General features: G+C 66.5%; 149 protein-coding genes, 2 tRNA genes and 2 riboswitches. Of the genes, 81 read left to right on the forward strand and 70 right to left on the reverse strand.

The genetic code is table 11. The features are described from left to right. Positions 1 to 114: 114 nt before the first annotated feature. The 5 genes from AUCHE_RS09820 to AUCHE_RS09840 form a co-directional block, all read right to left on the reverse strand. Positions 115 to 1,185: an ABC transporter ATP-binding protein gene (locus AUCHE_RS09820; protein WP_006503150.1), complete on the reverse strand. Its 1,071-nt coding sequence runs from the start codon at positions 1,183 to 1,185 to the stop codon at positions 115 to 117. Further along, positions 1,182 to 1,997 (reverse strand): ABC transporter permease, encoded by an 816-nt coding sequence (locus tag AUCHE_RS09825; RefSeq protein WP_006503151.1) that lies wholly within the window; start codon positions 1,995 to 1,997, stop codon positions 1,182 to 1,184. Before AUCHE_RS09825 ends, AUCHE_RS09820 begins: the two co-directional genes overlap by 4 nt. Further along, positions 1,994 to 2,749 carry a molybdate ABC transporter substrate-binding protein gene (gene modA / locus AUCHE_RS09830; RefSeq protein ID WP_006503152.1) on the reverse strand — a complete coding sequence of 252 codons (756 nt, stop codon included), beginning with the start codon at positions 2,747 to 2,749 and terminating at the stop codon, positions 1,994 to 1,996. Before modA ends, AUCHE_RS09825 begins: the two co-directional genes overlap by 4 nt. Beyond that, complete coding sequence (locus tag AUCHE_RS09835) at positions 2,746 to 3,150, reverse strand: TOBE domain-containing protein (protein ID WP_006503153.1); 405 nt, start codon at positions 3,148 to 3,150, stop codon at positions 2,746 to 2,748. Before AUCHE_RS09835 ends, modA begins: the two co-directional genes overlap by 4 nt. 167 nt (positions 3,151 to 3,317) lie before the next feature. Beyond that, positions 3,318 to 5,402 (reverse strand): catalase, encoded by a 2,085-nt coding sequence (locus AUCHE_RS09840; RefSeq protein WP_006503154.1) that lies wholly within the window; start codon positions 5,400 to 5,402, stop codon positions 3,318 to 3,320. Positions 5,403 to 5,580: 178 nt separating this feature from the next. Between AUCHE_RS09840 and AUCHE_RS09845 the strand changes: the two genes are divergently transcribed. The 6 genes from AUCHE_RS09845 (at position 5,581) to AUCHE_RS09870 (ending at position 11,287) form a co-directional block, all read left to right on the forward strand. Further along, complete coding sequence (locus tag AUCHE_RS09845; RefSeq protein WP_006503155.1) at positions 5,581 to 5,910, forward strand: hypothetical protein; 330 nt, start codon at positions 5,581 to 5,583, stop codon at positions 5,908 to 5,910. Between the two features lie 137 nt (positions 5,911 to 6,047). Next, positions 6,048 to 7,592 (forward strand): acyl-CoA carboxylase subunit beta, encoded by a 1,545-nt coding sequence (locus AUCHE_RS09850; RefSeq protein WP_006503156.1) that lies wholly within the window; start codon positions 6,048 to 6,050, stop codon positions 7,590 to 7,592. 9 nt (positions 7,593 to 7,601) lie between these two features. Beyond that, the gene (locus AUCHE_RS09855; RefSeq protein ID WP_006503157.1) at positions 7,602 to 8,072 is read left to right on the forward strand and encodes an OadG family transporter subunit; all 471 of its coding nucleotides are present in this window, start codon (positions 7,602 to 7,604) and stop codon (positions 8,070 to 8,072) included. 5 nt (positions 8,073 to 8,077) lie between these two features. Next, on the forward strand, positions 8,078 to 8,626 hold the full coding sequence (locus tag AUCHE_RS09860; RefSeq protein WP_006503158.1) for an acyl-CoA carboxylase biotin carboxyl carrier protein subunit: 549 nt from the start codon (positions 8,078 to 8,080) through the stop codon (positions 8,624 to 8,626). Between the two features lie 3 nt (positions 8,627 to 8,629). Continuing rightward, a complete protein-coding gene (locus tag AUCHE_RS09865) occupies positions 8,630 to 9,751 on the forward strand; it encodes a sodium ion-translocating decarboxylase subunit beta (protein ID WP_006503159.1) in 1,122 nt (373 codons plus the stop codon). Positions 9,752 to 9,835: 84 nt separating this feature from the next. Further along, positions 9,836 to 11,287 carry an MFS transporter gene (locus AUCHE_RS09870; RefSeq protein ID WP_006503160.1) on the forward strand — a complete coding sequence of 484 codons (1,452 nt, stop codon included), beginning with the start codon at positions 9,836 to 9,838 and terminating at the stop codon, positions 11,285 to 11,287. A 797-nt stretch (positions 11,288 to 12,084) separates the two neighbouring features. Here the strand turns inward: AUCHE_RS09870 and AUCHE_RS09875 are convergent. Together AUCHE_RS09875 and AUCHE_RS15705 are read right to left on the reverse strand one after the other, a co-directional pair. Next, a complete protein-coding gene (locus AUCHE_RS09875; protein WP_006503161.1) occupies positions 12,085 to 12,912 on the reverse strand; it encodes a hypothetical protein in 828 nt (275 codons plus the stop codon). Positions 12,913 to 12,996: 84 nt separating this feature from the next. After that, a complete protein-coding gene (locus AUCHE_RS15705) occupies positions 12,997 to 13,770 on the reverse strand; it encodes a TetR/AcrR family transcriptional regulator (protein WP_006503162.1) in 774 nt (257 codons plus the stop codon). Positions 13,771 to 14,371: 601 nt separating this feature from the next. Here AUCHE_RS15705 and AUCHE_RS09885 point away from each other — a divergent pair. After that, positions 14,372 to 15,952 (forward strand): catalase, encoded by a 1,581-nt coding sequence (locus AUCHE_RS09885; RefSeq protein WP_006503163.1) that lies wholly within the window; start codon positions 14,372 to 14,374, stop codon positions 15,950 to 15,952. A gap of 303 nt (positions 15,953 to 16,255) precedes the next feature. Further along, positions 16,256 to 17,575, forward strand: a complete 1,320-nt coding sequence (locus AUCHE_RS09890; RefSeq protein ID WP_006503164.1) for an acyltransferase family protein — start codon at positions 16,256 to 16,258, stop codon at positions 17,573 to 17,575. A gap of 11 nt (positions 17,576 to 17,586) precedes the next feature. Here the strand turns inward: AUCHE_RS09890 and AUCHE_RS09895 are convergent, their stop codons facing one another. Both AUCHE_RS09895 and AUCHE_RS09900 read right to left on the reverse strand, forming a co-directional pair. Further along, a complete protein-coding gene (locus AUCHE_RS09895; protein ID WP_006503165.1) occupies positions 17,587 to 18,624 on the reverse strand; it encodes an alpha/beta hydrolase in 1,038 nt (345 codons plus the stop codon). A 39-nt stretch (positions 18,625 to 18,663) separates the two neighbouring features. Then, positions 18,664 to 20,406, reverse strand: coding sequence for an FAD-dependent oxidoreductase (locus AUCHE_RS09900; protein WP_006503166.1), 1,743 nt, complete (start codon positions 20,404 to 20,406; stop codon positions 18,664 to 18,666). A gap of 137 nt (positions 20,407 to 20,543) precedes the next feature. Between AUCHE_RS09900 and AUCHE_RS16630 the strand changes: the two genes are divergently transcribed. The 3 genes from AUCHE_RS16630 to AUCHE_RS09910 all read left to right on the forward strand — a co-directional run bounded on the left by AUCHE_RS16630 (position 20,544) and on the right by AUCHE_RS09910 (position 23,926). Then, complete coding sequence (locus AUCHE_RS16630; protein ID WP_143115224.1) at positions 20,544 to 20,759, forward strand: hypothetical protein; 216 nt, start codon at positions 20,544 to 20,546, stop codon at positions 20,757 to 20,759. A gap of 64 nt (positions 20,760 to 20,823) precedes the next feature. After that, positions 20,824 to 22,470 (forward strand): FAD-dependent oxidoreductase, encoded by a 1,647-nt coding sequence (locus AUCHE_RS09905; protein ID WP_006503168.1) that lies wholly within the window; start codon positions 20,824 to 20,826, stop codon positions 22,468 to 22,470. Positions 22,471 to 22,672: 202 nt separating this feature from the next. Then, positions 22,673 to 23,926, forward strand: a complete 1,254-nt coding sequence (locus AUCHE_RS09910) for an N-acetylglucosamine-6-phosphate deacetylase (RefSeq protein WP_006503169.1) — start codon at positions 22,673 to 22,675, stop codon at positions 23,924 to 23,926. A gap of 104 nt (positions 23,927 to 24,030) precedes the next feature. On the opposite strand, the gene AUCHE_RS09915 is transcribed toward AUCHE_RS09910, so the two are convergent. Continuing rightward, positions 24,031 to 24,540 carry a TSUP family transporter gene (locus tag AUCHE_RS09915; RefSeq protein ID WP_081578195.1) on the reverse strand — a complete coding sequence of 170 codons (510 nt, stop codon included), beginning with the start codon at positions 24,538 to 24,540 and terminating at the stop codon, positions 24,031 to 24,033. Between the two features lie 79 nt (positions 24,541 to 24,619). Further along, the gene (locus tag AUCHE_RS09920; protein ID WP_040322132.1) at positions 24,620 to 25,099 is read right to left on the reverse strand and encodes a DUF2975 domain-containing protein; all 480 of its coding nucleotides are present in this window, start codon (positions 25,097 to 25,099) and stop codon (positions 24,620 to 24,622) included. Positions 25,100 to 25,528: 429 nt separating this feature from the next. Here AUCHE_RS09920 and AUCHE_RS17905 point away from each other — a divergent pair, with 429 nt between their 5' ends. The 5 genes from AUCHE_RS17905 (at position 25,529) to AUCHE_RS09940 (ending at position 30,735) form a co-directional block, all read left to right on the forward strand. Continuing rightward, positions 25,529 to 25,765 carry a YkvA family protein gene (locus AUCHE_RS17905; RefSeq protein ID WP_074788545.1) on the forward strand — a complete coding sequence of 79 codons (237 nt, stop codon included), beginning with the start codon at positions 25,529 to 25,531 and terminating at the stop codon, positions 25,763 to 25,765. Between the two features lie 207 nt (positions 25,766 to 25,972). Further along, entirely contained in the window at positions 25,973 to 26,908 is a 936-nt protein-coding gene (locus tag AUCHE_RS15710; RefSeq protein ID WP_006503172.1) for a 3'-5' exonuclease, read from the forward strand. A 107-nt stretch (positions 26,909 to 27,015) separates the two neighbouring features. Then, positions 27,016 to 28,014, forward strand: coding sequence for an alpha/beta hydrolase (locus AUCHE_RS09930; protein ID WP_217994371.1), 999 nt, complete (start codon positions 27,016 to 27,018; stop codon positions 28,012 to 28,014). A gap of 73 nt (positions 28,015 to 28,087) precedes the next feature. Then, the gene (locus AUCHE_RS09935; RefSeq protein WP_006503174.1) at positions 28,088 to 29,182 is read left to right on the forward strand and encodes a tocopherol cyclase family protein; all 1,095 of its coding nucleotides are present in this window, start codon (positions 28,088 to 28,090) and stop codon (positions 29,180 to 29,182) included. Next, complete coding sequence (locus AUCHE_RS09940) at positions 29,179 to 30,735, forward strand: alpha/beta hydrolase (RefSeq protein WP_081578196.1); 1,557 nt, start codon at positions 29,179 to 29,181, stop codon at positions 30,733 to 30,735. The genes AUCHE_RS09935 and AUCHE_RS09940 overlap by 4 nt, the downstream gene beginning before the upstream one ends. Before the next feature lie 2 nt (positions 30,736 to 30,737). Here the strand turns inward: AUCHE_RS09940 and cobF are convergent, their stop codons facing one another. Both cobF and rocD read right to left on the reverse strand, forming a co-directional pair. Next, positions 30,738 to 31,520 carry a precorrin-6A synthase (deacetylating) gene (cobF, locus tag AUCHE_RS09945; protein ID WP_006503176.1) on the reverse strand — a complete coding sequence of 261 codons (783 nt, stop codon included), beginning with the start codon at positions 31,518 to 31,520 and terminating at the stop codon, positions 30,738 to 30,740. A 76-nt stretch (positions 31,521 to 31,596) separates the two neighbouring features. After that, positions 31,597 to 32,862 carry an ornithine--oxo-acid transaminase gene (gene rocD, locus AUCHE_RS09950; RefSeq protein ID WP_006503177.1) on the reverse strand — a complete coding sequence of 422 codons (1,266 nt, stop codon included), beginning with the start codon at positions 32,860 to 32,862 and terminating at the stop codon, positions 31,597 to 31,599. Between the two features lie 362 nt (positions 32,863 to 33,224). After that, positions 33,225 to 33,373, forward strand: a riboswitch (adenosylcobalamin (AdoCbl) riboswitch). A gap of 56 nt (positions 33,374 to 33,429) precedes the next feature. Between rocD and AUCHE_RS09955 the strand changes: the two genes are divergently transcribed. Next, positions 33,430 to 33,942: a hypothetical protein gene (locus AUCHE_RS09955; protein ID WP_006503178.1), complete on the forward strand. Its 513-nt coding sequence runs from the start codon at positions 33,430 to 33,432 to the stop codon at positions 33,940 to 33,942. Here the strand turns inward: AUCHE_RS09955 and AUCHE_RS09960 are convergent. Beyond that, positions 33,894 to 36,044 carry an MDR family MFS transporter gene (locus AUCHE_RS09960; protein WP_052024883.1) on the reverse strand — a complete coding sequence of 717 codons (2,151 nt, stop codon included), beginning with the start codon at positions 36,042 to 36,044 and terminating at the stop codon, positions 33,894 to 33,896. The genes AUCHE_RS09955 and AUCHE_RS09960 overlap by 49 nt on opposite strands. A gap of 140 nt (positions 36,045 to 36,184) precedes the next feature. Between AUCHE_RS09960 and AUCHE_RS09965 the strand changes: the two genes are divergently transcribed. Further along, positions 36,185 to 36,577 (forward strand): nuclear transport factor 2 family protein, encoded by a 393-nt coding sequence (locus AUCHE_RS09965; RefSeq protein ID WP_006503180.1) that lies wholly within the window; start codon positions 36,185 to 36,187, stop codon positions 36,575 to 36,577. A gap of 18 nt (positions 36,578 to 36,595) precedes the next feature. On the opposite strand, the gene AUCHE_RS09970 is transcribed toward AUCHE_RS09965, so the two are convergent. Then, entirely contained in the window at positions 36,596 to 37,387 is a 792-nt protein-coding gene (locus tag AUCHE_RS09970; RefSeq protein ID WP_006503181.1) for an SIR2 family NAD-dependent protein deacylase, read from the reverse strand. Between the two features lie 197 nt (positions 37,388 to 37,584). Between AUCHE_RS09970 and AUCHE_RS09975 the strand changes: the two genes are divergently transcribed. From AUCHE_RS09975 to AUCHE_RS09990, 4 genes are all read left to right on the forward strand, one after another. Further along, positions 37,585 to 39,696 carry a hypothetical protein gene (locus AUCHE_RS09975; RefSeq protein WP_006503182.1) on the forward strand — a complete coding sequence of 704 codons (2,112 nt, stop codon included), beginning with the start codon at positions 37,585 to 37,587 and terminating at the stop codon, positions 39,694 to 39,696. Positions 39,697 to 39,785: 89 nt separating this feature from the next. Then, entirely contained in the window at positions 39,786 to 40,634 is an 849-nt protein-coding gene (locus AUCHE_RS09980; RefSeq protein ID WP_006503183.1) for an Fpg/Nei family DNA glycosylase, read from the forward strand. Between the two features lie 69 nt (positions 40,635 to 40,703). Next, entirely contained in the window at positions 40,704 to 42,032 is a 1,329-nt protein-coding gene (locus AUCHE_RS09985) for an FAD/NAD(P)-binding protein (protein WP_006503184.1), read from the forward strand. 234 nt (positions 42,033 to 42,266) lie between these two features. Next, entirely contained in the window at positions 42,267 to 42,506 is a 240-nt protein-coding gene (locus AUCHE_RS09990; protein ID WP_006503185.1) for a hypothetical protein, read from the forward strand. Positions 42,507 to 42,562: 56 nt separating this feature from the next. On the opposite strand, the gene AUCHE_RS09995 is transcribed toward AUCHE_RS09990, so the two are convergent. Further along, positions 42,563 to 43,795 carry an MFS transporter gene (locus AUCHE_RS09995; RefSeq protein ID WP_006503186.1) on the reverse strand — a complete coding sequence of 411 codons (1,233 nt, stop codon included), beginning with the start codon at positions 43,793 to 43,795 and terminating at the stop codon, positions 42,563 to 42,565. A gap of 95 nt (positions 43,796 to 43,890) precedes the next feature. On the opposite strand from AUCHE_RS09995, the gene AUCHE_RS10000 reads away from it, so the two are divergent. From AUCHE_RS10000 to AUCHE_RS15715, 3 genes are all read left to right on the forward strand, one after another. Then, complete coding sequence (locus AUCHE_RS10000; protein WP_006503187.1) at positions 43,891 to 44,586, forward strand: PIG-L deacetylase family protein; 696 nt, start codon at positions 43,891 to 43,893, stop codon at positions 44,584 to 44,586. Between the two features lie 110 nt (positions 44,587 to 44,696). After that, complete coding sequence (locus AUCHE_RS10005; RefSeq protein WP_006503188.1) at positions 44,697 to 45,194, forward strand: hypothetical protein; 498 nt, start codon at positions 44,697 to 44,699, stop codon at positions 45,192 to 45,194. Positions 45,195 to 45,411: 217 nt separating this feature from the next. After that, a complete protein-coding gene (locus tag AUCHE_RS15715; RefSeq protein WP_006503189.1) occupies positions 45,412 to 46,638 on the forward strand; it encodes a hypothetical protein in 1,227 nt (408 codons plus the stop codon). Positions 46,639 to 46,775: 137 nt separating this feature from the next. Here AUCHE_RS15715 and AUCHE_RS10015 read toward each other — a convergent pair whose 3' ends face one another. The 3 genes from AUCHE_RS10015 to AUCHE_RS10025 form a co-directional block, all read right to left on the reverse strand. After that, positions 46,776 to 47,582, reverse strand: a complete 807-nt coding sequence (locus tag AUCHE_RS10015; RefSeq protein ID WP_006503190.1) for a DeoR/GlpR family DNA-binding transcription regulator — start codon at positions 47,580 to 47,582, stop codon at positions 46,776 to 46,778. A 131-nt stretch (positions 47,583 to 47,713) separates the two neighbouring features. Then, entirely contained in the window at positions 47,714 to 48,385 is a 672-nt protein-coding gene (locus AUCHE_RS10020) for a fructose-6-phosphate aldolase (protein WP_006503191.1), read from the reverse strand. Positions 48,386 to 48,396: 11 nt separating this feature from the next. Further along, a complete protein-coding gene (locus AUCHE_RS10025; RefSeq protein ID WP_006503192.1) occupies positions 48,397 to 50,832 on the reverse strand; it encodes a glycyl radical protein in 2,436 nt (811 codons plus the stop codon). A 138-nt stretch (positions 50,833 to 50,970) separates the two neighbouring features. Between AUCHE_RS10025 and AUCHE_RS10030 the strand changes: the two genes are divergently transcribed. From AUCHE_RS10030 to AUCHE_RS10060, 8 genes are all read left to right on the forward strand, one after another. Beyond that, positions 50,971 to 51,804: a glycyl-radical enzyme activating protein gene (locus AUCHE_RS10030; protein ID WP_006503193.1), complete on the forward strand. Its 834-nt coding sequence runs from the start codon at positions 50,971 to 50,973 to the stop codon at positions 51,802 to 51,804. A gap of 9 nt (positions 51,805 to 51,813) precedes the next feature. Next, a complete protein-coding gene (locus tag AUCHE_RS10035; protein WP_006503194.1) occupies positions 51,814 to 53,151 on the forward strand; it encodes a DUF4921 family protein in 1,338 nt (445 codons plus the stop codon). A 14-nt stretch (positions 53,152 to 53,165) separates the two neighbouring features. After that, on the forward strand, positions 53,166 to 53,987 hold the full coding sequence (locus tag AUCHE_RS10040) for a thioesterase family protein (RefSeq protein ID WP_006503195.1): 822 nt from the start codon (positions 53,166 to 53,168) through the stop codon (positions 53,985 to 53,987). A gap of 950 nt (positions 53,988 to 54,937) precedes the next feature. Further along, positions 54,938 to 56,647 (forward strand): thioester domain-containing protein, encoded by a 1,710-nt coding sequence (locus AUCHE_RS10045; RefSeq protein ID WP_040322134.1) that lies wholly within the window; start codon positions 54,938 to 54,940, stop codon positions 56,645 to 56,647. Positions 56,648 to 56,956: 309 nt separating this feature from the next. Beyond that, a complete protein-coding gene (locus tag AUCHE_RS10050) occupies positions 56,957 to 57,808 on the forward strand; it encodes a PhzF family phenazine biosynthesis protein (protein ID WP_006503197.1) in 852 nt (283 codons plus the stop codon). An 812-nt stretch (positions 57,809 to 58,620) separates the two neighbouring features. Beyond that, positions 58,621 to 59,010 carry a peptidase inhibitor family I36 protein gene (locus AUCHE_RS17910; protein WP_407639827.1) on the forward strand — a complete coding sequence of 130 codons (390 nt, stop codon included), beginning with the start codon at positions 58,621 to 58,623 and terminating at the stop codon, positions 59,008 to 59,010. Positions 59,011 to 59,082: 72 nt separating this feature from the next. Then, complete coding sequence (locus tag AUCHE_RS10055; protein WP_006503198.1) at positions 59,083 to 59,748, forward strand: ABC transporter ATP-binding protein; 666 nt, start codon at positions 59,083 to 59,085, stop codon at positions 59,746 to 59,748. Continuing rightward, positions 59,745 to 62,261, forward strand: a complete 2,517-nt coding sequence (locus AUCHE_RS10060; protein ID WP_143115225.1) for a hypothetical protein — start codon at positions 59,745 to 59,747, stop codon at positions 62,259 to 62,261. The genes AUCHE_RS10055 and AUCHE_RS10060 overlap by 4 nt, the downstream gene beginning before the upstream one ends. Positions 62,262 to 62,295: 34 nt before the next feature. Here AUCHE_RS10060 and AUCHE_RS10065 read toward each other — a convergent pair whose 3' ends face one another. Genes AUCHE_RS10065 through AUCHE_RS10075 form a run of 3 tightly spaced genes read right to left on the reverse strand, consistent with a single transcriptional unit; the run spans position 62,296 to position 65,373 of the window. Beyond that, a complete protein-coding gene (locus AUCHE_RS10065) occupies positions 62,296 to 63,015 on the reverse strand; it encodes an energy-coupling factor transporter transmembrane component T family protein (RefSeq protein WP_006503200.1) in 720 nt (239 codons plus the stop codon). Further along, positions 63,012 to 64,610, reverse strand: a complete 1,599-nt coding sequence (locus tag AUCHE_RS10070) for an ABC transporter ATP-binding protein (RefSeq protein WP_040322208.1) — start codon at positions 64,608 to 64,610, stop codon at positions 63,012 to 63,014. Before AUCHE_RS10070 ends, AUCHE_RS10065 begins: the two co-directional genes overlap by 4 nt. A gap of 31 nt (positions 64,611 to 64,641) precedes the next feature. Next, a complete protein-coding gene (locus tag AUCHE_RS10075) occupies positions 64,642 to 65,373 on the reverse strand; it encodes an ECF transporter S component (RefSeq protein ID WP_006503202.1) in 732 nt (243 codons plus the stop codon). Between the two features lie 130 nt (positions 65,374 to 65,503). Continuing rightward, positions 65,504 to 65,608, reverse strand: a riboswitch (TPP riboswitch). Between the two features lie 186 nt (positions 65,609 to 65,794). On the opposite strand from AUCHE_RS10075, the gene AUCHE_RS10080 reads away from it, so the two are divergent. Further along, complete coding sequence (locus AUCHE_RS10080) at positions 65,795 to 66,073, forward strand: DUF4235 domain-containing protein (RefSeq protein WP_006503203.1); 279 nt, start codon at positions 65,795 to 65,797, stop codon at positions 66,071 to 66,073. Positions 66,074 to 66,142: 69 nt separating this feature from the next. On the opposite strand, the gene AUCHE_RS10085 is transcribed toward AUCHE_RS10080, so the two are convergent. After that, a complete protein-coding gene (locus AUCHE_RS10085) occupies positions 66,143 to 66,628 on the reverse strand; it encodes an Lrp/AsnC family transcriptional regulator (RefSeq protein ID WP_006503204.1) in 486 nt (161 codons plus the stop codon). Positions 66,629 to 66,758: 130 nt separating this feature from the next. Between AUCHE_RS10085 and pdhA the strand changes: the two genes are divergently transcribed. Genes pdhA through AUCHE_RS10100 form a run of 3 tightly spaced genes read left to right on the forward strand, consistent with a single transcriptional unit; the run spans position 66,759 to position 70,514 of the window. Then, positions 66,759 to 68,048 carry a pyruvate dehydrogenase (acetyl-transferring) E1 component subunit alpha gene (pdhA, locus tag AUCHE_RS10090; RefSeq protein WP_006503205.1) on the forward strand — a complete coding sequence of 430 codons (1,290 nt, stop codon included), beginning with the start codon at positions 66,759 to 66,761 and terminating at the stop codon, positions 68,046 to 68,048. 1 nt (position 68,049) lies between these two features. Continuing rightward, on the forward strand, positions 68,050 to 69,087 hold the full coding sequence (locus AUCHE_RS10095; protein WP_006503206.1) for an alpha-ketoacid dehydrogenase subunit beta: 1,038 nt from the start codon (positions 68,050 to 68,052) through the stop codon (positions 69,085 to 69,087). Further along, complete coding sequence (locus AUCHE_RS10100; protein WP_006503207.1) at positions 69,084 to 70,514, forward strand: dihydrolipoamide acetyltransferase family protein; 1,431 nt, start codon at positions 69,084 to 69,086, stop codon at positions 70,512 to 70,514. Before AUCHE_RS10095 ends, AUCHE_RS10100 begins: the two co-directional genes overlap by 4 nt. A gap of 70 nt (positions 70,515 to 70,584) precedes the next feature. On the opposite strand, the gene AUCHE_RS10105 is transcribed toward AUCHE_RS10100, so the two are convergent. The 5 genes from AUCHE_RS10105 to AUCHE_RS17760 form a co-directional block, all read right to left on the reverse strand. Further along, on the reverse strand, positions 70,585 to 70,947 hold the full coding sequence (locus AUCHE_RS10105; RefSeq protein ID WP_006503208.1) for a hypothetical protein: 363 nt from the start codon (positions 70,945 to 70,947) through the stop codon (positions 70,585 to 70,587). Then, positions 70,931 to 71,626: an ABC transporter ATP-binding protein gene (locus AUCHE_RS16255; protein WP_245706956.1), complete on the reverse strand. Its 696-nt coding sequence runs from the start codon at positions 71,624 to 71,626 to the stop codon at positions 70,931 to 70,933. Before AUCHE_RS16255 ends, AUCHE_RS10105 begins: the two co-directional genes overlap by 17 nt. Before the next feature lie 37 nt (positions 71,627 to 71,663). Further along, positions 71,664 to 73,631, reverse strand: a complete 1,968-nt coding sequence (locus AUCHE_RS16635; RefSeq protein ID WP_006503210.1) for a hypothetical protein — start codon at positions 73,629 to 73,631, stop codon at positions 71,664 to 71,666. A gap of 153 nt (positions 73,632 to 73,784) precedes the next feature. Then, entirely contained in the window at positions 73,785 to 74,819 is a 1,035-nt protein-coding gene (locus tag AUCHE_RS10120) for a Gfo/Idh/MocA family protein (protein WP_245706957.1), read from the reverse strand. Between the two features lie 874 nt (positions 74,820 to 75,693). Beyond that, a complete protein-coding gene (locus tag AUCHE_RS17760; protein ID WP_281242664.1) occupies positions 75,694 to 75,828 on the reverse strand; it encodes a hypothetical protein in 135 nt (44 codons plus the stop codon). Positions 75,829 to 75,919: 91 nt separating this feature from the next. Between AUCHE_RS17760 and AUCHE_RS10130 the strand changes: the two genes are divergently transcribed. Together AUCHE_RS10130 and AUCHE_RS10135 are read left to right on the forward strand one after the other, a co-directional pair. After that, entirely contained in the window at positions 75,920 to 76,636 is a 717-nt protein-coding gene (locus tag AUCHE_RS10130) for a Type 1 glutamine amidotransferase-like domain-containing protein (RefSeq protein WP_040322145.1), read from the forward strand. 218 nt (positions 76,637 to 76,854) lie between these two features. Further along, entirely contained in the window at positions 76,855 to 78,192 is a 1,338-nt protein-coding gene (locus tag AUCHE_RS10135) for an AI-2E family transporter (protein WP_162137242.1), read from the forward strand. Between the two features lie 95 nt (positions 78,193 to 78,287). Here the strand turns inward: AUCHE_RS10135 and AUCHE_RS10140 are convergent, their stop codons facing one another. From AUCHE_RS10140 to AUCHE_RS10175, 7 genes are all read right to left on the reverse strand, one after another. Then, positions 78,288 to 79,010 carry a glycosyltransferase family 2 protein gene (locus tag AUCHE_RS10140; RefSeq protein ID WP_006503214.1) on the reverse strand — a complete coding sequence of 241 codons (723 nt, stop codon included), beginning with the start codon at positions 79,008 to 79,010 and terminating at the stop codon, positions 78,288 to 78,290. Next, positions 79,007 to 79,546 carry a GtrA family protein gene (locus tag AUCHE_RS10145; protein ID WP_006503215.1) on the reverse strand — a complete coding sequence of 180 codons (540 nt, stop codon included), beginning with the start codon at positions 79,544 to 79,546 and terminating at the stop codon, positions 79,007 to 79,009. Before AUCHE_RS10145 ends, AUCHE_RS10140 begins: the two co-directional genes overlap by 4 nt. Positions 79,547 to 79,670: 124 nt before the next feature. Further along, entirely contained in the window at positions 79,671 to 81,527 is a 1,857-nt protein-coding gene (locus AUCHE_RS10155; protein WP_040322151.1) for a DUF6798 domain-containing protein, read from the reverse strand. A 10-nt stretch (positions 81,528 to 81,537) separates the two neighbouring features. Continuing rightward, complete coding sequence (locus AUCHE_RS10160) at positions 81,538 to 83,235, reverse strand: DUF6056 family protein (protein ID WP_006503217.1); 1,698 nt, start codon at positions 83,233 to 83,235, stop codon at positions 81,538 to 81,540. Beyond that, on the reverse strand, positions 83,232 to 85,049 hold the full coding sequence (locus AUCHE_RS10165; protein ID WP_143115227.1) for a DUF6056 family protein: 1,818 nt from the start codon (positions 85,047 to 85,049) through the stop codon (positions 83,232 to 83,234). Before AUCHE_RS10165 ends, AUCHE_RS10160 begins: the two co-directional genes overlap by 4 nt. A gap of 77 nt (positions 85,050 to 85,126) precedes the next feature. After that, positions 85,127 to 86,731 (reverse strand): histidine ammonia-lyase, encoded by a 1,605-nt coding sequence (gene hutH, locus AUCHE_RS10170; protein WP_006503219.1) that lies wholly within the window; start codon positions 86,729 to 86,731, stop codon positions 85,127 to 85,129. A gap of 158 nt (positions 86,732 to 86,889) precedes the next feature. Beyond that, positions 86,890 to 87,261 carry a hypothetical protein gene (locus tag AUCHE_RS10175; protein ID WP_006503220.1) on the reverse strand — a complete coding sequence of 124 codons (372 nt, stop codon included), beginning with the start codon at positions 87,259 to 87,261 and terminating at the stop codon, positions 86,890 to 86,892. 232 nt (positions 87,262 to 87,493) lie between these two features. On the opposite strand from AUCHE_RS10175, the gene AUCHE_RS10180 reads away from it, so the two are divergent. Continuing rightward, complete coding sequence (locus AUCHE_RS10180) at positions 87,494 to 88,084, forward strand: GtrA family protein (protein WP_006503221.1); 591 nt, start codon at positions 87,494 to 87,496, stop codon at positions 88,082 to 88,084. On the opposite strand, the gene AUCHE_RS10185 is transcribed toward AUCHE_RS10180, so the two are convergent. Genes AUCHE_RS10185 through AUCHE_RS10195 form a run of 3 tightly spaced genes read right to left on the reverse strand, consistent with a single transcriptional unit; the run spans position 88,051 to position 90,885 of the window. Further along, positions 88,051 to 88,830: an ABC transporter ATP-binding protein gene (locus AUCHE_RS10185; RefSeq protein WP_006503222.1), complete on the reverse strand. Its 780-nt coding sequence runs from the start codon at positions 88,828 to 88,830 to the stop codon at positions 88,051 to 88,053. The genes AUCHE_RS10180 and AUCHE_RS10185 overlap by 34 nt on opposite strands. After that, complete coding sequence (locus AUCHE_RS10190) at positions 88,827 to 89,819, reverse strand: FecCD family ABC transporter permease (RefSeq protein WP_217994373.1); 993 nt, start codon at positions 89,817 to 89,819, stop codon at positions 88,827 to 88,829. Before AUCHE_RS10190 ends, AUCHE_RS10185 begins: the two co-directional genes overlap by 4 nt. A 19-nt stretch (positions 89,820 to 89,838) precedes the next feature. Further along, complete coding sequence (locus tag AUCHE_RS10195) at positions 89,839 to 90,885, reverse strand: ABC transporter substrate-binding protein (RefSeq protein ID WP_006503224.1); 1,047 nt, start codon at positions 90,883 to 90,885, stop codon at positions 89,839 to 89,841. Positions 90,886 to 91,234: 349 nt separating this feature from the next. Between AUCHE_RS10195 and AUCHE_RS10200 the strand changes: the two genes are divergently transcribed. From AUCHE_RS10200 to AUCHE_RS10240, 9 genes are all read left to right on the forward strand, one after another. Then, positions 91,235 to 91,999 (forward strand): IclR family transcriptional regulator, encoded by a 765-nt coding sequence (locus AUCHE_RS10200; protein WP_006503225.1) that lies wholly within the window; start codon positions 91,235 to 91,237, stop codon positions 91,997 to 91,999. A gap of 97 nt (positions 92,000 to 92,096) precedes the next feature. Beyond that, the gene (mobA, locus tag AUCHE_RS10205; RefSeq protein WP_006503226.1) at positions 92,097 to 92,732 is read left to right on the forward strand and encodes a molybdenum cofactor guanylyltransferase; all 636 of its coding nucleotides are present in this window, start codon (positions 92,097 to 92,099) and stop codon (positions 92,730 to 92,732) included. Positions 92,733 to 92,851: 119 nt separating this feature from the next. Next, a complete protein-coding gene (locus AUCHE_RS10210; protein WP_006503227.1) occupies positions 92,852 to 93,835 on the forward strand; it encodes an NAD(P)H-quinone oxidoreductase in 984 nt (327 codons plus the stop codon). A gap of 83 nt (positions 93,836 to 93,918) precedes the next feature. After that, positions 93,919 to 94,917: a FecCD family ABC transporter permease gene (locus AUCHE_RS10215; protein ID WP_006503228.1), complete on the forward strand. Its 999-nt coding sequence runs from the start codon at positions 93,919 to 93,921 to the stop codon at positions 94,915 to 94,917. After that, positions 94,914 to 96,014: a FecCD family ABC transporter permease gene (locus AUCHE_RS10220; protein WP_006503229.1), complete on the forward strand. Its 1,101-nt coding sequence runs from the start codon at positions 94,914 to 94,916 to the stop codon at positions 96,012 to 96,014. The genes AUCHE_RS10215 and AUCHE_RS10220 overlap by 4 nt, the downstream gene beginning before the upstream one ends. After that, positions 96,011 to 96,865 (forward strand): ABC transporter ATP-binding protein, encoded by an 855-nt coding sequence (locus tag AUCHE_RS10225; RefSeq protein WP_006503230.1) that lies wholly within the window; start codon positions 96,011 to 96,013, stop codon positions 96,863 to 96,865. Before AUCHE_RS10220 ends, AUCHE_RS10225 begins: the two co-directional genes overlap by 4 nt. 206 nt (positions 96,866 to 97,071) lie before the next feature. Further along, positions 97,072 to 98,013, forward strand: a complete 942-nt coding sequence (locus tag AUCHE_RS10230; RefSeq protein ID WP_006503231.1) for a DUF6301 family protein — start codon at positions 97,072 to 97,074, stop codon at positions 98,011 to 98,013. A 399-nt stretch (positions 98,014 to 98,412) separates the two neighbouring features. After that, complete coding sequence (locus AUCHE_RS10235; protein ID WP_006503232.1) at positions 98,413 to 99,990, forward strand: thiol-activated cytolysin family protein; 1,578 nt, start codon at positions 98,413 to 98,415, stop codon at positions 99,988 to 99,990. Positions 99,991 to 100,041: 51 nt separating this feature from the next. Next, a complete protein-coding gene (locus AUCHE_RS10240; protein WP_006503233.1) occupies positions 100,042 to 100,569 on the forward strand; it encodes a GNAT family N-acetyltransferase in 528 nt (175 codons plus the stop codon). A gap of 82 nt (positions 100,570 to 100,651) precedes the next feature. Here AUCHE_RS10240 and AUCHE_RS10245 read toward each other — a convergent pair whose 3' ends face one another. The 8 genes from AUCHE_RS10245 to AUCHE_RS15720 form a co-directional block, all read right to left on the reverse strand. Continuing rightward, entirely contained in the window at positions 100,652 to 102,457 is a 1,806-nt protein-coding gene (locus tag AUCHE_RS10245) for an ABC transporter ATP-binding protein (RefSeq protein WP_006503234.1), read from the reverse strand. Next, positions 102,454 to 104,226 (reverse strand): ABC transporter transmembrane domain-containing protein, encoded by a 1,773-nt coding sequence (locus AUCHE_RS17765; RefSeq protein ID WP_006503235.1) that lies wholly within the window; start codon positions 104,224 to 104,226, stop codon positions 102,454 to 102,456. The genes AUCHE_RS10245 and AUCHE_RS17765 overlap by 4 nt, the downstream gene beginning before the upstream one ends. A gap of 1 nt (position 104,227) precedes the next feature. Further along, the gene (locus tag AUCHE_RS10255; protein WP_006503236.1) at positions 104,228 to 106,060 is read right to left on the reverse strand and encodes a siderophore-interacting protein; all 1,833 of its coding nucleotides are present in this window, start codon (positions 106,058 to 106,060) and stop codon (positions 104,228 to 104,230) included. Between the two features lie 82 nt (positions 106,061 to 106,142). Continuing rightward, positions 106,143 to 107,405, reverse strand: coding sequence for a lysine N(6)-hydroxylase/L-ornithine N(5)-oxygenase family protein (locus tag AUCHE_RS10260; RefSeq protein ID WP_006503237.1), 1,263 nt, complete (start codon positions 107,403 to 107,405; stop codon positions 106,143 to 106,145). Positions 107,406 to 107,466: 61 nt separating this feature from the next. Further along, a complete protein-coding gene (locus tag AUCHE_RS10265; RefSeq protein WP_006503238.1) occupies positions 107,467 to 109,134 on the reverse strand; it encodes a (2,3-dihydroxybenzoyl)adenylate synthase in 1,668 nt (555 codons plus the stop codon). Positions 109,135 to 109,264: 130 nt separating this feature from the next. Further along, positions 109,265 to 109,471, reverse strand: coding sequence for an MbtH family protein (locus tag AUCHE_RS10270; protein ID WP_006503239.1), 207 nt, complete (start codon positions 109,469 to 109,471; stop codon positions 109,265 to 109,267). 34 nt (positions 109,472 to 109,505) lie between these two features. After that, positions 109,506 to 110,507, reverse strand: a complete 1,002-nt coding sequence (locus tag AUCHE_RS10275; protein WP_006503240.1) for a Fe2+-enterobactin ABC transporter substrate-binding protein — start codon at positions 110,505 to 110,507, stop codon at positions 109,506 to 109,508. Further along, positions 110,504 to 124,216, reverse strand: a complete 13,713-nt coding sequence (locus AUCHE_RS15720) for a non-ribosomal peptide synthetase (RefSeq protein WP_006503241.1) — start codon at positions 124,214 to 124,216, stop codon at positions 110,504 to 110,506. Before AUCHE_RS15720 ends, AUCHE_RS10275 begins: the two co-directional genes overlap by 4 nt. Positions 124,217 to 124,304: 88 nt before the next feature. Here AUCHE_RS15720 and AUCHE_RS10290 point away from each other — a divergent pair, with 88 nt between their 5' ends. The 9 genes from AUCHE_RS10290 to AUCHE_RS10330 all read left to right on the forward strand — a co-directional run bounded on the left by AUCHE_RS10290 (position 124,305) and on the right by AUCHE_RS10330 (position 131,909). Then, on the forward strand, positions 124,305 to 124,526 hold the full coding sequence (locus AUCHE_RS10290; protein ID WP_006503242.1) for a phosphopantetheine-binding protein: 222 nt from the start codon (positions 124,305 to 124,307) through the stop codon (positions 124,524 to 124,526). A gap of 602 nt (positions 124,527 to 125,128) precedes the next feature. Then, a complete protein-coding gene (locus AUCHE_RS10300; RefSeq protein ID WP_074788549.1) occupies positions 125,129 to 125,770 on the forward strand; it encodes a TIGR00645 family protein in 642 nt (213 codons plus the stop codon). A 117-nt stretch (positions 125,771 to 125,887) separates the two neighbouring features. Next, the gene (locus AUCHE_RS10305; protein ID WP_006503244.1) at positions 125,888 to 126,475 is read left to right on the forward strand and encodes a GPP34 family phosphoprotein; all 588 of its coding nucleotides are present in this window, start codon (positions 125,888 to 125,890) and stop codon (positions 126,473 to 126,475) included. A 186-nt stretch (positions 126,476 to 126,661) separates the two neighbouring features. Further along, complete coding sequence (locus tag AUCHE_RS17280; protein ID WP_217994374.1) at positions 126,662 to 126,835, forward strand: hypothetical protein; 174 nt, start codon at positions 126,662 to 126,664, stop codon at positions 126,833 to 126,835. Between the two features lie 360 nt (positions 126,836 to 127,195). Further along, entirely contained in the window at positions 127,196 to 127,504 is a 309-nt protein-coding gene (locus AUCHE_RS16965) for a hypothetical protein (protein WP_162137243.1), read from the forward strand. A 1-nt stretch (position 127,505) separates the two neighbouring features. Continuing rightward, on the forward strand, positions 127,506 to 128,384 hold the full coding sequence (locus tag AUCHE_RS10315) for an ABC transporter ATP-binding protein (protein WP_006503245.1): 879 nt from the start codon (positions 127,506 to 127,508) through the stop codon (positions 128,382 to 128,384). 5 nt (positions 128,385 to 128,389) lie between these two features. Continuing rightward, entirely contained in the window at positions 128,390 to 129,145 is a 756-nt protein-coding gene (locus tag AUCHE_RS10320; protein ID WP_006503246.1) for an ABC transporter permease, read from the forward strand. A gap of 4 nt (positions 129,146 to 129,149) precedes the next feature. Continuing rightward, positions 129,150 to 129,977, forward strand: coding sequence for a hypothetical protein (locus tag AUCHE_RS10325; protein WP_040322158.1), 828 nt, complete (start codon positions 129,150 to 129,152; stop codon positions 129,975 to 129,977). Between the two features lie 486 nt (positions 129,978 to 130,463). After that, on the forward strand, positions 130,464 to 131,909 hold the full coding sequence (locus tag AUCHE_RS10330) for an MDR family MFS transporter (RefSeq protein ID WP_006503248.1): 1,446 nt from the start codon (positions 130,464 to 130,466) through the stop codon (positions 131,907 to 131,909). Positions 131,910 to 132,029: 120 nt separating this feature from the next. Here AUCHE_RS10330 and AUCHE_RS10335 read toward each other — a convergent pair whose 3' ends face one another. The 4 genes from AUCHE_RS10335 to AUCHE_RS10350 all read right to left on the reverse strand — a co-directional run bounded on the left by AUCHE_RS10335 (position 132,030) and on the right by AUCHE_RS10350 (position 136,090). Then, positions 132,030 to 133,430: an ABC transporter permease gene (locus AUCHE_RS10335; RefSeq protein ID WP_006503249.1), complete on the reverse strand. Its 1,401-nt coding sequence runs from the start codon at positions 133,428 to 133,430 to the stop codon at positions 132,030 to 132,032. Continuing rightward, positions 133,427 to 134,176 (reverse strand): ABC transporter ATP-binding protein, encoded by a 750-nt coding sequence (locus AUCHE_RS10340; protein WP_006503250.1) that lies wholly within the window; start codon positions 134,174 to 134,176, stop codon positions 133,427 to 133,429. The genes AUCHE_RS10335 and AUCHE_RS10340 overlap by 4 nt, the downstream gene beginning before the upstream one ends. Positions 134,177 to 134,282: 106 nt before the next feature. After that, the gene (locus tag AUCHE_RS10345) at positions 134,283 to 134,945 is read right to left on the reverse strand and encodes a response regulator (RefSeq protein WP_006503251.1); all 663 of its coding nucleotides are present in this window, start codon (positions 134,943 to 134,945) and stop codon (positions 134,283 to 134,285) included. Continuing rightward, positions 134,942 to 136,090, reverse strand: a complete 1,149-nt coding sequence (locus AUCHE_RS10350; protein ID WP_006503252.1) for a sensor histidine kinase — start codon at positions 136,088 to 136,090, stop codon at positions 134,942 to 134,944. The genes AUCHE_RS10345 and AUCHE_RS10350 overlap by 4 nt, the downstream gene beginning before the upstream one ends. A 351-nt stretch (positions 136,091 to 136,441) precedes the next feature. On the opposite strand from AUCHE_RS10350, the gene gdhA reads away from it, so the two are divergent. Further along, positions 136,442 to 137,782: an NADP-specific glutamate dehydrogenase gene (gene gdhA, locus AUCHE_RS10355; protein WP_006503253.1), complete on the forward strand. Its 1,341-nt coding sequence runs from the start codon at positions 136,442 to 136,444 to the stop codon at positions 137,780 to 137,782. A gap of 102 nt (positions 137,783 to 137,884) precedes the next feature. Here gdhA and ppdK read toward each other — a convergent pair whose 3' ends face one another. Beyond that, positions 137,885 to 140,587 (reverse strand): pyruvate, phosphate dikinase, encoded by a 2,703-nt coding sequence (gene ppdK, locus AUCHE_RS10360; RefSeq protein ID WP_006503254.1) that lies wholly within the window; start codon positions 140,585 to 140,587, stop codon positions 137,885 to 137,887. Positions 140,588 to 141,094: 507 nt separating this feature from the next. Between ppdK and AUCHE_RS16260 the strand changes: the two genes are divergently transcribed. The 3 genes from AUCHE_RS16260 (at position 141,095) to AUCHE_RS10370 (ending at position 143,665) form a co-directional block, all read left to right on the forward strand. After that, entirely contained in the window at positions 141,095 to 141,499 is a 405-nt protein-coding gene (locus AUCHE_RS16260; RefSeq protein WP_006503255.1) for a hypothetical protein, read from the forward strand. Between the two features lie 260 nt (positions 141,500 to 141,759). Further along, on the forward strand, positions 141,760 to 142,635 hold the full coding sequence (locus AUCHE_RS15725) for a GHMP family kinase ATP-binding protein (RefSeq protein ID WP_162137245.1): 876 nt from the start codon (positions 141,760 to 141,762) through the stop codon (positions 142,633 to 142,635). Next, a complete protein-coding gene (locus AUCHE_RS10370; protein ID WP_006503257.1) occupies positions 142,625 to 143,665 on the forward strand; it encodes a pyridoxal-phosphate dependent enzyme in 1,041 nt (346 codons plus the stop codon). The genes AUCHE_RS15725 and AUCHE_RS10370 overlap by 11 nt, the downstream gene beginning before the upstream one ends. 233 nt (positions 143,666 to 143,898) lie before the next feature. Here AUCHE_RS10370 and AUCHE_RS10375 read toward each other — a convergent pair whose 3' ends face one another. The 4 genes from AUCHE_RS10375 to AUCHE_RS16640 form a co-directional block, all read right to left on the reverse strand. Continuing rightward, positions 143,899 to 145,224, reverse strand: coding sequence for an MFS transporter (locus tag AUCHE_RS10375; protein WP_006503258.1), 1,326 nt, complete (start codon positions 145,222 to 145,224; stop codon positions 143,899 to 143,901). Between the two features lie 311 nt (positions 145,225 to 145,535). Further along, entirely contained in the window at positions 145,536 to 146,891 is a 1,356-nt protein-coding gene (locus AUCHE_RS10380) for a M18 family aminopeptidase (protein ID WP_006503259.1), read from the reverse strand. A gap of 52 nt (positions 146,892 to 146,943) precedes the next feature. Then, the gene (locus AUCHE_RS10385; protein ID WP_006503260.1) at positions 146,944 to 148,200 is read right to left on the reverse strand and encodes a S1 family peptidase; all 1,257 of its coding nucleotides are present in this window, start codon (positions 148,198 to 148,200) and stop codon (positions 146,944 to 146,946) included. A gap of 180 nt (positions 148,201 to 148,380) precedes the next feature. Then, positions 148,381 to 148,536 (reverse strand): hypothetical protein, encoded by a 156-nt coding sequence (locus AUCHE_RS16640; protein WP_155889050.1) that lies wholly within the window; start codon positions 148,534 to 148,536, stop codon positions 148,381 to 148,383. Between the two features lie 145 nt (positions 148,537 to 148,681). On the opposite strand from AUCHE_RS16640, the gene AUCHE_RS10390 reads away from it, so the two are divergent. From AUCHE_RS10390 to AUCHE_RS10405, 4 genes are all read left to right on the forward strand, one after another. After that, complete coding sequence (locus AUCHE_RS10390) at positions 148,682 to 150,508, forward strand: HAD family acid phosphatase (protein WP_006503261.1); 1,827 nt, start codon at positions 148,682 to 148,684, stop codon at positions 150,506 to 150,508. A 218-nt stretch (positions 150,509 to 150,726) separates the two neighbouring features. After that, positions 150,727 to 151,932, forward strand: a complete 1,206-nt coding sequence (locus AUCHE_RS10395; RefSeq protein ID WP_006503262.1) for a glycosyltransferase family 87 protein — start codon at positions 150,727 to 150,729, stop codon at positions 151,930 to 151,932. A 671-nt stretch (positions 151,933 to 152,603) separates the two neighbouring features. Beyond that, positions 152,604 to 153,716, forward strand: a complete 1,113-nt coding sequence (locus tag AUCHE_RS17770; RefSeq protein ID WP_162137246.1) for a 3'-5' exonuclease — start codon at positions 152,604 to 152,606, stop codon at positions 153,714 to 153,716. Between the two features lie 498 nt (positions 153,717 to 154,214). Next, the gene (locus AUCHE_RS10405) at positions 154,215 to 154,547 is read left to right on the forward strand and encodes a hypothetical protein (RefSeq protein ID WP_006503264.1); all 333 of its coding nucleotides are present in this window, start codon (positions 154,215 to 154,217) and stop codon (positions 154,545 to 154,547) included. Positions 154,548 to 154,719: 172 nt separating this feature from the next. Here AUCHE_RS10405 and AUCHE_RS10410 read toward each other — a convergent pair. Together AUCHE_RS10410 and AUCHE_RS10415 are read right to left on the reverse strand one after the other, a co-directional pair. Beyond that, positions 154,720 to 154,806, reverse strand: a tRNA-Ser gene (locus tag AUCHE_RS10410). A 265-nt stretch (positions 154,807 to 155,071) separates the two neighbouring features. After that, positions 155,072 to 155,503: a nucleoside deaminase gene (locus tag AUCHE_RS10415; protein ID WP_006503265.1), complete on the reverse strand. Its 432-nt coding sequence runs from the start codon at positions 155,501 to 155,503 to the stop codon at positions 155,072 to 155,074. Positions 155,504 to 155,594: 91 nt separating this feature from the next. Between AUCHE_RS10415 and upp the strand changes: the two genes are divergently transcribed. Further along, positions 155,595 to 156,233: a uracil phosphoribosyltransferase gene (gene upp / locus AUCHE_RS10420; RefSeq protein WP_006503266.1), complete on the forward strand. Its 639-nt coding sequence runs from the start codon at positions 155,595 to 155,597 to the stop codon at positions 156,231 to 156,233. A gap of 17 nt (positions 156,234 to 156,250) precedes the next feature. On the opposite strand, the gene AUCHE_RS10425 is transcribed toward upp, so the two are convergent. Both AUCHE_RS10425 and AUCHE_RS10430 read right to left on the reverse strand, forming a co-directional pair. Continuing rightward, positions 156,251 to 157,348, reverse strand: coding sequence for a hypothetical protein (locus AUCHE_RS10425; RefSeq protein WP_006503267.1), 1,098 nt, complete (start codon positions 157,346 to 157,348; stop codon positions 156,251 to 156,253). A gap of 34 nt (positions 157,349 to 157,382) precedes the next feature. Continuing rightward, positions 157,383 to 157,757, reverse strand: coding sequence for a PadR family transcriptional regulator (locus AUCHE_RS10430; protein WP_006503268.1), 375 nt, complete (start codon positions 157,755 to 157,757; stop codon positions 157,383 to 157,385). 168 nt (positions 157,758 to 157,925) lie between these two features. Between AUCHE_RS10430 and AUCHE_RS17105 the strand changes: the two genes are divergently transcribed. After that, positions 157,926 to 158,096, forward strand: coding sequence for a hypothetical protein (locus tag AUCHE_RS17105; RefSeq protein WP_169315973.1), 171 nt, complete (start codon positions 157,926 to 157,928; stop codon positions 158,094 to 158,096). A gap of 53 nt (positions 158,097 to 158,149) precedes the next feature. Beyond that, the gene (locus tag AUCHE_RS15730; protein ID WP_006503269.1) at positions 158,150 to 158,974 is read left to right on the forward strand and encodes a PH domain-containing protein; all 825 of its coding nucleotides are present in this window, start codon (positions 158,150 to 158,152) and stop codon (positions 158,972 to 158,974) included. A gap of 58 nt (positions 158,975 to 159,032) precedes the next feature. Here AUCHE_RS15730 and AUCHE_RS10440 read toward each other — a convergent pair whose 3' ends face one another. Beyond that, positions 159,033 to 159,539: a VOC family protein gene (locus AUCHE_RS10440; protein ID WP_040322162.1), complete on the reverse strand. Its 507-nt coding sequence runs from the start codon at positions 159,537 to 159,539 to the stop codon at positions 159,033 to 159,035. A gap of 159 nt (positions 159,540 to 159,698) precedes the next feature. Here AUCHE_RS10440 and AUCHE_RS10445 point away from each other — a divergent pair, with 159 nt between their 5' ends. Both AUCHE_RS10445 and AUCHE_RS10450 read left to right on the forward strand, forming a co-directional pair. Then, on the forward strand, positions 159,699 to 160,193 hold the full coding sequence (locus tag AUCHE_RS10445; protein WP_006503271.1) for a hypothetical protein: 495 nt from the start codon (positions 159,699 to 159,701) through the stop codon (positions 160,191 to 160,193). Positions 160,194 to 160,552: 359 nt separating this feature from the next. Continuing rightward, positions 160,553 to 162,085, forward strand: a complete 1,533-nt coding sequence (locus AUCHE_RS10450; protein ID WP_006503272.1) for an amino acid permease — start codon at positions 160,553 to 160,555, stop codon at positions 162,083 to 162,085. Positions 162,086 to 162,878: 793 nt separating this feature from the next. Here the strand turns inward: AUCHE_RS10450 and AUCHE_RS10455 are convergent. Beyond that, complete coding sequence (locus tag AUCHE_RS10455; RefSeq protein WP_040322166.1) at positions 162,879 to 164,549, reverse strand: hypothetical protein; 1,671 nt, start codon at positions 164,547 to 164,549, stop codon at positions 162,879 to 162,881. Positions 164,550 to 166,359: 1,810 nt separating this feature from the next. Between AUCHE_RS10455 and AUCHE_RS16645 the strand changes: the two genes are divergently transcribed. Beyond that, entirely contained in the window at positions 166,360 to 166,527 is a 168-nt protein-coding gene (locus AUCHE_RS16645; protein ID WP_006503274.1) for a hypothetical protein, read from the forward strand. On the opposite strand, the gene AUCHE_RS16970 is transcribed toward AUCHE_RS16645, so the two are convergent. Then, the gene (locus AUCHE_RS16970) at positions 166,517 to 167,611 is read right to left on the reverse strand and encodes a substrate-binding domain-containing protein (protein ID WP_074788551.1); all 1,095 of its coding nucleotides are present in this window, start codon (positions 167,609 to 167,611) and stop codon (positions 166,517 to 166,519) included. The two genes, AUCHE_RS16645 and AUCHE_RS16970, sit on opposite strands and share 11 nt — an antisense overlap. A gap of 225 nt (positions 167,612 to 167,836) precedes the next feature. Between AUCHE_RS16970 and AUCHE_RS16975 the strand changes: the two genes are divergently transcribed. Beyond that, a complete protein-coding gene (locus AUCHE_RS16975; RefSeq protein ID WP_006503276.1) occupies positions 167,837 to 169,564 on the forward strand; it encodes a hypothetical protein in 1,728 nt (575 codons plus the stop codon). Positions 169,565 to 169,644: 80 nt separating this feature from the next. Here the strand turns inward: AUCHE_RS16975 and AUCHE_RS17160 are convergent, their stop codons facing one another. Then, positions 169,645 to 170,073 (reverse strand): RDD family protein, encoded by a 429-nt coding sequence (locus AUCHE_RS17160; RefSeq protein ID WP_040322168.1) that lies wholly within the window; start codon positions 170,071 to 170,073, stop codon positions 169,645 to 169,647. A gap of 9 nt (positions 170,074 to 170,082) precedes the next feature. On the opposite strand from AUCHE_RS17160, the gene AUCHE_RS17165 reads away from it, so the two are divergent. After that, positions 170,083 to 170,367 carry a hypothetical protein gene (locus tag AUCHE_RS17165; protein WP_155889052.1) on the forward strand — a complete coding sequence of 95 codons (285 nt, stop codon included), beginning with the start codon at positions 170,083 to 170,085 and terminating at the stop codon, positions 170,365 to 170,367. A 573-nt stretch (positions 170,368 to 170,940) separates the two neighbouring features. Further along, positions 170,941 to 171,013, forward strand: a tRNA-Arg gene (locus tag AUCHE_RS10475). A gap of 99 nt (positions 171,014 to 171,112) precedes the next feature. Here AUCHE_RS10475 and AUCHE_RS10480 read toward each other — a convergent pair. The 4 genes from AUCHE_RS10480 to AUCHE_RS10490 form a co-directional block, all read right to left on the reverse strand. Further along, positions 171,113 to 171,754, reverse strand: a complete 642-nt coding sequence (locus AUCHE_RS10480) for an MFS transporter (RefSeq protein WP_006503278.1) — start codon at positions 171,752 to 171,754, stop codon at positions 171,113 to 171,115. A gap of 10 nt (positions 171,755 to 171,764) precedes the next feature. Beyond that, positions 171,765 to 172,937: an MFS transporter gene (locus AUCHE_RS10485; protein WP_040322172.1), complete on the reverse strand. Its 1,173-nt coding sequence runs from the start codon at positions 172,935 to 172,937 to the stop codon at positions 171,765 to 171,767. A gap of 494 nt (positions 172,938 to 173,431) precedes the next feature. Further along, positions 173,432 to 173,566: a hypothetical protein gene (locus AUCHE_RS17775; RefSeq protein ID WP_281242668.1), complete on the reverse strand. Its 135-nt coding sequence runs from the start codon at positions 173,564 to 173,566 to the stop codon at positions 173,432 to 173,434. Between the two features lie 28 nt (positions 173,567 to 173,594). Beyond that, positions 173,595 to 178,340, reverse strand: coding sequence for an RHS repeat-associated core domain-containing protein (locus AUCHE_RS10490; protein WP_143115235.1), 4,746 nt, complete (start codon positions 178,338 to 178,340; stop codon positions 173,595 to 173,597). A 272-nt stretch (positions 178,341 to 178,612) separates the two neighbouring features. On the opposite strand from AUCHE_RS10490, the gene AUCHE_RS16980 reads away from it, so the two are divergent. The 4 genes from AUCHE_RS16980 to AUCHE_RS15735 all read left to right on the forward strand — a co-directional run bounded on the left by AUCHE_RS16980 (position 178,613) and on the right by AUCHE_RS15735 (position 182,238). Continuing rightward, positions 178,613 to 178,762, forward strand: coding sequence for a hypothetical protein (locus AUCHE_RS16980; protein ID WP_162137247.1), 150 nt, complete (start codon positions 178,613 to 178,615; stop codon positions 178,760 to 178,762). 265 nt (positions 178,763 to 179,027) lie between these two features. Continuing rightward, positions 179,028 to 179,240 carry a hypothetical protein gene (locus AUCHE_RS10495; RefSeq protein WP_006503281.1) on the forward strand — a complete coding sequence of 71 codons (213 nt, stop codon included), beginning with the start codon at positions 179,028 to 179,030 and terminating at the stop codon, positions 179,238 to 179,240. A 196-nt stretch (positions 179,241 to 179,436) separates the two neighbouring features. Further along, positions 179,437 to 181,155 (forward strand): LCP family protein, encoded by a 1,719-nt coding sequence (locus AUCHE_RS10500; RefSeq protein WP_006503282.1) that lies wholly within the window; start codon positions 179,437 to 179,439, stop codon positions 181,153 to 181,155. A gap of 207 nt (positions 181,156 to 181,362) precedes the next feature. Continuing rightward, a complete protein-coding gene (locus AUCHE_RS15735) occupies positions 181,363 to 182,238 on the forward strand; it encodes a LytR C-terminal domain-containing protein (RefSeq protein WP_052024881.1) in 876 nt (291 codons plus the stop codon). Positions 182,239 to 182,250: 12 nt separating this feature from the next. On the opposite strand, the gene AUCHE_RS10515 is transcribed toward AUCHE_RS15735, so the two are convergent. After that, the gene (locus AUCHE_RS10515; protein ID WP_006503284.1) at positions 182,251 to 182,682 is read right to left on the reverse strand and encodes a pyrimidine dimer DNA glycosylase/endonuclease V; all 432 of its coding nucleotides are present in this window, start codon (positions 182,680 to 182,682) and stop codon (positions 182,251 to 182,253) included. A gap of 344 nt (positions 182,683 to 183,026) precedes the next feature. On the opposite strand from AUCHE_RS10515, the gene AUCHE_RS10520 reads away from it, so the two are divergent. Beyond that, positions 183,027 to 184,847, forward strand: coding sequence for a phosphoenolpyruvate carboxykinase (GTP) (locus AUCHE_RS10520; RefSeq protein ID WP_040322240.1), 1,821 nt, complete (start codon positions 183,027 to 183,029; stop codon positions 184,845 to 184,847). Positions 184,848 to 184,925: 78 nt separating this feature from the next. On the opposite strand, the gene AUCHE_RS10525 is transcribed toward AUCHE_RS10520, so the two are convergent. Together AUCHE_RS10525 and AUCHE_RS10530 are read right to left on the reverse strand one after the other, a co-directional pair. Then, the gene (locus AUCHE_RS10525) at positions 184,926 to 186,020 is read right to left on the reverse strand and encodes a hypothetical protein (RefSeq protein ID WP_162137248.1); all 1,095 of its coding nucleotides are present in this window, start codon (positions 186,018 to 186,020) and stop codon (positions 184,926 to 184,928) included. Between the two features lie 88 nt (positions 186,021 to 186,108). Continuing rightward, complete coding sequence (locus AUCHE_RS10530; RefSeq protein WP_006503287.1) at positions 186,109 to 187,239, reverse strand: hypothetical protein; 1,131 nt, start codon at positions 187,237 to 187,239, stop codon at positions 186,109 to 186,111. Between the two features lie 298 nt (positions 187,240 to 187,537). On the opposite strand from AUCHE_RS10530, the gene AUCHE_RS17780 reads away from it, so the two are divergent. Continuing rightward, positions 187,538 to 189,067: hypothetical protein (locus tag AUCHE_RS17780; protein ID WP_006503288.1), on the forward strand; the 1,530-nt coding region annotated here is incomplete at its 3' end.

A 189,067-nucleotide genomic window follows, 5' to 3' on the forward strand; every position in this document is an offset into this window, starting at 1 on the left:
GACCACATATGTCGAACACGCGCGACACGAACCTACCTGTTCAGAGGCCGCGCACACCCTTCAACTCCGAAAGATCTGATGTCTCAATGTCTTCGGCTGCCAGAGGTACGGTGATCACCGTTCGTACAAGCAGACCTGGGTCGCCTTGACCACCAAACGGACGGGAACACCTGGGCGGAGATCGAGCTCGACGACGGCGGCCGCAGTGAGATCCGCCGACATCATGTCCCCGCCGGGCAGGGCCGCAGTCACCCGGGCGAGCGCGCCGCGCGGTTCGACGCCGGTCACGACGGCGGGCAGGTGGTTGCGGGGGCTGCCGCCGGGGTCGACGAGGTGTACGCCGACAGCTGCGGGGGGGATGGTGGCCAGGGTTTCCCGGCCGACGTGCAGGGGGTGACCGGTGGGCATCCCGGTGAGAGAGGTGCCGTCGAGGTCGATGCGGTCCGGTCCGGTGGCGATGCCGTGGAGCAGGTTCACGCCGACCAGGTCGGCGAGGAAGGCGGTGCGGGGGCGGGTGAGGAGGTCGGTGACTTTCCCCTCGGCGGCGATGTGTCCTTCGTCGACGACGACGAGACGGTCGGCGAGGGCGAGGGCGTCGATGACGTCGTGGGTGACGAGGAGCGCGGTGCGTTCGGAGTCGGTGAGGATCTCCCGGAGGAGGGAGCGGGTGCTGGCGGCGACGGTGATGTCGAGCGCGGCCATCGGTTCGTCCAGGAGGAGCAGCCGCGGTTCGGTGGCGAGGGCGCGGGCGAGGGCGACGCGTTGCGCCTGACCGCCGGAGATCTGCCAGGTGCGCCGGTCGGCGAGTGCGGCGCAGCCGACCTTGTCCAGGTGTGCGCGGGCGCGGGTGCGGGCGGGGGCTCGCCGGGTGCCGGTGGCGCGCAGTCCGAAGGCGACATTGTCGAGGACGTCGAGGTGGTCGAAGAGGAGTGGCCGCTGGTCGAGCAGGGCGATCTGGCGTCGGTGGGTCGGCAGGTGCCGTTCCGGTCCGCTGACGAGGTCGCCGTCGATGTGGACGGTGCCGGTGGTCGGGCGGAGTTGTCCGGTGACGAGTCGGAGGAGTGAGGTCTTGCCGGCGCCGTTGGGGCCGACGACGGCGACGGTGTCACCGCGTCGGACGTCCAGGTCGAGGTGGAGGTCGCGGTCGGTGAGTCGGGCGTGGACGGCGAGTGCCGGGGTGGTCATGGGGTAGTGGTCCTGGGGGTGAGGCGGGCGGCCCAGCCGGTGGCGGCGACGGTGGCGGCGGCGACGATGATGAGGACGAGGGCGAGGGCGAGGGCGGAGTCGGTGTCGCTCTCCCGTTGGAGGTAGATCTCCAGGGGGAGGGTGCGGGTGACGCCTTGGAGGGATCCGGCGAAGGTGAGGGTGGCGCCGAATTCGCCGAGGGATCGGGCGAAGGACAGTGCGGTTCCGGAGGCGACGGCGGGCAGCATGGTGGGCCAGGTGATTCGGGTGAGCACGAAGGTGGGTGAGGCGCCGAGGGTGGCGGCGACGTCTTCCCGGTCGTGTCCGGCGGCGCGGAGTGCGCCTTCGACGGCGGTGACGAGGTAGGGCATGGCGACGAAGGTTTGGGCGAGGACGACGGCGAGGGTGGTGAAGCCGATTTCGATGCCCCAGGTGGACAGGGTGGTGCCGAGTAGGCCGCGTCGGCCGAGGGTGGTGAGCAGGGCGAGGCCGGCGACGACGGGTGGGAGCACCATGGGCACGGTGACCAGGGTGCGGACGAGGGTGGTCCAGCGGTGGTGGGATCGGGAGAGCAGGAGTGCGAGGGGGAGGCCGAGGGCCAGGCAGAGGGTGGTGGAGGCGAGGCAGGTGGTCAGGCTGAGTCGGAGTGCGTCCAGGGAGGTCTGTGAGGTGAGCAGGTGGGGCACTCTTGCCCAGGGGATGCGGGTGGCGATGCCGGCCAGGGGGAGGGCGACGAAGGTGAGGGCGATGCCGCCGGGGAGCAGGAGCCAGCGGGGTAACGGCTGCCCGTGGGGGTGGGTCGTCGGGTTCACGGCGTGGTGAAGCCGTGTCTGGCGAGGATCTGGCGTCCTTTGTCGGAGAGGACGGCGGCGATGAAGGCTTTTCCGGTGCCTTCGTGGTCGGCGTCTTTCACCAGGGTGATGGGGTATCGGTTGACGACCTTGTCCGAGCCGGGGACGGCGATCGTGCGGACTTTGTCGCCGGAGGCCTTGGCGTCGGTGGCGTAGACGATCCCGGCGTCGGCTTCGCCGGATTCGACCTTGCCGCGGACGTCGGTGACCTTGGTCTCTTCGGAGACGGGTTGCAGGGTGAGGCCGAGGTTTTCGGCGAGGGTCCTGGTGGCATTGCCGCAGGGGACGCCGGCGGCGCAGGTCACGAGTTTCTTCCCGGTGAGTGAGGCGTCGAGGCCGGTGATCTGTCCGGGGTCGTCCTTGGGGGTGATGAGGACGAGGATGTTGCCGGCGAAGACTTTCGGGTCGCCGGCGGTGACTTTCTTCTCCTGGGCCTTGTCCATGTTCTTGGTGTCGGCGGTGGCGAGGACGTCGGCTCTGGCTCCGCCGGCGAGTTGGTCGACGAGGCTGTTGGAGCCGTCGTAGTTGAAGGTGACCTTCAGGTCGGGGTGTTCTCGGGCGATCTCGGTGAAGGCGCCTTTGAGGGAGGCTGCGGCGAAGACGGTGACCGGTCCGGTGGGGGCGTTCTTGTTCTGGGTGGTGGCGGTGGCGCAGCCGGTGAGGAGGACGGTGAGGGCCAGTGCTGCGGGGGTGGCGCGGCGGATGTTTTTCATGCGGTGGCTCCGGGGGTTTCCAGGATGACGTTGGTGGCTTTGACGACGGCGGTGGCGACGGCACCGATGTGCAGGTCCATCTCGTGGACGGCTTCGGTGGAGATGAGGGAGACGACGCGGTAGGGGCCGCATTGCAGTTCGACCTGCGACATGACGGTGTCGGAGGTGATGGAGGTGATCAGGCCGGTGAAGTGGTTGCGGGCGGAGGCTGTGCGTTGCCCGGTGTCGATGTCGGTGCGGTGGAGTTCCTGGGCGAGGCCGGCGAGGTCGGCGCCGTCGACGGTTTTGCGTCCGGAGGTGTCCTTGGTCGCGGAGATGCGTCCGGCGTCGATCCAGCGGCGGAGGGTGTCGTCGCTGACCCCGAGAAGATCAGCGGCTTCTTTGATCCGTATCTGCGTCACAAAACAAGGATTCTGCCTGAAGAAGCGGAGAAAAGCCTGGTCTTTCTCCGTATACGGCGGAGCGGTCGACGCCCTGGGTGAGGGCATCGACCGCTCCGCCGCATCGGATGTTCAACGAATCATGCAGCAGCCGAAGGAAAGAGAGGAGTCCTTCACCCGCCGAAGACTCAAGGGGACACCTCTCGTTCCCAGTGGCGGAGCCCGGCCAACCTCCGGACGAACTCCTCCGGCGCCAGGACATCCAGATCGAGGAGGCCCTCGTCCATCCGGTCCGCGACACCGGCGGACACCAACAACGGACGTGCCGCCTCCGTGTACCCGATGAACTTGTGGTGGGCGAAGGCGTCACTGACGAAATCGCGGGCGCTGGACTTCGCGGCCATTCCGCCGACACTGCCCGCCCCCGGCAGCAATGCCACCGCGTCGTACAACACCGACGGCGCACCCTCGAGCAGCTGCTCCACGACGAGCGTACTGCCGTCACTCAACGACACCCGACCGCCGACCGGGGCGATGACCTGCACGGTGGCACCCTCCGCCTCGACCGCACTCTTCACCCCGAGCACCGTCCGAGCCTCCGCCCCCTCACCGGTCAACAGGCCGAGACGACGACCGGCGAAACTGGACGGACCGTTCTTGAGGATGCTCAACGAGTCCGAGGGCGGCAGGTCCGTCCGTGGCGGGACGGCGGCCGGCGCAGGATCGGGCAAAGGCAACCCCAGCCCGGCCGCGACCCGCGAGGCCAACTCGTCGTCCACCTGCCGCAGGTGAGCGACGATCCGCTGCCGGACGGCCTCGACCTCGCACTTGCCCAGTTCGAAGGTGTAGGCGTCGACGATATGGGCCTGCTCCACAGCGGTCTGGCTGATCCAGAACTGCCGGGCCTGACTGTAGTGATCGGCGAAGGTCGGCGAACGGTGACGGACCCGAGGGCCTGCTTCGTCTGCCGGATACGAGGTGAAACCGGTCGCGGCGTCGGCCCGCGGCCCCCGCTGCTCCCCGTCCCACCCGTTGGGCTCGTAATTGGCGCGCCCGACAGGGACGGTGGGTTGCATATGGCCGTCACGTTGGAAGTGCACCACCGGGCAACGAGGCGCATTGACGGGCAGATGGGTGAAGTTGGTGCTGCCCAGGCGGCTCAGCTGGGTGTCCAGATAGGAGAAATTGCGCCCTTGGAGGAGAGGGTCGTCGCTGAAATCGATGCCGGGGACGATGTTCTGCGTGCAGAAAGCCACCTGCTCGGTCTGGGCGAAGTCGTTGTCGACCACTTCGTCGAGAGTGAGCCGGCCGATGACCCGCAGAGGCACCTGCTCCTCGGGGATGATCTTCGTCGGATCGAGCACGTCGAACTCGAAATGTTCCGCGAAGTCGTCGTCGAAGACCTGAACGGCGAGATCCCAGGAGGGCGGGCTTCCCGAGGTGATCGCATCCCACAGGTCGCGCCGGTGGAAGTCCGGGTCGGCGCCGTTGATCTTGACCGCTTCGTTCCACAACACCGATTGCAGCCCCTGGGCGGGCTTCCAATGGAATTTGACGAACCGGCTTCCGCCGGCGGCATCGACGAACCGGAAGGTATGCACCCCGAAACCTTCCATGAAACGGAAAGACCGGGGAATCGCCCGGTCCGACATCTGCCACAGGGTCATATGAATCGCCTCCGGGGTGAAGGAGACGAAGTCCCAGAAATTGTCATGAGCAGACTGGGCCTGGGGGAAGGCCCGGTCCGGCGCTTCCTTCACGGAATGAACCAGGTCCGGAAATTTAATGGCGTCCTGGATGAAGAAGACCGGAATATTGTTGCCGACAATATCCCAGTTACCTTGACGGGTGTAGAGCTTGACGGCAAAACCTCGTACATCCCTCGCCAGGTCGAAGGATCCCTTGTTGCCCGCCACGGTGGAGAATCGGACGAAGGCCTCGGTCTTCTCACCTACCCGCTGAAAGATATCAGCGCAGGTGAGATCGCCGAGGGAGGCCAGCGTCTCGAAGGTCCCCCGGGCGCCGTACCCCCGGGCGTGGACGACCCTCTCCGGGATACGTTCGTGATCGAAATGGAAAATCTTGTCCCTGAGTACAAAATCTTCCAACAGGGTCGGCCCGGAAGATCCTACCCGGAGAGAATTCTGGTCATCGGAGATCGGCGCACCCTGGGCCGTGGTCATCACCAGCCCGCCCTGTGCGGGTTGATGTATTTCCCCACCATGTCCCTGGACCGTTTTCCCTGCAGCCGCCCTCGTCGGGTCGTCAGACATTTCTTCACCTCTTCAACATCGGTCGATGGTCTCAGCTGAGCTCTTCCCCTTTGCCCCGGGCACAAACTTCTTCGGGCCCTTCGGAAATGAGAACTAACGCACCGTTTCACCCCCGACCGACCTGGGTAGCCACCCGGGTGAACACCTGTGGACGATGGAGACCAGCGGAGGAGGAGTCATGCCGCAGAAATCCTGGAGCGCCAAACGTGAGCGCCAGTACGACCACATCAAGGACAGCTTGGAAGACCGGGGACACGACGAGGACGAAGCCGAGGAGATCGCCGCCCGTACGGTCAACAAGGAACGCGCCCGCGCCGGGGAGACCCGCACGGCGAGTCGCACTTCCGTCAAGGACATCTCGTCGGGCCGACGCGGCGGGAAACGCTCCCATCGAGGTGAAGGCGGACGCACCCGCGACCAGCTCTACGAAGAGGCCCGGCGTCGCGGCATACGCGGCCGTTCCCGGATGACGAAGGCCGAACTGGAGAAAGCCGTGGGTCGACGCTGAGAGCCCCCGGCCCCTACAAGTGGTCCATACAAGAGGCTCATGCAAGAAACTTCTTGGACAACAAGGAACTTCCCCACAGATCGCCCCTCCGGGTCCTAGGCTGACAGCGCACTCTCCCCCAGCCGAGGACGACGACGATGTCCGATCAACTCGCCCGTTTGCGCGCCCTGCGCGAGCACGCCCTGGAAGGTGGCGGCCCCGACCGGGTCGCCGCCCAGCACGCCCGGGGCAAGCTCACCGCCCGGGAGCGCCTGGCGTTCCTGCTCGACGAAGCGTCCTTCCAGGAGCTGGGCGCCCTGGCGACCCACGCCGTCACCGACTTCGGCATGGAGAAGCACCGATATCCCGGTGACGGCATCATCACCGGTTTCGGCAAGGTCAACGGGCGCAGGATCGCCGTCTTCGCCCAGGACTTCACCGTGCTCGGCGGTTCGTTCTCCGAGGTGCAGTCGAACAAGATCAGCCGTATCCAAGACCTGGCCCTGGCGGCAGGCATCCCCCTGATCGGTTTGAACGACTCCGGGGGCGCGCGGGTCCAGGAAGGAGTGCGCTCACTGGCGGCGTACGGCGAGGTCTTCGTCCGGAATGTCTCCGCGTCCGGGGTGATCCCGCAGATCAGCGTCATCATGGGACCGTGCGCCGGCGGCGCGGTGTACTCCCCGGCGCTGACGGATCTGACGATCATGGTCGACGGCACCGCGAATATGTTCCTGACCGGTCCGGAGATCATCCGCCAGGTCACCGGCGAGGAGGTCACCGCCGAGGAGCTCGGCGGCGCAAGCGTCCACGCGGCCCGCAGCGGAGTGGCCCAGTTCGTCGCGGCCGACGAACAGTCCGCGCTGCAGCTGGTGAAGGCGCTGCTGGCCTATCTTCCGCAGAACACTCACGAGGACCCGCCCGTCCTGTCCGCCCACGACGACCCCGACCGGATGGACGAGATGCTGAACTCGATCGTCCCGGCGGAGGACAATGCGCCCTACGACATGGTCGACGTCCTGGGCCGGATCTTCGACCGCGGATCGTTGTTGCAGGTCGGGGAGTTCTTCGCCGCGAATGCGATCACGGCTTTCGCCCGCCTCGACGGGCAGAGCGTCGGCATCGTCGCGAACCAACCGTCGGTGATGTCGGGCTGCCTGGACATCGATTCGAGCGACAAGATCAGCCGGTTCATCAGGTTGTGCGATGTGTACAACATCCCGGTGATCACCTTCGTGGACTGCCCGGGATATCTGCCGGGCGTCCAGCAGGAGTACGACGGGGTGATCCGGCACGGCGCGAAGATCATCTACGCCTACTGCCAGGCCACGGTGCCGAAGATCTCCGTCGTGGTCCGCAAAGCGATCGGCGGCAGCTACGTGGCCTTGTCGAGCAAACAGATGAACAACGACGTCGCCTTCGCCTGGCCGTCGGCACAGATCGCGGTGATGGGCGCCGAGGGTGCCGCCCGGCTGTTGCATCGGCGCACGATCGACACCGCCCCGGACCCGGCCGCCGAGGAGGCCCGTTTCGTCGCCGACTACCGGGAGAAGTTCTTCAACCCGTACCGGGCGGCCGACGTCGGACAGATCGACGAGGTCATCGAACCCGCAGAGACCCGCCCCCGGTTGATCCGAGCCCTGGAGGTGCTGAACACCAAGGTCACCCAGCCCGTGCCGAAGAAGCACGGACTCTTCCCGGTATAGGGGGTAGCGATGTCCGAACTGGGGTGGGGCCTGCAGATGACCGTGGCGGGCATGGGGACGGTCTTTGCCCTGCTGATCGCGTTGATGGGCCTGTTGTTGCTGATCGGCCGGTTGGACGGGCCGCCTGCTCCTGCGCCTCCCGCCGAGGGCGCGAACGCCGGGTCCGTCCCACCCGGCCCTGCCGAGACCGAGACCCTCGCCGGACGGAATGCGGCGGAGACGAGAACCTCTCCTGCTGAGAGAGCTCCCGCGGAGGAGGAGCCGGCAGGCACACCACCACCCACCGTGCGGGTCCTGGCCGACGGACTGACCGACGAGATGATCGCCGCGATCACGGTCGCCGTCCTGAGCCATCGTGACCTGCGCCGCAGGGAGGCCGGACCGGAGATGCGGAGACACGCCCCGGGAAGCCACCTGTACGCGAGCCGGTGGGTCTCCATCGGTCGTTCCCGACAGATCCAGTCCTGGCGACGGAAGTGAGCAGCATGCACCGTTACACGATCACGGTCGGTGACCACTCGTATGTCATCGATGTCGACCACCGGTCGGCGGACCGCTTCCAGGTGCAGGTAGAGGGCCGGATCATCGAGGTGCAGGTCGACGACCATCAGGGGCCCGCCAAAGGGACGGTCACCCCGTCGGTGCAGGTCAGATCGCCCAGTGCGGAGGATGTCCCGGTCGGTTCGACGGCATCGGCCGCTGCCGCGCCGGTGTCCGGTGCTCCGGTGACCGGCCCCGCAGTGACCGGCCCGCCGCCACCGCCGAGACCCGCCTCTCCGTCCGCGCCGCCTCCCCCCGCCCGGCCCGCCGGCGGCACCGATCTGATGACGGCGCCGATGCCGGGCGTGATCCTCACCGTGGAAGCTCCCGTCGGGTCGACGGTCTCCCGGGGCGACACCGTCCTGGTCCTGGAGGCGATGAAGATGAAGAACGCCCTGAAGGCACCCCGGGACGGAGTCGTGGCCGAGGTCATGGTCACGGCCGGTCAACAGGTCAAGTACGGCGAGGCGCTCGCCCGGCTCGGGAACGGCTGAGGCATGGACCCGAATACTCTCGACCACCTGCTCGCCGGGGTACGGGCGGTGACCTGGCAGTCGGCCACGATGATCGTGATCGGCCTGGTACTGATCCTGTTGGCGGTGAAGAAGGAGTACGAACCGCTGTTGCTGCTGCCGATCGGTTCGGGCGCGATCCTGGCGAACCTGCCGCTGTCGCCGCTGATGGGTGAGCACGGGATGCTGCAGATCCTGTACAACATCGGGGTCGGTAACGAACTGTTCCCGTTGTTGATCTTCATCGGCATCGGCGCGATGACCGATTTCGGCCCGCTGTTGGAGAACCCGAAGATGGTGCTCCTGGGTGCGGCCGGGCAGTTCGGGATCTTCCTGACCTTGCTCCTGGCGTTGGTCCTGGGTTTCACCCACCAGGAGGCTGCGTCGATCGGCATCATCGGTGCCATCGACGGACCGACGTCGATCTACGTGTCGGGAAAGCTGGCCCCGCACATGTTGGGCCCGATCACGGTGGCCGCGTACAGCTATATGGCCCTGGTTCCGATCATCATGCCGCCGGTGATGCGGGCGTTGACCAGTAAGAAGGACCGGCAGATCCGGATGCCTTATTCCTCGAGGGAGATCAGCCGGACGACGCGGATCCTGTTCCCCATCGTGGTGACGATCGTGGTGGGCACCTTGGTTCCCTTCGCGACACCGTTGATCGGGATGTTGATGCTGGGCAATCTGATGCGCGAGTCGGGTGTGGTGGAGCGGCTGGTGGGGGCCACCTCGAACGAGTTGGCGAATGTGGTGACCCTCTTCCTGGGGCTGGCGATCGGCGCGACGATGGTCGGCGAGCGCTTCCTGCAGTTGTCGACCTTGGCGATCCTGTGTCTGGGGCTGTTGGCCTTCGGGTTGGACACGGCCACCGGGGTGCTCTTCGGGCAGATCCTGAAGGTGCTCTCCGGGGGGAAGTTCAATCCGCTGATCGGTGCCGCCGGGATCTCGGCGTTCCCGATGGCGGCGCGGGTGGTGCAGCAGGAGGCGTCGAAGGAGGACTTCGACAACTTCGTGCTGATGCATGCCATGGGAGCCAATGCCGCTGGTCAGGTCGCTTCGGTGGTGGCCGGTGGTGTGTTGCTCGCTTTGATGGGTACTGCCTGATCCGGGACCTCTTTCCTGCTGTGTGTCGACGTACTCGCTGGTAGCTTGCACGTCTGATCACATCCACCCGCAGGAGTTGACCCCTTGTCTGTTCCACCTGTTCCCTCCTCGCCCATCTCGGCATCCCGATCGACGCCTGCGGATACCCGCCGCGCCATCCTGAACACGGTGAAGGGCTCGTTGGGCAATCTGGTCGAGTGGTACGACGTCTACACGTACACGGTCTTCATCAGCTTCTTCGAGCATCAGTTCTTCGACCCTGGCAACAAGAACTCGACCCTGTACGCCTACGCGGTCTTCGCCCTGACCTTCTTGATGCGCCCGTTGGGGTCCTGGTACTTCGGCAGATATGCCGACCGGCACGGGCGACGTGCCGCGTTGACCTTCTCGGTCTCCTTGATGGCGGCCTGTTCGTTCGTCATCGCGATCACTCCGACCCAGGCCAGCATCGGTGCCCTGGCCGCCGTGGTGCTCATCCTGTGCCGTCTGGTGCAGGGGTTCGCGACCGGCGGGGAGTACGGCACCTCGGCGACGTACATGTCGGAGGCGGCGACGAAGGAACGGCGGGGTTTCTTCTCCTCCTTCCAGTACGTCACTCTGGTCGGCGGGCACGTCCTGGCCCAGTTCACCTTGCTGATCCTGCTGTCGGTGCTCTCGAAGGAGCAGATCCTCGACTGGGGTTGGCGGATCCCCTTCGCGATCGGTGGTCTGTCGGCGCTGGTGGTCTTCCGGTTGCGCCGCACGATGGACGAGTCGCTGCCCGAGGAGGCGCTGGCCGCGGCGAAGGAAGGGCGTGATCACCGTTCGGGGTCGATCGTCGAGCTGTTCACCCATTACTGGCGTCCGTTGCTGTTGTGCTTCCTGATCACCTTGGGCGGCACGGTGGCCTTCTACACCTACAGCGTGAATGCCCCGGCGATCGTGAAGGCCACCTTCAAGGACGCCACGATGACGTCGACGTGGGTGAACCTGTTGGGTCTGATCTTCTTGATGCTCCTCCAGCCGGTGGGTGGGATCCTCTCCGACCGGGTGGGGCGTAAACCGTTGCTGGTCTTCTTCGGCGCGAGTGGGCTCGTCTACACCTATGTGTTGTTGACCTATCTGCCGCGGAGCACGAATGCCGTGGTCTCCTTCCTGTTGATCTGCGGCGGATATGTCGTGTTGACCGGTTACACCTCGATCAATGCGCTGGTGAAGGCCGAGCTCTTCCCGGCTCATGTGCGTGCGCTGGGTGTGGGCCTCGGGTACGGTCTGGCGAATTCGTTGGTGGGAGGGACTGCGCCGATGATCTATCAGGCGATGAAGTCGGCTCAGATGGTTCCGGTGTTCATCGCCTATGTCACGGCGTGCATCGGGGTGTCCCTGTTGGTGTACGTCTTCTGTCTGACGAACAAGGCGCAGACGCATCTGGACGTCGAGCAGGGGCATGCCTTCGCCGCCGGGGCCGAGGTGCCGGTGGAGGCCGGTGGGCCTTCCGAGGGGCAGATTGTGCTGCCGGAGGGGGAGCTCTCCGCCAAGGCTCAGGATCGGGGCTGATCGGGGCCGGGTCCACCGTCGGGTCCACCTCTGCTCCCGCCTATGGCGTGTCCACACATGCCATAGGCGGGAAAAGCAAAGGATCGAAATAGGAATCAACAATCCCTATCGGCGAGAATCCACGTCGATCTCGCCCCGCGAGGGCCGACGTCCTGGTCAGCGGCATCTCAGGGCACATTGAAATGCTGCGATCAGGATCGGCGCGCACGCATCGGTACATCCTCGGAATCACCCCGTCGACTATCGCCAGATCGCCGAGCTGCAGATGACCGGACCCCGAGAATGGCCTTCAATTTAACACGACGAAATTCCTTACCCCTGTAAATACTTCAAAATATATGACACATCCCGTGCGGCTTTAAGAGCATCTTTTTGGCGCCCTTCGATCGGACCTAAGCCTCGCAGCACCCAAATCCCCCACCCTTCCCCTACCCCGAACCGTAGCCGCCGATCCTCGCAAAGTTCGCCGGACGCAAACGCTTGATGAGATCCGGACGAGACGAGGATCCCTGCGGCTCCACACCCGACACCCGGGGCACCAAGAAGGAATATAATCACCCTTCACTGCGGAAATTGAATGTCCCCGAAGGGAATCGAGGCGCTATTATTTTCTCGCCAGGCCGCCCAGGGCGCCCCCCGCAGAGCCATACCCCGCCCCATATCAAACACCCCAAAAACATATATTCGTCGCCCGAGTACAAATAAGGCCATATAACCCCATTTCGAGATATTGAATCGGAAAGAAAGGCATCCCGGAACTCACCGCCGGTCGACGGGCCAGCATCCACCTCCCCCGATCAGCGCCCCGCAACGCCCTCCCCCGGCGGCCGGCGACGGCGGTACTCCTCGGCAGTGATCGCCTTCGTCGTATCCGGAACATCGACCCGTAGATCGCCCCCGTACTCGATACGAGTCGACGTGAGCCGCAACTGCCCCATCACCGAGACCATGCGCAGCAGATGTCCGTCGTCCCCCAACCAGAACTCGTCGTAATCGCCGACCCCCGCCTCCGACGTCGGCGAAGACGGCCCGGACGCTGCCCCCGGACCCGTCGTCGAGGGCAACGGGCCGACCGTCGGACCGGAATAGAGAGCCGGGTCGTACACCCGGAAACGACGAGCCGGACGGTCCGCGACCATCTCCTGACCCAGCGCGCTCACCCGGACCTTCGGCGAATCAGGCTTCCACAGCACGAACTCCACCGGGCTGCGCGGCTCCGGGTCCGACACCCAGACCGTGGACGAACCATCAGCATCGGCCTGCTGCCGATAGACCCGATCCCCCACGGCGACATTGCTGGCCAAGATACTCAACGCCAGAGAAGCCACCGGCTTACGCTCATCACGCAGATCGAGCCGCACCGTGGGATTCAACACCTGACGCACCGGCTGCCCATCCACCCGATCAACGGAGAAGTTCACCGCAACAGTGCGCTGCTCACGAAAAGCATGGGCCGCACGCTCGAAAGCGGCCCGAGAATCCGAGGGCTCCAACACCCCGGACGCCGTCGGCAAAGGACCCGGTGCACCCCCGGCCGGAACCCCGGCCCCACCACATCCTGCCGAACCGGCCACCACCCCCGCCACGACGAGGACACACCACAGGCGGGCCTGGCTTGAACCCATCTCGCTCCCAGGTCGGAGGGCATCGGACCGACGCCCGGTCGGCGCCTCCCCCATCATGTCCCAGGGAAGGCGCCGAATCCGCCGTCAGGACCGACCGAATGCCTCGGAAAGCCCGACCCTGGTCGCAGCATCGTCAGCGCCCGCACGCAAGGCGCAGCACCGCAGAGCCTCCTGGAAGATCGCCGCATCGGCGACGACCTCGGAAGGCACCAGACCATCCACCTCCATCCGGATGACCCCGCACAACATGACCCAGTCCCGCAGCGCAGACCACCACACGTCCGCCGGAAGGTCCGGCACCGCCTGCGTGTCCAACCACGGACCCAGGTGGCTACGGATCATCATCGGCGCGGCGGCAGGCAAGGACTGCTCAGCCGGAGCCGAGATCTTGCCCTGGTCGAGCAGAGCTTTCAGACAGCGCGCGAAATGCAGGAGGAACTGGATCGCACGAGGCACCGACTCCTCCTCGGCATCCGGGTCCCAGTGGGACTGTGGCTGTCCGAAGACCAACCGGAACTCTTCCGGCTTGGACAGCGCCCACTCGCGGAAAGCCGCGATGGACGAGAAGAAACGCTCGCTGGCCCTCTCCTCCGGCCACCGGGCGACCTGGTTCTCCATCTCCGCTATGACATCGGCGTAGATCGAGTTGACGAGGGCTTCCTGCAACGCCGCATGAGAGTCGACATAGCGGTAGAGCGCCGGAGCGGTCATCCCCATGTCGGCAGCGATCGCGCGCAAGGACAGTGGTCGTCCTTCCTGTAGGGCGCCACGCGCGATGCCCATCATCTCGTCATATGTCGCTTGGCGGCGCTGGGCACGTCGATCACGGGTAGGGCTGTCATTCACCTGGGCTGCCACGCTCTCACCTTCCTTCAGTTCCCGGGGAGACCGATATCTTCGGAGGTTCCGGGACACACTGGCCTGGCGATGCCGATTAGCTCCCGGTGAAGTTCCGACACCTTGATCGCACACCTGGTGTCCAACCACCCCGGACTCCCCTCGTCGCGGATGCGACGCCAGCAGATCTCGCCTTCGCCGATGCGTGTGATCTCGCCCCGCGAACAGTTCCGTTCCGCTGGCCCGGCATGTCGCCGAATCCGAATTGTATTCACTTTCCGGCGCACGACGAATCACCCTGTTGAATCAGCACTTCGCCACCGGTCGGGAGTAGGGCTTCGAAGACCCCGTATCCCGCCGGAGCACGCAACCCGCCGATAGTCGGCAAAACACGATTCTTGCAGGTCACATTCCGTGGGCGAATCCCCACCACAGAGTCCTGCACCTGGTCCCTATCACTCCCATCGGAAGAAACCATCGCTGTCAGCGTGCATTTCAGGACACGCTGTGGTCGGCTGGAGGTGCGGCACCCAGCGGCACGCACCGTCGTGTCGCGGCTGGAAGACCCCGCGCCGTCCCCCCGGGCGGACAGGCGACCGGCACCAGACGAAGGAGAGCCCTCATGACCGACGCACAGAATCCCGCCATCTCACATACCGACCGCTCCGGTTCCACACTCATCAACGGCGCACCTGCGGTCAGCGACCGGAACAGCCTCACCCTCGGGCCCGACGGACCCCTTCTCCTGCACGACCACGCCCTGGTCACCTCGCTGGCGCACTTCAACCGGGAGAACATCCCCGACCGGAAACCCCATGCCAAAGGCTCGGGTGCTTTCGGGGAACTCCTCATCACCCACGACATCAGCCGCTACACCAAGGCCGCGCTCTTCCAACCCGGAACCCGCACCCGCATGCTGGCCCGCTTCTCCACCGTCGCCGGAGAAGCCGGGTCACCCGACACCTGGCGAGACGTCCGCGGGTTCGCCCTGAAGTTCTACACCACCGAAGGCAACTGGGACCTGGTCGGCAACAACACCCCGATCTTCTTCCTCCGCGACCCGATGAAATTCCCCCATTTCATCCGCAGCCAGAAACGCCTGCCGAACTCCGGATTGCGTGACCAGAACATGCAATGGGATTTCTGGACGACGAATCCCGAGAGCGCCCATCAGGTGACCTACCTGATGGGTGACAGAGGCCTCCCCCGTAGCTGGCGATACATGAACGGTTACGGCAGCCACACCTATATGTGGACCAATACCGAGGGTGAACGCTTCTGGGTGAAATTCCACTTCCACAGCAACCAGGGTGTCGAGAACTGGGCCGGGCCAGATGCGGAGAAAATCGCCGGAGAAGACGCCGATTTCCACCGGCGCGATCTGTTCGACGCCATCGAGAAAGGCGACCACCCCAGTTGGACGCTCAGCGTCCAAATCATGCCCTACGAAGAAGCGAAAACCTACCGTTTCAATCCCTTCGACCTGACGAAGATCTGGTCCCACCAGGACTACCCGTTGATCGAAGTCGGCCGGATGACCCTGGACCGCAATCCGGAGAACTTCTTCGCCCAGGTCGACCAGGCCTCCTTCGCCCCGTCGAATATCGTCCCGGGGATCGGCTTCTCCCCCGACCGGATGCTCCTGGCCCGGGTCTTCGCCTATGCGGACGCCCACCGAGCCCGGCTCGGCGTCAACCACGACCAGCTGCCGGTGAACCAGCCCCTGCCGGAGGTCATGGAAAAGCTCAACGTCTACACCTTCGACGGCCCGATGCGCTACCACCACAGCGGATCCCAGGCCACCTACGCCGCCAACTCGGTCGGCCGCCCCTACTCCGACATCGAAGGCCCCGTCGAAGACCGGTGGGAAGCCGACGGAGAGATGGTCCGCTGCGCCCAGACCCTGCGGATCGAGGACGACGACTTCGGCCAGGCCGGCACCCTCGTCCGGGAAGTCTTCGACGACGCCCAACGGGACCGCTTCGTCCACACCGTCGCCGGCGCCCTCCTGCAAGGAGTCAGCGAGCCCGTCCTGGAACGGGCCTTCTGGTACTGGTCGCAGGTCGACGAACAGATCGGCGCCCGCATCAAGGCCGAGGTCCAGCGCGGCCAGGCCGGCGGCGGACCCGGCAACGACCCCGACAAGGCCGCCGCCAAAGAACCCCGCGCCATCCGGGAGACGGACACCCAGGCCGGACACTGACCCCCGTGCCGACGCAGACCTGACCGCGGCCACCGTCCGGGAGGAAAAACCAGGATCCGTGCAACCGGGTAACCCTCCCGGGCGTATTCCACAGGGGAGGGGTATGTCCGACCCAGTGCAGCCGAGCGCGCACCGGCACCTCTCGGACAGTGCGGCGCCGGGGTGGTTCCCACCACTCCGGCGCCGCCGCATATCATCTCGAAGACCGACATACGCCCGCTCTGCCGGGAATCACCGAGTACTCACAGCTTTTTCCTAGCAAAGCGGTCGAGTCTGGACATCTCCGAGATTCAGGAGCTCGCCATGGCCCGCGGCCCACGCAGACCACTCCACCTCCTCATCGCGACCGTCCGCCATCCCACCTTCCGTCGGCGGGGAAGCCTCCCCCCGATCCCCCCCGGTTCGTCCGTCGACCTCACCTCCTCCCCCACCGAGCCCGCCCCGGCCGTCGTCCGTTCCACCGCACAGACCACTGCGCTCGCCCCGGCGGGGCGTCGCGAACGTATGCCCTGGGTCGACGCCGCCCGAGGAGCCGTCGTGATGATGGTGGTCCTCATGCACGTCGGGCTCTACCACTACCTGCCGATGGCCGAAGGGCGCCGGGCAGCCGACTTCTGGACGGGGGTGAACTCCGTCCTCCAAGTGGTGAGGATGCCGGCCCTGCTGGTGATCTCCGGCTGGCTGGCCAGCTCACGGATCAGGGAAGGGCTGTGCAGCAGGCGGACCCGGCGCAGCATCATCGCCAATGCCTATCTCTACGCGCTCTGGCTGGGGCTCTACACGGTCGCGGCGGTCGCGCTGCATGCGACCACGATGGCCCAGGCCCCGGCCCCCAGCACCTTCGCCGTCCAGCTCCTCATCCCCTACAGCACCCTGTGGTTCCTGGCCGGATTGTGCTGGTACACCCTGATCCTCTCCGCGCTTCGTCGGCTACCGCCCGCGCTGGTGCTCGGGGTGCTCTTCGCGATCGGTTGGACCAGCAGCCTGATCTGGTCGGTCGACAACGGGCTGTGGGCCAATATCCCGCACCTGGCCTTCTTCTTCGGCGTCGGGGTGTACGCCCGTCAGGGTGTCGCCCTGGTCAACCGTTACCCGGGGCGGTCGGCCCTGTTGAGCATCGCGGCCGCCAGCCTCTCCATGAGGATCGCCCGCGGGCTCACCCAGCTGGGGCTCGCCGAATACGCCTTCCACACCTTCACCGCCCTCGCCGGGGTGACCGCCGTCTTCGCCGCGGCCTGCCTGACCGCGCAGTTCGCTGCCCGCAGCACCCGGCTGCTCGCCTGGATGGGACGTCGCACCCTGCCGGTGTACACCCTGCACTACCTGGCGGTGATGGTGCTGTCCACGGTGGAGAGCGGCCCCCTGTACGAGTTGGACCGGGCGCTGCTCGCCTCCGAATCGGGGGTGTGGATGTATCCCCTGGTCGTGACCGCCGCGATCGTGCTGCTCTCGGTGACCGTGAAGGAAGTCGCCGACCGGATCTGTCTGAGTTGGTTGTTCGCGATGCCCCGACTCAGCACGCTCCGGCCGACATGGGCGCGGCCGTATCTGCCCGCGCTGCGTTCGACCGGTGTGCCGCGAGCGCTGCGTCCGGTCAGATTGCGTTTGGAGGGACGTCGCTGACCTGCCCCGGGTCAGCCGTGGTCCGCCGGGGCGAGATGGCGAGCCAGGAATTCCACGACCTTGCTCTGGATCTCCGGTTCCTCGTAGAACCGGGGTGCGGAGTGTCCGCCGGGAACGAGGACCAGTTCGGTGGGTGAGCCGTGGGCCCGCACGGCGTCGTAGATACGTTGCGACTGGGCGTGGGGGACGATGCAGTCCCGGGTGCCGTGGAGGAAGAGCATGGGCACCCGGGTGCGGGTGGCGTAGGTGAGGGGGCTGGCGGCGGTGGCAGCGATCCGGCCTTCGCCGTGCTCGGGGTCGCCACGGACGAGTTTGCCCTCGGCGGTCTTCTCCCCGCGGGATCGGCTGCGACAGCCTGCATGGTCCCGGTCGTCGAACAGCCCGACCAGGTCGGAGACGCCGTAATAGCTGATGACGGCTTGGACGGCGCTGGAGACCGTGGTGTCGCCGAGTTCTCCTTCCAGGTCCGGTTCGACCGGCCGCGCCGGGCGTTCGTCGTTCCCGTCGGGGTCGGTCCCGGGGTCGTCGGTCGGGGTCGGGGCCGGTCGGTGGTCGGGAACCAGTCCGACCAGGTCGGCCAGGTGTCCTCCGGCGGAGTCCCCGGCGACGGCGAACCGGCGGGGGTCGAGGTCGAGCTCTGCCGCGTGGCCGCGCAGATACCGGACGGCGGCCTTCACATCGTGCAGTTGGGCGGGGAAGGCCGCTTTGTCCACGAAGCGGTAGCGGACGCTGGCGACGGCGTAACCGTGGTCGGCGAGCAGGCTGCGCAGTCTGCCGTAGTTGCTGCGCAGGGGCATGGCCTTGTCACCGAAGGACCAGGCGCCCCCGTGGACGAAGATCACCAGGGGGAACGGTCCGCTGCGTTCTCGGGGGAGGTAGAGGTCCAGGCGGTGTGCGGGGTCGCGGTCGCCGGCGTAGGGCCGGTCGGCGACGGTGGGCCGGTCGGCGGTGAAGGGCGACAGTCCGGGGGTGGCGCTGCCTGCGCAGAGGGCGACGAGGGCGGCGCCGAGCAGGCTGAGGGCGGCGCGTTGCCAGGTCCTGCGCTGCATCGTCCCGCCCGTCCTCGTCGGTTGGTGATTCTTTCAAGTTCAACATGTCGCGGAGTCGACGGGGGAATCGGGGTGGGGGGAGGGCAGCCATCCGGGCAGTGCGGGGTCGGTCGGGAGCACCGGGGGCAGGCGCCGGTACCCCTCGCCCGGTGCAGGTCGGTTGTCGGGTTCTCCTTTGTTGGGCCACAAGGACATCGCGCGTTCCGCCTGGGCGGTGATCGTCAACGACGGGTTGACGCCGAGGTTGGCCGAGACGGTCGAGCCGTCCACGACGTGCAGCTCGGGGTACCCGTACAGCCGGTGGTACGGGTCGACCACGCCGTGATCCGGGGTCTCCCCGATGACGCACCCGCCAAGGAAGTGCGCCGTCATCGGCACGTCGGCGAGCTCACCGATGCTGGACAGCGGGAATCCTCCGATCCGGCGGGCGATCTCCCGGGCGGTGCGGTGTCCTTCGGGGATCCATCGCGGGTTCGGCTGCCCGTGTCCTTGCCGGGAGGACAGGTGCCATCCACGCCACCGGCTGCGCCGTCCGCGCACGGTCAGGGAGTTGTCGTGGTTCTGCATGACCAGTGTGATGAAGGTGCGTTCGGACCAGTGGGGCAGTCCGAGAGCCACGGAGAGCACCCGGTCCGGGTGGCGGGCGATCTGTCCCAGCCATTTCACGAACCGCGGGATCCGTCCGCCTCCGTCGGTCATGGGCGTGGTGAGGAGACCCATCAGGTTGGAACCGCGCCCGTAACGGCAGGGTTCGATGTGGGTGGCTTCGTCGGGGTGGAAGGAGGAGGTGATCGCGATGCCTCGGCTGAAGTCGGCCGGTCCGGGCCGGGTCCCGGTGCTGGCCCCGCAGAGGGCCTCGGAGTTGGTGCGGGTCAGGTCGCCGAGGCGGGCGGAGATCCTCGGCAGGGATCCTTCGTCCTTCAGCCTGGACAGGAGGGTCTGGGTCCCCCAGGTCCCGGCGGCGATCACGACCTGTTCACTCCGGTGTCGCCGTTGGTCGGGGTGGGACCACAGCGGTCCGGTGCGACGGCTGGTCACCTCGTATCCGCCGCCGGGCAGGGGTCGGATGTCGGTGACGGTGCGGAGGTCCTGCACGTGGGCACCTTTCCGTTCGGCCCAGTAGAGGTAGTTCTTGCGCAGGGTGTTCTTCGCGCCGTGTCGGCAGCCGGACATGCAGTCCCCGCAGTGCAGGCAGCCGGTGCGTCCGGGGCCTTGTCCGTCGAAGTAGGGGTCGGGGACGGAGACGCCGGGTTCGAGATGTCCGTCTCGTCCGAAGAAGATGCCGACGGGGGTGGGCCGGAAGGTGTGCCCGCGCCCGGTGTCCTCGGCCACGGCTCGGAGGATGTCGTCGGCGGGGGTGGTCAGGGGGTTGGTGGTCACGCCGAGCATGCGGCGGGCGAGGGCGTAGTAGGGCTGGAGTTCGGCCCGCCAGTCGGTGATCGCGGCCCATTGGGTGTCGCGGTAGAAGGCGTCGGAGACCGGTTCGTACAGGGTGGTGGCGTAGTTGAGCGAGCCGCCGCCGACGCCGGCTCCGGCCAGGACGAGGACGTCGCGCAGGAGGTGGATGCGTTGGATGCCGTAGAGGCCGATCCGGGGGGCGAAGAGGAAGCGGTCGATCCGGGTGGAGGGTGCGTGGTCGCCGTCCTCGAAGCGTCGTCCGGCTTCGAGGACTCTGACCTGGTAGCCCTTTTCGGCGAGGCGGAGTGCGCTGACGGATCCGCCGAATCCTGATCCGATGACGATGACGTCGTCGGTGGTGGGGGGAGGTGTGGCGGATGCCATGAAGGCACCGTACGACGGTGGGGGGCGCGTGGTCGGGAGGTGAGGTGCGTCGTCCCGGCTCGGGGGCGGGGTGAGGGGCTTCAGGGTGTCGGGTGTGTTCCGCTCTTGAACGCATGGATACCCCGGGGGGTATATTGATGAGGTCATATCCCCTCACCCCGAGATACTCCTACCCCGTGGAGGACGACCCCATGTGCCGTGCAGTCACCTGCTCCCGTTGCCAGAAGACCACCTGGGCCGGATGCGGAAAACACGTCGACCAGGTCATGGCCGGTGTCCCGACCGCACGTCGGTGCACCTGCCCCCGCGACGCCGGATCGGGCGGATTCCTCGCCAAGATCCTCGGCCGCTGAGCCCTCACCCCCTCAGGCCGGCATCCGGCCCCGGCCGTCCGAACCACAGGAAGAGAACCAGACCATGAAGGTCGTCATCGTCGGCGGGGTCGCCGGCGGCATGTCCACCGCGACCCGGCTACGACGTCGCGACGAATCCGCCCAGATCGTCGTCCTCGAGCGTGGCGAACACGTCTCCTTCGCCAATTGCGGGCTGCCCTATTACGTCGGCGGTGTCATCGAGGAACGTCAGGCGCTGCTCCTGCAGACCCCGCAGAGCCTCGCCGCACGCTTCCGCATCGACGTGCGCACCCGGCACGAGGTCGTCGACATCGACCGCGAGAACAGGACGGTCCGCGTCCGTGACCTGTCCACCGGGACGGAGAGCCTCGAAAACTACGACTCCCTGATCCTCTCCCCCGGCGCCTCTCCCTTCGTGCCCGATTTCCCCGGCGCCGAACAGGCCCTGCGCCTGCGTGATATCGCCGATGTCGACCGGATGACGGCCGCCGTCGCCGGGCACCCCCGCACCGCCCTGGTCATGGGAGCCGGGTTCATCGGTGTGGAGATGGCGGAGAATCTCGTCGAACGTGGCATCAAGGTCACCCTCGTCGAGATGGCCGACCAGGTCCTCGCCCCTCTCGACCCGGAGATGGCCGTCCTCGTCCACCACCGGTTGACCGAACGGGGGGTCGACGTGCACCTGGGCAGCCGGGTCACGGCGTTCTCGGACGGCATGGCCACCTTGTCCAGCGGGCAGGACGTCCCGGCGGATCTGCTGGTCGCAGCGATCGGCGTCCGCGCCGAGTCCGGGCTCGCCGTCCGGGCCGGCCTGGAGGTCAACGAGCGCGGTGGCATCGTCGTGGACGACCGTCAGCGCACCAGCGACCCGCACATCTACGCGGTGGGCGATGCCGCTCAGAAGCGGGACTTCGTCGACGGCGGGGCTGCGATGGTTCCGCTCGCCCAGACCGCCAACAGGCACGGCCGACTCGTCGCCGATGTCATCACCGGGCGGGAGACCCATGCCCAGCCGGTCCTGGGCACCGCCATCGTCGGGGTCTTCGGCCTGCAGGTCGCGGCGACCGGTTGGAACGAGAAACGTCTCCGGGCTGCCGGGCGCCGATTCCGGGCGATCCACACCCATCCCGCCGACCACGCCGGCTATTACCCCGGCGCTCAGGGGATGAGCCTGAAGCTGTTGGTCGACCCGGAGACGGATGCGATTCTCGGCGCGCAGGGCGTCGGCGCCGCGGGGGTCGACAAACGGATCGACGTCATCGCCACCGCCATGCGCGGTCAGATCGCGGCGAGCGAACTGGCCGACCTGGAACTGGCCTATGCGCCGCAGTTCGGTTCGGCGAAGGACCCGGTGAACATGCTCGGCTTCGTGGCCGACAACCTGGCCTCGGGCATGACCGAGGCGGTGCAATGGCACGAGCTCGACGCCATGGTGGCCGCCGGGGCCCACGTGCTCGACGTACGCACGCCAGGGGAGTACGCCGCCGGAGCGATCCCCGGAGCGGTACTCATCCCGGTCGACGAGCTGCGCGATCGCCTCGACGAGGTGCCCGAGGGCGACCTGATCGTGCACTGCGCGGTGGGACTACGAGGGCATATCGCCGTGCAGATCCTGGGCCGGCACGGCCGTGCGGTCCGTCATCTCGACGGTGGTTATCGCACCTGGCGCGCCGGGCAGGATGCCCTGTCGGTGCGCGTCGCACACCGTTAGCACCCGAACCCCGCCGCCCGGGTGGAGTCGGCACCGCTCGGGCCCGTGCCCCTCGCCTCCGGTCGGGCGGGGGGCACGGCGGCGTCTCCTCGAAAGTGATGACGCCCCAGAATGTGTCGAAGTCTTCTGTTCCCCGGCCCGGGCCGCGGCCCGAGGGGACCCACTCGTCGAGAGACGAGATCGCCGGGGCCATGATGGCCTGGTGAGCCCGATTTCTGAGAGCACCACCGTCCCCGCCGCGCTGCTCCGCCTGGACGGAACACTCGTCGACGGCGGCCGGCGCGCCCCTCGATCCTGCCTGGTCATCGAAGGCGACCGGATCGCCTACGCCGGCCCCGCCGTCGACCTGCCGCCTCACCTGGCCGAGGCTCCTCGCGCGCCAGGACTGAGCGACGACCTCCTTCTGATGCCGGGTCTGGTCGACCTTCACCACCACGGTGCCGCCGGCGGTGAATACGGCCCCGACCCGGAGGGTTGCCGCCGCGCCATCGCCCACCATCGTGCCCACGGATCCACTACTCTCGTCGCCTCGCTGGTGTCCAATTTTCCCGACGTCCTCGACGCGGGGGTGCGCACCTGCTCACAGCTGGTCGCCGAGGGGGAGCTCGCCGGCATCCACTTGGAAGGACCTTTCCTGTCCTATGCCCGCCGGGGCGCGCAGAATCCCGCGGCGCTCACCGACGTCGACCTGGATCTGGTGGAACGGTTGGCGGCGACAGCGACTTCGGCCGGCGCACCGGACGCTCTCGTCCAGATGACCTTCGCCCCGGAACGGCCGGGCGCCGACGAGCTGCCGGCAGTCCTGGCCCGGCACGGCATCGTGGGCGCGGTCGGCCACACCGACGGCACCGCGGCACAGGCCCGGGCTGCTGTCGAACGCGTCGTCAACGGCACGGCACGGGGCGGGCAGGCCTTGGCGACCCACCTGTTCAACGGGATGCGTCCGCTCCACCACCGCGACCCGGGGCCGATCGCAGGATGTCTGGCGGCCGCGGCGCAGGGCGAAGCAGTGCTGGAGGCCATCGGTGACGGAGTACATCTGGATGCGGGAACGGTCCGGATGCTGTTCGACGTGGTCGGGCCCGACGCTTTGGCGTTGATCACCGACGCGATGTCCGCGTGCGGGATGCCGCCGGGAAAATACACTCTCGGCGGTCAGGATGTCGTCGTCGACGGTCGGACCGCGCGGCTCGTCGAGGGCGATTCGATCGCCGGCGGGGTGGCCACCATGATCGACGTCCTCCGGTGGACGGTCGTCGAGGCCGGAGTATCCCTGCCGGATGCGGTGACCGCTGCGACGGCCACTCCCGCGCGGGTGGCGGGGCTCACCGGAGCAGGCCGTCTGGTGCCGGGCGCCTGGGCCGATGTCCTCGCCGTGGAGGAACAGGACCGGCAAGGCATCCCGTTGGTGGTGCGTGCGGTCTACCGGCGTGGGACGGCCGTCGAACCGGGGTGATCCCTGGCTGTACGCCGAACAGGTCGAAGCGAAGCCAACGGTGAGGCAGGGCCGACGTCCTCCGCCGGGGAAAAAAACGCTGGTGCCGCACCGGAGCAGGGGAATCACGCCCACCCTAAGCCGCGGAGAAGGACGAGGACCCCGCCTGCGAGGGCCAGAAGGATGGCGATGCGCCTGGCTGACTGCGAAGTGATGTGCTGCGCCACTGTGTTCCCGGCCAGTGAGCCGGCGGCGACGGAGATGGCCAGAGCGGGCAGCATCCACCACGGTGGCAGTGCCATGTGGGGAACGGGGAAGAGCGCGCTCTTCAGAATGACCGAGACCAGCCCCATCGTCATGAAGGTCGGCTGCATCGTCGCGGCGAAACTGGTCTGGTTCCACCTCGAGAGGTTGGCGTACACCACCATGGCGGGCGCGGCGACACCCGCCGTCGTGTTGAAGCCCCCGCCGACGAGGGCGGCCAGGCGGCGCGCCCACGGGCTTCGGACGTACGCGAGCTGGGGCAAGGTGAGACTGATCAGCAGCGCGGCGAGAACGATGGAGCCGACGACCACCTGGAGGACGTGGTCGGGCAATTCGCGGACAAGGACGGCTCCGATGCAGGCCCCGGGCAGCGACCCTCTGGAGTGGAGAGGCGGATGGCCTCAGCTCGCCCGTTCTTGCTGGGCGCCCGATCTGACGATGATCGCCATGTCAAACTACGCTCATCATTTTGGCGCGATCCGATATTGCGATCTGTAGCAGGGATTTAAGTGTCGACACGAGGGCCATGAAGCCAGCAAGAAAGACAAGAAGAGCGATGCCTGCCAGGGGAACGCCGAGAGGCCCTAGCGAATTTAGCGCAAAGAAGGCGAACTCGACCAGCGTTAGGGCGAATGCGGCCGCAGCCGAGCCCTGAATGATCGTCATCCATTTCAGTGAACCTTCTTCAAAAATATCTGAGGATTGCACCAAAGAACACAGTCGCCATATAGCAATAAGGGCGACTTGGAAACAGGCTAGCTGCATGACAGACAGGGTGAGAATAGGTATTTTCAGGAATGAAACCTCTGGGAATTGCTGCGCAGAGTCTTCCGCCAAGTACGGCAATGCGACGACTTGAATGATGAGGGTGAATGCGACACCAAAGACTAGAGAGAAGCGAAGTATTATTGATCGAATCTTGAGCATCATGAGTTGATGATCGATTGGCTTCTATCCCTTGTCAAGAGATAGGTCGGTCCTGTGACATACCTCAAGGGGAGGTACAGATGCTTTACCGAGAAGCATCCAGTACCGTACTGGAGCAGCATCAAGGCAGGCCCTGAAACACACCCGGCTTTTTCCTCGTCGTGCTGGGAACACGGTCTACAGCTGAGGTCTACTGAACGAGGTCACTCCCCAACGGGCAAGAGCGCCTCATGCCCTTCAACCGTCGGACATCAATGACAGGTCGCGGTACGGATCAATCGAATCGGATTCGCGAGCACCGCGTCGGTACCGATCACATTGACCCACACCGACCGAGTCTGACCACAAACGCAAGATATCTTATTTAGTGACATCGGCCAGCATGCTTGTTGGCCAGTCGGAATGATGAAATATCGTTTGCATTGTTAGTATTTGCTGGCTCATATCGACCTGGTTCCGGATTTCATTCCCTTACTCGGATACGTTGACGACGCCTTGATCGCCATGTGGGCATTGCAGCTGGCCGTACGGGGTGCTGGGCGCATTACCGTTGAGTTTCCTTGGCCTGGTTCGCCGGATGGGTTGAGATCTGTTCTGTTTCTTGTCGGCCTTGAGGACGCCACTGCTGCAGGTGATGAGCGAGGTGGTGGCATGTCATCGAAAAACTGACGAACAGAAACATGTCGGCAAGACAGCAGAGAACATCCGGCTGACACCCAGCCGACGCTGCTACCTTCACGCCACAGGCGGACGTGCACCCCGGACCGCCCCTGCCTTCCGCAGAGCCGCGGTCACGACCACTGCACACCCCCGCCGCCCGGGCACTGTGCACCCTCGTCCCACCACCGCGGGCCGCCCGCGAGAAAGGTGACCCCGATGACGCCACTGGCCGGCCTGGCCCTCACCGCAGGAATCACCTACTCCGCGCTGCGCCGCGGCCGCATCGCCGACGCCTTGCGCCGCGCCGGGAGAACCCGCCCCCGCCGCCGGCAGAACCCGCCCCGCAACACCCGTAACCAGACCAGGCTCCTGTCCCCCCGCCCCACCAGCACGACCTCCCACTTCCCCCGCACCCACCGGCCGTTCGCCGAAGCCGGGATGCGCGGCGAAATGTTCGTCTACGCACACCCCGACGAAGGAAAAAAACACACCGGCCCGTACGCCGTCCTCGGGTTCAAGACCACCGGCCCGACCCCGACGACAGGCTCCCGGATCGTCGAGATCGCCGTCGTCCGCATCGACACGGACGGGCAGATCACCGACGAGTACACGACCCTGGTCGACCCCGGTTGCCCCACCGGAACGGCCTTCGCCCACGGCATCACCGATGACACCGTCGCCCAGGCGCCGACCTTCGCCGAGATCGCCGACGACATCCTCGCCCGACTCGACGGCGCCGTCATCGTCGCCCACAACGCGCTCTTCGAAGAGTCCTTCCTCAGCGCAGAACTCGCCGCAGCCGGACTCGCCCGCCCCCGCCTTCCCGCCGTCTGCACCGCCTGGCTGTCCCGACAGGTTCTCGACATGCCCAACCACAAACTGGGCACCCTGTCCCGGCACCTCGACACCCCCTTCACCGACAGCCACACCGCACTCGGAGAAGCCCGCACGCTCGCCGCGCTGTTCCCGCTGCTGACCGGCCGCCTCACCCACCCCCTGCACTACCGCTGCTCGCCCTACCGGCACCGGATCCTGCCCCGCCCCGGACAGGCCACCACCCTCGCCGCCCCCCGCACCGCCCAAGCCATCCCACCCGCCTGGACAGTGCATTCACCGCAGGCACCCGCACCCCTGTCCGGCCTCACCGACTGACCCGCCGGACCCCGCCGACTGACCCGCCTGGCCCCGCCGACGGACCGACCGGCACCACCGACCCCACAAGCCCCGCCCAGGCCCCCACCACCGGCTACCCTGCGGAGGTGGGGACAGATCCGAGCACGGCCACCGGGCGGCCCGAGCACATGCGCGACGCACCCGACGACGCCCTACGCATGTGGGCCGCCGCAGCATCCGAATCCCGCCCGCTCGCCGCCCATCTCGGAGTCGCCCGCCTCCGACTGGCGAACAAGAAAGCCGCCAAGGCCGCCGGCCCCGGACCCGAGATGGCCTCCGTCGAAGACCACGACCTCGGCCGGCATCTCACCGCCCGGATCTACCGGCCCCGACTCGCCCGACTCCCCGTCCTGGTCTACCTGCACGGCGGGGGATTCGTCCTCGGCGACCTGGACACCCACGACCGGTTGGCCCGACGGATCGCCCACCACGCCGATGTGACCGTCATGGCCGTCGACTACCGCCGCGCCCCCGAATTCCGAGCCCCGGCAGCGATCGACGACGCTGTACGCGCCATGCGTTGGGCCGACGCCATGCTCGGCCTCGTCGGCGGCGACGACCGAGCCGGAATCGGCATCGCCGGAGACTCCGCCGGCGGACTGCTCGCAGCGATGACCGCGCTCCGCCTCCGCGACGACGCCCACGCCGGGAAAGGCGACCCCGCAGGACACCTCCTCCTGATGACCCCCCTGATCGACCTGACACTGACCTCGCCGAGCATCCGGCAGAAAGGCCACGGCTGGGGCATCGAACAAGAAGACCTGAAGTGGTACGTCGACCAGTGGGTCCCGGAACGACCCCGCCGGGACGACCCCGCCGTGAACCCCCTCTACGCCTCCCTGGCCGGGCTGCCCCCGTCCTTCGTCGTCACCGCGGAACACGACCCCCTGCGGGACGACGGGCTCTGGCTCGCCCAACGACTGCGCGCCGCCGGGGTGCCCTGCGAACACCTGCACTACGACGCCCTCGTCCACGGCTTCCTCCAACTCGACCAGGCCTCACCGGCCTGCGCGCGCGCCGGTGACGAAGCCCTGCGACGCTATGGGTCCTTCCTGCGACAGGCCTTCGACCTCGAAGAAAACTGACCTCCTTCGCTATACCTTTGCCACAAAACCTGATTCGTTGATCCGACCGGTCCGGTCGAAGGGAGACGGTGTGATGGCACGACCGTTGAAAGGACTCCGGGCGCGCTACCGTCGCACCGGCGCCGACGGCCCCTACGGGGATCCCACCGGCGCCCACGACGTCGCCATGGAAGGCTATTTCTGGCGCTTCACCACGTCGGAGGCCGCGACGGCGATCGTCCTGGCCGGGATCAACCGGGACACCACGGGGCGTCACTGGACCACCCTCGGCGTCGCCGACCACCCCGGCGGGCATCTCGCTGTCACCGCCGTCGACGGCGGACGAGCCGGGCCGGACGGCATCGACGCCCAGGTCTGCGGCCCCTTGCTCACCGCTCCCGACCGGAATGCGCATTTCACCGGGACGGCCGAGCATGTGCGCGTGGACATGCCCGGTGCCCACGTCGACGTCCGGGTCCGCGGCCTCCGCGGCTATCCCGCGGGTCTGCGGCATCCTTTCGGCGGTTCCAGCATCTTCCAGACGGTGCCCGGGCTGAACCAGTACTGGCATCCCTGGGCTCTGGGGGGACGCGCCGACGGTGTCGTGGTCGTCGACGGCAGTGAGATCCTCCTGGAGGACGCGGAGGTTTATGCGGAGAAGAATTGGGGGCGCGAGGGGTTCCCGGATTCCTGGTGGTGGGGGCAGGCGCAGGGCTTCGGTGACGGTGCCTGTGTGGCCTTCGCCGGCGGTCAGGTCACCGCGGGCCCGCTGCGCACCGAAGTCACTGCCGTGGTCGTCGCACTACCCGACGGGCAGGTACTCCGGGTCGGGGACCCGGTGGTCTCGCCGGTCCGGGCGGAGATCACCGGCGAACGGTGGCGGTTGCTCGGGCGCGACCGGACTTGGACGGTCCTCGTCCACGGCGAGGGTCCGCTCGAGCAGGCGCACGTCCTGCCGGTCCCGTTGCCGTCGCGACGACGCAATACCGCCGGTGCGGTGGAGCATCTGGGGGCGCGCATGTCCGTCTCGGTGTGGCGGCGCGGGTGTCGGGTCTGGTCCGGTACCAGCGTGACGGCCGGGTTGGAGCATGGCGGCCGGGCCCGGACCGAAGCCGAGTTACGACGTCGGGGTGCCCCGGCCGGGGTGATCGCGGCGGTGCCCTCCCGTCGGCTCCCGGCGACGGTATGAGCGGTCCCCGTCCCGGGCGCGGCCGCGGGCAACCCCCCGGCGGGGGTATCCGGGCCGGGAAAGAGCCGGTGCGTCGGCTGTCTCAGGAGTTATCTTCAGCAGCCGATGAACTCGACCGTGTTCTCGGGCGGGCGGCGGCCTTGCACGAAGAATTCGTGCGTCAGGCCGGTTCCGCACACGGGTGGGACCGGTGGGAAGAAACCCTCACCGACGAGCTGCGCCACCGTCGGCTCCGCATGATCTTCCTGACCGTCGATTCCCTGGCCGACCTCCTGCGGACCGAAGCGGACGAAGCGGCCACGCGTTTCCCCGACGTCGACGCGGCCGGGAGTCGGCTCCCCCGCATCCCGGCCGGCGAACACCCCGCCCAGGTCGCCCGATGGTGGGCGGCGCTTCCCCCGGCCGACCGCCGACTCGTCATCGACCGGCTGGGGCACTGGTCGGGTCGTACCGACGGCCTGCCCTGCCGGGTGCGTCACGAAGCGAATATGGCGACTCTCGCCGAGGAGATCCACCTGCGCGCCGCCGACATCAGCGACGAGGTCGCCGCCGCCGCAGGGCCGGGCGACGGGCCGATCCCCCTGGGGCACGGCATCGACGACGCCGACGAACGGGCCCGGCGCGACCTGCGCGGGCTGTTGAAACTTCGCGCCTTGTTGGCCCCCGCCGGAGACGAACCACGCATCCCCGAATCCGTGGTCCCTGCCGAATCCCTCGCCGCGCTGGAAGAAATCACCACCCCGTGGGAGCAGCGCTCCCTGTACCTGCTCGACGCCCGCACGTACCCGCTCCGCACCGCCGTGGTGCTCGGCGACCTCGAACGGGCCCACACGGTGATCGTGCACGTGCCCGGGACGACGACCACGGTCGACCTGCGTCTCTACCGGGAAGCGATGTGGATGTCCGCCCTGCGGGAGGAGGCCGGACGGGTCGCCGGAGAGGACCGGGGCGGCGCGGACGGCATCGCCGTCGTCGACTGGATCGGCTACCAGGCCCCCTACGACATCGCGACCCGGCAGGCCCTGGGCAAGAGCGGCATCCGCTGGCTGGTACCCGGCGAAGCCATCGACGAACGGTACGCCCGGGAAGCAGCACCCCTCCTCGGCGACTGCGCGGAAGGTCTACGCGCGCTGACCGGCCCGGACATCCGGCTGGTCGCCTCCGGGCACAGCTACGGCGCGTCCGTGCTCGGCCTGGCCCTCCAGCAGACCGATGTCTTCGACGCCTGCCTGGTGACCGGCTGCCCCGGGCTGTTCACCGACGACCTCTCCGCGCTGAAGGTGCCGTCCGGGCAGGTGTACGCCGCCGTCGCCACCGGCGACTTCATCCCCCGGCTGGGCATCTTCGGCCCGGAGGTGTCGAAACTAGCCGGTGTGAAACCGCTGGCGCCGATGCCCCACCTGGCCACTTACCCGGACGGCAGCCGGACCTGGACCCGGCTCAACATGGGCCACGAGTCCTACTACGACCGAGGGTCGTCCTTGCTGCACGACCTGGCGTCGGCGGCGGTGGGGGTCGAGCCGCCGAGCCGGTGGCCCTCCTGGGCCACCTGACCTCAGGACCGCGGGCTCACCGTACGACGACGCAACAGGTAGGTGTCGAACATCCAGCCCTTCCGGGCGGCGGCCTCGGCCCGGGCCTCGACGATCCGCCCGCCGACCTCCGCCAAGGACCCGGAGATCAACATCTCGTCCGGGGTCCCCAGGTAGGCGCCCCAGTAGATGTCCAGACCGGTCGGGTCGATCCGGGAGAAGGTCTGTCGACCGTCGAGCATCACCACGACGTCGTCGACCCCGTCGGGCATCCCGTCGGCCAACAGCCTCGCCGGGCTGACCTGCACGGCCCGCCCCTGCCTGTTCAACGGGATGCGGTGTCGGGCCGCGAGCGCAAGCACGCTGCTGACGCCGGGGATCACCCGGACGTCGAGGGGTTCGTCTTCCGGGGCCCGGCCGGCCAGTTCCTCCACGATCGCCAAGGTGCTCTCGTACAGGCTGGGGTCCCCCCACACCAGGAAGCCTCCGGTCTGGCCGTCGGCGAGCGCTTCCGATACGGCCCGGCCCCATTGGTCGATGCGTTGTTCGCGCCAGCGGGTGACGGCGGCGTCGTAGTCGGGGGCGGAACGCCAGGGGCGGGGCGGGTCGCGGAGTTCGACGACGCGCAGGGGGGTGGTGCGGTGGCGGGTGATCAGTTCACGTCGGATGCGGACCGGTTCGTCGAGGTCGGCTTCTTTGAGGACGACGAAGAGGACGTCGATGGTCTGGATGGCGCGGACGGCTTCGAGGGTGACCCAGTCGGGGTCGCCGGCGCCGATCCCGATGAGCAGCATCGTCCGGTTCACGGCGTTCTCGTCCCGGTGGCGTGGTGTCGGCCGGTCATCGTGTTCCCCTTCGTCCCGTGTTCGTCCGAAGCTCATGCTAGAGGTGGGCTGTTCGGGCTGCGGCGAGGACGGCGGCGAGGGTGTCGACGATGAGGGTGACCTCGTCGGTGGTGACGGTGAGCGGTGGGGCGATCCGCAGGGTCGAGCCGTGGGTCTCCTTGACCAGTACGCCTCGGTCGGCCATCCGTCGGGCGGCGTCCTTGCCGGTCATGAGTTCGGGGTCGATGTCGACGCCGGCCCAGAGTCCGCGGAGGCGGACGGCGGTGACGCCCTGTCCGATGAGAGCATCCAGTCCTTCCCGCAGTGTTGGTTCGAGTTCTCTCGCACGCTCTTGGAATTCGCCGGTGCGGAGGAGCGCGACGACGGCGCTGCCGACTGCTGCGGCCAGCGGATTCCCCCCGAAGGTCGACCCGTGGGAGCCCGGGGTGAAGACGCCCAACACGTCGGCGTCGGCGACCACGGCCGACACCGGGACGATCCCACCGCCGAGCGCTTTGCCGAGCAGGTAGACGTCGGGGACGACTTCCTCGTGGTCGCAGGCGAAGAGCGCGCCGGTGCGGCCGAGCCCGGACTGGATCTCGTCGGCCATCATCAGGGCTCGCCGTTCGGTGCACAGCCGACGCACCCCTTGCAGGAAACCCGCCGGTGGGATGACGACGCCGCCCTCCCCCTGGATGGGTTCCAGCAGCACGGCGACGGTGTCGCTGTCCACGGCGGCGTCCAAGGCGTCGAGGTCGCCGTAGGGGACGACCCGGAAACCGGGGGTGAACGGACCGAAGTGCGCGCGCGCCTCGGGGTCGGTGGAGAAACCGACGATGGTGGTGGTGCGGCCGTGGAAGTTGCCGTCCATCACGACGATCGTGGACCGTTCCACCGGGACGCCCTTGACGACGACTCCCCAACGGCGGGCCATCTTGACGGCGCTCTCCACGGCTTCTGCGCCGGTGTTCATCGGAAGCACCATGTCCTTGCCGCACAGGTCGGCCAGTTCCCGACAGAAGTTGCCCAGACCGGCCGCGTGGAAGGCCCGACTGGTCAGGGTCAACCGGTCGAGTTGGGCGTGCGCGGCGGCGAGGAGGTCAGGGTGGCGGTGGCCGAAGTTCAGCGCGGAATAGCCTGCGAGGGCGTCGAGATACCGGTGCCCGTCGACGTCCTGCACCCAGGCTCCTTCGCCGCTGTCCAGCACGACCGGCAGGGGCGCGTAGTTGGGTGCGACCCGACGGTTCGCCTCCGCCAGATGTGCTGCGGTGCGAGGGCAGGCCCGTTCACGACGGGCGATCGGGGGGGCGGGCTGCTCCAGCATTCCAGGGCTCCTGTCGCAGGTGATGCCCGAGACAGTGCACCACGGCGGCGCGCACGGCCGACCGTTCCCGGTGTCCCTGCCTCGGGGACCGATGGGGTGACCGACTGCTCCAGGCGACCGGGCTGAGACCGTCGAGGAGGACGGGCATCACCGTTGCGGGACAGCGCCGGATTCTCACCGGCTTCGCTGAAGGGTCGGTGGGCCGTCGGAGACGACCCGGCCACACGCTAACACCCAGGACGAGGGCTGTGTCGGGAACGGCGGGTCTCCACGAGGGACGAGGTCGCGGCTCGGACGAGGGACCTTCGTCCGGGTCGAAGCCGGGACGGGCCTGGAGCGCCGGTGTTACTGTGACCGCGACCGCACTGCCGCGGTTGTCGATCGTTCAGCGAAGCCGGTGAGAATCCGGCGCTGTCCCGCAACGGTGATGCCTGTCACTTCCCGGCAGGCTCAGTCCGGTCGCCTGACGGTCGGCTCACATCGACCCTCGAGGCAAGGGGCCGGGTGACAGCGGCTGTCGCCGCACGGTCCCCTCGCGCCTCAGGACGCTACCGAGGAGTTAGCGAGATGACCGAAGCCATCACCAGTGCACCCCCGTTGACCTTTCCCGATCATGGCTGCCCGGCCTCCGTGGTCCGGCTGTGCTCCCACCACCAGGGGCAGAACGCCCTGTGGCAGTCCGGGACGATGAAATACCTGATCCGACACGACCGTCAGGAAGAAAGCCGCCGCGAACAGAAAAGATGGATCGACTCGGCCCTCGTGGAGGAGTCCTTCGAACTGGTGATCGTGCGGGACGACCTGGGCGACCCGGTCGCCGCGCTGGACCTGGTGCACGCCGAGGACGGGCGGTTCGTCGTCACCCAGCGGGCCCTGCTGGACAGCCCCCGCAACCGTCGTCTCCTGGCCTCTGCGGTGACCCGGGTCGTCGACGCAGCCGCGAAGGACGTCCTGCACGCCCGTGGACCGGTCGTCGCCGCAGCTCTCGCCCAGGCCGGGTGGCTCGTGGCAGGTTACGCCGGTGACGACTACTACGTGTGGTCCTCGGATGTCGTCCCGCCCGAGCCGACTGTTCGTTGACCCGGACGTCGGATCAGATCGACGAGGAGCGCCGCCGTCAAGGCGCTGTTGACCGCGGACAGACTGTCGAGGTCGACGGCGGCATGACGTTCGGTCACCAACGGTTCCACCGTGCTGAGGACATGCTCGTCGTCCAGTTCGGCGGCGGCAGCGGCCAGGGTGCGTTGCAGGTCCGGGGAGAGCACCCCGCCGGGCCGTTCCCCGGCAGCGGCGACCTCGGCGGCGTACTTCTCTGAGCGCGCCGCGATCTCGTGGTCCTCGGTGGTCAACATCAGCGAAGTCCGGTCGAGCAGGGAGATCCCCCGGCCGAGGTCTCCGTCACCGAGATCTTCCACGGCCCGGAGCAGATAAGGATGCCCACCCCGTCCGGCCTGTTCGGCGAGCAACGCGAGCTGCAACCCGAGGAGGCGTTCCTTCGTACGGGAGGCCGCCGAACCATGCCCCAGGGGTACGGCGAGCAGATCACCCGCAGCTGATCGTCCCATCGTGTCGAGCAGTTCCCGGGCCTGGCCTTCGTCGGTGTGCACGGTGTCGCGCAGCGGAGTCGGCGTGATCCCCAGGGTGAGCAGCAGGGTGAGCCCGGCCAGCGGTATCCCGACGAGGAAGACGGTGTGCAGCGAGTCGGCCAGGCCCCAACGGACAGCTTCGGCGACGACCGGCGGGAGCTGCCGCAGGGTCGCCGGGTCCAGCACGGAACCGGCGTTGACCCCGGCGACTCCGTGAGCCGGAGCAGTCGAACCGGGCAGGTGTGCTGCGATGGCGCCGGGCAGACGGGTCGTCATCACCGTGCCGAAGACCGCGACCCCCACGGTGGAACCGACATTGCGGAAGAACTGCACCCCGGCGGTGGCGACACCCAGGTCGGAACGCATCACACTGTTCTGCACAACCAGGGTGTACACCGGGTTGCAGGCACCCAGGCCGACCCCGAGGACCGCCATCGCCACGGTCAGTTCGAACTCGGTCGAGGTGCGGTCGAGACGGACCAGCAGCAGATAACCCAGGGCGACGACGAGGACACCCAGGACGCACAACTCCTTGTAACGGCCGGTGCGGGTGATGAACATGCCGCCGACGATGCCGACCAGCACGAGGGCGACCATCAACGGCATCAGGATCATCCCGGAGTTGGTGGCGCTGGCACCGAGGACGCCCTGGGCGTAGACCGGGATGTAGATGACGGCGCCGAACATGATCATCGACAGCACGAAGGAGGCCAGCACCGACAGGGCGAAGGAGGAGTTCCCGAAGAGGTGCAACGGCAGGATCGGTTCGTCGCTGCGACGTTCGAGAACGACGAAGACCAGGAGAAGCACGGCCCCGACGACGTACATGCCGACGATCCGGGGCGAGGACCACGGGTAGGCGGTGCCACCGAGGGTGGTCGCCGTCAACAGGAGCACGAGAGCAGGGCTGAGAGTGAGAATGCCCGGCCAGTCGAGCCGGGCGTCACGGCGTTCGTGAGGCAGGTGCAGGGATGCCGCCAGCACGACGAAGGCGACGACCCCGAAGGGCAGGGCCGCGAAGAACAACCAACGCCACCCCCAATGGTCGGTGACGAACCCGCCGGCGAGTGGCCCGGCCACAGAGGTCAACCCGAAGACCGAACCCATGATGCCCTGGTACTTGCCGCGCTGACGCGGGGGAATCATGTCCCCGACGATGGTCTGGGAGAGCGTCATCAAGGTGCCCATGCCCAGGCCCTGGAGAGCCCGGGCCGCGACCAGCATCCAGAAGTTCAGGGCCGACCCGGCGACGACGGAACCGAGCATGAAGACGACGATGCCGCCCAGGCAGAAGGTCCGCCGACCGTGCAGGTCGGAAAGTTTCCCGACGATGGGCACGCTGATCGCGCTGACCAGCATCGCCGCGGTGGCGATCCACGAATAATGCTCCATCCCGCCGAGCTCGGCGACGATACGCGGCATGGCCGGGCCGACGATGGTCTGGCTGATGGAGGCCACGAACATCGCGATCATCAGGCCGGCGAAGATCTTGCGCTCGTCACGGCCGAGGACGAACGCCGTGGCGCCGGTGTCAGATCCGGTAGATGCGGGACTCACGGGTGCTCCTGGTGTCGCAGGGTGTTCATCGATTCCCATCGGCAGCACAGGCCGGGCGGTCGAGGGCTGCGGGTCGAACAAGGTCACCACAGCAGCCGCCGACCCGCACCCCGGAAGCCCCGGCCGCCCACCGGACCGGCGGGCGCCCAGCCCCCGCACGACGTGGTGGGATGTCAGGCATGGACCCCAGGACGATCCCCCACGCCCCCGCAGACCTGCTGTCCGAGCTCATGACCCGTGAACGACTGCTGCACTTCCCCGAACCGGGCGTCACCCGGGCCGACCTCGAAGCAGGGATGATCGAGGACTACTGGGAGGTCGGCGCCTCGGGCGGACATTTCGACATCGACGTCATCTGGCAGGTCGTCCGGCGACGGGCCGAGCAGGACACCGTCGCGCCCTGGCGCACCGAGGACGAGGAATGCCGGCTCGTCGCACCGGACACCTACCTGTTGACCTACCTGCTCGACCAGGACGGGCGCCGCACCCGCCGTTCCACGATCTGGCGCGTCCAGGGCGGCACCTGGCTCGCCGTCTACCACCAGGGGACGGTCGTCACCGGGCAGTGGTGACGACCCTACCCGCGGCAGTCACCCCTGAGGAAAGCCCAGGGCTTCGACCAGCGCGGGGAGCGCGCGTCCGGCGTCCTCCCGCCAACACAGGTCGCCCCCCCAGGACAGTTCGGTGTGCTGCGGGTTGATCTCCACGACCGTCGTGCCGTGCCCCCGGGCGATATCAGGCAGCGACGCCGCCGGTTGGACCACGCCCGACGTCCCGACCACCAACACCAGGTCCGTGGTGAGCATCAGGTCCACGGCCCGGTCGAAGGCGCCCTCCGGCAGCCGCTCGCCGAAGAGCACCACGTCCGGGCGGACATTCGCCGCGCACCCCGGACAGGACGGCGGCGCCACCCGCAGCTCGACCTCCTCCCCGTCCTGCGACGGCGGAACCGGCAGGTCGTACGGGCGCGCGCAGCTCTCACAGGAGAAGGTGAACAGCGATCCGTGCAAGTGGAGGGCCTGCAATGATCCGGCCCGTTCGTGCAGGTCGTCGACGTTCTGGGTGACGACGTCGACCCGGGTGTGACGTGCCCATTCGGCGAGTGCGCGATGTCCGTCGTGCGGGGTGCAGCGGCCGATGAGCCGGGCCAGCCACCAATGCCAGGCCCAGACCAGGTCGGGGTCGTGCATCCAGGCTTCTGCGGTGGCGACCTCGTCGGGGTCGGCCCGCCCCCACAGGGCCTTGTCGGCGTCTCGGAAGACGGGAACCCCGCTCTCCGCGGACATCCCGGCCCCGGTGAGCACGGTGACATGCTCGGCTTCCTGCGCGGCGGCGAGGAGGGAGGCAGGGACGGTCGCACGATGCTCGGTTCGGGGGTTCATACATCCATGGTGGCGCAGGTATCGAGGACTTTCGTCCAGGTGTTCCCTCCCTTCGACGACCGATGTTGCCCACCAAACGGATTGAACTTTCTGCGTGACCTGATGGGTGGCCTTCCGAGCTAACCGTCCCGGGCCTGCGGCCGATAGGCACTGACGACAGCGGTGGCCCCGACCGCTGCCCAGGAGGGAATACCACGATGAGTCCGCGCGACGACGAGCCCGACCGGTACGCCGGCGAGACCCGTGCGGAACGTCGACGTCGCCTCCAGTCGGAAGCCGCATGGTCGACGCCGTCATGGCCGCCGACCCCTGATCTGCATCCGGGTCCTGCCCCGGGTGAACCCGGGCCGTACGATCCGCTGCCCTACGGGGTGCACGCCTACCCGGACATCGAGGACGCCGTCATCGAAGAGTACGTCGAGGACCCGATGGGTCCTGCCTACGGTGCGGCGCCGGCCGCCGGCTCGTACCGCGACCCGTGGGAGTCCGTCGACACCTTCGTGGAGGAACCGGAGCTGCCCGTGGCCTCCCCGGCGCCCTATCCCGAGGAGGCCCTGACACGTCCCGAGGAGGTTCCCGAACCGTCGGCCCCGGCGGGTCGCCATGTCGCGCACCGCGCCTACGGTGGACGGCCGGCGGCTCTCCCTCCCGCGGCGGAAGCTGCCGTTCCGGTGGAGAAGGCCGGGCCGTCGGCGGCCACCGACCCGGGCCCGGAGCCGCCCGCCCCTGTGGCGTCGGAGGACGTCGACAGATCGGCGACACCGGTCGACGACGCCGGCGAAGAACCCGGCCGCGCCGCCCGGGAGAAGGCCCCGTCGACGCAGGACAGTCCCGGGGAGGGAACCCCGGAGAGCCGCCCGTCCACCGACGCCGACGGCACGGCACCCATCGCCGGTCTCGCCGAAGCCCCGGATCCGGCATCGGCTGCCGCGGCACTCCAGATGCTGGCCGCCAAGGCCGCCGCCGAACGTCTCTCCGGGCCTCGCGCCGCCATCACCGACGGCACGGCCGAGCCTGCCGGCGAACGCTCACCCGTCTGGTCCGAACGCGCCCGGCGCGCCTCCGAACGCATGGCCGCCGACAAACTCGCCGCCACCCGGATGGCTGCCGTGCGAGCCGCCGCCGCCCAACGTGCCGCGCAGGCCGAGACCCTGAGACAGGCGACGCCGACGTCTCCCTCCGCGCCGACGGCCGATCCTGCGGCGGCCACGCCCGACCCGGTGGCCGAACGGACCGACACAGGCGGCGACAACCCCTCCCCGTCAGCCCCCGACGCACCGGAACAGGGCGGACCCGCCGGGACGGGCTCCCCCGACAGCCCCCGCCCGGAGGCAGCGGACAGCCCCGACACCCCGACCGCACAGAAGAAATGGGGGCGGTCGAAGAAGACCCCCAAACCACCCAAGCCACCCAAGACCCCGAAACCGAAGAAACCGAAGAAGATCACCCCCACCTGGGCGAAGATCGCCTTCGGCGGGGCCACCGTCCTCGTCCTCGCCTTCGGAGGCACCCTCGCCGCCCGCAACCTCGGCGCGCTCAGCTCCCTCGGCGGGCTCTCCCCCACGCCCAGCGCCACCAGCCTGCCGACCACCGCCACCGACTCGCCCACGACGAGTCCGACCGCCACCACGAATCCCACCGGCGGCGGGAGCATCCCCGCCTCGATGGCCTGCGACCCCGGCGCGTGGGCGGGGAAACTCGCCGACGAAGCCGCCGCGAAGGAATTCACCGCATCCGCTGTCGCCGAGGCCTACTGCCTGACCGCCGGCACCGTCCGGGACATCGGATTCACTTCCCTGGCCGCCCGACGGCAAGCCGGACAGCCCTATACGGCAACTGAATTCGACGCCGCCGCGGCCTATATGTCCCCCGACCTGCGCACCCAATGGCAGAAAGATGTCGCCGCACTGGTGCGCTCGCAGGATCCCGCCGGGGAGGCCGGGCGTCGGATCTCCGCGCTGACCCGCCTGGCCTGGGACAACCAGACGCTGAAATTCGACCCGAAGGCGAAGGACCGAGCGACCGACTTCGCCGTCGGACGACCGGTGACCTGGACGGCCAAGGGCACCGACGGGGTGTCCCGGCTGGGTCTCGGATTCGAGACCGGCATCGTCACCCACATGGTCGACGGCTCCGGCCGGTCCCAACAACAGATCCTCAAACGCACCTACCGGATCGCCTTGATCAAGGCGCAGGGTCCCCGCCCCTGGCTGATCGACGCCTACCAGGTGACCGAACAGACCGCGGCGCTGTCCACCCAGACCGTCACCCCCACGGCGACCCGCTCAGGACAGACCTCCCGACGGTGAACGCCCGGCCCGCCGCCTTCCCCACAGGGCGTACGGTGCTGGTTGTCCCGCTCCCCTCGAATCCGCGCCCGTGGAGGTCCAGCACAGCGATGCCCGAAGGTCACGTCATCCACCGTCTTGCCGCGTCGTACACGGAGGCCTTCGCCGGACGGGCGACCCGCAGCAGCAGCCCGCAGGGCCGTTTCGCCGATTCCGCGGCCCTCATCGACGGCCGCCCCCTGGACGCGGCGGAGGCCTACGGCAAGCACCTGTTCTGCCATTTCGGGCCGGACATCGTGCACATCCACCTCGGCATGGCCGGGAAGACCTCGTTGCACCACGCCCCGCAGGACACCGACGCCCTCCTCGCGGAACGTCCGGTGACCGGTGCGGTCCGGTGGCGGTTGGAGAACGACGACGCCTGGTGCGACCTGCGCGGGCCGGCGATCTGCCGACTCGTCGACGACGACGCCCGCCGGGTCGTCCTGGCCAGGCTCGGGCCCGACCCGTTACGGCAGGACGCCGAGCCCGACCAGGCGTGGGCCCGCGTCCACCGGTCGAAGCGGTCGATCGCCGAGCTGCTCATGGACCAGAAGATCTTCGCCGGGGTGGGCAACATCTTCCGCGCCGAGGTGCTCTACCGGGCCGGCATGGACCCGATGCTGCCCGGGGTCGGCCTCTCCCGCGCGGACTTCGATCTGATCTGGGACGACCTGGTCGAGCTGATGGCCTACGCGGTACGGCACGGACGGATCGACACCGTCCGGGACGAACACTCCCCGGAGACGACCGGGCGGGCGCCGCGTCAGGACCGGCACGGCGGTGAGGTCTACGTGTACCGACGGGCCGCGCTGCCCTGCCATGTGTGCGACACCCCGGTACGCACCGTGGTGGTCGCCCAACGGAATCTGTTCTGGTGCCCGGGCTGCCAGCCCGAACCGGCGGGAGCATCGGCCTAGTTACCCACCACACACGTCGAGATGCCTTCTCCTTCAAGGTGATTCTGGAAGAATCCGGAGGATCACCGAATGGAAGGGGCCCCCGCCATGCGGATCGGGATCCTCGGCTCCGGGGCGAGCGCGACCCTCCTGGCCACCTCCCTGGCACGATCCGGCGAAGAACTCGACCTCTTCTGCTTCGACGACCACCCCCTGGGTTCGACCCTGGCCTTCGACCCGACGAGCGAGGCCGGGGAATGCAATACATCCGCATCGGTGAACCGTTCGTACCTGCGCGGGCTGGGGGCGAATCATCCCGAGACGGACCCGGAGGTCTTCCCACCGCGGTGCACCATCGGCAGAGAGATCGTCCAGGCCGCGGCCGAAGTGCGCGGATCCCCGACGACCGCCCTCCACGAGAACCTCGGCAAGGTCGAGACCGCCGAGCACTCCCCGTCCGGGATCACCGTGCACCCGCAGGACGGCACCCCGGTGACGGGCCTGTCGCGGATCTACCTCTGCCGGGGCCTGAGCGAACCGAAGATCCCGGCAACCTTCACCCATATCGCCGACCATCCGGCGGTGGTGACCGACCCGTACCCTCTGTCCGACACCGTCACCAGGCTGACCGGGCAGGACGTGCTGGTCGTCGGCACCAATCTCAGCGCCGTCGAGATCGCCCTCGAGCTGGTCGACCACGGAGGCACCGTGACCATGGCCTCCCGCCAGGGGCTCCTCCCGAGCGTCCGGCGGGTACTGCCCGACGACCCGGACCTGATGGCCGAATGGCGTCGTCGTCTCGCCGGGGACATCCCGTCCTCGGCCGAGGAGACCGCAACCCTGATCGTGCGGAGTGCCGCAGAGCTCGACAGACCGTTTCCGACCGACGATCCGACGAAGACCCCACGGAAAGACCTGCTAGAGAAGGAGATCGATGACTGTGACCGCGAGACGCACTGGTCGGAGCTGATCATCCCCCTCGCTCGGGTGCTCAACCGGTCCCCGGAAGCCGCCCGTCCCGGCAGCGAGGCGATGGAAGGGCCGCCGCTGCGCCGGTACACGAACGCCATCCCGCTCGACACCGCCTGCCGACTGCGACAGGCCCTGACCGAGGAGACCCTCCGGATCACGACGATCGGGCCACTCCTGGAAGCCGGGGAACTCGCCGACTTCCGGTTGGACGACCTGGACCGGCCACGCCGATTCGACGCCGTGGTCCTCGCCTGCGGGTGGGAGCTCCCCGGGCCGGTGCCGGGCCTGCCCGACCGGTGGGTGAGTGGCCGCTCGTCGGATCTGCGGCGGACCGGGCCGTGGGCCGTCCCGATCGGCATCGAGGCCCATGACGTCCTCGCCGTCCCCAACGGGCTGTTCGCCGCCGAGGACCAGATCCGCGGACTGGCAACAGCCGGCCTCCTGTAAACCCAAGTGCTCCAACGCAATCCACGCAGGCATACTCGAAAAGTGGCCTCACCGGGCAGCCCGCCCCCGCCCGTCACCCGGAGCGGACCGTCCGGCGCGCCGCAGAACCCGCACACCTGGCCGAGAAGCAGCCGCAACCGTACAGTCGGAAGGACAGCCCGCCGTCGGGTACCTCCTCCGCTCCGAGGAGATCCGCAGGGCTCGGATCCGACGACGGTGAGGAGAGTCGACCTGATGTCCCCCCGAAACCCGGTGTCCCTCGGCATGACCCGACCGCACAACCCCGAGACCGCCGCGATGTCGCACCCAGAACTACGCAACCTGGTGTTCCTGTGCCTCGTCCTGAGCGCCTCCTTCTTCGCCTGGGCCACCTGGGTGGCCAGCAGTGGCGCCTGGCAGGCGATCCTCTACATGGCCACCGGCGCGCTGCTCATGCTCGCCCACGAGGCCGCAGCCGGGATACGACGCCCCTGAGCGCGATTCGCCACCACCACAGGCCACCGTCGTCGGCCCCGGACACGACCAGAGGCTCAGGACCGCCCAACAACCGTTCGGGACACGCGCACCGGCGAGCTCTCCCGGGCCGGTACCCAGGCGACGACCGCGGCGAGGGACAGCACCGCCGTCATCCCGAAGGCCCAGCCGAAGCCGTACCGGTCGGCGACCAGACCGGCCAGCACCGGCCCGAGGATCGACCCGGAGTCCAAGGACATCTGGAAGGCCGCCAGCACCTTCCCGCCGTTACGGTCGTGACCGACCACGTCCGCCACCGCGGCCTGTTGCGCCGGACCGATCGCCCCCGAACCGACCCCGGCCAGCAGGGAGACCGCCAACAGCACGACCACGCTGTGGGAAAGCCCGATCACCGCAGTGGCCGCCCCATTGATCAGCAGCCCGCCGAGCACCAAGGGTTTACGCCCGACCTCGTCGACCAGCCGCCCGGCCACGGGCAGCATCACCGCGTTACCGACGGCGAAGACCGTCAACGCCACCCCGGCCCAGCCGACACCCATCCCGGGCACGGTGCTCGCGAACAACGGCAGCAGTGCGACGCGCAGGCCGAAGTTCGCCCAGCCGTGGCAGAAGGTCGACACCATCAACGCCCGGTAGGCATTGTCGGCCCAGGCCTCGCGCACCGTCATGACCGGCAGTACCGGCGTGCCCGGTTTCGGCCGGAGCGCCTCCTCGCCGAGGAAGGCCGCGACCACACCGGCCGCGGCCAGCAGGGTCAGGGCGTAGACCACGAAGGGCACCCGGAAACCGAAACCGGACATGGCCGTGCCGAGCACCGGTCCGAGGATCCCGCCGATCAGGAAACCGGAACCGTACAGGCTGGACACCCGTCCGCGGATCGTCGGCGGAGACAGGCGCACGATCAATGCCGAGGCCGACACGGTGAACATCGTCGACCCGACTCCACCCAACCCGCGGAAGAGCAACAGCTGCCAGTAGCCGGTGGCCAGGGCGCAGGCACCGGTCGACAGGGCGACGATGAGGATCCCGGTCAGATAGACCCGTCGTTCGCCCAGTCGGGCGATGAGTTGTCCGCTGGTCGGGGCGAAGAGCAGTCGCATCAGGGCGAAGACGCTGACGATCGCGGCGGCGGCCTGGACGCCGACGTCGAAGCTGTGCGCATAGGCAGGCAGGATCGGAGAGACCAGGCCGAAACCGATGGCCACGAAGAAGGCCGCGGCGACGAGGACCCAGATCTCCCGAGGGATGGGCGGGCGGATGGTTTTCTCGGCGGCAGGGGTGTCGTTCATCTCATCTGCCAGTGTGACGGACGGAGCCCACGGGTACCTCGTCGACAAGCCGCCCCCGCCCCGAGGGGGTCTTCCCGAGCAGCGAGGAGCACCACATGGACGCGTCCGAGGTATCCGGTGAGGACCGGCACGAACTCCCACGCTGGGCGAGGGTGCTCGTCGTCGTCGCTCATCCCGATGACGAATCCTTCGGGTTGGGTGGGCTGATCGAGGCCTTCACCGGTACGGGAGCACGTGTGCACGTCCTGTGTCTGACCAGAGGGGAGGCGTCGACCCTGGGCGGAGACGCCTATCCGGATCTGGCCGCGGTGCGACAGCAGGAGTTGGAAACGGCCGGGCGCGAGCTGGGGGTCGACGGGGTCACCCTCCTGTCGTACCCGGACGGTGCCCTGGGCGGGATCCCGGTGGAGGAGCTCGTCGCGGTCGTCGGGAGGGCGGTCGACGGGCACGGCCCCGAGGGTCTTCTCGTCTTCGACGACGACGGGGTCACCGGCCATCCCGATCACTGCGCAGCCACGGCCGCTGCGGTGCATGCCGCGGCGGCGCGGGCCTTGCCCGTCCTGGCGTGGACGATGCCGGTCGAGGTCGCCGAGGAGCTCAACCGGTCGTTCGGCACGGCGATCAGCGGTCGGTCCCGGGAGCAGGTGGACCTGGTCGTCCGGTGTCCGAGGGAACGGCAGCTGCGGGCGGTGCATGCCCATACGAGCCAGGCCGTTCCGGGCAGTCCGTTGTGGCGTCGGCTGGAATTGTGCGGCGACGTGGAGTGGGTGCGTTTCCTCACTCGCGGGTGAGACCCGGGCCCCAGACCTGCACATTTCCGGAAAACTCTTTAAAGGCAAGCACTTCCACCGATAGGGCACTGTCAGTAGTCCGTCTCGGGCACCTCTTCCGGAGGCATTGCATGCGCATCCCCCCTTCGTCGCACCCGCAGCCGAACCCCCGTGAGCACGCCGCCGCGACCCCGCCGCGCCCCACCTTGGTGCCGGTGACGGAGCCTCCGCCGCAGGAGGCCGTACGTCGTACCCACCGGGTGGAGCGCGGCTCCCAGGTGGAGCAGCGCACCGACCGTTTCTCCGTGCTCAACGATTTCCGTTATCTGACCGATTCGGACAAGACGATGCTGTCGGAGGTCACCGGGGAACGTATCGAACCGGGATTCACCGACCGGGCGGGCCCGGCGAGCGCTTTCGCGCTGCAGTTGGCCTTGGACCGGCGCACCGGTCAACTGGCGCCTCATCAGGAGGTCACCAGTGTGTACCTGCGGAATGCGGCGGAGTCCTTGGATCGGGCGAACGAGGGCCGGCGGGGATTCACGAACCCGTACTCCGGTCAGATCTTCGACCAGGCGATCTCCTGGTTGGATGCGCACGGACGGGCCCGTGCGGACATCCGATTGTGACTGCCGTCCCACATTGAGCGCCATCCCCGCTCCTCGATGAAATAGCGAATGTTATTCTGTCGCAACATATTCGCTACGTCGCTCCGGCGTGCGGAAACAGGCGTGCCCAAGAGGACGTTCTGCTCTCTCGGGGGCCTCACATGACATCTCGTCACGCCTGCCGCGCACTGCCCGTCGACCCGGTGGATCCCTACCGCACTCGACCTGAGGAATCGCCTTGAAGCTCCCTGTCACCACATCGCTGGCCGTCACCACGAGCCTGCTCCTCCTCGCCCCGATGGCCACCGTCGCCCAGGCCGCCGAGGACAAGTCCGAGAAGGCCGGCACCGCGGCATCCATCGAGAGCGACATGGAGGCCCTGCAGAAGATCACCGCCGAATACCTCTCCAAGCACTACGGGCTCGACAATGACACCGCCAAGAAGCGCGTCGCGGCCCAGGACGAGTTCAGCAAGGAAGCCAAGAAGGCCAGCGACGAACTGAGCGGCGACTCGGCCGGCTCCTACATCGACCAGAAGCGCGGCGTCCTCGTCGTCCAGGCCACCAAGGACGAGGCCAAGAACAAGGTCAAGGGCAAGATCAAGGAGAAGGACACCGAGGTCAAGGTCGTCTCCCGGTCCATGTCGACCCTGGAGAACCAGGCCAAGCAGCTCACCGACAAACTCGGCGACAAGCTCGTCTCCGCCCGGATCGACGTGCAGAACAACCGCGTCGTCGCCACCGTGAAGAAAGACCAGGTCGACCCGGCCAAGGACAGCGCCAAGGGCATGGACGGCGTCGAGGTCGAAGGCACCGACGCCGTCATCACCCCGCAGAAGAACATCTACGGCGGCCAGCAGATCGAGTTCAACGGCGGCCGATGCTCCATCGCCTTCAACGCCACCAAGGACGGCAAGGACGTCTTCATCACCGCCGGACACTGCATGTCCGGCCGTAGCCCCTTCACCCACAACAACCAGCCGCTGGCGACCCCGGTCGCCGGCGAGTTCCCCGGCGCGGACATGGGCTACGCGGCCCTGAACCAGGGCTGGACCGGACAGCCCGGCGTCGACAAGTGGAACGGCCGCGGCGTCGCGGTCCAGGGCAGCGAAGAAGCCCCCGTCGGGGCGGCGGTCTGCAAGTCCGGCCGGACCACCCAGTGGACCTGCGGAACCATCCAGGCCAAGAACGTCACGGTCAACTTCAGCAGGCTCAAGGGCGGCGGCACCGACCGGATGACCGGCCTGACCCAGGCCAGCGCCTGCACCGAGCCCGGTGACTCCGGCGGCGCGTGGATCTCGGGCACCCAGGCCCAGGGCATCACCAGCGGTGGAGCCGGACGTCCCGGACCCCAGGGCCGGAACCTGTGCATGGAGAAGTTCGGCCGGCCGAATGTCGCCTACTTCCAGCCGCTGAAGCCGGCACTGCAGAAGTACGGCCTGCAGCTGAAGACCCACAAGGGCTGATCCTCGACAGACCCGGCCGGGTGGTCGTCCCCACGCTCCTGCGGGGACGACCACCCGGTGTCGCATTTCCCGGCCCCGAACGCACCCGCGATGACGAGATCACCTCGGCAGGACGTCGACACCCCTGAAAGGGCTGCTCACCCGCGGGGGTCGGCGGGCACGACCCGGACGTCGACACCCACGCCGCGCAGACCCTCGACCGTGGCCGGGGCGATCCCGGCATCGGTGAAGACCCGGCGAACAGCGTCGGCCGGCAACAACCGGAGCGTCCCCGGACGGTCGAACTTGGCCGACTCGGTGAGCACGACGACGTCGCGGACCTGCCGGGACAGGGCCTGCACGGTCTCCACACGCATGACATCCCGCCCGGTGAAACCGACCCCGGGGGCGTAACCGTCGACCCCGACGAACATCTTGTCGATGTGGAAGTTCGCGGCGCACTGCGCGGTGAGTCCCCCGACGAGGACCTGCGACTCGGGTTGGAAGATGCCCCCGAGGAGGATCACGTCGGCGTGGGGGCTGCGCCGCACATAAGCCGCCAGGAAGGCCGAATTGGTGACGATGGTGACCCCGCGGGGCGCCGAGCACAACTCTTCGGCCAACAACACACAGGTCGAACCGGATTCGATCAGAACGGTCTCCCCGTCGGACACCCAGCGGGCGGCCTCCTGGGCGATGCGTCTCTTCGCCGCGTGATGGTACGCCAGCCTGGCCTGGACGTCATCGCCCGAACCGGCGACGGCATAACCGTGTTCCCGGCTGAGCAGACCTCGCCCGGACAGGTCGTCGAGATCCTTCCGGACGGTGACCTGGGAGACGCCGAGCAGTTCGGCGAGTTCCTGCACCTCGACCCGTTCCCGTTCCATGACATGCTCCAGCAGGCGGGACTGCCGCAGGTGTTTGGGCTGCGGGCCGGTCGGTGAGCTGCTGCGGGCCGGAGGCACGATGCCGGGTGTCCTTTCGTCGCCGGGTGGGGCGGGCGCCCGCGGACCTCAGGTCCTGGATCGGGCACCCGCCCCTATCTTGCCCGGTCCGAGAGGTGGGCGGTGTGCATCAGGTACGGCCCGGCGTGCGCTCAGGGCAGGGCGTCGGTGCCGTGGACCGACCGCCAGTCGGCGGCGAACGCCTGGACGGCCCCGTCGACGACCGGTGAGGCGAGAGTCTGCCGAAGCAGCGCCGGGGGCACGGTCACCGCGTGGGATCCGGCGGCGAGCGCCGTACACACCTGGGCGGTGTTCTTGAAGCTGGCGGCGAGGATCTTCGCGGGCGAGCCGTCGCGGGCGATGACATCGGCGAGGGTGTGCAGGGTGTCGACGGCGTCGATGTCGAGATTCTCCATGCGGTTGACATAGGGGGCGAGATAGTCGCAGCCCGCGGCGACGGCGAGGAGTCCTTGCACCTTGGTGTAGATGGCGGTGGCGGTGACGGCGATGCCTTCGGACTTGAGGGTCCGGATGGCTCGTAGTCCGGCTTCGGTGAGGGGCACCTTGATGTGGACGCGGTCGTCGATCCGGGCCAGGATCCGGTGTGCTTCGTCGACGATGCCGTCGGGATCCTGGGCGAGGACCTGGACGTGGAGGGTGCGTTCGTCGCCGATGAGTTGTCGGACGGCGCGCATGTGGGCGTACAGGTCGACGGCGCCTTCGGCTTTGAGGATGGTGGGATTCGAGGTGATCCCGGCGCACGGGTAGATGTCGACGACTTCCTCGATGACGGCGAGGTCCGCCGTGTCGAAAAGGATTTCCATGTCGGGGCCTTTCAGAGGCACTGTTCGGTGCGGGCGATGATGTCGTCCTGGGTGGCTTTGGAGAGCACGTTGAAGAAGGCGCTGTATCCGGCGACTCGGACGATGAGGTCGCGGTGCTTCTCCGGGTGGGCCTGGGCGTCCAGCAGGGTGTCCCGGTCGACGACGTTGTACTGGACGTGGAATCCGTCGAGTCGGTTGAAGAAGGCGCGCAGCAGCATGACGAGTTTGCGACGGTCCTCCTCCTTGGCGAGCATCTGCGGGTTGACCTTCTGGTTCAGCAGGACGCCGCCGGTGATGTCACGGGTGGGGAGTTTGCCGACGCTCTTGAAGACGGCGGTGGGTCCGTTGACGTCGGCGCCGTGGGCGGGTGAGCATCCTTCGGCGAGGGGGACTCCGGCGTTGCGTCCGTCGGGGGTGGCCGCGGTGCTTGCGCCCTGGGGGACGTTCGCGGAGATGGAGGAGGTGCCCGCGTAGTAGGTGCCGCCGATCGGTCCGCGTCCGTACCTGGTGTTCTTGCCTTTGAGGATCTCGTCGATGGCGATCTCGTAGGCGTCGACGAGCAGCCGGTCGACGTAGTCGTCGTCGTTGCCGTACTTGGGTGCGGCCTGGAGGAGTGCTTGGATCTCGCGGCCGCGTTCGCCGGCGAAGTCGTCCTGTAGCGCGGCCCAGAGTTCGCCGGTGGTGACGCTGGCGTCCTCGAAGACGCATTTCTTGATGGCGGCGAGGGCGTCGCCGAGGTTGGCGATGCCGACCTGCAGGCCGGAGACGAAGTCGTAGACGGCGCCGCCTTCCTTGAGGGGGCGGCCGCGGCCGATGCAGTCGTCGGTGAGTGCGGAGCAGAGGATGTCGGCGACATTCTCCTCCAGTGCGGTGTCGGCGGCCGCGTCCAGGACGATGCACTGTCGTTGGAGTTCGCGGACGGTGACCTCCCAGGCCGTCATGACCTCGTCGAAGGAGGTCATCGCGGTGAAGTGGGTGGTGGGGCTGGTCAGTCTGGTTCCGCTGGCGGGGTCGACGCCGTCGTTCATGGCGATCAGCAGGGTCTTCATGAAGTTGAGGAAGCTCATCCCGGTGCATCGGTATCCCCATTTTCCGGGGACGGCGACTTCGACGCAGCCGATGGCGGAGAAGTTGTAGGCGTCTTCCTCGCTGACGCCTTTCTCGACGAGGGAGGGGATGATGACCTCGTCGCTGTTGAGGGCGGGCATCCCGAAGCCGAGGCGCATGACCTCGATGCATTCGAGGAGGAAGTCGTCGGACAGTCCGTGGTGGTAGCGGACGGTGAGATTGGGTTGGGGCAGGCGGGTCTGGGCGACGGAGCGCAGGACGAGCCAGGAGGTCGGGTTGACCGCGTCCTTCCCGTCGGTGGTCTGTCCGCCGATGGTGACGTTCTGGTAGAGCGGGCCGCCGGCGGAGAACCGGGTGTGCGACCAGCCGCGGATCTTCGCGACGGTGAGGGTCTTGAGCCACAGGTTGGTGAGCAGTTCGACGGCGCGGTCCTCGGTGATCCGTCCGGCGGCGAGGTCGGCTTCGTAGAAGGGGTTTAGGTATTGGTCGAAGCGGCCGTAGGAGAGCGAGTGCCCGTTGGATTCGATCTGGAGGGCGAGGTGGACGAGCCAGACGGACTGGACGGCCTGGTGGAATCCGGTGGCGGGGTGTTCGGGGACGACGCGCAGGTTCCGGGCCATGGTGGCGAGTTCGTCGCGGCGGGCGGGGTCGGTCTCGTCGGCGGCGAGGGTCTCGGCGAGGTCGGCGTAGCGGTGGGCGAAGGCGGTGACGGCGTCGAGGGTGATGAGGACGGCCCGGTAGAAGTGGGACGAGCGCAGGGCGCCGGGTCGGGTCATGTCCAGGTTGTCGAGGCAGGCCTGGGTGCGGGCCCGGTAGCCGGCGAGTCCTTCGGTGAGGACCTGGGAGTAGGAGATGGCGATGTGGGCGTCGCCGGAGGTGATGTTTCCTTCGGGGTGGATGAGGCCGAGGTCGTAGAAGCGGCGGCTCTCGGGGGGCATGAGGGCCAGGCCGCGGTCTTTGAGGGTGTTCTTGTGCCAGTAGGGGGCGATGCCTCGCAGGTCGTCCTTGGCCTGTTCGGTGATGGTGAACCGGTCGCCGGGGCGTCGGTCGAATTCGTCGAGTTCGGCGATGACCCAGTCCATCGCGTATTCGGGCATGATTGGCGCGGCCCGGTTGGTGGAGGCCTGGTTGCCGGCGATGAGGGTGGCCGGTTCGATGTAGATGCTCATGTGTTCGAGGACGTTCTTCAGCATGAGGGCCCGGCGGATGACCATGGGTTCGTGCTGGTGTTCCCGGTAGGTCTGGGTGGTGAGCAGTGCTCGTTCGACGCAGACCGAGGGGGTGGTTCCGACGAGTTCTTCGCGCCAGGCGGCCATGCGTGGGGTGAGCGTCCCGAAGTGGCTGGGTGGGGTGTCGGTGGGGCGGGTGTCGGTGGTCATCGTCGGTTCTCCTTGGTGAGGTGGGTGCGGGTGTGGCCTCGACCCGGCATCCCTTGATACTCCACTCGAAAGAGCTTACGGTTTCGAATGAAAGCTCACAATGGGTCCAACGACCCGACCCGGCGATGCGGAGACCCCATGCCCCCACCTTCAGGCCGCATCTTCAACATCCAGAAGTTCTCCCTCCACGACGGCCCCGGCATCCGCACCGTCGTCTTCCTCAAGGGATGCCCCCTGGACTGCCAGTGGTGCGCCAACCCCAACAGCCGCGTCCTGCAGGCCATCCCCATGCGCGATGCCACCGACCCCCGCCTCAGCGAGGACGACAGCCGCCTCTACCCCCTCGACGACGTCGTCCGACGCTGCCTCCAGGACCTGCCCTTCTACCAGGAATCCGGCGGCGGAGTCACCCTCTCCGGCGGCGAACCCCTCGTCCAACACGCCTTCGCCACCGCACTCCTGGCAGCCCTCCAGGCCGAAGGCGTCCACACCGCCATCGAAACCACCGGGCACATCGCCCCACGCATCTTCACCCGCGCCCTCGAACACTGCGACCACGTCATCATCGACGTCAAACACCACGACCGCGACGCACACCGCGCCTGGACCGGCACCTCCAACGACCTCGCCCTGACCAATCTCACCCACGCCCTCGAGCGCGACCTCCCCGTCTGGGTACGCATCCCCGTCATCCCCGGCGTCAACGACAGCCTCGACGACGCACGCGCCTTCGCCGCACTCCTCACCGACCGCGGCGTCCGCCAAGTACAACTGCTGCCCTTCCACCAGATGGGCGAACGCAAGTACGAACTGCTCGGCTGGGAGTACGCCTTCCTCGGCGTGCCCTCCACCCACGAGGAGGACCTCGCCGACTTCCGCGCCGAGATCGAAGCCCACGGCGTCCGGGCCGGTTTCGACGCGCCGGACAGCCGGACGGAGAGCACCCGGATCGGGGCGACCAGGAGGTCGTAGGCTACGAGCGTGTCCCAGCTGTACTCTCCGCCACCGGAACCGCTCGTGACGATGTCCGACGGAACCGTCAAACAGATCAACCCGTTCACCGGGACGGAGGTCTGGACCGTCCCCGGCCGAGGGCACCGGCCCCTGGGCGCACCCGCAGGCACGGCCCGCCCCCTCGCCGCCGAATCCGACGGTCGACACTGCGCCTTCTGCCACCACCGCTACCTGGAGACCCCGCCGGAGAAGGCCCGACTGGTGCACGACGAGGACGGCTGGCGCACCCTCACCCGACTCCCCGCAGAGGAAGTCGACCACACCGTCGCCGAATTCCGACGTATCCCGAACCTCTTCGAGATCGTCTCCTACCACTACTGGCATGCCAACTACGGGTACACGATGCCCACCTCGGTGGAAGAACACCGACAGGCCTACCTGGCCTCCCCCGCCGGGCGGGCCCACGTCCTGAAGGTCGCCCGCCAACGATGGACCGCCTCGGGCAACACCGAAGCCGACTGGTCGACCCTCTCCACCGAGGAACAACTCGCCCAGACCGTCGGCTTCTTCGGCGGCGGACACGACGTGATCGTCGCCCGCCGCCACTACGTCGACGGAGCCACCGGCGAGGACCAGCTCGCCAGCTCGGGAACCCTCACCGCCGACGAACACGAGCACTACCTGAAGTTCACCGTCGAAGCGATGCGCGACCTGTACTCGGCGAACCGGTACGCCCGGTACGTCGCGGTCTTCCAGAACTGGCTCAAACCCGCCGGCGCCTCCTTCGACCACCTGCACAAGCAGCTCGTCGCCATCGACGACCGCGGCGTCCAGACCGAGCTGGAACTCCAACGGCTGCGCACCAATCACAACCTGTACAACGAGATGGCCGTCGACTACGCCGGTTACCACAACCTCATCGTGGCCGAGAACGACCACGCCATCGCCTTCGCCGGATTCGGCCACCGCTATCCCACCCTCGAGGTCTACTCCAAGAGCCGGAACTGCCGCCCCTGGGAGCACACACCAGCCGAGCAGCGCGCCATGTCGGATCTCGTGCACGCCTGCCATGCCGCAGCCGGACCGTCCGTGCCCTGCAACGAGGAATGGCACCACCAACCGGTCGACGTCGACCTGCCGATGCCCTGGCGGATCCTCGTGAAATGGCGCGTGTCCACCCTGGCCGGGTTCGAAGGCGGCACGAAGATCTACCTGAACACCATCGACCCGTGGAATCTGCGGGACCGCATCGTCGCCGCCCTCTACGCCCTGCGGGACGACGGCCGGATCGACCCGGCCACCTCCATCGCCACCGAATGCACCTGCACACCGAATTCGCTGCGCTACAACCCCGTCCTGCACTGAGCCGGAATGGCATCGTGGCTGGGGTGGCCCTGGACAATCCCGCCGGACTCGACGACACCACGGACGCCTACTTCCTGCCCCGGGGCGACGGGCTCTTCGCCCCGACGCTGCGCACCCAGGGCGCCTGGCAACCCGCCGAGCAGCACATGGCCCCGGTGGCCGGGCTGCTGGCCCACGTGATGGAATCCCACGACTCCCGCCCCGACCTGCAACTTTCCCGGGTGACCTATGAGATTCTCGGCATGATCCCCGCCCGGCCGTTCGGTATCCGTGTCCGTACGCTCCGGCCGGGACGGACCATCGAACTGGTCGAAGCGACGATGAGCACCGACGGCCAGGATGTCGTACGGGCCACCGGGTGGCGGCTGTCCCGCCAGGACACCAGCGAGGTCGCCGGCGGTTTCTGGGATCCGTTGCCCTGCCCGCAGGATTCCCGCCCGTGGGACGGGACCCGGGTGTGGGGCGGCGGTTTCATCGACTCGTTGGAGTTCCGGGTGGTCCGTGACGGCCGCCCCGGGCGGGGCGCGGCCTGGATCAGCACGTCGACCCCGCTGATCCACGGCGTGGACGTCAGCCCGATCGCGCGTTTCATCACCTTGGTCGACACCGCCAACGGGATCGCGACCCGGGCGCACCCGCAGGAATGGATGTTCCCCAATACGGACCTGACGATCCATCTGTTCCGCCATCCGACACCAGGATGGGTCGGTTTCGACACCGAGGTGCTCTTCGGGGAGACCGGGGTGGGTCTGACCTCGTCGAAACTGTTCGACGAACGCGGCGCCGTGGGGCGGGCGGAGCAGATCCTCACCGTCCGGGAGATGCCTACGCGGTGACAGCGGGGCGGTCTTGGTCGGCGCGGGGGCCGGCCCGAACCGCTGATCGGGTTGGGTGGAAAGGACATCCGGGCAGCACTCGCCGTCGGCGCTTCCCGTCGTTAACTTCGGTCTCCGGCACTGTGATGGGGAGTTCCCTTGTCCTCCGAGGGGATCTTCACCACCGAGCCAAAGCGCTTTACGTCACCTTGACCCTCCTGAGAAGTTCTTGACTGGACGAGCGTACGGATCCCGGCGGAGTATGGAGACACGGCAAGGGCACGACGCCGTGAACCACCTCGGGAGAAGAAAGCATCAGCACACTTTCTCCCAGAAAGACAGCGGTCGAAGATCTGACTGATCTCATGGGGATGAGACCACGAAAAGAATTTCGCACCGCCGGGGAGCTCTCGCCGTTCAGGAATGGGAAAACCTGGCAGAGCAATGGGGAAACTGGGGAACATCGATCGCATCGGGAAATGCGCACATCGATGCTAAATATGGGGAAAGCATCTGGGGAGATGCATCAGACGCGAAAGCGCGGCCCGTCGGGAAAGAAACCGACGACAGGCCGCGCTTTCGCACATCCCGCGACTGGACAGATCTTGATCCTTGCAGCTCAGATGCCCACTCCCCCTACCCTGCCCACTCGACGAACTCCCCAAGGTCATGACGCACAGGGGCTCACATTCCGCCGACATCGAGCCGCCATTTCTCCTGACCCAAAGCCCATATAGAGCCCAATCCAGAACGGCCTCAACCGACCCAAAGAAAGCAATATCAGAATTTGCCATCTGCACCTTCGACAGTGCAGACTTGAGAGCGAAGGGAGCGCGCTACAACACAGAGCGACGCCTCGGATGCCCTCGAAAGGCATCACTCGGCTCACCGATGGGGATCGGTGAACAACCGAAGAGGCCGCCGGCGGCGCAGCTCCCCAGGGGAAAAGTTTTCACATGGGGGAAAAAATCATGGTCTTCTCGACCGCTGCGCAGAAACGCGCCCGCACATTCGCCGCCGCCAGCACTCTCGCACTGGCCGTCGCCGGTCTCGGCTTCGGCACCCAGCACGCCCACGCCGCCACGCCCGAAGGCACGCTGACCGGAGACAGCCACACCGACAAGGCCTACGACATGAACTTGGGCTGGTTGCCCACCAGCCTGATGACCCTGACGCCCGACGCCGGGGGAACCGTCGCCGTCTACTGCATCGAACGCGACACCCCCACCTATCCGGACGGCACGATCCGTTACGAGGCGCACGGCTGGGACACCTACGAGCGCAACGCCAACTGGAGCGCCGTCTCCGGCAAGGTCGCCTGGATCCTGACCCACTCCTACCCTCGCCTCGACACCGCCACCGTCCTCAAGGCCTCCGGCTACCAGGGCACCGCCGACACCTCACGGATCGTCGCCGCCACCCAGGCCGCCATCTGGCACTACACGCAGGGCTTCGAGCCCGGCCAGAAGGCCGGCGCGCCCAACCAGTTCGGCACCAGCAGCTACAGCGCAGACAGCGGGATCAGTGACGAGGCAGCCCTCTCCGTCTACCGTTACCTCGTCGGCAATGCCACCGACGCGGCCGCACCGAAGCTCTCCGTGTCCCTGACGCCCGACAACCCGGCCCGCGGCGCGGACGGTCTCTTCGCACCGGTGACCCTCAAGACCACCAATGCGGCCACCGTCAACGCGACCCTCCCGGAGGGCGCCACCGTCTCGATCGACGGCAAACCGGCCACCCTGCCGGCACAGATCGCCCAGGGTGAGCACACCATCGACGTGACCGTGCCCGCTGACACCGCCACCGGCAGCACCACCATCACGGCCACCTCCACCGGAGAGGCGGCACCGGTCGGCACCATCTGGCAGAGCACCAGCGGCAACTACCAGTCGCTGATCACCGCGTCCTCGCAGAGCACCACCGCGCAGGCCTCCACCACCCTGTCCTGGACCAAGGCCGAGGCCCCCGCACCGGCCGTGGAGACCCCGCAGTCCGTGGAGAGCCCGAAGACGCAGACCCCGGCCCCGGTCGCCGAGCCGACCACCGACGCCCCTGCCCCGGTCGCCGAACCCACCACGGTCGAGACCCCGGCACCGGTCGTGGACAGCCCGAAGACGGAGGAACCGAAGGTCGAGGTGCCGAAGGTCGAGGTGCCCGTCGTGAGCCAGCCTGCGCCTGCGCCCACCGCCACCACACCGCAGGTCGAGCGCCCGGTCGAGATCGTCCGGGACGAGACCCCGGCGCCGGTGAGCACGGCCCCGGTCGCACAACCCACGACCGAGACCCCGGCACCGGTCACCACCACGCCGGTGCCCACGGTGCCCACCCTGGAAGAGACCCCCAAGGCCGAGGAGACCCCGAAGACCGAGCGGCCCACGACCGAGGCGCCGGCCCCCGTCGCCACCACGCCGGTACCGAGCACCACCGCCGCACCCACCGTCGACAACCCCGCCGCGCTCCAGGCACCGGGTGCCGCATCGCCTGCGAACCCCCTGTACGCGCCGAAACCGGTTGTTCCTCAGCAGGTGCGCACCGCTCCCGCGGCGAAGGCAGCGGCTGCCACCCCGGCGCGCACCCTGCCGTGGACCGGCTCCCATGACATGGCCCTGGCCCTGATCGGCATCACGCTGGTCGGTGCCGGCATCGGCGCCCTGGCCTACGCCCGCCGCGGCCGCGCCTGATTTCCCCCCAGAAAAGCGGTGCCCACCCGGACGATCCGGGTGGGCACCGCGCTTTTCGCCCTCCGACTCCCCTCCAGCACCCCGTCACGCGTCGTCGCTCTCGTTGCACTGCACGCACTGACGAAGAAGCCCACCACTGTGAGCCTGTTTTGGTGGCTGTGAGCCGCGTTGAACGCGGCTCACAGCCACCAAAACAGGCTCACAGTCAGCATTTCGGGCACGGCTTCACCCTGCAGGAAGACTCCCCGCAGGCAGGCCGCGAGCACGTCACGGCCCGTCCCCTCGTCGCCGGGCAATTAAAGTGCAGGGATGGACCTCACCTACCGCCTCATCAATGTGTTCGCTTCGAGCCAGGATCCGTTCTCGGGTAATGCCGTCGTCGTCGTGGAGAACGGCGCCGACGTCAGCGACGAGAACATGCACGCCGTGGCTCGTCAGATGAACCTCGAGACCGTCTTCGTGAAGTCCGTCTCCGAGGAGGGCGCCGAGATCCAGTTCTTCTCCCCGGAAGGACGCGGACGCTTCGCCGGCAGCGCTTCCATCGGCACCGCGCACGTCGTCGACCAGATGTTGGGCTGTCCTCGACGCCAGCTGACCCTCAGTTCCGGACCGAACAGCGAGCCCACCACCATCACCCCTTACGGGCTCGACAACTGGCGGGTGCAGGCCCGCCAGGCGCAGAGCCGCAAGCTCAAGTCCAGCCCCCAGATCCTGGCTTCTTTGGTGGGCCTGCCCACTACGGCGATCAACGACGAGGTCATGGTCATCGACTCGGGTCGTTCAGGTGTCGTCCTCCCGGTGAACAGCGGCGCCGATGTCGCCAAGACCTACCTCGACGCCCGCATGCTGCACAGCTACGCGATGCTCCTCAACACCGAGCCCCAGGTGTACGTGTGGGCCCGTGAAGACGAGAACACCATCGTTTCTCGTATGTTCTACGGACCTGGTGGTGGTGTCCTCGAGGTCGCTGCCACCGGTTCGGGTGCGGCGAACCTGGGCCACTGGCTGGCCGCGCACGGCGAGAGCGGTTCCTGGCGGGTCAACCAGGGCGCCGCGGTGGGTCGTCCTTCCGTGCTCGACCTGGATGTCCACGAGGACCACACCGTCTTCGTCGGCGGCCACGTCAACCAGGTCGCCGCCGGAGTGCTCTCCATAGCTTGAACCGAAGCAGGCCCGGTCCGGATCTGGCACGCAGGATTTTCTCCTGCGTGCCAGATCTTTTCTTTTAAACAGGTTTTCAATCCGTCGCTCCAGACAATACTGCCGGCGCCGAGTTCACTTAGACTGCCCTTCTCCGCAAGGTGCTAAGCCACGAGTTCGATTTGCAAAAGAGCAACTATTAATCGCTGCCCACAGCCATCCCGCGGAAGTCTTCCGGAATCTGCACGAGCAGCTCATCATCAGCCTCAGGGCGCCCAGGTTTCTTTACTCCACTGGCCACCCTTCGGCCCGCAGGCATCACTCTGACCTGGAGAAAACCTCCGCCTTCCCTACGGGCACCCCTCAGCCACACTTTTCGCGACCACCAGCGCCATGAACCTCGGACCATATCGGTATTTTTTATAAAAAAACTCCGAACAAGCGAACACTTCATCGCCACTCAAAGCCATATCAAATGGCAATAATTTATTCTACCAATATCCCTTTTGTGCTATTTATTCATTTTGTCGTTAATATATCATCATCTCAATATGATGGCGGGTCGCAGAGTTTCCTATATTCGATGATCTAATTTTTCCCATGCGCCTTGACTTTCAACCCTCTCTTGCTACAGTTTCCCGAGGAAAGTTATCGGCGTATGCGATAGCATTGGGCGTAAATCTAAAAGGTGTAGTCTGAAGTCAGTTCGCCGAAGCAGCGAGAACTTCTCGAGAGCAAACATCACGCTGATCGCGCTCCGATAAGGAGATTTCCTTGCATCCACAAGTCACCACATGGCCAGCAGGTCAACACCCACAGAAAGGCACAAGATCATGAAACGAGTGGCTGCCGCCGTCGCCATCACTCTCGGCGCAACACTAGGAGTGGCAGTACCCTCGTTCGCCGCGTATAACGAATGCCCACATCGAGCCGTCTGCTTTTGGAACGATGTTAATTTCGTAAACGGCGGGGGAGGCTCCGGGTTCAGCTGGCGACAGCCAGGCGGGCCGCTACAAAACATCTCCTGGCGGAACAACGACAGGCTCAGCTCCTGGGCCAACAGGAGTAAGACGCGAGCTGCAGCATATCGAGACGCAAACGGGGGAGGCTGGTGCATGAATATGGCTCCCGAAGGAAAATCTGGGTGGGTAGGGGAGCAGTGGAACGACCAGGTGTCCTCCTGGCGCACCAACGGCGGGTGCGGAGATTACCCAGCTCGTTGACAGAGCCTGTGAACTTCACCGGATGCGCCGACCCAGGTCCACGGGTCGGCGCATCACATTGAGAGGAATCCCGTGATCGCTATTCAAAGTCTGTCGAAGTCCTATGTTTCCAGGACAGGGCCGGTACCGGTGCTCTCCGACATCGAGATGTCCGTCGAAGCAGGAGAACTTGTCGCACTCATGGGCCCTAGCGGTTCGGGGAAAAGTACACTGATCAAGATATGTGCCGGACTCATTATCGGTGACACCGGAAAAATCGATATTGTCGGTCAAGATCTGACTCGTCTTTCGGCGAGGCAGCGGGCTCACCTGAGACTCAAACATATCGGTGTCGTCTTTCAGGATCACAACCTCCTGCCCGAGCTCTCGGCCGTCGAAAACGCCGCTCTTCCCTTACGGGCCCTCGGAATCAGGCGTCGCGCAGCGCTCGAGGAAGCCCAGGAAGCTCTGACCGCTTTCGGCCTGGAGCATCTGGCTGCCCGTCGTCCTACTGATATCTCCGGCGGTGAACAACAACGGGTCGGTATCGCTCGCGCTCTCGTCGGCAATAAGAGAATCCTCTTGGCCGACGAGCCCACCGGTGCTCTCGACCGGCAAACCAGCCACGATGTCTTCGCCATGCTCCGTACTGCAGCTGACAGCGGTGCCGCCGTCCTCATCGCTAGTCACGACCACGCTGTCACAGGATGGTCCGACACCGTCGTCACCATCGAAGACGGGAAGCTGGCTACCACATGACCTGCGCCGATGAGCCACGGACATATCGTGCTGTTCTCAGCTGGAGTATCGACCAAGCAGCTCGGCGTCGCACCACGGGGTGGGCCACCTGGTGGGCATGGGGAATGTTCTTCCTGGCCTGCACCACCATCGCCGCGTTGATGCACCTCTCAGCAGCAACCCGATTGTCCCCCTCCCAACAGAACCTGAAGGCACTCGGCGCCTACGAACGCTCAGCCACCATCAGCGTGGGTGCCTGCGACAGCAGCCGCTGCCCAATCACCACCACGATGACCGAAGCCGTCCACCAAGGAGGCGGACGTTCCCCTCTCGTCACTCTGCGCTCCGGTACGATCCGCACCGACATCCAGAGCATCGGCTCAGTCGCGCCCCTCGAAGCACCTTGGGCACAAAACCCCTTGCCTGAGCGATACCGACTCATCTCCGGACGCTGGCCCGCCACCGTCGGTGAAGCCGCGCTCCCTGCGACACTGAACGGCGCTGTTCCCGATTCGGGGACACTCCCCATCTACGGCGGAACCGACACCTACACCGTCGTCGGCACCATCGAAGATGTCTACGCCCGCGATGCCCGCGATCTCTTTGTCGCTCCAGGGACCATAGACCGAACCTTGACCGCGCTTCAGAAACAAGGCAATCGGTTCTCCCGCCCGGAGATCATCGCCACCGTCCGATACCACGGCGGTGACGCCCACGCCATCCACGGCATCCTGGCCGATCGTCTCAGCAGCATGACCGGGATCGACAGCGGATCGATCCGCGCCGACCTTGCACAACAACAGTTCCAAGCTCTCCCTACCCATATCGACTGGGCACGGAAGGCGGCACGCTTCTCCTGGCTGACCGAATGGGTTCCGTTGATCGGTATTCCACTATTAGCGGGTTTTACCGCGAATCTGGTCACGCTAGGACGTGATCGGCGCGGCAACCAGGTACTCGCCGCACTCGGCGCCCCCGTCGCCCCGGTCGTCCTCATCGGAAGCGCGTTCTCTCTCGCTATCACCGCCGGTCTCGCCACGCTTGGCACTCTCGTCGGCGACCGAGTCGGATACGCCCTCCGTCCGATACTCGAAACCACCACCAATCAACCGTTGAGCCCTCCGCTCTCACCAGGCTTCCTAGTACTGAGCATCACTGCAGCCGGGCTCGCCGGAGTCACTGGACGAGTCGCCGCCGATCTGTATGGGCTCTGGCGGGTCTCCGGGCATCGCCTGCCGCTGCCTTCCGGGCGGTTCTGGGCAGTGCTATTCACCAGTTTGCAATATCTCACCTTGATCGTGGGCTCAGCCTGGCTCTTCGCCACCATCACCGGAGGGTCTCCCTCTACCACCCGAGAAACTGAACAACGAGTCCTGATGGTCTGCGTCCTTCTGTCCGTCATGACCGGAATACTCCTGTCCTGGATGCAGGACAGAACCGGGATCCTCCCCCTCCCCCTGAACCTAACCGTACGACGGCTGCACCGCACGCCTGCCCTCACCGCAGCCACCGTTACCGTCACCATGCTCTGCACCTCGATGCCGATCTCCCTGGGCATCTCCCGTGCCACCAGCGAGTACTACATCGCTCTGACCCAAGTCTCCTCGGTCGCTCCTGGGCAGGTCACCTTGGGCTACAGCCATATCTACAGAAAAGGCGTTCCACCCCAGGTGCGAGCCGACTTCGAGCAATACACCGGGTTGAGATCTCCGATATCCATCCGCAGCGCCCGTATTTCCTCAGGCATGATGCAAGGGCTCCCGTTGGTCGTTGACACCGCCCACGACGTCGAACGGCTCATCGGCCACCCTCTTACCCCCGCCCAGACTCAAGCTTTCACCAATGGTCAGATCCTTGTCTTCGACTCACCTAAGAACGAGATCGCCGACGGCCAGATCCTCCAGATGGAAAAAGAATCAGAGGAAAAACCCACCCCAATGCGAGTCACCCTAGTCGGTGATATTCCCGAAGCCTACTCCCGGGAATATCTCGGGGTCGTCGCCGCCGAACAGGCCCGGAAAGACCGCTGGTCTTTAGACGCTCGCTACTGGGTGTACACCGATGTCGGTGCCGTCCAAAACACCGCCGCGCTCAAAGCCCCCCATGAACGACAGTTCGACCCCCTATTTGTCCACGTCCACACAGCGCCGAAAAGCATCCCGCTCCCAGCCTCGATCAAACTGACCGGCAACGTTCTTACCGGTTTCTTGGCTATGCTCTCCTTGGCGCTGACCATCGGTCATATCACGGCTTTCCGTCCCTATCGACGCAGTCTGCATGCTATCGGTGTCCGTACCCGGCTACTCACCGTCACCGTCACCGCCACTGTGCTCGTCGTCGTAGCGATTCCCGTCGCCGTTGGCCACACCGTCGCAGTCCACGCCAACCAGATCATCTTGTCGAGCAATATCGAAGATCCTCGCGGCGCCCGGGTGCCCTGGGAAGACGTCCACCACTCCCTCACACTATGCCTCGCACTCGTGCTGACCGGACTGGTCGTAGGGCTCCTCATCGACCTGCTCCGCCGAGAATGACCGGCCCCAGCCGGGACACCACTCCGTCGTCCCCTTACCAGAACAGTCCCGGCCCCACCGGGGCCAGCGCCAGCACCACGGCGATCGCCATCAGGGTGCTGTCGGCTGCCGTCCAGGGCGCCGGTTCGGCCCAGGTGCGGGGACGGCCGGTCAAGACCGGCGCGGAATATCCGCGGGCCTCCATGGCGATGGTCATCCGGCCGGCTTTCCGGATCGCTTCGACGAACAGGGCGAAGACGAGAGCGATGTAGTGGCGGATGCGGGCGGCGAGACTGCGCCCGGGGGCCAGGCCACGGACGCGGCGTACCCGTTCGGCGTCGGCCCATTCAGTGCCCAGGTCGTCGAAGCGTTGCAGGGCGGCGACACAGGCCAGGACGGGGCGAGGCGGCATCCTGAGCCGTTGGCCGAGGTGATCCCCCACGGTGAAGGGGTCCAGGTAGGAGGCGAAGACGATGCCGGGGACGACGAAGTAGGCGACCCGGAGCCCGGCGACGACAGCCGGGGCGAGAGCGTGTTCGGCGGAGAGCAGCCAGTTCGACCAGATGATGGAGACCACGGCCAACGCTGCGGGGAACAACCGCCACAGCGGGAACCCGGTCCGTCCGACCACGACGGCCACGGTCAACGCGCACAGACCGGCGCACACCGCTGCTTCGCGGATCCCGTCCATGAAAGGAACCCCGGCGATCAGGACGAAGGAGGCCCCCACCAGGGAGAGCGGGCCGCAACGAGCGAGCAGACCCCACGGATTCACCGGGTACCTCCGCTTCCTGGGCCGGCCGGTCGAGGTCTCAAACGCCCGCGGGTCAGGTGGTGGACGTCGTCGGCCAGCCCGGTCAACAGGTCGTCGTGGGTGCTGGCGACGACGGCGCATCCGGCGGTGCGTGCCGAGGACACCAGCCCGGCGACCACGGCCCAGGTGTGGCGGTCCTGACCGACGGTGGGTTCGTCGAAGGCCACCAAGGTGGGGCCGTGGACGAGAGCACCGGCGACGGCGAGACGGCGCAGTTCACCCCCGGAGAGCCGGTAGGGGTGTCGGCTGGCTGCACGGGCCAGACCGAGGACGTCCAAGGTGGCGTCGATCCGCCGGGCCGCGGCCCCCGCGTCGCTGACATCCCGGCCGAGTGCGTGGGGGGTCGACAGCAGGCAGTCCCGAACGGAACGGGTCGAGGTGATCGTCAGTTCGGCGCGTTGCGGCACCCAGCCGACCCGGGCGGCCAGCTGCGCAGAATCCCAGCGGTGGAGTTCGGACGGGGCGCCGTCGGCCCAAGCGGCGTCGGCACGGACCTGCCCGCCGGTGGGTCGGTCGATGCCGGTGAGGACCCCCAGCAGGGTGGATTTCCCAGCCCCGCTGGTGCCGCGCAGTGCGGCGGCGCGGCCTGCGGTCAGGGTCAGGTCGACTCCGTCGAGGGCGGTGACATCGGGTTCGGCCCGGCGGATCACCCGTAGCCCGCGGCGGGGCCGGTGTACGACGCGGACGTCCTCGGCGGTCACCAACGTCTGCCCGGCGGAGACGCGCACACCGGGCCAGGGGGTGCAGAGCTCCTCGGGGAGCGCGAGTGCTTCGGGGGCGGGCGCACCGGGCACCCACAGTCCGGCGGTGAGGAGTTCACCGGTCTGCTCGTCGAGGGTGCGGCGGACGGGGCCGTCGGCGATGATGCGACCGTCGGCGCCGAGGACGACGAGGCGGTCGACGACGTCGACCCATCCGGTGAGACGGTGTTCGACGACGATGAGAGTCGCCCCGGCTTCGTCCGCTGCGGCGACGACGGCGTCCCGGACGGCCCGGGCCGAGTCGTCGTCGAGCATGGAGGTCGGTTCGTCGAGGAGGATCACGCGGGGCCGCAGGGCGATGATCCCGGCGAGGGCGACACGTTGGGCTTCGCCGCCGGAGAGCGCCGAGGTGGCGTGGCCGGGGCCGTACCGGATGTCCACGGCGGCGAGCGCGGCGGCGATCCGGGGGTGGATGTCGGTGCGGGGGATGCCGAGGTTTTCCAGGCCGAAGGCGACGTCTCGGCCGATGGTGCCGGCGACGCGGGCGTCGGCCGGGTCCTGGACGAGGAGACCGACCCGGCCGTCGCCGGCGCGGGTCGGGTCGTCGTCGATGGTGACCGTCCCGGTGAGGGTGCCGGGGTCGACGGTGTCGACGACTCCGGCGAGGGCCCGTAGCAGGGTGGATTTTCCTGCGCCGCTGGCTCCGGCGATCAGGATCCGTTCGCCGGGTTCGACGTGCAGGTCGATGCCGTCGAGGATGGGTCGGCGTCGTCCGAGCGGGGTCCAGGTGAGTCCGCGGATGTCGATGGCGGCGCCGTCGCCGGGGCGTCGGTCTGCTGTCGGGGGTGTGTTCACGGGTGCGGCCGGGTGGGTTGTGTCCACCGGGTCAGCCCTGTCCGGGCCGTCCGTCGGGGCCGGTGGGTGCCGGGTCGTCCTGGTCGTCCTCGAGGTCGGCGGTGAGTCGTTCTTCGCCGGGGGGGAAGGCGGTCAGGGCGCCTGCGGTGGCGAGTGCCCTGGTGAGGGCCCAGGCGCCGAGTCCGGCGATGACTGCGCCGGAGGCGACGCTGAAGGTCAGATAGGCGAGTTTCCAGGCGGTGGAGTATTCGACGACGTAGACCCACCATTCGTAGAGGACGACTTCGCAGATCGCGGCCATCGCGCCGGCGGCGATCGCGGTGTCGGGTCGCCAGCGGCGCCACCGGTAGAGGGCGACGACGATCTCGACGCCGAGGCCTTGGAGTGCGCCGGAGATCATGACGGTGGGGCCCCATTCGTTGCCCAGGAGCATGGAGACGTTCGCGGCGACCAGTTCGATGAGGAGGGCTGCGCCGGGGCGGCGGACGAGCAGGGCGCCGAACACTGCGGGGAGCAGCCAGACGCCGATCAGGGAGGCCGAGGCCGGGGGGAAAGCTTGGAGGGCGACTTTCAGCGGGGGGTAGAGCACGTTGTTGAAACCCCAGAAGGCGACACCGAAGGCGACGCCGAGGACGGCGAGGGTGACCAGGTCGACGGCTCGCCAGGCGAAGGGGCCGCCGCGGGCCGTTCGGGTGGCGGTCACCGCGGTGCCGGGTCTGTCGGTGGCGTCGCCGGTGGGTTTCGCCGCGTCGTGGTCGGTCATCGGTTCGTCCTGTCTTTGCGTGTCTGCTCGTCGACAGGGTCGCGTCGGTCGTTCCCGGCCCGCGGTGTCCCGGGCCGGCCGGGGCGTGGGTGCTGGCTGTGGGCGACCTGCGGGTGGCTGCAGGCGGGTTCGTCCGAGATTCCCGACTCCCTACGCCGGTGCGAACCGGATCAGGTGCGAGGGTCTGCGGTCGTGCCGCACTCTCAGCGCCGGTGGCGCTCCCCTGTCGTATCAGGACGAAACCTACCGCAGTGGGCTCGTCCTGTGCACCCTGCTTGTTCAGGTGGCGGGTGTCCGGTGGTGGCCGTCCGGACGGTGTCGGCCCTGCGCGGACGAGGGGCGGCGGCGGGCTGCGCGTGCTGGCAGACTGATCCAGGAGATCCGGCTCCGGTCGGATGCGGCCGATGAGAGGAGCAGTACGTTGGGCGAGAAGGTGTTCAAATACGTCGGTATGGGTGCCGCCGTGGGCGCTGCGGCTTTCGCCAGGGTCGTCACGGAGAAGGGGTGGCGTGCGGTGATGGCGTCCGATCCGCCGTCGAATCCTGAGGATCTCGACACCGAGCTGTGGGAGGCCTTGTTGTGGGCGGCCGCGTCCGGTGCGGTGATCGCTTTGGCCCGCATGTACGCCACTCGGCAGTGGACCCGTTATTACGCGAAGTCGACTGGTCATCTTCCGGCGAATCCGAACGACATCAGCTGATCGGTGGTGGTGGGCGGTCGTGAGTTTTCCCGCCGCCCGCCGCCCGCCGCCGACGGTTTCTTCAGGGGGTCAGTCTTCGGGGGTCCGCCACAGGCCGGGGGTCTCCACGTCGGCGAAGACCAGCCAGGTGCGGCTCGATTTGACGCCGGGGATCGACTGCAGCTGTTCCAGGACCACGTCCCGCAGGGTCGCGTTGTCCGGTGCCCGGACGAGTACCAGGACGTCGAATTCCGCACCGACCAGGGCGATGTGTTCGACATGTGGCACGCGGACGAGGGCTTCTCGGACTTCCCGCCAGGTGTCCTGTTCGATGGACAGGGAGACGTAGGCGGAGGTCGACAGGCCGGCTTTCTCGGGGGCGACCTGGGCGGTGAATCCGGTGATGATCCCGGATTCGGTGAGTTTCTCCAGCCGGGAGTACGCATTGGCCCGGCTGATGTGCAGTCGTTCGGCGAGGGCCCGCATGGACAGGCGTCCGTCGTCGACGAGTGCGGCGATGATGGCCCGGTCAGTCGGGTCCAGAATCGGCTCCGGGGGCGACGAACGGTCGCGCATCGACTCTCCTTCGCTCCGAACGTCTCGTATTCACGGGAACTGTTGAGCCGAGCGTACGTCGCCGGACACGATCGGGAGACATCGACCGCTTTTCTTCTGATGAGACCAGCGACACAGTGAGGGACACTCAATGACGAGCAGCCCTGAGTCCACGACAGGATCCGGCAGTCTTCGTGCTGCACAACGTAAGACGTCTTCCGTCCGGGCGGGCGGTGCCGGCCGTACGAGACGGCCCGGCGGGGCGGATGCGCGCGCGGCGAGGGCGGCCACCCAGGTTGTCGGGCACGACGAGGCCCATCCGCCTTTCCAGGCCGGGTTGATTCCGGCGCCCGAACCGGTGCGTTTCCTCGACGAGCGCGGGGAGCGGGTGGCCCCGGTCACCGAGGACTATGCCGTCCCGGATGACGACCTGGTCGTGGAGTGTTACCGGCGGATGGTCGTCGGACGCAGGTTCGACGTGCAGGCCACCGCGTTGACGAAGCAGGGCCGGTTGGCCGTCTATCCGAGTTCGCGGGGGCAGGAGGCCTGCCAGGTGGGGTCGGTGTTGTCGATCCGTGAGGACGACTGGTTCTTCCCCACCTATCGGGATTCGGTGGCATTGGTGTCCCGGGGGTTGGATCCGGTGGAGGTGTTGACCTTGCTGCGGGGGGACGCCCATTGCGGGTACGACCCGGTGTCCACGTTCACGGCGCCGCAGTGCACGCCGTTGTCGACGCAGCTGTTGCATGCGGCGGGGGTGGCCTACGGGGAGCGTCGGCAGGGCCGGGACCGGGTGGCTTTGGCGTTCATCGGTGACGGGGCGACGTCCGAGGGGGATTTCCATGAGGCGTTGAACTTCGCGGCGGTCTTCAAGGCGCCGGTGGTTTTCGTGGTGCAGAACAACGGTTGGGCGATCTCGGTGCCGTTGTCGAAGCAGACGGCTGCGCCGAGCCTGGCTTACAAGGGTATCGGTTACGGGGCGGTCTGTGAGCAGGTCGACGGCAATGACGCGGTGGCGGTGTTGGCCGTCGTGGGCAAGGCGGTCGACTGGGCGCGGGCCGGGAAGGGTCCGGTGTTGGTGGAATTGCACACCTACCGGATGGAGGCGCACACCAATGCCGATGACGCGACCCGGTATCGCACCGAGGAGGAGGTCGAGGAGTGGAGCCACCGTGATCCGGTGGTGCGGGTGGAGACCTATCTGCGGTCGGTGGGTCGTCTGGACGACGAGTCCGTCGCTGCGGTCGCCGCGGAGGGTGAGGTGGTGGCGGCCGAGTTGCGTGACCGGATGAATGTCGATCCGCAGGTGTCGCCGGAGAGCCTGTTCGAGCATGTCTACGCGGTGGTGTCGCCGCAGTTGGTCGAGCAGCGGGAGCTGGTGTTGGCGGAGATCGCCGCCGAGCAGGCCGACGCCGGTGACGACGTCCGGAAGGGGCGGTGACATGGTTCAGGTGACTTTCGCGGCTGCGCTCAATCAGGCGTTGCGTGACGCCTTGGCCGACGACGACCGGGTCTGCGTCTTCGGTGAGGACGTGGGGGTGGCCGGTGGTGTCTTCCGGATCACCGACGGTATCGCCCGCGACCTGGGTGACGATCGTTGTTTCGACACGCCGTTGGCGGAGTCGGGGATCGTCGGTTTCGCGGTCGGGATGTGCATGTCGGGGTTGCGTCCGGTGGTGGAGATGCAGTTCGACGCCTTCGCCTATCCGGCGTTCGAGCAGATCACCTCGCATGTCGCGAAGATGCGGAATCGGACCCGGGGGCGTCTGGGGATGCCGATGGTGATCCGGGTGCCTTATGCGGGGGGCATCGGCGGGGTGGAGCACCACTGTGATTCGTCGGAGGCCTATTACGCGCACACGCCGGGCTTGCGGGTGTACGCCCCGGCGACGGTGGAGGACGCCTATGTCCTGTTGCGGGCGGCGATCGACGACCCGGATCCGGTGGTCTTCCTGGAGCCGAAGCGGTTGTACTGGTCGAAGGCCGAGGTGGATCTGCGTGATCTGGCGTTCCGGCACGATCGGGTGCCGCCGGGGCGGGCCGTGGTGCGTCGCCAGGGCACCGATGTGACCTTGGTGGCCTATGGTCCCAGCGTCCCGGTGGCGGTGGAGGCCGCCGAGGTGGCGGTGGAGGAGGGGTGGTCGGTGGAGGTCGTGGATCTGCGGACCCTCGACCCGTACGACGATGTCACTGTCGTGGAGTCGGTGCGCCGGACCGGGCGTTGTGTCGTGGTGGCCGAGGCGCAGGGGTTCGCGGGGGTCGGCGCGGAGATCGCTGCTCGGGTGCAGGAACGGGCTTTTCATTCGTTGGCGGCCCCGGTGTTGCGGGTGACCGGCCTGGACATTCCTTATCCTCCGCCGAAGTCGGAGCATCTTCATCTGCCCGGTGTGGATCGGGTGCTTGATGCGGTGGCCCGGTTGCAGTGGGAGGACCAGCCGGACATGCGTCATGTCGGTGTGCTTGCGGGAGGTGTCCGATGACGACGAAGACTTTCGTGTTGCCGGATCTGGGCGAGGGGTTGACCGAGGCGGAGATCGTCTCCTGGGCGGTGGCTGTCGGCGACGAGGTCGCGGTGGATCAGGTGATCGCCACGGTGGAGACGGCGAAGGCGCAGGTGGAATTGCCGTGTCCGTTCGCCGGGGTGGTGTCGTCCTTGCACGGGGAGGCCGGGTCGGTGCTCGATGTCGGCGCTCCTTTCGTGTCGGTGGAGGTGGAGGCTCCGGGTCGGACCGCTGAACGGTTGGCGGAGGAGCGGGGCGGGTCGGGCAATGTCCTGATCGGTTACGGGACCTCGGAGGCTCAGCGGGGGCGGCGGCGTCGTGTGCCGGCCGGTGGCGGGCGGGGGTCGGGGATGTCTCCGGGGCAGGCCGCGCATGCGGCTTCGCAGCGGGATTTCGCTTTCGACGCCGTCCCTGACGATGCGTCGTCCTTGCCGGGGTCGCGTCCGGGTGAGGCGGTGCGGGTGATCTCGCCGTTGGTGCGTAAGTTGGCTGCCGAGCACGGTGTCGATCTGCGTCGGGTGCGGCCCAGTGCGCCTGGGGGGATCATCACCAAACGCGATGTGGAGTGTGCTGTCGCGGCGGGCACTGCCGGGTCTCCTCCTGCGGTGACGTGCACGCCGGCCTTGGACGGGTCGCCGAACGGGGTGGGGGCGGCTCCGCCCGGCGCGGGGGGTGCGCGGGGGGTGTCGGTTGGTTCGTCGCGGCCGCGGTTGGTCGACGAACGTATTCCGATCACCGGTGTCCGTAAGGTCATCGCCGACAAACTCGACCGGAGCCGCCGGGAGATCCCTGATGCGACGACATGGGTCGATGTCGATGCCACCGGGTTGCGGGCGGTCAAGGACGACCTGTCCCGGTGTCTGCCTCAGGCGCGGATCGGCTATCTGGCGTTGTTGGCCCGGATCGTCGTCGCCGGGTTGACCCGTTTCCCGGAGTTGAATGCGCGGGTCGATTCTGCGGCTGGTGAGATCGTCCGGGTCGGTGCGGTGCATCTGTCGTTCGCGGCGCAGGGCCCTCGGGGGCTCGTCGTCCCGGTGGTGCGTCATGCCGATTCGATGACCACCGAAGAGCTTGCTGCGGCGTTACGCGGGCTGGTGGAACGGGCCAGGGAGGGTGTGCTCACTCCGGAGGAGATGTCGGGCGGAACCTTCACCTTGAACAACTACGGGGTGTACGGGGTGGACGGGTCGACTCCGATCATCAATCATCCTGAGGCCGGGATGCTCGGGGTAGGACGCATCGTCGACAAACCCTGGGTGGTCGACGGCGCGTTGGCGGTGCGCCCGGTGACCCAGTTGTCGTTGAGTTTCGATCACCGGGTGTGCGACGGCGGTGTGGCCGGCGGTTTCCTGCGTTATGTCGCCGATTGTGTCGAGTGTCCGGGGGCGCTCCTGGCCGGGGTCTGAGCGGGGTCCGTCGTGGCTGGGCCGGGCGGGGAGGGGCGTGCGGCCCGGTCACGACGAGGAGGAGAAGTCGTCAGTCTTCCTGCGCCAGTTCCACAGGTACCCCGAAGGTCGGGTTCATCAGGATCTTCTCGATCTCGAGGCGTTCTCGGTCATGCAGATAGGTGATTCGGATCAGCGCTCGGTCTTGGGGCTCGCAGACGCTGGCGGCGGCGACGTTCACCTGGCTGCCGACGTGTTTGATGCTCTCTACGACGTCTGCGCGGTGGGCGAGGGCTTGGTCGACGGTGTTTCGGCTCGGAAGTTGTTCGCATGGCGGCTGCGTGTATGACGTTCCGGGCGGTCTCAGCACACCGGACAGGACGAGAACAGCCACGAGAAGGACTCCGGCGCCAAATAGCGCGGCCAGCCACCGCGCCTTACTCTTCAGTTCCATATCGCACGCCTTCCGATGTTGATGTGACCGGTCCAGAGCTTGCGCATGTCGCAGCCTGTCCAGGTATCACCAGGCCCACCCTGTAACTGCTGGTGCATTGGGCGACCATCTCTTCGTCGTGAGTGGCGACGACGACCGTGCATCCGGCGGAAGCACGCTCCTTGAAGAGCCGCGCCACAGTGTGTCGATTCTTTTCGTCCAAGGAAGCAGTCGGCTCGTCGACATAGATGACATCGGCTCGCTTATAAATTGCCCGGGCCACAGCAAGCCGCTGCTTCTCTCCGCCACTGAGATGGGATGCTCGCTCATATGCTCGACCATCCAAGCCGACGTAGTGCAGAGCTTCCTCGAGGCGCTCAAGGTCTCCGCGAATTCTGCCACCCAGAAAACTGGCACGCATAGTGACGTTAAACCCTAAGCTCTCATCTTCCATGATTCCGTAATCCTGCAGAACGAACGCAGCGTGGCGGCGCCAGAATTGCCGGCGCTGCGAACTCGACCACTTCACAGTATCTTTGCCATCAACCAGAATCCGCCCATTGGTGGGAAATTGCAGCAGCCCGAGGCAGTGCAACAACGTTGTCTTCCCGCATCCACTAGGACCTACTAGGGCGGTCATCGACCCAGGCGCGCAAGTGAGATCAACATTATCGAAAATGTCTGATCCGTCGATAGCCACACCGAGAGAGCATGCTTGGACAAGCATCACATACCTTTCATATTCGCCGGCTAGCAATTCGCCCAAAGACGAAACGGGTGGCCATAATGTGGATTATTGAGATGACGATGCAGGCAGAGAATCCCAGCATGGCAACCTCTGGCCGATGATTTTTTCCCATCGTCACCATCACCAGAAGAGAAAGGATAAAAATAGTGGTTACTTCCAGAGGGATACGTCCTCCGACGATCTGCAGCCAGGTAGCACCTGATATGCGAAGCGGGAAGTCGCGCCGAGCCCGCAGAAGGGCGAGCACCGCAGCCGATATCGCAGCTGCAACGATCAAGGCGAGAAGAGTTATCAAGAACGATAATCCATGAAGCCACGCAAAGTATTCAGCATACTGGGCTCGCAGAACGCCCGCCTCTGCGACATATTTTATGTCAACCTTCCCAGATATCCCTTGATTCTGGATATTTTGGCGCACACCGTCCAATCCGGTGAGTACAATATTTCCCGACGAAGATGCCGAACCAAGAAAGTCGTCATTAAAAGTATCGTACAACGATGGCGCCACCGCAATAACAGCATCTTCAATGAAGAGGAGTTCGCCGCTTCCATTCTTCGCCAGGGGAAGCGTTTTCGGATCAGAGTATCGATAGAAAAAGAAGTCAGACATCGCAAGCTGGCGTTCCGCATTTCGCTGCCACAGCTCCAGATGAGGACCAAACATCCCAGAAATATCTTGAGGCACCTCAGCTTGTTCCAATTTCACAAAGGAGTTCGCATTGAACCAATCAGTACGGCCTGTCATCATTGTCAACCATGATGACGTCACCACAGCGAAATTTTCCTCAAGCTTAAAAGCGCCGTCTTCCTCAGACTTAGCAGTCCAGGCATAGGAAAGAGCAGCGCCACCACGACTTTCGGATTCATGGATAGCTAATCCAATTTTACTTTTAATCTGCTCAAATCCAGCATCCCCAGTTCCCGCAGGTAAGAGAATGTTGACCTGATCAGAGAGTCGCTTCCATTGTGCCAACTGTTCCGAAGCCGACCGTGAGTCGCTCATCATTGAAAGCGTTGAAGGTAATGTAACAAAAGCTAAAGTCAATAATATTACTTCAAGGGCAAGTGCTGGCTTGCGAAGATCAGCGACCGGAGGACGTCTTCTTGCCAGCATCATGATCGACGGCCTAGAGATCACCGAGAGTGCGAGAGCAGATACAGTAATTATCAGGAGGGTCACCCCTGAAAAAACTACCCAAGACAGCAAGTAGGTCGGGACAAAGACGGCCCCTTTTCTTTGGCTAATGAAAAAAACAGAAGCCGTCATCGATATCAATGCTCCGGCAGCTATCGCAGCAACGAAAGCGGATAGGTCTTCTATCTGTATGCGAGCTGAAGGGACGCCATTGAGCAGCCGTAACGCACGCGTCCGTGCCCGAATCGCGGCCCAATAAAGGACCAAAGAGCTAGAGAAGCCTACTGTCGCAGCAACCGTGACGATAAAGCTAGGCTGACGATAAAGCATTGCGAGTGAGCTACTGATGTCTATATCGGTCCAACGCGCACCTACTTCATGGTCGCTCAACCACGACATGAAGCGATTTTTATCGGCCTGGGATCCGGTTATTAAGTACTCTCCAGACGGATAGGAATTTTCTAGCGCTTGGATCGTTTTCACCCGGCTAGGCGCCGTATCACCAAATCTGGCAACAGAGTCACCTTGTATTGAAGATCCCAATGGCACAAATACTTGCCCTGACTGATCTCCACTTAGCTCGGGCAACACTTTCACCAGGCCTAGGTGATACTCCTGACTCACTTTTGCCAATTGGGAGTAAGGATTGACTGTTAACTTCGTACTCTTAGTAAAATCCAGGTCCAAGGAAGCCTGAGCGCCGATTGCAACCGGGGCAGTTCTGTCTCTCAAACTAAGATCTATCACTGCTAAGAACGAGAGCAACCCAAACAAGAGGATCGAAGCAACTAATACCAGACGAAGATGAATGGACCTCGCCATACAGCCCCCTCCAAGTCACTTATTTCAAACCTTGACCACACCGACCTGAGGAAAAGTGGGTGTCACCATATGAATATATTCCCTGCCACCCCGTCCGGGCCGGAGCATCTCCAGAGGGGTGTCGAAGAAAGCGCAGATGCCCATCGACATGGGTCAGAGCTCGACGACTCGATTCTCCGCTGCGCTCACCCGCGCGGCATCGATGACGGCCAGGGTGTGCACGGCATCGAGCGGGTCGACGGGCATAGCCGCTTGCGCCGCCGAATAACCGCCGGGTTCGGACAGCGCGCAGGCCAGCGACCGATAGAAATCGGCCTGGCCTCCCGGCGGCACCGCCACCGCGCGCCGTGTTGCGCCCTTGACCAGATAACCGGCGTGGCCTGGCGTGTCGCGCAGGTCGGGATAGGAGCATCCTTCGTCGGAGTGGTCCCACAGGTAGCCTGCCCGGCTGCCGATGACTCGCAGCCGTGGCCCGGGAGCCGGAGCCACTGAGGAGACCGCCAGGATCGATGTCCCCCCGCCGACGTGGCGGCAGTGCAGCACCGCGTCGTCCTCCGACACCGTGGTCACGGCGTCGACCTGGGCGTACACACTCACGACCCGCCCCATAGTCTGCACTGCGGCGTCGACCACGTGGCTGGCCAGGTCGAGCAGGACACCACCGCCTTCCTGCCAGGGGGTCTGTTCTCGCCACCGCTGTTTCGGTTCCGGACGCCACCGTTCGTACCGCATCTCGAACCGCCGCAGCCGCCCCAACGGACCCTCCACCCCGTCGACCAGTAAGGTCGCCAGCGCACGAGACCCGCTGTCGTACCGTCGATTCTGGAAGACGGTCAACGGAACCCTCGCGGTTCGGGCCCGTTCCACCACGACCTCCGCCGCCGTCGCATCACACGCCAGAGGTTTGTCGACGACACAGGGCACCCCGGCGTCGATCACGGCTCCGGCATGCTCGGCGTGCCGACCGGTCGGCGTCACCAGGACAACTGCGTCCGCACCCACCTCTGAAAGCACTCCGAGGAGAGCCTCCAGGTCAGGAACCACCCGTGCTTCGGGAAGATCTGCACGAGCCATGGCTGCCCTCTCCGGGGCGGATGTCGCCACCGCCACGATCTGGCCGCCGGCTTCCTCGATCAACGGAGCATGCAGGGTACGGCCGTAGGCATAACCGGCAAGAGCAATACGCACCACCCCAGGCTGCCAGTTCAGCCGATGGCCTTGAAGGCATCGGGCGAAACAAATCTTGTTCCACGGCGAAAGTCGACCTGCATCACCACACCTGCGCTGACGAACAGACGGGTCCGCGAGCGGTCTGCGGGCCCAGGTTTTCCGTAGGACCTGAGATCACGTAAGACATCGCGACCTCCACGAAAGATATGGCAGTTAACTGATGCTCGCCGGGCAGCACGGCCTTGGCTGAGATCCTGCTGACCGCCCCATCCGAATGGTCCACCGCCACCGTCACCTACCCACCGATAGCAAAGCAAAGAATCCACCACTTTACTCACGAGCTGATGGCAGCTCACGCGCCGATCCGGAGTGATCTCAGTGCAAAGCTGCAGAGTCATCGCGCACCAAGAATGCTGTCCAGATTCCTCCCGGAAAGAAAATCGTGGACCGTCCGTTTCTCACGCAGACATATCGATAATTGGAACAGCCTTGGAGCTGACCTGAACAGGAATAGATCGCCTAGGAAACTGCTGCCGCAAGATCTGCGGCGATGGATCAAAAATTGGCTGTGGAGGCGGGACAGCTTGGCGTGTCCAGGTAGCTACAGTCCACACTCCTGCTATTGTGTGAAAGATGAAAGTTCACCAGCTCCTGCCACTCGGCATCTTTTGCATGCTTATTGGCATCCTATTTCAGCTAGCGCCGGCAACTTCATTCGACGAGATTTTTAATAGTTACACGCGCGCTATTGGGTTAGGCTATTTCATGCACGGGCTAGGAATGGCCTTCATGATTGTCGGTGGGAGCGTACTCAGCTCTTGGATCACGTTGAAATTCCTACACATGAGCGAGCAGCCCTGAAACCGTCCAGTGATTTAACCCCGGAATTTAGCTACCTCAGCCGATACCCGTCGACGGCACCCGACTCGCCCTTGAGAAGACGTCCGCAGCGGGCCGACGGAGTAGTGCCGTAGGGCGGTCGGCGCACGGCCGAGGCCTGTTCGATGATGCGAGTTTCGAGCATCACCAGCAGAACCTCGCGCTCATGGGCATCGGCGTGGCGAGTGCCACTCGGCGATAAGCCCTTTCGTGACACTCTGGGTTATAGCGTGACCGATATGACCACTCATATCGTCGCGATGGGCGGTGGCGGCTTCTCCACCTCGGAGGGATACACCGCGACCGGTCTCGACAGGTACGTCCTGTCGTTGACGTCCGCGAACAACCCGTTGGTGTGTTTCGTGCCGACCGCCTCAGGGGACAACGGCCTCTACGTGTCCCGGTTCATGAACGCCTACAGCCGCAGCCGGGCCCGCACCAGCGTGCTGACCCTGTGGGAAGGCGCGGCCGACTCGCTCGCCCGCCTGGACGAGGTGGACGTCTTCCTCGTCGGCGGCGGGAACACGGTCAACATGATGGCTCTGTGGGCGGCACACGGCGTGTCCCGCAAACTGCAGAGCATCGCCGCAGACCCGAGCCGGGATATCGTCCTCGCCGGCATGGGCGCCGGTGGCGCGGCCTGGTTCGAAGCCTGCGCCACCGACGGCTACGGCACCGGCGTCACGCCCTTCCCGCACGGGCTTGGGCTGGTTCCCGGGTCGTTCTGCCCGCACTTCGACGGAGAAGCCGAACGACGCCCGCGGTTCACCGAATACGTCGACACCGGGCAGCTGCCTGCCGGATGGGGTGCCGACAACGGGGCAGGTCTGCACTTCGTCGACGGCGTCCTCGACGGCTGCTACGCCGAACGGGCAGACGCGACCGTGTACCGGGTCGAACAGACCGAGAACGGGGCACGGGTCACCCCGCAGAAAGCCACCCAACTGGAAGGCTGAAGCTTTCCGGGCACCGGTGCCACCCGCGAGTTCTCAGCGCGGCCCACCGGTGTCCGACACATCGTGCCCGGCGCTATCAAGGGCTTGCCCTGCACAAAGGCCATCGACGTGGGAGACTTCCCACCGTCCCTTTTTCTCTTTCGACCTCGACTTGAGGTGTCATGGCCAGGATTCCCCGTTTTGCCCGCCGCACACTATCCACGCAGACGACGAATGCGGTGACAATCCGTACCAGCCCGGCGCCGGCGGAAGAACCCCAGAAGGTCTCCCCCACCTGGTCGGCGACCTCACCGGACCAGGTCACTCGGCGGGATCCGATCGAGAATGTCCCCTTCGAGCTGCGCGTGGCCGCCGGATACGCCTGGCGGTTGATCGTCATCGGGGTCGCCCTGTGGGGTCTGATGAAGATCCTGGCCGCGACGACCAGCGTCGTCATCCCCCTGGCCGTCGCGATCCTGCTGACCGGACTGCTGATGCCGATGACGGTCTTCCTGAACCACAAACTCGGCATGGCCCGACACGCGGCCTCCGCGGTCACCATGATCGTCTTCCTGTCGGTAGTGGTCGGCCTGCTGTCGCTGGCCGGAAGCCAACTCGTCGCCGGAGTCACCGACCTGGTACGTCAGGCCGGAGTCGGCGTCGACCGGGTCACCGCCTGGCTGGAACAAGGGCCGCTCCACCTCGGAGGCGACCAGATCGCCCAGTACATCCAGAGCGGGCGGGCCTGGCTGACCGACAACAGCAAGACCCTGACCACCGGCGTGCTCCGCGCCAGCGACACCGCGAAGGAATTCTTCGCCGGGGCGCTGATCGCCCTCATCTCCACCTTCTTCTTCCTCGCCGAGGGCGACCGCATCTGGGCGTGGACGGTCCGCCTGCTCCCGGGGATCATGCGCGACCGGGTCCACGAGGCCTTCCGCCGCGGCTACGTCACCCTGGGCGCCTACGCGAAGACCCAGTGCGTCGTCGCCGCCGTGGACGCCGTCTTCATCACGATCGGCGCCTGGGCGTTGGGCCTGCCGCTGCTGATCCCGATGGGGCTCATCATCTTCTTCGGCTCGTTCATCCCGATCATCGGAGCCGTGATCTCCGCGAGCCTGGCCGTGCTGGTGGCCTTCGTGGTGAAGGGCCCGTTCGTGGCACTCATCATGCTGGCGATCATCCTGGTGGTGCAGCAGGTCGAAGGGCACATCCTGCAGCCCGTCCTGATGAGCAAAGCCGTCTCCCTGCACCCGCTGGCCGTGATCCTGGGCGTCGTCCTCGGCTCCTTCCTGCTGGGCATGGTCGGCGCGCTCTTCTCCGTGCCCTTCATGGCGGTGATCAACACGGTGATGCTCTACTGGGCCGGTCACGACATGTTCCCCGGCCTGGCCGACGGCATGTCCGCAGTCGGGAACTCCGCGAAGGAACTCTCCGGGGAGAAGAACGGCAGCGACGACATCGAAGCCGTCGAGGAACAAGCCCAGGACAGCACCCGGTACATCGGCGACATCACTCCGGAACACCTGGAGAAAGAAGCACGCCGACTGGCCAAGGTCCGATCCCAGGAGGTCTGACCTACGACGGGACGGCGGTGGGGCCCCGATCCGCGGATCGGGGCCCCACCGCCGTCCCGTGCCATCCCACCAGGCGCACCCGGCAGGAAGTTCTCTCAGCTGCGGGTGAACTCCCCGCGGCGGCGACGCAGCTTCACCAGACCGAAAGCCATCTCGAGGATGTCGGACACCTTGATCCGGGTGCCTCCGTCGTCGTCCCGTTCGCGCAGCACGATCGGCACCTCGGTGATCGGATGACCCTGCAGGTGCGCGGCATAGAGCAGCTCGGTGGAGAACAGATATCCGCCTTCGCGCAGTCGGGGCAGCACCTCACGTGCCCACGCCGTGGGGACGAAGACCGTGCCCTGGGTGTCGCCGACGTGCAGAGCGAGCGTGCCCCGCCGCAGTGTGGTGAACACCAGGGTCATCAGGCGTCGGACGAAAGCCCGCGGCACCGTCGACCCCGGGTGTGCCTTGGAACCCACGACCAACCCGCCGGGGCATCCCGCGAGCCGCCAGGCCTCCACATCGCTCATCCCGAACGGCAGGTCGTCCGCCGTCAACAGGAGCCGCTCCCCCGTGGCCCTGCGGATGCCCTCCCGGTAGGCCTCGCCGAGCCCGACCGCCGACTGGCAGACCACCACGGGAGTCGGCCACTCGCGAGCGCCCAGCTCCTGAGCCAACGCCCAGGTGCCGTCCGTGGACCCGTTCTCGATGATGATGACCTCTGAGCCGGGTATATCGGCGAGCGCTGCCGTCAGCTGCTCGACGGTGGTCTCCAGCACAGGCCCTGCGTTGTGGGCCGGGACGATGACGGACAGCGCTGGCGTGGCGCTCATTGAGGTCCTCTCTCCGAGGGGGTGATGGTGCTGACGGCGTCGGGGGATGTCGACGCCGGGCCGATATTGGAGACGGCTTTGACCTTGCGTACGGCGCGTTCGTGCCAGGCCACGGTTTCCGTGTCGGCGGGCAGGGGGTGGTTACGGTCGACGTACACCCAGTGCTTGTAGGCGAAGTAGTTCCAGACCGTGGTGATCGCGGTGCCGATGAACTGGCTGGTGAACAGGCCCAGCCCGATCTGCTCACAGATCCAGTGGATCGGCATCTGCGCGAGAGTGTTGAACCCGGCCAGGATCAGGTAGCGGATCGCGGACCCCGTGACGTCAGCTTCGGAACGGAAGGCGAAGGCCCGCTGCAGGGTGTAGCTGACGAAGAAGGTCAATGCGAAGGAGATCGGCGCCGAAACGGCCCTCGACCATCCAACGACCTCGACCAGGATGTTGAAGATCACCACGTTGACGGCGAAGCTGAGCCCACCGACGACGAGATAACGGACGATGCTGTGCCGCAGAATGCGTTTGATCAGCTCCACCATGGGGCGGGAATTCCTTTCGCTGTCCTCGCACGACCCCACCGCTGCTCCGACCCTGCGCGGTTGATCGTCGTCTGCGGAACCGGAGCCATCTTGCCATGTTCCGACGCGGTCCGGCTTGACGACCTCAAGAAGTTGTCCGGGCACCGGGACGCACGAAGATGGACGCCTTGACCCACCCGGAGTTCAGAGGATGGTGGACCCAACCGGCGGCCTTCAGACCGGTGACCTGTTCCCGCTTCTCCCCGGGGGTGACGATGATCGTGTCAGCCCGGTACCGGTCGGCGGCCTTGATCAGTTGGGCAGAACTCAACTCCTCGAACTCGGCGCCTCGGCCGGTGCACTGGCTCGGCCCGCCCAAATGGTTCAGGCGTTCCTTCCACTCCTTGTACGGTTCACCGCCGTAAGGGATGTCCTTGCAGTCGGCGACGAGCGCCCGCTCCAACGGCAACCGGTAGTGGGAGGCCGCCGGGGGGATCAACACGGTCGTCCGGGGCGGGACGATCTTGCGGGCCTCCTGCCCCCAGGCGATCAAGGCCTTGTCCCCCCAGGGGAAGGCGACCGGGCGAGGGCTGTAGAAGACACCGCTGACCACCGCGGACACCCCGAACCACAGGGCGAACCCGGCGACGACGGAGGAAGCGGCCACCGGACGCCACCTCGGAGAGGCCACCAGGAGCGCGACCAGGGCCGCGGCCGCCACGAGCAGGGCGTAGGCGCCCATGGAGAGCCACGCCCAGCTGAAGACATCCGTCTTGTGCCCCGAGTAGGCGATCTTGCCGCCGGTGTCGATGAAGAGCATCGGCACCGCGATCGCGCAGACCGCGGCCGCTGCGCCCCGCAGGATCGTGTTCGCCGGACGCAGGAAGGGCAACAGCACCCCCCAGGCCGCGTACGGGTAGACCACCAACGCCACCCGGTAACCGTTCAGGGCCTGCATCATCTCCCCGAAGAACGGGAAGTGGTACCGGTCGAGGAACATCGCGACGACCGTGCCCGACGCGCTCACCCCGACGGTCGCCAGGAAGATCAGCCGCCGCCCCGTCGGGGCGAACATCGCCGCCGCGATCGCCAGGAGCGCGCTACCGACGGCGACCATGACCACCCGGCCGCTCCAGGAAGCAGCCGAACAGTGGTACGGGATGAGGGTGTTGCAGATCTCGATGAAGTCGGCCCGCTCGGCGGCGACCCGCCGGGAACGCATCGCCACGACCACGACCATCGCCCCGGCGACCCCGGAGGCCAGATAGGCGGCCAACAGCCCCTTGCCGTGTTCGCCCCGACGGATCTGCGGAATGCAGCAGAGCAACCCCAGGAAACAGAGCACCAGACCGATCGCGCCGATCTGCACATGCACCGCACACAGCATCGGAACCAAGGGCAGGGTCCACCGGTAATGCCCGGTGACCAGCAGCCCCGTCAACAGGTACAGCATCGACGCGCCCAACATATTGGGCACCGCCGAGGGATAACCCATCCAGGTCGAACCGGCGATCGAATAGGGCACGCTCGCGGCGATCGCCGTCACCAGCACCGTGGTCACCCACGAATCCCAGCGATGCCCCCGGCGGGCCCACGCCCGAGCCAGCAGGGCCGTGGCCAGACCGAAGACCAGACAGGTCACCAGCCAGTAGACCGTCAACACCTCGGAGAGCGCCCCGGCCTCCCGGCCCCACTTCACCACATAGTCGAACAACCAGTGCGGCTGAGGAGCCTTCTCCAGGAACCAGTCACCGGCGAAAGCATCCGGGTCGGCCCATTGGATACCCAATGGCGCCAACACGATGTGATCGCTCCAACCCAACCGCAGCGACGGACGCTCCAAAGTCGGGAAGTACTGGCTGATGACGACCATCAGGGCACCGCTCACCGCGGACAGGCTCAGATAGTGCGCCACCCCGGACCACCGACGCCAAGCCGGCGGTACGAGTCGACCGCCGCCCTGCGTCTTCGGGGAAGGGGCTCGGACGGCGGTCTCACTCACGCGAAGAATCCTAACGAACGCTCTTCGGTGCGCAGTCGCCCTCGCCCTGCTTCCACGTGAACGAAGCCTTCTCCGGCAGCTCGTAGTAAAGCTTCATGTACCCGGCATACCGGGTCTCCAGGTAGGCGCCGCTGTAGAACAGGTACAACCGCGGGAACGACTTGGGCATCTCCACCTTGGTGCACTGCCCCGAACGGGCCCGGTCGATCTGCGCCTCCACCGTGCGCCACACCCGTTCGTTCGCCGCCATCTCCTTGGGCAGACGCTGAGCGACCGGAGCACTGTTGTAATAGGTCGCCCCGCAGGCGAGCACGACCACGGCAGCAGCCACGAGCCGCACCTTCGTCCAACCCACCGGGTTCTCCACCTGGTCGGCGAGCACCTGCGCCGCCAGGATCACCACGACAGCCGCCAAGAACAGGAACGGCGGGACATAACTCCGCGGAGTGACCACCCCGATCGCGAACGGCGCCACCAACGAACCACCGGCTGCCGCCAACATGACGAAGAACAAGGAACCGAAGGACTCCCGCAGGGCGAACCCCAGGACGAGCAGCCCACCGAAGACCACCGCGACCCCCAACAGCCCCGGCAGCACCACCGGCAACCGGTCGGTCACATCAGCGATACCGGCCTCGAAGATCCGCAGACCCTTCGCCAACCGGTACACCGCGAGCTGGTCGACCACCACCGCAGAGAGCACCGACGCCACAGCGACACCGCGCAACACCCAACCCACCGGGCGGCAGCACACGAAAAGCGTCGCGAAAAGCGTCGCCGCGATCAGCAACGGCCCGGTGGCCGTGGCCAACACCTGCTCGGCATTCGCCAGCTTCGCCAACATTCCGCTGTTCACGCCCTTGGGGCCGTCCCCGCCGTTCGTCAACGCGAACCGGGCCCACACCCCCGGCGCGCACGTCTGCAACAGGAAACCGGCCAAGGAAACCCCCGACCACACCCACAGGATCCGGTCCTGACGCAGATGCGCCGCGACCAGCCAGGTGGCCACCACCGCGGCCGCCATCGCCAAGGACGACTCCTCGTGCAGCAGGTGCGCCAACAGGATCGCCACCCCGAAAGCGGCAATCGTCGGACGGGCCGGACGCACCCCGTCCGACAGCCGCGCCAGACCCAGCACGGCGATCATCACGAAGACCGTCGAGATCACATAGGTCACCGTCGACGACATCCAGAAGATCGCATCCCCCGCGATGATCGGGATCCGCCAGATCATGAAAGGCACCGAACAGGCCGCCGCCACCCACAGCACCGGCCCGGCCCAGAACGGCAGCTCCGCTCCCCGCGCACGCAAGGACGCCGTCCCGGCACGGTAGATCAGCCAGGTGGTGGCCAGGAAGGTCACCGGGCCCAGGATCCGCCACAGCCAGGCCCCCGGGATCAACAACAGACGCACCAGGGCGTCGGCCATCCGACCGTTCACCTCGGTGTAGTCGTGCATGTAGGTGCCCCACCACTCGATGAGGTTCATCCGCCCGCCGGGCCGGCCGGCCATCGCCGCATTCAGGAAGTCGTCACCCTGCACCAGGTGGTACTGGAAGACCTTCAACCAATAGGCGAGGAAGAGCCCGGAGACCGCGATCAACGCCAGGTGCGACAGCCTCGTGGTGAGGGGCTGGGCCCACCAGGTCGACCACCAGGCCGTGGGGGTTCGGGGTCGGGCAGTGTTCTCAACGTTCTCAGCCGTCATCGGCGCGCGCAGTCTGCCGGCTTACCGCCGTAGACGAGCTTCACATCCTTGGGGAGGTCGTAGTAGCGATGGATCTTGTCGGCATATCGGGGGCTTTGGATGCCGTTGCTGTACAGGTATGCGGGGGTCGGCCACCGGGCGGGCATGGCGATCTGCTTGCACCGTCCGGCTTTTGCCTCGTCGATCTGGTGGGCGGTTTTTTCCCAGGTGGCGGCGTTGGCTTGGGTGGCCCGGATCGTGAGGGCTGCGGGCCAGGCCGAGGAGGCGATGGCCAGGACCAGTGTGCCAGCCACCAGCCAGAGCGCGACGGGGTGCACCCCGGGAACCGAGGGCATCTTTGCGAATATCTTTCTCAGAGAAGACTTTCCCTTGGCCTTGACGGTGGCGGCGGGGGTCTCGGCGGCGGGTGTTCCCGCGGGCTCGGCCGCGGCTTCGCCGGCCTTCGCCGCCGCCGCTGCGTCCGCCTTCACCGTCGCGTCCGCCGATTCGGGCCGGGTTTCCGTCTGCGGCCGGGGGATCGGCGTCAACAGGACATGCGCCGAGGCGACCACCGCGACAGCCAGCCACACATTCGTCGGCAGATAGGCCCGGAAGGACAGCAGTCCGATCACCCACGGGATCGCCCCGCCGCCCATCGCGGCGAGGACGGCCATCGCGGGGATCGGCCCCAGCACGTCCCGCCCGGCGATCGTCACGATCAGCAGACCCACCACGCACAGGACCAACAGGCCCACGGCGATCGCGGCGACCATGGCGATCCGGTCGTTCGCGAAGGGTTCGTTCGTCGTCATGACCCGCAGGGTCGAACGGGTCAACCGGTGCCGGCTGATCAGCCACGACCCGATACCGCCGGTCAGGGCCAGGCATCCGCCGATGATGACCAGGGTGTCCCTCCGCCGCGACCAGGCCGCCGCCACCACGAAGAAGGACACCATCAGGACGAAGGACCACCCGGTGTCGACCAGGGCCTGGGTGCCATTCGCCAGCTGCGCCAGACGGTTGCCGCTCTGCGCCGTCTCCGGGCTGTTGAACTCGGTCAGCCGCAACCAGTACCCCGGCGCGACCGCTTGGGCGACCAGTCCGGCGACACTCGCCGCCGTGCACACCCACAGGGCCGGGCCGCGATGCCCCCGCCGGGTCACGATCCATGTCGCGATCACCAGAGCTGCCATCCCGACGGAGCCCTGCTCATGCATCAGGTGGGTCACGACGATCGCGAGCGAACCCACCACCAGCAGGGGTACACCGACCTTGCGGCCGGAGGCCACCCGCATGAGGACGAAACCGCCGATCAGGGCGAAGAAGACGGTGAAGACGTAGCTGACCGTGGCGGACATCCAGAAGAGCACGTCACCGGCCACCGCCAGCTTCGTGGCGATCATCACCGGGAACAGGGTGGCCGAGCCGACCAGCAGAGCGACCGATCGTCCGGACGCCCACCGGCGCACCCCTGACGACGCCGACAGCCCCCACAGCCACACCAGGGTCACCACTGCGGTGAACAGCAGCGGTCCGACGACCTGCCAGAACCACGGCCCGGGGGCCAGCAGGGCCCGCACCAGGGTGTCCGCGAAGCGCCCGTTCAGGCTCGTGTAGTCGTACACATAGGAGGCGATCCACTCGCTGAAGGACAACCGACCGTACGGATGTCCCGACACCGTCGCGTTGTAGTAGTCGTCTCCCTGCAGCACGTGGAAGTGGAAGGCGTACATCCAGTACGCCAGATGAGCGAGCAGGATCACACCGACCGTCCCGGCGAGCACCATGTGCCGGGACTTCTTCGGAGATGAGGGCAAGGCTTCCTCGCTGGTCATGCTGGGGAGACTAGCAGCCGGGGCGGAACCGGCCCGGTTCGGGCGCGGCACCACCCCAGGTATGCCATCGGAGCAGGTCAGTGCAGCTGTCCGGTCACTTGTTGCACGGCTCGGACGAGCTCTCCGTCACGGACGGTGCGATGGGCGAGCTCGATGTCCGGTGCCAGGTGACGGTCCGGACCGGCGCCCTCCCATCCGGCGGCGCGTAATGCTGCCACGGCTGCACCGGTCGCCGGCCCCGGCTCCAGGGGCGCGCGGAGGAGTTGTCCGCGGGCGGCGGTGAGATATTCGACGGCGAGGACCCGGGCGAGTCCGTCGACGGCGCGGCGCAGTTTGCGCCCGGCCGCCCAGCCCATGGAGACGTGGTCCTCCTGCATGGCCGAGCTGGGGATGGAGTCGACCGAGGCGGGGACGGCGAGTCGTTTCAGTTCGGAGACGATCGCCGCCTGGGTGTACTGGGCGATCATGTGCCCGGAGTCGGTGCCGGGGTCGTCGGCGAGGAAGGGGGGCAGGCCCTGGTTGCGGGCGACGTCGAGGAAACGGTCGGTGCGTCGTTCGCTCATGGAGGCGACATCTGCGGCGACGACGGCGAGGAAGTCCAGGACGTAGGCGACGGGCGCGCCGTGGAAGTTGCCGTTGGACTCGACCCGGTCGTCGGGAGTGACGACGGGGTTGTCGATCGCGGAGGCGAGTTCGCGTCCGGCAACGGTCAGGGCGTGGGCGAGGGTGTCCCGGGCCGCACCGTGGACCTGGGGGCTGCAGCGCAGGGAGTAGGCGTCCTGGACACGGGTGCAGGCGTGGGTGTCATGGCTGGCGCGCAAGGGGCTGTCGGCGAGGACGGCGCGCAGGTTCGCGGCGGAGGCGGCCTGCCCGGGGTGGGGGCGCAGGGCTTGGAGGTCGTCGGCGAAGACCCGGTCGGTGCCCAGCAGAGCTTCGACACTCATCGCAGCAGCGATGTCTGCACTGGTGAACAGGGACGCCAGGTCGGTGGCGGCGAGGCAGAGCATGCCGAGCATCCCGTCGGTGCCATTGATGAGGGCGAGCCCTTCTTTCTCCCGCAGGATGGCCGGGGCGATGCCGGCGTCGGCGAGGGCGTCGGCTGCGGGGCGGCGGGCTCCGCTCCGGTCGTGGACTTCGCCTTCGCCCATCGCGGCCAGTGCACAGTGCGCGAGGGGTGCCAGGTCGCCGGAGCAGCCGAGCGAACCGTATTCGTGGACGACCGGGGTGATGCCGGCGTTGAGCATCTGCGCGTAGGTACGGGCGGTGGCCTCCTGCACACCGGTGCGTCCGGTCGCCAGGGTCGCCAGGCGGAGCAGCATCAGCGCGCGGACGGTTTCCCGTTCTACTTCCGGTCCGCTGCCGGCGGCGTGACTGCGGACCAGGCTGACCTGGAGGCGGGCCCGTTTCTCCGGGGGGATGGAGGTGGTGGCCAGGGCCCCGAAGCCGGTGGAGATGCCGTAGTGGGGGATGTCGTCGTCGGCGAGGGCATCGATGACGTCGCGGGTGTGGCGGATCCGCTCGAGGGCTTCCTCGGCGAGGACGATCTGGGCGTCGTGGCGGGCGACGGCGACGACATCGGCGACGGTCAGGGTGGCTTCGCCGATGACGACCTGCGCGTCTGCGGTGGTGCGCTGGTCCGGCCGGGACGGCGGTGCGGGATGTGACGCGGAGGATGAAGTCATCCTCTTATCGAACTGCGGAGGCGATCCTTGTCGGGGGATCTGTCACCGAACTCTGTCTCGTATCTGAGTCAATGTTCTCGGCGGGGAGATCCGCCCCCGTCAGAGGGAGGGGATACGGTTTCTCCCGCCTCGTCGCGGGCCAGCCAGACGGTACGTCGTCAATGCCCCTCCGACAGCAACGCCAGGCAACTCTCCTCGGTGTTGATCTCGCCCCCGTCCGCCGCCTTCCGCTGAGGGTAATGAACCTTCCAGAACTCGTCCTGCTTGATGGCGACCACCGACTTGTTCGCTTTGTCCCGGTAGAGGACGGTGACCGTCGCGCAGGAATGCCAGATGTGATGGACGACGATCTCGGACACCTTCCCCTTGTCGTCCTCCGCCCGGTGGACCGACTGTCTGATCCTCGACTCGTCCTCGTACATATCGGAGTTCGACGCGGTACACCCTGACGCTCCAGCCGCCATCACGATGCTCAGCGCCGCCGCCAGCACCCCCGACGCCTTCCCCCGTGAACACACCTCGGCATACATCGGGTCATGGTCGTACAGAAAACGGTCGACGACGAGGACATGGCGGGAGCGTCGTCGAAATGTTTACCGAGATTTTGCAGGGCAGCGCTACGAGAAACAGCCGACAAGAAAAACAGCGGTCCCCACGCCAGGCTGCGAACTGTTTTTCCGCGCCCACCGATACCGCCCACGCCGATCCGCGCCTCGACGACGATGTCCAGACCCAAGAACACGTGGATGCTACTGTCGGCGAATGCGCAGGATCCTGAGGAGTTCCGGCCTGAGACAGATCCTCGTCTTCGGGATCATCGGCGCGCTCGGCGTGCTGGTCAACCTCGCTATCAGCATTGTCCTGCACCGAGCCAACGGCGGCACCGTCAACGCCGGAGAACCACTGTTCACCCTACCCGGAGGGGACTATTCCTTTCGGTTCAGGAATTTCGTATGGCTGGCCGCATTCTTCGGCGCGAACCTCTCCAATTTCGAACTGAACCGCCGGTACACCTTCGCCAACCACTCCCGTGGACGCTGGATGCGCAGATATCTGGCCTTCTGCGGTTCGGGAATCGTCGCCATGCTCGTCGGCCTGATCTGCCAGTGGTCGCTCACCCACCCCGACTCCTTCTTCTACCTCGACCAGGCCTGGCTCAGCGAAGCCGAAGGCATCAGATCCCGCGAATACTGGGCCCAGCTCATCGCCATCGCCGTGTCGACCCCGGTGAACTTCATCGCCAGCAAATACCTGGTCTTCCGCCACCGCCCCACCGCGGAAGACACCACGCCACGCGGAGGGCCGGACAAGCCAGGCCCTCAGCCGACCGCACCCACCGCCACCCCTCGATAGGCGATCACCGGGGCACCCACCCCGTCGTACAGGATCTCCGCCTCGACACGGAACACCCGACGGATCAACTCCGCCGTCAACACCTCCGCCGTCGGCCCCGAGGCCACCACCCGCCCCGCGTCCAAGACGTACACCAGATCGCAGAAATGCGAGGCCAGGTTCAGGTCGTGGAAGACCGCCACCGTCGTCGCCGGCAGCGAACGCACCACCTCCAGGATCTCCCACTGCTGATGGACGTCCAGATGGTTCGTCGGCTCGTCCAACAACAGACAGGGCGTCTGTTGGGCGATCGCCCGCGCCACCACCACCCGCTGTTGCTCACCCCCGGACAAGGACGAGTACTCCCGGTCGGCGAACGCCTCGAGCCCCACCGATGACAACGCCTGCCGCACGATCTCGTGATCCGCGGCCGTATCCCGTTCCATGAGTCGCTTGTACGGCGCCCGCCCCAGCAGCACCAGATCTCGCACGGTGACATCGAAGGCGTACTGGTTGTGTTGGGCGACCACGGCCACCGTGCGCGCCACCTGGGGGACGCTCATCTCCGCGAGAGGGTGATCCCCGTACAGGACCCGCCCGCTGGTCGGAGCGGTCAATCGGCACAGGCAACGCAACAGAGTCGTCTTGCCGCTGCCGTTCGGGCCGATCACGCCCACACACGCGCCGCTGGGAGCCTCCAGGTGGACGTCCTGCACGATCTGTCGCCCTCCGATCGCGCAGGACACGCCCTCGGCTCGGACTCTCATCGCAGACCTCCGAAACGGTAGGTGCTGCGCGCCATCAACCAGATGAACACCGGCGCGCCGATCGACGAGGTCACGATCCCGATGGGCAGCTCTCCCCCGTCCAGGACGACCCGGGCCACCACATCGGCCCACACCAGGAAGACACCGCCGAAGAGCGCCGAACAGGGCAGGGCACGACGATGGTCGGTGCCGACGACCATGCGCACCACGTGCGGGACGATCAGTCCGACGAAACCGATGGTGCCCGCCGCGTAGACCGCCATGCCGATGCCCAGGGAGGAGAGCAGCAGGTACAGGTGGCGGCAGCTCACCATGTCCCGGCCCAGGGTCAGCGCGGTCTCGTCGCCGAGGAGCATCAGGTTCAACACCCGGCACTGGGTGAGGAAGAAAGCCACCACCGCGGCGACCACCGGGGCGATGACGACCAGGTTCTCCCATCGGGCGCCGGCCACCGAACCCATCAGCCAGAAGGTCACCTGTTGGAGTCCTCGCGCGTCATGGGCGAGGAAGACCACCAGGCTGGTGAACGCCCCGGTGACCGAGCTCAACGCCAACCCGGCCAGCAGCAGACGTACCGCGTCGGCCCGCCCGCCGACGCTCGCGAGCACCTGCACCGCCAATGACACCAGGAAGGCCCCGGCGAAGGCGCACACGCCGACGGCGTTACCGGCCACCCACTGGCCCAGCCCGGCCATCAACGCCAAGGTCGCCCCCAAGGAGGCCCCCGAGGAGATGCCCAGGACGTACGGGTCGGCCAACGGGTTGTTCACCACCGCCTGCATGACCACCCCGGAGGTCGCCAGGATCGCGCCCACCGCCACCGCCAGCACGGTGCGCGGCAGCCGGACGAACCAGACGATGTCCCGGACCGGGCCTTCCTCGGTGGGATTCGCCAGGGCGTACAGGATCTGCGGCACGCCCAGGTCGGTGGAGCCGATCCTGATCGCGCCCAGCACCGACAGGCCCAAGGCCAGGACCAGCACGGGCACTATCGGGAGTCGACGCAGCTCAGGCACTCAGGGCCTTCGTAAAGGTGTCGATGCCGTCCTTGGTGCGCAGCCCGCTGCAGTAGATCGACGACAAGGCCACCGGGTGCACCTTCTTCGCCTTCACCGCTTGCAGTCCGGCCAATGCCGGGTCCTCCAGGACGGTGTTCACCGCTTTCGTGGCGGCGTCGGCGTCCGCGCCGTAGAAGACCATGAAGATGTGTTCGGGGTCGGCCTCGATGAGTTGCTCGGCGCCGACCTGTTTCTTGTCGTCGCTCTCCCCGACGGCGAGTTTCACCCCGGCCGAGGCGGCGATGCTCCCGGCCAGTGACGTCTTCCCGTACACCCGGAACTGCCCGGAGACCGCTTCGAGGACGGCGACGCCCTGCCGGGTCGGCTCTTTCTCCTGGGTTTTCTTCACCTGGTCGAGGGCGCCTTTCATGTCGGCGACGATCTTCTCCGCTTCGCGTTGTTTGTCGAAGATCTTCCCGATGTTGAGGATGTCCTCGTATTCGAAGTCGACCTTCTGGGGGACTTTCGGGCCCTGGGCGTAGCTGTTCAGCGACATGTACGTGTTGATGCCGCGGTCGTGCCAGAAGCCGACGTCGCCCCATTTCTTCTCCTGGAAGGCTCCGTACCAGCCCAGGATGAGGTCGGGCCGCAGCGCGATGGCTTCCTCCTTGGACGGGAAGGCCTGCGCTTTCTTCACCCCGGCCCATTTCTCGGCGAGGTCCTCACGCACCGGCGCAGAGGTCGGTGCCGCGGTCGCGATCTTGTCGGCCAAGCCCAGGGCGAGCATGATCTCGATGTTGTTGTGCCCTTCGACCAGCACCTTCTTGGGGGTCTCCTTGACGGTGATCTCCTTCTTCCGGTGTTGGAAGTCGAAGGTCGACAGGGTCAACGGGTAGGCGGTGTCCTTCGACCCGGCGGCCGCGGACCGGCCTTGACCGGCGTCCTTGGTGGTCGAGGAAGCAGCACAGCCGGCGGCTCCGACGGCGAGCGCAACGGTCAGCAGGATCGTGGTGGCGGTGCGCAGTTGTGGCTGCCGGGGCGCGGGGTGATGGCGCATAGTTTTTCCCTTCTGTCGGCGCAGACCGGGAGGCAGGCAGCGGGCACGACACCGTGACGGACCTGCCCCTCCGGCGGGGGCAACTGGCCGTGGTCGGCGCGCGCCCTCATGACCGGGCTCAGCCTTGGTGGGGCTTTTACCGTTGCGCGACAGCGTCGGGATGAACCGAACTTCGAGGACGTGGCAGTGGTTGCCAGCGGCAGCAGGCTAGCAGCCATGATGTGGGTGGTCCTCGGGTGGTTGGCGGGGTTTTCCAGGGGTTCGTTGCGTCCGTTGCCGGGCCGGGCTCGCCTGGTGGTCCGCGGGTGCGTGAGTCTGGTCGACGTCTGTCCCGGTCTAGGCTCGGGGCATGACCGGCCCGGTGCCTGCCGCCCAACACACGCTGGACGTGCTGCTGTTGCTCTCCCGGCACGTGGAGCCGCTGCCGGCGGCAGCGATGGCCCGTGACCTGGGGCTTCCCCGTTCCACGATGTACAAGTTGTTGGGCACGCTCACGTCGCGCGGGTTCGTGACCCATCTGCCGGAGAGTCGCAGGTATGCGCTCGGCCCGGCGGCTTTCGAGCTGGGGACGGCGTACACCCGGCAGGCGCCCTTGGCTCGGATCGGCCGGCCGCTCGTGGCGAGGCTGGTGGAGTCGCTCGGGGAGACCGCGCATCTGGCGGTCCTGCACGGCCGCGATGTGATCTACGTGGTGGAGCAGCGTGCGCCGCGTCGTCCTCCGTTGGTCTCGGATGTGGATGTGCGGCTGCCTGCTGGGTTGACCGCAAGCGGGCTCGCGATGTTGGCCGAGCTGCCGGCTGCGCAGGTGCGGGCACTTTTCCCCGACACGAGCAGTTTCGTCACCCGGCACGAGGTGGGTCCGAGGAGTCTGCGGGAGTTGCGCGCCCTGCTGCGTGACATCCGACAGAACGGGTACGCCCACGAACGAGACAGCGTCACACCAGGTTTCGAGTCGGTGGGTGTGGCTGTTCGTGACCGGCACGGTCATCCGGTGGCCAGTCTGGCCGCGACGTGGCCGTCCGATGCATTGGAGATCCCGGTGGACGACGTCGTCACCCGTCTCCGCGCGGCGGCAGGTGACCTGGGACGACGCGTCGGCGGCTTGACAGCCTGAAACTGCCGAGAAGGCAAGGGCGGGCCCGGCGCACCGATCTGCCCTCAGAGAGACGTCCGCCGCCGTGCTGTCGGACCCACCAGGTAGCTTCCCCGATATGACCCACGCGCCCGAGACCGACGATGTCACCGCGATCGTGCTCTGCGGCGGCACCTCACGACGATTCGGCGGCGGCGACAAGACCACCGCGCAGGTCGACGGCGAAAGCATCCTCGACCGGCTGCTCCTCGGGCTTCCCGAACGGTGGCCGGTGATCTGCGTCGGCATGTCACGGCCGACGGCCCGCACCGTGATCTGGACCAGAGAAGACCCGCCCCGCAGCGGCCCCCTCGCCGGAATCGCCGCCGGACTGGCCGAGAGCCGCACCCGGTACACCGTCGTCCTCGCCGGCGACCAACCCTTCGCCGCCGAAGCCGTGGGCGACCTCGTCGCCGCACTCGCCGCCGCCGACGACGGGCTCCACGACCGGTACACCGCTTGCCGGAAGGACACCGGGAGCCGGATCGACGGCGTCCAGGCCCTCGACAGTGCAGGCGAGCACCAGCCTCTGCTCGCCGCCTATCGCACCCAGGCCCTGCGCGCCGTCATGCCCGCCGACGCCCGCGACCGAGGTGTGCGGCGCGTCCTCGCCCCCCTCCGCTGCGCCGGGCTCGATGTCGCCGGGCACACCACCTGGGACGTCGACACCACCGACGACCTGGCCCGCGCCCGCCAACACGTCCGCCGGACCTGAGAAATGCGCTCCCAGGGGACAGGACAGGCCCGCCGCCACCAGGGTGAGTTCGCCCACCCCGCGGCCGAACAAGCCTCGCGGCCACTGCCGCCCGGAGAAAGCACGTCTAGGGTTGGTCCATGCAGGCCATCACCATCCCCAGCCCCGGTGACGACGTCGACGCCCTGGTTCTCGCCGAGGTCCCCGACCCCACACCCGCCTCCGACGAAATCGTCATCGACGTCGCCGCCGCCGGGGTGAACCGGGCCGACCTGCTCCAACGTCGAGGTTTCTACGATCCGCCCCCCGGTGCTTCCCCCCTGCCCGGCCTCGAAGTCAGCGGAACCGTCGCCGCCGTCGGCGAGCAGGTCACCACCTGGCGAGTCGGCCAGGAAGTCTGCGCCCTGCTCACCGGTGGCGGCTACGCCGAGAAAGTCGCCGTCCCTGCCGGACAGGTACTGCCCGTACCCAGCGGGCTCAGCCTCGTCGAAGCCGCTTCCCTGCCCGAAGTGGCCTGCACCGTCTGGTCGAACCTGTTCATGACCGCGCACCTGCGCCCCGGCGAGGTCGTCCTCCTGCACGGCGGTTCCTCCGGCATCGGCACCATGGCCATCCAACTGGCCCGCGAGGTCGGCGCCACCGTCGCCGTCACCGCCGGAACCGACCTCAAACTCGACGCCTGCCGCGACCTCGGCGCCGAAATCCTGATCAACTACCGGGAAAGCGACTTCGTCGACGAGATCCGCACCGCCACCGACGGGCGCGGAGCAGACGTCATCCTCGACCTCGTCGGCGCCAAGTACCTCCAACGCAACATCAAAGCCCTGGCCACCGGCGGACGCCTCGTCGTCATCGGCCTCCAAGGCGGGGTGAAAGCCGAGATCAACCTCAACGCGCTGCTCACCAAGCGCGCCACACTCACCGCCACCTCCCTGCGTGCCCGCCCGGCAGAAGAGAAATCCGCCATCGTGGCCGCCGTCCGGGAACACGTGTGGCCCCTCGTCGAAGCCGGACGGGTACAGCCCGTGGTGCACGAGACCCTGCCGCTGGCCGAGGCAGCGGAAGCCCACCGGATGCTGGAAGCGAGCAGCCACATCGGGAAGGTCGTCCTCGCCGTCGAGTGACCGGCCGCCGACGGTTCAGCTGCCGGACATTCCACCCATCCACACTTAGGGCAACCTAAGTATCGTGTGATACCAAGGCACATATGACCCGTCGGCTCCCCGGTGTCGTCGCGCTGATCGGCGGCCTTCTCCTCGCCACCTGCCTCAGCCTCGCCATCGGCGCGCGCACCGTCCCCCCGGGTCAGATCCTCGACACCCTGCTCGCCGGCCCCGGCCAACGCGGCGACATCGCCGTCGTCGTGTGGGAACTGCGCGTCCCCCGCACCGCGATCGCCGTCGCCGTCGGCGCCGCCCTAGGGCTCGCCGGGGCACTCATCCAAGGACATACCCGCAACCCGTTGGCCGACCCCGGCATCCTCGGCGTCACCGCCGGCGCCTCCTTCTTCGTCGTGCTCGGCGCCTTCCTCTTCCGCGTGACCGACCCGCAGGCACAGGTCTGGTTCGCCTTCGTCGGCGCCGCCGTCGGCGCAGCCGCCGTCTTCGCGGTCTGCGCCGCCGGGAACAACAGCGTCAACCCGTTGACCCTGGTCCTCGCCGGTGCCGGACTCAGCGCCTTCCTGACCGCCTTGACCAGTGCGATGGCCCTCACCGACGACACCAGCCTGAACACCCGCCGGTTCTGGGCCGCCGGATCCGTCGCCGCCCGCGACCTCGACGCCCTCGGCCACGTCCTCCCCTACCTGATCGTCGGCGCCGTCCTCGCCCTGGCCACCGGCCCCACCCTGACCGTCCTCGCTCTCGGCGACGACAGCGCCCGCGCACTGGGCGTACCGGTCGCCCTCGCCCGCTGGGCCGGTTTCCTCACCATCGTCCTGCTCACCGGCGCCGCCACCGCCGTCGCCGGACCGATCGGTTTCCTCGGCCTCGTCGTCCCCCACATGGCGCGCGCCGTGACCGGGCCGGACTACCGGTGGGTGCTGCCCTGTTCCGCACTGTTGGGGTCGATCATCATCCTTCTGGCCGACACCGCGGGGCGGGTCATCGCGATCCCCGGCGAGGTGGAGGTCGGCATCGTCACCGCCTTGCTGGGCGCGCCCGTCTTCATCGCTCTCGTCCGCCGTCGATCGCTGGTGCACCTATGACCTGTCAGTCGCCCCCTGTCGTCGAATCCGTCGCCGTCCCCGACGAGGTCCTTCGGGGAGGGCGACGTCATCTGCGGGTGGGGCCGTTGTCCCTGCTGGTGTCCGTCCGGAATGTCGCATTGGGCGGGTGTTGTCTCCTGGTGGGCGTTCTCGTCCTGGCTGCCGGGCTCACCGTCGGTGACTACCCGTTGACGGTGCCGGACGTGCTGCGCGTCCTCGGCGGCTTCGGCAATGCCATCGAGACCAGGATCGTGGTGGAGTGGCGGTTGGCGCGCGCCTTGGTGGCCGGCGCGGTCGGTCTGGCGTTGGGGTTGGCGGGGGCGTTGACGCAGAACACGGCCCGTAATGCTTTGGCCAGTCCGGACATCCTGGGGATCTCGATGGGTGCGTCGGCGGCGGCGGTGGCGGTGATCGCCGCCGGTGCCACGGGGGTGGTCGTGTCTGCGGTGGCGATCCCGGTGGCGTCCTTGGTGGGTTCTTTGGCGACGGCGGCGGCGATCTATCTGTTGGCGTGGAAGCAGGGCATCGATACTTATCGGCTCGTGCTGATCGGTATCGGGGTGAACTCGATGTTGGCCTCCTCGGTGACTTTCGTGTTGGTGCGCGCCGATCTGAACACGGCTTCCCGGGCGACGATGTGGCTTTCGGGGAGTGTCAACGGCCGGTCCTGGCCGGAGCTGGTGCCGTTGTTGGTGGTGTTGGCGGTGACGGTGCTGGTGTTGCCGGTGGCGGCGCATGAGTTGACGGCGCTGCGGCTGGGTGAGGACAGTGCGTCGGCGTTGGGGGTGGATCTGCATCGGGTGCGGCGTCGGTTGTTGTTCGTCGCGATCGCGTTGACGGCGGTGTCGGTGGCGGCGGCGGGGCCGGTCGGTTTCGTGGCCTTCGTAGCTCCGCAGCTGGCCAGGCGGATCTTCGCGACGAGTACCCCGCCGTTGGTGGGTAGCGCCTTGTGTGGGTCCTTGCTGGTGCTGACGGCCGATCTGGCGGCGCGCACGTTCTTGCCCTGGGAGTTGCCGGTGGGGATCGTCACGGCCGCGATCGGTGGGCCGTTCCTGTTGTACGTCATCATTCGCACCGACCGGAAGGTCACCTTGTGAGCCTCGACGAAACCACTCCTGCTGTGGCCGGCCCGGATTCGCGGGCGGCGGCGCCGCGGTTGACGGTGCACGGCGCCCGGGTCGGGTATGGCGACAAGGTCGTCCTGCCGGAGGTCGACCTGTCCATTCCGACGGGGGTGATCACTACGGTCATCGGCCCGAACGGGTGTGGGAAGTCGACGCTGTTGCGGAGTCTGGCGCGTCTGCTTCCGCCGTCGGCCGGGCGGGTCTGTCTGGACGGGCAGGATCTGTACCGGTTGCGTCCTCGGCAGGTGGCGACCGTCATCGGGTTGCTGCCGCAGATGCCGGTCGCGCCGGAGGGGATGACGGTCGCCGATCTGGTCGCCCTGGGTCGGCATCCGCATCACAGTTGGTGGCGTCAGTGGGCGGCGGATGACGCCGATCATGTGCGGCAGGCCTTGGAGCTGACGGGGGTGGGTGACCTGGCGGGGCGCTCCGTGGACACTCTGTCGGGTGGGCAGCGGCAGCGGGTGTGGTTGGCGATGGCTTTGGCTCAGGACACCGATGTCGTGCTTCTCGACGAGCCGTCCACCTATCTGGATCTGGCGCATGCCTTGGATCTGCTCGACCTGGTCGATGTCCTGCACGACGAGCGGGGGCGCACCGTGGTGATGGTTCTGCACGATCTGGTGTTGGCCACCCGGTACAGCGATCATCTGGTGGTGATGAAGGACGGGCGGGTGGTGGCGACCGGGGCGCCGCAGGATGTCGTCACGGAGGAGTTGTTGTCGGAGGTCTTCGGTTTGCAGGCGCAGGTGGTGCCCGATCCGGTCAGCGACCGGCCGCTGATCGTTCCGATCGGGCGTAGGCACACCACGGTCGTCTGCTGAGCCGTCGCGGCCGCTGTGGCCGCTGTGGGCGGACGGTGGGTGGGGGCCGGCCCGGGGTGAGCCGGTGTCGTCGTCGAGGGTGCTGGTGGCACGGCGTGTCGGCGCGGAGGGGAGCTGGGTCGGCTCAACCCGGAACCGGCTGCCCGGGAGCGCAACCCCCCGATTAACGTGGGTGGCCGACGCCGACCAGCCATAAGGAAGCAGCGATGACCGAGCACGACGAATGTCCCCTGGAGGAAGCGCCGATGCGCGCAAGCATGCGGCTGGCCCCCTTCGAAGCCATGTCGAACTGGGTGCGGACCTTGGAGGAGGTGTCCTGGCCGTTGACGGAGAGCGCTCTCCACGAGACCGTCGGACGCTTCGGGTGGGGTCAGTTCTGGCCGACGGAGCAGGATGACCAGGTCACGGGGGTGGAGGTTGCGGTGACCGATCAGGTCGGTGTGCTTCCTCGTGAGGAGGAGCAGTCGCTGGCGTTGAACATCTTCGCCGATGTCTGTAATCACTTCCGGCAGGTGAGGGGGATGCCGGAGAGTTCGGTGTGCGACGGCTCGACCATGATGATGGCCTGGCGGTTGGCCAATGACGGTTCCGCTGTGGTGAAGAAGGCCAGTTGGGGGGTCACCTTGTGGGTGATGGGTCCGGCGCGTGCCGAGGAGATGCGGGCGGAGCCGTGGGGTCAGGTGAACCGGTGGACCTCGTGGGAGGACTTCGAGGCGGCGCTGGTCCGGGTGTTGCGTGATCAGCTTGATGCTCGTACGCGGGTGACCTTCTTCTCGTGTGGGGATGACGGTGAGCCTGGTCCGACCGTGGAGGTCGACAAGAACGAACCGGATTGGCACGAGTCGCCGGATCTGTTGATCAGTGGGGTGACGCAGGGTGTGGGTCAGTCGCTTTCCGAGGAGGTTTCTGCGGCTGGTTGGGAGTGGGTCGAGGAGAACGCGTGTTGGTCGATGCGTCATCTGTGGCCGGCGCCGTGGGATTTGTATCCGTTGTTGGCGCGTTCGGTGTGCGTGATGATGCGCAGCCATGGGGTGTCTTCCCCTGATCGGTTGTCTTATGCGGCGCATCGGGCGGCGTCGGAGGACGGGAGGCTGCCTGAGGAGGGTGTGCTTTTCGGGGATTTGGGTATCCGGCGGGTGGTGGACTGATCCCGTTCCGGGGTGCCGGGGGTGTGGGCGGTGTCCGGGCCGGGTGTTCGTCTCCGCGGGGGTGGGCGTCCGGCCCGGAGGTGGTGTTCACCGCCGCCCACTCTGCTTGATATAAAAAACATGAATTATCCCCTTATGGAGCGGCTTGCCCGTCGCACCGAAAGTTTTTTTGCCTCGCCATATCCGACGTACGCATAACCCAAAGTCACATTTTGGCTAAATGAAACTCAGCCAAAAGTCCCCCATCACCCAAAATCCTTCATTTTTTTAGAACTTTTCGGACATTCCGCCCATCCAGGCTCTTGCCAGGGGTGTTAGCGTCCGAACGTTCGGTTGTCGAAAAATATTTCTTATCGCCAGCCTGGGCCTTCCATCTGAGCCACACGTGAAGGATCACAGATGACCATCACCTTCTCGCCCTCAAAGGCATCAGCAACCCTCGCCTCCCTCGTCGTGACCGTCGCCCTCACGGCGCCCGTCGCCTCCTACGCAGCCCCCATGAGCAGTTCGCCAGCGCCACTGGCAGCGCCTGCGGCGGCTCGCGGCTGCTCCGACGACGAGACCAACTCCTACGTCCGTGGCCTCAACTACAAGCCAGAGGACGTCCTGAAGCGTGACGGCGAAAAAATCACCAACCCGCCGAAGAGCGAAGGAGAGATGAAGGACGGCGTCTTCCGCGTCATCACGAAGAACCGCCGCACCATCTCCAACAAATCGACCGATATCGCGGCCACCAATTCCACCGCCAGCACCATCTACCCCGGTGCCCTGCTGCTGGGCGACAAGAACTTCGTCGAAAACCAGCCCACCATCATCAACATGGAACGCAAGCCGTTGACGATGAGTGTCAACCTGCCCGGCATGGACGGCAAGGCCAACAGCGAGACCGTGAAGAACCCGACCCGGTCGGACACCAACGGCTCCCTCAACACCTTGCTCGAACGGTGGAACAAGGACTACGCGCCGAAGTACCCCAACCCGCCGGCCACCATGCAGTACAACGAGACGATGGCCTACACCCAGGACCAGCTGATCGCCAAGTTCGGCGTCGGTTCCGCCGTCCCGATCACCAAACTGGGTGTCGACTTCACCGGGATCCGGGAAGGCAAGAAACAGACCTCGGTCGTCTCGTTCAAACAGATCTTCTACACCGCCTCCGTCAACGACCCGGGCTCGCCGTCCGACATGATCGGCCACAGCGTGTGCGGCAAGGGCCTGAAGGAACGCGGCGTCAACGCCTCCGCCCCGCCGCTGTACGTGTCCAGCGTCTCCTACGGACGCCAGATGTACGTCAAGCTGGAGACCAGCTCCACCTCCTCCAAGGTCGAAGCCGCCTTCAAGGCCATCGTCAAGGGCGTCGACATCAGCGGAAACGTCGAGTACCAGAAGATCCTCGCCAACTCGAACTTCCGCGCCATCGTCCTCGGCGGATCGTCCAAGGGCCAGTCCGAGGTCATCACCGGCAAGCTCTCCGAGCTCAAGAAGGTCATCAACGCCGACGCGAACTACAGCCGCACCAACCCCGGAGTGCCGATCTCCTACACGGCCAAGTTCCTGAAGGACAACTCCCAGGCCGCGGTGCACAACAACTCCGAATACGTGGAGACCAAGGTCACCACCTACCGCAACGGCAAGATCAACCTCGCCCACAAGGGCGGCTATGTCGCCCGGTTCAAGGTCGGCTGGGACGAGATCGCCTACGAAAACGGCGAGGAGAAGAAGACCCGTAAGGAATGGGACGGCAACGGAAAGAACCGCACCGCCCCCTTCAACACGGTGATCCCGCTGCCCGCCAACGCCCGCAACATCACCGTCTTCGCCGAAGAGGCCACCGGCCTCGCCTGGGAGCCCTGGCGCACCGTCCGCGACGACAAGGACCTGCCCCTGACCAAGGAGCGGAACATCGCGATCTGGGGCACCACCCTGCACCCGAAGTCCGACAACAAGGTCCCCGAGGACAAGACTCCGGAGGACTGAAAAGGCCGCTGAGAGCCACTGCACGCACGGAACAGCGGGGCCAGGACACCAATGTCCTGGCCCCGCTGTTCCGTGGTGGGCGAGGGTCTTCCTCACGAGGCCGATGTTCTTGCACTGTTCGGCCGGTGCGAAGACTACTTCGTGGCCGCCACCGGTTTCCCCGCTGCAGCGGGCGATGTCCAGAGCCTGTTCTATTCCTTGCCACCCGGGGTCGATCTCGAGATGAAACGTCTCTTAGTGATACGCGACGGCAACACCGTGGTAGGCCTGGTAGATGTCATTGACAACTATCCCGATGTCGATTCTTGCTCGGTCGGCATATTCCTGATCGAACCGGGATCCCGCCGCCAAGGCCTCGGACGCCATATGGCACTACGCCTAGCGGAAGAGCTCCGCAGACTGGGCCGCAAACGGGTCACAGCGACGTGCCCACGTGACTGGGCGCCGGGAATCGCCTTTCTGGAACACCTCGGCTTCCAGATTGACGCCCCGGAGAGGCCCGGCCCTGAAATCGGCAACCGCTTACGCAAATCCGTCGAGTACCACCTGTGCTCAGCAACTCTGGATCTAGCATCTTGAAACGCTGACCCGCGTGTATCAACGGGTGAGGGATTCGTTGATCTCAACGTTGGGCACGGTCGAATCAGGACGCCGAGCCCGGTCAAGACTCGCAGCGACCGGCCCGCCACAGCTGGGCATACCGGCCGTCCGCCGCCAACAACTCCTCGTGTGAACCGGACTCCACCACCGCTCCCGAATCCATCACCACGATGCGATCAGCCAGCCGCGCCTGCTCCAGACGGTGAGCGACCACCACCGACGTCCGGCCTGCCGCCAACCGCATCGCCGCCTCGTCCACCCCGGCGCCAGGCTCAGAACTCTCCTCCGAAGCAGCCTCGTCCAAAACCACCACCGGCGGATCCAACAAAGCCACCCGGGCGATCGCGATCTGCTGAGCACGCACCGGCGACACCGGCACCCCGCCACCACCGATCACCGTGTCCACGCCGTCGGGCAAGGACGCCACCCACTCCGACAGCCCCGCGACCTCCACGGCAGCCTGCACCGCAGCCTCATCGGCCCCCGGCACCGCCAAACACAGATCGTCCCGCAAGGACCCCGAGAAGACATGACTCTCCTGCGCGATCAACACCAGCGAACGCGCCCGCACCCGCGGCGGCATCGACGCCACATCCACCCCACCCAGAAGCACCTGGCCGCCCTGCGGACTGCGCACCCCGGTGAACAAGGCCGCCACCGTCGACTTGCCCGCACCCGACGCCCCCACCAAAGCCAAGGACGACCCCTGCGGCACCGTCAGGTCGAAACTGTCCAGCACGCGAGCGCCCCCGTCGTAGGCGAAGGTCAACGCCTGCGCCGTCAGATCACCCGAACAGGGCACGACTGCTCCCTGAGCGGCGGCTCCGTCCGTCGACTCATCCGTTCCCAGACCTACGATCCGCCGTAGGGACACCGACGCCGACTGCACCTGGTCGATGACCATCACCAGCGCACCGATCGGCCCGAAGAGCCTGAAGAAGAACAGGCTCGCCGCGGTGGCCTGGCCCACCGACACCTCACCGACCTGCACCAGCCAGGCGCCGACCGCCAAGAGCACACTCACCCCGAGGAATTCCGCCAGGTTCACCCCGGCGAACAGGCGGGTCGTCGCGACCTGCACCAGTACCGTCAACCGGGTGACCTGCCACGACGGCTGGGAAGCCCGCGGACGGCGGTAGTCCTGCAGTTGCAGCGCCCGCAAGGTCGGGGCGCCCTCGGCGATCCCGAGAACTTCACCGGCCCGGGACGCCCTGGCCGCGCGTTCTTCCACATACAGCGGCGGCGCCTCCCGCCGGTACCGGCGCACCACGAAGACGTACACCGGTGAGGTCACCACCACGAGGGCCACCACGAAAGACCAATGGATGCCGGCCATCCCCACCGCGGTGACCAGTACGGCTGCGCCTGCACCGGTCAGCGCCGGAACGGCCTGGTTGACCGCCGATGTCACTGCGGCGACGTCATCGGTCGTCCGCGAGACGATGTCTCCGCTACCGGCCCGTTCCACCCGTGCCAGCGGCCGACGCAAGGCAGCCCGCATCGACTGCTCACGCAGGTCGGCGACCACCCGGTCGGCGGCCCCCGCGGAGAGGACCGTCCCCACCCCGTGCGCTGCCGCGCCCGCCAAGGTCGCCGCCACCATCACCGCGATCGACCGGACCACCGCGTCCGAACCCGAGCCGAGGAGGGGGACCTCACGGCCCCGGACGATGTCGACCAGTCCGCCCAACACCGCAGGCAGTGCCAGGCCGCAGAAAGCGGCGAAGAGCAGCAGCGGCACCGCCAGGGCGACCCGCCAGGCCTGCGGACGACCCAACCGGCAGGTCTCCGCCCAGACTTCCCGGCCTGAGGCGAGCGCGAAGGTCTCCGGGGCGGAGGCGTCAACGGTAGAGGTGGGGGCGGTCACGAGGTGGCTCCTGCCGTGCATTCGAGGGAGGTCTCGGGCTGGGCGTAGCCGTCCTCGCCGGGGGTGGGCTCGGGAAGGGTGACCGTCCGGTCGGCGACAGCTCGCCAAGCCGGAGACGACGTGCACACCAGGGTGATTCCTTCGGCGCGGAAGTCGCGTACGCTGCGGGCGACCTGATTCTCGGTGACGGCGTCGACGGCGGTCGTCGGGTCGTCGAGCAGGAGGACGGCGGGGCGGCCGGCGAGGGCGCGGGCGAGGGCGACCCGTTGGCGTTGTCCGCCGGAGAGCCGACGGCCTGCTTCGCCGATCTGGGTGTGCCCGCCTTCGGGGAGCAGGGCGAGGACGTCGTCGAGGCCGGCGGCGGTCTGGGCTGCGCGGGTGTTTTCCGGGGTTCCGCGGCCGGCGGCGACGGCGTCGTCCAGGGTGTCGGGGAAGAGGTGGGTGTCGTGGGGTGCGACGTGGACGACGGTGCGGATGAGGTCGACGGGGCAGTCGGCCAGGTCGGTGCCGGAGAGTACGGCCCGGTCGTCCGGTCCCGGGGCCGCGGTGGAGGTGCCGCCGAGGAGGCGTCCGAGCAGGGCGTTCTGCTCAGGTGTCGCCTCGATCACGACGAATTCCCCCTCTCTGAAACGGTACTCACCGCCGCCTATCCGCAGTGCAAGCTCCTCACCCCGCTCCGTCTCCCCCTCAACCGGAACCTGGACACCGAGGACGGTGCTCAGATTCCGGTCGTGGGTGGGATCTTGTCGGTCGTGGGGGGTGCGTAGGAGAGTCAGGACTCGTTCCGCCGAGGCCAGTCCTGCCGCCCAGAAGATGCCGACATTGCGTCCGAGCAGCGTCATCGGCCCGACCACCAGCTGGGTGAGGGCGACCACGGTGACCAGCTCACCGATCGTGAACGACCCGTGCACCGTGCGGTGGGCGGCGACTCCGGCGACGGCGACCACGAAGAGCCCCCCGGCCAATGAGGTCGAGCTCTCCATCACCGCCCGGGAACCGTTGGCGCGCAGCGCCGCGTCCAGAGCGGACCGCGAAGAGGTCTCGTACCGGCGGCGGGCTTCCGGCTCGGCACCCAGACCCTTCACGACCCGCAGGCCGCTGATCAGGTCGGCTGCCGTACCCGCAGCGGCAGCGGCAGCGGCCTGCGCACCGCGCAACCGGGCCGCCAACGGCCGCATCGCCCGGTCGGCGACCGCGACAGTGACCGCGGCGCCGATCAGGACCCCGACAGCCAGGGGCCACCAGATGACCGCCAGCAGCACACCCACGGCGAGCAGTGCGGCGAGCTCCCCCACCGGGAAGAACGAGATCAGTTTGGTGCGGGCCACCGCCTGCACGTCACTACTGGCCACCGCGAGCAGATCCCCGGCGAGACGAGGACGCCCACCGAAACCGCGCGCATCGAGGATGCGGTCGGTGGTCAAGGTGCGCAGCTCGTGTTCCAGCTGGCCGTAACCGGCGAAAGCCAGCCGCGCCCCCATCCGGTAACCGGTGGACAACACCACGAAAGCCATGCCGAGCACGCCCACATAGGTGAGGGTCCCGGTGAGATCGCCTGCGGCGACAGGGCCGTCCAAGGCCCAGCCGATCAACAGGGGAACGCACGCCTCACCGACCTGGTGGAGTACGGCCAGGACGGCGGCGAGCGCGGTACGCCGGGGGTGCGCGGTCAGGACCTGCCGGAGCAGGCCTGCCGGGGTGGTGTCCTCGGTGATCTGCAGGGTGCGGTCGTCGATGCGGGAGTCATCGGGGACGCAGGTGATCGGCACGTCAGCTGCTCTCTGGGCCGGCGCGGAAGGTGACGGCGTGCTGTCCCCAGCCGACGGGGTCGAGGCCGGTGAGGGTGGTTCCGGTGACGGCGGCGAGTGCTTCGAGGTCGCTGCGGGTGGGCAATGCGGCGCCGTGCAGGCAGAGCCTGCGCAGGTCGTCCTCGAGTTCGTGTTCGTCCGGCCTGGCGGGGTCGAGCAGCGGTGTGACCATGACGAGTCGCCCGGTGTCGCTGAGGAGGTCGCTGATCAATGCGGGAAGGTCCTCGGCAGGGGTGGTGCCGGGGAGGTCGACGGCGACAACGGTGTCGGCCGGGGCCGGGAGCTGTCCGGGCCGGGGTGCCGCGGTGAAGGTGACGGCGGGCCTGCGGGCGGCGCTCATCTCGTCGCGGCAGCGGCGGAGCTGCCGGTCGTCGCCGGTGACGGTGATCGACAGGTCGGGGCGTTGCCGGATGATCTCGTCGGCGTAGACCCCGGCTCCCGGGCCGAGGACGGTGACCTGTTCGCCGTCCTTCAGGTCGAGGACGGGAGGCAGCGCCGGAGCGGTGAACCCGGCTTCCTGGGCGACCCGGTCGGCGTGGTCGTCGGCGATCTCGCCGTCGCCGGTGAGTTCGGCGAAGATCGTCTGCCCGCCCTGGGAGGCGCGTTCGCCGGTGCGCAGCCCGGCAAGCAGGCCGATGAAGGCGAGGTCCCGGCGGGCGGCGGCCCCGGTGAGGGAGGTGACCATGTGCGAGTCGGGGTCGGAGAGTTCGTTGCCCAGCGGGGTCAGGTGCAGGAATCCTTCGTCGTCGAGTCGCAGGTATTCCAGGGCGCCGAGGTAGCGGACCAGGCGGCTGAGTCGTTCGGCGGGGACTCCGGTGCGTCCGGCGAGGTCGGGCAGGTTGTCGACGCCTTCGTCGATGGCGGCGAACAGGTCGATCTCGCAGGCGGCACGGACCGCGAAGGCGGGGGCGAGTTCGGTCATCTCGTGGATGACGGCGGTCGGTCGGGGGCCGGTGGCTTCGACGTCGACGGTGGAGGGGTCGTCGCCCATGGTGACGACGGGGCGTTCCTTCCAGTAGCCGGTGATCTCGACGTCGCTCTTGGGGAGTCCGCAGTCGTGGGTGAACCAGCGGCGCAGCGGTTTGATCCGTCCGGCTTCCCCGGCGATCCACACGTACGGGGTGCCTTCGTCGAGGGTGCATTCCTGGGTGGTCCGGATGAAGTCGCCGCCTTCGGCGCGCACCACCCAAGTGATGCGGGCGTCGGCCTGGGTGGCCAGTTGGACGATGTGGTCGGTTTCGGCGACTTCGACGACGGCCTGCACGGGGAAACCTGCCGGAAGTTCTTCCAGGCAGCGGGCGATGGCGGGCAGTGCCGTCTCGTCGCCGGCGATGAGGAGGCTGTCGGCGTGGGTGGGCAGTGCCGAGGAGGCTTTGGGTCCGGCGACGTGGACGGCTTGTCCGGGGCGGGCGCGCCCGGCCCAGGTGGAGGCGAGGCCGGCGATGTGTTGGGCGAAGTCGACGACGAGCTGTCCGGTCTCGGTGTCGAAGCTGCGCACCGTGTAGGTGCGGGCCAGGGAGATGGTGCGTTCGTCCCAGTCGAGGCGGCCGTCGGGCAGGGGTTCGGGTGTGACGGCTTCCCCGGTGGCGGGGTCGGGGACGATGATCTTCACGTCGTCGTCGAAACCGTTGCTGACCAGCGCGGGGACGGCGACGCCATTCCGTTCGTGGGCGTGGACCCCGGGGCCACCCAGGACGACCCGGCGCATGCCGGGGCTGAGGTCGTAGGCGTCGATCACCTGGAGTTCCCGGACGGTGATGGGGTAGACGGTCCGGTCGCGGCTGGTGCGGGGCATGGGCTCCTCGTTCGTGGCGATGTGGAGCCCGGCCGTCAGGGGCAGACCTGACGGCCGGGCTGGTTTGGGGGAGTCTGGTGTTTCAGGCGCTGGCGCGCTCCTGACCTGCTCGGGCGGTCAGGATGCTGTCGAGGATCTCGCTGCTGCGCAGAGCGAGGTTCGACAGCAGGGCCGAGGTCAGTCCGTGGGTGTGTTCCACCCCGCCGTTGAGGTACACGGAAGGAAGCGCGTCTTCGGCGGGGGCCCAACGATAGTCGCGGAGCACGGCGGGGAGCCCGTTGTCGTGGCGGTACCAGCGGGCGCTGTCGCCGAAGAGGTCGGCGGGGTCGGCGCCGCGGTAGCCGGTGGCCATGACGACGGCGTCGGCCCGCAGGGTCTGTTCCTGTCCGTTCATGAGGTCACGGACGGTGAGGGTGACGCCGTCGGCGTCCTCGGTGCACGCGATGGCTTCGGTGCAGTTGTGGATGTGCAGGCGGGGTCGGCCGGTGACGAGTTCTTCGTAGGCGCGGGTGTAGAGGTCTTCGATGAGGACGGGGTCGACGGCGGAGTAGTTGGTGCCGCGGTGGTAGCGGTACATACGTTCGCGGACCTGTGGGTCGGCGCCGTGCCAGCGGTCGACCATGTCGGGGTCGAAGATGCGGTTGGCGAACGGTGAGTCGTCGGCGGGGGTGTAGCCGACCTTGCCGAAGACGGCGTGGATGGTGCGTTCGGGGCAGGTGTCGTGCAGGTGCTGGGCGGCTTCGGCGGCGGACTGTCCGGAGCCGATCACGATGGCCGTGCGGATCTTGCCCGGTGCGGCGTCCAGGGAGGTGAGCAGGTCGTGGGTGTGGAAGACCCGGTCGGAGGCGGTGGCCCAGACAGGCATGATCGGGACGAGCCCGGGGGCGTGGACGAGGGTGCGTCCGTGGAAGGTGGCGCCGTCGGCGGTGGTGACGGTGACCTGGTTCCCGCCCCGGTCGACCTCGACGCCGGTGACGGTGCTCCCGTAGCGGGCGACGTCCTCGACGTGTTTCGCGGCCCAGGTGAGGTAGTCGGCGAATTCCTGACGGGTGGGGAAGAAGCTCTGTTTGTTGACGAAGTCGGGAAGCCGTCCGGCCTGGTGGACATAGGTGAGGAAGGACAGCGGGTGTGCCGGGTCACGGTAGGTGACGAGGTCTTTCAGGAAGGAGATCTGCATGGTCGTCCCGGGGAGCATCATGCCGGGGTGCCAGGTGAAGTGGTCGCGTTTCTCGAGGAAGATCGCCGTGATCCTGCGATCGGCTGGGGCTTCGCGGTTGTGGTCTGCGAGGGCTATGGCCAGGGCGATATTGGCGGGGCCGAAGCCGATGCCGATGATGTCGTACACGAGAAGCCTCTTCGGTGTTGTTTCGTACCAGGGACAACCAGCTAATTAGGTAAGGCTAACCTTATTTCCGTGGTGAAGGGAGTTCAACGTCCTCACGCAACCCACGCTTACTCACCTTCCCCACCCCCGTCTGCGGAAATTCCCGCACCAGATGCACCACATCCGGAATCGCAAAGGACGCCAACCCCCGCGCCCGCAAGAACTGCCGCAAACCCCGCGCATCCGGAACATCCGCCGCCCCCGGATCACGCACAATCACATAAGCGCACACCCGCTCCCCCAACACCTCGTCCGGCAGACCCACCACCGACACGTCATGCACCGCCGGATGCGCCAACAACTCGTTCTCCACCGCCTCCGGAGCGACCTTCTCCCCACCACGGTTGATCTGATCCTTCGCCCGGCCGACCACCACCAGATGACCCGACGGCAACTGCCGCACCACATCCCCCGTCCGATAAAAACCCTCCGCCGTGAACGAACGCGCATCGTGCTCCGGCGCCCGGTGATAACGACGAATCGTGTACGGACCCCGCGTCAACAAATGCCCCGGCTCCCCCGAAACCACCGGAACATCCGCGTCATCGACCACCAGCACCTCGTCCCACGACGACTGCGGACGCCCCTGCGTCGACAACACCAGCTCCGGGTCGTCGTCGAACCGGGTGTAATTCACCAGGCCCTCGGCCATCCCGAAAACCTGCTGCAAAGCACAACCCAACTCCGGAACCACCCGACAGGCCACCGACTCGCTCAACTTCGCGCCACCGACCCACAACACCCGCAAAGAAGACAGCTCCGACCGCTCCCGCAGCGGCGAATTCAACCAGGCCAACAACAACGGCGGCACCAGCGCCACCGCCGTCACCCCCTGCGCATCGATCAACGGCAGACAGGTCGACGGGCTCGGATCCGCCGCCAACACCACCTGCGCGCCCACCATGAACGCCCCCAGGATCCCCGGCGAACTCATCGTGAAATTGTGCGACGCCGGCAACACCACCAACATCACGTCGTCCCCGGTCAACGCCGTCACCTCGACACTGGCCCGCACCGAGTACAGATACTCCGCATGCGTCCGCGGTATCAGCTTCGGCACCCCCGTCGTCCCCCCGGACAACTGGAAGAACGCCAAGGACAACGCCGGCACCTCAGGCCGCTCCACCAGAGCACACCCCGACGCCGCCGCCCACGGATCCTCCACCCGATCCGCGACCAACACCACCTCCACCTCAGGGAACTCCGCACGCACCATCGACGGCACCGCCGCGAACCGCTCCCCCGGCCGATCCGGACCCACGTACGCCCGCGCCGGCGCCAGACCCACGAAATGCCGCACCTCCGCTGCACCGTGCGCCGCCAAAGCGAACACCGGCACCGCCCCCAACCGGTGCACCGCGAAGACCGTCTCCACGAAAGCCACCGAATTCGGCAGATGAACCACCACGGCGTCCCCGACACCGATCCCACGCGCCGCCAACACCCGCGCAGCCCGATCGACCGCCGCATCCAACTGCGCATAGGTCACCCGGCGATACCGGTCACTCACCGCAGGACGGTCCGGCCACCGACGGGCCGCCTCCACCAACAGGTCGTCCAGCGTGTCCTCGGTCCACAAACCCTCACGTCGATAACGGTCCACCAGCTCCGCAGGGATCCCCGACACGGTGTGCCCCTCCGGAACACCCCCATCCGGACCCACCGTGAGCTCGACCTTCGACGACGACATGGACACAGCACTCCTTCGGAGGAGGACGACAAGGACAGGACGGACACACCGCCACCACGCACGAGGAGACCCCCGCCCGGACACACCGTCGCAGGCGACCCCTCCGACCAGAGGGGCCACCCGCGACAGGTCAGCGGATCGACAACGGGCGCATATCCACCCACGTACGTTCCACGAACTCGCAGCACTCGGCCCGCGACGCCCCCTCAGGCGCGCCGAAGACGACCCGCCAGCCCCCGGGCAGCTCCCGGAACACCGGCCACAAGGAATACTGCTCTTCCTCATTGACGAGCACGAAGAATCGGCCGGACTCGTCGTCGAACGGATTGGTCGACATCAGGTCACTCCTTAACTGACGGTGTGGACGACGCTCAGGAGAACGTCTTCTCGAGCAGATCCAGCGTCTGCAACGCGCTGTCGTAATCAGGTCGGTAACTCGTCGCCGGGAACTCGTTCACCTTCTTGCCGGTGAACGACGGCAACTGCGAATAGACCGGGTCCGCCTGTAGCTCGGCCAACTTCGGACCACCTACCGGGATCACGAAGGTATTCGGCGCATCGGCCACCTTCGGCAGCAACTCCTTGCTGACATTGAACGAGTCCCCCGACCCGTACAACTTCGGCTTGTCGGCCTTCTCATAGACGTCGTCCATGTCGAAGCCGACCTCCTTCAACAACGACGGAAGCGCCGCCGTCGAAGGCACCAGACTGGGCTCCTTCGTCTGCAAGGAGAGCATCACCGCGGTCTTGCCCTCAGGCACCTTGATCTTGGCCTTCACCTCGGCGACCCGCTTCGTGTACGCCTCGATGAGCTCGTCGGCCTTCTTCGTGCGCCCGGCCGCATCGGCGACCATCCGCAACTGTTCCTTCCAGTCGGTCACCGACGTCGGCACCAGCACCGTCGGAGCGATCGCCTTCAGGTCGTCGTACCGCTTGTCCGCCTGCACCGCGGAGATCCCCTGACCACCGCCGATGATCAGATCCGGTTTCGCCGCCGCCACCGCCTCGACGCTCAACTCCTCGCCGCCGGGCAACGCCTTCGTCCCCTGCTTCGTCGCCGGATCAGCCCAAGAAGGCGGGAACTCCCCCTTTAGGTCGGTGACCCCCAACACCCGGGTGTCCGTCGCCGCGACCGGCGCCTCCAACCGGAAGGCATAACCCGCCAGCCCACCGGTCAGGACCACGATCCGCTTGGGCTCCTTCGGCACCTGGATGTCACCCTTGGCGCTCTTCACCGTGCGTTTCTCATCGCCGGAACCAGCCGAACCCTCGGACTTGCCCTGGGTACACCCCGACAGGACGATCGCTGCCGCCAGGCACAACGAGGTCAACTGGACGGCGCGTGGTCGTCGCTTCATGCTGGGAAAGGTCACGATGATTCTCCTCGGACGTGCTGGTGAGTACCGCTCGATCGCTGCTCGACGAGCGGAGAGGGAAGACGCTGGCCGGCAGCGGCCAGCGAAGGATCGGCGTCCAAGAGCGGAGCGACCTGGCTCCAGCCCTCGTCCGTGGCGATCCCGGCGTGGTCGAAGGGCACGAAGTGCACCGTCAACGGCCCACGATGCGCCCGGCGCCACCCGACATCGGGAGTCCAACCGGGCCGTCCCGGCAGGGCCTCCCCGGTGCTGTCGCCACCGACCCGACGGTCGGCTTCGGCCACCACCAAGGTCACCGCCCCCGGATAGTCGGGAAGCCTCGCCTCGTCGGCGAGCCGGAGACAACGGGCAAGGTTCGCCCGCAAGGACGCCAACAGCGCCGGCGAACGCCGCGCAGCCTGCGGGGTCAGACCGGCGATCCGCATGACCTGCTCGTCGGTGGTCGGCAGCGCGGACGACCCCCGCGGCGGAACATCCGCACCGCGCGGAGGCTCGCTGTCCAGCAACCCGACGAAAGCGACCTGCTGCCCGGCAGCACGCAGCCGCCCGGCCATCGCATAGGCCACCGTGCCGCCGAAGGAATAACCCAACAAGTGATAGGGCCCCTCGGGCTGGACGCCCCGGATCGCCGCGACATAGTGCTCGACGAGCCCGTCGAAGGTCTCCACCGGATCCGACGCAGCCCGTTCAGGCAACTGCACCCCGACGACCGGACGATCCGCCCGCAACCGCCGGGCCAACGGCAGGAAGGGCAGGGCGTACCCGCCACCAGGGTGGATACAGAACAGAGGTTCGCCGCTGCCGGAACGACGCAAAGGCAGAAGAATGTCCTGGCCCGGTCGCTCCTCCTCCGGCGCGGACGGCATCGCCGCAGCGATCTGCCCCAGGACGACCCCGGCCAACAGATCAGCCACGTCGACGTCGACCCCGGCACGTTCAGCCATCGTCGACAGACGCATCGCCCGCAACGAATCCCCGCCCAGGTCGGGCCAGGCATCCTCCGGACCGACCCGGTCGACCTCCAGGTCGAGCACCTGCGCCACCAAAGAACAGACCGCCCGTTCGGCCGCGGTCGCCGGACGTCGACCCGCCCCCGTGACGACCGGAGCCGGGTCGGGCAAGGCCGGACGGTCGAGCTTGCCGTTCGCGTTCAACGGAAGAGCCTCGACCTCGACGACCGCCGACGGGATCTGATGCACCGGCAGGACATCCCGCAGCGCGGAACGCACCCCGGACACCTCCCACCGTCCGCTCTCGTCGACGACGATCCACGCCACCAGACGGGCTGCCGCACCGCTGCCCCGCACATCGACGGCGCATCCCTGCACGCCGGGCAGCTCACGCACCGCGCACTCGGTCTCCCCCGGCTCGATCCGGATACCGCGAATCTTGACCTGACGGTCGGTGCGACCCAGGTAGCTCAACGTCCCGTCAGCTTCTCGACGCACCAGATCACCGGTGCGGTACATCCGGCTGCCGTCACCGGCGAAGGGATCAGCCACGAAAGACGCCGCCGTAGCCGCCGGACGTCCCGCATAGCCGTGCGCGGCACCGTCACCGGCCAGACAGAGCTCACCGCAAGCACCCACCGGCACTTCCCGCAGCCCGGAGTCCAAGACGTACGGGCGACAGTTGCGCACCGGCTTCCCGAGGCAGGGAGACGGGTTCGCGGCGAAGTCCGAACCGAAGGCGTTGATGGTGAACTCGGTCGGCCCGTACAGGTCGTACCCGGCGACATCGGGACGTTCCCGCAGCATCGTCCACAGCTGCGGTGGCACCGCCTCACCGCCGGTCATCACCAACACCGGGTGGACGTCACCGTCGAGCAGCCCCGCGTCGATCAACTCCCGGGCGTAGGAAGGAGTCACATTGACCACGTCGATCCCCACCTGCCGGTAGTGCGGCACCAACCGGTCAGGACGTAGACGTTCCGCCTCGTCGATGACGTGCATCTCGTGCCCGGCGAGCATCCAGAAGAGCTCCTCCCACGACATGTCGAAGGCGAAGTTCACCGTGTGCGCGATCCGCAAGGTGCGACCTGCTCGAGCCACCGTCGGAGCGAAGATCTCATCCCGATGGTTGTGGTACATCGCCGTCAGCCCGCGATGGCCGATGATCACCCCCTTGGGCAGACCGGTCGACCCGGAGGTGTACATCACGTACGCCGGGTCGTCGGCATGCGCCGGGCCCGCCAGACGCTCCACCGGAACCGACGGCATGGGCCGGTCGCCGTCCAGGACCGGAAGGATCTCGTCGAGCACGACCGGTTCCGGTGCACCGCCGTCCGGACAGTCGGTGAAGTTCTCCCCCGTCCGCCTGTCGACGACGACAGCCGCGGCGCCAGCGTCAGCGGCCAGATCGCGCAACCGACGCGCCGGAAGCGCCGGGTCCAAGGGGACATAGGCGGCGCCGGTGCGCAGGACGGCGAAGATCGCCACGATGTGGTCGGCCGTCCGCGGCAGACAGATACCGACCCGGTCGCCACGGCCCAACCCGCGATCGGCGAGGACCGCCGCCATCCGGGTGACCCGTTCGTCGACCTGCCGTGCGGTGAGTCTGGTCTCCCCGCAGACGAGGCTCCCGGCGTCGGGAGTGGCCACAGCCCGCTCCCGCAGGAGAGCGTCGACGCTGCCTTCTGGCCGCCCCGGCTCCGGTACGACGGCCGGGGCAGGTCGGTCACCGACGACCGGGCTCCCGGTCAGCACGGACACCGGGGTCCCCTCGGGCAGGGTGGCCAGGTCGGCGAGGATGTCGGCGACCCGGGTGAAGAGGTCGGCGATCCGCGCCGGATCAGCCAGGTCGTCACGATGCTCGCAGGTCAACACGATCTCCTGCTCTGCGCCCTGCAGGTCGCAGTCCAGGACCACCGGGTAGTGGGTGGCGTCGACGGCTTCGGCGCGAACCACTCCGGCCCGGGCGAAGACCTCGTTCACCGACGACTGCCGGGGAGTGTTCCGCACCACGAGCAAGGTGTCGAACAACGGGTTGCGTCCGGCGATGCGGTGGACCTCGGCCAGGCCGATCTGCTGATACTCCTGCAAGCCTCCCTGGTCACGGAAGAGCCTGCGGGCCAGGTCGACGATCTTCTCCGCCGGGTCGACCCGTACTCGCACCGGGACGGTGTTGATCGTCAGCGTGATCATGCGTTCCACCCCGGGGACGCGCGGGTCCCGTCCGGAGACCGTCGACCCGAAGACGATGTCGTCGGCTCCGCTGACCGCCCGCAACGCCAGTCCCCACGCCGCGGAGACCAGCACGGCCGGGCTCACCCTCCAGGTGCGGGCCCGGGCCCGCAACCGGTCCGCAGTCACCGGGTCGATGGACCTGCGGCTCCGTGACGGAGTGGCCGCCGCAGCTTTCGCCCCGGGGACGCCCAGGAGGGTGGCATCGCCCAGGTCGGTCAGGTAGTCACGCCAGGCTGCGGCGGCCTCCTCCGGGTCCGCGCCGACGACGACGCACAGGTGGTCCCGGAAGTCGGGTGCGGCGGGCAGCGCTGCCTCGTCCTGTCCCTGGTGGCGGCGCAGCAGCCGGAAGAGCTCCTCGAAGAGCACCGTCTGCGACCAGGCGTCGGTCAACAGGTGGTGTTGGGTGATGAGCAGACGGTCGAGCCCGCCCGGCAGGTGGACGACGGTCGCGCGGATCAGCGGCGGCGCAGCCGGGTCGATGCGGGTCGCGAACTCACGCGCGGCGATCCGCGTCGCGGCTTCTTCGCCGTCGGCGTCCTCCTCGGTCAACGGCACCCGAGCGGCCGGGGCGAGGAACTGCACCGGCCGGTTGAATCCGTGATGGGTGAATCCGGCACGCAGAGAAGGGTGCCGGCGCAGCAGATCGGCCAGTGCGGCCCGGACGGCGGCCAGGTCGAGGCCGCCGGGCAGGTCGAAGTGGTGCTGCACCACGTAGGCGTCGGCGGTGTCCGCGTCCAAGCTGGACTGGGTGTACATGCCCTCCTGGAGGGGGGTGACCTGGAGCGCTTCGGTCCAGCCGGGGCAGAGCTCGTCGAGGAGGCGGCTCTGCTCAGGGGTGGGCTCGACGGTGATCCGACGCTCCGGACGGTCGGTCGACGTGTCGGCCCGGGCGTTCACGGCACGCCCGGCGTCCACGGCAGGCCCGGCGTCCACGGCAGGCCGGGCGTCCTCGGCACGCCCGGCGTCCACGGCCGGAGTGGTGTCGTCGACGGAACCGATCGGGGTCGCGGCGGCGGCGAGCGCGCCGAGGGTGTCGGCGGCGAAGACCTCGGCCACGGTCGTCTCGTATCCGGCGGAGCGGACCGCTGCGACGAGCCGTACCGAGGTGATGCTGTCCCCGCCCAAGGTGAAGAAGCCGTCGTCGGGTCCGCTGCCCGTCGTCCCCAAGAGGGTGTCGACGGCGGCGCATACGGCCTGTTCGGCGGGGGTGCCGGGGCGTCGTCCGGCGACGGTCGGCACGGCGGGTTCAGGCAGTCTCGCCCGGTCGACCTTGCCGTTGAGGGTCATCGGCAGGGCGTCGACGACGGTGATCACGGTGGGCAGCATGTAGTCGGGCAGGTGCCCGGCGGCGTCGGCGCGGATCTGCGCGGGATCGACCTGGGCCCCGTCGAGGGGGACGACGTAGCCGAGCAGTCTCGGCGTGCCTTGGGTGTCGGGTCGGACGGTGGCCGCAGCGCGACGTACCCCGGTCGCCGCGGCGAGCGCGTTCTCGACCTCGCCGAGTTCGATGCGGTGCCCGCGGACTTTGACCTGGTCGTCGGCGCGGCGCAGGAAGGTGATCAGGCCGTGGCGTCGGACCACGAGGTCGCCGGTGCGGTAGAGGCGGCGGCCGGGCCGGTCGGGGTCGGCGATGAAGCGGGCGGCGGTCAGGCCGGGGCGGGCCAGGTATCCGCGGGCGAGTTGGGCGCCGCCGAGGTAGAGCTCGCCGGCGACGCCGTCGGGGACATCGCGTAGGACGCTGTCGAGGATGCGGGTGTGGACGTCGGTCCAGGGTGCGCCGATGGTGACTGGACCGTCCGGGGTGAGCAGGTCACAGGTCGCCCAGACGGTGGCTTCGGTGGGTCCGTAGACATTGCGGGCGTCCTGGCAGTGTCGGGCCATGGCGGCGCCGAGGTCGGTGGGGACGGCTTCGCCGCCGATGAGGGCGTGTACTGCGGCCAGGGTGGTGTCCTGGTGTTCTTCGGCGTGGTCGATCAGGGCCCGCCACAGCGAGGGTGTCGCTTGGAGGACGTCGATGCGCTCGTCGGCGAGGAGCCCGGTGAGGGTCTCGGGGTCGAGGATGTCGTCGCGGCGGGCGATGACGACGGTGCCGCCGGCGAGCAGGGGTGCGAACAGTTCGAGTCCGGCGATGTCGAAGGAGACGGTGGTGACGGCGAGGAGGCGGGCGCCGGGGGCGATCCACTGGTCGGCGAGCACGGTGTCGAGGAAGACGGCGAGGTTCGCGGCGGTGATCATCACCCCTTTGGGGCGGCCGGTCGAGCCGGAGGTGTGGATGACGTAGGCGAGGTCGTCGGTGCTGCCGGGCAGGGGTGGGAGGGTCCGCTGTCCGGTGTCCTCCTGGCCGTGCTGGTCGAGGGTGTCCAGCAGGAGTGCGGGTGCGCCCAGGTCGGGCAGTTCGGCGGCGGTGTCCGTGGTGGTGAGCAGGCAGGTCGGGGCGGCGTCCTCGCACATGGCGGCCAGGCGGTTCGCCGGGTGTCCGGTGTCCAGGGACATGTAGGCGGCGCCGACGCGCAGTACGGCCAGGAGTGCGGTGAGCATCCGGGTCGAGCGGGGCACGGCGACGCCGACGATGTCGCCTCGGCCGATGCCGCGGCGGTGGAGTTCGGCGGCGGTGCGGTCGACGTGGTCGAGGAGTTGCTGGTAGGTCAGTTCGTCGGTGCCGCAGCGGACGGCGACCTGGTCGGGGGTGCGGGCGGCCTGGGCGGCGAGGCGGGCGGGCACGCTGTCCGGGGTGTGGTCGCGGGTGGGTGGGTCGGCGGGCCGGTCGGTGTCGAGGGTGATCCGGTCGAGGGTGTCCGCCGGTGCGGTGACGAGGTGGTGCAGCACGGTGGTGACGGTGTCGGCGAGCAGGTCGACGGTGGCCGGGTCGAAGAGGTCGGCGGCGCCGGTGAGGCGGAGTGTTCGGTGGCCGTCGGCGTGGTCGACGAGCCACAGTGCGGCGTCGAATCTGCTGGTGGTGGTGCGGGTGTCGACGGCGGTCGCGGTGAGCGTCCCGAAGGCGGGCAGGGGTGTGGGTGTCTCGTGGGAGACGAGGGTCTGGAAGAGGGGGTGCCGGGCTTGGGATCGGCTGGTGACGCAGTGGTCGACGACGGTTTCGAAGGGTAGTCCGCGGTGTTCCAGGGCGTTCAGGACTTGTGCGCGGATGCGGTAGATCAGGTCGCGTCCGGTGGGGCGTCCGGTCAGGTCGGCGCGGATGACCATCGTGTTCACGAAGTAGCCGATGGTGCGGGGGCGTCCGTCGGGGTCGTCCCGCAGGGTGACGGTGCTGCCCAGGGGGATGTCGGCGCCGGCGCCGAGGAGTTGCCAGGCTGCGGCGACGGCGGCTTGCACGATCATCAGCGGGCTGACGCCTTCGGTGGCGGCGAGGATGTCGATTCCCTGGGCGGTGTCCTCGTCGAGGGCGCGCACGGTGACCTGGCCTTGGCTGCTGCCGTGGTCGGGTCGGGGCCGGTCGACGGGCAGGTCGAGTTCTTCGGGGAGCCCGGCGAGCGCGGTGGTCCAGTGGTCGAGGGCGCGGGCGTCGGCGTGGGGGTCGGGGTCCGGGGTGGTGGCGATGACGGGTGTCTCGTCGACGGGCTGTCCGTGGAGGTGTGCCTGGTAGGCCTCGGCGAGTCCGCCGAGGAGTGGGCCTGCGGAGGCGGCGTCGACGGCGATGTGGTGGGCGGTGACGAGCAGGATGTGGTCGTCGGGGGCGAGGGTCACCACGTGGGCGCGAGTGGGTTGTTCACGGGTGATGTCAACGGCGTGGTCGGGGTCGGCGAGGATCTGCGCGACGGCGTCCTCGGGGGTGGTTCCGGTGGGGGCGTCGAGGCGTCCGGGTGGGGTGGTCTCGTCGAGGGGGAGGACGGTCAGGGTGGGGCTGCCGTCGGGGGCGACGGGGTAGACGGCGCGCAGGACGGGGTGGCGGGCGAGGATGCTCCGCCAGGCGGCGTCGAGGGCGGCGTCGGACCAGGGTCCGTGCAGGCGGACGGCGAAGGGGACGTCGTGGGTGGTGCTGGGTCCTTCGAGCTGGTGGAGGAACCAGAGTCGTCGTTGGGATGCGGTGAGTCCGTCGTCGGGGGTCGGGGGGAGGGGGGTGCGGGTGGTGCCGGTCGGGGGGTGGGTGGTGTCCGTGCCGCCGGGGCGGACGGGTGCGGGGTCGACGGTGGTGGTCGAGGCGGTGAACCGGTCGGTGCGGTGGACGCGGGCGGCGATGCCGGTGGCGGTCCGTCCGTCGAAGATGTCGTTGACCTTGAGGGCGAGGCCGTGGCGTCGCATCGCGCCGAGCAGGCGCATGGCGATCAGGGAGTGTCCGCCGAGTTCGAAGAAGTCGTCGTGGACGTCGATGTGGTCGTGGCCGAGTCGTTCGGCCATCAGGGTGGCGATGGTGGTGGCGACCTGGTCGTCGACGGTGGCGGGGGTGGACGTGGTGTCGTCGGGTGCTGCGTCGGCGGTGGTGGCGTCCGGGGTGGCGGACGCCGGTGGAGCTTCGGCGGTGGCTTGTTCGGGGAGGGTGATCAGCTCGCCGATGCGGGTGTCGTCGCGGGTGACGATCGCGGTGAGGAGTTCGCCGAGGCGGTCGCGTAGGCCGGTGGCGGCGGTCTCGTCGAAGACGTGCGGGTCGTGGTCGATGACGACGACGAATCCGTCGGCGGGTGGGGCGATGACGGTCACCGGGTAGTGGGTGCCGCCGCTGCTGTCGATCCCGGTCAGGCGGAGGCCTTCGCCGTGTTCCGGCGCGGGTGAGGGGTAGTTCTCGTAGACGACGAGGCTGTCGAAGAGTCGTCCGGCTCCGGCGTCGCGTTCCACGACGGCCAGCGGGGCGTGTTCGGCCCGGTGCATGGCGTTGTGGCTGTCCTGGAGTCGGGCGAGGGTGGTGAAGAGGTCGTCGTCGGCGTCCAGGGTCAGTCGGCAGGGCACGGTGTTCGCGAAGAGTCCGACCATGCGTTCCACGCCGGGCAGGTCGGTGGGCCGTCCGGACACGGTGGTCCCCCAGAGGACGTCTCGTTGTCCGGTGTGTTCGGCGAGGAGGAGCGCCCAGGCTCCTTGGAGGAGGGTGTTGGGGGTGAGGCCGTGTCGTCGGGCGGTCTCGGGGAGCGCAGCTGCGGTGTCTTCGGTGAGGGGGACGCGGCTGCGGACGGTGGTGCCGGGGCCTTGGGGTCGGTGTCCGGGGGCGAGGAGGGTTCCTTCGTGGACTCCGGCGAGGCGGGTGCGCCAGGTCTGCCGGGTTTCGTGTTCGCTCCGGTCGGACAGGTGGGCCAGGTAGTCCCGCCAGGGGGTGACGGCGGGGAGGTCGGCGACGCCGTGGTCGTGGGCGTGGAGTACTTCGTGGGCGAAGATCGGTGTCGACCAGCCGTCGGTGAGCAGATGGTGTCCGCCGAGGATCAGGCGGTGTTCTCCGGCGGGCATGGTGATGAGGGTCGCGGTGATCAGTGGCGCGGCGGCGATGTCGACCTGGCGGCGGGCGGTGCGGCGCAGGATGCGGTCGGCGGCGCGGCGGGCTGCGGCGGCGGGCAGTGCGCTGAGGTCGTGGGTGTCGAAGGGGATGTCGACGTGGCGGGGTTGGATCTGTACGGGTTGGTCGAGACTGTCGACGTCGAAGGCGGCGCCCATCTGCGGGTGGCGGGCGACCATGTCGTGCAGTGCTGTTCGCAGGCGGTCGGCGTCGACCGGGCCGGTGATGTCCAGGGCGGCGGCCAGCGTGTAGGCGTCGTGGTCGTCGCTGAGGGCGTGGAAGAGCAGCCCTTCCTGGAGGGGGCTGAGCGGCAGGATGTCGGCGATGGCGCCGTGGCGGTCTTCCAGGGCGGCGAGGGTGGCCAGGTCGACGCCGGGGACGGCGAGGTCGCTGGGGCTGGCGCCGCCGGTGGTGTTCCGGGCGTGCACGGTGAGGGCGGCGAGGCTCTCGGCCCAGCGGGCGCGGAGGTCGTCGGTGGTGGCTTCGTCGAGGAGTTCGCCGGCGAAGGTCCATTCGACGCTGAGCCGGGGTCCGTCGGTGTCTTCGGCGACGAAGACGTTGACGGCGAGGGTTTCGGTGAGGGCGCGTCGGGCCGGCTCGCAGACGTGGAAGGTCTGGTCGGTGGGGAGGGTCCAGCCGTCTTCGGTCGTGGTGAAGCGGCCGAGGTAGTTGAGGACGATCTCGGGGGCGGGCAGTGCCGCGAGGGTGTGGCCGGCGTGTGGGTCGTGGTGGCGTAGCAGCCCGTAGCTGCTGCCTTCGTCGGGGGCGGATCGGCGGGCTTCTTTGGCGGCGCGCAGGATCCAGCCGGCGTAGGTGCCGCCGCAGAGGGCGTCGTCGAGGGCGTCGGCCGTGGTGGCTTGGCTGGGTAGGTCGAGCCGGACGGGGAATTCGGTGGTGAACCAGCCGAGGGTGGTGCTGAGGTCGGGGTGTCCGGGGAGCCCGTCGCGTCCGTGGCTTTCCATGGTGACGGCGCGGCTGTGGCCGGGGCGGCCGTGGTCGAGGTCGTGCCCGGCGAGGGTGAGGTGAAGCGCGGCGAGGAGGACTTCTTCGGGGGTCGTCCGGTAGGCCTGGGGGAGGTCGGTGAGGACGGCGCGGGTGGTGGCGTGGTCGGCGCGGTCGACGGCGCGGCGTGCGGTGGCGTAGGTGTCGCGGGTGGGGTCGGGGCGGCGTCCGCCGAGGGGTGTTTCGGCACCGGTGAGGGTGGTGGTCCAGTGGTCGAGTTGTCCGCGCAGTTGCCCTGCGGCGGCGTGGTCGGCGGCGGTGGTGGCCGCGTGCCGCCAGGAGGTGTGGACGGTGGCGAGTTCGGGGTCGTGGTCGTGGACGGCGGCGGTGTAGGCGGCGCGGAGGTCGTGGGTGAGCAGGCGCCAGCTGAGCCCGTCGACGGCGAGGTGGTGGGCGACGACGAGGAGCCGGTCGCCGGGGGTGTGCTGCGGGTCGTCCGGCGGGGTGTGGCCGGGCAGGACAGCGAGTCGCAGTAACTGTCCTGCCCGGGGGTCGAGGTAACCGGCGAGTCGTTCGGCGTGGCCGGTGAGGTGGTGGGGGTGGTCGTCCGGGTCGAGGGTGGTGACGATCTGGTCGGCGGGGACGGTGCCGGTGCGGCGGACGAGGAGCCGGGCGTCGGTGGTGGTGCGGTCGTCGAGGACGATGCGTAGGGCGTCGTGGTGGTCGAGCAGCCGGGCGACGGCGGCGGTCAGTGCGGTGGTGTCCAGGGTGGTGTGCGTGTCGAGCACGGTCCATTGGGCGTAGCCGCGGAGTCCGTCGGGGTCGTCGGTGGTGGCGAGGGCGTTGCGGACTACGGGCGGTGCTGGGAAGCCGCCGATCGGGGCGTCGTCGCGCGGGGTGGCGGGGGCCGGGGTGTCCTGGTTCCTGGTGGCATCCGCGCTGCTACCGGGGTCGATCCGGTTGGCTTGTGCGGCGATCCGGGCGAGGCTCTGGGAGGAGAGGAGGTCGCGGGGGCTGAGGTCGAGGCCGGCGCGGCGGGCGCGGGCGGCGATGGTGATGGCGGTGATGCTGTCGCCGCCGAGGGCGAGCAGGTCACGGTCGACGTCGATGTCGGGGTGGCCGAGAACGTCGGCGACGACGTCGGCGAGGTCTTTCTCGGGCCCGGTGGTGGCGGCGCGGCCGGTGTGTTCGGTGTGGGGTGCGGGCAGCGCGGCGTGGTCGGTTTTCCCGTTGACGGTGGTGGGGAAGGCGTCGAGGACGACGATGTGGGCGGGGACGAGGTAGTCGGGGTGGTTCTCGGCGAGGCGGTTTCGGAGGCCGTCGGCGGTGAGGGCGTCGCGGTCGCCGGTGACATAGCCGATGAGGTGTTGCCGGTCGGCGGGCCCGCCGGTGAGCACAGCAGATCCGGTGACGCCTGGCTGGCTGTGCAAGATGGCTTCGACTTCGGCGAGTTCGACGCGGTGTCCGCGGATCTCGACTTGTCGGTCGACCCGTCCGAGGTAGGCGTATCCGCGTCCGGGGATCCACCGGGCGAGGTCGCCGGTGCGGTACATGCGTCCGCCGGGGGTGAACGGGTCGGCGACGAAGCGGGCGGCGGTTTCGATGGGTCGGTTGAGATAGCCGCGGGCGAGTTGTGGACCGGCCAGGTAGAGTTCGCCGGTTTCGCCGTCGGCGACCGGGTGCAGGGCGTGGTCGAGCAGGTAGGCGCGGGTGCCGGTCAGGGGTGAGCCGAGGTGTGGTTCGCCGGGGTCGACGGCGGTGTAGACGGCGTCGACGGTGGCCTCGGTGGGGCCGTACATGTTCCAGGTGTCGATGTCGGTGGCGGCGAGGGTCTGCCAGAGGTTCGCGGGGAGGGCTTCGCCGCCGAGCAGCAGGGTGCTGGGTCGGTGGGTGCCGGTGGTCAGTCCGCTTTCGACGAGGGCCGCGGCGAGGGAGGGGGTGGTGTCGAGGACGTCGATGTCGTCGGCGGCGAGGGTGGCGGTGAAGGCTGTCGGGTCGGTGGGCAGGGTGGGTTCGTACAGGTGGACGCGGTGGCCGCTGAACATCCAGGACAGTTGGTCGAGGGCTGCGTCGAAGGCGAAGGCGGCGGTGTGGGCGACGGCGACGCGGGGTCGTCCGGCGTGTCGGGCAGCAGCGGGGTGCAGGGTGTGTCGGTGGTGGCGCAGCAGGTGGGTGAGGGCGCTGACGGGAATGGCGACGCCCTTGGGGGTTCCGGTGGTGCCGGAGGTGTGCAGCACGTAGGCGAGCTGGTTGCTGCTGCCTGCGGGCAGCACGGGCGCTGCGGTGTCCTGGTCGGCGATGGCCAGTCGGGTGGCCTTGTCGGACAGGTCGAGTCGAGGTGTGCCGGGGGCGAGGTCCGGGTCGCCGGTGTCGTCGGTGATGACGAGAGCCGGGGCGAGGTCTGCGGCGATGGTCCGTCTGCGGGTGGCCGGGTGTTCGCGATCGATGATGCTGTAGGCGGCGCCGGCGCCGAGGACGCCGAGCAGGCAGGTCACGAGGGTGGCGTTGCGGGGCAGGTCGAGGGCGACGATGTCGTCGGGGCCGAGTCCGTGGGCGCGGAGGTGGTGTGCCATCCGGTGGACGTCTTCGGCGAGCCGGCGGGCGGTGAGGGCGTTTTCGCCGCAGACGAGGATGGTGTCCTCGGCGTGCTCGTGGGCGAGGACACCGAGGAGTGCGACGGGGTGGTCGTCGTCGGTGGGGGTGGGCAGGGTGTCGGTGCGGTGGCGTTCGGCGTGTATCCGGGTGTCGTCGGTGTGTAGGGCGAGCGCGCCGATGGTGGGGCCGTCCTGGGCGGGGTGGTCGGCGGGGGTGTCCTGGTCGGCGGGGATGTCACCGGTGAGGGTGTCGATGATGTGGACGAGGGCGTCGAGGCGGTGGCGTAGCCGGGTGGCGGGGATGCGGGTGGGGTCGGTTTCGAAGCTGAGTTCGAGTCCGCCGCTGGGGTGGGGGGTGACGGTGAGGCCGAGGTCTTCGGGGGGTCCGCCGGCGATATTGCGTAGGACGCCGGGGTGTCCGGCGAAGTTGAGGCTGAGGTCGAAGACTTTGATGTTGATGCCGATGCCGTGGAGGAGTTCGCCGGGGATCCCGGTTTCCGGGGGGAGGTCTTCGCCGCGGAGGTTCTGGTGGGCGCGGGTGTCGGCGACGGCGCGGATGATCTGGGTGAGGAGTTCGCCGCGGGTGTTCTCGGGGTGGGTGTGGACGCGGAGGGGGAGCACGTTGACGGCCATGGCGGGGGTGCGTAGGTGGCGTCCGCTGCGGGTCATCATCGGGAGGGCGATGACGAGGTCTTCCATGCCGGTGAGGCGGTGGAGGTAGGCGGCGTAGCAGGTGAGTAGGGCGTCGACCCAGGTTCCTTCGCGGGTGCGGCCGAGGTCGCGTAGCGCTTGGAGGGTGTCGGGGGTCAGGACGGTGCGGGCTGTGACGGTGCGTCCGCTGGTGCCGATGGGCGGGGTGGGGCGTCCGTCGACGGAGGGGGTGGGGGTGAGGGTGTCGCGCCAGTGGGCGAGGTCTGTTCGGCGGGCGGCGGAGTCGCGGTAGTCGAGGTCGTCGCGGACGAGGTCGGGGATGGTGCCGAAGCGGTGGGGCGGGGCGTCCTTGCCGCGGGTGAGTGCGGTGTAGTGGGCGGCGATCCGGCGGGTGAGCAGTGCGGCGGAGTATCCGTCGATGAGGAGGTGGTGGTAGAGCTGGATGCACCAGATCTCGTGGTCGTCGAGGTGGAGGAGGGTGTACTGGTAGAGCTGTCGACCGGTCATGGTGCGGCAGTGTTCGGCAGTGGTTGCGCGGGTGTCGTCGACGATGGCTTGGGCGTGCGCGTGGGGGTCGGGGCTGTTCCGCAGGTCGATGATCCGGGGGGCTTCGGCGGGGGTGTCATCGATGTATTGGCGCGGGCCGTCGGGGGTGTCGAGGAAGCGTAGGCGGAGGGTCTGGGCATCGTTGACGGTGCGGCGTACGGCGTCGGCGAGGCGGTGGATGTCGGGGGTGTCGGCGTCGTGGGGGGTGCGGAGTTCGAGGATTTCACCGACGACGTAGGTGAGGGTGGTCGGGTCGAGGCGTTGGGCGTGCCAGATCCCGAGTTGCGCACTGGTCAGGGGCATGGCCTCGTGCCCCTGGGCCTGGTCGGCTGCGGGGTGCGCGTGGCTGTGCATGGGTGTCGCTCCTCAGGTGAACATCGCATAATTTAGGCAAGGCTAACCTAACGTTTGCGATTCTTAACATTCTCCGAGGAGTCCACCGATGCAGAACCTCATGCGCACTCTCACCGATCACATTGCCGACGCTCTGGGCGTCGCCCCCGGCGACGTCGATCCCGACATCAGCCTCGCCGACCAGGGCCTCGATTCCGTGCGAATGATGGGAGTGGTCGAGCTCATTCGTGAGGCCGGCCATGACATCGACTTCATCGATCTGGCCGACGACCCTCGACTGAATGCCTGGGAAGAACTGTTCGCTGCCTGAAAAATATTGTCCTAAAACTGAATTCATGTAAGTCAGGGGTTCGGGAGGAAAAATCGGCAAGCAGGACCCGGCAGGACGCGCTGACCCCCTGTCGGCACGCCGAACTTCGCCCTGCACGGCAACACGAGATCCGTGGCCTGGCCGAGCACCGTCGAGGAAGAGAACGACAGAAAAAGGAGCGACGACAGCCCGACCCCCTGACAATCCGGCAGCAGCACACCGGAGCAGAATCGAGAAAACACGGGCACTGAATCCCCTCTTGAGGAATGCCGAGGTCAGTCTCTCCGACGAGCTCACGACCGCACCCCAGCGGAGCCCGATCGCCACGACTCCCCCACGCCATTCCTGAATGACGGCCGATTCCGGCCTTCGCCGGCCTGCCACCTGTGCGGCTTCTCCGCCGAGCATGCCACCCGGGCCTCACACCGCAGGTGACCTGCGCACCTGCAGGCGCTCGCGGGCAACAGCTACGCCGAGGACGGAGCGAAGACCCCCACCTCAAATGTGGCCTGCATCACAGGGCGAAGATGCACCCCTCAAAGTTGGTTGGCTCCAGTACTATTCCCCCCGTCAACATTGAATGAGCGACGTCTGGAGCCCCCGTGGACAAGACCGCCACCGTCGAACCGACGTCCCCTTCGAGCACGCCCGCCTCGCCGCCACCCGAGGCTTCCCCCGCGTCGTCGACGCCTCCCGAGCCTGCCGCTGCACCGCACCGCCGCTTCAGCAGTACTGTCGGTGCAGTGTTGTTCGCTTCCCGCTGGCTGCAGGCACCGCTCTACTTCGGGCTCGTGACCGCGCAGATGTTCTACGTCTTCACCTTCATGAAGGAGCTGTGGCATATCGCCAGCCACATCACCGACCTGAAGGAATCGGACATGATGCTCATGGTGCTGGGCCTCGTCGACGTCGTGATGGTCGCCAACCTGCTGATCATGGTCATCGTCGGCGGCTACGAGACCTTCGTGTCCAGGGTCGATCTCAAGGACCACCCCGACCAGCCGGAGTGGCTCAGCCATGTCAACGCCAACGTCCTGAAGGTCAAACTCGCGATGGCGATCATCGGGATCAGCTCGGTCCACCTGCTGAAGACCTTCGTCGAAGCCAAGAGCTACTACGCGTCGATGGGCTCGACCGCCACCGCGTTGCTGCTCTCCCAGACCGCCATCCACCTGGCGTTCATCCTCTCCGCGATGGGTCTGGCCTGGATCGACAACTCCTCCCGCGAGGCATCCCACCACTGACCGGTAGCGCACGACGTACGCCGAGGGCCGCTCCCGGGGAAACCTCCGCGCGGAAAGCACCGGGCAAAGCCGCAGAGCACCGTGTACAGCGTTCATTTCGCTTCTAAAATGCAGCGCATGCGCATCGCCGACGAATGGCTGTTACTGACCGCTGAGGTCAAGGGGGACTCCGCCCTCCAGCGACGGCTGTGGCGGCGGCGGCGCGCCCGCGGCACCACATTGGCCGTGATCACCGAACTACAGCAAGCAGGGAAACTGGAGTTCTTCTACCCGGAGAATTCAACCGAACGGATGGTACGGATCCTCTCCGCGGAGCAGATCCATGATCCGGCGTCGGATTTCGTCCTGCGCACACTCGCCCCGCTCACCCGTCGTCCCCTGCGCAAGATCATCCGTCAACGGTCGACCTGCCCGGAAAGCCTGTTGGCCGAACGACTGATCTCCATCGGCTGGCTCGGCCCGGCATCGAACGTCATAGGTTCCCGTTTCGCCGGGAACTATCCGATGTACGCCGCTCATGAGGTCCAGAAGATCCGCGAACGGATCCTCATGGCGGCCAAGGCCGGACCGGAAGCAGACGAACACGATCTGATGCTCCTGACCCTGCTCTACTGCCTGGGCGTCGCCAGGAGGGCGCCGGGCTCGCCCTGGCCCCGGGGAACAGCACGATCGCTACCGCGGGTGGGGCACTGCCTGCAGGAGTGAGCGCGGCTCCCGACGGCGGCTCCGCTCTTGCCGATAGGGTGGCCGTCGTCGACGGGACCAGCGAGTACTCCAGCTTCTTCTCACTCTGCGACCTGTGCATCTGCGATCTGTGAGCTCCCCCGCACCGGCGAAGACGAACATCGCTCCTCCCCCACCCACCCGGACACGCCCCTGGAGTCAAGAACGTTGAAAAAGGTCACCGATGACGTCCGACGCTATGACGATGGCGTCCTCAGCCGAAGCAGACGCGGTCTGCGCTGCGTTTTCAGCTGCGTGAGGACGCTCTTGGACGTCATCAACTTCTTCCTGGACATCATCACGGGGATCTTCAAGATCGCCAGCTGGTTCAGCAGACGCTGAACGACGCCGCCCCTCAGACTGGTCAGGCTGCGGGCAGCATGGCACAGAGCCTCCTTCTCCTGTGGGGTCAACCGGTCGTGACATTCGTCGGGACGCCCGGGCATCTGCGCGTGCGCATTGCCGAGAGATCCGCAAGCCGAGGGTTTTTCCTGTCTGAAATCTGCCGCGAGATCCAGAGAGAGCGCAGGATTTATGGAAAATCCGGCATGAACGGGGGTTGCGTCTTATTGAAGAAGCACCGTAAACTCCTCATTTAACACCCATCCTGGCAAATGCCGGGATCTCACCTTTTCAATAATTTAAGAAGTTTGCGTGCATCGTCATATATGTCCGATTCTTCTGGGTCATTCTTCACAATTCATGAAGAATGTCCGGACGCCAACGATCACTACTGGCCTCATGGAAGTATCTGTGCGCCATGTCGCGAGCGATCGCACCCAAGAGGCAAGCCTTTCAAGAAATGGCGAAGAATTCGCCCATCACGTGCAGGACAGCGCAGGTGAAGAAATTCGCCGTTTTGGCCTACGAACAGGCATCGCCGACCGCGCGGCCCTGCACAGAGACTTCCTTGGTCGATTCAGAATCGTTGGCGCTACCGCACGTCTTCTCGATGACTCGACATACTTCGACGCTGTTTCGATACTGCCATTCGCCACCAAGGGAAACTGATATGTCCATATCATTCGACAATGTGTCGCTCAGTTACTCAGGGTTTTCCCTGAACAACATCACATTTAATGTGAGCCCCGGAGAAATCGTTGGTTTTCTTGGCCCGAACGGGTCAGGAAAGTCGACGACCCTGCGAGTCCTTCTCGGACTGGAGACCCCTCAGAGCGGCGACGCGCTCATCGAGGGCAAGGCCTACCGGGACATGAACCAGCCGTTGCGAACTGTGGGGTCATTGCTCGATACCACCTGGATGAACGGTGCTCAACGCGCGGAGGACTACCTCCGCTGGTTGGCTTTGTCCAACGACCTCGACAGATCGAGGATTCCGACTCTCCTGGAACGGGTCGGACTCGCCTCGGCGAGCCGTCGAAAGGTGTCGAAGCTCTCCTTGGGCATGCGTCAACGTCTCGGGATCGCTGCAGCCCTGCTCGGAGACCCTCCCTATCTCGTGTTCGACGAACCGTTGAACGGGTTGGATCCGGAAGGCATTCGTTGGGTACGGACGCTCCTCGGGGATCTCCGTGACGAAGGGCGCGGAATCCTCTTGTCGAGCCACATCCTCGCTGAGGTCTCAAGCGTCGCCGATCGTGTCGCCATGATCGCTCACGGAAGCATCGTCGGGGTCGGCACGCTGGCGGAGTTCGAGGGCGAAGGAGGCCTGCTAGCGGTCGTGGAGGACCAGGAACGAGCGATAACGCTCCTCGCCGACCGAGGTGTCAATGCCCGCGCTCACGGTGACGACGGCGTATTGATCACCGATGACATGGGCGCCCGAGAAGTAACGCGCATCCTCTTGGATGCGGACATCCCTTTCAGTTCTATTTCCCAACATGAGGGAGACCTCGAGCGGGCGTTCTTCGATCGCCTGACACAGAAGTAACCGACATGAGCATGTTACGCACTGAGCTACTGAAGATCCTTGTATATCGCACTACTCTTTTCGCCGTAGCAGGCGCCCTGGCGCTCACCACTTTTTGGGATATCAGCCTACTTCTCCGCGGTCAGAATGCACCGAAGGTCTTCGACTCAGGCCTGGCTTTCGGAGGGATCGTTCTTCCGCTGGTGTGGTTTACCGTGCCGATACTTGTCATCAGCGGGGACACGCACCACGGAACTTTGTGGCCTGCTCTCGTTTCGCAACCACGGCCGCATCGAATCCTCGTGAGCAAATGGATCGCTTCCGTGATCGTTGCTCTTGTGTCTGCGGTGACGGCGTGGATAGCGCTCTTTGCCGTGGTCCAGATTGCACCCGCCGGGGCAGAACTTGTCCCCGTGATGTTCAGCGCTTTGCCCCGCCTGTGTACTCAGGCCGCTCTCTGCGTGACCCTCGGCTTTGCGCTCTTTCTCCTGACCGGATACCAAGGAGCACCGTGGATCATACTCGGGCTCATGGTGTGGATCCATTTCATGGAGAGAGTCTTCTCATCGACACTCCAGGGAAAAGCGGGAATGATCGGCATGCCTTTCCGGCTCGTCGACTTCTGGATCCGGCACCGCTGGGTAGGTGCCTATGCCGAGAATGACGCCGTCGCCTTCCTCCCGCTGACGCTGTACTGCGTCGTTACCGCTGTCATAGCTGGCAGTGTTTTTCTCTTTTTCTCCGACAGCTCCGGGCGCACCTGGGGCAGAAAGCAAAGGTGACCCCATGACCAATTCCACCGGGCCCCTGCCTGCGCTACCGGCCGGCCATATGGCAAAAACGGTCACCCGGTGGATGAGGACTTTGCCGGCCAAGCACGGGACCGCCAGCATCCTTGTCCGTGGGTTGTTCGTCCCGGTTCTGTTGACAGTTGCCGGAACGGCATTCATGACGTTCGGGCCGATGCCGATCACCCCGGACGCCAACGGCGCCTTACGCCCGAAGGATGTGGTGTTCCTTGTCCTGGGATACCTACTGCTCGGCCAACTCGTCATTATGATCTCTGCGGCTTGGCTGCACCTCCGTGACGTGCTTACGGGGTCGCTCGGGATAACGTACCTCGCTGTCTCGAACCGAGGTGCCGTGGTCCTGGGCACAGCTGCTTTCGCCGCACTTTCCGGTGCCCTCGGCGCGCTTGCCTGTGTCTCCGCAGCGCTGATGTGCTTCGCGATCTTCGCGGGGGGCGACCCTGTAGCCTCCCTCGGCGTACCCGCCCTCCGGCAGATGATGATCGGCCTGCCCCTCGGAGCCGCTCTGCTGAGTGTTATCGCTGTTGCTGTGGCTGTCCTTGTCCGTCGCCCTGTCCTAGCGATCATCATTCTGGTCGGCTGGGCTACCTACGGTGAGGAGGGCCTCGCCCACATCCCCGGCGTCGGAGGGCTCTTCAAATTTTTCGGGCCCCTGTCAAATGTGCAGATACTCTCGGGAGCGGTCGAAGGACAAGGGCTCTTCTCGTCTCCTCTGGCGGCCGGCCTGTGGGTTACTTTTACGGCAACTGTGCTTCTTGTGGTTGCCGTCGTGGTCGAGAACCGCCGCCCAGGCTGGGTCTCGTGAGAGAGCGCGGGTACGGAACATCCGACAGGAATGAGCGGTGACGGCCGTCTGCCTCTCGACACAGCATGAAGGCAACTGACTGACCACCGACCCCTGAAACTGACCTACCTCATCAGAAATACCCAGGTCAGCCTCTTAGATGAACTCACGGAGGAGCTGACCTCTCGTAGCCGTCCTCGAAGGGCGGTAGCCGAAGAACCAGCCGATGGATCGCTCGGATTCCCGGCGCTGCACTTCCATCACCCGGTGGACGGGAGTTGAACGACAGGAGCAGCGCCCCGACCAGACCTCGCAGAACGCCCGACATCCCCCGCCGGGAAACATTTAGCATCGCGCTCCGGAACGAGCTAACCTCGTCCGTCCCGCCGCCGACATGACCCAGAGGCGTCGTGTGGACGCTCCTACGGTCTGCTGCCCCACCACCCGAGACAGCCGACCGACCGGTTCCGCACGGACGGGCCGCTCACCCCGAATCGGAGGAACCCTGTGACACCCGTAACCCCCGAGCGCCCCGACGAACAGGACCCGCGACCCGACCAGGCCACCCACGACATCCCCACCGGCCTCCCGGACGACACCGCGGACCACTCCGTCCTCACCTGGTTGGTCACCGCGACCTTCGTGGTGATCCTCAACGAGACGATCATGACAACGGCGATCCCCCGCCTGATGATCGACCTGAAGATCAGCGCCTCAGCCGCTCAATGGCTGTCGACGGCCTTCATGCTGACGATGGCCGTGGTCATCCCGACCACCGGATGGCTGCTGCAACAACTGACCACCCGCGCCGCCTACCTGACAGCGATGTCCGCCTTCTGCGCAGGCACCCTCCTGGCCGGGTTAGCTCCTAGTTTCGTCGTGCTCCTCGTGGCCCGGGTCGTCCAGGCCTCAGGCACCGCCGTCATGATGCCCCTGCTGATGACGACCCTCATGCACGTCGTCCACGAACGGGACCGCGGCCGGGTCATGGGCAATGTCTCCCTGGCGATCTCCGTGGCCCCGGCCCTGGGCCCGGCCGTCTCCGGAGTGATCCTGCAAAGCCTCTCCTGGCGGTGGATCTTCCTGCTCGTCCTCCCGGTCGCCGTCGGCGTCACCCTCGCCGGGCTACGCGGGCTCCGCAACGTCGGCGAACCCGCAGTGGAAAAACTCGACCTGCTCAGCATCGCCCTGTGCATCGTCGGTTTCGGCGGCCTCGTCTACGGGCTCAGCGAGATCGGCGTCCCCGCACAACGACTCGTCGGTGCGCTCGTGCTAACCGTCGGCATCATCGGAGTGGGTTTCTTCACCTGGCGTCAAAAGATCCTCGCCGTGGTCGGCACAGCGCTCCTGGACGTACGGGTGCTGGCCATCCGCACCTTCGCGGTATCGATGGCCGCCATGTCCATCGCCTTCATGTCCCTGATGGGCGCCGTCATCGTCCTACAGCTCTACCTGCAGGAGATCCGCGGGTTCTCCCCCCTGGTGGCCGGGATGGTCGTCATGCCCGGTGGGATCGCGATGGGCCTGGCCGGGCCCTTGGTGGGCCGCTGGTACGACCGGCTCGGACCTCGCCCGTTGCTGATCCCCGGCGGCATGCTCCTGGTGGCGGCTTCTACCGGGCTGGCCCTGGTCGGCGATATGACGCCGCTGGCTGTGGTCATGATCGCCCACATGACCTTGTCGATCGGGCTGGCCCTGGTCTTCACCCCGCTGTTCACCCTGGGTTTAGGCGCAGTGCCATCTCACATGTACTCGCACGGTTCGTCGGTGCTAGGCACCACGCAGCAGGTCGCCGGGGCGATGGGTACTGCCGTTTTCGTGGCGGTCCTGGCCTCGGTCGGCGGCGGGGCGGCCGGTGTGCGATGGGCTTTCGGTGTCGCCGTCGTCCTGGCCCTGGTCACCTTGGGCCTGGTGTCGACCCTGCGCGGGGAGAAGAGCATATCGGACGAGTGATCCGGCTGATGGCACCGGGTGCTTTCCTGCGCCATCAGCCGGGCCAGGATGGTTGCGTCGACAGGAAGGGCCGCCTCGGCAGTGGGGTCCCCCTCCAGACCCACCCCACTGCCTCGTCGGTCAGCTCTCCCGAAGGGCATCGACGACCGGCACCTGCACGGCCCGGCGCGCAGGAGCACGTGAGGCGACCAGCACCAGACCCGCGGAGCACACGACGAGTGCGCCCAGCAGCGACCAGGGCACTCCGAGGGGGATCCCCGAGTAGAAGGAGCCCATCAGGGACTGGACGGCGGCCACCCCGAAGAAGGTGCCGAGCAGGACGCCGGTGCTGATCGCACCGATCCCGAGGGCGACCGCTTCCCGGGTGATCATGGCCTTGATCTGCGCCGGGGTGAAACCGGTGGCGCGCAACAGTCCGATCTCGCGTCGGCGTTGGATGATGGTCATCGTCATGGTGGCGACGAAACCGACCGCGGCGACCACGAAGGACACCAGTACGAGACCGACCATCACGGCCTGGAAGACATCGAGGATCCGGATGAGGGAATCGCGCTGCCATGGCTCGACCCGATCCTGGATGTGCAGGACGACGACCTTCGCTGTTTCACTCGCGACCGCGAAGGTCACGACGAGGCTGACGCCGAGGATCATCCCCATGGTGGACCTGGTGGTGCGTACGGGATCTTTCACGGCGTTGCGGCGGGCGATGCGGGCGGTCGGGTCGTCGCCCAGCAGGCGTCCCAGTGCCGAGATCGCGAGGGGGACGACGAACCGCCCGCCGGTGAGCAGCCCGGTCATCAGCAGTGTCGATCCGAAGAAGGCGGCGAGCACGCCCATCTCGGCCCGCCGTTCGCCCATGGCCATGCCGGCGGCCATCCCGGCGAGTCCGCTGGTCAGGAGCGTCCAGGTCAGGATGGCGCGGGTGCGCGAGGCCTGCGGTGTGAGTGGCGTGGGTGCCTTGGTGGAGGACAGGGCGATGGCCGGCGGGACACTCAGGACGACGCGGGTCCCGGACCAGGAGGCGACGGCCGCTGCGATGCCGATGGTGGCGACGGTGATGAGCAGGTAGCCGCTGAACCAGGGGTAATCGAGCTCGGGGATCTTCTTCTCCTCGATGAGCCAGAGGATTCCGGCGCGGAAGAAGCCCATGCCCAAGATGGTCCCGAGGATCGCGCACAGGCCGGCGGTGACGGTGGTGGTACCCATCACGCTGGTGCGGATCTGTCGCGGTCGCGCACCGAGGGTGCGGAGCAGGGCGATGTGGGTGAGCCGGCCGGCGAGGACGGTGTCGACGCAGTGGCTGATGACCACGGAGGCGACGTACACCGCGGTCATGACGAGGACGGCGGTGATCGTGCTCAGCATGACGGCCATGGAGACACGGCTGTGTTCCGGGGTGGCGGCCACCGCGGTGGCGGAGAACATGACGAGCAGCGTCGCGTAGAAGCCCATCAGGGCGGCGATGATGCCGACCGACCCCAGTTCGAGGGGTGAGTCGATGACGGGGGCGCGCCTTTTCATGCGGCCTTCCCCTCGATGTTGATGAGCATGTCGGAGATCTGGTGCGGGCTGAGCGCGCCGTGGTCGGCGACGATCTGTCCGTCGGCGAGGACGAGCACCCGGTCGGCGTGGGAGGCGGCGACGGGGTCGTGGCTGACCATGATGATGGTCTGGTTGTACTCGTGGACGGCGGTGCGCAGCAGGGTGAGCACTTCGGCCGAGGAGCGGGTGTCGAGGTTTCCGGTGGGTTCGTCGGCGAAGATCACGGCGGGTCGTCCGGCGAGTGCCCGGGCGACGGCGACGCGTTGCTGCTGCCCGCCGGAGAGCTCACCGGGGCGGTGGGTGGCCCGCCCGCCGAGGCCGAGCACGGTGATGAGGTGGTCGATCCAGGAGCGGGTCTCCTGGTCGATGCGGGTGCCCGCCAGTTCGAAGGGGAGGTGGATGTTCTCCCGTACCGTCAGGGTGGGGATGAGGTTGAAGGACTGGAAGACGAAGCCGATCTCTCGGCGGCGGATGAGGGTCTTCTGGTCTTCGTTCAGGGTGTGCAAGGGGTGCCCGGCGACCCAGGCTTCACCGCTGGTGAGCTGGTCGAGGCCGGAGGCCACGTTCATGAAGGTGGATTTGCCTGACCCGGAGGGTCCCATGACGGCGGTGAACCCACCGCGGGGGATATCGACGTCGAGTGCGCGCAGGGCGTGCACTTCACCTGCGCCGGTGCCATAGGTCCGGTAGACCTTCCGGAAGATGACGTGACCTGTCTCGTTCATGTTTTTGAGATTAGGTTTTCGCGTTTGCGGGGTCGTCCTTCCAGAGGTGCATTCTGGGATACGTCGTGCGGTGCATCTGCCCGTACATCTTCCGATGTACGGGCGGTCAGATCAGACCGTGTTCGTAGGCATAGATGACCAGTTGGATACGGTCGCGCAACCCCATCTTGGTGAGGATCCGAGAGATGTGGGTCTTCACGGTCGCTTCGGAGAGCACTTCGAGTGCGGAGATCTCAGCATTGGACAGGCCGCGGGCGGCGTGGAGAAAGATTTCTTTCTCCCGGGGGGTGAGCCGGTGGTGTCTTTCGTCGGGAGTCCTCTGGACGGGGGTGTGGGTGTGCTCGAGGAGTCGTCGGAGTGCTCCGGCGGAGACGATCTGGTCTCCGGCTGCGACGGCGCGGATGGCGGCGAGGACGAATTCGGGTTGTGAGGATTTGAGGATGAAGCCGCTGGCTCCGGCGGCGATGGCTGCGGTGACCGAGTCGTCCAGGTCGAAGGTCGTCAGGACGAGGACACGGGGGCAGCTGGCCCCGTTGTCGGTGGCGGGTGAGGTGGCGGCGGTGATACGGCGGGTGGCTTCGATGCCGTCCATGGTGGGCATGCGGACGTCCATGAGCATGACGTCGGGCTGGTGTCGAGCAGCTGATCGGACGGCTTGAGCGCCGTCGGCGCATTCGTCGACGACATCCATATCGGGTTGGGAGCGGAGCAGCATGGCGATTCCCGCGCGGAAGAGTGCTTGGTCGTCGGCGAGAACGACCCGGATCATGCTGTTTCTCCTTGCATTTCGGGCAGAGTGATGTCGACCTGCCAGTGGTCATCGTGTCGGGCGGCGCGGAAGGTGCCTCCCAGCAGGCGGACCCGTTCAGCCATCCCGTCGAGTCCGTGCCCGTGGTGCGTGTTGTTCTTCTGGGGGTGGACAGCGTTCGTCACGGTCAGACGGTATCCGCCCGTCCAGTTCTCGCTGACGCTGACCGGTACTTTCAGGTCGCCGTGTTTGAGGGCGTTGGTGAGGCATTCCCCGAGGAGGCGTTCTGCGGTGACGGCGAGCAGGGGGTGATCGGGGATCGTGCCTTTTTCGTCGTGTTCGAGGATCATCCCGGCGTCGCGCATGCGTGTGAAGAGCTGGTGCCGGCCTCCGGTCAGGGCGTGTTCTCCAGAGTCCCCGGAGCGGAGTTCTTCGAGAAGAGCGCGGAGTTCGTCCATGGAACGGCGAGCGGTGTCTGCGATGGTCCGGAGGGCTTGTTCGGCTTCGTCGGGGGCTTCGTGGAGTCGGTAACGGGCTCCGTCCGCCTGGGCTGCTACGACGGCCCAGGAGTGGGCGGCGATGTCGTGCATGTCGGCGGCGATACGGCGACGGATCTGTTCCTGGTGGTAGCGGTCGGCAAGTCGGCGTTGTTCGACGGCGTCGAACCGTGCTTGTAGGGCCAGTGCCCGCTGCAGTTTGGCGTATCCGCTCAGCCAGCCTCCGAAAAGGAGCGGGGCGGAGAGGAGGAGGACCGGCACCAGGGAGAGGATGAGGGAGACCGGGTTCATGAACAGTTCGTTCCAGCGCACTTGCCTCGGCTGACTGAGGTGCAGGATGACGAAGGCTCCTATCCCCAGGCCACAACAGGCCAGCCCCCATCTGCGGATCTGCGCGTCGGGGTCCATCCCGAGCCGCCGGGTCAGCAGGAAGTAGACCCACACCAGCAGGAGGAGCAAGGAGCCGGTGAGGATCTGGACCACCCCGGAGAGCAGGGCCAGCACGGACATCCACAACGGGTGTCGACGTTGCACCGCGACGGCGGCGGCGACCAAGCTGATCGAGGAGGCCACGCTGTACGATTCCGCGGCGGCCATGATGATCCCGGTCATGGTGAGGAGCACCGCGAGGAAACCGTCCCAACGCAGCCATCTCGGGCGGGAGATCATGGTGACAGTCTGCCCCGCTGGGGTGGATTCTCCCGTTTCAGGGCACCGGGTGCGGTGTCCTCGGGGTGGCCGGTGTTGGTGAAAAGTCAGAAGAGCAAACGGGCCAGGCACAGTGCGCGCCGGCTTCGGAAATCTTCCCGCAGCAGGGGTCGGACGGGCCCGGGGTCCTCTTCCTAGGCCGGCAACGCAGCAGGACAGGCCCCTCCCCGACCAGTTTCACGAATACCGTTCACAGTCGGGTTTCCGCTGTCTGGTGCAACTTTGAGAGAAAAAGAGACAAGGCCCGACTTTCCGGTGACATGTCCATACCCCTAGAGTCGAGAGATTGGACACGATTGCACTGGAGGCCCGATGGCTTTGCACCCTCAGCTCGCGCACGTTTACGAGACGGTTCTTCACCGCAACGGGGGTGAGTCCGAGTTCCACCAGGCCGTCCTGGAGGTACTGGAGAGCCTCAACCCTGTCGTCGACAAGCGGCCGGAGTATGTGCAGGAGTCGATCATCGAGCGCATCTGCGAGCCGGAACGGCAGATCATCTTCCGGGTGCCGTGGGTCGACGACTCCGGCCGGGTGCAGATCAACCGGGGCTTCCGGGTCGAGTTCAACTCGGCGCTGGGCCCGTACAAGGGTGGCCTGCGTTTCCACCCGAGCGTCTACCTGGGGATCGTGAAATTCCTCGGTTTCGAGCAGATCTTCAAGAATGCGCTGACCGGTCTGCCGATCGGTGGCGGCAAGGGCGGTTCCGACTTCGACCCCAAGGGCAAGTCGGACGGCGAGATCATGCGCTTCTGCCAGTCCTTCATGACCGAGCTGTACCGCCACCTGGGCGAGTACACCGACGTCCCGGCCGGTGACATCGGGGTCGGCGCCCGCGAGATCGGTTACCTCTTCGGGCAGTACAAGCGGATCACCAACCGTTACGAAGCGGGAGTCATCACCGGTAAGGGACTGACCTGGGGCGGTTCGCAGGTACGCACCGAGGCCACCGGGTACGGGCTGGTCTATTTCACCGACGAGATGCTGAAGGCCGAGAAGACCGGCTTCGACGGCAAGCAGGTCGTGGTCTCAGGGTCGGGCAATGTGGCGATCTACGCGGCGCAGAAGGTGATCGAGCTGGGCGGCACGGTCGTGGCCATGTCGGACTCCAGCGGCTACATCGTCGAGGAGGGCGGTGTCGACCTGGAGTTGATGAAGGACGTCAAGGAGACCCGTCGGGCACGGATCGGGGATTACGCCCAGGAGCGGGGTGCCCGGTTCGTCGCCGGGGGCAGCATCTGGGATGTGCCCTGCCAGGTGGCCCTGCCGTGCGCCACGCAGAACGAACTGGACGACGCCGGGGCGGCCGCGCTGATCAAGAACGGCTGCCAGGTCGTCGCCGAGGGCGCGAACATGCCGACCACCCCGTCGGCGACCCGGGCGCTGCGGGAGGCCGGCGTGCGTTTCGCGCCGGGCAAGGCCGCGAACGCCGGTGGTGTGGCGACCTCTGCCCTGGAGATGCAGCAGAACGCCTCACGGGACAGCTGGAGCTTCGAGTACGCCGACGACCGCCTGCAGGAGATCATGCAGGGCATCTTCGGCTCGTGCATGATGACCGCCGAGGAGTACGACATGCCGGGCGACTACGTGGCCGGGGCGAATATCGCCGGTTTCACGCAGGTCGCCGACGCCATGCTCGCCTTCGGTGTGATCTGAGCCTGCGGTCACCCTTCCGCTGGGCCGACTCGTCGCCCCGGGCCGGAACATCCTTCACCGGATGTCCGGGCCCGTGGCGACGAGCGGCCCACGATCAGCAGATCAGCGGAAGTCGCTGCCCTCCGCGGTGCCCGAGGCCCGCCCGGCCTCCAGACGCGCCACCGGGACGCGGAACGGGCTGCACGAGACGTAGTCCAGACCCACCGTGTTGAAGAAGTGGATCGACTGCGGGTCTCCGCCGTGTTCGCCACACACACCGAGGTGCAGGTCGGGGCGGGTGTCCCGGCCGGCTCGAGCGGCCAGGTCGACGAGCTTGCCGACGCCGCTCTGGTCGAGGGTCTCGAAGGGGCTGACCCCGAAGATGCCTCGCTCGATGTAGTTGCTGAAGAAGGAGCCTTCGACGTCGTCCCGGCTGAAGCCCCACGTGGTCTGCGTGAGGTCGTTGGTGCCGAAGGAGAAGAACTCCGCGGCTTCGGCGATCTCGCCGGCGGTGATGGCCGCACGCGGCAGCTCGATCATGGTGCCGATCGGGACGTCGCGCAGGTCGACGCCGGTGGCCTCGGAGACCTCGGCGGCCACCTGGCGGATGGCGTCCTTCATGATCTCGAGTTCCTGCACTGCGCCGACCAGCGGGATCATGATCTCCGGTTGGGGGTCGCCCCCGGCCTTGCGGCGCTCAGCAGCGGCTTCCAGGATCGCCTTGGCCTGCATCTCGAACAGGCCGCGGATGACCAGGCCCAGTCGTACGCCGCGCAGACCCAGCATCGGGTTCTGCTCGTGCATGCGTTCCACGGCGGCCATGATCTTGCGCTGGTCCTCGGCGAGGTCGAGTCCCTGTGCCTGCGCGCGTGCCTCCAGGTGGATCATCTCCGACTGGGCGGGGAGGAACTCGTGCAGCGGCGGGTCGAGGAGCCGGATGGTGACGGGCAGTCCGTCCATGGCCTCGAGGATCTCGACGAAGTCGCCCTTCTGGAGCGGGGCGAGGGCGTCGAGGGCTGTTTTCTTGCCTTCGGCGCCGTCGGCGAGGATGAGGTCTTCGACGAGCTGACGACGGTCGCCGAGGAACATGTGCTCGGTACGGCACAGGCCGATGCCCTGGGCGCCGAAGCGGCGTGCACGGGCGGCGTCCTCGCCGGTGTCGGCATTGGCACGCACGCGCAGGCGGCGTTGGGCGTCGGCGATGCGCATGATGCGGTCGACGGCTTTGACGAGTTCGTCGGCGGCGATCTCCTCGTCGTTGAGCTGCCCTTCGAAGTACTTCACGACGGGCGGGTCGACGACGGCGACTTCACCGGAGAAGACCTCACCGGTGGTGCCGTCGATGGAGACGACCTCTCCGGCGCGCAGGACGGTGCCGTCCTTGAGGGTCATGGTTCCGGCACGGACGTCGATGTCGAGTTCTTCGGCACCGCAGACGCAGGTCTTGCCCATGCCGCGGGCGACGACGGCGGCGTGGGAGGTCTTCCCACCGCGGCTGGTGAGGATGCCCTGGGCGGCGATCATCCCGGTCAGGTCGTCGGGGTTGGTCTCCCGGCGGACGAGGATGACCTTCTTGCCTTCCTGGACGGCTTCGACGGCGGCATTGCTGGAGAAGCAGATCTCTCCGACGGCGGCGCCGGGTGAGGCGTTCATGCCTTTGGCGATGCGGGTCTTCGGCGCGGCGGCGTCGAACTTGGGGAACATCAGGTTGACGAGCTGGTCGCCGTTGACGCGCTGGAGTGCTTCGCCTTCGCTGATCTTGCCTTCGTCGACGAGCTGGCAGGCGATCTTGAAGGCGGCTTCGGCGGTGCGCTTGCCGACGCGGGTCTGCAGCATCCAGAGTTTCTTGTTCTGGACGGTGAATTCGATGTCGCACAGGTCTTTGTAGTGCGCTTCGAGGGTGGACATGATGTCCATCAGCTGGTCGTAGGCGGCTTTGTCGACGCGTTCCATGTCGGCGAGGGACATGGTGTTGCGGATGCCGGCGACGACGTCCTCGCCCTGGGCGTTCTGGAGGTAGTCGCCGTAGACGCCCTGCTGGCCGCTGGCGGGGTCGCGGGTGAAGGCGACGCCGGTGCCGGATTCCATGCCGAGGTTGCCGAAGACCATGGAGCAGACGTTGACGGCGGTGCCGAGGTCGGCGGGGATGCGTTCCTGCCGGCGGTAGAGCACGGCGCGTTCGGAGTTCCAGGAGCGGAAGACTGCGCGCATCGCTTCGAGCAGTTGTTCCTTGGACTCCTGCGGGAAGTCCTTGCCGGTCTCTTCCTTGATGATCGCCTTGAAGCGGTCGACGATCTTCTGGAGGTCGCTCGCGTCGAGGTCGAGGTCGGACTTGGTGCCCTTGGCGTCCTTGGTCTCGTCCATGACGTCTTCGAACTTCTCGCCGTCGATGTCGAGGACGGTCTTGCCGAACATCTGGAGAAGTCGGCGGTAGGAGTCCCAGGCGAAGCGGTCGTTGCCGGTGACGGTGGCGAGGCCGTTGACGGACTCGTCGTTGAGCCCGATGTTGAGGACGGTCTCCATCATGCCGGGCATGGAGAATTTGGCACCGGAGCGGACCGAGACGAGGAGGGGATCGTTCGGGTCGCCGAGTTTCTTGCCGTTCTCCGCTTCGATCTGGGCGACGTATTCGTCGATCTGCGCGGAGAGTTCTTCGGGCTCGCTGCCTTGGGCGAGATAGGCCTTGCAGGCTTCGGTGGTGATGGTGAACGAGGGGGGGACTGGCAGGCCCATGTTGTGCATTTCGGCAAGGTTTGCACCTTTTCCGCCCAACAGGTCCTTCATGTCTTTGTTGCCCTCGGAGAGGCCGTACACGAACTTGCTCATGAGTACTTTCCCGGTACCTTCCCTGTGCGCCAGTGAACGGGGTCGGACGACAGCCTAGGACCTTTGGCATGTCCACATCGCAGGGCCTAGGTCCCAGGTTCGCGCCGAAACCCTTGCGGCATGGGGGTCTTGGCTCCGTAGAGATCCCCTCATTTCGGGGGAAACTGTGGCAAGCCTCACCTGAGGAAGCGATGGTTTCGCGGCGCCGGCTCCACCCAGGCCCCGCGCGGGGCGCCCCCCTCGACGGGGGCTCACCCTCTGAAGACGCACGTCGACCAAGAGCGTCGGCAATGATGGGGGCCATCATTATTGACGGTTCAATATTTTCTAAGGGGACTCACCGGAGGACACGCCGTAAATCTCCACGGTTCGGATAGATACATGCACTAGCGTCCGCAGCGAGGAACGTTTCTCTCACCCAACAATTCCTCAGTACGGAAGCGCGCCCTCTGGATTTTTCCATCTCACCTTGCGCGCCTTCACCTTTCCTCAGAAGGAGGCTGGACCATGTCTTCCACCGTTTTCTCCGTAGCGGCTACAACCTTGGCCCTCTCGGCATCACTCTTGGCCACACCGCCCGCCTCGGCAAGCACGCCGAGCATGGCTCCGCAGGCCATAGAAGCCGCCACTCTGGCATCCCGGCCTTCCAACCCATTGCTCGAGAAATGCCCTAGCGGCCACGCTTGCCTGATAGATCCTTCCGGGAATTACAACAACTTCTACAAGTACGGCAGCTACAACTTGACTGACGTACATGGTGATTGGATTTTCTGCAATAATCAGACCGGAGGCGCCAGGGTGAACCTGCACTTCGGCCTCAACGGAACCGGGGGCGTCGCAAAAACAATTCCCGCTGGCGAATGCCATATGTATGGCATGACTCCCGTGAATTCCTTCACTCTCGCACCCTGACCCCTCCTCGATCAGGCCCCCCGAAAGAACGATCTCCCCAGGAGATCAGGTTCGGGGGGGCCTGATTGCATTTCCCACCCATTGATACCTAATTGTCCTTTTTAACCTATTCCCCACGTCACTCCATCCAATTTTTAATGGTACAAATATCAACTTAAGTTTCCGTGCCACACGCCGGCGAGTTCCTTGCATGCATCCCCTATCGGCTCTACGTTCCAGGTGGAGGAATCATGCGAAACATAGACTCACTCTTATCCATATTGAACGATCCACCGGGGGTTATATTTTTAGGCGAATGCTGCGGCACCATCGGCGAGCTGTGGCAAGGCCCGGTCTCCTATCAGGGCGAAGAGCGGGTAGGAATCGTCTCCTACCCAGGATCACGACGCAGCCGGGTGACTTTCGCCCCGCCCGGCAATCACTCCAGTGGAATTCCCCTGGGCTGGAAATCACGTAAGGCTGCGGAACTCTTCGCCGAGGAGACCGGCCTGCCCGTCCCCCGCGGACAATGGCTGTGCTGGAGCGAACTCCCCGAAGGACGCGGCATGTCCAGCTCGTCCGCCGATATCGTCGCCACCCTGCGGTGTCTCACCGACTACCACGGGCTCATCGAGGACACCGCGCTGTACGAACGGGTGATGAGCCGGATCGAACGCTCCGACCCGATCTTCGCCCCCACCCCCCGGCTGTACCTGACCGGCGCCCATCACACCGTCACCGCCTTCCCCACCCCGGCCCTGATCTGCTGCTACTTCCACCACGGCCACGCGGTGAGCACCTGCGGGGTCACCGAGAAAGCGCTCCTGACCTGCTATGCCGCTCATCGCCGCCGTTACCAGGACTCCCTGGCGATGATGGCGCACGGGCTCAACGCCGGTGATCTCGCCATGATCGGCGAAGCCACCACCGCGAGCGCACTGCTCGCGCAACACCATCTGCCCAATCCGGCGGTCGGCCACGCTGCTGCGGTCGCCGGAGAACTCGGCGCATTGGGGATCTTCCGCGCCCACACCGGGAGTCTCGTCGGGATGCTCTTCGACGCCGATGCCCCGCCGAACCGTCTGCTCGTCGAAGAGTCCATCACGGCACGCGTGGGCGTGACCACTGTCCATTGGGAGGGACTTCATGCACGTTGACCGGCATATTTCCGAGGCGCTTTCCCGTCCTGCGTTGATCGATCTGGGCGAGGAGAGTTTCCTGGTGCGTTTCGAGTCGATGAAGGTGGCGTCGGCGGGGTGGGCGGTCGAGGATCTCCTGGCGCGTGGGGTGATCGACGAGGGGTCGACGTTGATCGACAGTTCCAGCGGTATCTACGCCTATGCGTTGGCCCTGGCCTGTCACCGTTTCGGTCTGGGTTGTCATATCGTCGCCTCGGCGGCGGCGGATTCGTCGCTGTTGGCGCAGTTGGAGCTCTTGGGTGCGACCTGTGAGCAGATGCCTTCCGGGGACGATCTGGCTCTGGACCAGAATCTGCGGGTCGCCCGGGTGCACGAGTACATCCGTACTCATCCGGGCACTCACTGGATGCAGCAGTATCACGATCACATCCATTACGAGGGCTACCGGCAGATGGTGGCCCGGCACTTCGCGGAGAACGGCTGGTCGCGGGTGCGTCTGGTGAGCGCGGTCGGTTCGGGTGCCTCGTCGGCCGGGTTGGCGCGTGGGTTGCGTGATCTGGGCGTGCGGGTGCAGGTGCACGGGGTGCAGCCGTTCGGGTCGGTTTCCTTCGGTAGTGAGGAGGTCGCCGATCCGGACATGATGATCGCCGGGATCGGTAGTGCGATCGACTTCGCGAATATCGACGACGACCTGTTCGACACGATCGACTGGGTGTCCTTCGCGGTGGCTTGTTCCGGGTCGCACGAGTTGATGCGGCGGCATGCGATCTTCGCGGGTCTCTCCACGGGGGCGGCGTTCATGACGGCGGGTTCGTTGGGCCGGTCGGAGGGGGTGACCACTCTGGTCGTCGCCCCGGATACGGGGCATCGGTACACCCAGCGGGTGTTCGCCAGGCCTGCGGCGCCGGTGTCCGACTGGTCGCCGCGGATGATCGGGCACCGGCACGAGTTGACCTTGCCGTGGTGTCGTCGGCTGCGGCCGGTGGACGGGTGGGCCGCTCATCGGCGGGTGGCCCGGGAGCAGCTGAATCTGGCTCCGGCCGGGTGAGAGCGGGCTTCTTCCGTCGCTGAGGGCCTGTTCTGGTCACTGGAAGCCGCAAATGTTGAAGCTTCCAGTGACCAGAACAGGCCCTCGGTCCGTCTTGTGGTGCATTCCCGGGGTACGTCCAGGCGCCGTCGACGGAGCGAGGGCGTCCGGCATGTCGGCGACCTGACAGGTGAAGGCCCGCCTCTCGTCCCGTGCAGGAAAGAAGAGGCGGGCCTTCCGGCAGCCGGCAGCCGTCAGCCGACGGGTTGTTTGACCTTCGGTGAAGAGAACTCGCGGCTGCTGGGTTCCAGCATCACCGCCACCGGGGCGATCAGGCAGGCCGCCGCACAGAACAGGAGCACCGGCTGGCTGCCCCAGTGTTCGATGGCCGGGGCCAGCGCCGCCAGTCCCAAGGGGGAAAGTCCGTAGGAGACCAGGAAGTCCAGTGAGGACACCCGCGCCACCTTGCCCGGAGGCACTTCCCGCTGGACGGCGGTGAACCACGGCACGTTGAAGATCTCGATGCAGAAGCCCGCGACGACATAGCTCGCCACGATCAGCAGGGGGGACGGCGACAGGGCCAAGGACAGGGGCACCAGCGAGTAGGCGGCGAGGCTGCCCATGGCCCACCAGCCGGCGTTGCGGGGTTTCCACCGGGCGATGAGCAGTGCGCCGACGAGGGCACCGGCGGTATAGGCGGTCACCCCGGCGGCCAACACTGTGGAGCCGTCGAAGCGGTCCCGGCTGATCAGCGGGAGAGCGACATTGGTCGAGGAGTACCCGAGCATGATGACCACCGAGAGCGCGCCGAGTCCGCAGGTGAACCATCGGTGTCGGAGTGCTTCTTCGGCGCCTTCCTTGATGTCGTGGCCGAAGATCGCCAAGGGGGAGCCGGTCCGACGGGACGCAGGTTCCGGGGTGGCCGTGGCCTTCTTCTCCTCGGATTCGGCCTGGCCCGAAGTTTCGCTCCCGGCCGCGGGCACGACCGCAGGAACGGCCTCGACGGAGACGGTCTTCTTCGTCGAGGCGGGCAGGACAGCGGCGAGCAGCCAGAGCAGGCCGCTGAGGTGGACGAGCACCACGTCGGAGATGACCTGAGAGGCCAGTGCGGCCGCGGCGGGCCCCACGAGGACGGCGACCCGCACGGAGATGGTCATGGCGGCATTGGCGCGTTGGCGGGCGTCGGGGTGGACCTCGTCCTGCACCATCGCCTGGTAGGCAGGACGTCCTGCGCCTTGTCCGACGCCGACGAACAGGGCGGCGATGACGCCGATCCACCCGGCGTCGGGCAGGCTCAACCCGAGGACGGCGGTGCTCACGGCGGCCAGGATCCCGGCGACCCGGACGACGGTGCAACGGTCACCCCGGTCGGCGAGGACCCCGCCGAAGGGGACACCGATGATGAAGCCGAGGGTGCGTGCGCCGAGCAGCACGCCGAGTACGGCTGCGCTCCAGGACTGGTTCGCGACGCCGAGTCCGAGGACGAAGGGCAGCGCCCAGGTGGTGATGCCTGCGCTGGTGGACGAGGCCCAGAGCCGGAAGAACCGGCCTCCGAGTGCGGGTGGGGCAGGGGTCGTCAAGGTTGTCGTCTCCTCTCGGGAGGCCCCGCTCCTCCGACCTGTGCGCGAGGCCGCCATGGCATTCCTGCGGTGGTGATGCCGCAGCCTGCCGTCAGGTGTTCGGCCTTTTCCCCGAATGTGCAGGGTTTACCGTTGCGCGCCAGGGCCGGATTCTCACCGGCTTATCCTGCTTTTCTCCGCTGGGAAGAAATGATCGACAGTGCTGTCATGTTACCTATTTTTCATTGTCAGGTCAGGAGCGACCCGCTGAAAAATCTTCCGGCACCCGGCACTCGCCGTCGACCAAGCATAAAAAGGTCATTTCGGGATATTCAGACAGAAAAAGAATGTGGCGCCATGAATGCGGCCAGCAATGAGACATAATCGGTGATATCTGCGGCTCCCACGAGTTCGCGGGCAGAATGCATCGACAACATGGGGGTGCCGACGTCGACGGTGACGGCGCCGGTCAACGACGCGCTGACCGGTCCGATCGTCGACCCACAGGGCATGTCCTTGCGGCTGATGAAACTCTGCAACCGCACCTCGGCCTGCTCGGCGGCCAACCTCAGACAGGCGACTCCGGCGGCGTCGGTGGCATAGCGCCCTCTGGCGTTGATCTTCACCGCAGGGCCTTGTCCCACCCACAGTTGATGTTGCGGTTCGCTGCGGTCGGCGTAATTGGGGTGGACGGCGTGGGCCATGTCGGCCGAGCAGATCACGCTGCCCGACAGGGCGCGCAGGAAATCCTGCCGGTCACCGCCCAGGGTGAGGGTGATCCGTTCGAGCAGCGCGGGCAGGAACTGGCTGTCGCCGCCACGGTTGGTGACCGAGCCGATCTCCTCGTGGTCGAAGAGGACGAGGACCGGGACGTAGGGGCGTCCCGCGGTGGCACCGGTCCGGCCGGCGGCGATCCGTTCGACGGTGTCGATCAACGCCCGGGTCCCGGCGTAACAGCTGCCGAGGTTGTCGATCCGGGGCGCGGCGATCAGGTCGCCGGTGCGGCCGATCCGACGGGAGGGGGTCAGGTCGTGGGTCATCACATCCCAGCCGAGGAGGTCGTCCGCCTCGACCTGCGCCTGTTCAGCGAGCCACTGGTGGAAGGACGGCGCCTCACCGGTGGCCCCCCACACCGGGGTCAGGTGGTACTGGGGGTTGAGCACGAGCCCGTCACTGGTGGCTCCACGGTCGAGATGGATCGCCAGTTGGGGCACGCGCAGCATGGGTTCGTCGGTGCGCCAGAGCAGGTCGCGCACTCCCCGGTCGGTGGTGGTGTCCCGGACGAGCAGACGGCCGGACAGCCCGAGGTCACGGTCGAGCCAGGAGTTGAGCAGCGGGCCGCCGTAGACCTCCACGCCCAGTTGGTCCCAGCCCAGACGGGACAGGTCCGGGCGCGGGGCGATCCGGAGGTTCGGTGAGTCCGTGTGGCCACCGACGACACGGAAGGGGACATGCCCTTGTGTGCCGTCGGCGGCGTCCAGGTGCGCGGTGCTCCAGGCGATCAGGCTTCCTTCGCGGACGGCCAGGTAGTTCCCGGGGGCGTCCGGCCAGCGTCCGCTTTCGTCGAGGGCGACGAATCCGGCGTCGACGAGCAGGGAACGCACCGTGTCGACGGCATGGAAGGGCGAGGGGCTCGCATCGATGAACCGGCACAGTCCGGCGGATTCGGTGTCGACGGTGAATTCCATGAGTTCACTCTAGACAGAGGCGCTCTGCCCGATTCGGTGGCGAGGCCGCCTTTCAGGGCACGTAATCGATATTCAGTCCGCCGTTCCAGGCGCTGTTGACGATCGCAGCCGGGGTGAAGAGGCATTCGTCGCTGCCGTCGTCGCCGGTGCCGACCCCGTGATGGATGCCGACGGCGTAGCCGCCGCTGCCGTTGGCGACCGGGGTCCACACGGGGCCGCCGCTGTCGCCGCCGTTGCTGAAGCAGGGGCTGTAGGCGGCCATGTTGTCGTAGTACTCGGTGTTGGAATAGCGCACCCGCATCCCGGTGCGGACGACGGTGTCGGCCCAGTTCTCACTGGCCCGGCCGTAACGGTTCACGGTCTGGCCGACCCAGGGCCAGCGCACGCCGCGCACGGTGAGATAGGAGCCGCGTTCGTAGACGAACCACGGGGCGGTGGATCGCCCGAGGACCGTGTGATATTGCAGGTCACCGACGTGATCGCGTCCGCCCCATCCCTGGGAGAGCCAGGGGTAGGTGCCATAGCGCAGCCAGTCGCTGCAGTGTCCTGCCGTGAGCAGTCCTTTGCCGCCGCTGGTGGGGCTGACCACGAAGGCTGCGGTACAGGCTGCGACGGAGGGCGCATTGTAGGCCTGCAGGTCGGCGCCGCCGATGACCTCGACGTTCTTGCGGAGCCGGAAGTTCGGGTCGGTGACGGTGTGCACCGTGGGCAGGTCGGTGGCCGCGCTCCCGGCTGTGCGGCGCCAGGAGTTCAGGATGTGTTCGGTGGGGGCGGCTGACCTGACGCGGATCTCCTGGGTGTCGGAGTCGGCGCCGACGGTGAAGGTCTGCACGCCGTGTCGGGTCAGGGTCGCCGCGATGGAGTCCTGCCGGCGGGACAGCTCTTTCTCGGAGAATCTCCGATCGAAGGAGATCTTGATTCCGGCATGTTTTCCGATATCGGAAATCGTTTTCTTCGAGGCCGGGTCGAGGGTCTTCTTGAAAGCGATGGAGCCCGTTTCGCCCCCCTCCCCCTGTCGGGCGTCGGCGAAAAATTCTGGATAGTTTTTCCTCAGGTTCTCCACCTGGGCGGAGAATCGACCTTCTGCGGTGATACGTTGCGCCGCATCAGCCCGGTCACTTCCTTGTCTCTCGGCCAGGGCCTCGACAGTACGAGCCAGCGCCCGCGCCCCCGACCCGCTCTCTCCAGCACTCGTCACAACCTCTGTGGCCTGGGATTCTTTGGCCTGGCTCAGGGAAGGGGCACTGACGGCCAGGCTGCCGACGAGTAGGGGGACACCCACCATCACGAGGCGATGGCGAACGTTCATATCGGTCTCCTTGCATTTCTCCCCCGACCTGTGATGAAACAATTCACGCTTCTTGTCACCCTCGACGAGGCGGAGATGCCAATGCGCCCTCAGCGCAGACCTATCGGTTTCATGAACGTACGACCGACATTTACCGATGAGCATTCCGCCGCATTAAAGGCTAACCAGTGGACGAACGCCTCAGAACACGAAGCGTTGCGCAATAACGCCCGGTAAGAAGCCCACAGAAAAGCATTCCAGCAAAAGCGAGGAGACGTTCACCAGCCCTTTCCCGAACAAGCGGTCGTACGTCCTGGTGGTCACGATCACATCGCGACACGCCACCGAAGTGGTCACGGAAGGCTGAACTTTTCCTCACAGATCCGCTATTCGGACCACAAGAACGACCACGGGGGCAGATAGTGGCTGGGTTACAGCAGATCAGCTCTCTCGGAGGACCCTTATGACCTCTGCGCGTTCACGCAGTCTGGTTCTCGCGCTGATGCTTCCGCTCACAGCCCTGGGGACGACCGTGCCCCTGCACGCCGCCGTGACGGACCAGCGTCTAGACGTCTCACAACAGCCCAGCCAACAGGCACCGCTCCACCCCGGAGCCGCCCAGCACCCGACCTTCCAGGCCCCCGTCCAGGCCCCCATCCCCCAACAGCCCGTCCAACAGACACCCGCACAACAAACGCCGGTCCGCCCCGCGCCGCCGCAGGCCCCCGGCCAGGCCCCGGTCCGCCCCGGCAACGGCATCACCGCACCGGTCTCCCAGGTGCGCGGCACCCAAGAAGGACGGCACACCCCCGCACCGGCCGCCGAGGGCTCCCTCGGCCCGCAGCAACGCTTCACCCTCCCCGCGGACGGCTCCGCCGGGAAACAACCGCGCGGCGAGACACTGCCGAATGCGGACGTCACCAAAAAGACGATCCGCGCCTACTACGGCGCCACCGACAAGGGCATCTCCGACAAGAAGAACTCGCCCTACATCCAGGAGGTCAAGCAACTCCTGGCGAAAGAGGCCGCCACCCTGCCCGCCCGCTACAAGCAGGCCGCAGCACAAGGGCACAAACCGGCCATCTTCGTCGACATCGACGACACCCTGCTGTCGACCTACGACCTGGTCGACGCCGGCACCGGATTCCACTACGACCCCAAGACCTGGGACAAAGGCGTGCAGCAGGCCGACATGCCCGCCGTCCCCGGCATGGTCGACTTCATCGCCCAAGCCCGCAAAGCCGGGTTCACGGTGATCGGACTGACCGGGCGCACCGACGGTCAGAAAGCCGCCACCCTGACCAACCTGGCCAAGGCCGGCTACCCCGGATTCACCCGGGACACCCTGTTCACCAAGTGGAAGGGGAACGCCAAACCGGCGTACGTGTCCTGCGCGCAGGCCAAGTGCACCACCGTCGAATACAAGGCCGGCACCCGCAAGCACTTCGAATCGCAGGGCTACCGGGTCGCGCTGTCCATCGGTGACCAGTGGTCCGACCTGCAGGGCGGTTCGGCCGACGCGCTGATCAAACTGCCGAACCCGACCTACTACCTGCCCTCGGCCGACCTGCCGGGAATGCCGCAACCCAACCTGCGCCCGCGGACGAACTTCGTGATGCGCCCCGACGGCAGCAGCGGCAAGGTCGTCGGCGGCGAAGCCATCCCGAATATCGACGTCGTCCGCAAGACGATCCGCACCTACTACGGCGCCGACGAGAAGGGCATCGCGAACCCGACCACCTCGCCGTACCGCACGGAGATGGCCGGGCTCACCGCGCAGTGGACCCAGCAGATCACCCAGGCCTGCTCCAGCGAGAAGGCCCAGGGTCGGAAACCGGCCGTGGTCCTGGACACCGATGACACCACCCTCATGACCTATGACATGCAGGATGGCGCCATGCGCTTCACCTTCGACCCCAAACTGCAGGACAAGTGGGTGAAGCAGGGCCGCTACCCGGCCACGCCGGGCATGCTCGACCTGGTCCGCAAGGTGAAGGCCTCCGGATGCGAGATCCTGGGCGTCACCGGACGCACCAACGACCAGGCCGCGGCCTCGGTGGCGAACCTGCGCAAGCTGGGCTTCCCCGAGTTCGCTCCGAATGCGTACATGACGAAGTGGAACAAGGGCGCGGCCAAGCCCGACTACGTCAAGTGCGCCAAGGACAAGTGCACGACGGTCGAGTTCAAGTCCTCGACCCGGGCCTGGCTGGAGTCGGCCGCAGGTGGCAACTACCAGATCGTCGCGAACTTCGGCGACCAGTACAGCGACCTGATCGGGGGCCACGGCATGCCGATCAAGCTGCCGAACCCCACGTACTACCTGCCGTGACGATGCGGCTGATGTGATTCGACGCTGATCAGCGAAGCGGGTCGAGGGATATCTCCCCTCGGCCCGCTTTCGCGTCCTCCCCTGCACTGCAAGGAGTTTCCCGTACGCTCTCTGTGGGGGACAGAGCCTCCACGCTGCCCCCGCCCGTGCACCGTCGCCATTTTCCGGGCGGCCCGGTCGACACCGGCCCGGCCGCAAGGGCAGGAGGTCGATCGTCCATGGAAATCTCCCGGGGCCGGCGAGTCCTCGTCCTCCTGGCCACCGCGGCACTGCTCCTGCTCGCCGCGCGCGCGTTGACCACCACCGAGCGGTGGATGCTGCATTACGACCTGGACATCTATCTGAATGTCGCCCGGTCCTTCCTGGACACGGGATCGCTCTACTCCTATCGCACCGACACGGGGATGGGGTTCACCTATCCGCCGGTGGCGATCGTGTTCTTCCTCCCCTTCGTGTCCTTGCCTCCGACGACGGCCTGGGTCTTCTGGAATCTGTTGATCGTCGCGGCCACGGTGCCGACGGCGTGGCTGTGGGCGCGGGAGGTCCGCGCGTCGGTTTCGACGCGGGAGTTCCGCATGTCGGCTCCGGCGGGGTTCACCGGGGTCGTCGTCGTGGCCCTGGTGCTCGCGTCGGAACCGGTGACCAGGTCGTTGTGGCTCGGGCAGGTGAGCCCTTTCGTGGGGGTCGCCACGGTGGCCGGTCTGGTGGGTGTCCAGGCCCGGCGGGGTGCGTGGACGGGTCTGGGTGCGGCGGCCAAGCTCACTCCTGGTGCGAATCTCGCTGCCTATCTGGCTTTCGCGCATCTGCGTCCGCGGATCGTCCCGGCCGTGGTCACCGGGGTCGTCCTGACCGGGCTGGGGGTGTTGATCGCTCCGGCTTCGTCCTGGGAGTACTTCGGGACATTGGTGTGGGATTCTTCCCGGGTCGGGCGGGTCGACCTGGCCACCAACGAATCCCTGGCCGGGGTCTTCGCCCGGTGGGGTGTGCCTGCCCCGGTGGCGACGAAGGTCGGTTTGTTCACCGCGGTGGTTCTGGCCGTGGGCTGGTTCCTCGCGGTGCGCAGGCATCGTCCGGGGCCGGTGGAGGTCGTCGGCGCTGTCGGGGTGACGATGCTCTTCGCCTTGCCGATCGGCTGGTCGCACCATGCGTTGCCCGTGGTGTTCGCCTGGGTCGGCCTGTTCGTGATCGGGGTCTTCGACCGTGGCCCCCGTTGGTGGTTGCTTCCCGGGTGTGCGGTGGCCGGGTTGGCGGTGTGGACGGTGCCGGTCGTCTACTGGACGATGCGGTGGATCCCTCAGGTCATGGCTGCCGCGCCGTACGTCCGTCCGGTGAGTTCGCTGGTGCTGCTCGCGGTGACGGTGTGGACGGCCCGTTCCCGGTCGACTCTGCCTGCCGGCTCAGACCTGGCTGTCCCCGGGCGATGAGACGAGAGGAATCCGTGGCTTCGATCACGCCCTGACGGGGCGATCCGGCTGCGGGACAGTCGACCCGGTGGAGGACCATGGACGGCGCGTTGACCTGGGTTCTGCTGGCGGCGACCGTGGTGGCGACGGCGTGGGCCTTCTGGCCTCGTCGGTCGGGTGGGAAGCCGTCGCGTCGGGCGTCGTCGGGTGCAGGTCCGGGTTCAGGTCAGGGCGCGGACGGGCCCGACGAGAGCGGTTCGGGGCGTGGGTCTCCGGGGATCTCGGGAGCTCGGGGGGCTCCTGGGGGTGCACCGGGTGCGGTGAGGGGCCCGGTCGGGGCGTTACCTGCTGGACGGGCGCCTGCCGCGTTGACCGGTTCGTCGTCTTCGTCGTCTTCGTCGTCCTCTTCGGATCCGCGGGGTGGTGCGCATCGTGGCGGTCGAGGACGCGGTCCGCAGGCGGGCGGACCTGAGGCGGGCGGGGGGCGTGGCGGGGATCGCGGGTCGTCCGCGCCGGAGGACGGAGCTGCGCCGGGGGACGGAGCTGACCCGAGGGATGGGGCCGCCGCTGGCCCGCCCCGCCGTCCAGCCCCTGCGCCGCTGTCACCACGGTCGCCGCTGTTCGCCTTCGGTTCGCTGTCCGGGGGTGGCGAGGGATACGTGCATCTCGGGGATTTCGCGTGCATCCAGGTGATGACCACGGGTTTCTCCGCTGCCCGGGAGCGGGTGATCGAGGTGGCCGTGGCGCATTGTGACCGGTCCGGCCGGGTGCAGGAGGTGTGGTCCTCCTTGGTCGATCCGCAACGCGCCGAGGTGTCCGGCGCGGCTGTGCACGGCCTGTGGCCGGGCGTCCTGCAGGGTGCGCCGTCGTTCGCGCAGATCGCTCCGGAGGTGCTCTCCCGGTTGGAGGGTCGGGTGGCGGTGGCGCTGGGCGCGGAGCTGGTGGAGGCTTTCCTGGCTGCGGAGTTGTTGCGGGCGGGTGTGTTGACCGCGCCGGTTCCGGCGGTGGACGTGGGCCGGTGGGCTGCGGTGTCGGGGGCGGCGAGCGGGCGGTGGGCTGCGGTGGCGCGGTTGGCCGGTCGGGGGCGGTCCGTGCCCTCGTCGGCGGTGGAAGATGTGCGCCTGTTGGCTGCGGTGTTGCCCCGGTTGTGGGCTTCGTTCGGCACTGATCTGGTGTTTCCGGTGGGGCCGACGCCGGTCTCCTCGGGGAGGCACCGTCGGGCGGTGCCGGGGGTCGTCCGGCCGGCGGCTCAGGTCGGGGCGGTCCCGACGGGGTGGCTGGCCGAGTTGATGGTGGCCTTGCCGATGAGTGCCGCGGAGACCCATGATGCCCGGCTGGCGGCCTATGTCGACGGGTTGACGGCGATCCTGCCGACGGGTCGCATCGTCGCCGAAGAGGTGCGCGAGTTGACGGGTTCGGCGGTGCGGGCGGGGTTCACGTCGTCGCAGTTGCATGCGGTGGCGGTGCGTCTGTTGGAGTCGATGCGTTCCACGGCTTTTGCCCGTGGGGAGCTGTCGCAGGATCAGGTGCGCCATCTGCGGGCGGCTGCGGTCTCCTTGGGGGTGCCGCAGTATTTCGACGATCTGGTGCAGGCTCCGGCGCCGCCTGCTCCGGAGCCGGGGTCGGGTTCGTTCAGCCGTCCGGTGCGCAAGCCGTTGCCGCCGCCTCCGCCGCAGTGGCTGCCCAGGTGTGGGCATTGTCTGCAGGTCGGTCATTACACGTCGTCGTGTCCTCGGCTGCGTCGTCGTGGCCGGGGTGGTGGCACGCCTGGGGTGGGCCCGGTGGAGCCGATCCGCCCGATCTGAGCCGTCACTCGGTGCACGCCCTGGAGGCTTCCACGCTCGCCCAGTTTCTGTCTGCTCTTCTCTGTCACCCTCTCTCCCCTCCCCCCTCCCCTCTCCCCTCCCCCCGATGTGCTGGCGTCTTCGAGCCGACTGGCAGCACCTTTCCTCGACTCCAGATCGTGTTCTTCCAGGCGGCCAGCGGAGGAAAGGTGCTGGCAGTCGGGGCCGGGGCGCGACGGCCGGGTGGCTGGCGAAGGTGGGGTGGCCGGCCTGGGTGGGGCTGCGGGGGGTGCGCTCGGTTGTCGCTGTGGGGGTGTCGAGGGGTCGTTGCGCATCGGTCGTCCGCTCCGGGTGGTGCCGCCAGCTGCGGGGATGGAGGGAGTGGAGCCGGTCGGGTCAGATCTGGACGGTTGGTGCCGATTCGGGTGTGCAGCACGACGGGTGAACTCCTCGTCGATCTTTTCTCAGCCTTTTCTCGGGAGACGTCGGTCTGGCCGGGACGACGACAAGGACTTTTCCATGGATGTGAATTCGCAGAGCCCGATCGTGCTCGCTGCGGTGTACGAGGAATACCGTCGCTACGAAAGGTATCTGGCGTTGGCTTTCGGGTTGGGCCTGGTCACGGTGGTGTCCTTGTTGTGCCAGAACCCGGCGTGGCCTGGTTCGATGGCGATCTTGGCCGTCGTGGCGGCTGCTTTCCGTAAGTACCATCTCGTGGTGCACCGGTTGGTCGGGGATCCCGGTCCGGCGACGGATCAGGCGGTGCAGTTGTGGGGTACGGCGGCTCAGGCTTGTGTGTGGGGGGCGATCCCGATCGTCTGTGCGCTGGGCGTTCTGCAGTTCTACGCCTGAGGTCGGTCTGATGCTGCGACGCGGCGGCGGCAGAGTGGGCCGCTTGTAGACGCAGTGGGCGGTCGTCGCTGCCAGGACGTCGCGTGGTCGTCCGTCGTCATCGTGAGAAATCGAGAAGCCCGGCCCCTGCTGAGGGACCGGGCTTCTCGATGATGTCCGAGGACATCCTGGGCGGTGGCGGTGGGATTTGAACCCACGGTGGAGTTGCCCCCACACACGCTTTCGAGGCGTGCTCCTTTGGCCGCTCGGACACGCCACCGTCGACCAGACTACTAGAGCGGGAACGCGTCAGGAAATCCGGTCCGGCTTTTCCGCTCCACGTTCCGCTCCACACATCCGCGCTGCCTCGTTGCCGCATCCGCTCTTCGCATCCACCCCACATCCACTCCCCACATCCACTCCACGCCCGCTCCGCGTCCAGGCCGCACCTCCACACCCGCTCCGCGTCCAGGCCGCACTTCCACACCCAGCTGCCCGGCGGACGCCCACCCGATCCGGGTGCCGGCTCTGCGTCGGCGGCTCGTTCAGCGTCGTCGGCCGAAGAAGTCGAGGAGCAGTTGTCCGCATTCGTCGGCGCGGACCCCGCCGACGACGTGGACGCGGTGCAGGGCGTGCCGGTCGCGGACGAGGTCCCACAGGGAGCCGCAGGCACCGGCTTTGGGGTCCCAGGCGCCGAGGACGAGGGTGTCGATGCGTGCGAGGGAGATCGCTCCGGCGCACATGGGGCAGGGTTCGAGGGTGACGACGAGGGTGCATCCGTCGAGTCGCCAGCTCTGGCGGTGTCGTGCGGCTTCGCGGAGGGCGACGATCTCGGCGTGCCCGGTGGGGTCGTGGTCGATCTCTCGGGTGTTGGCGCCGGTTCCGATGATCTGTCCTGCCGGGTCGACGACGACTGCGCCGATGGGCACATCTCCGGCTTGACCTGCTCTTTCGGCGAGGTCGAGGGCGGTCTGCATCCAGTTGTCGTAGCGGCGGTCGTAGCCGGTTGCATGCGGTGGCCGCGCGGACGGGGACGGATCTGCTGAGGTCACACGTTAAGTTTGCTGTATGCGCGTGCATGTGGCCGACCACCCTTTGATCAATCACAAGCTGACCTATCTGCGTGACAAGCAGACGGATTCGCCGACTTTCCGCCGGTTGGCGGAGGAGTTGGTGACCCTTCTGGCCTATGAGGCGACGCGCGATGTGCGGGTCGAACCGAAGCCGATCGAGACTCCGTTGTGTTCGGCGACGGGGATCAAGTTGGCGAACCCGAAGCCGGTGATCATTCCGATCCTGCGGGCGGGGCTGGGCATGCTCGAAGGGATGGTGCGTCTGCTGCCGAGTGCGGAGGTGGGTTTCCTCGGCATGGTGCGTGACGAGGAGACCTTGGAGGTCAGCACGTATGCGAACCGGTTGCCGAAGTCGTTGACCGGCCGTCAGTGTTATGTGGTCGATCCGATGTTGGCGACGGGTCATTCGTTGGCGATGGCGATCGAGTATTTGGTGCAGTTGGGGGCTGAGGACATCACGGCGGTGTGTCTGTTGGCGGCGCCGGAGGGTATCGAGCATGTCCGTTCGGTTTTCGAGGGCCGCCCGTTGTCGGTGAATCTGGTGGTCGGTGGGGTCGATGACGGTCTCAACGAGCAGGGGTACATCGTTCCGGGTCTGGGTGATGCCGGTGACCGGTTGTACGGCGTGGTCTGATTTCTGTTCTGGTTCTTTCAGTGGGCGTCGCTCGGGGTTCTTCCGGGCGGCGTCCGTTTTTGTTGGCGGGTGCCGAGGTAGGCGGCGAGGGATGACAGGAAGAGCAGGGCGGCGAGTGTTGCGGCGATCTTGAGGTGCAGGGGGAGGTCGGGGCGGTCGGTCAGGTGTTGGACGATGACGGGTGTGCTGAAGGCGGCGAGGTAGAGGCTGTGTCTGGTCAGGCGGAGTCCGGCTTGGCGGGTCTGGTCTGAGGGCAGGGTGGCTGCGTAGGCGCGGGGTGGTCCGAATTCTTCGACGAGGGTGCGTCCGCTGGCGGCGGTGTGGGCGCGGGTTTCTTCGAGGTGGGCGCGGATTTTCTTTTCGGGGAGGTGGTTCTGTCTGCGGAGGCTTTGGGCGAAGGTGTCGAGCCAGTTCTGGTCCTTGCGCCACTCCTGGTCTTGGGGTGTCGGCTGGTCGGGGTGGGGCGGGGTCGGGGTGGGGTTCGGTGTCTGCCAGGTGAGGGCGACGGCGAGGGTGAGGAGTCCGTAGAGGGCGGTGGCGGCGGCGTGGTGGGTCCAGTTCGCTGTCCAGAGGGTGGGCCATTGGAGGGTGGTGCGGACGGCGAGTGCTCCTGCGATGAACAGGATGATGGCGGTGGTGGCGGCGCCGAGCGCGGCGGGTGCGCTGTGTCGGCGGAGCGTCCGGTGGTAGAGGGTGGTTGTGGCGATGAAGGCGATGGCGACGGCGGGTGGTCCCAGGAGTGTTGTCGCGGTGATGTCGGTCGGGGTGTCGTCGCGGTTGATGATGTGGCGGAGCAGGGGTGCCAGTGCGGTTCCGGTTGCGCCGCCGAGTCCGCTGAGGATGCGGAAGCGCAGGGTGAGTTCTGGGGGTGTGGTCCAGACGTCGTGGCCTTCCTGCTGCCAGTCGTGGATGCGGTTCTGTGCCCATTCTTCGGCGGGTCCGTGGGTGTCTTCGGCGGTCTGGCCGGTGTGTCGGCAGGTGTGTCCGGCGTGGAGGAGTGCTTTTCGGATGTGGGTGGGGGCGACGTGGTGGTTCTCGAGGGTTTTCTTGGCGTGGTTCATCCAGGGCCGGTCGTGGGGGTGGAAGTGTCGGTGCAGTTCGTCGGTGTCGTTCATGTCCTGTCCTTCCTGGGGTGTCCCGGCCTGGGGGTTACCGATGGTGGGGGTGGGTGTCGGGTGGTTGGTGGGGTTGGGTGAGGTGGAGGATGTCGGCGGCGAAGTGTCGCCAGGTGTGGGTGTCGCGGGTGAGGCGGGTGCGGCCGAGTTCGGTGATGGTGTAGTTCTTGCGGCCGGGGCCGGTTCGGGGTTCGATCCAGTCGGCGGTGATGTGTCCGGCGTCTTCGAGTCGGGCGAGGACGGGGTAGATGGAGCCGCCGCGTAGGGTGCCGAATCCGGCTTCTTCGAGTCGGGTGGTGATGGCGTATCCGTGTCGGGGTTCGTCGGCGACGAGTCCGAGGATGACGAGTTCGAGGGTTGCTCGCACCCAGGTCGGGGGGTAGGTGTTCCGGGTGGTGTCGTCGTTCACCCAACTAAGTATGTTTCGTATCTACATAGTGGTCAACGCTATGGGCGGCGTGGCGGTGTCGGCGGCGGTAGTTGCTCGGCCCGTTGCTGGTGTCGTGCCCGGAAAGTGCTGATATCAGCCTTTAGGCTGCCCGTGGAGTCCGAAAGTGTCGTTCTTTGGAGATCACGCATGCCTTCGCAGGTCAAGCGGTTCTTGATGTGGGCCTTCTGGGCGTTCGTCATCTATGCGATCGTCACTTCGCCGGATAGGACGTCCGATATCGTGCGGTCGGTGGCGGCGATCATCACGAATGCTTTTCAGAACATCGGGATTTTCTTCGACCGCATTTTGAACCGGTGAGTGTGGTTCTTCGGCGCAGGTGACGGAGGCGGAGACGGAGGCGGTGAGCAGATATGCCACTGTTCGGCGGGGTTGACGGCACGCCTCGCACGGTGGCGCGATATCTGGTCGACGACGAGCTCTGTGTGGTGGCGACCCGGCGTCACTGGGTGGTGTTGGTGGAGCCGTGGTTGAGCGCGGTGGCGGCTTTTCTGGTGGTGGCGTGGCTGGCTTTCGAGGTGGTGGATCCGCGTCCGGGCCGTCTGGTGGATGTGTTGTGGTGGGTGTGGTTCGCGGTGGTCGGTCGGGCGTTGTGGTTGTCCTGGGATCGTCATCGCACGTGGTTCGTGGCGACTGATCGTCGGTTGTTGTTGATCTACGGGGTGGTGGTCCGGCGGGTGGCGATGATGCCTTTGGCGAAGGTCACCGATATGAGTTATCACCGTACGCCGGTGGGTTGGTTGTTGGGTTTCGGTGATTTCGTCCTGGAGAGCGCCGGGCAGGATCAGGCTTTGCATCGGATCCGTTTCGTCCCGCGGCCTGATTCGACGTATCGGGCGATCGTCGACGAGATCTTCCACCGGGACGACCCGGGTGTCGACGAAGTCGATGAGACGGACGGCGGGGTCCGCCTGGTGGAGGATGCCGACGGCCGGTGGGTGGAGGTGGAGGACGATCCGACGGGCCGGTTGGCGATGTCGGCGTCGACGAGCCGGTGGCAGGACATGGCGGTGGCGCAGACCTATCCGGCGAGGGGTGTGCGGGCGCGGGTGTCGCGTCGGAAGCATGCGGTGGCGGCGTGGTTGGGCCTGGAGTCCCCCGAGGTGCCGGTGCGTCGGGTGCCCTCGGGGGGTTCGTCGACGGACGGTCGTGGCGGGCGTTCGCCGCACGAGCGGTGACCTCGGCGGGTGCTGCCGCGGGCGGGTGCTGTGCGCTGACCGGGCTCTGCCGGGCGGGTCAGGACTGGCCGGGTACTCCGGCGCCGGGCGGCGGGAGGTTGGGGTTCTCGCCGGGGGGATTGGCGGTTTCCTCGGTGCTTTTCTCCCGGGCGATCTCTTCGGCGCGGGCGGCGTCGCGGCGGGCGCGTTCTGCGGGGTTGAGGATTTCGCGGGGGCTGAGCAGCTGGTAGAAGCCGAGGGCGTTGCCCCAGTTGTCGGAGAAGTTCGCGAAGCCGACGACGTCCTGGATGATGACGGTTTCGCCGACGGGGACGTCGACGTCGGTGAGTCTTTTGACGGCGGTGTCGATGTCGGGCACTTCGAGGCGCACCCGGGCATTGTTGGCGCCGGGGCGGTCGTGCCCGGTGGAGATCTGCAGCCAGGCTCCTGGTGAGATCTGCCATTCGAGGAAGTCGTCGAGCGGCGCCGTGTCGGGGCCGTGCCCGAAGACGTGGGTGTAGAAGTCGAGGACTTCGTTGAAGTCGCCCGCGTTGAGGGCGATTGTCAGGCCTCGGACGTCATCCATATGTCCAGAGTAGGTCACGGGGCGTCCACCGGCCGGGATCGTCGGCTATGCGATGGGCGCTGTGCCTCAAGTCGGTTCGCTGGGCACCGAATGGAGTGCCATGCACTGTGCCACCGCCGGGTGGCCGGGATGTCGTGGGTCCACCGATCGGGGAGCGAGATGACTGTGTGGGGGCTGGCGTTGACGGTGGCTGTGGCGTTGTCGATGGTGGCGGGTGTGCTCGTCCTGGCGGTTTATATGGGGGCGGCGCGGCGCACGATGGCGGCGGCGACGGGTGTGCGGGTGGATCTGTCGATGCCTCCGGCGTGGGCGTTGGATGTGGCTGCGGCGCAGTTCTCGGTGTCGGACTGGGTTCCGGTGGAGGGTGACGGTGAGGTGAACCGTCAGCATGTGGGTGTGGATCATCCGGCGGTTTCGGTGGCTGCGGTGCCGGGGTTGCGGGGTGGCAGTGAGGTGCACATCTGGTTGTCGGGGTGGTCTTTGCGGTGGGGTCTGGTGCGTCATGTGGCGGTGGCGCGTGGACAGATGGCTTTGTTGGCTGAGGTGTTGCGGGCGGCGGATGGGGCTTTTGATGCGCCGGTGCCGAATGACGAGTCGGCGCAGGTGGTTCAGGTGTTGTCGCAGCGGGCGTCGGGGCGGGGTTCGGCGGCTTGAGGGTGGTTGTCGGGGCGGGCGCGGTTTTCTTCCGTGTTGGACGCTCAGTTTGTTTGTGGCCGGAGTGGCTGACAGGTGGATGAAAAAAGCTGTTTTTGTTGGACGAATGGCTCTCAAGTCAGCCCATTGGGCGCACATCTCGACCGCTCACCCCGCCCGCATCCCCGAAACGGACATATCGCACGCCTTGCGGCCAATGTGCTCCGGTAGCCTCCCGCGTCAACCGACCTGAACGACATCGTTGCCGCGCGACGCCATCGACGGGACGGAACGCGACATCTCCCGTCGCGGAACCATCCATGGCGAGCGCCCACCGGCGACCGTCATGTTTCATGTCCACCCAGCCAAGGAGTCCCGACATGCGCGTCATGCGGACGAAGTCGATCGAGCAGTCGATCGCAGAGACGGATGAACCGGAGTTCCAGCTCAGGAAGCAGCTCACCGCGGTTGATCTCACCGTTTTCGGTATCGGCGTCATCATCGGCGCCGGTATTTTCACTCTTACCGGCCGGGCCGCTCATGTGTATGCGGGCCCGTCCATCGTCATCAGTTTCGCGGTGGCGGCTTTCGCGTGTGGGTTGGCCGCGCTCTGTTATGCCGAGTTCGCTTCGACGGTGCCGGTGTCGGGTTCTGCGTACACCTTTTCTTATGCGACTCTCGGCGAGTTGGTCGCGTGGATCATCGGCTGGGATCTCCTGTTGGAGATGATGTTGGGCGCGAGTGTGGTGGCTCAGGGGTGGTCGCAGTACTTCGTGGTGTTGTTGTCGCGGCTGGGTGTCACGTGGCCGGCGTCCTTGGCGCCGGGGTCGTGGTTCGATCTGCCGGCTTTCCTGCTGGTGGCTGTGCTGACGGCGTTGATCGCTTATGGCATCAAGGAGTCGATGCGGGTCAATCTGGTGTTGGTGGCCTTGAAGTTGTTCATCGTGCTCTTCGTGATCGTGGCGGGGCTCTTCTATGTCAATGGGTCGAACTATTCGCCGTTCATCCCGGAGGCGAAGGCGTCGGCCGAGGTCGGCGGTTCGTGGTTGACGGCGCCTTTGGTGCAGACGCTCTTCGGTTTCACGCCGACGACTTTCGGGTGGGGCGGCATCTTCGCGGGTGCGTCGATCGTCTTCTTCGCGTACATCGGTTTCGATGTGGTGGCGACGACGGCGGAGGAGGCGAAGAATCCGCAGCGTGATCTGCCGATCGGGATCATCGCTTCGTTGGTGATCTGCACGGTGTTGTACGTCGCGGTGTCCTTGGTGATCACCGGCATGGTGCCTTATGAGCAGATCAATCCGAAGGCGGCGTTGGCGACGGCTTTCGAGGCGGTGGGTCGGCCGGCGTATGCGACGTTGATCGCGGCGGGTGCGGTGGCCGGTCTGTGCACGGTGGTGATGACGTTGATGATCGGTGCGACGCGGGTGACGTTTGCGATGTGTCGTGACTGGTTGCTTCCGGCGTCGTGGGGGGTGACGAGCCGTCGGACGGGTACGCCGGTGCGGTTGACGGTGGCGATCGGTGTGTTCGTGGCTCTGGTGGCGGGTTTCACGCCGATCGGCACGTTGGAGGAGATGGTCAATATCGGGACGTTGACCGCTTTCATCCTGGTGTCTTTGGCGGTGCCGGCGTTGCGGCGGAAGCGTCCTGATCTGAAGCGTTCTTTCAAGGTTCCGGGGAGCCCGGTGTTGCCGGTGTTGTCGGCGATGGCGTGTTTCTGGTTGACGTTGAATCTGTCGGTGGAGACGTGGATTCGTTTCGTGGTGTGGATGGCTTTGGGTCTGGCGGTCTATTTCGCTTACGGCTATTGGCATTCTCGGTTGGAGAAGAATGCGCCGTCGGCGGAGGAGCAGGATGCGGCCCGGCATGAGCATCATGGTGGGAACCCCGCGGTGGGTGGCGACTTCTGATCCACCCCAACGATTCTCGCTATTCGGACATGCGGATGGGTTGACATCTTCTCTGTCATTTCTCACCCACATGGGTCGGACGTCCGCTAGCCTGGCAGTGTCGCCTTCGCCAGGGGCGACATCTTGGCGGTGACGCGCCAGGGATGACCGTCGGAGCCTCCACCTCTTCTGAGGTGGAGGCTCCGATGATGTTCGGGCGGGTTGTCTCTTCTCGGCGTAAATTCCTTGGCTTCTCTCCGCGCTCTCGTCGGTGAGGAATGGCAGAGTGTTATCCGTTCGTGTTTGTCGTATCTCACCATCGGTGGCACGACCCGGCGACCCACCTCGCTTGTCGTGTCCGAGGCTCCCTGGGACCTCCAGCCCCGGGCCGTCGGCTCCCGGCGTCGCGAGGATCGGCGGCACCGTCCTCGATCCGGTGGTTTTCCGGCAGGCATGACGGCGGCCCGCTGCGGGTCTTCACTCCCTGGCCCGCGGCGGGCCGTTTCCCTGCCCTGGAGCCCGTTGCCTCGGGACGTTCCTCGGTCTCTCCTTGCCCTGGGCGGGCTGTTCCGGGGCGCGGCAAATCCCCCACTCGAATGGACGAATGGGGGATCTGCCGCACCTGAGGCTCCCTGGGACCTCTCAAGACCAGGCGGCCGCCGTCTCCCGGCGTCGCGAGGATCGGCGGCACCGTCCTCGTCTTAGGTGCAGGTTCACACAGTGGCGACCCGCCTCAAGTCCGTTCCGTCAGACGAAAGTCTTGGGGCGGGCCGCCGCTGTCACATCCTGCGACCTTCCGTTCGGTCTAGGAGGGTCAGAGCTTCATCGCCTTGTAGGCGTCCAGGGCCAGGTATTGGCCGGTGCCATTGCGCGGCACGATGGAGATCGTGATGGGAGCTCCGGTGTCGGGCAGGGACAGGCGACGCAGCATCTGCTTGTACGGCTGGTCGAGCGTGCCATTGGTGGTGAAGTCGGCCCAGTTGGTTCCGTTGACCTTGAGGGTTCCGGCTCCGCCGTTGGCGAAGACGGTGCCGTAGAGCTCGAAGTACTTCGTGCCGGCGGGCAGCGTCAGGGTGGCGACTCCGTTGTAGCCGATCATGACGGAGTCGTTGTAGTAGGGCAGGTTGAGGTTGCGCATGTCTTTCCACGTGCCGACGTAGGTGGCGGTGGAACTGTTCAGGTCGGTCCAGCCCTCGGTGATCGGACCGGTCGCGGCAGCGAAGGTGACATCGCTGGCGGCCCTGGTGGTGACGACGCCGTTGGTGTCCTTCGCGGTGACGTAGATCCGGTAGTGGTCGCCGGGCATGGCGATGAATGGCGACGAGGTCGCGGTGGTGTCCTTCAGCCAGGCGATCTCGGGGCCCATGGTGCCGTCGGCGTTGATCTTCTGGTAGCTGGTGGTGTAGCTGACGGCATTGGGTGCCGACCAGGTGAACAGCGTGGTCGGGAACTGGGCGCCTTGCACGATCTGGTTGGTGACGGTGACCGTGCTGCCGGTGGGGTTCTTGAAGTCGAGGGTCCAGGTGGTCTGGGCGCCGTCGGCGAAGGTGAACCCGCTGGCGGGCATGGCCTTGATGACGATGCTGGTCTTGCCGCCGTTGGACTGCGGCTTGCCCAGGGTGGCCGGGTCGGCGGCTACGCCGTCGACGTACCAGACGACGCCTTCCTGCACGGGCAGGGTGTACGTCGTGGTGGTGTTGACCGGGGCCATCGGGGTGAGCGGGGTGCTCGTGGTCGGTTTGAAGGTCCACGGGGTCGGCGCGCTGCCATCCGGGTTGGGTGCGATGACGTAGACGCCGGGGGAGGCCGAGCGGGCCTTGACGGTGACGATGCCGGAGTAGGGCAGGGCCTTGCCGAGGTCGGTGGCGGCGATGTCCTTGGTGACGCCGTTGGCGTCGGTCACCGAGTAGATCACGGTGGGGTCGTTCGGGAAGGTCAGCGTGTAGCTGCTGCCCCCGGCGACCGGGGTCTGCACGGGTGCGACCGGGGTGACCACCATGGCATTGGTGAAGTTGTAGTCCCAGGCGCTGGTGACCGGGTTGCCCTTGGCGTCATTCGCCAGCACGGCGGTGGTGTCATTCGCGGCGGTCCGCACCCACACGTGGGTGAAGGTGGCCGGGTCGACATTGGCGCCGATCGCCTTCTGCAGGTCGGTCAGGCTGACCGTCTTGCCGTACCAGGTGAAGTCGACGAAGCGCCAGTCAGCGGTCTGTGGTTGAGTCGTGCCGGAAGTGATGGCGAATTCGTAGCCCTTGAGGCCTGACTGCATGGCTGGGAAGGTGACCGCGTCATTGACCAGCCCGGTGGCGTCGATCCACTTGGGGCCTTCGGGGGTGACGGCGGCCCGGTTGTCGAAGACCTGGGTCCAGGTGGACTTGGTGACCTTTGTCGTGTCGATCTCGTAATTGTTGGCCGTGTCAGCCACCGCGGTGAAGGTGTAGGTCTCCGGAGGCATTGTGGTGAAGACCGGGACCTGGGTGCCCAACCTAGAATCCGTCGAAGAATAGGTTACTGAGGGGCCAGCGGTGCCGTCTTTGCGGGTGCTGGTCACAGTCCACCCGAGGCCGTCCACCTTGGGCAGGATGTAATAATCCGCATTCCCAGGCCCGTCAACCAAAGTCGGCGCTGGAATCGCGACGATCTTTGTCGTATTAGTGAAAGTCTGATCAGCTACTTTTGCCGTATTAGGAGCAGTATCTGCCGCATCCCACTTATACTTCGCGAAGTCGGCAAGTTGCGCTCGCACTTTCACGGTAGTCGCATCCCCCGGCCGGGTGACAGTCGTTGAGTCCGCACCAGCTTGAGGAACAATTGCCTTCCAGCCTGCAGCAGTATTCGCCGTCATAGCTGTCGTCATCGCCTCAGCGGTAGCCGCCGCAGGATCAGTCCACACAGCAGCTGGATCCGCATTGTAATACCAGGTCACTCCTGGAATGTTCTTGACAGTAAAGGTGTCATTCGCTTTGCCGTCAACGTCGCTCTTAGTCGGCGCAACATAAGTTACCTGCTGCTTGGCATCAAGCTTGAAGTCGAAGTTCTTTGCAACTCCTGTATACCCCGGGGCGGGGGAAGCCGTCACAATAATCCTTGTACTGTCAGATACCTGCAACTTCACAGTCGCATCAGGACCTGCCCCAGCAGGGAACTTAATGGTCTTATTGTCTGACTCAAGGACATCTGCAGCATTGGTGATCTTTGCATTCACTGCCGCGCCGGTGCCATCTTGAACGCTCGTCCCATCGGTGACAGTCCAAACAAGGCCGGTCCCCTTAGTGACTGTGATCGTGCCGCCAGATGTTGCTGGCGAAGCTGCAAGAGTTGCGAATGGGGCTGGGATTGACTGCACCGAGCAAGTTGCGTCCGTAATATTTGCTGCCGTCACGACACCTTCAGCAACCTTTGTGCTGGAGGAATCATAGATCGCGAAAGTAGGCAGCAGCGTCCTTGAGCCCACAGGACCGGTGGTGTCATATACCTGGTCAGGCAATGTTACCTTGATTTTCGTGCCAGATGCGTCTAGGGATGTCTGCGCATTTGTCGCCGTGGCGCCTGAAAGCCCAGTTGTCCCCGGTGTAGCGGTAATACCGGCGGCATCAGTGTCAACAACAATGTCGCCAGCAGGCAGCCCAGTTGTCTGGATAGTGTATTTTCCGGTGTTCTTGGGGAGCTGGATGTAGTCCTGTCCAGCCCCACCGCAGACGTTGGTGAGGGTGACGTCAGCTGCTGCCGCCTGCGCCGCGAAGGGCATGGCCGAGAAGCCTGCGAAGGCGAGGGCCATGGTTGCTGAAGCGGTGAGAAGGCGCTTGCCAGTCGTGTGAGACAAGGTGCTCTCTTTTCTTACGTGCCCCGCGCAGGGTCGTGCGCAGGACGGCCAGGGATGACGGCAACAACTATTGCGACATTTGCCAAGATTTGGAAGTCGAGACCCAAGAAAAATAAGTATTTCTCGCATAATGAAATGGGCATTCGTCCATGACGAACGTGTGAATCACTATTCATCATGGTCACAGGACCATCACGTGCAGGTGAACACACTTGCGGATGTCAAGCATCGACACCACAATTCATTTCCCGGCCCCTAGTCCCCCACCGGATGAGCTTTATTTCGGACGTCCGTCCTATCCACCACGCACGCCAGCGAAATCAGCCCAAAAACCCAGCTCAGCGGGCCCGGAGAACACGACAAAAGGCATATCGGAGAACTGAGCAAGAAGAGCAACGACTTTCGGCTACACCACCCCGAAAAGCCGCCGATAAGCTCGGTGAACGCACTCACACCACCGGAAAGGACAGCCATGCGAGACAACCGCGAGAGCCGCATCACCGATGCCCTGGCCCGCGACGAACTCCACTACGCCCTCGCGCTGTCCGGCTCCCTCCAATGGGGCACCACGAGCACCCTGATCCTGCCGCCCCTCCCCGCAGGCACCACCCGGGAAGAAGAACCGCAGATCAACCGGTGAGCTTGTTCAACACCTCGTCCTTCGCGTAGATGTCCTTCGCCATCGCCCGAGTCACACTCGTCACCGGCATGATCAGACGCGTCCCGACATCACGCTTCCCCGTCGACAAGCTCTGCTTGTCCAGACTCGGACGCTCCTTCTTCGTCAGATCCGACACGAAGGTCGACAACTCCTCACCGACCCGCTCCTGGTCCTCCCAGGTCGTCGCCGCCACACGGCCCGCCATCAACGCCTGCACGCCCTCCGCCGACGACCCGGCCCCCACCACCACCGGCACCGTCCGCTTCAGATCAGCAGCCGCCTTCACCGCCGCGAGCGCCGCCCGGTCGTGCTGAGCCACCAGGCCCTCCGGGGCGCCGTCGCCGTACTTGTCGCGGAGCACCTGCTCGACCGCCTTGCCGATCTCGCCGCCCTCGACCGAAGCCTGATCGAAGTCGGTGCGCCCCCCGGGGAACTCGATCAGTTTCTGTTCCTGTTTGGGTTTGAGCTCCGCCATCGTCGCGTCGAACTGCAGACGCGCCGTCACATCGTCCTTACGGCCCGCGAAGACCTCCACCCGGGAAGGCTCGCCAGGGCGACGCCCGGCCACCGCCGTCGCCACCGCCTCCCCCTGCGCCTTGCCCCGCGCCGACGGATTCGACCCCACGTAGTAGTCGACCGATTCGCTGTTGCGTGGCAGCGCGCCCGTCGCGATGACCACCACGCCGGCCTTCTTCGCCTGCTCCAGCTTTCCCGCGACCCGTCCGGCGTCCAAGGCGTCCACCACCAACACCTGAGGTTTCTCCTCCAGGAGGAGCCCCACGAAATGGTCCTGGTCCTCAGGTCGATCCGCCATCCGGGAGATGACCTTGAACCCGGCCTTCGTCAACGCGGCCTTGGCCGACGCCTCCACCCTGCTCCCCAGGGGGAGAGCCAAGGCCACCGACGAACCCTCCGCGATCGGGGCATACGGCTGCGGGGACGCCGACGTCGCCGACTCGTCGCCCTTGCCGCCACCGCTCGAACACGCTGCCGAGGTCGCGACCAGAGCCGCGGCCACAGCAACGGCGAAGAATCTCGAACCACCCGAATACACAGCACCCACAGCTCGGCTCCCGCCACGATGGAATGAACACGGACACCAGGTGCGTGGCCGCTGCGGCTCCGACACCGCCCCCCGCAACGCGCCGCCCCTTGCACAGCACCCTAACCGGGCATACCGGGACGAAGTAGGACTGAAACGCCCGAATCGGCGGCCTTCACGCACCGGATCGCCCGCCAGACGGGGAAGAACGAAAGGCGTCCGAGACGGCTCGCTAGGCTGACGGCCGTGAACCGGACCCAATCCCTCCGTCTTCTCTGGTGTGTCGTCGCCCTCATCGCCCTCGGTGGAGCAGTGGCCCGGCTCACCGGACTCGACATCCAGAACTATTGGATCGACGAGATCTTCAGCGTCCGCCAGACCGACAGCTCCCTCATCAAGGTGCTCCGCGTCGGCCGGACAGAAGTCCACCCGCCCACCTACGCCCTCCTCCTGCACGTGTGGGTGCTCCTCGGCGGCAACACCACCGCCTGGACCCACCTGCTGTCCGCGCTGATCTCCATCGGCGGCATCGCCGTCTCCTATCTGGCGTTGCGGCGTTCCACCCTGCCCGACGTCGCCCGCGCGCTCATCGTCATCGCCACCGCATGCAGCGGCTTCTCCCTCGCCTACGCCCAGGAGACCCGCGCCTACTCGCTGATCTGGCTGGCCGCCGTGGGCACCACCGCCACCACGCTGCTGATCGTCGAACAGCTCGCAGCCGCGAAGGCGCTGGCGAAAACAGCCGAGGCGACCCCCGCCGCCGAGAAGACAGAGGCGACCCCCGCCGCCGAGAAGACCCCCGCCACCGACCAGGCCTCTGCCGTCACAGACCCCGCCGTCGAGAGCACCGACCCGGCGAAAGCGGACCGCAAGATGTGGATCGCCTGGATCGTCTGGGGACTCCTCGGATCCGCCGGTCACATGTTCGGCGCGATCCTCGTCATCGGCGCCGCCGCCACCCTGCTGCTGATGTTCCACACGTCGTGGAAGAAAATCCTCATCGCCACCGGGATCGCCATCCTCCCCCAGGTCAGCTGGGTCGGCCTGGGCATGGCCATCACCCCGAAATTCGCCAATGGCGCGAAATGGGCCCCGGCGCCCGACGGTGAGAGCGTCGTCCAACTGTTCCTGAACACCTTCTCCTGGGGCCCGCTCACCCAGGTCGAGGACGGTTTCTACTTCCACGGGATGACCGGGGTCGCCATCTTCGGCGGCATCCTCGTGCTGGCGCTGCTGGCCCGCGCGGCCATGATCGTCACCAGCGGCGGAGCCCTCAACGCCCCGGCTAACCCCGACGCCGAACCCACCACCGAAGACTCCCTGAACTACGTCGTCATCGCCCTGGGCATCCTCACCACCGGCACGATCATCGCCGTCTACGGCGTCAGCCAGATCGAACACCTGTGGCTGCTGCGCAACATGATCGTCATCGCCCCGGCGCTCAGCTGGCTGGTGTGCCTGCTCGTCGTGCTGCTGGCACCGCGCGGAGCCATCCGGATGGTGTTCGCCTCGGCGGTCACCGTCGCCCTGGTCGCCTCCATGTTCAGCGCGACCGGCGCGCAACGCGTCCCGTACAAGACCGGGTTCCGTGACGCCGTCTACGACATCATGCGTTTCCGTCAGGCCCACCCGGACGGCTTCGTCCAACACAATGTCGACAGCTGGTGGCTCCTCGGCACCGACCACCCCCGGGACGACGCCTCGCTGAACAAGATCCTGCTGCCCGGGCAGCGCATCTCCCCCGGGCCCTTCCCGAAGAACATCGTGCGCACCGACCGGCCCACCCTCGTCGTCGGAATGCGTCTCCACCTGCGTGACAACGAGAAAAAGGGCCGTTACATCATGGACAGCCTCGGCGCCGACCGGTGCCGGCAGATCATGCACAAAGACGTCACCGTCATCTGGTGCGATGCACCCACCGCCGCCAATCCCAACCCGACGGCGAAACCGGCCCCGGACTGGCCACGCCCCTGAACATCGACGGTGTGAAAGACAACATGCCGGTGGGCCGCTCCTGATCGGAGCGGCCCACCGGCATTTCCGTCCCTACCGGGTCAGTTCTGCACGACGCACGCCTCAGCGGCCTGGTCGTGCCAGCCCCGCTTACGTCCGCTCGAATCGAACAGGATCGAAAGAGCACACGCGCAGAAGATCCAGTTGGTCAGAACGAGCACGAGCAGGCGCAGCACAGCCTTCCAGAAACCGATCGGCTGCCCGGTGGCGGCATGGATCACCCGAAGACCAAAGATCTGTTTGCCCCAGGAACCCCCGCGCACCCCGTCGAGATAGCCGAAATAGCAGTACGGAAGAAGCAGGCCGACGAACATCACCAACAGCGCGGCGATACCGCCGGCCGTTTTCCGGGCGCCTGCGGCGTCCGTCAGGGCAACCAGGAAGAAGACGAAAACCACCATCGCGATGAAGATGAACACGGTGTCGAGGATGTAGGCGAGCGTGCGCACCCCCGAGGTGGCCGCTTTCATCTGAGGCCCTTGCTGACCGTACTGGGAGTACCAGGTCGGGGCGCCCGCACCGTAGTTCGGCTGCGCCCAGACACCCTGCTGCGGTCCGGGCCCGGCCTGGTAGCCGTACTGCCCGTATTGCGGCTGGCCGTAGGGCGCCTGTGGCTGCTGGCCGGGCTGCGGAGCCGGTTGGCCGGGCTGCGGCTGGTGGCCGTACTGAGGCGGGGGCATCATCGGTGGCTGGCCGTATTGCGGCTGCGGCTGGCTGTACGGCGCCTGGGGCTGTTGGCCGGTCTGCGGAGCCGCCTGCCCTGACGCCCCCTGCTGGGAGCCTCCGTATCCGGGCTGCCCCCATCGCGGTTGTTCTTGCCCGGCAGAGGGTGTCCCCGTGTTCCCGGCGCCGGATTGTCCCGGTGTGGTCGGCCATGAGGCCACCGGACCGGACGCAGGCGGCTGCAGCCCCTCCGGGGTGTGCCGCGGCGGCTCTGTCGGTGTGCCGGTCATGGTCGTCCTTCCTGTTTGGTCGATGAAGTGCGAAACCCCTGGCTGAGGAGTCGCGCGATAGGTGCTTCCAGTATCAGACGCAAAAGCGGTCAACAGGTGCCCAGTCCCTGATCAAGAGAGCGAAATCCCCCGGGAGACCTGCCCTTTCATCCTCATTTTCATGAAAAATCAGATATCTGAAGATACGGGCTGGGCCTGCCCCGCCCAGGATCGCCGCCCCGGAGCTGGTGACACCGAAGGACATCCCATCCGTCGACGAGCCAGTTCCACACCGCGCAGGCTCCTCGACCTGCTTCATCAAGAGGTCGATGACCAGCGGATTCGCGCTAGCACCCTTCCGGTGGGTAACATCAATGCTCGTTCCCCGGTATCACCGAGGGACATGCGCCCGTAGCTCAACGGATAGAGCATCTGACTACGGATCAGAAGGTTAGGGGTTCGAATCCCTTCGGGCGCGCTCTGTGTTGAGACAGACATGAGGCCCTGATCAGCGGAAACGCTGGCCAGGGCCTTTTTGCTTTCTGCGCATCTCATCCACGATCAGTTATCCGGTCAGTTACTCGATCAGATATCCGCCCCCGCCCATCTTGCGAGAGTGTCCCTCGGCGAAGCCCCCGCTCCCGACCACCGGAGGTGGGTCAGCCCGCATCGGGCACCTTGCACCGCTGCTTTTACTCGCTTTTCGGCCGGCGGCGGCTCGGAAGCCCCACCAGGCCGCGAACAGCGCGCCCAACGCCGGACCGAAAACGGCACCCGAGTTACGGGCGGCGGACAAGGTGGTCAGGGTCCTGTTGCGTTTGTGTTCACCAGTGGCGCGGATCGCATACGCAGTGGCGGCCGGTATGAAGCCGGATGCCAGGCCGTTGAGGACTCGGGCCACGAAGAGCGCCTCTGCGTTCGGCACCAACGCGGTGACGACGTAGGTCAGCACCAGCAGCCCCGAGGCTCGCTGCATCATCAGACGATAGCCGTACTGATCCGCGAGCCGGCCCCAGAACGGACCCAACAAGGCACTCAGTGCGAACGAGATCGCCAAGGTAGGGCCGAGCAGAATCTGCGGTGCCCCTTCGAACGACTGAAAGAACAAAGGTATGAGGGGCAGGTTGATGAAGAAGCAGGAACTTGTCATGGCGACGGCTATGGGCAGAGCGGCGATGTGACCGGGGTGACGCTTTGTTGTCGTCATGTCTTGGGCCACATCGCTTCGTTCATGGGTTCTCCTGAATCGGTTGGTACGGAGAGCCCCCGGTTTTCTCACCTCGCGCATCTCGACGAACCCCGAGCGCGAAGCACAACACGCTGACGGTGACCCCCAACATGGCTCCCGCCCAATGAGCAGAACTCGCTCCCCATACGCCGACCAGTCCACCGGTCACGGCGGTCCCCATTGAAGAGCCGACATTCCCCAAAGTTGATATCCAGGTGCTCGCTTCCGTACGACAGTCAGGAGGCACCGCGTCATCCACGACCCGATAGATGATGATCCATATGGGAGCCATGAAGAGGCCGACAACAAAGAATCCAGGCATCGACCAATAGGACAGGCTCAACGCGGCACCCCCAGCCAACGCCACCCCGAAACCGCCGAAACACAGACCCAGGGCTCTGCGCCAATCACGGCCTTTCAGCCACATCCCCGCAGCCAAACTGCCGACGATAGAACCGACGCCGAGAGCTCCCTCGATGATTCCTGTCATATCCAAACGCTGCACAGCATCCGCTCGGGCTGCGATCCCCGTCACGCTGAACGAAGTCGTAACACCAAAAATGAGGGCTATCAGCGCCGGGAGCCGAAACCGACTCACGAGCTTGGCGCTCCCCAGGCCTCGCCCAGGATCTTCCTTACTTTCCTCTCGCACCGCACTCAGCGGACATACGGCTATGGCTACGCAACCGATGAACAAGAACAGGGGCAGAGCCGCCAAAGCCATCCAGGCCGGCCACAACGCCAACGCCATTCCCGCCCCTACCGGCCCCAGCAGCCATACGACTTCCTCTGCGGCACCGTCCAGGGCATAGGCGACATCCGTCTGATCAGCCGACGCCGCCCGCCATAGGGCACGCATCAACGGCCCCAGAGGAGGGGCGCATAGTCCCATCAGAGCCGCCAGGACGAGCCAGGCGATCACAGCGCCGCAGTTGGTGGCACCCAGCGCTAAGACGCAACCGCCCAAGCCAAGTTCTGCCCCGCCGAGGATCCGGAGGACCGGGGGGGCGCCGAGCCGATCAATCAGCCGCGCCTTGATCGGCATGCTCAACGAACTCACACTGAGCACACTCAGCGAAAGTGCCCCGACGGAGAAAGAGTCCGTAGCCTGACGAACTGAGAATAGGAAACATAAAGGCAGCGCAGCGAAGCCGAGCCTACCAATACACGCCACCAGAAAAGTAGACGCGAGACCCGTCTCATTCAGCAGTAGAAAATATCGCCTAAAGATAGTCTAGCCACCTAAGAAAGAATTCTTATAGCTGAAGAAGGACTAGCCATTACCTCAGAAGTAGGCACATAATCTCCGATTAATTGGCCAGGAACGATCCGGATAGCACCGAGCGAACCGCTTTGCCCGCACTGCGATCCACGCGCGCGACACTGTGGAGGGTACCGCCCGAAAAAACTACGAGGTGGTTCGGCGCTGGAAATACGAACCGGCACAAGGAATCTGCGACCCAGTCTAGATGGTCCCAGGCCGCCGCAGCGGCTCAAGAAACTGCTGCTGGAGCCTCGTGACAGCACAATCTACCGGGTTCGAATCTCTCCGGGCGCGCCCTGTATTAAGAAGACACAGGGCTCTGATCGACAGAAACGCTGATCAAGGCCTTTTTTTACTTACGACGCATCTCTCACCCGTGCCCAGTTGTCCGGCCAGTTACTCGATCAAACATTCAACCGCCCCCCAATCATCACACCCTTGAATGCATATTTTTCCAGGAACGGCCCTCGGGTGACTTTGAGAGCCGCAATGATCACCATCAAGCTGACAGCTGCGCTCACCGCCGTCACCATCGCCACTTGAGAGAGGGGCCGCTTTCAGAAGAAGTCAGTCTTCTTTACACGTGTAGTACGCGGCCGCTGTGAGCGCCAATGAAACCACTGCGCCAACGAAAATGCCTCCAAACCCTCCAAAAGCCGCACCCACTTTCGAACCTTCGCCCGCTATTTCTGCCACAGCCCACATCCCCAAACCTGCATCCACCCCTAAAAGATTCCACGCCATATTACATGCCAGACCTTTCGCAGACTCGCCTTGCATATCATTCTTATTACAGGCGTTCCCGGCAGCGTAGAGGTAGTTGTTCTTTTCCTTGCCAGAAGGGTCCGGTGTGGTGAACCGGCCAGTGGCCGGGTTGTACCAGCGGACGCCGAACCGGATCAGGCCGGTGGTCTTGTCCAGCAGGCCGCCGGCGTAGCGGTGAATGTTGTACCCAGCCAGAGTTCCGGTTTCAGTGGTGGCTCGGGGCAGGCCGTAGGGATCGTAGGAGTAAGAGCCGATCAGGGCGCCGGTACCTGAAGCCAGGCCGATGACGGTGCCGAGACGGTCGGTGAGGAACCAGGCCTGTCCTTCGGGTGCGAGATAGCCGATGTTCTGCCCCGAGGGGTGGGTGACATAACGGACCGTCTTGCCACCCACGTTCTGGCTGGACAGAGCCAACCCCAGGATGGAACGGTTGTAGGTGGATTTCGGCCCGGACAGCAGCTGGTTGTACATGCCGGGGTTAGCTCCCCCGTACCCGTAGGTCAGAGACTTACCCCCCACGGTCATGGACGTAGTGTTCCCAACCGAATCGGTGGACTGATGAGTGCGTGCCGGGAGCCCGCCTCCGGCCGGGGCTGAGGTTTCGTTGCCGTTCTTGTCGTAGGCGTAGGCACCGAAGGTGTTGTTGATCAGCATCGAGGCCTGGTTGTAGGTTGCGGTCTCATTCCCGCTCACGCCGGTATTCCCCGAGCGGCTCTGGGAAGTCCGGTTACCCATCGGATCGTAGGCATAGCTCCAGCTGGCAGGGGCCCCGCCGGTCTCGACCACGCCGGTCACCCGGTTCTGCGAGTCATAGGTGAACGTCTGCGAAGCGCTATTGGCCGGGCCCGGAGACATGGACGCTGCCCGAGTAGACCAGGACTGCATGTTGGTCTGATCAACCCCGGACTTGGAATAGCCGTACCCCTGCGAGGTGAAGAACGCCCCGGTGTTGTTGAGCTGGGACGAGATCGCGGTGATGCGACTGGATCCGTCGTAGCCGCGGGACTGGATGACGCCGCCGGGATAGACCCGGGCCGTCTCCAGCGCATTGTTGTCATAGGAGAACTTCACACAACCGGTCTGGGCTTGCCCTACCAGACTGCTCCCGGGCACCGTAGCGTGCTCTCGGCCCCACTGGCACGTAGCCCCATCCAGCGCAATCGAAGCGACCCGGCCGTGCCAGAAATACTTGTACGTCGTAACGGCGCCGGTGTCATCGGTGTACGTCGACAAGTTCCCATTCGCATCGTAGGAAGCCTTCGTGGTCTTCCCGGACACAGTCAGAGTGGTCTGTCGATTCTGCTTGTCATAGGTCATGCTCGCGCCGTCGTTACGGGTCTGGTTGCCGTCAGCGTCCCAGCCATAACTGGCCGACTTCGACCCGCCCACAGAAGTGACGTGGTCACGGTTGTCATAGGTGTACGTCAGCTTCTGCCCCTCGCCATCCGTGGCGGAAGTGACACGGCCGAACCCGTCATAGGTGAAGGTGCGATTCCCGAGCAGGTTTGCATCCGACCCCGCAGACTTGACCAGGTTCCCGGACCCGTCATAAGTGTTGGTGACCTTCCACCCCTGAGACTGCCCGGCCACGACCGGTTGCGTGGCGGTACACAGCTGGCCCTTCTTACCGCCGCACGCCGTATCCGAACCGGTGGCACCGCTGCTGGCTTGATAGGTGTAGGTCGTGGTGGCGGCGCCTTCGGTGCCCGAACCTGCCGTGGAGGAAGTCATATTTCCCACCGGGTCCCATGTCATACCGGTCTTGTTACCTGCGGCATCAGTGGCACAAGTGACCTTGTCACTACCGCCGGAGGCATCACTGCCGCACCCGGCTTGTGCACCGTAGGCCAAGGTGGACGTCGCCCCGGTGGGTAGCTTCACCTGAGAAGGGTTGTTATTGGTATCCCAGGAGAACGACACGATGTTGCCGCCGGCTCCGCCACTGCCCATAGCATCGGTGGTGGTAGCGATGTTGTTGTTCGCCGTGTATGTCTGCGACCGGACGTTGCCGTACGGATCTTTCACACTGGTGCGCTTCTTCGACCCATCCATGGTGTGGTACCAGTAGCCGCCGTTGGCGTCGATCTCAGTGGTCTGAGTGTCGGAACCGTAGATGAACCGCCACCTGTCCTGACCGCCACCATCACGATCACGGGAGACGCTGATGGCACGACCAGAATCGTCGTAGCCGATGCTCAACTTGGCCCCGCGGGCTGTGGTGACCGAACTCAACCGGCCACTGGCCTCATAGGAGTACCGAGTCGCGTTCTTATCTGCGTCGATACTTGAAGCCAGACGGCCGTTGCTGTCATAGGTATAGCTCGCCGAACGGGACTGCCCGTCAGAACCGGTCTGGGAAATCTTCGTGACCCGACCCCCACCGTAGGTGTACTGCACTTTCCGACCCGCACCATCCACGATCACATTCGTGGTGCCGTCATCGTTGTATCCGAACGCCAAACCGACACCATTGGCATCCCAGATACAGGCCAGCATGCCCGTGGTACCGAAGTCCATCGTGATTCGGCTGTTCTGTGCAGTCACCCGATAGGTCCCATCGGCATTCTTCACCAAGGTGGCGTTCAGGCCCGGATCGGCCTCGCCGTTGACCCACTTAGAGATGAACCCTGACGGGCCCACGAAGTACACCGTCGCCGCAGGGACATCTTCGACCAGTCGCACGTCAGAACCCAGCCCAGACTTCCAGGCTTGCCCGAATGCGCCCGTAGCCTTACTCAGCGAGTTGTACCAGCGATCCATCCGCAGCCCCACCCCGGGCGCATTACCTTTCAGATCGGTGTCCCGTACGATCACATTTCCGTTGGCGACATTGACCGCCAGCGACAGGTTCTCCCGGACCGCGAACTCTTCGATCGGGTACCAGGACTGCATACCCACGCCCGGAGCGGCGACATCTAAATCGGCCAGCGCAGGAATGTTGTCGTAGTCGTAGTCGAACGCCAGGATCGGAGCATTCAGATATCCGGTTGTGGGATCCAGCCACCGTTGCCACGAGGAGTTGCTCGCCTCGTTACTACCCTTCAACACGACTGTGGTCGTGGCTGCACCTGCAGCCTGCCTAGCTTTCACACCAGCCGTAACATCCCAAATACCCTGCAGCTTGCCGTTGCTGCAGTAACTAGGGTTGGTCTTACCCTTATACGTCCCATAGGACTCCGTCATATTCGTCGGCTGGGAGTTCCAGGTCACCGGCCGGCCGATCTCAGTGTTCAATACGTACGCGTTGTTACCCTCGTTCTCATCACACGTCGCCGAGAACGCTTGAAAAGCATTGAAAGTGGCAAAGGTGATGTTCTTACCCACTAGACGGTCGTTGCTGAACTCGAAGAACAACCGCTTCACATGTGTGCCGGAGAAATTGTTGAACCCAGCGGCTTCGTTCGTGCCCCACGAACTACCAGAAGAACCCGTGTAGTTCGCATACTCCTGATTCGGATATGCCGAATCGACCATGAACCAGCGAGTGTTCGCCAGATGCACCGTCGGATCCAAAGACACCGGGAAGACGGTGGCCTCACCGTCGAGTAGCTCCGTCGGTGCCGTCAACGTCAAAGTCGCCCCGTCCACCGCCAAACCCATCGGCTTCTGGACGTTACCCACCGCAGGAGCCGGATGCCCAGCCTTGCGGCCCGCTTCCGGGGCGGGCGCCATTTCCTCTGTTGGACGCGTCGAACGACCCGCTGCCTGTGCCGAGGTCTTCGCGTCCCATGCGATCGGCGCAGTACTGGCCAGAACCTCCGTACCAGCAGCGTTCTTGACCGTGTAGCCGTCCTTGTTTCCCGCCAGAGACCCGCCGGTCACCTCCGCATTCACCTTCCACGAACGCACCCGGGGGTCCTTCGCCGCCTGACGGTTCTTCACCACCAGCACCTGAGAGAACGTCGACGATGTCACCGTCAGCACCAAGTCCACACCCGGGTACACCTCCGGGTAGGTCAGCCGGGGACCATCGGCAGTCGGCTTCGGCAAAACCACCGGGAATGTATATGCCACGCTGACCCCATCACGGGTCAATGTCGCCATAGCCCCTGAACCACCGCCAGACAATGACATCCCGACCGGAGATACCTTCGGCGCCCAGCGCCCGTCCCCACCCTGCGTCAAGGTCGCGTCGACATTCTTCCACGCCCCGCCGACCTTGGCCCGCACCGGCGCTGCTGCGACCTCTTCTCGGATCGTCCCATCCGGACGTGCCCATGCCTGGACCGTCTCCGAGGTATACGTATCGATCAGCACCGGTTTGTTATCCCGCTGTGCCGCGTGCATTGCTGCTGCCACCGACGCCTGCTCCGGATTCAAACGCACCATCGACGTCGAGGCATACGAATTCTTGGGCCATGCCTTCGTATCAGCGCCTGGCGGAAATGGCTCAGCCAGCGGCATTCCAGTATCGGCCCCTTCCACCGCGCCAGGCGCCTCACCGGCCAGAGGAATCGAAGCCCACGCCGAGGGGCTTGTTCCGCCTAACCCAGAGACAACTAATGCTGCCGCAACAATCCACGAGACCACGCCACGCTGAGCCATCATGAGACCCTCGCACTTTGCCAGAACGCCTCTCACGGAAGCGCTAACGAACCCTGACAAGGCCCGTCGTCGGCCAGCCTGATCAGCAAAACTTCATGAAGTCAAGGACTCACCAAAGAATTGAGCAAAATTTTAATCACCCACCTATCAAACGCCAGTCTGCCACCGCCGCTGGTCACAGGAACAAAGGGGACCGCGGCACCCAAAACCATCATTCCCTGGGCCAGGAAACTGAGACACTGACGCCAACGAGTCCACGGAAGCAAGGAGTGGAGATGGTTCAGGAATCCTATGGCCGGCTGATGCGTTTTTGCCAATATATCGGTTTGATATCCGAAGATCCCCGTAACAAGAAACGTGACATAGTCCAAGGCGGGATCCTGGCAGGAATTGTCGCCGCGATCTTAGAAGTCGTGCGCCGCTAGCCCGGACCTTTCCTTCGGTGATGCTCTCGGCGCGGTATCGCCTGACCAGGGCGCCCGTTCTGGACACTTTGTCCACTCCGCAAGCTTCACCCCGGCACCCCAAAAAACTTGCTAATCAAGCACATCCGCCATGCCATCACGAGCCTCCGCCACATGGCGGCCCGACCCGCCCTCCGCAGCCGTGCTACAAAGGCAGGCGCCCGCACCGGGCGGCGAGCCCCACAACCCCCGCTCCCACCCGGCCACCCCGAGCAGAAGAGGCCTCGTGGCGTCACTCACCACCACAGAAGCGGCAGAACTGACCGGCGTGAAGACGGCCGTCTTCCGAGGACTCGTGATCTACGCCCGCAAAGACGGCGTCGAGCTGGAAAGCCCCCGCAACACCTGGCCGAACCCCCACACACCCCTGTACGACGAAGAACGCCTCCGCGCCTGGCTCGCCACCCGCGCCCGCCCACGCAAAGCACACGCAGGCTGACCTCAAGCGCCACGCCAGAACCCAGAACTCCCGACAGCAACCCCTCATCTACATCCAGGCGCGCTCTCCGCCTGGGCGATTCATTACACCCCAAGCCGCCACACAAAGCCGACACTTAGAACGAAACAGGCAAACAGTCGGCAGGTCCTGGGTGATGAAAACGCCCCGGCCCCTGCCCTCCCCCACAGGAGGGACCGTGGACGCGGCAGAGGACACCTCACGTCGACAGGCAGACGGAAACCAAGCACGACCCAGCCGAGAACCCACTCACCCGGCATCGACACCCCACGCCGAACGGCCCCAACCATCAGGCCCCGGCACCCCGCCACCACCCAGCCGGGGCGAGCGCTACCGCAGGCAACGCAAGAAACAGATCCTCCGGATCTTCACCTGGATCGCCGCCGCCGTCATGGTCGTCGTCCTCGTCCTCCTGGGCTACATCGGCGTCGAATACGTGAACCTCGACCGAGGGCTGAACCGCTCCGACGCGGTAAAAGACGCCCACGGTGGAGCCGTCCGCGAACCCACCGGAGACGTCAACATCCTCCTCATGGGGCTCGACAGCCGACTCGACCTGCGCGGCAAACCCCTCCCCAAAGACATCTACGACGCCATGCACACCGGCAACAGCACCATCGGCGGCATGAACACCAATGTGTTGATGCTGCTGCACCTCCCCGGAGGAGGACGCCCCGCCACCGTCATCCAGATCCCCCGAGACGACTTCGTCGACTTCCCCGGATGCCCCCGCAACAAATGCGACGGAAAAATCAAAGAATCCTACGACGTAGCCTTCCAAGCCCGGCAGGAAGAACTGCAGAAGATCTCCGGGATCAGCGACGAAGAAAAACACCGGCAGGCGCGAGACGCAGGCCGAGCACAATCGATCCGCACCGTCGAAGCCTTCCTGGGCAAAAGCGTCGTCGTCGACCACTTCATCGAAGTCACCATGGTCGCCTTCTACGAGATCGCGCAGGTCGTCCAACCCGTCACCGTCTGCCTGAAACAGGACACCAAGGACAACTACTCCGGCGCCGACTTCAAAGCCGGAAAACAACAGATCAGCGCCGAACAAGCGATGTCCTTCGTCCGGCAACGGCGCGACGCCCTCGGCGACACCGCCTTCTCCGACCTCGACCGGGAACGCCGCCAACAAGCCTTCATGGCCTCCCTCGCCCACCAACTCAAACAGAAAGACACCTTCGTCAACCCGTCCCGGCTCGACGGCCTCATCGACGTGGCGAAGAAGAACATCGCCGTCAGCGAAGGCCTCAGCCCCCTCGACCTCGCCCGACAGGCCAAACAGCTCACCGACGGAAAAGTCACCTTCTACACGCTGCCCGTCGTGGAATTCTTCACCGACAAGTACGGCAGCTCCGCGAACCGGGTCGACGTGCCCCGGATCCAAGCGACCGTCGCAGAACTGCTCTCCGCCGGCAAGAACGCCCCGGCCACGTCCTCCACCACCCCGACACCCAGACCAGCCGTCTCCGTGGTCAACGCCTCCGGCGTCTCCGGCGCAGCGAGCACACTGTCCGAAGCCCTGGCCGCAGCCGGATACCCCCGAGGCGGTGTCGGCAATGCACCCGCCATCCAAGTAGGCACCTTCGTCCAACACGCCCCGGGCGAAGCCGGAGCAGCCGCCGAACTCATCACCGTGCTCGGCCCGGACGCGACGCCCCTGGAATCCACCGAACTCCGCCCCGGAACCCTCCGGGTCACCCTCGGCACGAACTTCCGGATGCCACCGGCCCTGGGCGGGACAGGCTCCGCCAGGACGACGCCCACGGCCCCGGCCCCGTCGTCGGCGACCCCGCTGCCGCCGTCGACGGTCGGCACCGGAGCGAAGGACGAGGACACCTCGGCCACCACCCTGACCGCGCTCTCCGGAGGCGGGATCCCCTGTGTGAAATAACGTTCCGCACCGGCCTCCGACAGCTCCCCCAGGGGTGGAAACAAGAAGCGCATCCCCTTGTGCGAACCGACCCGTCCGCATGAGACAGTGTCCACTCGAACACAGCAAGGCTACGCTGCGGCAACAATCGAGTATCGACCGCGCGTACGGCTCGCTTCCGCTGGTCACACCTGAAAAAGTCGCTGTTGACCAGATTTCAGGCGACCGATGACCCAGGAGGTGGTCTTGGAACTGCGGGAGGTCTTGAGCGACCCGGAGAAGCGACGTATCGCAGGGATCATTGCCTTCGTGCTGACCCCCGGCATCATCGTCGGTCTAGGTATCTGGGGAACGTCATACGCGATCAGCAGCTCCTTCCCCGAGAAGCCGAGCTGCCAACCGACGAAGGTCCAAGGTCCGATCCAGAATTCCTTCGTGACCAATGTCGTCAACGCCAGCGACGCCGGCGGCGTGGCCACCGCGGTGTCCAAGGAGCTGCCCTTGCGTGACTTCCAGACCGGGGAAGTCGGCAATGACAACATCATCGAACGTGCCGGGAAGGTCAGCGGCGTCGGAGAGATCCGCTTCGGCCCGCAAGGCTTCGACCAGGCCCTGGTCACCCGCAAACTGTTGATGCCCGACGCGAAACTCATCAAGGACTTCCGAGAGGGCACCACCGTCGACCTGGTCATCGGCCCGGACTTCAAAGGGCTCGCGCCGCACGACGGGCCGCTGGTGCGCCGCACCGACGTCGTCGTCAACGTCTACAACACCACCTATTTCGAAGGCCTGGCCTCCCAGACCGCCGAAGGACTGGTCGGTTTCGGTTTCCGCCAGGGCAAGGTCGGGCTCGACCCGCAACGCTCCTGGATCACCGAGATCGCGGCGATCCGCTACGGACCCGATGCGGAGACGGCGGCGAAACTCCTCCAGGAAGCCGTCCCCGGCTCGACCCTCCAACTGGAGGCAGGCAAGCCCGGAACCTCGATCGACCTGCTGATCGGCATGAAATGGAAGGGACTCGGCCCGGCGGACAAACTCACCCCACAGGAGCCGAAGAAACCCCTCGGCCCCATCGAGGTCGAACGTCCCTGCCTGAAATGACTCAGAAGTGACTCACCCGGGCCGCTCCCACTCGGCGATCGGCCCGGGCACCACGTCGAACATCGGATGGGCCCGGGCCTCGGCGCCGGCCAGACCGGCCGCCCACTGAGGGTCGCGTGCCATGACCTTCGCCGACAGGTGCGCCCATTCGAAGGCGAGCTGACCGTCGGAGACCTCCATCCGCAGAGTCGGCGCGGCCGGGAGGACCACCCTGGTCCGGTCGAACCGGTAGTTGCGGGCGTCCGCGGCATCGGCCAGCCCGTGCAGCCAGGTCGCGATCCCGGCGACAGGGTCGTCCAAGGCCCGGAAACGATGCAACTGAGGGTGCGACCGGTAACCCTTCGTCCGGCCGAGCAGAACTTTCTGGGCGAGGAGACCCTCCCGCCACCCGGCGACCAGGGCGGCGCGGTCAAGCTGATCCGGGGACACACTCCACAAGCGCATGGTCCGTCAGCTTAGAGCCGGACGGCCGGCCCGACAGGGCCCCGCACCGAGCCGGATCCCACCGGACCGCCCCACCGCGCCACCCCGCCGGACCAGGTTTCGCACATGTCGGTCGCAGCGCCTGCTCCGGACGTTGGACACATGTGAGGCATTCCTCATCCAGGTACCCCCCTATCCCCCGTCAACTTCTGTTCGCTTGTAGCGTGTCCCTTAGAGCCCCGCGCGTTTTCGGGGTCGCGGTGGCGAGGACGCCGTCAGGTGGTCGTCAGCCCCTTCGACACGTTGGGGACAGCGAGTAGGACCTGCCCATGCGAGACCACCACACGAAGGGACGGCCGGACGCAATGACCGACACCACCACGCTTTCCACGCAGGGAGACACCACCCACCCCGGCCTCGCGGCCTGGGTTCGTGAGATCGCGGCGCTGACGCAGCCCGACAGCGTCGTCTGGATCAACGGTTCGGTCGAGGAGAACGAGCGCCTTTCCCAGGAACTCGTCGACGCCGGCACCTTCGTCAGACTCGACGAATCCAAGAAGAAACACTCCTTCTGGTGCGCCTCGAACCCCAGCGACGTGGCCCGCGTCGAAGACCGCACCTTCATCTGCTCGGAGAAGGAAGCGGACGCCGGGTTCACCAACAACTGGATGGCGCCCGCCGAGATGAAAGAGAAGATGACGGAGCTGTACCGCGGCTGCATGCGCGGACGCACCATGTACGTCATCCCCTTCGTGATGGGCCACCTGGAAGCCGACGAACCGAAATACGGTGTGGAAATCACCGACTCGGCCTATGTCGTGGTCAACATGCGGATCATGGCCCGCATCGGCGCCGCTGTCCTCGCCCAGATGGAACAGACCGACGCCGAATACGTGAAATGCCTGCACTCGGTCGGTGCGCCGCTCGCACCCGGCGAGCAGGACGTGCCCTGGCCGTGCAGCGACACGAAATACATCTCCCACTTCCCGGAGACCCGCGAAGTCTGGTCCTACGGTTCCGGCTACGGCGGTAACGCTCTGCTCGGGAAGAAGTGTTACGCCCTGCGTATCGCCTCCGCCATCGCCCACGACGAGGGCTGGATGGCCGAACACATGCTGATCCTCAAACTGACCAGCCCGGAAGGTAAGACGTACTACATCGCCGGTGCTTTCCCCAGCGCCTGCGGAAAGACCAACCTCGCCATGCTCGAACCCACCATCCCCGGCTGGAAAGCCGAGATGGTCGGCGACGACATCGCCTGGATGCGCTTCGGCAAGGACGGCCGCCTCTACGCCGTCAACCCCGAATACGGCCTGTTCGGCGTCGCACCCGGCACCGGCTACGGCACGAACGCCAACGCGATGAAGACCATCGAACAAGGCCACTCCGTGTTCACCAATGTCGCCCGCACCGACGACGGCGACATCTGGTGGGAAGGCATGACCGACGACAAACCCGCCCACCTCACCGACTGGAAGGGCCGCGACTGGACGCCTGACAGCCCGGAGAAGTCCTCGCACCCGAACTCGCGGTTCACCACCCCCGCGAAACAGTGCCCGATGATCGCCGACGAGTACGACGAACCCAACGGGGTGCCGATCGACGCGATCCTCTTCGGCGGACGCCGCGCCACCACCGTCCCGCTGGTCTACCAGTCCCGCGACTGGAACCACGGCACCTTCATCGGGTCGGTGCTCTCCTCGGAGACCACCGCCGCAGCGGCAGGTGCGGTGGGCGTGGTCCGCCGCGACCCGATGGCGATGCTGCCCTTCATCGGCTACAACGCCGGCGACTACGTGCACCACTGGATCGAGATGGGCCGCAAGGGCGGCGACAAGATGCCCGCCGTCTTCCAGGTCAACTGGTTCCGCAAGGACGACGACGGCAAATTCGTGTGGCCCGGATTCGGCGACAACATCCGCGTCCTCAAGTGGGTCGTCGACCGTCTCGAAGGCCGCGCCGAAGGCGTCGAGACCCCGGTCGGGCTCATGCCCAAACCCGAGGAACTCGACTGCACCGGGCTGTCGCTGACCCCGGAACAGGTCGCCACCGCCGTGGCCTACGACGAAGAAGGCTGGCGTCAGGAAGTCCCGATGATCGAGGAGTGGTACGCCAAGTTCGGCGACGCCCTGCCCACCGAGCTGCAGGCCGAACTCGACCGGTTGAAGAAGAACGTCGGCGCCTGACCGCCCACCGTTCCCCTCTGCCGAGGGTCGGGCGCCACGTCACGAGGCGCCCGACCCTCGGCCCCGTCCGACGGACCGCTACATCCAGGACGGGGTCAACAGGACGGCCTTGGTGGTGCCATCAGCCATCGTCAGGGTCGCCGCGATCTGACCATGATTGTTGAACTCGCGGGCCTGCAGACGGACGACATCGGCGGGTATACCTTTGACATCGATCTGTCGGACGATCCCCGCCTGCCAGATCGCCAGACGCCCCTCGACGGTGCCGAGAACCTCGTTCGCGGAATTGATGTCCAGCGCGGAGAAACCTTCCGTACCGGCCAGTGGTCTCGGTTTCCGATCGCGACCCCACACGGTCAGCTGCTTTTCACCATTTCTCAGGATCATGCCGCCATCCGGCGAGATCAGAAAGTTCCCTTTCCGCTCCCTGAGTGAATCACCGGCGGGCACCGGCAGCGCAGTCACCGCTTCTGTGATCTTCTCCGAGACGACAGGCAGGTAGGACGGGCCTTGTTCGTCCCAGCGCATGAGGTGACCGACCACTGTCCCGTCATCGGCAAGGGACTCCCCCCAGATGCTTTCCGTGGACTCGCGGCCTCCGATATGTCGGAAGTGAGGGCCGACGACATAGGTGCGACCCTGGAAAGCCCCGCCGTAGATGCTGATCTGGGCCAGAACGCTGCCGGCGGCGTTGACCGCGACCACCTGGACACTGCCGCTCATGACGCTGGCATCGCCGATCTCCTCGGCCGGGCTCGTCACCGAAGGCCAACGCGCCAACTGATAGCGACTTCTCGATCCGAGACCAGACAGGCAGATCAACTCGGCAGCTGCTGTCCCCCCGGCCCCGAAAGCGATCGGCGTCAGATTCCTAGGCGCACCGTCCATACACGTCGGCAAGGACAAGGCTCTCGCACCGGCGACCCCCGCCACATAGGCCCCACTGCCGTCGTCCAGCAGCCCTTCTCTTGCCGTCTCGACGGTCGAGTAGTCGGGTTTCACACCGACGAGCACCGAACCGTCATCGGCGACACCTGCGGCGAAGGTCGACCCCTTCACCGAGGCCAGTGTGGGCAGGACATCGATGCGGTAATCCGTCGCCCAAGAGGCAGCCCGCATCGTTCCCGGTGGCGCCGCCGGGGCGTCTGCGGCACCTGCGGAGGAAACCGGCACCGCTCCGGAGCAAAGGATCACAGCGCACGCGACGACCGTCGTACGCTGGAGGAAAAGACGACCAAACATCTCGGCACCCCCTTTTCCATCAACGAATCGGCGTCAACAAGACGGCGCGCTCGCGCCCGTCGGGGAGGGCGATCGTCCCGGAGATCTGGGTCGTCCGGTTGATCCGGGTCACGTCGATCAGTTTCGCCCCGGCCGGCACACCCCACACCTCGATCGGATGAATCCGCTGGTTCCGGATGAGAACCGGTACCTGCTGAGACATGGCGAGGACCGCCCCGGAAGGTGCCACGTCCTTCAACACGAACCCGGGGACTTTACCCACATTCTTGCCCCGGAGCATGGCGTCCCATACGACCATCTGGTCGTCGATCTGCCCGACGATACGCGCGCCGTCAGGTGTCGTCTGCACCTGGGCCGTCGCCACGGCATATGCGGAGCTGGGCAACTCGAGTTCCTGAGCCACCGCTGAGTTGCCGGGCGCGATGAAGAGGTGGACAAAACTGCGGTGGTTGAAATAGTCGTAATTCACGACCAGACCGACGGCGGTGCCGTCGTCGGCGAGGTCAGTTCCTTCGAGCTGTTGCCAACTCGGGTCGGCCGGCGTGAGCTTCCGAGCGTTCGGGCCGTCGATGACGGTGGTGTTGATGACGATCTCATAGGAAAAGCTCCGATTGGTCACCAAGGTGTCCCCGGCCGCATTCAACGCCTTCACACTCACTCCGGACGGGTACAGCCCGATGTCCACGGCCGGGGAAGTGGGCGTCTCCCAACGGACAGCAGCCGAATACGGTTTGTATTCCTGAGAAGCGACCCCGACGACCTTCTTACGTTCGTTCATTGCCGCGACCCGGACACCTGTGTTCCAGGACGGAGGCGACGCGAGCACCTTCGTACCGGTCTGCGCCCCGACCAGATAGCCAGCTCGAAGATCGTGGATCGACCCTGACCAGCTGATAGCGGCCAACAGTTCGCTGTCGTCGGTGAGATCGATCCCGTACGTGCCACGCGGTGCAGAGGCCAACTCCGGAAGAGGAACCGCCCGGTAACGGACAGCACCGCCTCGAGGCAACACCTGCATCCCGTCGTCGGCCCGGACGACATCCCCGGAAGCCGATGCAGACACCCCCGTCGACATCACACAGCAGACCGCAACCACCGAGAACAACCACCGCCGTCGGACCCGGGACGCCGAACACTTGACCTTGGACATGCCGATCCCACCCCTCCGAAAAAGGCCGGCACCGCCCCCGACACCGCTCCCACACGCCTCGGCACCCGCCGATGAGAACACCGTAGGCGCGGTATCCGATGTCAGTCCAGGGTCAATACGTCAACGGTCGGCACAGCGGCTGTCACGGCCGTTCTGGGCGTCCTGTACAGATGTCCTAGACCAATCAGAAGCAACCACAATCGGTCTCCGGCTCTCACCAGGGAAAAGATAAAAGCCCCGGGCGCATGTGATTCAGAGGCGGCTCCGGGGCGTTCGGCAGTCACGCTAACATCCGCATATGGATCAGGGCTACACCGCAGATTCCATCGGGATGGCAATATCACCCGCAAGGTTCGCACCCTTTCTCGAATGGACAGAAAACGACCCGGAGCGCGCACTCCGGCTGTACGAGTGGGCGACACGAGTCTCTTCTGCCGCATTCGAGACGATCTGCCTCACCGAGGCAGCCCTGCGACACGCCCTTGACCAGGCCCTCAGCACTCACTACCGCGACGACCTGCGCGGAATCCCCTGGTTCCTGTCCGGACCACCCATGGACGACGACGCCTACCGGCGGATCGAACAGACCCGGGCCCGACTGCGAAGAGTCGGAAAAGAGGACCGTCACCAGCTGTTGTCCGGTTTACCATTCCGATTCTGGACGAGCTTGCTCAACACGAAATATGAAGAACTGTGGCGGTCTTCACTCAGACATGCATTTCCCGGATCGGACGGCACACGCAAACAGGTAGCCCAGAAGCTCGACGCCGTACGCAAGTTCCGCAACTGCCTCACCCACCAAGAGCCCATCCTGAATCTAGACATCCCCTTCGAGATGCAGCGGGTCCACGAACTCGCCTCCTACCTCGGACCGGAGATCGCCGCCTGGATCGCCGAAGTCGACCGGACCGGACAGCTCTACGCCGACTGCCCCGAAGCCCCCCTGGACACAGTGGTGGTCGAAGCCCGCGACGCCTGGACACTGTACGAACAGGAACACGCCTACGTCTGCCAGGCCGGCCGATGGTTCGGCCCGGTCGACCGCATCGCGTTCTACACCGGCCGAGAGATCAAAGCCGACATCCCCCGGATCAGGTACCGCAAGGACAATGTCACCTGGACCGACAGCCACGCCGCACACCTGCTCGACTCCGAGGACCGCGACGAGAAACGCATCGGCCAGCTCATCCGCGCCTCCCGCGACAAAGGCTGGCGCGGCGGCAACTACCAGGTCTTCCTGCTGACCAGACCCGGCGAACGCGCCCACCGACGCCTGGACCACCCCATCCGGCACCGACCCGCCGGACGCAATGCGGCCTACACCCGCAAGCAGAAGTACGTCTCCCTGCACTCCCTGGAAACCGCGGACAGCACCGCCGACCTGACCCGCGCACCTGCCTGCCGGAAACCCCAGGCGGCGGCGCCGGCCGCTGCAGTCGCCCCGGCTCCCCCCGTCGAAGAACGAAATATCCCCGCCGAAACGCCCGCGCCGGTGAAGTCGCCGCCAGTGGAACAACCGGCACCGGTCGCCCCGGAAAGCACACCGGCCCCTGCCGAGACCCGGCCGAGCGAGACGACACCCCGGCACGCCCCGGAACCCTCCCGCCCCGACCCGGCTCCGGCTCCGGCTCCGGCTCCGGCTCCGGCTCCGGCTCCGGCTCCGGCTCCGGCCAAGCCTGCCGCGCCCCTCGAAACCCCGCAGTCCTCCCCGGTCACTCCCCTGCCGACATCCGCACCTCGACCGACGTCGTCCCCGCAGCCCTCCCGTCACACGGCACTGCCCTCGTACCTGCAACCCGCCCAACCGGCCGCCCAGTCGACGGCGATG

Origin of the sequence: Austwickia chelonae NBRC 105200 (assembly GCF_000298175.1) — a bacterium.
GTDB classification, from domain to species: Bacteria; Actinomycetota; Actinomycetes; order Actinomycetales; family Dermatophilaceae; genus Austwickia; species Austwickia chelonae.

Excerpts from the sequence above, each read along its gene's own strand:
- AUCHE_RS09965 (WP_006503180.1), top strand. The coding sequence starts at position 36,185 with ATGGACCCCAGGACGATCCCCCACGCCCCCGCAGACCTGCTGTCCGAG.
- upp (WP_006503266.1), top strand. The coding sequence starts at position 155,595 with ATGCGCGTGCATGTGGCCGACCACCCTTTGATCAATCACAAGCTGACC.
- AUCHE_RS09995 (WP_006503186.1), bottom strand. The coding sequence starts at position 43,795 with ATGAACGACACCCCTGCCGCCGAGAAAACCATCCGCCCGCCCATCCCT.
- AUCHE_RS10030 (WP_006503193.1), top strand. The coding sequence starts at position 50,971 with ATGCCCCCACCTTCAGGCCGCATCTTCAACATCCAGAAGTTCTCCCTC.
- rocD (WP_006503177.1), bottom strand. The coding sequence starts at position 32,862 with ATGCTGGAGCAGCCCGCCCCCCCGATCGCCCGTCGTGAACGGGCCTGC.
- AUCHE_RS15720 (WP_006503241.1), bottom strand. The coding sequence starts at position 124,216 with ATGCACAGCCACGCGCACCCCGCAGCCGACCAGGCCCAGGGGCACGAG.
- AUCHE_RS10210 (WP_006503227.1), top strand. The coding sequence starts at position 92,852 with ATGCAGGCCATCACCATCCCCAGCCCCGGTGACGACGTCGACGCCCTG.
- AUCHE_RS10490 (WP_143115235.1), bottom strand. The coding sequence starts at position 178,340 with ATGATGGCTCAGCGTGGCGTGGTCTCGTGGATTGTTGCGGCAGCATTA.
- mobA (WP_006503226.1), top strand. The coding sequence starts at position 92,097 with ATGACCCACGCGCCCGAGACCGACGATGTCACCGCGATCGTGCTCTGC.
- AUCHE_RS10050 (WP_006503197.1), top strand. The coding sequence starts at position 56,957 with ATGGACCTCACCTACCGCCTCATCAATGTGTTCGCTTCGAGCCAGGAT.
- AUCHE_RS09905 (WP_006503168.1), top strand. The coding sequence starts at position 20,824 with ATGAAGGTCGTCATCGTCGGCGGGGTCGCCGGCGGCATGTCCACCGCG.
- AUCHE_RS10425 (WP_006503267.1), bottom strand. The coding sequence starts at position 157,348 with ATGAACGACACCGACGAACTGCACCGACACTTCCACCCCCACGACCGG.
- AUCHE_RS09935 (WP_006503174.1), top strand. The coding sequence starts at position 28,088 with ATGGCACGACCGTTGAAAGGACTCCGGGCGCGCTACCGTCGCACCGGC.
- AUCHE_RS10195 (WP_006503224.1), bottom strand. The coding sequence starts at position 90,885 with ATGCGCCATCACCCCGCGCCCCGGCAGCCACAACTGCGCACCGCCACC.
- AUCHE_RS09865 (WP_006503159.1), top strand. The coding sequence starts at position 8,630 with ATGGACCCGAATACTCTCGACCACCTGCTCGCCGGGGTACGGGCGGTG.
- AUCHE_RS10350 (WP_006503252.1), bottom strand. The coding sequence starts at position 136,090 with ATGATCTCCCGCCCGAGATGGCTGCGTTGGGACGGTTTCCTCGCGGTG.
- AUCHE_RS09970 (WP_006503181.1), bottom strand. The coding sequence starts at position 37,387 with ATGAACCCCCGAACCGAGCATCGTGCGACCGTCCCTGCCTCCCTCCTC.
- AUCHE_RS10445 (WP_006503271.1), top strand. The coding sequence starts at position 159,699 with ATGACTGTGTGGGGGCTGGCGTTGACGGTGGCTGTGGCGTTGTCGATG.
- AUCHE_RS10415 (WP_006503265.1), bottom strand. The coding sequence starts at position 155,503 with ATGCAGACCGCCCTCGACCTCGCCGAAAGAGCAGGTCAAGCCGGAGAT.
- AUCHE_RS10025 (WP_006503192.1), bottom strand. The coding sequence starts at position 50,832 with ATGACCACCGACACCCGCCCCACCGACACCCCACCCAGCCACTTCGGG.
- ppdK (WP_006503254.1), bottom strand. The coding sequence starts at position 140,587 with ATGAGCAAGTTCGTGTACGGCCTCTCCGAGGGCAACAAAGACATGAAG.
- AUCHE_RS10130 (WP_040322145.1), top strand. The coding sequence starts at position 75,920 with ATGACCACTCATATCGTCGCGATGGGCGGTGGCGGCTTCTCCACCTCG.
- AUCHE_RS09840 (WP_006503154.1), bottom strand. The coding sequence starts at position 5,402 with ATGTCTGACGACCCGACGAGGGCGGCTGCAGGGAAAACGGTCCAGGGA.
- AUCHE_RS10440 (WP_040322162.1), bottom strand. The coding sequence starts at position 159,539 with ATGGATGACGTCCGAGGCCTGACAATCGCCCTCAACGCGGGCGACTTC.
- AUCHE_RS10255 (WP_006503236.1), bottom strand. The coding sequence starts at position 106,060 with ATGCCCCGCACCAGCCGCGACCGGACCGTCTACCCCATCACCGTCCGG.
- AUCHE_RS10235 (WP_006503232.1), top strand. The coding sequence starts at position 98,413 with ATGACCATCACCTTCTCGCCCTCAAAGGCATCAGCAACCCTCGCCTCC.
- AUCHE_RS10270 (WP_006503239.1), bottom strand. The coding sequence starts at position 109,471 with ATGTCGACCAATCCGTTCGACGACGAGTCCGGCCGATTCTTCGTGCTC.
- AUCHE_RS16630 (WP_143115224.1), top strand. The coding sequence starts at position 20,544 with ATGAGGTCATATCCCCTCACCCCGAGATACTCCTACCCCGTGGAGGAC.
- AUCHE_RS10215 (WP_006503228.1), top strand. The coding sequence starts at position 93,919 with ATGACCCGTCGGCTCCCCGGTGTCGTCGCGCTGATCGGCGGCCTTCTC.
- AUCHE_RS09845 (WP_006503155.1), top strand. The coding sequence starts at position 5,581 with ATGCCGCAGAAATCCTGGAGCGCCAAACGTGAGCGCCAGTACGACCAC.
- AUCHE_RS10175 (WP_006503220.1), bottom strand. The coding sequence starts at position 87,261 with ATGTATGCCGAGGTGTGTTCACGGGGGAAGGCGTCGGGGGTGCTGGCG.
- AUCHE_RS09985 (WP_006503184.1), top strand. The coding sequence starts at position 40,704 with ATGGAAGGGGCCCCCGCCATGCGGATCGGGATCCTCGGCTCCGGGGCG.
- AUCHE_RS09850 (WP_006503156.1), top strand. The coding sequence starts at position 6,048 with ATGTCCGATCAACTCGCCCGTTTGCGCGCCCTGCGCGAGCACGCCCTG.
- AUCHE_RS09855 (WP_006503157.1), top strand. The coding sequence starts at position 7,602 with ATGTCCGAACTGGGGTGGGGCCTGCAGATGACCGTGGCGGGCATGGGG.
- AUCHE_RS09940 (WP_081578196.1), top strand. The coding sequence starts at position 29,179 with ATGAGCGGTCCCCGTCCCGGGCGCGGCCGCGGGCAACCCCCCGGCGGG.
- AUCHE_RS16635 (WP_006503210.1), bottom strand. The coding sequence starts at position 73,631 with ATGGCGAGGTCCATTCATCTTCGTCTGGTATTAGTTGCTTCGATCCTC.
- AUCHE_RS10060 (WP_143115225.1), top strand. The coding sequence starts at position 59,745 with ATGACCTGCGCCGATGAGCCACGGACATATCGTGCTGTTCTCAGCTGG.
- modA (WP_006503152.1), bottom strand. The coding sequence starts at position 2,749 with ATGAAAAACATCCGCCGCGCCACCCCCGCAGCACTGGCCCTCACCGTC.
- AUCHE_RS17160 (WP_040322168.1), bottom strand. The coding sequence starts at position 170,073 with ATGAAAGCGGCCACCTCGGGGGTGCGCACGCTCGCCTACATCCTCGAC.
- pdhA (WP_006503205.1), top strand. The coding sequence starts at position 66,759 with ATGACGAGCAGCCCTGAGTCCACGACAGGATCCGGCAGTCTTCGTGCT.
- AUCHE_RS10385 (WP_006503260.1), bottom strand. The coding sequence starts at position 148,200 with ATGAACGTTCGCCATCGCCTCGTGATGGTGGGTGTCCCCCTACTCGTC.
- AUCHE_RS10100 (WP_006503207.1), top strand. The coding sequence starts at position 69,084 with ATGACGACGAAGACTTTCGTGTTGCCGGATCTGGGCGAGGGGTTGACC.
- AUCHE_RS10200 (WP_006503225.1), top strand. The coding sequence starts at position 91,235 with ATGACCGGCCCGGTGCCTGCCGCCCAACACACGCTGGACGTGCTGCTG.
- AUCHE_RS10345 (WP_006503251.1), bottom strand. The coding sequence starts at position 134,945 with ATGATCCGGGTCGTTCTCGCCGACGACCAAGCACTCTTCCGCGCGGGA.
- AUCHE_RS10405 (WP_006503264.1), top strand. The coding sequence starts at position 154,215 with ATGGATGTGAATTCGCAGAGCCCGATCGTGCTCGCTGCGGTGTACGAG.
- AUCHE_RS10220 (WP_006503229.1), top strand. The coding sequence starts at position 94,914 with ATGACCTGTCAGTCGCCCCCTGTCGTCGAATCCGTCGCCGTCCCCGAC.
- AUCHE_RS15710 (WP_006503172.1), top strand. The coding sequence starts at position 25,973 with ATGACGCCACTGGCCGGCCTGGCCCTCACCGCAGGAATCACCTACTCC.
- hutH (WP_006503219.1), bottom strand. The coding sequence starts at position 86,731 with ATGACTTCATCCTCCGCGTCACATCCCGCACCGCCGTCCCGGCCGGAC.
- AUCHE_RS16965 (WP_162137243.1), top strand. The coding sequence starts at position 127,196 with ATGAAGAATGTCCGGACGCCAACGATCACTACTGGCCTCATGGAAGTA.
- AUCHE_RS10020 (WP_006503191.1), bottom strand. The coding sequence starts at position 48,385 with ATGGAAATCCTTTTCGACACGGCGGACCTCGCCGTCATCGAGGAAGTC.
- AUCHE_RS10000 (WP_006503187.1), top strand. The coding sequence starts at position 43,891 with ATGGACGCGTCCGAGGTATCCGGTGAGGACCGGCACGAACTCCCACGC.
- AUCHE_RS09990 (WP_006503185.1), top strand. The coding sequence starts at position 42,267 with ATGTCCCCCCGAAACCCGGTGTCCCTCGGCATGACCCGACCGCACAAC.
- AUCHE_RS10240 (WP_006503233.1), top strand. The coding sequence starts at position 100,042 with ATGTCCTGGCCCCGCTGTTCCGTGGTGGGCGAGGGTCTTCCTCACGAG.
- gdhA (WP_006503253.1), top strand. The coding sequence starts at position 136,442 with ATGGCTTTGCACCCTCAGCTCGCGCACGTTTACGAGACGGTTCTTCAC.
- AUCHE_RS09920 (WP_040322132.1), bottom strand. The coding sequence starts at position 25,099 with ATGATGCTCAAGATTCGATCAATAATACTTCGCTTCTCTCTAGTCTTT.
- AUCHE_RS10390 (WP_006503261.1), top strand. The coding sequence starts at position 148,682 with ATGCTTCCGCTCACAGCCCTGGGGACGACCGTGCCCCTGCACGCCGCC.
- AUCHE_RS17105 (WP_169315973.1), top strand. The coding sequence starts at position 157,926 with ATGCCTTCGCAGGTCAAGCGGTTCTTGATGTGGGCCTTCTGGGCGTTC.
- AUCHE_RS15735 (WP_052024881.1), top strand. The coding sequence starts at position 181,363 with ATGACCCAGGAGGTGGTCTTGGAACTGCGGGAGGTCTTGAGCGACCCG.
- AUCHE_RS09900 (WP_006503166.1), bottom strand. The coding sequence starts at position 20,406 with ATGGCATCCGCCACACCTCCCCCCACCACCGACGACGTCATCGTCATC.
- AUCHE_RS10045 (WP_040322134.1), top strand. The coding sequence starts at position 54,938 with ATGGTCTTCTCGACCGCTGCGCAGAAACGCGCCCGCACATTCGCCGCC.
- AUCHE_RS16645 (WP_006503274.1), top strand. The coding sequence starts at position 166,360 with ATGCGAGACAACCGCGAGAGCCGCATCACCGATGCCCTGGCCCGCGAC.
- AUCHE_RS10085 (WP_006503204.1), bottom strand. The coding sequence starts at position 66,628 with ATGCGCGACCGTTCGTCGCCCCCGGAGCCGATTCTGGACCCGACTGAC.
- AUCHE_RS10305 (WP_006503244.1), top strand. The coding sequence starts at position 125,888 with ATGCGCATCGCCGACGAATGGCTGTTACTGACCGCTGAGGTCAAGGGG.
- AUCHE_RS10320 (WP_006503246.1), top strand. The coding sequence starts at position 128,390 with ATGAGCATGTTACGCACTGAGCTACTGAAGATCCTTGTATATCGCACT.
- AUCHE_RS15730 (WP_006503269.1), top strand. The coding sequence starts at position 158,150 with ATGCCACTGTTCGGCGGGGTTGACGGCACGCCTCGCACGGTGGCGCGA.
- AUCHE_RS09955 (WP_006503178.1), top strand. The coding sequence starts at position 33,430 with ATGACCGAAGCCATCACCAGTGCACCCCCGTTGACCTTTCCCGATCAT.
- AUCHE_RS10340 (WP_006503250.1), bottom strand. The coding sequence starts at position 134,176 with ATGAACGAGACAGGTCACGTCATCTTCCGGAAGGTCTACCGGACCTAT.
- AUCHE_RS17910 (WP_407639827.1), top strand. The coding sequence starts at position 58,621 with ATGAAACGAGTGGCTGCCGCCGTCGCCATCACTCTCGGCGCAACACTA.
- AUCHE_RS16980 (WP_162137247.1), top strand. The coding sequence starts at position 178,613 with ATGGTTCAGGAATCCTATGGCCGGCTGATGCGTTTTTGCCAATATATC.
- AUCHE_RS10530 (WP_006503287.1), bottom strand. The coding sequence starts at position 187,239 with ATGTCCAAGGTCAAGTGTTCGGCGTCCCGGGTCCGACGGCGGTGGTTG.
- AUCHE_RS09895 (WP_006503165.1), bottom strand. The coding sequence starts at position 18,624 with ATGCAGCGCAGGACCTGGCAACGCGCCGCCCTCAGCCTGCTCGGCGCC.
- AUCHE_RS10230 (WP_006503231.1), top strand. The coding sequence starts at position 97,072 with ATGACCGAGCACGACGAATGTCCCCTGGAGGAAGCGCCGATGCGCGCA.
- AUCHE_RS10380 (WP_006503259.1), bottom strand. The coding sequence starts at position 146,891 with ATGGAATTCACCGTCGACACCGAATCCGCCGGACTGTGCCGGTTCATC.
- AUCHE_RS16260 (WP_006503255.1), top strand. The coding sequence starts at position 141,095 with ATGTCTTCCACCGTTTTCTCCGTAGCGGCTACAACCTTGGCCCTCTCG.
- AUCHE_RS10450 (WP_006503272.1), top strand. The coding sequence starts at position 160,553 with ATGCGCGTCATGCGGACGAAGTCGATCGAGCAGTCGATCGCAGAGACG.
- AUCHE_RS09875 (WP_006503161.1), bottom strand. The coding sequence starts at position 12,912 with ATGGGTTCAAGCCAGGCCCGCCTGTGGTGTGTCCTCGTCGTGGCGGGG.
- AUCHE_RS10515 (WP_006503284.1), bottom strand. The coding sequence starts at position 182,682 with ATGCGCTTGTGGAGTGTGTCCCCGGATCAGCTTGACCGCGCCGCCCTG.
- AUCHE_RS09960 (WP_052024883.1), bottom strand. The coding sequence starts at position 36,044 with ATGGGAATCGATGAACACCCTGCGACACCAGGAGCACCCGTGAGTCCC.
- AUCHE_RS09980 (WP_006503183.1), top strand. The coding sequence starts at position 39,786 with ATGCCCGAAGGTCACGTCATCCACCGTCTTGCCGCGTCGTACACGGAG.
- AUCHE_RS10370 (WP_006503257.1), top strand. The coding sequence starts at position 142,625 with ATGCACGTTGACCGGCATATTTCCGAGGCGCTTTCCCGTCCTGCGTTG.
- AUCHE_RS10145 (WP_006503215.1), bottom strand. The coding sequence starts at position 79,546 with ATGGTGGAGCTGATCAAACGCATTCTGCGGCACAGCATCGTCCGTTAT.
- AUCHE_RS10290 (WP_006503242.1), top strand. The coding sequence starts at position 124,305 with ATGCAGAACCTCATGCGCACTCTCACCGATCACATTGCCGACGCTCTG.
- AUCHE_RS10165 (WP_143115227.1), bottom strand. The coding sequence starts at position 85,049 with ATGACCAGCGAGGAAGCCTTGCCCTCATCTCCGAAGAAGTCCCGGCAC.
- AUCHE_RS10075 (WP_006503202.1), bottom strand. The coding sequence starts at position 65,373 with ATGACCGACCACGACGCGGCGAAACCCACCGGCGACGCCACCGACAGA.
- AUCHE_RS09890 (WP_006503164.1), top strand. The coding sequence starts at position 16,256 with ATGGCCCGCGGCCCACGCAGACCACTCCACCTCCTCATCGCGACCGTC.
- AUCHE_RS10005 (WP_006503188.1), top strand. The coding sequence starts at position 44,697 with ATGCGCATCCCCCCTTCGTCGCACCCGCAGCCGAACCCCCGTGAGCAC.
- AUCHE_RS10520 (WP_040322240.1), top strand. The coding sequence starts at position 183,027 with ATGACCGACACCACCACGCTTTCCACGCAGGGAGACACCACCCACCCC.
- AUCHE_RS10180 (WP_006503221.1), top strand. The coding sequence starts at position 87,494 with ATGCGCAGGATCCTGAGGAGTTCCGGCCTGAGACAGATCCTCGTCTTC.
- AUCHE_RS10315 (WP_006503245.1), top strand. The coding sequence starts at position 127,506 with ATGTCCATATCATTCGACAATGTGTCGCTCAGTTACTCAGGGTTTTCC.
- AUCHE_RS10095 (WP_006503206.1), top strand. The coding sequence starts at position 68,050 with ATGGTTCAGGTGACTTTCGCGGCTGCGCTCAATCAGGCGTTGCGTGAC.
- AUCHE_RS10335 (WP_006503249.1), bottom strand. The coding sequence starts at position 133,430 with ATGAAAAGGCGCGCCCCCGTCATCGACTCACCCCTCGAACTGGGGTCG.
- AUCHE_RS09820 (WP_006503150.1), bottom strand. The coding sequence starts at position 1,185 with ATGACCACCCCGGCACTCGCCGTCCACGCCCGACTCACCGACCGCGAC.
- AUCHE_RS09885 (WP_006503163.1), top strand. The coding sequence starts at position 14,372 with ATGACCGACGCACAGAATCCCGCCATCTCACATACCGACCGCTCCGGT.
- AUCHE_RS10160 (WP_006503217.1), bottom strand. The coding sequence starts at position 83,235 with ATGACGGCTGAGAACGTTGAGAACACTGCCCGACCCCGAACCCCCACG.
- AUCHE_RS09860 (WP_006503158.1), top strand. The coding sequence starts at position 8,078 with ATGCACCGTTACACGATCACGGTCGGTGACCACTCGTATGTCATCGAT.
- AUCHE_RS10185 (WP_006503222.1), bottom strand. The coding sequence starts at position 88,830 with ATGAGAGTCCGAGCCGAGGGCGTGTCCTGCGCGATCGGAGGGCGACAG.
- AUCHE_RS17770 (WP_162137246.1), top strand. The coding sequence starts at position 152,604 with ATGACCACGGGTTTCTCCGCTGCCCGGGAGCGGGTGATCGAGGTGGCC.
- AUCHE_RS10325 (WP_040322158.1), top strand. The coding sequence starts at position 129,150 with ATGACCAATTCCACCGGGCCCCTGCCTGCGCTACCGGCCGGCCATATG.
- AUCHE_RS10105 (WP_006503208.1), bottom strand. The coding sequence starts at position 70,947 with ATGGAACTGAAGAGTAAGGCGCGGTGGCTGGCCGCGCTATTTGGCGCC.
- AUCHE_RS10140 (WP_006503214.1), bottom strand. The coding sequence starts at position 79,010 with ATGAGCGCCACGCCAGCGCTGTCCGTCATCGTCCCGGCCCACAACGCA.
- AUCHE_RS09975 (WP_006503182.1), top strand. The coding sequence starts at position 37,585 with ATGAGTCCGCGCGACGACGAGCCCGACCGGTACGCCGGCGAGACCCGT.
- AUCHE_RS10395 (WP_006503262.1), top strand. The coding sequence starts at position 150,727 with ATGGAAATCTCCCGGGGCCGGCGAGTCCTCGTCCTCCTGGCCACCGCG.
- AUCHE_RS10265 (WP_006503238.1), bottom strand. The coding sequence starts at position 109,134 with ATGTCGTCGTCGAAGGTCGAGCTCACGGTGGGTCCGGATGGGGGTGTT.